At 70.9% G+C, this 227,781-nt stretch carries 198 protein-coding genes, 2 tRNA genes, 1 pseudogene and 3 riboswitches (1 of these 204 only partly in view); of the genes and pseudogenes, 105 read left to right on the top strand and 96 right to left on the bottom strand.

The window, feature by feature from the left end; genetic code table 11:
* From KHC27_RS09955 to KHC27_RS09870, 18 genes are all read right to left on the bottom strand, one after another.
* On the bottom strand, positions 1-911 hold the 5' portion of the coding sequence (locus KHC27_RS09955) for a gamma-aminobutyraldehyde dehydrogenase (protein WP_213338481.1). It extends 529 nt beyond the left edge of the window; only the first 911 of its 1,440 coding nucleotides appear in the window; it begins with the start codon at positions 909-911; the stop codon falls past the left edge of the window.
* Positions 912-923: 12 nt separating this feature from the next.
* The gene (locus KHC27_RS09950) at positions 924-1,724 is read right to left on the bottom strand and encodes an ABC transporter permease (RefSeq protein WP_213338479.1); all 801 of its coding nucleotides are present in this window, start codon (positions 1,722-1,724) and stop codon (positions 924-926) included.
* A 45-nt stretch (positions 1,725-1,769) separates the two neighbouring features.
* Entirely contained in the window at positions 1,770-2,714 is a 945-nt protein-coding gene (locus tag KHC27_RS09945) for an ABC transporter permease (RefSeq protein ID WP_213338478.1), read from the bottom strand.
* Positions 2,711-3,757: an ABC transporter ATP-binding protein gene (locus KHC27_RS09940; protein WP_213338476.1), complete on the bottom strand. Its 1,047-nt coding sequence runs from the start codon at positions 3,755-3,757 to the stop codon at positions 2,711-2,713. The genes KHC27_RS09945 and KHC27_RS09940 overlap by 4 nt, the downstream gene beginning before the upstream one ends.
* A gap of 217 nt (positions 3,758-3,974) precedes the next feature.
* The gene (locus tag KHC27_RS09935) at positions 3,975-5,144 is read right to left on the bottom strand and encodes an ABC transporter substrate-binding protein (protein WP_213338474.1); all 1,170 of its coding nucleotides are present in this window, start codon (positions 5,142-5,144) and stop codon (positions 3,975-3,977) included.
* 132 nt (positions 5,145-5,276) lie between these two features.
* Positions 5,277-6,188 (bottom strand): LysR substrate-binding domain-containing protein, encoded by a 912-nt coding sequence (locus tag KHC27_RS09930; RefSeq protein ID WP_213338472.1) that lies wholly within the window; start codon positions 6,186-6,188, stop codon positions 5,277-5,279.
* Positions 6,189-6,244: 56 nt separating this feature from the next.
* The gene (locus KHC27_RS09925; protein ID WP_213338469.1) at positions 6,245-7,483 is read right to left on the bottom strand and encodes an NAD(P)/FAD-dependent oxidoreductase; all 1,239 of its coding nucleotides are present in this window, start codon (positions 7,481-7,483) and stop codon (positions 6,245-6,247) included.
* The gene (locus KHC27_RS09920; RefSeq protein ID WP_213338465.1) at positions 7,480-8,220 is read right to left on the bottom strand and encodes a lysophospholipid acyltransferase family protein; all 741 of its coding nucleotides are present in this window, start codon (positions 8,218-8,220) and stop codon (positions 7,480-7,482) included. Before KHC27_RS09920 ends, KHC27_RS09925 begins: the two co-directional genes overlap by 4 nt.
* A gap of 870 nt (positions 8,221-9,090) precedes the next feature.
* Positions 9,091-10,815: an adenine deaminase gene (gene ade, locus KHC27_RS09915; RefSeq protein ID WP_213338464.1), complete on the bottom strand. Its 1,725-nt coding sequence runs from the start codon at positions 10,813-10,815 to the stop codon at positions 9,091-9,093.
* Between the two features lie 250 nt (positions 10,816-11,065).
* A complete protein-coding gene (locus KHC27_RS09910) occupies positions 11,066-11,341 on the bottom strand; it encodes a hypothetical protein (RefSeq protein WP_213338463.1) in 276 nt (91 codons plus the stop codon).
* A gap of 67 nt (positions 11,342-11,408) precedes the next feature.
* Entirely contained in the window at positions 11,409-11,855 is a 447-nt protein-coding gene (locus KHC27_RS09905) for a helix-turn-helix transcriptional regulator (RefSeq protein WP_213338459.1), read from the bottom strand.
* Positions 11,856-12,495: 640 nt separating this feature from the next.
* Positions 12,496-13,281 (bottom strand): DeoR/GlpR family DNA-binding transcription regulator, encoded by a 786-nt coding sequence (locus tag KHC27_RS09900; RefSeq protein ID WP_213338457.1) that lies wholly within the window; start codon positions 13,279-13,281, stop codon positions 12,496-12,498.
* Between the two features lie 1,078 nt (positions 13,282-14,359).
* The gene (locus tag KHC27_RS22025; RefSeq protein WP_213338455.1) at positions 14,360-15,520 is read right to left on the bottom strand and encodes a thiolase family protein; all 1,161 of its coding nucleotides are present in this window, start codon (positions 15,518-15,520) and stop codon (positions 14,360-14,362) included.
* Positions 15,517-16,947: an AMP-binding protein gene (locus KHC27_RS09890; protein WP_213338454.1), complete on the bottom strand. Its 1,431-nt coding sequence runs from the start codon at positions 16,945-16,947 to the stop codon at positions 15,517-15,519. Before KHC27_RS09890 ends, KHC27_RS22025 begins: the two co-directional genes overlap by 4 nt.
* 90 nt (positions 16,948-17,037) lie before the next feature.
* Positions 17,038-17,604 carry a biotin transporter BioY gene (locus tag KHC27_RS09885; RefSeq protein ID WP_213338453.1) on the bottom strand — a complete coding sequence of 189 codons (567 nt, stop codon included), beginning with the start codon at positions 17,602-17,604 and terminating at the stop codon, positions 17,038-17,040.
* On the bottom strand, positions 17,601-18,212 hold the full coding sequence (locus KHC27_RS09880) for an energy-coupling factor transporter transmembrane component T family protein (RefSeq protein ID WP_213338446.1): 612 nt from the start codon (positions 18,210-18,212) through the stop codon (positions 17,601-17,603). The genes KHC27_RS09885 and KHC27_RS09880 overlap by 4 nt, the downstream gene beginning before the upstream one ends.
* Positions 18,209-18,940, bottom strand: a complete 732-nt coding sequence (locus KHC27_RS09875) for an energy-coupling factor ABC transporter ATP-binding protein (RefSeq protein WP_343210879.1) — start codon at positions 18,938-18,940, stop codon at positions 18,209-18,211. The genes KHC27_RS09880 and KHC27_RS09875 overlap by 4 nt, the downstream gene beginning before the upstream one ends.
* Before the next feature lie 129 nt (positions 18,941-19,069).
* The gene (locus tag KHC27_RS09870; RefSeq protein ID WP_213338445.1) at positions 19,070-19,657 is read right to left on the bottom strand and encodes a TetR/AcrR family transcriptional regulator; all 588 of its coding nucleotides are present in this window, start codon (positions 19,655-19,657) and stop codon (positions 19,070-19,072) included.
* 55 nt (positions 19,658-19,712) lie between these two features.
* On the opposite strand from KHC27_RS09870, the gene KHC27_RS09865 reads away from it, so the two are divergent.
* Positions 19,713-20,606 (top strand): DMT family transporter, encoded by an 894-nt coding sequence (locus tag KHC27_RS09865; protein ID WP_213338443.1) that lies wholly within the window; start codon positions 19,713-19,715, stop codon positions 20,604-20,606.
* 53 nt (positions 20,607-20,659) lie between these two features.
* On the opposite strand, the gene KHC27_RS09860 is transcribed toward KHC27_RS09865, so the two are convergent.
* Positions 20,660-21,493: an aldo/keto reductase gene (locus KHC27_RS09860; protein WP_213338441.1), complete on the bottom strand. Its 834-nt coding sequence runs from the start codon at positions 21,491-21,493 to the stop codon at positions 20,660-20,662.
* A 124-nt stretch (positions 21,494-21,617) separates the two neighbouring features.
* On the opposite strand from KHC27_RS09860, the gene KHC27_RS09855 reads away from it, so the two are divergent.
* The 5 genes from KHC27_RS09855 to KHC27_RS09835 all read left to right on the top strand — a co-directional run bounded on the left by KHC27_RS09855 (position 21,618) and on the right by KHC27_RS09835 (position 28,147).
* Positions 21,618-22,622, top strand: a complete 1,005-nt coding sequence (locus tag KHC27_RS09855; RefSeq protein ID WP_246519796.1) for an NUDIX hydrolase — start codon at positions 21,618-21,620, stop codon at positions 22,620-22,622.
* Between the two features lie 204 nt (positions 22,623-22,826).
* On the top strand, positions 22,827-23,924 hold the full coding sequence (nadA, locus tag KHC27_RS09850) for a quinolinate synthase NadA (protein ID WP_246519795.1): 1,098 nt from the start codon (positions 22,827-22,829) through the stop codon (positions 23,922-23,924).
* 28 nt (positions 23,925-23,952) lie between these two features.
* The gene (locus tag KHC27_RS09845) at positions 23,953-25,551 is read left to right on the top strand and encodes an L-aspartate oxidase (protein WP_213338978.1); all 1,599 of its coding nucleotides are present in this window, start codon (positions 23,953-23,955) and stop codon (positions 25,549-25,551) included.
* 38 nt (positions 25,552-25,589) lie between these two features.
* A complete protein-coding gene (nadC, locus tag KHC27_RS09840; RefSeq protein WP_213338439.1) occupies positions 25,590-26,453 on the top strand; it encodes a carboxylating nicotinate-nucleotide diphosphorylase in 864 nt (287 codons plus the stop codon).
* 116 nt (positions 26,454-26,569) lie between these two features.
* Positions 26,570-26,671, top strand: a riboswitch (glycine riboswitch).
* A gap of 1 nt (position 26,672) precedes the next feature.
* Positions 26,673-26,787, top strand: a riboswitch (glycine riboswitch).
* A 67-nt stretch (positions 26,788-26,854) separates the two neighbouring features.
* A complete protein-coding gene (locus KHC27_RS09835) occupies positions 26,855-28,147 on the top strand; it encodes a D-amino acid dehydrogenase (RefSeq protein ID WP_213338437.1) in 1,293 nt (430 codons plus the stop codon).
* 241 nt (positions 28,148-28,388) lie between these two features.
* On the opposite strand, the gene KHC27_RS09830 is transcribed toward KHC27_RS09835, so the two are convergent.
* Entirely contained in the window at positions 28,389-30,977 is a 2,589-nt protein-coding gene (locus tag KHC27_RS09830; RefSeq protein ID WP_213338435.1) for a heavy metal translocating P-type ATPase, read from the bottom strand.
* A 68-nt stretch (positions 30,978-31,045) separates the two neighbouring features.
* On the opposite strand from KHC27_RS09830, the gene KHC27_RS09825 reads away from it, so the two are divergent.
* On the top strand, positions 31,046-31,321 hold the full coding sequence (locus KHC27_RS09825; protein ID WP_213338976.1) for a metal-sensitive transcriptional regulator: 276 nt from the start codon (positions 31,046-31,048) through the stop codon (positions 31,319-31,321).
* A 17-nt stretch (positions 31,322-31,338) separates the two neighbouring features.
* Here the strand turns inward: KHC27_RS09825 and KHC27_RS09820 are convergent, their stop codons facing one another.
* The 3 genes from KHC27_RS09820 to KHC27_RS09810 all read right to left on the bottom strand — a co-directional run bounded on the left by KHC27_RS09820 (position 31,339) and on the right by KHC27_RS09810 (position 34,962).
* Positions 31,339-31,971, bottom strand: coding sequence for a LysE family translocator (locus tag KHC27_RS09820; RefSeq protein WP_213338433.1), 633 nt, complete (start codon positions 31,969-31,971; stop codon positions 31,339-31,341).
* Between the two features lie 98 nt (positions 31,972-32,069).
* Positions 32,070-33,584, bottom strand: coding sequence for a malonate--CoA ligase (locus KHC27_RS09815; RefSeq protein WP_213338432.1), 1,515 nt, complete (start codon positions 33,582-33,584; stop codon positions 32,070-32,072).
* A 16-nt stretch (positions 33,585-33,600) separates the two neighbouring features.
* Complete coding sequence (locus KHC27_RS09810; RefSeq protein ID WP_213338431.1) at positions 33,601-34,962, bottom strand: glycoside hydrolase family 5 protein; 1,362 nt, start codon at positions 34,960-34,962, stop codon at positions 33,601-33,603.
* Positions 34,963-35,245: 283 nt separating this feature from the next.
* Between KHC27_RS09810 and KHC27_RS09805 the strand changes: the two genes are divergently transcribed.
* The 5 genes from KHC27_RS09805 to KHC27_RS09785 all read left to right on the top strand — a co-directional run bounded on the left by KHC27_RS09805 (position 35,246) and on the right by KHC27_RS09785 (position 41,198).
* Positions 35,246-36,658 (top strand): FAD-binding oxidoreductase, encoded by a 1,413-nt coding sequence (locus KHC27_RS09805; protein WP_213338428.1) that lies wholly within the window; start codon positions 35,246-35,248, stop codon positions 36,656-36,658.
* Positions 36,659-36,802: 144 nt separating this feature from the next.
* A complete protein-coding gene (locus tag KHC27_RS09800) occupies positions 36,803-38,140 on the top strand; it encodes a GntT/GntP/DsdX family permease (protein WP_213338425.1) in 1,338 nt (445 codons plus the stop codon).
* A 58-nt stretch (positions 38,141-38,198) separates the two neighbouring features.
* Positions 38,199-39,596: a GH1 family beta-glucosidase gene (locus KHC27_RS09795; RefSeq protein WP_213338424.1), complete on the top strand. Its 1,398-nt coding sequence runs from the start codon at positions 38,199-38,201 to the stop codon at positions 39,594-39,596.
* A 124-nt stretch (positions 39,597-39,720) separates the two neighbouring features.
* Positions 39,721-39,987, top strand: coding sequence for an acyl carrier protein (locus KHC27_RS09790; RefSeq protein WP_213338422.1), 267 nt, complete (start codon positions 39,721-39,723; stop codon positions 39,985-39,987).
* Positions 39,987-41,198 carry a beta-ketoacyl-[acyl-carrier-protein] synthase family protein gene (locus KHC27_RS09785; protein ID WP_213338420.1) on the top strand — a complete coding sequence of 404 codons (1,212 nt, stop codon included), beginning with the start codon at positions 39,987-39,989 and terminating at the stop codon, positions 41,196-41,198. The genes KHC27_RS09790 and KHC27_RS09785 overlap by 1 nt, the downstream gene beginning before the upstream one ends.
* Before the next feature lie 18 nt (positions 41,199-41,216).
* On the opposite strand, the gene KHC27_RS09780 is transcribed toward KHC27_RS09785, so the two are convergent.
* On the bottom strand, positions 41,217-42,188 hold the full coding sequence (locus tag KHC27_RS09780) for a LysR family transcriptional regulator (protein ID WP_213338418.1): 972 nt from the start codon (positions 42,186-42,188) through the stop codon (positions 41,217-41,219).
* A gap of 154 nt (positions 42,189-42,342) precedes the next feature.
* Between KHC27_RS09780 and KHC27_RS09775 the strand changes: the two genes are divergently transcribed.
* The 6 genes from KHC27_RS09775 to folD all read left to right on the top strand — a co-directional run bounded on the left by KHC27_RS09775 (position 42,343) and on the right by folD (position 49,423).
* Positions 42,343-43,593 carry a sarcosine oxidase subunit beta family protein gene (locus tag KHC27_RS09775; RefSeq protein WP_213338413.1) on the top strand — a complete coding sequence of 417 codons (1,251 nt, stop codon included), beginning with the start codon at positions 42,343-42,345 and terminating at the stop codon, positions 43,591-43,593.
* Positions 43,593-43,898, top strand: coding sequence for a sarcosine oxidase subunit delta (locus tag KHC27_RS09770; RefSeq protein ID WP_213338410.1), 306 nt, complete (start codon positions 43,593-43,595; stop codon positions 43,896-43,898). Before KHC27_RS09775 ends, KHC27_RS09770 begins: the two co-directional genes overlap by 1 nt.
* A complete protein-coding gene (locus tag KHC27_RS09765) occupies positions 43,895-46,888 on the top strand; it encodes a sarcosine oxidase subunit alpha family protein (protein ID WP_213338408.1) in 2,994 nt (997 codons plus the stop codon). Before KHC27_RS09770 ends, KHC27_RS09765 begins: the two co-directional genes overlap by 4 nt.
* Position 46,889: 1 nt before the next feature.
* Complete coding sequence (locus KHC27_RS09760; RefSeq protein ID WP_246519829.1) at positions 46,890-47,519, top strand: sarcosine oxidase subunit gamma; 630 nt, start codon at positions 46,890-46,892, stop codon at positions 47,517-47,519.
* Positions 47,520-47,647: 128 nt separating this feature from the next.
* Entirely contained in the window at positions 47,648-48,508 is an 861-nt protein-coding gene (gene purU / locus KHC27_RS09755) for a formyltetrahydrofolate deformylase (protein WP_213338403.1), read from the top strand.
* 39 nt (positions 48,509-48,547) lie between these two features.
* Complete coding sequence (gene folD, locus KHC27_RS09750; RefSeq protein WP_213338402.1) at positions 48,548-49,423, top strand: bifunctional methylenetetrahydrofolate dehydrogenase/methenyltetrahydrofolate cyclohydrolase FolD; 876 nt, start codon at positions 48,548-48,550, stop codon at positions 49,421-49,423.
* Positions 49,424-49,513: 90 nt separating this feature from the next.
* Here folD and KHC27_RS09745 read toward each other — a convergent pair whose 3' ends face one another.
* Entirely contained in the window at positions 49,514-50,869 is a 1,356-nt protein-coding gene (locus tag KHC27_RS09745) for an MFS transporter (RefSeq protein ID WP_213338399.1), read from the bottom strand.
* A 343-nt stretch (positions 50,870-51,212) separates the two neighbouring features.
* Between KHC27_RS09745 and KHC27_RS09740 the strand changes: the two genes are divergently transcribed.
* On the top strand, positions 51,213-52,256 hold the full coding sequence (locus KHC27_RS09740; protein WP_213338973.1) for a linear amide C-N hydrolase: 1,044 nt from the start codon (positions 51,213-51,215) through the stop codon (positions 52,254-52,256).
* A gap of 90 nt (positions 52,257-52,346) precedes the next feature.
* Here KHC27_RS09740 and sthA read toward each other — a convergent pair whose 3' ends face one another.
* A complete protein-coding gene (gene sthA / locus KHC27_RS09735; RefSeq protein ID WP_213338398.1) occupies positions 52,347-53,741 on the bottom strand; it encodes a Si-specific NAD(P)(+) transhydrogenase in 1,395 nt (464 codons plus the stop codon).
* A gap of 141 nt (positions 53,742-53,882) precedes the next feature.
* Here sthA and KHC27_RS09730 point away from each other — a divergent pair, with 141 nt between their 5' ends.
* The 5 genes from KHC27_RS09730 to glnT all read left to right on the top strand — a co-directional run bounded on the left by KHC27_RS09730 (position 53,883) and on the right by glnT (position 59,036).
* Positions 53,883-54,539 (top strand): helix-turn-helix domain-containing protein, encoded by a 657-nt coding sequence (locus KHC27_RS09730; protein ID WP_213338397.1) that lies wholly within the window; start codon positions 53,883-53,885, stop codon positions 54,537-54,539.
* Between the two features lie 129 nt (positions 54,540-54,668).
* On the top strand, positions 54,669-55,550 hold the full coding sequence (locus KHC27_RS09725; RefSeq protein WP_213338396.1) for a class II glutamine amidotransferase: 882 nt from the start codon (positions 54,669-54,671) through the stop codon (positions 55,548-55,550).
* Positions 55,551-55,582: 32 nt separating this feature from the next.
* Complete coding sequence (locus KHC27_RS09720; RefSeq protein WP_246519828.1) at positions 55,583-56,293, top strand: GltB/FmdC/FwdC-like GXGXG domain-containing protein; 711 nt, start codon at positions 55,583-55,585, stop codon at positions 56,291-56,293.
* A gap of 8 nt (positions 56,294-56,301) precedes the next feature.
* Positions 56,302-57,639, top strand: a complete 1,338-nt coding sequence (locus KHC27_RS09715; RefSeq protein WP_213338394.1) for an FMN-binding glutamate synthase family protein — start codon at positions 56,302-56,304, stop codon at positions 57,637-57,639.
* Positions 57,640-57,734: 95 nt separating this feature from the next.
* The gene (gene glnT / locus KHC27_RS09710; protein WP_213338393.1) at positions 57,735-59,036 is read left to right on the top strand and encodes a type III glutamate--ammonia ligase; all 1,302 of its coding nucleotides are present in this window, start codon (positions 57,735-57,737) and stop codon (positions 59,034-59,036) included.
* Between the two features lie 5 nt (positions 59,037-59,041).
* Here the strand turns inward: glnT and KHC27_RS09705 are convergent, their stop codons facing one another.
* On the bottom strand, positions 59,042-60,475 hold the full coding sequence (locus tag KHC27_RS09705; protein ID WP_213338386.1) for a helix-turn-helix domain-containing protein: 1,434 nt from the start codon (positions 60,473-60,475) through the stop codon (positions 59,042-59,044).
* Positions 60,476-60,630: 155 nt separating this feature from the next.
* Between KHC27_RS09705 and KHC27_RS09700 the strand changes: the two genes are divergently transcribed.
* The 6 genes from KHC27_RS09700 (at position 60,631) to KHC27_RS09675 (ending at position 69,655) form a co-directional block, all read left to right on the top strand.
* Positions 60,631-62,163: an acyl-CoA carboxylase subunit beta gene (locus tag KHC27_RS09700; RefSeq protein WP_213338384.1), complete on the top strand. Its 1,533-nt coding sequence runs from the start codon at positions 60,631-60,633 to the stop codon at positions 62,161-62,163.
* Positions 62,164-62,271: 108 nt separating this feature from the next.
* Positions 62,272-64,287 carry an acetyl-CoA carboxylase biotin carboxylase subunit gene (locus KHC27_RS09695; RefSeq protein WP_213338382.1) on the top strand — a complete coding sequence of 672 codons (2,016 nt, stop codon included), beginning with the start codon at positions 62,272-62,274 and terminating at the stop codon, positions 64,285-64,287.
* Positions 64,287-66,152 (top strand): methylmalonyl-CoA mutase family protein, encoded by a 1,866-nt coding sequence (locus KHC27_RS09690; protein ID WP_213338380.1) that lies wholly within the window; start codon positions 64,287-64,289, stop codon positions 66,150-66,152. Before KHC27_RS09695 ends, KHC27_RS09690 begins: the two co-directional genes overlap by 1 nt.
* 66 nt (positions 66,153-66,218) lie before the next feature.
* Positions 66,219-66,575: a hypothetical protein gene (locus KHC27_RS09685; protein ID WP_213338378.1), complete on the top strand. Its 357-nt coding sequence runs from the start codon at positions 66,219-66,221 to the stop codon at positions 66,573-66,575.
* Between the two features lie 28 nt (positions 66,576-66,603).
* Positions 66,604-68,763 (top strand): methylmalonyl-CoA mutase, encoded by a 2,160-nt coding sequence (scpA, locus tag KHC27_RS09680; protein ID WP_213338376.1) that lies wholly within the window; start codon positions 66,604-66,606, stop codon positions 68,761-68,763.
* A 112-nt stretch (positions 68,764-68,875) separates the two neighbouring features.
* Positions 68,876-69,655 carry an outer membrane protein gene (locus KHC27_RS09675; RefSeq protein ID WP_213338374.1) on the top strand — a complete coding sequence of 260 codons (780 nt, stop codon included), beginning with the start codon at positions 68,876-68,878 and terminating at the stop codon, positions 69,653-69,655.
* Positions 69,656-70,205: 550 nt separating this feature from the next.
* Here KHC27_RS09675 and KHC27_RS09670 read toward each other — a convergent pair.
* The gene (locus KHC27_RS09670; protein ID WP_213338371.1) at positions 70,206-71,129 is read right to left on the bottom strand and encodes a LysR family transcriptional regulator; all 924 of its coding nucleotides are present in this window, start codon (positions 71,127-71,129) and stop codon (positions 70,206-70,208) included.
* Between the two features lie 157 nt (positions 71,130-71,286).
* Here KHC27_RS09670 and KHC27_RS09665 point away from each other — a divergent pair, with 157 nt between their 5' ends.
* From KHC27_RS09665 to KHC27_RS09650, 4 genes are all read left to right on the top strand, one after another.
* A complete protein-coding gene (locus KHC27_RS09665; protein ID WP_213338369.1) occupies positions 71,287-72,153 on the top strand; it encodes an alpha/beta hydrolase in 867 nt (288 codons plus the stop codon).
* Positions 72,146-73,408, top strand: coding sequence for an efflux RND transporter periplasmic adaptor subunit (locus KHC27_RS09660; RefSeq protein ID WP_213338367.1), 1,263 nt, complete (start codon positions 72,146-72,148; stop codon positions 73,406-73,408). Before KHC27_RS09665 ends, KHC27_RS09660 begins: the two co-directional genes overlap by 8 nt.
* A gap of 52 nt (positions 73,409-73,460) precedes the next feature.
* A complete protein-coding gene (locus KHC27_RS09655; RefSeq protein ID WP_213338365.1) occupies positions 73,461-76,640 on the top strand; it encodes an efflux RND transporter permease subunit in 3,180 nt (1,059 codons plus the stop codon).
* A gap of 192 nt (positions 76,641-76,832) precedes the next feature.
* A complete protein-coding gene (locus KHC27_RS09650) occupies positions 76,833-77,816 on the top strand; it encodes a glycine betaine ABC transporter substrate-binding protein (protein ID WP_246519794.1) in 984 nt (327 codons plus the stop codon).
* Positions 77,817-77,847: 31 nt separating this feature from the next.
* Here KHC27_RS09650 and KHC27_RS09645 read toward each other — a convergent pair whose 3' ends face one another.
* Both KHC27_RS09645 and KHC27_RS09640 read right to left on the bottom strand, forming a co-directional pair.
* On the bottom strand, positions 77,848-78,846 hold the full coding sequence (locus KHC27_RS09645) for an FUSC family protein (RefSeq protein WP_213338363.1): 999 nt from the start codon (positions 78,844-78,846) through the stop codon (positions 77,848-77,850).
* On the bottom strand, positions 78,843-79,832 hold the full coding sequence (locus KHC27_RS09640; RefSeq protein WP_213338362.1) for an HlyD family secretion protein: 990 nt from the start codon (positions 79,830-79,832) through the stop codon (positions 78,843-78,845). Before KHC27_RS09640 ends, KHC27_RS09645 begins: the two co-directional genes overlap by 4 nt.
* A gap of 170 nt (positions 79,833-80,002) precedes the next feature.
* Here KHC27_RS09640 and KHC27_RS09635 point away from each other — a divergent pair, with 170 nt between their 5' ends.
* Positions 80,003-80,875 (top strand): SDR family oxidoreductase, encoded by an 873-nt coding sequence (locus KHC27_RS09635; RefSeq protein WP_213338361.1) that lies wholly within the window; start codon positions 80,003-80,005, stop codon positions 80,873-80,875.
* Between the two features lie 73 nt (positions 80,876-80,948).
* On the opposite strand, the gene KHC27_RS09630 is transcribed toward KHC27_RS09635, so the two are convergent.
* A complete protein-coding gene (locus tag KHC27_RS09630) occupies positions 80,949-81,578 on the bottom strand; it encodes a cytochrome b (RefSeq protein WP_213338357.1) in 630 nt (209 codons plus the stop codon).
* 235 nt (positions 81,579-81,813) lie between these two features.
* On the opposite strand from KHC27_RS09630, the gene KHC27_RS09625 reads away from it, so the two are divergent.
* A complete protein-coding gene (locus tag KHC27_RS09625; RefSeq protein WP_213338355.1) occupies positions 81,814-82,701 on the top strand; it encodes a RibD family protein in 888 nt (295 codons plus the stop codon).
* Here the strand turns inward: KHC27_RS09625 and KHC27_RS09620 are convergent.
* The 4 genes from KHC27_RS09620 to KHC27_RS09605 all read right to left on the bottom strand — a co-directional run bounded on the left by KHC27_RS09620 (position 82,651) and on the right by KHC27_RS09605 (position 85,954).
* Positions 82,651-83,466, bottom strand: coding sequence for a hypothetical protein (locus KHC27_RS09620; RefSeq protein ID WP_213338348.1), 816 nt, complete (start codon positions 83,464-83,466; stop codon positions 82,651-82,653). The genes KHC27_RS09625 and KHC27_RS09620 overlap by 51 nt on opposite strands.
* Positions 83,463-84,509, bottom strand: a complete 1,047-nt coding sequence (locus KHC27_RS09615; RefSeq protein ID WP_213338346.1) for a glycosyltransferase family 4 protein — start codon at positions 84,507-84,509, stop codon at positions 83,463-83,465. Before KHC27_RS09615 ends, KHC27_RS09620 begins: the two co-directional genes overlap by 4 nt.
* A 4-nt stretch (positions 84,510-84,513) precedes the next feature.
* Positions 84,514-84,915, bottom strand: a complete 402-nt coding sequence (locus KHC27_RS09610) for a 6-pyruvoyl trahydropterin synthase family protein (protein WP_213338344.1) — start codon at positions 84,913-84,915, stop codon at positions 84,514-84,516.
* A 61-nt stretch (positions 84,916-84,976) separates the two neighbouring features.
* Positions 84,977-85,954 (bottom strand): zinc-dependent alcohol dehydrogenase, encoded by a 978-nt coding sequence (locus tag KHC27_RS09605; protein ID WP_213338343.1) that lies wholly within the window; start codon positions 85,952-85,954, stop codon positions 84,977-84,979.
* A 98-nt stretch (positions 85,955-86,052) separates the two neighbouring features.
* Here KHC27_RS09605 and mdoH point away from each other — a divergent pair, with 98 nt between their 5' ends.
* A complete protein-coding gene (gene mdoH, locus KHC27_RS09600; RefSeq protein ID WP_213338342.1) occupies positions 86,053-87,861 on the top strand; it encodes a glucans biosynthesis glucosyltransferase MdoH in 1,809 nt (602 codons plus the stop codon).
* Between the two features lie 5 nt (positions 87,862-87,866).
* Here mdoH and KHC27_RS09595 read toward each other — a convergent pair whose 3' ends face one another.
* Positions 87,867-88,112, bottom strand: coding sequence for a hypothetical protein (locus KHC27_RS09595; protein ID WP_213338341.1), 246 nt, complete (start codon positions 88,110-88,112; stop codon positions 87,867-87,869).
* A 362-nt stretch (positions 88,113-88,474) separates the two neighbouring features.
* Between KHC27_RS09595 and KHC27_RS09590 the strand changes: the two genes are divergently transcribed.
* Positions 88,475-89,248, top strand: coding sequence for a hypothetical protein (locus KHC27_RS09590; RefSeq protein WP_425514870.1), 774 nt, complete (start codon positions 88,475-88,477; stop codon positions 89,246-89,248).
* 271 nt (positions 89,249-89,519) lie between these two features.
* Here the strand turns inward: KHC27_RS09590 and KHC27_RS09585 are convergent, their stop codons facing one another.
* The 3 genes from KHC27_RS09585 to KHC27_RS09575 form a co-directional block, all read right to left on the bottom strand.
* Positions 89,520-89,807, bottom strand: coding sequence for a HigA family addiction module antitoxin (locus KHC27_RS09585; RefSeq protein WP_246519826.1), 288 nt, complete (start codon positions 89,805-89,807; stop codon positions 89,520-89,522).
* 40 nt (positions 89,808-89,847) lie between these two features.
* Complete coding sequence (locus KHC27_RS09580) at positions 89,848-90,129, bottom strand: type II toxin-antitoxin system RelE/ParE family toxin (protein ID WP_213338339.1); 282 nt, start codon at positions 90,127-90,129, stop codon at positions 89,848-89,850.
* A gap of 472 nt (positions 90,130-90,601) precedes the next feature.
* A tRNA-Thr gene (locus KHC27_RS09575) sits at positions 90,602-90,676 on the bottom strand.
* Between the two features lie 644 nt (positions 90,677-91,320).
* Here KHC27_RS09575 and murA point away from each other — a divergent pair.
* From murA to KHC27_RS09530, 9 genes are all read left to right on the top strand, one after another.
* Complete coding sequence (murA, locus tag KHC27_RS09570) at positions 91,321-92,610, top strand: UDP-N-acetylglucosamine 1-carboxyvinyltransferase (RefSeq protein ID WP_213338338.1); 1,290 nt, start codon at positions 91,321-91,323, stop codon at positions 92,608-92,610.
* 176 nt (positions 92,611-92,786) lie between these two features.
* Positions 92,787-93,329, top strand: coding sequence for a DUF2948 family protein (locus KHC27_RS09565; protein WP_213338337.1), 543 nt, complete (start codon positions 92,787-92,789; stop codon positions 93,327-93,329).
* Positions 93,330-93,466: 137 nt separating this feature from the next.
* Positions 93,467-94,759, top strand: coding sequence for a histidinol dehydrogenase (gene hisD / locus KHC27_RS09560; RefSeq protein ID WP_213338336.1), 1,293 nt, complete (start codon positions 93,467-93,469; stop codon positions 94,757-94,759).
* 21 nt (positions 94,760-94,780) lie between these two features.
* The gene (locus KHC27_RS09555; RefSeq protein WP_213338335.1) at positions 94,781-95,293 is read left to right on the top strand and encodes a UPF0262 family protein; all 513 of its coding nucleotides are present in this window, start codon (positions 94,781-94,783) and stop codon (positions 95,291-95,293) included.
* A 1-nt stretch (position 95,294) separates the two neighbouring features.
* The gene (locus KHC27_RS09550) at positions 95,295-95,768 is read left to right on the top strand and encodes an arsenate-mycothiol transferase ArsC (RefSeq protein WP_213338332.1); all 474 of its coding nucleotides are present in this window, start codon (positions 95,295-95,297) and stop codon (positions 95,766-95,768) included.
* A gap of 163 nt (positions 95,769-95,931) precedes the next feature.
* Complete coding sequence (locus tag KHC27_RS09545; protein WP_213338330.1) at positions 95,932-96,555, top strand: Maf-like protein; 624 nt, start codon at positions 95,932-95,934, stop codon at positions 96,553-96,555.
* On the top strand, positions 96,552-96,776 hold the full coding sequence (yacG, locus tag KHC27_RS09540) for a DNA gyrase inhibitor YacG (RefSeq protein WP_213338328.1): 225 nt from the start codon (positions 96,552-96,554) through the stop codon (positions 96,774-96,776). Before KHC27_RS09545 ends, yacG begins: the two co-directional genes overlap by 4 nt.
* Positions 96,777-96,936: 160 nt before the next feature.
* Positions 96,937-97,012: transfer RNA gene (locus tag KHC27_RS09535), tRNA-Phe, on the top strand.
* 217 nt (positions 97,013-97,229) lie between these two features.
* The gene (locus KHC27_RS09530) at positions 97,230-98,381 is read left to right on the top strand and encodes a GGDEF domain-containing protein (RefSeq protein WP_213338326.1); all 1,152 of its coding nucleotides are present in this window, start codon (positions 97,230-97,232) and stop codon (positions 98,379-98,381) included.
* Positions 98,382-98,475: 94 nt separating this feature from the next.
* Here the strand turns inward: KHC27_RS09530 and KHC27_RS09525 are convergent, their stop codons facing one another.
* From KHC27_RS09525 to KHC27_RS09515, 3 genes are all read right to left on the bottom strand, one after another.
* Positions 98,476-99,648, bottom strand: coding sequence for a M20 aminoacylase family protein (locus tag KHC27_RS09525; RefSeq protein WP_213338324.1), 1,173 nt, complete (start codon positions 99,646-99,648; stop codon positions 98,476-98,478).
* A gap of 178 nt (positions 99,649-99,826) precedes the next feature.
* Positions 99,827-100,738 (bottom strand): NAD-dependent epimerase/dehydratase family protein, encoded by a 912-nt coding sequence (locus KHC27_RS09520; RefSeq protein WP_213338322.1) that lies wholly within the window; start codon positions 100,736-100,738, stop codon positions 99,827-99,829.
* Entirely contained in the window at positions 100,735-101,631 is an 897-nt protein-coding gene (locus tag KHC27_RS09515) for a polysaccharide deacetylase family protein (RefSeq protein WP_213338320.1), read from the bottom strand. Before KHC27_RS09515 ends, KHC27_RS09520 begins: the two co-directional genes overlap by 4 nt.
* Before the next feature lie 112 nt (positions 101,632-101,743).
* Between KHC27_RS09515 and KHC27_RS09510 the strand changes: the two genes are divergently transcribed.
* Positions 101,744-103,189 carry a 4-hydroxyphenylacetate 3-hydroxylase family protein gene (locus KHC27_RS09510; RefSeq protein ID WP_246519793.1) on the top strand — a complete coding sequence of 482 codons (1,446 nt, stop codon included), beginning with the start codon at positions 101,744-101,746 and terminating at the stop codon, positions 103,187-103,189.
* A 15-nt stretch (positions 103,190-103,204) separates the two neighbouring features.
* Here the strand turns inward: KHC27_RS09510 and KHC27_RS09505 are convergent, their stop codons facing one another.
* Positions 103,205-103,834 carry a MarR family winged helix-turn-helix transcriptional regulator gene (locus KHC27_RS09505; RefSeq protein WP_213338317.1) on the bottom strand — a complete coding sequence of 210 codons (630 nt, stop codon included), beginning with the start codon at positions 103,832-103,834 and terminating at the stop codon, positions 103,205-103,207.
* A 279-nt stretch (positions 103,835-104,113) separates the two neighbouring features.
* On the opposite strand from KHC27_RS09505, the gene KHC27_RS09500 reads away from it, so the two are divergent.
* From KHC27_RS09500 to KHC27_RS21885, 4 genes are all read left to right on the top strand, one after another.
* The gene (locus KHC27_RS09500) at positions 104,114-105,637 is read left to right on the top strand and encodes a 4-hydroxyphenylacetate 3-hydroxylase family protein (protein WP_213338315.1); all 1,524 of its coding nucleotides are present in this window, start codon (positions 104,114-104,116) and stop codon (positions 105,635-105,637) included.
* A gap of 8 nt (positions 105,638-105,645) precedes the next feature.
* Positions 105,646-106,641, top strand: coding sequence for a succinylglutamate desuccinylase/aspartoacylase family protein (locus KHC27_RS09495; RefSeq protein ID WP_213338313.1), 996 nt, complete (start codon positions 105,646-105,648; stop codon positions 106,639-106,641).
* Positions 106,642-106,880: 239 nt separating this feature from the next.
* A complete protein-coding gene (locus KHC27_RS09490; RefSeq protein WP_213338311.1) occupies positions 106,881-107,744 on the top strand; it encodes an ABC transporter substrate-binding protein in 864 nt (287 codons plus the stop codon).
* A 114-nt stretch (positions 107,745-107,858) separates the two neighbouring features.
* Positions 107,859-109,706: an amino acid ABC transporter permease/ATP-binding protein gene (locus KHC27_RS21885; protein ID WP_281417023.1), complete on the top strand. Its 1,848-nt coding sequence runs from the start codon at positions 107,859-107,861 to the stop codon at positions 109,704-109,706.
* Between the two features lie 35 nt (positions 109,707-109,741).
* On the opposite strand, the gene KHC27_RS09480 is transcribed toward KHC27_RS21885, so the two are convergent.
* On the bottom strand, positions 109,742-110,332 hold the full coding sequence (locus KHC27_RS09480) for a cupin domain-containing protein (protein WP_213338309.1): 591 nt from the start codon (positions 110,330-110,332) through the stop codon (positions 109,742-109,744).
* 216 nt (positions 110,333-110,548) lie between these two features.
* On the opposite strand from KHC27_RS09480, the gene KHC27_RS09475 reads away from it, so the two are divergent.
* The 3 genes from KHC27_RS09475 to KHC27_RS09465 are packed head-to-tail and all read left to right on the top strand — an operon-like array spanning position 110,549 to position 115,653.
* Positions 110,549-112,615, top strand: coding sequence for a hydantoinase/oxoprolinase family protein (locus KHC27_RS09475; RefSeq protein ID WP_213338307.1), 2,067 nt, complete (start codon positions 110,549-110,551; stop codon positions 112,613-112,615).
* Between the two features lie 9 nt (positions 112,616-112,624).
* A complete protein-coding gene (locus tag KHC27_RS09470; RefSeq protein WP_213338304.1) occupies positions 112,625-114,418 on the top strand; it encodes a hydantoinase B/oxoprolinase family protein in 1,794 nt (597 codons plus the stop codon).
* Positions 114,415-115,653, top strand: a complete 1,239-nt coding sequence (locus KHC27_RS09465; RefSeq protein WP_213338302.1) for a M20/M25/M40 family metallo-hydrolase — start codon at positions 114,415-114,417, stop codon at positions 115,651-115,653. Before KHC27_RS09470 ends, KHC27_RS09465 begins: the two co-directional genes overlap by 4 nt.
* 33 nt (positions 115,654-115,686) lie before the next feature.
* On the opposite strand, the gene KHC27_RS09460 is transcribed toward KHC27_RS09465, so the two are convergent.
* The 11 genes from KHC27_RS09460 to KHC27_RS09410 form a co-directional block, all read right to left on the bottom strand.
* Positions 115,687-118,026, bottom strand: coding sequence for a PAS domain-containing hybrid sensor histidine kinase/response regulator (locus KHC27_RS09460; RefSeq protein ID WP_213338300.1), 2,340 nt, complete (start codon positions 118,024-118,026; stop codon positions 115,687-115,689).
* A complete protein-coding gene (locus KHC27_RS09455) occupies positions 118,013-118,675 on the bottom strand; it encodes a chemotaxis protein CheX (protein WP_213338298.1) in 663 nt (220 codons plus the stop codon). Before KHC27_RS09455 ends, KHC27_RS09460 begins: the two co-directional genes overlap by 14 nt.
* On the bottom strand, positions 118,672-119,049 hold the full coding sequence (locus KHC27_RS09450; protein WP_213338296.1) for a response regulator transcription factor: 378 nt from the start codon (positions 119,047-119,049) through the stop codon (positions 118,672-118,674). Before KHC27_RS09450 ends, KHC27_RS09455 begins: the two co-directional genes overlap by 4 nt.
* 184 nt (positions 119,050-119,233) lie before the next feature.
* Positions 119,234-121,150 carry a chemotaxis protein CheA gene (locus tag KHC27_RS09445; RefSeq protein WP_343210878.1) on the bottom strand — a complete coding sequence of 639 codons (1,917 nt, stop codon included), beginning with the start codon at positions 121,148-121,150 and terminating at the stop codon, positions 119,234-119,236.
* A complete protein-coding gene (locus KHC27_RS09440; RefSeq protein WP_213338292.1) occupies positions 121,147-121,548 on the bottom strand; it encodes a response regulator in 402 nt (133 codons plus the stop codon). Before KHC27_RS09440 ends, KHC27_RS09445 begins: the two co-directional genes overlap by 4 nt.
* Entirely contained in the window at positions 121,541-122,374 is an 834-nt protein-coding gene (locus KHC27_RS09435) for a CheR family methyltransferase (RefSeq protein WP_213338291.1), read from the bottom strand. Before KHC27_RS09435 ends, KHC27_RS09440 begins: the two co-directional genes overlap by 8 nt.
* A complete protein-coding gene (locus tag KHC27_RS09430; protein ID WP_213338290.1) occupies positions 122,371-123,024 on the bottom strand; it encodes a HEAT repeat domain-containing protein in 654 nt (217 codons plus the stop codon). The genes KHC27_RS09435 and KHC27_RS09430 overlap by 4 nt, the downstream gene beginning before the upstream one ends.
* 1 nt (position 123,025) lies before the next feature.
* Positions 123,026-124,096: a chemotaxis-specific protein-glutamate methyltransferase CheB gene (cheB, locus tag KHC27_RS09425; protein ID WP_213338289.1), complete on the bottom strand. Its 1,071-nt coding sequence runs from the start codon at positions 124,094-124,096 to the stop codon at positions 123,026-123,028.
* Complete coding sequence (locus KHC27_RS09420; RefSeq protein ID WP_246519792.1) at positions 124,093-125,643, bottom strand: chemotaxis protein CheW; 1,551 nt, start codon at positions 125,641-125,643, stop codon at positions 124,093-124,095. The genes cheB and KHC27_RS09420 overlap by 4 nt, the downstream gene beginning before the upstream one ends.
* Positions 125,636-127,567: a methyl-accepting chemotaxis protein gene (locus KHC27_RS09415; RefSeq protein WP_213338288.1), complete on the bottom strand. Its 1,932-nt coding sequence runs from the start codon at positions 127,565-127,567 to the stop codon at positions 125,636-125,638. The genes KHC27_RS09420 and KHC27_RS09415 overlap by 8 nt, the downstream gene beginning before the upstream one ends.
* A gap of 140 nt (positions 127,568-127,707) precedes the next feature.
* Positions 127,708-128,547: a DeoR/GlpR family DNA-binding transcription regulator gene (locus KHC27_RS09410; protein WP_246519791.1), complete on the bottom strand. Its 840-nt coding sequence runs from the start codon at positions 128,545-128,547 to the stop codon at positions 127,708-127,710.
* 525 nt (positions 128,548-129,072) lie between these two features.
* On the opposite strand from KHC27_RS09410, the gene KHC27_RS09405 reads away from it, so the two are divergent.
* From KHC27_RS09405 to KHC27_RS09380, 6 genes are all read left to right on the top strand, one after another.
* Complete coding sequence (locus tag KHC27_RS09405; RefSeq protein WP_343210877.1) at positions 129,073-129,621, top strand: TRAP transporter small permease subunit; 549 nt, start codon at positions 129,073-129,075, stop codon at positions 129,619-129,621.
* Positions 129,621-130,958, top strand: a complete 1,338-nt coding sequence (locus KHC27_RS09400) for a TRAP transporter large permease (RefSeq protein WP_213338286.1) — start codon at positions 129,621-129,623, stop codon at positions 130,956-130,958. Before KHC27_RS09405 ends, KHC27_RS09400 begins: the two co-directional genes overlap by 1 nt.
* Positions 130,959-130,999: 41 nt before the next feature.
* A complete protein-coding gene (locus tag KHC27_RS09395; RefSeq protein WP_213338282.1) occupies positions 131,000-132,112 on the top strand; it encodes a type 2 periplasmic-binding domain-containing protein in 1,113 nt (370 codons plus the stop codon).
* A gap of 212 nt (positions 132,113-132,324) precedes the next feature.
* Positions 132,325-133,731 (top strand): NAD(P)/FAD-dependent oxidoreductase, encoded by a 1,407-nt coding sequence (locus KHC27_RS09390; RefSeq protein ID WP_213338281.1) that lies wholly within the window; start codon positions 132,325-132,327, stop codon positions 133,729-133,731.
* The gene (locus KHC27_RS09385) at positions 133,728-134,954 is read left to right on the top strand and encodes an NAD(P)/FAD-dependent oxidoreductase (RefSeq protein ID WP_213338280.1); all 1,227 of its coding nucleotides are present in this window, start codon (positions 133,728-133,730) and stop codon (positions 134,952-134,954) included. The genes KHC27_RS09390 and KHC27_RS09385 overlap by 4 nt, the downstream gene beginning before the upstream one ends.
* Positions 134,954-136,342 (top strand): FGGY family carbohydrate kinase, encoded by a 1,389-nt coding sequence (locus KHC27_RS09380; protein WP_213338279.1) that lies wholly within the window; start codon positions 134,954-134,956, stop codon positions 136,340-136,342. The genes KHC27_RS09385 and KHC27_RS09380 overlap by 1 nt, the downstream gene beginning before the upstream one ends.
* 33 nt (positions 136,343-136,375) lie before the next feature.
* Here the strand turns inward: KHC27_RS09380 and betC are convergent, their stop codons facing one another.
* Together betC and KHC27_RS09370 are read right to left on the bottom strand one after the other, a co-directional pair.
* Complete coding sequence (betC, locus tag KHC27_RS09375; protein ID WP_213338278.1) at positions 136,376-137,890, bottom strand: choline-sulfatase; 1,515 nt, start codon at positions 137,888-137,890, stop codon at positions 136,376-136,378.
* 62 nt (positions 137,891-137,952) lie between these two features.
* Positions 137,953-138,894: a choline ABC transporter substrate-binding protein gene (locus KHC27_RS09370; RefSeq protein WP_213338277.1), complete on the bottom strand. Its 942-nt coding sequence runs from the start codon at positions 138,892-138,894 to the stop codon at positions 137,953-137,955.
* Between the two features lie 152 nt (positions 138,895-139,046).
* On the opposite strand from KHC27_RS09370, the gene KHC27_RS21630 reads away from it, so the two are divergent.
* The 4 genes and pseudogenes from KHC27_RS21630 to KHC27_RS22100 all read left to right on the top strand — a co-directional run.
* Positions 139,047-140,645: a LysR substrate-binding domain-containing protein gene (locus KHC27_RS21630; protein WP_246519790.1), complete on the top strand. Its 1,599-nt coding sequence runs from the start codon at positions 139,047-139,049 to the stop codon at positions 140,643-140,645.
* Positions 140,646-140,679: 34 nt separating this feature from the next.
* Positions 140,680-141,246 carry a biotin transporter BioY gene (locus tag KHC27_RS09360; protein ID WP_343210876.1) on the top strand — a complete coding sequence of 189 codons (567 nt, stop codon included), beginning with the start codon at positions 140,680-140,682 and terminating at the stop codon, positions 141,244-141,246.
* Positions 141,243-142,250, top strand: a complete 1,008-nt coding sequence (bioB, locus tag KHC27_RS09355; protein WP_213338276.1) for a biotin synthase BioB — start codon at positions 141,243-141,245, stop codon at positions 142,248-142,250. Before KHC27_RS09360 ends, bioB begins: the two co-directional genes overlap by 4 nt.
* A 129-nt stretch (positions 142,251-142,379) precedes the next feature.
* Positions 142,380-142,529 (top strand): annotated as a pseudogene (locus KHC27_RS22100) (AAA family ATPase); the annotation flags it as partial.
* A 94-nt stretch (positions 142,530-142,623) separates the two neighbouring features.
* On the opposite strand, the gene KHC27_RS09345 reads toward KHC27_RS22100, so the two are convergent.
* Entirely contained in the window at positions 142,624-143,091 is a 468-nt protein-coding gene (locus KHC27_RS09345; protein ID WP_213338273.1) for an Lrp/AsnC family transcriptional regulator, read from the bottom strand.
* A 162-nt stretch (positions 143,092-143,253) separates the two neighbouring features.
* Between KHC27_RS09345 and alr the strand changes: the two genes are divergently transcribed.
* The 9 genes from alr (at position 143,254) to KHC27_RS09300 (ending at position 153,408) form a co-directional block, all read left to right on the top strand.
* Entirely contained in the window at positions 143,254-144,372 is a 1,119-nt protein-coding gene (gene alr, locus KHC27_RS09340) for an alanine racemase (RefSeq protein WP_213338272.1), read from the top strand.
* Positions 144,373-144,402: 30 nt separating this feature from the next.
* Positions 144,403-145,656, top strand: a complete 1,254-nt coding sequence (locus KHC27_RS09335) for a D-amino acid dehydrogenase (RefSeq protein WP_213338271.1) — start codon at positions 144,403-144,405, stop codon at positions 145,654-145,656.
* A gap of 355 nt (positions 145,657-146,011) precedes the next feature.
* Positions 146,012-147,274, top strand: a complete 1,263-nt coding sequence (locus tag KHC27_RS09330) for a ribulose-bisphosphate carboxylase large subunit family protein (protein ID WP_213338270.1) — start codon at positions 146,012-146,014, stop codon at positions 147,272-147,274.
* Positions 147,271-148,674, top strand: a complete 1,404-nt coding sequence (locus tag KHC27_RS09325; protein WP_213338267.1) for a four-carbon acid sugar kinase family protein — start codon at positions 147,271-147,273, stop codon at positions 148,672-148,674. The genes KHC27_RS09330 and KHC27_RS09325 overlap by 4 nt, the downstream gene beginning before the upstream one ends.
* 20 nt (positions 148,675-148,694) lie before the next feature.
* Positions 148,695-149,546, top strand: a complete 852-nt coding sequence (locus KHC27_RS09320) for a phosphogluconate dehydrogenase C-terminal domain-containing protein (RefSeq protein WP_213338266.1) — start codon at positions 148,695-148,697, stop codon at positions 149,544-149,546.
* A 91-nt stretch (positions 149,547-149,637) separates the two neighbouring features.
* On the top strand, positions 149,638-150,651 hold the full coding sequence (locus KHC27_RS09315) for a TRAP transporter substrate-binding protein (RefSeq protein WP_246519789.1): 1,014 nt from the start codon (positions 149,638-149,640) through the stop codon (positions 150,649-150,651).
* A gap of 102 nt (positions 150,652-150,753) precedes the next feature.
* Complete coding sequence (locus KHC27_RS09310; RefSeq protein ID WP_213338265.1) at positions 150,754-151,341, top strand: TRAP transporter small permease; 588 nt, start codon at positions 150,754-150,756, stop codon at positions 151,339-151,341.
* Positions 151,338-152,618 (top strand): TRAP transporter large permease, encoded by a 1,281-nt coding sequence (locus KHC27_RS09305; RefSeq protein WP_213338264.1) that lies wholly within the window; start codon positions 151,338-151,340, stop codon positions 152,616-152,618. Before KHC27_RS09310 ends, KHC27_RS09305 begins: the two co-directional genes overlap by 4 nt.
* 79 nt (positions 152,619-152,697) lie before the next feature.
* A complete protein-coding gene (locus KHC27_RS09300) occupies positions 152,698-153,408 on the top strand; it encodes a transcriptional regulator NanR (protein ID WP_213338263.1) in 711 nt (236 codons plus the stop codon).
* Between the two features lie 5 nt (positions 153,409-153,413).
* On the opposite strand, the gene apnL is transcribed toward KHC27_RS09300, so the two are convergent.
* Genes apnL through KHC27_RS09280 form a run of 4 tightly spaced genes read right to left on the bottom strand, consistent with a single transcriptional unit; the run spans position 153,414 to position 160,035 of the window.
* Entirely contained in the window at positions 153,414-155,414 is a 2,001-nt protein-coding gene (gene apnL, locus KHC27_RS09295) for a D-apionate lactonase (RefSeq protein WP_246519788.1), read from the bottom strand.
* A gap of 4 nt (positions 155,415-155,418) precedes the next feature.
* The gene (locus KHC27_RS09290) at positions 155,419-156,429 is read right to left on the bottom strand and encodes an ABC transporter permease (RefSeq protein ID WP_213338256.1); all 1,011 of its coding nucleotides are present in this window, start codon (positions 156,427-156,429) and stop codon (positions 155,419-155,421) included.
* Complete coding sequence (locus tag KHC27_RS09285) at positions 156,426-158,975, bottom strand: ATP-binding cassette domain-containing protein (protein ID WP_213338254.1); 2,550 nt, start codon at positions 158,973-158,975, stop codon at positions 156,426-156,428. Before KHC27_RS09285 ends, KHC27_RS09290 begins: the two co-directional genes overlap by 4 nt.
* Before the next feature lie 19 nt (positions 158,976-158,994).
* Entirely contained in the window at positions 158,995-160,035 is a 1,041-nt protein-coding gene (locus tag KHC27_RS09280) for an ABC transporter substrate-binding protein (RefSeq protein ID WP_213338246.1), read from the bottom strand.
* Between the two features lie 186 nt (positions 160,036-160,221).
* On the opposite strand from KHC27_RS09280, the gene KHC27_RS09275 reads away from it, so the two are divergent.
* Entirely contained in the window at positions 160,222-161,148 is a 927-nt protein-coding gene (locus tag KHC27_RS09275; RefSeq protein ID WP_213338245.1) for an SMP-30/gluconolactonase/LRE family protein, read from the top strand.
* A 144-nt stretch (positions 161,149-161,292) separates the two neighbouring features.
* On the opposite strand, the gene KHC27_RS09270 is transcribed toward KHC27_RS09275, so the two are convergent.
* Together KHC27_RS09270 and KHC27_RS09265 are read right to left on the bottom strand one after the other, a co-directional pair.
* Complete coding sequence (locus KHC27_RS09270) at positions 161,293-161,685, bottom strand: hypothetical protein (RefSeq protein ID WP_213338243.1); 393 nt, start codon at positions 161,683-161,685, stop codon at positions 161,293-161,295.
* 171 nt (positions 161,686-161,856) lie between these two features.
* Positions 161,857-162,738 (bottom strand): LysR family transcriptional regulator, encoded by an 882-nt coding sequence (locus KHC27_RS09265; protein ID WP_213338241.1) that lies wholly within the window; start codon positions 162,736-162,738, stop codon positions 161,857-161,859.
* A 122-nt stretch (positions 162,739-162,860) separates the two neighbouring features.
* Between KHC27_RS09265 and KHC27_RS09260 the strand changes: the two genes are divergently transcribed.
* Positions 162,861-164,000 carry a TDT family transporter gene (locus KHC27_RS09260; protein WP_213338239.1) on the top strand — a complete coding sequence of 380 codons (1,140 nt, stop codon included), beginning with the start codon at positions 162,861-162,863 and terminating at the stop codon, positions 163,998-164,000.
* Positions 164,001-164,051: 51 nt separating this feature from the next.
* Here the strand turns inward: KHC27_RS09260 and KHC27_RS09255 are convergent, their stop codons facing one another.
* The 3 genes from KHC27_RS09255 to KHC27_RS09245 all read right to left on the bottom strand — a co-directional run bounded on the left by KHC27_RS09255 (position 164,052) and on the right by KHC27_RS09245 (position 166,565).
* A complete protein-coding gene (locus KHC27_RS09255) occupies positions 164,052-164,600 on the bottom strand; it encodes a cysteine hydrolase family protein (RefSeq protein ID WP_213338237.1) in 549 nt (182 codons plus the stop codon).
* 91 nt (positions 164,601-164,691) lie between these two features.
* A complete protein-coding gene (locus KHC27_RS09250; protein ID WP_213338235.1) occupies positions 164,692-165,624 on the bottom strand; it encodes a sugar kinase in 933 nt (310 codons plus the stop codon).
* On the bottom strand, positions 165,621-166,565 hold the full coding sequence (locus tag KHC27_RS09245) for a GntR family transcriptional regulator (protein ID WP_213338232.1): 945 nt from the start codon (positions 166,563-166,565) through the stop codon (positions 165,621-165,623). Before KHC27_RS09245 ends, KHC27_RS09250 begins: the two co-directional genes overlap by 4 nt.
* A gap of 258 nt (positions 166,566-166,823) precedes the next feature.
* Here KHC27_RS09245 and KHC27_RS09240 point away from each other — a divergent pair, with 258 nt between their 5' ends.
* The 7 genes from KHC27_RS09240 (at position 166,824) to KHC27_RS09210 (ending at position 173,593) form a co-directional block, all read left to right on the top strand.
* Positions 166,824-167,975 (top strand): mannitol dehydrogenase family protein, encoded by a 1,152-nt coding sequence (locus KHC27_RS09240; RefSeq protein ID WP_213338230.1) that lies wholly within the window; start codon positions 166,824-166,826, stop codon positions 167,973-167,975.
* Positions 167,972-168,655, top strand: coding sequence for an amino acid ABC transporter permease (locus KHC27_RS09235; RefSeq protein ID WP_213338216.1), 684 nt, complete (start codon positions 167,972-167,974; stop codon positions 168,653-168,655). The genes KHC27_RS09240 and KHC27_RS09235 overlap by 4 nt, the downstream gene beginning before the upstream one ends.
* A gap of 10 nt (positions 168,656-168,665) precedes the next feature.
* Positions 168,666-169,319: an amino acid ABC transporter permease gene (locus tag KHC27_RS09230; protein WP_213338214.1), complete on the top strand. Its 654-nt coding sequence runs from the start codon at positions 168,666-168,668 to the stop codon at positions 169,317-169,319.
* On the top strand, positions 169,303-170,031 hold the full coding sequence (locus KHC27_RS09225) for an amino acid ABC transporter ATP-binding protein (RefSeq protein ID WP_213338206.1): 729 nt from the start codon (positions 169,303-169,305) through the stop codon (positions 170,029-170,031). Before KHC27_RS09230 ends, KHC27_RS09225 begins: the two co-directional genes overlap by 17 nt.
* 89 nt (positions 170,032-170,120) lie before the next feature.
* Complete coding sequence (locus KHC27_RS09220) at positions 170,121-170,930, top strand: transporter substrate-binding domain-containing protein (RefSeq protein ID WP_213338204.1); 810 nt, start codon at positions 170,121-170,123, stop codon at positions 170,928-170,930.
* A gap of 124 nt (positions 170,931-171,054) precedes the next feature.
* Entirely contained in the window at positions 171,055-172,065 is a 1,011-nt protein-coding gene (locus tag KHC27_RS09215; RefSeq protein WP_213338202.1) for a zinc-binding alcohol dehydrogenase family protein, read from the top strand.
* A 4-nt stretch (positions 172,066-172,069) separates the two neighbouring features.
* Positions 172,070-173,593 (top strand): UxaA family hydrolase, encoded by a 1,524-nt coding sequence (locus KHC27_RS09210; protein WP_213338200.1) that lies wholly within the window; start codon positions 172,070-172,072, stop codon positions 173,591-173,593.
* 25 nt (positions 173,594-173,618) lie between these two features.
* On the opposite strand, the gene KHC27_RS09205 is transcribed toward KHC27_RS09210, so the two are convergent.
* The 5 genes from KHC27_RS09205 to KHC27_RS09185 form a co-directional block, all read right to left on the bottom strand.
* Positions 173,619-174,500 (bottom strand): carbohydrate ABC transporter permease, encoded by an 882-nt coding sequence (locus KHC27_RS09205; protein ID WP_213338197.1) that lies wholly within the window; start codon positions 174,498-174,500, stop codon positions 173,619-173,621.
* A gap of 104 nt (positions 174,501-174,604) precedes the next feature.
* Entirely contained in the window at positions 174,605-175,885 is a 1,281-nt protein-coding gene (locus tag KHC27_RS09200; protein ID WP_213338195.1) for an extracellular solute-binding protein, read from the bottom strand.
* A 76-nt stretch (positions 175,886-175,961) separates the two neighbouring features.
* Positions 175,962-176,759: a carbohydrate ABC transporter permease gene (locus KHC27_RS09195; RefSeq protein ID WP_213338193.1), complete on the bottom strand. Its 798-nt coding sequence runs from the start codon at positions 176,757-176,759 to the stop codon at positions 175,962-175,964.
* Positions 176,760-176,776: 17 nt separating this feature from the next.
* On the bottom strand, positions 176,777-177,913 hold the full coding sequence (locus KHC27_RS09190; RefSeq protein ID WP_213338191.1) for an ABC transporter ATP-binding protein: 1,137 nt from the start codon (positions 177,911-177,913) through the stop codon (positions 176,777-176,779).
* Positions 177,914-178,099: 186 nt separating this feature from the next.
* Positions 178,100-178,900 carry an SDR family NAD(P)-dependent oxidoreductase gene (locus KHC27_RS09185; RefSeq protein ID WP_213338188.1) on the bottom strand — a complete coding sequence of 267 codons (801 nt, stop codon included), beginning with the start codon at positions 178,898-178,900 and terminating at the stop codon, positions 178,100-178,102.
* 158 nt (positions 178,901-179,058) lie between these two features.
* On the opposite strand from KHC27_RS09185, the gene KHC27_RS09180 reads away from it, so the two are divergent.
* Genes KHC27_RS09180 through KHC27_RS09165 form a run of 4 tightly spaced genes read left to right on the top strand, consistent with a single transcriptional unit; the run spans position 179,059 to position 182,961 of the window.
* A complete protein-coding gene (locus tag KHC27_RS09180; RefSeq protein ID WP_213338169.1) occupies positions 179,059-179,919 on the top strand; it encodes a DeoR/GlpR family DNA-binding transcription regulator in 861 nt (286 codons plus the stop codon).
* Between the two features lie 43 nt (positions 179,920-179,962).
* Positions 179,963-180,763: a BtpA/SgcQ family protein gene (locus KHC27_RS09175; protein WP_213338167.1), complete on the top strand. Its 801-nt coding sequence runs from the start codon at positions 179,963-179,965 to the stop codon at positions 180,761-180,763.
* A gap of 39 nt (positions 180,764-180,802) precedes the next feature.
* Entirely contained in the window at positions 180,803-182,302 is a 1,500-nt protein-coding gene (locus KHC27_RS09170) for an FGGY-family carbohydrate kinase (RefSeq protein WP_213338165.1), read from the top strand.
* Positions 182,299-182,961, top strand: a complete 663-nt coding sequence (locus KHC27_RS09165; protein WP_213338164.1) for an HAD family hydrolase — start codon at positions 182,299-182,301, stop codon at positions 182,959-182,961. Before KHC27_RS09170 ends, KHC27_RS09165 begins: the two co-directional genes overlap by 4 nt.
* 61 nt (positions 182,962-183,022) lie before the next feature.
* Here KHC27_RS09165 and KHC27_RS09160 read toward each other — a convergent pair whose 3' ends face one another.
* Positions 183,023-183,223 (bottom strand): hypothetical protein, encoded by a 201-nt coding sequence (locus KHC27_RS09160; RefSeq protein WP_213338162.1) that lies wholly within the window; start codon positions 183,221-183,223, stop codon positions 183,023-183,025.
* A 163-nt stretch (positions 183,224-183,386) separates the two neighbouring features.
* Entirely contained in the window at positions 183,387-184,808 is a 1,422-nt protein-coding gene (locus KHC27_RS22015; protein WP_343210875.1) for a helix-turn-helix domain-containing protein, read from the bottom strand.
* 155 nt (positions 184,809-184,963) lie between these two features.
* Here KHC27_RS22015 and KHC27_RS09150 point away from each other — a divergent pair, with 155 nt between their 5' ends.
* From KHC27_RS09150 to KHC27_RS09140, 3 genes are all read left to right on the top strand, one after another.
* Positions 184,964-185,194, top strand: a complete 231-nt coding sequence (locus KHC27_RS09150; protein ID WP_213338160.1) for a hypothetical protein — start codon at positions 184,964-184,966, stop codon at positions 185,192-185,194.
* 135 nt (positions 185,195-185,329) lie between these two features.
* Positions 185,330-186,637, top strand: a complete 1,308-nt coding sequence (gene aceA / locus KHC27_RS09145; protein ID WP_213338158.1) for an isocitrate lyase — start codon at positions 185,330-185,332, stop codon at positions 186,635-186,637.
* 155 nt (positions 186,638-186,792) lie between these two features.
* Positions 186,793-188,988: a malate synthase G gene (locus tag KHC27_RS09140; protein WP_213338156.1), complete on the top strand. Its 2,196-nt coding sequence runs from the start codon at positions 186,793-186,795 to the stop codon at positions 188,986-188,988.
* Between the two features lie 312 nt (positions 188,989-189,300).
* On the opposite strand, the gene KHC27_RS09135 is transcribed toward KHC27_RS09140, so the two are convergent.
* The 3 genes from KHC27_RS09135 to KHC27_RS09125 form a co-directional block, all read right to left on the bottom strand.
* Entirely contained in the window at positions 189,301-190,119 is an 819-nt protein-coding gene (locus KHC27_RS09135) for a manganese catalase family protein (protein WP_213338154.1), read from the bottom strand.
* A 172-nt stretch (positions 190,120-190,291) separates the two neighbouring features.
* Positions 190,292-190,555: a hypothetical protein gene (locus tag KHC27_RS09130; protein WP_213338152.1), complete on the bottom strand. Its 264-nt coding sequence runs from the start codon at positions 190,553-190,555 to the stop codon at positions 190,292-190,294.
* A gap of 50 nt (positions 190,556-190,605) precedes the next feature.
* Positions 190,606-191,142 (bottom strand): DUF4142 domain-containing protein, encoded by a 537-nt coding sequence (locus KHC27_RS09125; RefSeq protein ID WP_213338150.1) that lies wholly within the window; start codon positions 191,140-191,142, stop codon positions 190,606-190,608.
* Between the two features lie 236 nt (positions 191,143-191,378).
* On the opposite strand from KHC27_RS09125, the gene KHC27_RS09120 reads away from it, so the two are divergent.
* The 5 genes from KHC27_RS09120 (at position 191,379) to KHC27_RS09100 (ending at position 195,718) form a co-directional block, all read left to right on the top strand.
* Positions 191,379-191,993 carry a LemA family protein gene (locus KHC27_RS09120; RefSeq protein WP_213338148.1) on the top strand — a complete coding sequence of 205 codons (615 nt, stop codon included), beginning with the start codon at positions 191,379-191,381 and terminating at the stop codon, positions 191,991-191,993.
* A gap of 10 nt (positions 191,994-192,003) precedes the next feature.
* On the top strand, positions 192,004-192,852 hold the full coding sequence (locus KHC27_RS09115; RefSeq protein WP_213338146.1) for a TPM domain-containing protein: 849 nt from the start codon (positions 192,004-192,006) through the stop codon (positions 192,850-192,852).
* A 9-nt stretch (positions 192,853-192,861) separates the two neighbouring features.
* Entirely contained in the window at positions 192,862-193,494 is a 633-nt protein-coding gene (locus tag KHC27_RS09110; protein ID WP_213338144.1) for a TPM domain-containing protein, read from the top strand.
* A 570-nt stretch (positions 193,495-194,064) separates the two neighbouring features.
* The gene (locus tag KHC27_RS09105; RefSeq protein WP_213338142.1) at positions 194,065-195,249 is read left to right on the top strand and encodes a mechanosensitive ion channel family protein; all 1,185 of its coding nucleotides are present in this window, start codon (positions 194,065-194,067) and stop codon (positions 195,247-195,249) included.
* Positions 195,250-195,493: 244 nt separating this feature from the next.
* On the top strand, positions 195,494-195,718 hold the full coding sequence (locus tag KHC27_RS09100) for a hypothetical protein (RefSeq protein ID WP_213338140.1): 225 nt from the start codon (positions 195,494-195,496) through the stop codon (positions 195,716-195,718).
* Positions 195,719-195,748: 30 nt separating this feature from the next.
* On the opposite strand, the gene KHC27_RS09095 is transcribed toward KHC27_RS09100, so the two are convergent.
* The 6 genes from KHC27_RS09095 to KHC27_RS09070 all read right to left on the bottom strand — a co-directional run bounded on the left by KHC27_RS09095 (position 195,749) and on the right by KHC27_RS09070 (position 201,250).
* Positions 195,749-196,087, bottom strand: coding sequence for a hypothetical protein (locus KHC27_RS09095; protein WP_213338138.1), 339 nt, complete (start codon positions 196,085-196,087; stop codon positions 195,749-195,751).
* A complete protein-coding gene (locus KHC27_RS09090) occupies positions 196,087-196,848 on the bottom strand; it encodes a Crp/Fnr family transcriptional regulator (RefSeq protein ID WP_213338131.1) in 762 nt (253 codons plus the stop codon). Before KHC27_RS09090 ends, KHC27_RS09095 begins: the two co-directional genes overlap by 1 nt.
* A 108-nt stretch (positions 196,849-196,956) precedes the next feature.
* A complete protein-coding gene (locus KHC27_RS09085) occupies positions 196,957-197,787 on the bottom strand; it encodes an ABC transporter permease (RefSeq protein ID WP_213338129.1) in 831 nt (276 codons plus the stop codon).
* Positions 197,788-197,800: 13 nt separating this feature from the next.
* Positions 197,801-198,652 (bottom strand): ABC transporter permease, encoded by an 852-nt coding sequence (locus KHC27_RS09080; protein ID WP_213338121.1) that lies wholly within the window; start codon positions 198,650-198,652, stop codon positions 197,801-197,803.
* 87 nt (positions 198,653-198,739) lie between these two features.
* Positions 198,740-200,050: an ABC transporter substrate-binding protein gene (locus KHC27_RS09075; protein ID WP_213338119.1), complete on the bottom strand. Its 1,311-nt coding sequence runs from the start codon at positions 200,048-200,050 to the stop codon at positions 198,740-198,742.
* 99 nt (positions 200,051-200,149) lie between these two features.
* The gene (locus KHC27_RS09070; protein WP_213338117.1) at positions 200,150-201,250 is read right to left on the bottom strand and encodes an ABC transporter ATP-binding protein; all 1,101 of its coding nucleotides are present in this window, start codon (positions 201,248-201,250) and stop codon (positions 200,150-200,152) included.
* Positions 201,251-201,593: 343 nt separating this feature from the next.
* On the opposite strand from KHC27_RS09070, the gene KHC27_RS09065 reads away from it, so the two are divergent.
* The gene (locus tag KHC27_RS09065; RefSeq protein ID WP_213338116.1) at positions 201,594-202,562 is read left to right on the top strand and encodes a tripartite tricarboxylate transporter substrate binding protein; all 969 of its coding nucleotides are present in this window, start codon (positions 201,594-201,596) and stop codon (positions 202,560-202,562) included.
* 33 nt (positions 202,563-202,595) lie between these two features.
* Here the strand turns inward: KHC27_RS09065 and KHC27_RS09060 are convergent, their stop codons facing one another.
* The 3 genes from KHC27_RS09060 to KHC27_RS09050 form a co-directional block, all read right to left on the bottom strand.
* Entirely contained in the window at positions 202,596-203,825 is a 1,230-nt protein-coding gene (locus KHC27_RS09060; RefSeq protein ID WP_213338114.1) for a URC4/urg3 family protein, read from the bottom strand.
* A 150-nt stretch (positions 203,826-203,975) separates the two neighbouring features.
* Positions 203,976-204,278 (bottom strand): alkylphosphonate utilization protein, encoded by a 303-nt coding sequence (locus KHC27_RS09055; protein ID WP_213338112.1) that lies wholly within the window; start codon positions 204,276-204,278, stop codon positions 203,976-203,978.
* Positions 204,279-204,341: 63 nt separating this feature from the next.
* Positions 204,342-205,799 carry a GTP cyclohydrolase II gene (locus KHC27_RS09050; protein ID WP_246519787.1) on the bottom strand — a complete coding sequence of 486 codons (1,458 nt, stop codon included), beginning with the start codon at positions 205,797-205,799 and terminating at the stop codon, positions 204,342-204,344.
* Between the two features lie 401 nt (positions 205,800-206,200).
* Here KHC27_RS09050 and upp point away from each other — a divergent pair, with 401 nt between their 5' ends.
* The 6 genes from upp (at position 206,201) to hemA (ending at position 211,940) form a co-directional block, all read left to right on the top strand.
* Positions 206,201-206,890, top strand: a complete 690-nt coding sequence (gene upp / locus KHC27_RS09045) for a uracil phosphoribosyltransferase (protein WP_281417014.1) — start codon at positions 206,201-206,203, stop codon at positions 206,888-206,890.
* Positions 206,891-206,912: 22 nt separating this feature from the next.
* Positions 206,913-207,386 (top strand): nickel-responsive transcriptional regulator NikR, encoded by a 474-nt coding sequence (nikR, locus tag KHC27_RS09040; RefSeq protein WP_213338109.1) that lies wholly within the window; start codon positions 206,913-206,915, stop codon positions 207,384-207,386.
* 248 nt (positions 207,387-207,634) lie between these two features.
* Complete coding sequence (locus KHC27_RS09035) at positions 207,635-208,231, top strand: HupE/UreJ family protein (RefSeq protein WP_246519810.1); 597 nt, start codon at positions 207,635-207,637, stop codon at positions 208,229-208,231.
* Between the two features lie 180 nt (positions 208,232-208,411).
* Positions 208,412-208,519: riboswitch (guanidine-I (ykkC/yxkD leader) on the top strand.
* Positions 208,520-208,632: 113 nt separating this feature from the next.
* Positions 208,633-209,838, top strand: a complete 1,206-nt coding sequence (locus tag KHC27_RS09030) for an agmatinase family protein (RefSeq protein ID WP_213338106.1) — start codon at positions 208,633-208,635, stop codon at positions 209,836-209,838.
* 118 nt (positions 209,839-209,956) lie between these two features.
* Positions 209,957-210,505: a hypothetical protein gene (locus KHC27_RS09025; protein ID WP_213338104.1), complete on the top strand. Its 549-nt coding sequence runs from the start codon at positions 209,957-209,959 to the stop codon at positions 210,503-210,505.
* A 208-nt stretch (positions 210,506-210,713) separates the two neighbouring features.
* Complete coding sequence (gene hemA / locus KHC27_RS09020) at positions 210,714-211,940, top strand: 5-aminolevulinate synthase (RefSeq protein WP_213338102.1); 1,227 nt, start codon at positions 210,714-210,716, stop codon at positions 211,938-211,940.
* A 107-nt stretch (positions 211,941-212,047) separates the two neighbouring features.
* Here hemA and KHC27_RS09015 read toward each other — a convergent pair whose 3' ends face one another.
* From KHC27_RS09015 to mscL, 4 genes are all read right to left on the bottom strand, one after another.
* Positions 212,048-213,202: an AbrB family transcriptional regulator gene (locus KHC27_RS09015; RefSeq protein WP_246519786.1), complete on the bottom strand. Its 1,155-nt coding sequence runs from the start codon at positions 213,200-213,202 to the stop codon at positions 212,048-212,050.
* A gap of 77 nt (positions 213,203-213,279) precedes the next feature.
* A complete protein-coding gene (locus KHC27_RS09010) occupies positions 213,280-214,488 on the bottom strand; it encodes a pyridoxal phosphate-dependent aminotransferase (protein WP_213338100.1) in 1,209 nt (402 codons plus the stop codon).
* A gap of 110 nt (positions 214,489-214,598) precedes the next feature.
* Complete coding sequence (locus tag KHC27_RS09005) at positions 214,599-216,452, bottom strand: glycosyltransferase (protein ID WP_213338092.1); 1,854 nt, start codon at positions 216,450-216,452, stop codon at positions 214,599-214,601.
* A gap of 244 nt (positions 216,453-216,696) precedes the next feature.
* Complete coding sequence (gene mscL / locus KHC27_RS09000; protein ID WP_213338090.1) at positions 216,697-217,116, bottom strand: large conductance mechanosensitive channel protein MscL; 420 nt, start codon at positions 217,114-217,116, stop codon at positions 216,697-216,699.
* 347 nt (positions 217,117-217,463) lie between these two features.
* Here mscL and KHC27_RS08995 point away from each other — a divergent pair, with 347 nt between their 5' ends.
* Complete coding sequence (locus tag KHC27_RS08995) at positions 217,464-220,982, top strand: hybrid sensor histidine kinase/response regulator (protein ID WP_213338088.1); 3,519 nt, start codon at positions 217,464-217,466, stop codon at positions 220,980-220,982.
* 43 nt (positions 220,983-221,025) lie between these two features.
* Here KHC27_RS08995 and KHC27_RS08990 read toward each other — a convergent pair whose 3' ends face one another.
* The 3 genes from KHC27_RS08990 to KHC27_RS08980 all read right to left on the bottom strand — a co-directional run bounded on the left by KHC27_RS08990 (position 221,026) and on the right by KHC27_RS08980 (position 223,418).
* Complete coding sequence (locus tag KHC27_RS08990; RefSeq protein ID WP_213338079.1) at positions 221,026-222,054, bottom strand: hypothetical protein; 1,029 nt, start codon at positions 222,052-222,054, stop codon at positions 221,026-221,028.
* Positions 222,055-222,096: 42 nt separating this feature from the next.
* Positions 222,097-222,765 carry a response regulator transcription factor gene (locus KHC27_RS08985; RefSeq protein WP_343210874.1) on the bottom strand — a complete coding sequence of 223 codons (669 nt, stop codon included), beginning with the start codon at positions 222,763-222,765 and terminating at the stop codon, positions 222,097-222,099.
* Between the two features lie 158 nt (positions 222,766-222,923).
* Entirely contained in the window at positions 222,924-223,418 is a 495-nt protein-coding gene (locus KHC27_RS08980) for a secondary thiamine-phosphate synthase enzyme YjbQ (RefSeq protein WP_246519785.1), read from the bottom strand.
* 198 nt (positions 223,419-223,616) lie between these two features.
* Between KHC27_RS08980 and KHC27_RS08975 the strand changes: the two genes are divergently transcribed.
* A complete protein-coding gene (locus tag KHC27_RS08975) occupies positions 223,617-224,621 on the top strand; it encodes an alpha/beta hydrolase (RefSeq protein ID WP_213338068.1) in 1,005 nt (334 codons plus the stop codon).
* A gap of 75 nt (positions 224,622-224,696) precedes the next feature.
* Here the strand turns inward: KHC27_RS08975 and KHC27_RS08970 are convergent, their stop codons facing one another.
* The 3 genes from KHC27_RS08970 to KHC27_RS08960 form a co-directional block, all read right to left on the bottom strand.
* A complete protein-coding gene (locus KHC27_RS08970; RefSeq protein WP_213338066.1) occupies positions 224,697-225,362 on the bottom strand; it encodes a hypothetical protein in 666 nt (221 codons plus the stop codon).
* Between the two features lie 36 nt (positions 225,363-225,398).
* Positions 225,399-226,016, bottom strand: coding sequence for a 2-hydroxychromene-2-carboxylate isomerase (locus KHC27_RS08965; RefSeq protein WP_213338064.1), 618 nt, complete (start codon positions 226,014-226,016; stop codon positions 225,399-225,401).
* A 227-nt stretch (positions 226,017-226,243) separates the two neighbouring features.
* Entirely contained in the window at positions 226,244-226,672 is a 429-nt protein-coding gene (locus KHC27_RS08960) for a MerR family transcriptional regulator (RefSeq protein ID WP_213338055.1), read from the bottom strand.
* 396 nt (positions 226,673-227,068) lie between these two features.
* Between KHC27_RS08960 and KHC27_RS08955 the strand changes: the two genes are divergently transcribed.
* On the top strand, positions 227,069-227,781 hold a 713-nt coding region (locus KHC27_RS08955), incomplete at its 3' end, for a hypothetical protein (protein WP_213338053.1).

Raw genomic sequence — 227,781 nt, 5'->3', positions numbered from 1 at the left:
AGGTCGGCGACGAAGCGGTCATAGATGCGGTCGGCGGCATAGACCCGGCAGGCGGCGGTGCAGTCCTGCCCGGCATTGTAGTAGCCGAACAGCTTGATGCCCTCGACCACCTCGGCGAGGTCGGCGTCGTCGAACACGATGATCGGGGCCTTGCCGCCGAGTTCGAGATGGGTGCGCTTCACCGTCTTGGAGGCGGCGGTCAGCACCTTCTTGCCGGTGGCGATGTCACCGGTCAGCGAGATCATCGCCACCTTGGGGTGGTGGATCAGCGCGTTGCCGACGCTCTCGCCGCGCCCCACCACCACGTTCACCACGCCCTCGGGGAAAATCTCGGCGATGATCCTGGCGAGCTTCAGCAGGGTGAGCGGGGTCTGCTCGGAGGGCTTGATGACGACGGTGTTGCCGCCGGCCAGCGCCGGGGCGAGCTTCCACGCCGCCATCATCAGCGGGTAGTTCCACGGCGCGATCGAGGCGACCACGCCCACCGGGTCGCGGCGGATCATCGAGGTGTGGCCGGCCAGATACTCGCCCGCCACCATGCCGTGCTGGGTGCGCACCGCACCGGCGAAGAAGCGGAAGCAGTCCACCACGCCGGGAATCTCGTCGCGCAGCACGGCATGGCGGGGCTTGCCGCAGTTCAGCGCCTCCAGCGTGGCGAAGCCCTCGGCTTCCTGCTCGATGCGGTCGGCGAGCTTCAGCAGCAGCGCCGAGCGCTCCGCCGGGGTGGTGCGCGACCAGCCGGCGAAGGCGGCGTCGGCGGCGTTCACCGCGGCGTCGATCTGGTCGGGCGAGGCCTCCGGCAGGTCGAGGATGGTTTCCTCGGTGCGGGGGTTCAGCACCGTCTCCGCCGTCTCCGTGCCGGCGACGAAGCTGGAGCCGATGAGCATTTCGGTATCGGTCACGGCGGACATGGATGTCTCTCCCTATTTTCCGCTGCCGGCGACCGCCTCGCCCTCGCGCGTCAGGTAGTAGGCGGCGAGGATGGGCAGGAACGTCACGGCGATGACGAGGACGGCGACGACATTGGTGACGGGGCGCTGGCGCGGGCGGATGAGCTCCGACAGCATCCAGATCGGCAGGGTGGACTGCTGGCCGGCGGTGAAGGTGGTGACGATCACCTCGTCAAAGGACAGCGCAAAGGCCAGCATGCCGCCGGCCAGCAGCGCCGTGCCGACATTGGGCAGGATCACCAGCCGGAAGGTCTGGAAGGCGTCGGCGCCGAGGTCCATCGAGGCCTCGATCAGCGAGGGCGAGAGCCGCCGCAGCCGCGCCACCGCGTTGTTGTAGACCACCACGATGCAGAAGGTGGCGTGGCCGAGCACGATGGTCCAGAACGAGAAGGGCATATCCATCAGCCCGAAGGCCTGGCGCAGCGCGATGCCGGTGACGATGCCCGGCAGCGCGATCGGCAGCACGAACAGCAGCGAGACCGGCTCCCGGCCGAAGAACCGCGCCCGCGCCAGCGCGCCGGCCGCCAGCGTGCCGAGCACCAGCGCGATGGCGGTGGCAAGGCACGCCACCTGCAGCGACAGCCCGACCGCCGCCCAGATGTCGGCGCGGCCCCATACCACGCCGAACCATTTCAGCGTGAAGCCCGGCGGCGGGAAGGCGTAGGAGCGCTCTTCCGTGGTGAAGCAGTAGAGCAGGATGAAGCCGAGCGGCACATGCAGGAAGGCGAGCCCGCCGAGCGCCGCGATCTTGAGGGCGAGCGAGGGGCGGGTCATCGGCGCAGGCCCTCCGGGGTCGGGCCTGCGCAGGCGGCGCGACGGTCACAGCGCATCGAACGCCCCCATCTTCTTCGCCAGCGTCAGGAACAGCGCCATGACGAGGATCGGCACCAGCGAGAAGGCGGCGGCGAGCGGGATGTTTCCCGCCGTCCCCTGCAGCGTGTAGACCGCCTGCCCCAGCACCAGCGCCGAAGTACCGATGATCTGCGGCACGATGTAGTCGCCCAGCGTCAGCGAGAAGGTGAAGATCGCCCCCGCCACCACGCCGGGCATCGCCAGCGGCAGGATCACGCTTCGGAACGCGACGCCCGGGCTGGCGCCGAGATCGCCCGCCGCCTCGATCAGGCTGCCCGGCACCCGCTCCAGCGCCGCCTGCACCGGCAGGATCATGAAGGGCAGCCAGAGATAGGTGAACACCAGCACCATGCCGGTGTAGCTGACCGACAACGAGGGCCCGCCCACCACCGGCAGGTCGAGCCACCACGCCAGCGCGCCGCCGAGCCCGAGATGGCTGGCGAACCAGCCGATGGCGCCCTCCTTGGCCAGCAGCAGCTTCCAGCCATAGACCTTCACGAGATAGCTGGACCACAGCGGCATCATGACCGCGAGATAGAAGCCGGCCTTGGCCCGCGGCCCGGCGTGACGGGCGGCGTAATGGGCCACCGGAAAACCGATGACCGCGCAGAGCAGCGTCACCACCGCGGAAATGGCGACGGTGCGCAGCAGGATGTCGAAATTGGCCGGGCTGAACAGCTCCGCCAGCGTCGCCAGCGTCGGCTCCCGCACGATGGTGCCGGAGAACTCGTCGATGGAGAAGATCGACTGGGCGAGGAAGACGAACAGGCTGCCGAGATAGACCACGCCGAGCCAGAGCAGCGGCGGCACCAGCATCAGCAGGAGCAGCAGCCCCCGCCGGCGCACCAGAACGTCCGAGAGACGGCGGCGCAGCCCCTCCCGCGGGGCGGGCAGGCCGATGGCGAGGCTCATCGTTCGCCCTCCATCGGGTGCAGCGCGGCGAGCGGCACGGCGAGCCGCACCTGCGCGCCGGGGCCGACATCCACCGTGCGCGCCGCCGGCACCACCGCGGCGATGGCGTGGCCGCTGGCGGTGCGCACCGTGATGCGGCGGACCGGGCCCTGATAGGACACGTCCACCACCGCCGCTTCCAGCGCGGCGACCCCGGCCGCGGCAGCCTCGCCGGGCGCGAGGAGGCCGATCTTCTCCGGCCGCAGGCTGGCGGCACGGGCCGGCGCGCCGAGGGCGGCCGCCTCCCCCGCGCTCAGCACATTGGCCGAGCCGACGAATTCGGCGACGAAACGGGTGGCCGGGCACTCATAGACCTGTTCCGGCGGGCCGACCTGAACGATGCGGCCCTCGTTGAACACCGCGACCCGGTCGGCCATGGAGAGCGCCTCGCCCTGGTCGTGGGTGACGAAGACGAAGGTGAGGCCCAGGGCGCGCTGCAACCCCTTCAGCTCCACCTGCATCTCCTCGCGCAGCTTGAGATCCAGCGCGCCGAGCGGCTCGTCCAGCAGCAGCACCTTGGGGCGCAGCACCAGTGCCCGGGCGAGCGCCACCCGCTGGCGCTGGCCGCCGGAGAGCTGGGAGGGCTTGCGCCCCTCCATGCCGGCGAGCTTCACGAGGCCGAGCGCCTCGCGCGCCGCCGCCTCCCGCGCCGCCCGGCCGACGCCGCGCACCCGCAGCCCATAGGCGACGTTCTCGCCCACGGTGAGATGGGGGAACAGCGCGTAGTCCTGGAACACCGTGTTCACCGCCCGGCGATAGGGCGGCAGGCCTTCCACTGTCTCGCCGAAAATCTCGATATGGCCGCCATCGGGCTGCTCGAAGCCGGCGATGAGGCGCAGGCACGTCGTCTTGCCCGAGCCGGAGGGGCCGAGCATGGCGAAGAACTCGCCGGCCGCGATGGACAGGTCCACGCCGTCAACCGCCTTCACGGCGCCGAAATGCTTCACCACCCCGGCGAACCGGACGGCGGAGGTGGCGGCGACGGAGGTGGCGGGAGCGTTCATGACGACGTCCGGGACGGGCTAGGGCGGGAAGGGCAGGCTAAGCGGCGATCGCCGCGGCCGCCCGAGTCAGGGCGGCGCCGAGGGCCGGACGGGTGCAAGGGCACGGGCGGCTGACGGACGCAGGGCCGCGGCACCCGGGCGGAACCCGGGCTGGCGGGAGCCACGGCCAGCCGGGGCTCGCCCGGCCGGCCGATCGCGGGGGCCGTCAGCCGGGCGCTCAGCGCCCGCCGAGCACGGCGATGTAGTCCGACACCCAGCGGTAATAGGGCACGCAGCCATTCGCCTGGGTCGGGCACTTCGCCACCGGGGTGCGCCAGAACCGGATCTTCTCGAATTCCTCGGCGCCGTTGGTCTTGCAGCCCTCATCCGTCAGCAGGGCATTGCCCTTGCAGGCGGCGGGAACGGAGGGCACCGAGCCGAACCACGCGGCGAGGTCGCCCTGCACCTTCGGGTCGAGCGAGTGCTCCATCCACTTGTAGGCGCAGTTCGGATGCTTGGCGTCGGCATGCAGCATGGTGGTGTCGGCCCAGCCGGTCGCGCCCTCGCTCGGAATGGTGGAGGCGATCGGCTTCTTCTGGCTGACCAGCAGGTTCACCTGGAACGGCCAGGAGGAGGAGGCCACCACGCCCTCATTGGTGAAGTCGTCGACCTGCACCATGGCATCGTGCCAGTAGCGCTGGACGATCTTGCGCTGGGCGCGCAGCAGGTCGAGCGCGGCCTTGTACTGGTCCTCGTTCAGCTCATAGGGGTCCTTGATGCCGAGCTCGGGCTTGTGCGCCATCAGGTAGAGCGCGGCGTCGGCGATGTAGATCGGGCCGTCGAAGGCCTGGACGCGGCCCTTGTTGGACTTGCCGTCCGGCAGGTCCTGCTCCTCGAACACCACGCTCCAGCTCTTGGGCGCGCCGTCCTTGAACACCTCGGTGTTGTACATCAGCACGTTGGAGCCCCACTGGTAGGGCACGCCGTAATGCACGCCGTTCACCGTGTGCCACGGCGCATCCTGCAGGCGGGGATCGACGCTCGACCAGCTCTTGATGAGCTTGGTGTTGATGGGCGCCACCTTCTTGCCGGCGATGAGGCGCAGCGAGGCGTCGCCCGAGGCGGTGACGAGGTCGAAGCCGCCCTCGTTCATCAGCGCCACCATCTCGTCCGAGGTGCCGGCGGTCTTCACATTGACCTTGCAGCCGGTCTCCTTCTCGAAGGACGTGACCCAGTCATAGCCCTTGTCGGTCTCGCCGCGCTCGATATAGCCGGGCCAGGCGACGATATCGACCTGTCCCTCGCCCTTGCCGATGGATTTCAGCTCGGCGGCAAGGGCGGGCTGAAGGGCGAGCGAAAGGCTGGCGACGCCAGCCAGCAGATGCAGGCACGAACGGACTGCGCGCATGTCGATTCCCTCTGTTCCGGCCGCTTGTGCGGGCCTTTGCCGGAAGTGTGGCGCCGCAACGGCAATCGCGCCACACCAAAGATCAGAAGGCAGGCATCGGAAAAACCGATGAGCATTGCGTGGGCAATCCGGTCAGCGCGGCCGCCCGCCATGGCGGGTCGCCGCCACCGAGAGCAGGCCCGCGGCAGCGGCCGAGAGCGGCGAGCCGCGACGCCAGACGGTGGCGACCTCGATGGCTGGCACCTCTTCCGCCAGCGGCCGGGCCTCGATCTTGTCGCCTTCCAGCGACCAGGGGCGGTAGGTGAGATCGGGCAGCACCGCCACCCCCGCCCCGGTCGCCACCAGCGAGCGCACTGCCTCCACCGAGCGGGTGCGGAAGGCGACCGGCGGGCGCAGGCCGAGCCGCCGCCACACCACCTCGGACGCCTCGGCGATCTCGTCGATGGTCAGCAGCACATGCGGCGCCTCGGCGAGGTCGCGCATGCTCACCCGCTCCTCCTGCGCCGCCGGGTGGCCGAGCGGCAGCCACACCCGGTAGGGCGAGACCTCCATCGTCTCCACATGCAACGAGGCGGAACGGCGGCCGGGCGACAGCACCATCACCGCGATGTCGAGTTCGCCGCCGATCAGCAGGTGTTCGAGATAGTCGCCGGCATCCTCCACCGCCTCCACCGCGACATCGGGGAAGGCCCGGCGGTAGCGGGCGAGCAGATCGGAGAAGACGTAGCCGGCGACCAGCGGCGTCACCCCCAGCGCCAGCCGGCCGCTGAGCGCCGCCGCCTCGCCGCCGGAAAGGGCACGCCGGGCATCGGCCACGTCCGCCAGGATCTTGCGGGCGTGGCGCAGGAAATGGTGGCCCTTCAGGGTGAGGTCGGCGCCGCGGGCATGGCGGTCGAGCAGGCGGAAGCCGAGATCGGCCTCCAGCTCGCGCAGCGCCTCGGTGACGGTGGACTGCGAGATGGACAGCGTCTGCGCCGCCGAGGAGACCGAGCCGTTCTCCGCCACGGCAACGAAGTACTGGAGCTGGCGCAGCGAAAAAGCCATCGGCATTCCCGAAAGGATGCGGAAGCGACGATGCTAACCCGCCGCGCCGCCGGCGGCTACCGCGCCAGCAGGCTCTTCAGCTCGAAGCCCTCATCCGCCGCCTCTTCCGGGGTCAGGCTGGGCCGGCCGGCGAGCAGGCGGCGGCCGAGCATGTGGTCGGCCGGGCGGTTCACGCTCTCGATGGCGGTGAGCCGGCGCTCGTGGAAGCGGAACACCGAGAACCGCCGCGAGGCGGGATCGCCGCGCAGCACCGCGCTGTCGGTCGGGGCGGCGAGGCCGACGATCTGCAGCTTGAGATCGGCCTGGTCGCTCCAGAACCACGGCACCGCCGCGTAGGGCGCGGGCTTGCCGGTGAGGCGATGGGCGAGGCACCGGGCCTGGTCCACCGCGTTCTGCACCGATTCCAGCCGCACCGTGAGCCCGGCATGGACGCTGGGATAGGACACCGCGTCGCCGAGCGCGGAAATGGCGGGGTCGGCGGTGGCCAGCGTCTCGTCGACCACGATGCCGTTGCGCACCTCAAGCCCCGCTTCCGCCGCCAGCTCGGCATTGGGCACCACGCCGATGCCGACCACCACGAGATCGGCGGGAAACACCGTGCCGCCACCGGGCCGCAGTGCGCCGTCGGCGACCTCCACCCCCGTCACCGCGCCGTCGCGGCCATGCAGGGCGACGACACCGGCGGAGAGCGCGAGACGGGTGCCCATGGCGCGGTGGGCCTCGGCGAAGAAGGCGGACATCGGCTGGGAGACCGCGCGCCCCATCGGGTGCAGGGTCGCCTCCACCGCCGTGACGTCATGGCCGAGCGCCCGGGCCACCGCGGCGAATTCCAGCCCGATGAAGCCGGCGCCGACCACCACCACCCGCCGGGCGGCGGCGAGCCGGGCCTTCAGCACCTGCGCGTCCGCCAGGGTGCGCAGGTAGAACACGCCGTCGAGATCGGCTCCCGCCACCGGCAGCGGCCGGTTGCGGGCGCCGGTGGCGAGCACGAGATGCCCGTAGTCCAGCGCGGTGCCGTCGGCGAGGCGCACCCGCCGCGCCGCCCGCTCGATGGCGACGGCGCGGCCATGCAGCAGTTCGATGCGGTGGTCGGCGTAGAAGGCCGCCGGGCGCAGCTCGAGCTGGCTGGCGTCGGCCTCGCCCTTCAGGAAGGCCTTCGAGAGCGGCGGGCGCTGGTAGGGCAGGCCCGGCTCCTCGCCGAGCAGCCGCACCGGCCCGGCATAGCCGGCCTCCCGCAGCGAGGCGGCGAGCTGGAAACCGCCCTGCCCCGCCCCGACGATCAGCACGCCGCTCATGCCCGCTCTCCTTCCGCACGCGCCTGCGCGCCGGCCACCAGCCGGTCGCGCTCGTCATAGATCAGCGTCGCGATCGCCGTCATGAACGCCTCGTCCGGCAGCCCCGGCGGCAGCGGCGGCAGGTAGGAGACGGTGATCTCCCCCGCCCGCACCGAAAAGCGCCGCGCCGGCCAGTACAGCCCGGCATTCACCGCCACCGGCACCACGGGAACGCGCAGCGCCTTGTAGAGCAGCAGCACGCCGCGGTGGAAGTCCGCCCGCTCGGTGACGGCGCGGCGGGTGCCCTCCGGGAAGATAAGCAGGCTGCGCCCGGCGGCCAGCGCCTCGCGCGCCTCGCGGAACATCTTCTTCATCGCGGTGGCGCCGCCGGCGCGGTCGATGTCGATCATCGGCGAACGCCGCAGGAACCAGCCGAACACCGGGATGCGGTAGAGCTCTTCCTTCAGCACCACCGCCACATCCGGCACCAGCACCGCGAAGGCGATGGTCTCCCAGGCCGACTGGTGGTTGCTGACATAGAGCGCCGGCCCGGCCGGCCGGTTGGCACCGCCGATCTCGCGATAGCCGAGCCCGCCCAGCACCCTCAGCCCCTTCAGGATGCCGCCGGCCCAGAGCCGCGACACCCGCCGCACCTGCGCCGGGTTCCGGCGCCAGGCCAGCCACGGCAGGGTGGCGGCGAGCAGCAGGGTCCACAGCACGAGGAAGACGACGAAGGCGGCGGAGCGCAGTTTCTGCATCGGGTCCGGTTCGCGAGGGGAGAACGGGCGCCGGGTCTAGCAGATCGCGCGGGGGAGAGGGAGGGGCCCAGGCGGTCCGGCGGCAGTGGACGGACGGCGAACGGGCGGCGGACGGGCGACGGCGGCATGGAGTGGCGCCGTGCGGCGCCGGGCTCCGAAGTGGAAAAGACCGCACCCGCGGTCCGCGCCGCGGCGAGATCCGGGCCGACCTCGCGCGCCCGCCGCCGGGCCCCGCATCGTTCCCCAGCCCCCCGCTTCGGCCCCCCTGCACAGCCGTCAGCCGCCCGCCGTCACCCCGGCGCCGGCCGCCCCCTGCTTCACCACCCCCCGCGCCAAAAGCCCCGCGCCGTTGCCGGCCGGGGGTGTGGGTCAGGCCCTTCGCCCGTCGAAGGGCGTGCGGGGCACCGGGCGGACGCCACCGGCGGCCGCTCGCACCTTTGTTTTAGAAGGTGGTGCAAGCCTTCACTCAGCCAACCGACGCGCCGTTCCCGGCGCCCCGCACGCGGTGTTTGGAGGCTTGCTCCGGACGACCCCTGGAGGAGCGATCTTGTTATCCTCCACTTTTGGGCCCCTTCACGCCGCGCGTTCCCTTCAGACGAACGAAGGGAGGCCACGTACGCTTCGCCCAGCGAACGGTGCTGGCACCGCCCGGGAGCATCCGGCTTGGGCCGCCGCCGCTTCGGGTGCGTTACTCCCTCCGCCACGGCCACCGCACCCGTCCCACGCCCCGGTCGCTCCGGAACGTCCCTTCGGCGGGGACAGATGAACCAAGAATTCCAGATGATAGGATTTTTGTCTAGGATTATTTTCGGATACTACCTCAAACCTCGACCGGCGCCTTCAGGCCGGCGTCGTCGCCGCCGCCCCGCCTCAGGTCGCGATCAGCTCGAAACGGTCGGCGTCGAACAGGCCGAAATCGGTGATCTTCAGGTGCGGAATCACCGGCAGCGGCAGGAACGCCACCTGCAGGAACGGCTCCGGCAGGGTGCAGCCCAGCGCCCGCGCCGCCGCACGCAGCGGCAGCAGGGCGTCGTGCACCGCCTCATAGGGCAGGTCCGACATCAGCCCGGCGACGGGCAGCGCCAGCTCGGCGCGGACCTCGCCGCCCTCCGTCACCACGAAGCCGCCCTTCAGCGCGATGAGCCGGTTCACCGCCAACGCCATGTCGGCGTCGTCGGCCCCGACCACGGTGATGTTGTGGCTGTCATGGCCGACCGAGGAGGCGATGGCCCCGCGCTTCAGCCCGAAGCCGTGGACGAAGGCCCGGCCGATATTGTCGTTGCGGCCATGGCGCGCGACCACGCACACCTTCACCGCGTCCTGGGCGAGGTCGACCTGCTTCTCGCCGTCGATCAGGGGCAGGTCCAGCGTCACCCGCTCGGTGATGATGCGGCCGGGCACCACGCCGATGACCGGGGTCGAGGCGGCCGCCGAGGGAATGCGGAAGGCGGCCGCCTCCACCGTCTTCGCCTTCACCGAATCCATGCCAACCGGCGCCACCGCCGGCCGCGCCGCGAACAGCTCCGGCGTCACCAGCCGCCCGGCGCTGATGACCTTCGCCACCCGGCAGCCCGCCAGATCGTCCAGCAGCACGATGTCGGCCCGCCGCCCCGGCGCGATGAGCCCGCGATCGGCGAGGCCGAAGGCGTTGGCCGCCGACCAGCTCGCCACCCGGTAGACATGGTGCAGCGGTGCCCCGGCGGCGATGGCGGTGCGGATCATGTGGTCGAGATGGCCTTCCTCGGCGATGTCGAGCGGGTTGCGGTCGTCGGTGCAGAAGGCGAGGAAGGCCGAGGTGTCGGCGTCGATCAGCGGAATCAGCGCGTCGAGGTCCTTCGACACCGAGCCCTCGCGGATGAGGATGCTCATGCCCTTGCGCAGCTTCTCCCGGGCTTCCGGCAGGGTGGTGGATTCGTGCTCGGTGCGGATGCCGGCGGCGATGTAGCCGTTGAGGTCGCGGCCGGAGAGCAGCGGGCAGTGCCCGTCGATATGCCCGCCGGCGAAGGCCTCGAGCTTGGCCAGCACGCCGGGATCGCGGAACAGCACGCCGGGATAGTTCATGAACTCGGCCAGCCCGATGCCGGAGGCATCGCCCCGCAGCGCCACGAGGTCGGCCGCCTCCAGCGCGGCGCCGGCGGTCTCGAAGGTGGTGGCGGGCACGCAGGAGGAGAGCTGTACCCTGAGATCCATCACGGTGGCGCGGGCGCTGCGCTGGAAATAGCGGATGCCCTCGGCGCCGAGCACATTGGCGATCTCGTGGGGGTCGCAGATGGCGGTGGTCACCCCGTGGGGCAGCACGCAGCGGTCGAATTCCAGCGGGGTGACCAGCGAGGATTCGACGTGCAGATGCGCGTCGATGAAGCCGGGCACCGCGAACAGGCCGCGCCCGTCGATCTCCTGCGCGCCGCTGTAGCGGTCATAGGTGCCGACGATGCGCTCGCCGCAGATGGCGATGTCGGTCTCGGTGAGCGCCCCGGTGATGACGTCGAGCAGCCGCACATCCTTGATCACGAGGTCGGCGGGGGCGACGCCGCGCCCCTGATCGATGGCCCGGGCGAGAAAGGCGGCGTCGACGGGGCGGGACGGCAGGGACATGGCGGCGGCTCCGGGAGGGGGAGCCTTCTTTATGGCAGGCTCGCCGCCGCAGCGGCACCCCCGAAAAGTACGGCGGCGTCCGGGGCACACCTACCCCCGGGACAGAAAAGTTGCTGGTCAAAATACGGCGGCACTGCGGACAGCGATTGCGAACCGGCTGGAGCGGGCTTCATGGTGAAACCGAAGACATGTACGCCACTGTACTGACCAGATGCCGGTCCGAAATCCTCGGACCGGCATCTGGTCGATTTCAGTGACTCATCAGAAAACCGTAGCAGAGAATTTTGAGACTAATCGAGATCACCACCAGCCCGATACCGCCAATGATCCAATAGGTCTCGCTTAAATAGGGTAGAGCTATTTCCAAAGCCTCGCGCTCCTCCAGCTGATGGAGAAGCCCCTGTGGCAAGCGCGCCATCGCGATCAATCGCCTGCGTGCGACGTAGCTGCGAAAGACAGGCACCGAGATCAACAGAAACCCGACAAACTCCAAAATATAGGAGATCAGCAGAACATTGTGCGACATCGACGTCCTCCCGGTTCGATGGAGACACCCTATGGCAGGGAGTTCAGCCATCCGTCAGAATGGAAATCTACTTCCTCACTACGGACTTCTTGACAGCCCCAGCCCGTCCCTCCGACCGCACGGGCAGAGGGTGCACCGTGGCACCAGTCACGGCCGCACCGGACGGGGGCACGATTTCAATACGCAAGGTGCTGCCGCAGATCTCGGCGACCTGCAGAAGGGTCAACAGCATCGTACCATTGGGGGTCCGCCCCCGCTCGATATTAGAGACCCGCTGCTGGCTGACGCCGAGTGCCAATGCAAGATGGGCCTGGGTCAGACCAGCGGCATTTCGCAGAGATCGAACGATCCGCGCGCAGTCGGCCGACGCATAGGCACCCATCGGCCGGAGTCGAAAATTCGCGCCGCGCGCCTCGTCGAGCAAATGCGACAAGGCTCGAACGCCGCCACGCATCGGCTTCTCCGCTTCGCGAGCCGCCAGCTTCTCGTCAAAACCACTCAAAATCCTGGTCACGTTGGCCTCTCCTCAAGGTTCCATTCTTCAGGGCAGGAAAGGCGAGGCGCTAAGCGCCCCGCCTCTCAAAAGAATTCGACGCAGGAAGTTCTCCCGGAGGATATAACCAGACGATTCTATTCTCAGTCCAGTCATACCTGACAAAGATAATTACTGATAGATTAGACATAGATCCAATCGTATACAAAGTTCCGTCGGCATCATAGTCGTAGAAAAAAACCTTACTCTCCTCTACGAGCTCGGTAATACCCACATCGGGCCTGTCTTCGATATAAGCGAGTAAACTCGTTACTTCCTTAAGTCGCCTTCGATATTTTCCGCGCTCTGCGAGATAGAGGCGGATGAACTCTGCTTCAACTTCGGGACTCCACGTAAACGCGGCCATCTGGCTCTCCTGCAAGCTGAGAACTCGAGCACGCCACACGATGAGTCTGGAGACCGCCCCCAACGATCTGTCCTCGCTTACATCTTGCTGCATTGTGCTGCAGCAACCGGGAGTCGTCAAGAAAAAACAACTCTGACGATGTTAAATCGCAGATGGAAGGACCGGAGCACTGTGGCCGCAAATCTCGTTCGGAACGCCGCCGCCGTCGGCGACGCAACGATGTAAGTCAGGAAGATCGGAGCGAGGTTCTCCCCCTCAGAACCCCTCGTCCTCGGTGCCGCCGACCTCGACCAGTTCCACCCCGTGGAGCTGGCAGGCCTCGCGCAGCCCGGGCGAGGGCACGGCGTCGGTGATGAAGGTGTCGATCTCGCTGATATGGCCGATCCGCACCGGGGCGGCACGCTCCAGCTTGGAGCGGTCGGCCACCAGGATGACCTGCCGGGCATTGTCGATGATGGCGCGGGCCACCTGCACCTCGCGGTAGTCGAAATCGAGCAGCGTGCCGTCCTCCTCGATGGCGGAGGCGCCGATCACCGCGTAGTCGACCCGGAACTGGCGGACGAAATCCACCGCCGCCGAGCCGATGACGGCGCCGTCGGCATGGCGCACCGGGCCGCCGGCCATGATCAGCTCGATCTTGGGGTGGCGGTAGAGCAGCGTCGCGACATTGAGGTTGTTGGTGATGACCAGCAGGTCCTCGTGGTCGCCGAGCGCGCGGGCGACCTCCTCCGTGGTGGTGCCGATGTTGATGAAGAGCGAGGCCCGGTTCGGCACCACCCGGGCGGCGGCGTCGCCGATGGCGCGCTTGGCGCCCTGCGCCATCACCCGGCGGGCCTCATAGGCCACGTTCTCCACGCCCGAGGCCACCACCGCGCCGCCATGCACCCGCGACATCAGCCGGCGCACGCACAGGTCGTTGAGGTCCTTGCGGATGGTCTGCGGCGAGACGTCGAACCGGCTGGCGAGGTCCTCCACGCTGACGCGCCCCTGCGCCCGGGCCAGCACCAGAATGTCCTGCTGTCGGGAGGAGATGGCGTTCATGGCACTCGTCGCAGGCGGCGTCCGCGCGGGGGGAGCGGACGACAGATGTCAGCACAACCGATTCCGCCAGTCTGCACCACAGCAGGGCCAGCCGGCAAACGGGTGGCGGCGGGGGGCCACGGCCTGTGGGCGGCGGCGGGCCGTCACGTCCAGACCGCAGCACGGCCCCCCGCAATGCGGCCAGTGAAGGGCCGGGCCAGAGTGTCCGCTTCAAGGGAAGAGGCGACGCGGACGCGGCGGGCGAAGAGGGCCGGCGCGCCACGCACGGTTGAAGGGACGCCTTTGCGCGGGAGCCGGAGCCGCACCGGGCGGCAACGGCCCGGGAGATCACCGTGCCGGAGGCGGCGGGACCGAAAGCAGCGGGAGCGGCGGCAGCGCCGGATCGGTGCCCCCCCGGAGCGAGGCGCCTTCCCGACCGACGCGGGCGGCCTGTCGCCAGTGGTACCGACGCGGCGGGTCCCGGCACATCGGCACCGCGCCGGCGCGGCGGTCGCGCGCGCCGTGTGGCGGACCAAGGATCGCCCGCCGACCATGCGACGCCCGGGGAACGAGGTCGCGCCGGACACCCCAAGGTGCGACGGTCCGGGCCGTCGGCCCCCGCACCCGGAACGAACGGCGCCGGCTCGCCCACCCGAGCCGGCCCGGGCATCGCCGGTCCGCCCTGCGGATCGGCGACGCTCCTCCGGCTCCCCGACCCGCACCCGGACCGATGTCGCGCGGCGCCCCGCCCGCCGGAGCCGGACAGCAACGCCTCTCCCTGCGCCGGGACTGGTGATGGCGGGCCCGGCTTCTGCGCCTCCGGGGGTCTCGGAGCGCCGGGCCGGCTCTCCCGCGCGCCGGGGCGAGGGGGCCGGGCGCATCCCTGGGGACCAGCGGTCGAGGGTACATGGCCCTCCCACACGCCCCGGGATGGGTCATCGCGCGCCTGCGGATGGACGCCGCTCGCCGGGAGGCGCATCGCTCACCCGGCCGGAAAGCTCGGCTATGGAAGGCCCGCCCCGCCGGTAAAGGCGCACATGCACGTCAGGCTTCCGCCGGGCAGGACGTCTCCCGCCCGCCGGCAACCTCCCCCGCCCCTTCAGCCCGCCGGTGCGCGGGCCAGCATCAGCGCGGTGGCGAGGCCGCCGGCGGCGGGGATGGCGGCGAGGCCCAGCGCGCCGGGACGGGTGCCGGGCCGCACCAGCTCCTGGAACAGCCGCACCGCGAGAATGGCGCCGGAGGCGCCGATGGGGTGGCCGCGCGCCAGCGCCCCGCCGCCACGGTTGACCCGCTCCCCCGGCACCCCGATCTCGACCCGGTTGGCGAGGGCCTGCACCGCGGAGGATTCCATCAGCTCGACCACCCCCAGCTCGCCCGGCACATGGCCGGTGCGCGCCAGCAGCGCGCTGACCGCCGGCGGCAGCGCGGCGAAGGGCCATTCCGGCGGGCCGCCCCGGGCCAGCCCGCCGACCACGGTGCAGCCGGCGCTCTTGCGCCCCGCCGCCAGCGCGCGGGCGAGATCGCGCGAGACCACCAGCAGCGCGGCGGCGGCGTCCGCCTCCACCGCCACCACGCTGGCATCGAGCGCGCAGGCCCCCTCGCCCGCCACCACCGGGGCCCGGCGGCAGAGCGGCGGGGTGAGCGGGCGGGTGAAGGCGTCCGCCTCCAGCCCCGCCACCGGCACGATCTCCAGCGCGAGCCGCGCCGCCGCCGCCCGCGCCGCGGCGTGGCTGCCGCAGGCGAGGGCGTGCTGCACCTCGCGGCGGATGCCTTCCTGCGCGGCGAAGGCGGCCATCGCCGCCAGCGGGTCGGGGTCGCGCTCCGGCCAGGGGGCGAAGGCGGGGCGGTCGTAGAAATCCGGCGTCTCGTTCGCCCCGCGCGGACGATGGGCGCGCAGCGGCGACCGGCTGAAGCTCTCCACCCCGCCGGCCAGCACCGCCCGGGCGCCGCCGGTCTCCACCAGCCGGGCGGCGGCGAGCACCGCGTCCAGCCCGGAACAGCACTGGGTGTCGAGGGTCAGCGCCGGCACGTCCTCCGGCAGGCCGGCCGCCAGCGCGGCGAGGCGCGCGACATTGCCGCCGCCGGACAGCGCGTTGCCGAGAATCACCTCGTCCACATCCGCCGCCTCGAGGCCGGCATCGGCGAGGCAGGCCGCCAGCACCGGCGCGGCGAGCCGGTGCGGCTCGATATCGGCGAAGGCGCCGCCGCGCGGGGCCACCGCCGTGCGGCGCGCGGCAAGGATGACGGCTGGTCCGCTCACGCTGCGCCCTCCCCCCTGGCCAGCCGCGCCTCCACCGCATCGCGCAGGGCGGGCAGATCGGCCTTGCCGCCCGCGGTGCGCGGAAACGCCTCCATCAGCACGAAGCGGCGCGGCACCTTGGCACCCGGCAAGCGGGCCCGGCAATGGGCACGCAGCGCGGCGATGTCCGGCCCGTTGGTCCCCGGCGCCGCCACCGCCCGCACCGCCGCCACCAGTTCCACCCCGCGCAGCCCGTCGGCCCGGCCGAACACCACCGCCTCGGCGACGCCGGGCGCTCCCGCCAGCACCGCCTCCACCTCCTCGGGATAGACATTGAGCCCGGCGGTCACCAGCATGCGCTTCTCCCGCCCGTGCAGGGTGAGGAAGCCGCGCGGGTCCAGCGCGCCATGGTCGCCCACGCTCATCCAGCCGTCGCGCCGGGCGATCGGCTCGCCGCCGCAGGCATAGTCCTGGAACAGCATGCCGCTGCGCACCCACACCGCGCCCACCGCGCCGGGCGGCAGGTCGCGGCCGGCGGCGTCGCGGATCGCCAGTTCCACCCCCCGGGCGGCCCGCCCGACCGAGCCCGCCGGCACATCCTCGCCGGGAAGGGCGACGGTGACGAAGGACAGTTCGGAGGCGCCGTAGAATTCGGCAAGCGCCGCGCGGGGAAACAGCCGCTCCACCGCCGCCCGCCCGGCCGGCTGCCATTTCGCCCCGCTGGTCATGATGAGGCGCACCGAGCCCAGCGCGCGCCCCGCGCCCGCCTCCGCCAGCATCTGCAACTGGGTCGGGGTGGCGTAGAGCGCGGTGACGCCGCGCACCGCGATCAGCCGGAGCGCCCGGCGCGGGTGGAAGCGGCGCATCATCACCGCCTCGGCGCCGATGTGCAGGGCGTGGACCAGCCCGTAGAGGTGCAGCGAGGCCGCCAGCCCGCCGGGCGCCAGCACCACATCCGCCGGGGAGAGGCCGAACTCGGCCTCGCTCACCGCGAAACTCTCGATCCAGGACCGGTGGCTGCGGCGGTAGCCCTTGGGCATGCCGGTGGAGCCGGAGGTGAAGCCGACATAGAACGCGGCTTCCGGGGCCGGCGGCGCCGGCCAGCCCGGCGCGGGGGCGAAGCGCTCGCCCCCGGACAACGTGAGCGGCGGGGCGAGCGCGGCCTCGATGGCGGCGCGGTAGGGCGCGGGCCAGCCGGTGTCGTAGACCAGCCCCTGCCGGCCGGCGACCGCGCAGGCGAGGAAAGCCAGCGCCAGTTCCGGCCCGTTCGGCAGCGCCAGCCCGATGCCCGCGCCGGGCGGCGTTGCGGCGGCGAGGAAGCCGGCGCGCGCCGCCACCGCCGCGACCAGCGTCCGGCGGTCCATCGCCTCGCCGTCGCAGACCAGCGCCACCCGGTCCGGCGCCGCGTCCGCGAGGGCGGGCAGCGCCGCGCCGAGGGTGGCGGGCACGCCGTCACGGACAGGCGCGGCGGGAAGGCGCCCGCCCGCCGGGGCCGCGGCCGGCGCGGAAGGTGGCGGGCCGGCGGGGTCCACCGCCGCTCAGGCGCGCGAGAGCAGGGCGTCGGGCAGGCCGCGGGCCACGGTCTGGGCGATCAGCGCCACCAGCACCGCCTTCACCGCGTCGCCGGGCAGGAAGACGAGGCACGCCTTCGCCGCCGCCAGCGGGGCGAGGCTGCCCAGCGCCGACATGCCGAGGATGCCGAGGGGATACAGCACCACGATGCCCCCGAGCACCGCCGCCGCCAGCGCCGCCGGCAGCACCGCGCGGCGCCGCAGGCCCTGCATCGCCAGCCCGGCGGCGAAGGCCGCCACGGGATAGCCGAGCAGGAAGCCGGCGGACGGGGTGAAGAACACGCCGAAGCCGCCGCGCCCGCCCGCCAGCAGCGGCGCGCCCATGGCCACCGCCAGCAGGAACAGCCCCACCGCCGCCGCCCCGCGCCACGCCCCGAGCATCACCCCCGCCAGCATGATGCCCATGCTCTGCGCGGTGATCGGCACGCCGCCGGCGAAGGGCAGATCGAATTTCGGCATCAGCCCCAGCACCGCGATGACGGCGGCATAGAGCGCGATCTGAACGAGGGTGCGGTCGGCGGAGGCGGTCTTCATCGGCGGCTCGCTCGCGATACGCCGCCCCGCGCGCTCAGCGCCTCGGCGACATGGTTGGACAAACGCAGCGTCTGGATACAGAAAGGCGCGAGCAGGCGCCAGCCGCCGCGCCGGCCGCAACGGGCGCGCCAGCTCTCGTTCAGCGCCTCCCACAGCGCGAAGAGCAGCGGCACGAAGCGGATCATCATCGCCACCGCCAGCGCCACCGCGCGCGGGGAAACGCCGATCAGCGCGAGCGGGCGCAGCAGCGGCTCCACCACCTCCATCATCTCGTCCATGCGGGTGGTCATGGTCACCGCGTTGGCGATCAGAATCATGCCGGCCAGCCGCAGCACCGCGACGAGGCCGAGCCGGGGGTCGCCGCTCCACCAGTGGAAGGCGAAGAGCAGCGCCAGCAGCGGCGCCATGGCCCGCAGCAGCACCATCTGCCGCAGCGCCTCGCGCCCCAGCGCGGCATAGAGCGCGAGCGCCCCCGCCACCAGCGCCGCCATCGCCGGCAGGCTGTCCAGCGGGGTGACGACAAGGCTGAGCCCCGCCAGCACGCCGAGCTTCAGCCACGCCGGCAGGCGATGGGCCCAGGTGCGGCGCGCGAGATAGAGCGAGATCACGTGCCCGGCTCCGCCGGGCGCGCCAGCCGCTCCAGCGCCCGCTGGCGATAGGCCTCGACCACCGGCCCCGGCGCGCCATCCATCGCCACCCGGCCACGGTCGAGCCAGATCACCCGGTCATAGCCGGCGAAGGCGTCGAGCTCGTGGGCGATCAGCACCACCTGCTGCGGCAGGGTGTCGATCAGCCGTTCCAGCCGCAGCCGGGTCGGCAGGTCGAGGCTGGAGAACGGCTCGTCCAGCACCAGCAGGGTCGGCTCCATCACCAGCACCGCGATGATGCAGAGGAACTGCTTCTCGCCCTCGGAAAGGGTGTGCACCGCCCGGTCCGCCCAGTGGGCGCGGCCGTGGCGGGCGAGCGCGGAACGCGCCTCCGCCGCCGCCGCGCGCCGCGGCAGGCCGGTCTGCTCCAGGCTGAAGGCGATTTCCTCGATCACCGTGGGGAAGATGATCTGGTGGTCGGGATTCTGGAAGATGAAGCCCACCCGGCGCGGCAGCGCCGCCGTATCCGCCGCCGTATCGAGCCCGTGGACCCGCACCCGGCCCGAATCGGGCAGCAGCAGCCCGTTGAACAGCCGCGCCAGCGAGCTCTTGCCGGAGCCGTTGTCGCCGATCAGCCCCACCCGGGCCTCGCCGAGCGCCAGCGAAAGGGCCGAGAGCACCTCGCGCCCACCCCGCTCAAGGGTGACGTTGTCGAGCAGGATGCGGCGATCGTCCGGGGTCGTCGGCACGGCAACGGTTCCACGCACCGTCCGGCGCGGGAGGCGCCGGCTCGGCTCGCCATCGCCTTAGCCGACCTGCCCGGCTTTGTCGCCCATCGTCGATGGAATTACTCAGATACCTTCAAATGATACCTCCCGTCAGCCGGACCATCTGAGGCTCGCGGCAAAGCGCCGCAACCGGCGGAAGGCGGCGGCGCCGCCGCCGGCCCGGGCGCGGACAATGGCGCCCTCGTAGAAGTCGATCAGCCCGGCCGCGGTATCGGCGGGGTCCAGCGCAGGGTCGACCTCGCCGGCCTGCTGGGCCTCGGCGATGAGCGCGGCGAGATCCTGCTCCCAGCGCTCGAAGGCGGCGGCGAGGCGCTGGCGCAGCTCCGGCCCCAGCCCGCCGACCGACTGCGCCAGCACCCCGTAAAGGCATCCCGCCAGGGCGGTTCCGCCCAGCGCCTCGGCCTCCAGATGGACGATATAGGCGTCCAGCCGGGCCATCGGCGTGCGCGTGGCGTCGCCGAACACCGCCAGCCGGTGGGCGCGGTAATGGGCGACATAGGCGTCCAGCACGGCGGCGGCGAAGTCCTCCTTGCTGGGGAAGAAATGGTAGAAGGAGCCCTTCGGCACATCGACCGACGCCAGAAGCGGGCCGAGGCCGGTTCCCTCATAGCCATGTTCGAGCAGCGCCCGGATTCCGGCCGCCAGAATTTTTTCGCGGGTGGGCGATGGATTTTCCATGACTAGACGACCGGTCTACTTTAAACAGATGCCATTGAAGCACGAAGGGATCGCCATGTCCAAGGCAGGAACGCGCAGCTTGGGCCTTGCGGCCATTCTCGGCGCCACGGTGCTGTGGAGCACCACCGGCCTGTTCGTGCGGCTGGCCGGGCTGGACGGCTGGTCGATCGTGCTGTGGCGCTCGGTCTTCGCCGCGCTGGCGCTGGCGATCTACTGGCCGCTGGCGGTGCGCGAGCGCGGCGCGGCGCTGCGGGCCACCTTCTCCGGCGCCGGGGTGGCGACCGTGCTGCTCGGCGTGCTCGGCAGCGCCACCTACATCGTCGCGCTCACCCTCACCTCGGTGGCGACGGTGATGACGGTCTATGCCGCGCTGCCCTTCGTCAGTGGGGCGCTGGCCTTCCTGGCGACGGGGGAGCGCCTGACCCGCCGGTTCGGCGCCGCGGGGCTGCTGGCGGTGATCGGCATCGCGGTGATGTGCGGCGCCGCGGTCGGGCCGAACGACCTGTTCGGCATCCTGCTCTCGCTGCTGATGACGGTGAGCTATGCCGGCATGCTGGTGCTGGCCAAGAAGCACCCGAGCCTCGACACCACGCTGCTGAGCCTCGGCTCGGCGCTGGGCTGCATCGTGGTGGCGCTGCCGCTGGTGCCGCATGAATGGCCGGCAACCGGCTCGCTGGTGGCCTGCGCCCTGCTCGGCACGCTCACCAGCGGGCTCGCCAGCGTGCTCACCCTCATTGGCGGCCGCCATATCGGCTCCGGCGAGGCCGGCTTCCTGCTGCTGCTCGACGTCGCGCTTGCGCCGCTCTGGGTGTGGGCGCTGCTCGGCGAGACGGTGACGCTGCCGGTGCTGGCGGGCGGCGGCCTCGTGGTCGCCGCCGTGCTGTGGTACCTCGCCGGCGACAGCTTCCGTCGCGCCCCGGCCGAGCCCCGCCCCTGCGGGCCGGGCTGACGAGCGGGCGGGGCCGCGCCCTCAGCCGCGCCCGCAGCCGCGCGGGCCGCCGCTCACAGCATCTCCAGCCCGCGCTTGCGGGTGGGCGGGCGGAAGCTGGCGTCGAGCACGGCGAAATCCGCCGGCTCCAGCGTGATCGCCGCCGCGCCGGCGTTCTCGCGCATGTGCTCGGCCCGCGAAGCCTTGGGAATAGCGATGGTGCCCGGCGCGCGCATCACCCAGGCCAGCGCCACCTGATAGGGGGTGGCGTCGTATTTCTGCGCCACCTGCGCCAGCGCGCCGGCCTGCGGCAGGCGGCCCTGCTCGATCGGGCTGTAAGCCATCAGCGGCACCTTGTGCCGCTCCATCCACGGCAGCAGGTCCCATTCCGGCCCGCGCCGGCCGAGATTGTAGAGCACCTGGTTGACCGCGCAGGCGGTGCCGCCCGGGGTCTCCCACAGCTCCTCCATGTCGTCGGTGTCGAAATTGGAGACGCCCCAGTGGCGGATCTTGCCCTGCGCCTTCAGGTGCTCGAAGCCGCGCACCGTCTCCTCCAGCGGCACGCCGCCGCGCCAGTGCAGGAGATAGAGGTCGAGCCGGTCGGTCCGCAGCCGCTTCAGGCTGCGCTCGCAGGCGGCGATGACCCCGGCCCGGCTGGCATTGTGGGGGTACACCTTGCTGACGAGGAACACCCCGTCGCGCAGGCCGGCCAGCGCGCCGCCGAGGAAGCTCTCGCAGGCGCCCTCGCCATACATCTCCGCGGTGTCGACCAGCGTCATGCCAAGCTCGACGCCGAGCCGCACCGCCTCGGTCTCGGCGCGCAGCGCGGCGGGGCGCTCGCCCATCATCCAGGTTCCGATGCTGAGCTGCGGCACATCTTCGCCGCCGGGCAGAACGACGCGGTGCATGGGCGTTTCCTCCATCCGTCTTCCCCGCAGCGGGATTGCCATCCCCGCACGCGGCGCGCAAGCGTGCTAGACTGGCGCACCCGATTTGCCGCCGCCCCTTCCGCCGTTCCAGCCCGCCAGGCCCATGTCGCCGAGCTCCGCCCCGCTGCCGTCCCCGGCCCGCCCCGACGCCGCCGCCGGCACCGCCGACACCGCGCTCTCGATCGGCCTCAGCGCGGTCATCGTCGCGGTGACCGGGGACGACCCCAAGGTGCTGGCGGTGCGCCATGGCGGGCACGAGCAGCTTCCCTCCGGCCCGCTGGAGCGCAACCACCGCACGCTGGAGCAGGGCCTGCGGAGCTGGGTGGAGCGGCAGACCCACCAGGTGCTCGGCCATGTCGAGCAGCTCTACACCTTCGGCGACCGCGACCGCCGCGAGACCGACGGCGAGGACGCCCGCCGCGCGCTCTCGGTGGCCTATCTCGCGCTGGTGCGGGAGGCGCGCCCGGCCGGCGACGCCGACGCGGCGTGGGAGAGCTGGTACCGCTATTTTCCATGGGAAGACTGGCGCGACGGCCGGCCCGCCATCTTCGACGCCATCGAGCCCGGGCTGCGGGCCTGGGCCGCGGCGGCGCCCAACGCCGCGGTGGGGGCGATGCGGGCCGAGCGGCTCTCGCTGGCCTTCGGCTTCGGCCAGACCCGCGACGAGGAGCGGGTGCTGGAACGCTACGAGCTGCTCTACGAGGCGGGCATGGTGGCGGAAGGGCTGCGCGAGCACGGCGTCGCCCCCTCGCCGGAGCGGCCCTGCCTGCCCGGCGCCGAGATGGCGGTGGACCATCGCCGCATGCTGGCGCTGGCGATCGCCCGGCTGCGCGGCAAGATCAAGTACCGCCCCGTGGTGTTCGAGCTGATGCCGCCGAGCTTCACCCTCGGCCAGCTCCAGAACGCGGTGGAGGCGCTGTCCGGGGTGCGGCTGCACAAGCAGAATTTCCGCCGCCTCATCGAGCAGCAGCGGCTGGTGGAGGAAACCGGCGAGGCGACCAGCGAGACCGGCGGGCGCCCCGCCCGGCTGGTGCGGTTCCGCCGCGAGGTGCTGCTGGAGCGCCCGGCCCCCGGCGTGCGGCTGCCGAGCGCCGGTGTCCGGCGGTAGCGGCGGGCGGGCGCGCCGCGGCGCATCACCTTCAAACCCTTACAATGAAAAGGTTTTGGGTACCTCATGGCAATTCTGTCGCAGATCGGTGACGGGCCGTTGACAACGCCTTATACTCAGTCCTAGCATAAGTCGTTGCCCGGGTCCTTGACCCGGGTTCTTTGTACCCCATTTATGCTCAGAACGAGCATAAGGGAGGATGCCATGCTGGACGTCACCTTCGCCCGCGGCGACGCGGCCCCCGTCGCCGAGACGCTGCCGCGTGAGTCCGCGCTGCCGCGTGAGTCCGCTTTGCGCGCGCCCGCCCCGCGTGAGGCCGAGGCGCTGCCGCTGCCGCACCTCTATGCCCGGGTCGCCCGCCATGTGACGCCGGCCGAATGGCCCCTCATCGCCCGCGAGGTCGAGGCGATCGAGCGGCTGAAGCGCGAACGCAACGCCGTGGTGCTGGGCCACAACTACCAGGCCCCCGAAATCTTCAACACCGTGGCCGACATCGTCGGCGACAGCCTCGCCCTCGCCCGCGAGGCGGTGACGGTGGATGCCGACGTCATCGTCATGGCCGGCGTGCACTTCATGGCCGAGACCGCCAAGCTGCTGAACCCCGCGAAGACAGTGCTGATCCCGGATTCGCAGGCCGGCTGCTCGCTCGCCACCTCGATCACCGCCGCCGACATCCGGCTGCTGCGCCAGCGCTATCCCGGCGTGCCGGTGGTGACCTACGTCAACACCTCGGCCGAGGTGAAGGCGGAGAGCGACTATTGCTGCACCTCCGGCAACGCGGTGAAGGTGGTGCGCCACGTCGCGAAGGAATGGGGCGTCAACCGCATCCTCATGCTGCCGGACGAGTATCTCGCCCGCAACGTGCAGAAGGACGTGCCGGAGATCGAGCTGATCGCCTGGAAGGGCCATTGCGAGGTGCATGAGCGCTTCACCCCGCAGGACATTCGCGACCTGCGCGAGGCCCATCCCGGCGTCGTCGTGCTGGCGCACCCGGAATGCCCGCCGGAGGTGGTGGCGGAAGCCGACTATGCCGGCTCCACCGCCGGCATGGCCGACTATGTCGGCGACCACAAGCCGGGCCGGGTCGTGCTCATCACCGAGTGCTCCATGGCCGACAATGTCGCGGTGCACCACCCCGACATCGAGTTCGTGCGTCCCTGCAACCTGTGCCCGCACATGCGGCGCATCACCCTCGGCAATATCCGCCGGGCGCTGGAGACCATGAGCGAGCAGGTCGAGATCGACCCGGCGGTGGCGGTGAAGGCCCGTGCCGCGGTCGAGCGCATGCTCGCCATCCGCTGACGCAACGGGAAGATCCGCAATGGCAAGGATGGACCGGGCCGAGCCCGGCAGCGCGCGCGCGCCGGAGCATGTGATCGTGGTCGGCGGCGGCATCGCCGGCCTCGCCACCGCGCTGCGGCTGGCGCCGATGCCGGTGACGCTGCTCTGCGCCAGCCCGCTCGGCACCGGCGCCGCCACCGCCTGGGCGCAGGGCGGCATCGCCGCCGCCATCGGCGCCGACGACCATCCCGACCTCCACGCGGTCGACACGCTGAAGGCCGGCGCCGGCCTGTGCGACCCGCTGGTCGCCCGGCTGGTCGCGACCGGCGCGGCGGCGGCGGTGGACTGGCTCGCCCGGCTCGGCACCCCGTTCGACCGCGAGGCCGGCGGCGCGCTGGCGCTCGGGCTGGAAGCGGCGCATTCGCGCCGGCGCATCGTCCATGCCGGCGGCGATTCCACCGGCCGCGTGGTGCTGGAATCGCTGATCCGCGCGGCGGCGGCCTGCGGCAGCATCACCGCACAGGAAGGCCGGCTCGACGGGCTGTTGCGGGACGGTGCCGGCCGCATCGCCGGCATCACCTTCCGCGACCGCAGCGGCGCCGCGCAGGCGCTGGAAGCCCGGGCCGTGGTGCTCGCCACCGGCGGCATCGGCGGGCTCTATGCCTCCACCACCAATCCGCTGACGGCGGTCGGCTCCGGCCTCGCCGTGGCGGCGCGGGCCGGCGCTGTGCTGCGCGACATGGAATTCGTGCAGTTCCACCCCACCGCCATCGCCGCCGGGGCCGACCCGATGCCGCTCGCCACCGAGGCGCTGCGCGGGGAAGGCGCCCAGCTCTTCAACGACCGCGGCGAGCGCTTCATGCGCGGCGTGCCGGGCGCCGAGCTGGCGCCGCGCGACGTGGTGGCGCGCGCCATCTTCGCCGAGATCGCCGCCGGCCGGCGCGTGGTGCTCGACGCCCGGATGGCCGGGATCGAGACCCGCTTTCCCGGCGTGGTGGCGCTGTGCCGCGCCAACGGCATCGACCCGGCGCAGCAGCCGATCCCGGTGCGGCCGGCGGCGCATTACCACATGGGCGGCCTAGCCGTGGACACCGAGGGGCGCACCAGCCTGCCCGGCCTGTGGGCCTGCGGCGAGGTCGCCGCCACCGGCCTGCACGGCGCCAACCGGCTGGCGAGCAACTCGCTGCTGGAGGCGCTGGTCTTCGCCGAGCGCATCGCCGCCGACATCCTCGGCGAGGAGGCCCCCGCGCTGGCACAGCCGGCGCCCGCCTTCGCCCCGGCGCGGACCGCGCCGGAGCTGGCGCGGCTGCGGCCGCTGATGGACCGCCATGTCGGCGTGGTGCGCGAGGCCGCTGGCCTCGCCGAGGCGGTGCGCGTGCTGCAGCCTCTGGCGCAGGGCGGCGCCGAACCGGTGGCCAGCCTCGCCCTCGTCATCGCCGTGGCGGCGCTGCGGCGGGAGGAGAGCCGCGGCGGCCATTGCCGGGCCGACCATCCCGCCACCGCCCCGCTCGCCGTCTCCTCGCGCACCGACCTCGCGGAGACGCTGGCCTTCGCCGAGGCCTTCGTCGAGGCGCCCGTCGCCGCAGCGGCGGCTGCGGAAACGCCTGCCGCCGAGACGGATGGCGCCGAGCCCCGGCGCGTCGCCTAGGCCCGCGCCCGCCGCCCTTTCCAGAACCGGATGCCGCCATGACCCCGCTTTCCCCGCTGCCGCGCCTTCTCGTCGAGCCGGTGCTGCGCGCCGCCTTTCTGGAGGATCTCGGCCGCGCCGGCGACGTCACCACGGATTCGGTTGTGCCGGCGGGCGAGCGCTTCCGGGCCGTGATCGCCAGCCGGCAGAACGGGGTGGCGGCCGGCACCGATGTCGCCGCGCTGGCCTTCCACCTGTTCGACCCCACGCTCGACGTGCTGGTGGAGCGCCCCGACGGCAGCGCGCTGCGCCCCGGCGACGTGGTGCTGCGGCTCGAAGGCCCGGCCCGCTCCATCCTCACCGCCGAGCGGGTGGCGCTGAACCTCGCCTGCCGGCTCTCGGGCATCGCCACCGCCACTGCCGGCCTGGTCGGCATCGCCAAGGCGCACGGCCATGCCGACGTGGTGTGCACCCGCAAGACCACGCCCGGGCTGCGGGCGCTGGAAAAGCACGCGGTGCGGGCCGGCGGCGGGGCGAATCACCGCTTCGGGCTCGACGACGCCATCCTCATCAAGGACAACCACATCGCGGTGGCCGGCGGCGTCGCCACCGCCATCCGCCGCGCCAAGACCCATGCCGGGCACATGGTGAAGATCGAGGTGGAGGTGGACACGCTGGACCAGCTCGACGAGGCCATGGCCGAGGGGGTCGACGCCGTGCTGCTGGACAATATGGACCCCGACACGCTGCGCCGGGCGGTGGCGCTGGTGGACGGCCGCGCTCTCACCGAGGCTTCCGGCCGCATCAACGCCGAGACCATCGGGGCGGTGGCGGCGAGCGGGGTCGACCTGATCTCGGTGGGCTGGATCACCCACAGCGCCCCCATCCTCGACCTCGGGCTGGATGCCTTCGACGCGGCGTGAGGCCCGCATCGCCCCCGCTAAGGAGCGGAAGCACCGCGGAAACCGCATGGCTGTACCGCGATGGATGCTTCTGCCCTTGAATGCGGCATGCATTTGTGCGATGCAATGAGGGTCTGATAAGCCATGCGGGAGAGACCGACAGTCCTCCCGGGCATGTGTCGGCGCCGACGGAGCAACCCCCCAGGAAACTCTCAGGCACCAGGGACCGCATGGTCAGGACGATCTGGAGAGAGGCGCCGGCCCTCGGGTCGGGCGCCCACCGAAGGGGAAGCCCGAGACAGGGGACGCAGGTCCTACCTCCTCGGGGCGAGCTCTCAGGTACCGCGACAGATTGGGGACAGCCGGAGCCGTGACCCACGGGGGTCGCGCTCCTTGTCGTCCTCAAGCGCGGGAGAGACCCCATGCGCCATTTCGCTGTTATCGGCGCCGGCATCACCGGCATCACCACCGCCTATGCCCTCCGCCAGCGCGGCTATGCCGTCACCGTCATCGATCGCCAGCGCTACGCGGCGATGGAGACGTCCTTCGCCAATGGCGGCCAGCTCTCCGCCAGCAATGCCGAGGTGTGGAACAGCTGGGCGACCGTGCTGAAGGGCATCAAGTGGATGCTCACCCCCGACGCGCCGCTGCTGATGAACCCCAAGCCCTCCTGGCACAAATACAGCTGGATGGCCGAGTTCCTCGCCAACATCCCGAACTACCGCGCCAACACCGTCGAGACCACCCGTCTCGCCATCCAGGCGCGCAAGTACATGTTCGAGATCGCCGCGCGCGAGGGCATCGACTTCAACCACGAGAAGCGCGGCATCCTGCACATCTACCGCGACAAGGCGAGCTATGACGGCGCCGCCGAGGTGAGCAAGCTCTACGCCGCCGGCGGCCTGCCGCGCCGCGCCGTGACCCCGGCGGAGATGCGCGCCCTCGAGCCGACGCTGCACGGCGACTATTACGGCGGCTTCTACACCGAATCCGACTCGACCGGCGACATCCACAAGTTCACCCGTGGCCTCGCCGACGCGGCGGTGCGCCAGGGCGTGCGCTTCGTGAGCGAGGCGAGCGTCGACATGGTCGAGCACATCGGCACCGGCGTGCGGATCGGCTGGTCGGTAGCTCCCGCGGACGAGAACGCCGAGCCCACCCGCGAGACGCTGGTGGCCGACGGCGTGGTGGTGTGCGCCGGCATCGGCAGCCGCGACATCGCCGCGAAACTCGGCGACCGCGTCAACATCTACCCGGTGAAGGGCTATTCCATCACCGTGATGCTGGACGACGAGGCCAGCCAGAAGGCCGCGCCCTGGGTCAGCCTGCTCGACGACAAGACCAAGATCGTCACCAGCCGGCTCGGCGCCGACCGCTTCCGCGTCGCCGGCACGGCGGAGTTCAACGGCGAGAACCGCGACATCCGCGCCGACCGCATCCGCCCGCTGGTGGACTGGACCCGCAAGCTGTTCCCCGGCGTCAGCACCGCGCGCGTGGTGCCGTGGGCCGGCCTGCGGCCGATGATGCCGTCCATGATGCCGAAGGTGGACGCCGGCAAGCTGCCGGGCGTGTTCTACAACACCGGCCACGGTCACCTCGGCTGGACGCTGTCCTGCGTCACCGCGGAGATGATCGCGGAGAAGATCGCCGCCGCCATGCCGGTCGAGACCCCCGCCGGCGCGACGGTGCACGCCTTCCCCCGGAAGGCGGCCTGAGGCCGGGCGGGAGGAGGGCGAGCTCGCCCGGCTCCGCCCCTCCTCCCGCCCCGTCGCTCACCCATTCCGCCGGGCCCCACCGGGCCCGGCGTGACCACCCGGCTCGCACGATCCCGGAGGGATGGCCACTTCCGCAGCGGCAAGCGCCCATGGGACGGAACGCTCCGAGCCCGACGCGGCGGAACGCTCGGGCCCGACGCGGCAACTCCCCGACAACAGCCTCGCCCGCTTCGCCGGAACCCTACAGCCGCACGCCCCGAAGCCGCAGCGCGTTGCCGATGACGCTGACCGAGGACAGCGCCATGGCCAGCGCCGCCACCATCGGCGAGAGCGTCAGCCCGAGCACGGGGTAGAGCACGCCAGCGGCGATCGGCACGCCGGCGGCGTTGTAGAGGAACGCGAAGAAGAGGTTCTGGCGGATATTGGCCATCACCGCCCGGGACAGCGCCCGCGCCTTCACGATGCCGGCGAGATCGCCGCCCAGCAGCGTCACCCCGGCGCTTTCGATGGCGACGTCGGTGCCGGTGCCCATGGCGATGCCGACATCGGCGGCGGCGAGCGCCGGGGCGTCGTTGACGCCGTCGCCGGCCATGGCGACCACCCGGCCCTCCCGCTTCAGCCGCGCCACCACCGCGCCCTTGTCGGCCGGGGCGACGCCGGCCTCGACCTCGGCGATGCCGAGCCGGCGCGCCACCGCCTCCGCCGTGGTGCGGTTGTCGCCGGTGAGCATGACGAGCCGCACCCCGTCGGCCTTCAGCGCGGCGATGGCGCCGGCCGTGGTCTCCTTGATGGGGTCGGCGATGGCGAGCACCGCGGCGGGCCGGCCGTTCACCGCGAGGAAGATGGCGCTGGCGCCCTCCCGGCGCAGTTCCTCCGCCCGCGCGGCGAGCGGGGCGGCGTCGATGCCGAGCTCGGCGAGGAAGCCGGCGCTGCCGATCACCACCCGCTTGCCCTGCACCAGGCCATAGGCGCCCTTGCCCACCGGGCTGTCGAAGCCGCGCACCTTCGGCACGTCGAGCCCGCGCGCCCGGGCCGCCGCGACCACGGCATGGGCGAGCGGGTGCTCCGAGGGCGCCTCCACCGCCGCCGCCAGCGCCAGCGCCTCCGCCTCGGTGAAGCCCTCGGCCGGCTCCAGTACGGTGAGCGCGGGCCGGCCGGCGGTGAGGGTGCCGGTCTTGTCGACGAGAAGGGTGTCGACCCGCTCCAGCCGCTCCAGCGCCTCGGCGTTGCGGATCAGCACCCCGGCCTGCGCGCCGCGCCCGACCCCGACCATGATCGACATCGGGGTGGCGAGCCCCAGCGCGCAGGGGCAGGCGATGATGAGCACCGCCACCGCCGCGATGAGGGCATGGGCGAAGCGCGGCTCCGGCCCCGCGAGATACCAGGCGAGGAAGGCCAGCGCCGCCGCCGCCACCACCGCCGGCACGAACCAGCCGGCGACCCGGTCCGCCAGCCGCTGGATCGGCGCGCGGGAGCGCTGGGCCTCCGCCACCATCTGCACGATGCGCGCCAGCAGGGTGTCGCGCCCCACCTGCTCCGCCCGCATCACCAGCGCGCCCGAGCCGTTGATGGCGCCGCCGACGATGCGCTCGCCGGCGCTGCGGGTGACGGGCAGGGATTCGCCGGTGACGAGCGACTCATCCAGCGCCGAGCGCCCCTCTTCGACGATGCCGTCCACCGGCACCTTCTCGCCCGGGCGCACCCGCAGCCGGTCGCCCACCGCGACCGCGTCGAGCGGCACGTCCTCCTCGGAGCCGTCCGGTTTCAGCCGGCGGGCGGTCTTGGGGGCGAGGTCGAGCAAGGCGCGCAGGGCGCCGGAGGTGCGCTCGCGGGCGGCAAGCTCCAGCACCTGCCCCAGCGCGACCAGCACGGTGATGACCGCCGCCGCCTCGAAATACACCGCCACCGTGCCGTCCGCGCCGCGGAAGGCGGGCGGAAACAGGCCGGGCGCCAGCACGGCGACAAGGCTGTAGGCATAGGCGACGCCGGTGCCCAGCGCGATCAGCGTGAACATGTTGAGGTTGCGCGTCACCAGCGACTGCCAGCCGCGCTCGAAGAACGGAAAGCCCGCCCACAGCACCACCGGCGTCGCCAGCAGCAATTGCACCCACGCCGAGACGCCCGGCGGCACCAGGTGGTGCAGCGCCGGCACGAGGTGGCTGCCCATTTCCAGCGCGAAGACCGGGGCGGTGAAGGCAAGGCCGATCCAGAAGCGGCGCTTCATGTCGGCAAGTTCCGGGTTGGGGCCGGAATCCAGGCTGACCAGCATCGGCTCCAGCGCCATGCCGCAGAGCGGGCAGGTGCCGGGGCCGATCTGCCGGACCTCGGGGTGCATGGGGCAGGTGTATTCGGTGCCGGCCGGCACCGGGGCGGCCTCGGGCCGGCCCTCCAGATAGCGGGCGGGATCGGCGAGGAATTTAGTGCGGCAGCCGTTGCAGCAGAAATACCAGCTCCGCCCGCCATGCCCCGCGCGGTGCTGCGCCGTGTGCGGGTCCACGCTCATGCCGCAGACCGGATCGGTCGCCATCTCCGCCGCCGGGGCGTGACCGGCGTGGGCGTGACCGGCGTGGGCGTGACCGGCGTGGGCGTGGTGATCGTGCCCGGCATGCGCCGCGTGGTCGTGCTCCGGGTGGTCATGGGCGCCGTGGCCGTGGCCCGCATGGTCGTGCGCCGCGTGATCGTGGGCGCAGGCTTGATCGGGATCATGGCCGTCGCAGCCGCCGCCGGCAGGATGTGCCGGTGCGGCCGGGGTGGCGCCGTGCGGCGCCGCGCCACCGCAACAGGAAGCCGCCGCGTCCCTCTCGTCCTTGCCCTGATCCCGTCCGGTCATGTGCGCCTCCATACCCTGAGGGGGTATATAGACTTGCCATATATACCCGGCGGGGGTATATGTCCAGCATGCAGACCGACACCCGCACCGCCTGCCTGAAACGGCTGAACCGCATCGAAGGCCAGGTGCGCGGCATCGCCCGCATGGTCGAGGACAACCGCTACTGCATCGACATCGTCACCCAGCTCACCGCGGTGCGGGCGGCGCTGCGCAAGGTGGAGGAAGAGGTGCTGCGCGACCATGTCGCCCACTGCGTCGAGCACGCCATCGCCTCCGGCGACGCCGAGGAGCAGCGCCGCAAGGTGGCCGAGCTGATCGAGGTGCTGGGGCGGGTGAAGGGGTAGCGGCCGCGCCCGGCGCGTCAGCCCCGCTGCAGCGCCAGATGGGTGCCGAGCCCGACCAGCACCGCCCCGCCGGCCCGCTGCAGCGCCCGCTGGACCCGGGCGGAGCGCCGCAGCCGCGCGCTCACCGCGCCCGCCAGCAGCACGCAGACCAGATCCGCCGAAGTGAACATCGCGTTCACCAGCGTGCCCAGCACGACGAACTGCAGCCATACCGGCCAGCTCGCGGCGGGGTCGACGAACTGCGGCAGGAAGGCGAGGAAGAACAGCGCCGTCTTCGGGTTCAGCACCTCCACCGCCACGCTCTGCAGGAAGGCCCGGCGCGCACCGGCCGGGGGCGGCAGCCCCTCCCCCACCTCCGGCGTGCCGCGCGCCCGGAGCAGGCCGAGGCCGAGCCAGACCAGATAGGCCGCGCCCGCCAGCTTCACCGCGAGATAGGCCGGCGGCACCGCGTGGAACAGCACGGAGAGCCCGCCCGCCGCGGTCGCGACATGGGCATAGCCGCCGAGATGGATGCCGAACGCCGCCATCAGCCCCGCCCGCCGGCCGCCGGCCAGCGTGCGCGCCGCGGCATAGAGCATGGCCGGGCCGGGGATATAGGCAAACACCGCGGTGGTGAGCAGGCAGGCCAGCAGGAGGTCGAGCGAAGGCATGGGCGTTTCCCGCGCCGGGATGGCGCCTCAGGCAGTCGGGCGGAGCCCCATCGGCGAAGGGGGGCGAGGTACAAGGGGCGGGCGCCGGTCCGCCGAGCCTACGCCCGGTATAGCCCGGCGAAGCTGTCGCGCAGCAGGTTCTTCTGCACCTTGCCCATGGCGTTGCGCGGCAGTTCGTTCACGAACAGCACCCGCTTGGGCAGCTTGAACTTCGCCAGCCGGCCCTCCAGCGCGGCGAGCACCGCCGCCTCCTCCAGCCGCGCCCCTTCCGCCGGCACGATGACGGCGGTGACGCCCTCGCCGAAATCGGCATGCGGCAGGCCGATGACCGCGCTTTCCACCACGCCGGGCAGCGCGTCCAGCTCGGTCTCGACCTCCTTGGGGTAGACATTGAAGCCGCCGGTGATGACGAGGTCCTTGCCGCGCCCGACGATCTGCACCCGCCCGGCCAGATCCATCACGCCGAGATCGCCGGTGACGAACCAGCCGTCGCGGAACTCGGCCGCCGTCTTCTCCGGCATCCGCCAATAGCCCTTGAAGACGTTGGGCCCCTTCACCTCGATCATGCCGACGGCACCGGCGATCAGCTCGCGCCCGGTGTCGGGGTCGGTGACGCGCACGCTCACCCCCGGCAGCGGGAAGCCGACCGTGCCCGGCACCCGCTCGCCCTCATAGGGGTTGGAGGTGATCATGTTGGTCTCGGTCATGCCGTAGCGTTCGAGGATGGCGTGGCCGGTGGCGGCGGTCCATTGCCGGTGGGTCTCCGCCAGCAGCGGCGCCGAGCCGGAGACGAACAGCCGCATGCCGGCGCAGGCCGTCGCAGTGAGGCCCGGCTGCTTCAGCAGGCGGGTGTAGAAGGTCGGCACCCCCATCAGCACGCTGGCCCGCCCCATCAGCGCCAGGATGGCCGCCGGGTCGAAGCGCGGCAGGAACAGCATCGAGGCGCCGGCCAGCAGCGTCACGTTGATGGCGACGAACAGGCCGTGGGTGTGGAAGATCGGCAGGGCGTGGATCAGCACGTCGTCCGGCGTGAAGCGCCATTCCTCGACCAGCGCCTGCGCGTTGGAGGCGAGGTTGTCGTGGCTCAGCATCGCGCCCTTGGAACGCCCGGTGGTGCCGGAGGTGTAGAGCAGCGCGGCGAGATCGTCCGGCCCGCGCGGAACGTCGACGCCGTGGGGCGAGGCGGCGTCCGCCGCCTGCGCCAGCGTGCCCCGCCCCGCCGCGTCGAGGGTGAGGACCCGGCCGACGCCCCGCGCCGCCGCCACCGGCTCCAGCGCCGCCCGGTGCGCGGGATCGCAGACGAAGACCGCCGGCTCGGCGTCGCCGAGGAAATAGTCGATCTCCGCCGGGGTGTAGGCGGTGTTGAGCGGCAGGAACACCGCGCCCGCCCGCACCGCGCCGAGATAGGCGAACACCGCCTCCAGGCTCTTCTCCACCTGCAGCGCCACCCGGTCGCCCGGCTTCACCCCCAGCGCGGCGAAGGCGCCGGCGTAGCGGGCGGAGCGTTCCAGCAGGTCGGCCTGGCTGTGGCGCGCCCCGTCCGCCGTCTCGGCGAAGGGCCGGGCGGGGTCGGCGATGCCGGCGCGGATGCGGTCGAACAGGTGGTTGGCCATGGCGGGACGCACTCTCTCAGGGGTTCGGCGCGGCGGGGTTCGGCGCGGCGGGCGCGGCGGGCGCCAGGTCCGGCACCTTCAGCCCCAGCGAGGCGACATAGCCGGCATTGACGTGGCCATTGGCGAAGCGGGCGGCCTCCAGATAGGCGTCGAGCGTTGCCACCACCTCGGCCTGCGGCGGCCTCGCCATGCCCGCCCAGTCGCGCCGCGGCGCGCTGCCGAAGGCGGCGATGGCGTCCCAGCCCGCCGGCTTCTCGATGGAGACGACGGTGGAGGCGGAATCGAGGTTCTTGTAGGTCCAGAAGCTCCAGCCGATGCCGAACGATTCGTTGAGCGCGCGGTACGTCGCGTTCCAGTCGTCGGTCAGCTCGCCGGTCTCGCCGAGGAAGAGCGGCACCTGCCAGCGATTGGCGAAGTTCACGTAGTCCTGCACCTCGCGCCGCTCCGGGCTCGCCCAGAACTTGTGGTAGGTGTAGCCGGCATTGCCGTCGAAGGGCGGGCCGAACACGCCGAAATTGGTGCTCCACTGCGCCGCGGCGAGGATGACCGGGTGGTGGGTGTCCACCGCGCGGATGGCCTGCGTGATCCGCGCATAGAGCGGCTCCAGCCGCGGGTTCAGATAGTCCTGGTCGTGATAGGGCGAGATCGGCTCGTTGAGCAGGTCATAGGCCAGCACCGCGGTCTCGTCGCGGTAGCGCCCGGCGATGGCCTGCCACATGGCGATGGTCGCGCGCTGGTATTTCGGGATGTAGAAGGTCAGGGGGTAGCCGACGCCGTCGTCGTGGTTCACCCCGGTCTGGCCGCCGGGTGCGGCGTGGATGTCGAGAATGGCCTTGAGGCCGTAGCTGCGGCACCAGCCGATCACCCGGTCGAGCAGCGTCCAGCCTTCGCCCTGCGGGTCGACCTTCTCCGGGTCGGCGGGGTCCATGAAGAATTTCCAGTGCAGCGGAATGCGCACCGTGGTGAAGCCGGCCGCCTTGAGGAAGGCGATGTCCGCCTCGCCGATATAGACCTCGCGGAACCGGGTCCAGAACCGCGCCGCCGCCTCCGGCCCGGCGAGATAGGCGATGACGCTCTCGATCTCGCGCGGCGAGCGCTGGACCTTGAACTTGAACATGTAGCCTTCCGGCAGCAGCCAGTTGCCGAAGCTCATGCCCTTGATGTGGAAGGTGCTGCCGTCCGGGTTGACGAAGCGGGTGCCCTGCGCCCGCACGAAGCCGGACGGGACGGCGCCGGGCGGCGGCTCCTGCGCCTCCTGTGCCGCCAGCGGCGCGGCGGAAAGCCCGAGGCCCGGCAGCAGGGCGAGGGCCAGCGCGAGGCCGAGGGCCGGCGCATTGGCCGGGACGAGACGGGAGAGCGGGTGATGAGCGCGAGCCATGGCGGCGGAAACTAGCCGCGCCCACCGCCGCCGGCAATCACCCTTCGCGCGGCCCCGGCGCCTCCAACGCGCCGGCTCCCGGCGGCGCCGGTCGGCCGCGAGCCCCCCGGACGCAGGCGGGGCGGGGGGTGGGCCATGGGCTTCGCCCGGCGCAGGGTTCGCTCCCCGGCCGCCCTCCCCTTGACCGGGCCGCGCGCGACCGATAGCCGGTCGGCCCTGCCGGCGCCGGGCGTCCGGCCCGGCCGCCGAGGGGCGGCACGCAGGGAACAGGGCGGAGACAGGCATGGATCGGATCGGCGACGTTCTTGGCGCCCTGCCGGCGGACCTCTACACCACCGACCCCGCGGTGACGGCGCGCTACCTCACGGATTTCCGCCGCTTCCGCACCGGCGCCTCCCGCGCCGTGCTGAGGCCGCGCAGCACCGCCGAGGTCCAGCGCATCGTCGCGCTCTGCGCCGCCCATGGCGTGGCGCTTGTGCCCCAGGGCGGCAACACCTCCTACTGCGCCGCCGCCACCCCCTCCGCCAAGGGCGACGAGCTGGTGCTCAGCCTCGAACGGCTGAACGCCGTGCGCGGCCTCGACGCCGCCAACCTCTCGCTCACCGCCGAGGCCGGCTGCGTGCTGAGCGTGCTGCAGGAGGCCGCCGACGCCGAGGGGCTGATGCTGCCGCTCGACCTCGGCTCGCGCCAGTCCTGCCAGATCGGCGGCAACCTCTCGACCAATGCCGGCGGCATCTCGGTGCTGAAGCACGGCATGGCGCGCGACCTGGTGCTGGGCCTCGAGGCCGTGCTGCCGGACGGGCAGGTGCTCGACGTGCTCCAGCCGCTGCGCAAGAACAACACCGGCTATGACGTGAAGCAGGTGCTGCTCGGCGCGGAAGGCACGCTCGGCGTCATCACCGCCGTGTCGCTGAAGCTGGCGCGCAAGCCGGCGCAGACCGTCACCGCCTTCCTCGCCGTCGACGACATCAGCACGCTGACGGCCATCCTCGCCCGCGCGCAGCAGCTCACCGGCGAGAACATCACCTCGTTCGAATACATCTCCCACCATTCGCTCGCCCTGCTGCTGGCGGCGCAGCCCGCGTTGCGCCACCCGCTGGCCGCGCCGGCGGAGCATTACGTGCTGCTGGAAGCGCAGACCTGCTCGCCCGTGCTGGCGCTGGAGGAGGCGGTGGCGCAGCTTCTGGAGGCGCTGATGGGCGAGGGCCTCGTCACCGACGGCACGCTGGCCGCCGGCGCCCAGCAGCGCGAGCGGCTGTGGCACCTGCGCGAGCACATTCCCGAGGCCGAGGTGGCCAATGGCGGCTCGGTGAAGCACGACATCTCGGTGCCGACCTCGGTGCTGCCGGCCTTCATCGCCGGGGCCGCCGCCCTCGTCACCGCCCATGGCGCCGGCGGCCGGCTCTCGATCTATGGCCATGTCGGCGATGGCAACGTCCACTTCAACGTGGTGGCCCCGGTGGGGGTGGAGCCGGCGGGCTACAAGGTCTGGCTGGAAGCCGAGGTCTCGCCCCGGCTCTACGACCTTGCGGTCGGCATGGGCGGCTCCTTCGGCGCGGAATACGGCATCGGCGTCGTGAAGCTGGACCTGCTGGACCGCTACGGCGACCCCGCCAAGCGCCACATGATGCGCGCCCTGAAAGCCGCGCTCGACCCCGCCAACATCATGAACCCCGGCAAGGTGGTGCGGGCGTAGCCTTGGCTCCGCCCGCAGCCGGTGCGCGACGACCGGCACGGGCGCTCCGCGCCGGATCGTGACCCCGCCCGTGCGTGACACCGCGCGCCCGGCGCGGTATCCAGCAGGACGCCCTTCCCACCGTCCGTTTCCAGGCAAGCTCGCGTGACGTCGCTGTATCAGGCCGCCTATCTGCTGGCCGCGCTCCTCCTCGTCCTTCTCGCCGCCGGCCGCTGGCGGGTCCAGCCGGTGCTGGCGCTGCTGGCCGCCGCGGTCGGTTTCGGCCTTGCCGCCGGCATGGCCACCAGCCAGATCGGCAAGTCGTTCGGGGTCGGATTCTCCCAGACCATCCAGTCGCTCGGCCTCGTGGTGCTGGCCGGCACGCTGATGACGGAGATCGCCGAGGGTGCCGGCGCCGGCACCTGGCTCTCCGCCCGGGTGCAGGGCATGAGCCGCCGGGCCGCCGCGCTGGTGCTGCCGGTCCTCGGCCTCGCGGGCGGCCTCGGCTCCAGCCCGGCCGCGACCTTCGCGGTGCTCGGCCCGCTGCGCCGGGCCATCGGCGGCGAGGGCGCGCGGCCGGCGGTGACGCTGGCGCTCGCGCTTTCCGGCAGCCATGGCCTGCTGCTGCCGGCGCCGGCGATGATCGCCGCCGCGACCATTCTCGGCGCGAGCTGGTGGGCGACGCTTGCCTTCGGCCTGCCGCTGGCGGTGGTGGCGGTCGCGGCGGGGGCGCTGTACGCCCGGCTCGCCACGCCCGCGGCCGCTCCCCTTGCCGGCGAGCCGCTGGCGGAGGCGACCGCGCTGCACCGGCCGCGCCGCGCCGCCCTGCTTCTCGCCGCGGTCAGCGCGGTGCTGGTGGCGCTGCTCGCCGTGCAGTCGCTGGGCGACATCGCCAGCGAGCCGTTTGGCGGAGGCTCCAACCGCGAATTCATCCTCGGCCTCGGCCGCCCGCTCATGCTGCTGGTGGTCGGGGTCGGCCTGCTGGCGCTGCTGGTGCGGCCGTGGGAGCGCGGCGGGCTGACCGAAGAGGGCTGGGCCGGCCGCGGCATCGCCCGCGCCGCCGGGCTCATCCTGCTGGTGGGTGCCGCCGGGGGGTTGCAGAAGCTGGTGCAGGACACCGGCCTGCCGGAAATGAACGCCGAACGGCTGCTGGGCTGGCAGCCCGAGCCGGCGCTGGCGCTGGTGCTGCCCTTCGCGCTGGCCGCGCTCATGAAGCTGCTGCAGGGCTCCTCGCTGGTCGCCGCCATCACCGCCGCCGGCATGGCCGCGCCGCTGCTCGGCCCGCTGGGGCTCGACACCGGCGCCGGCCGGGCGCTGGCGGCGCTGGCGGTCGGCGCCGGCGCCATGACCGCGTCACAACTGACTGACGGACTGTTCTGGCTGGTCGCGCAGGCCGGCCGGCTCGGCCCCGGCGGGTGCCTCGCCCGTTTCAGCCTCGGCACGGTGGTGCAGGGCGCGGTGAGCCTGGGGCTGCTGCTTCTGCTGCACCTCGTCTGCGCCTGAACGCCGGGGCGGGCGAATGAAACCGCGCCGTTCCCGCCGCCTCAAGGAGATCGTCCGCATGATCCGTCGCCGCACCTTCCTCGCCGCCAGCGCCGCCCTGCCCTTCCTGGCGGCGCGGGCCCGGGCCCAGATGGCGGTTCCGAAGCTGCCGGCCGACTTCGTGTGGGGCGCCTCCACCTCCTGCTTCCAGATCGAGGGCGCGGTGCGCGAGGGCGGCCGCGCCGACAGCATCTGGGACGTGTTCGCCCGCGAGCCCGGCCGCATCGCCGACGGCACCAATGCGGATGTCGCCGCCGACCACTACCACCGCTACCCCGAGGATGTGGACCTGCTGGCGGCCGGGCATTTCCGCGCCTACCGCTTCTCCACCGCCTGGCCGCGTATCGTGCCGGAGGGCACCGGCCCGGTGAACCCGGCGGGGCTCGACTTCTACGACCGGCTGGTCGACCAGTTGCTGGAGAAGGGCGTGCAGCCCTGGGCCTGCCTCTATCACTGGGACCTGCCGCAGGCGCTGCAGCAGCGCGGCGGCTGGCACAACCGCGACATCGCCGGCTGGTTCGCCGACTACGCCCAGGCCACCGTCGGCCGGCTCGGCGACCGGGTGAAGCACTGGGCGATGCTGAACGAGCCCTCGGTGCACGCCATCTTCGGCCATGCGGTGGGCAACCATGCCCCCGGCCTCACCGGCTGGCCGAGCTACCTCAAGGCCCAGCACCACCAGAACCTCGCCCAGGGCACCGCCATCGCCGCGCTGCGGGCGCAGAAGCCCGACCTCGTGCTCGGCACGGTGTTCTCGCTGCAGCCGGTGCTGCCCTCCACCGACAAGCCGGAGGACGCCGCCGCCGCCCAGCGCTTCGACGCGGCGTGGAACACCAACAATCTCGACCCGCTGTTCAAGGGCATCTACCCCGCCGCCTATGCCGACCAGTTCGCCCCGCTGATCAAGGGCGACGACATGGCCCGCATCAAGGTGGCGGTCGACTTCCTCGGCGTGAACTATTACGGCCGCGCCCATGTGGTGAACGACCCCGACAGCGTGCTGGCGCAGGCCGGCTGGGGTCCGCAGCCGCCCGGCACCCGGACCACCGCCATGGGCTGGCCGATCGAGCCGCAGGGGCTGGTGGAGGTGATGCGCCGGCTGCGCGACGAATACGCCAACCCGCCCGCCTTCATCATGGAGAACGGCGCCTGCTTCGACGATCCCCCGCCCCGCAACGGCGTGGTGGACGACCCCGAGCGCGCCGCCTTCATCCGCCAGCACATCATCGCCTGCCGCGCCGCGGTGGACGAGGGCTGCGCGCTGAGGGGCTATTTCGTCTGGTCGCTGCTGGACAATTTCGAATGGGCGGAAGGGCTGCGCCGGCGCTTCGGCATCGTGCATGTCGATTTCGCCACGCTGAAGCGCACCCCGAAGGAATCCTACCGCTTCCTCGCCGAGGTGATGAAGCCCGGCTGACCGTCCGGCCCGGGCGACCAAACGTCATGGAATTGCGCGCCGCCGGTACAGTTGTGATACGAACGTCAAACGGATGGGGTTTTTTGCCCCATCCCGCCCTTATCCGGCTAAGCTGAGCAGTCGCATGCAGACAGACGACCCCCGTATTTCCGAGATCATCGACTTCATCGCCACCGAGGTGGGGGTGGACCGCGGCCTGCTCGCGGCCACGACCCCGGTGGCCGATCTCGGCATTTCCTCGCTCGACCTGATCGAGACGATCTTCAAGCTCGAAAGCCGGTTCGACATCGAGATTCCCAATGACGGCCCGCTGAACGGCAACGACGTCACGGTCGGCGTGCTGGTGGACCATGTCGCCGCGCTGCTGGCGGCCAAGCAGGCCCGGGGCTGATGGCCCATCGCGTCGCCGTCACCGGGCTCGGCTCGCTCTCCGCGCTCGGCAACGACGTTGCCGCCCATCTCGCGGGGCTGCGCGCCGGCACGGTGGGCATCGGGCCGACCCAGGGCATCGACGTTTCCGCCATGAAGACGAAGATCTCCGCCGAGGTGCGGGACTTCGTGCCGGAACAGCATTTCGACCCGCGCCAGCTCGGCCTCATGGACCGCACCTCGCAGCTCGCCGTGGTCGCCGCCCGCCAGGCGGTGGCGGCGGCGGGCGTGACGCTGCAGGCGCTGCCGCTGCATCGGGTCGGCGCCATCTTCGCCGCCTCGGTCGGCTTCCACGCGGTGGACGAGAGCTACCGCAAGCTCTACGCCGAGCAGGCCCCGCGCCCCCACCCCTTCACCGTGCCCCGCGCCATGCCGAGCGCGCAGGTGAGCCATGTCACCATGGATCTCGGCATCCACGGCCCGTCCTTCGCCATCGCCTCGGCCTGCTCCTCCGCCGCCCACGCCATCGGCACCGCGTTCCAGATGATCCGCGGCGGCATGCTGGACGTCGCGCTGGCCGGCGGCGGCGAATCGCAGATCACCTACGGCATGCTGAAGAGCTGGGAGGCGCTGCGCGTGCTGGCGCCCGACGCCTGCCGCCCCTTCTCGAAGGACCGTTCCGGCCTCGTCATCGGCGAGGGCGCCGGGGCGGTGGTGCTGGAGAACCTGGACCACGCGCTCGCCCGTGGCGCCACCATCCACGCCGAGCTGGTCGGCTTCGGCATGACCGCCGACGGGCGCGACATCACCGCACCGGACCGCGACAGCGCCGCCGCCGCGATGCGCTTCGCGCTGGAGGATGCCGGCCTCGCCCCGGAGGCGGTGGAGTATGTCAGCGCCCACGGCACCGCCACCGCGCTGAACGACCGCACCGAGACCGCCGCGCTGCACGAGGTATTCGGCCCGCATCTGCGGGCGCTGCCGGTGTCGTCGTCGAAGTCGCAATACGGCCACACCATGAACGCCTCGGGCGCGCTCGACTTCATCACGACCGTGCTGGCGCTGCGCGAGGGCTTCCTGCCGCCCACCATGGGCTTCAACGAGCCGGACCCGGAGTGCGACCTCGACTGCGTCGCCAACGCCAGCCGCCCGGCGGCGATCGGCGCCGCACTCTCCTCCAGCTTCGCCTTCGGCGGCCTCAACGCCGTGCTGGCGCTGCGCAAGGCGGGCTGAGCGCACTCGGGCGCGGCCTCACCCCGCCGGCCCCGCCACCGCGAAGCCGGCCGCCGCCGGCCCCGCCAGCGCGGCGATGCGGCCCTCGGCTTCGCGCAGCCGCGCCCGGCAGAACGCCGCGATCTCGCCGGGCAGCCGGCCGAATTCCTGCCGCCGGGCGATGAGGATGAGCTGGCGCGCCAGCCCCGGCCCGGGCAGCGGCCGGCAGGCGAGCCCCTCCAGCCCCAGCCCGGCCTCGATGAGGCAGAGCGGGGTGGTGATGGCGAACCCCCCGCCCGCCGCCACCGCGGCGGTGACGCCGAAGGGGGTGTCGAATTCGATGTGGCGCGGCAGATCGAGCCGCAGCCGGCGCAGGTGCCGCTCGATCTCCATGCCGGTCTGCGAGCGGGCGCTGTAGCGCACCAGCGTGGCGCGGCCGGCCAGCTCGCCCAGCGCCGCCGGGTCCGCCGGCGCCGGCAGGTCCGCCGGCATCAGCAGCAGATAGGGCTCGCTCGCCAGCGGCCAGCGCTCCAGCCCCTCGATCTCCTCCAGCTCCGAGGTGCCCACCAGCAGGTCGAGCCGGCGCGTCAGCAGCGCCGAGGCATGCGAGGCGGTGAGGCCGGAGAGGATCGACACCTCGTCCGCCGCCTGCCGCAGCCGGCCGGCCAGCGGCGCCATCAGCACCCGGGACAGCGAATCGACCAGCCCGGCCCGCAGCAGCGGCAGCCGGCCATGCTCGCTCTCGCGCAGCAGAGGCGCGATCTGCCGCGCCTCCGACAGCAGCGCCCCCGCCCGCTGCCGCAGCACGCCGCCGGCGGCGGTGAGCGCGAGCGGGCGGGCGCCGCGGTCGAACAGGGTCACGCCGGTGCGGCGCTCCAGATCGGCGATGGTCTGCGACACCGCGGGCTGGGTCAGCCCCAGCCGGCGCGCCGCCTGCGCCATGCCGCCGGTCTCGCACACCGCGAGGAAGGCTTCCAGCGCGCGCAGGTCGAAGGGAAGCGGGTCGGCCATCGGCGTCTCCCTGGGCGCCTCCCTGCCGCCACGGACAGGCGACGCCGCGGCGCGGCGGGGGGCGGGACGGCCATACTATAAGATAAATTTATATTACCTCCCTTTTCGCCGTCAATTACAGCTTAGGCCGTTCCCTGCGGCGGCGGTCTCCCCCATGCGCTATTCCGTGCTCAGCCTCCTCCTCAACGGCCTCACCGGCCAGCGCGGCTGGCGCCCGGCCTGGCGCGAGCCGAACCCGAAGCCGGCCTATGACGTCATCATCGTCGGCGGCGGCGGCCATGGGCTGGCCACCGCCTATTACCTCGCCCGCCAGCACGGCATCCGCAACGTGGCGGTGATCGAGAAGGGCTATATCGGCTCCGGCAATGCCGGGCGGAACACCACCATCATCCGCTCCAACTACCTGCTGCCGGGCAACGAGCCGTTCTACGAATGGTCGATGAAGCTCTGGGAAGGGCTGGAGCAGGAGCTGAACTACAACGCGATGGTCAGCCAGCGCGGCGTGCTGAACCTCTATCATTCCGACGCCCAGCGCGACGCCTATGCCCGGCGCGGCAACGCCATGCGGCTCCACGGGGTCGATTCCGAGCTGCTCGACGCCGAGGGCGTGCGGGCGATGTATCCCTTCCTCGACTTCGCGAACGCCCGTTTCCCCATTCGCGGCGGCCTGCTGCAGCGGCGCGGCGGCACCGCCCGGCACGATGCAGTGGTGTGGGGCTATGCCCGCGCGGCCGACGCGCTCGGCGTCGACATCCTGCAGAACTGCGAGGTGACCGGCTTCCTCTCCGAGGGCGACGCCATCACCGGGGTCGAGACCACGCGCGGGCCGGTCCGCGCGAAGAAGGTGGGCCTCGCGGTGGCCGGCAGCACCTCGCGCGTCGCCGGCAAGGCCGGGCTGCGGCTGCCGATCGAAAGCCATGTGCTGCAGGCCTTCGTCTCGGAAGGGCTGAAGCCGCTGATCGACGGCGTCGTCACCTTCGGCGCCGGGCATTTCTACATCAGCCAGTCCGACAAGGGCGGCCTCGTCTTCGGCGGCGACATTGACGGCTACAATTCCTACGCCCAGCGCGGCAACCTGCCGGTGATCGAGGATGTCTGCGAGGGCGGCATGGCGCTGATGCCGCGGCTCGGCCGGGTGCGGCTGCTGCGGCACTGGGGCGGCATCATGGACATGTCGATGGACGGCTCGCCGATCATCGACCGCACCCCCCGCCCGGGGCTCTATCTCAATGCCGGCTGGTGCTATGGCGGTTTCAAGGCGACCCCGGCCTCCGGCTGGTGCTTCGCCCACCTGCTGGCGCGCGACGAGGCCCACGAGACCGCCCGCGCCATGCGGCTCGACCGCTTCCGCACCGGCCACCTGATCGACGAGAAGGGAGTCGGCGCCCAGCCGAACCTGCACTGATGCGCATCCCCTGCCCCTTCTGCGGTTCCCGCGACGCCCACGAGTTCAGCTATCTCGGCGATGCCACCCCGCGCCGGCCCGACCCCGCCGCGCCGGGCGCCGAGGCGGCGTTCTTCGACTACGTCTATCTGCGCGACAACCCGGCCGGCGCCTTCGAGGAGTGGTGGTACCACGCCGCCGGCTGCCGCCAGTGGCTGAAGGTGGCGCGCGACACCCGCACCCACGCCATCACCGGCGCGGTGCTGGCGCGCGACGTCGCCGCCCCGGCCGCCCCCACCCCGGCCGGAGGGGAGACCGCGCGATGAGCCCCCTTCCTGCGAACCGGCGGGCTGCGAACCGGCTTGCCGCCGGCGGGCGCATCGACCGTTCCCGCACCCTCGCCTTCAGCTTCGACGGGCGCCGCCTCGACGGCCACCCCGGCGACACGCTGGCGTCGGCGCTGCTGGCCAACGGGGTGAAGCTGGTCGGCCGCTCCTTCAAGTATCACCGCCCGCGCGGCATCGTCTCGGCCGGGCCGGAGGAGCCGAACGCGCTGGTGGAGCTGCGTGGCGGCGCCCGCCGCGAGCCGAACAGCCGGGCCACCGTGACCGAGCTGTTCGACGGGCTGGAGGCGACGAGCCAGAACCGCTGGCCCTCGCTCGCCCTCGACCTTCTGTCGGTCAACGGGCTGCTGGCCCCCTTCCTCGGCGCCGGCTTCTACTACAAGACCTTCATGTGGCCCGCCGCGCTGTGGGAGAAGCTGTACGAGCCGGCGATCCGCCGTGCGGCCGGCCTCGGCCGCGCCGCCGAGGCCGCCGACCCCGACAGCTACGAGAAGGTCAACGCCTTCTGCGACCTGCTGGTGATCGGCTCCGGCCCCGCCGGGCTGATGGCGGCCCGCACCGCCGCCCGCGCCGGGGCCCGCGTCATCCTCGCCGAGGAGGACTTCCTGCCCGGTGGCCGGCTGAACGCCGAGGCGCTGGAGGTGGACGGCGCGCCGGGCCATCTCTTCGCCGCCCGCACCCTCGCCGAGCTGGCAGGCCTGCCCAATGTGCGGCTCATGACCCGCACCACGGTGTTCGGCGTGTATGACGGCGGCACCTATGGCGCGGTCGAGAAGGTGAGCGACCACCTGCCCGAGCCGGGCCCCTTCCAGCCGCGGCAGCGGCTGTGGCGCATCGTGGCCCGCCGCGCCATCCTCGCCGCCGGCGCCACCGAGCGCCCCATCGTGTTCGGCGGCAACGACCGCCCGGGGGTGATGGCGGCCGGCGCGGTGCAGGCCTATGCCAACCGCTTCGGCGTCGCCGCGGCCCGGCAGGTCGCGGTCTTCGCCAATAATGACGGCGCCTGGCGCGCCACCTTCGAGGCCCGGACGGCGGGGCTCGGCGTCGCCGCCATCATCGACGTCCGCAGCGAGGTGCCGCCCGCCCTGCTGGCGCGGGCGCAGGCGCTCGGCATCCGCGCCATCCCCGGCGGCGTGGTCACCGCCACCCGAGGCCGGACGCTGGCCGGCATCGAGATCACCGTCGGCGGGCGGCGCGAGCAGATCGCGGTGGACGGCCTCGCCGTCTCCGGCGGCTGGTCGCCCAACCTTCACCTCACCTGCCACCATGGCGGCAGGCCGGTGTGGGACCCCCGGCTCGCCGCCTTCGTGCCCGGCAGCACCCCTCCGGGGCTGGAGGCGGCCGGGGCGGCGGCGGGGCGCCTCACGCTCGGCGCGGCGCTGCGCGACGGGCTGGAGGCGGGCGCACGCGCGGTGGCCGATATCGGACTCATCGTCCACCCCATCGAACCGCCAAAGGCGGAGGACGAGCCCGCCGGAATCGCCGCCTTCTGGCACGTCGCGGCAAGCCGCGGCCCCGCCTTCGTCGACCAGCAGAACGACGTGACGGCCAAGGACATCGCCCTCGCCCACAAGGAAGGCTTCCGCTCGGTCGAGCACCTGAAGCGCTACACCACGCTCGGCATGGCGACGGACCAGGGCAAGACCTCCAACGTCACGGGCCTCGCCATCATGGCGGAACTGACCGGCGCGGGCATCGAGGCGACCGGAACCACCATCTTCCGCCCGCCCTATACCCCTGTCGCGCTTGGGGTTTTCGCCGGCCACCACCGCGGGCGGGAGTTCCGCCCGGTCCGGCTCACCCCCACCCATGGCTGGGCCGAGCGGCAGGGCGCCGTCTTCATCGAGACCGGGCCGTGGCTGCGGGCGCAGTATTTCCCCCGGCCGGGCGAGACCGACTGGCTGGAGACCGTGAACCGCGAGGTCAAGGCGGTGCGCGCCTCGGTGGGGATGATCGACGTCTCCACCTTCGGCAAGATCGACCTGCAGGGCCCCGACGCCGGCGCCTTCCTCGACCGCGTCTACATCAACACCTTCTCCACCCTGCCGGTCGGCAAGGCGCGCTATGGCGTGATGCTGCGCGAGGACGGGCTGGTGATGGACGACGGCACCACGGCGCGGCTCGGCGAGAGCCACTACGTCATGACCACGACCACCGCCAATGCCGCCAAGGTGTTCCAGCATCTGGAGTTCTGCCTCCAGGTGCTGTGGCCGGAGCTGGACGTGCAGATGGCCTCCGTGTCCGAGCAGTGGGCCCAGATCGCCCTCGCCGGGCCGAAGGCGCGCGAGGTGCTGGCGAGGATCGTCGACGCGGGCACCGACGTCTCCGACGCCGCGCTGCCCTTCATGGGCGTGCTCGGCACGACGGTGCTGGGCGGGGTGCCGGCGCGGCTTTTCCGCGTCTCCTTCTCCGGCGAGCTCGGCTACGAGATCGCGGTGCCGGCCCGGCAGGGCGAACGCCTCGCCGAGGCGCTGATGGCGGCGGGCGCGCCCTTCGGCATCACGCCCTACGGCATCGAGGCGCTGGGGGTGATGCGGATCGAGAAGGGCCACGTTTCCGGCAACGAGCTTTCCGGCCAGACCACCGCCGCCGATCTCGGCCTCGGCCGCATGGCCTCGACCAGGAAGGACCATATCGGCCGGGTCATGGCGGCCCGGCCGGGCCTTGCCGATCCGGCTCGCCCGAGCCTCGTCGGGCTGAAGCCGGTGGATGGCGCGGCGCGGCTGCGGGCGGGCGCGCATCTGCTGCCGCCTGGCGTGCCGGCGACGACGGCGAACGACGAGGGCTACATCACCTCGGTGGCCTATTCCCCGCATCTCGGCCACTGGATCGGCCTCGGCCTGCTGGCGCGCGGCCCCCAACGCCTCGGCGAGCGCGTGCGGGCTTACGACCCGGTCCGCGGCGGCGATCTCGAGGTGGAGGTCTGCGCGCCCTGTTTCCTCGATCCCAAGGGAGAGCGTCTGCGTGGCTGAGATGTCGAGCCCGGCTCACCCGCTGAGCCACACCCGTCCCATCCCCGCCGGCCATCACGGCCGGCCCGGCACCGCCGGCGTCGTCGCGCGCTGGCGCGAGGATCTCGCCATCGCCACGCTGGCCGCCCGTCACGGCGGCGAGGCGGCGCTGGCGGCGGCGATGGACGCCGCCTTCGGCCTCGCCCTGCCGGCCGGCCCCAAGGCGGCGGGCGCGAACGGCGTCAGCGCGCTCGGCCTCGCCCCGCGGCGCTGGCTGGTGCTTGCCTCGCAGCGCCCGGCACTGGCGGCGGAACTCGCCGGGCTTGGCGGCGGCGCCGTGACCGAGCAGAGCGACGGCTATGCCGTGCTCGACCTTGCAGGTCCCGAGGTCCGCGCGGTGCTGGCCAAGCTCGTCGCGGTCGACCTCGACCCCGCCGTCTTCTCCACCGGCGACGTGGTGGCGAGCAGCCTCGCCCATATCGGCGCGGTGCTGTGGCAGACCGGCGAGGAGCCCACCTATCGCCTGCTGGTGGGCACCAGCTTCGCCGCCGCCTTCTCCCACACCCTGCTCGCGGCCGCGGCGGAATACGGCCTCGACCTCGCCGACGCCGGGCGAGGTCCGGAGGCCGGGCGAGGTACCGGGCGAGGTTGAACGTCGCGCCTCGCGCGCTTTCCAGCCGTGCGTGTTTTGTCTAGATAGCCGGGCCGGACTGCGGCCCGGGCCACAGGGACGATCGGGGGAGCGGCGCGGCCGTGGCCCTGCCGAGCGAAGAGACAGCCATGAGCGAAACCTACGTTCTCACCCTTTCCTGCCCCGATCGCCCCGGCATCGTCGCCGGCGTCGCGACCTTCCTGTTCGAGCAGGGCTGCAACATCCTCGAGGCGCAGCAGTTCGACGATGTCGAGAGCGGCCGGTTCTTCATGCGCGTGGTGTTCAACCGGGTCAGCGGCGAGGCGGCGATCGCGGAACTGCGCGCCGGTTTCGGCCCCGTCGCCGAGCGCTTCGGCCTCGCCTGGCAGATGCGGCCGCGGTCGGAGAAGCGCCGCGTCATGCTGCTGGTCTCGAAGTTCGACCATTGCCTCGCGGACCTGCTGTACCGCTGGCGCATCGGCGAGATTCCGATGGACATCACCGCCATCGCCGCCAACTACCCGCGCGAGACCTACGCCCATCTCGATTTCGACGGCATCCCCTTCCACTATCTGCCGGTGACCAAGGCCACCAAGATGGAGCAGGAGGCCGAGCTGTGGGACCTGTTCCAGCGCACGGGGTCCGAGGTCGCGGTGCTGGCGCGCTACATGCAGGTGCTCTCGGACGGGCTCTCGGCCAAGCTCGCCGGCCGCTGCATCAACATCCACCACTCCTTCCTGCCCGGCTTCAAGGGCGCCAAGCCCTACCACCAGGCGCATTCGCGGGGCGTGAAGCTGATCGGCGCGACCGCGCACTACGTCACCTCCGATCTCGACGAGGGGCCGATCATCGAGCAGGACGTCGAGCGCATTAGCCACCAGGATTCCGCCGAGGACCTCGTGCGCAAGGGCCGCGATATCGAGCGGCGGGTGCTGGCGCGGGCATTGGCCTGGCATCTCGACGACCGGGTGCTGCCGAACGGCCACAAGACCGTGGTGTTCCGCGACTGACGCTTCCCGGGCCGCCGCCCCATTTCGAGGAGCCTTGAGATGATCGAGACACGGCTGATCGACGGCAAGGGATTTGCCGAGGGGCTGCGCGCGCGGCTCGCCGGCGAGGTGGCGGCCTTCACCGCCCGCCATGGGGCGGCGCCGGGGCTGGCGGTGGTGCTGGTCGGCAGCGACCCCGCCAGCTCGGTCTATGTCCGCAGCAAGGCGCGGCAGACCGTCGAGGTCGGCATGGCCTCCTACGAGCACCTGCTGCCGGCGGAGACCGGCGAGGACGAACTGCTCGCCCTGCTGGCGCGGCTGAACGCCGATCCCGGCGTCAACGGCATCCTCGTGCAATTGCCGCTGCCGGCCCATATCGACACCCAGAAGGTGCTGGCGGCGCTGGACCCGGCCAAGGATGTCGACGGCTTTCACGTGGTCAATGCCGGCCGGCTCGCGGTGGGGCTCGACGCGCTGGTGCCCTGCACCCCGCTCGGCTGCGTGATGCTGCTGAAGCACCATCTCGGTTCGCTGGCCGGGCTCAAGGCGGTGGTGGTGGGGCGCTCCAACATCGTCGGCAAGCCGATCGCGCAGCTCCTGCTGCGCGAGGACTGCACCGTCACCATCGCCCATTCCCGCACCCGGGACCTGCCCGCCGAATGCCGGCAGGCGGACATATTGATCGCCGCGGTGGGTCGGCCGGAGATGGTGCGCGGCGACTGGATCAAGCCCGGCGCCACCGTCATCGACGTCGGCATCAACCGGGTGGCGGGCCCGGACGGCAAGAACCGGCTGGTGGGCGATGTCGCCTTCGCCGAGGCGCAGGGCATCGCCGGGCTCATCACCCCGGTGCCCGGCGGGGTCGGGCCGATGACCATCGCCTGCCTGCTGGCGAACACCCTCACCGCCGCCCGCCGCCAGCGCGGCGAGGACTGAGCGGCGCTCCCACCACAAGCGCCGGGCGGGCCACCCGGCCGCGCGGGCGCTGCCAAGCCCGCCCCTGTGGATACCGGGAGGGGCGAGACGTCAGTGCTCGATGTCGACGTCGCGGGTCTCCGGCCCCAGCAGCAGCGCGATGAGCGTGATGCAGGCCATGGCGGAGAGATACACCCCCACCCAGAACGGGCTGCCATGCCCGGCCTGCCACAGCGCCACCGCGATGAACGGCGCCACCGCCGCCCCGAGGATGGAGGAGACGTTGTAGGCGATGCCCGAGCCGGTGTAGCGCATGCTGGCGGGAAACAGCTCCGGCAGCAGCGCGCCCATCGGCCCGAACGTCATGCCCATCAGCGTGAAGCCGAGCACCAGCCACGCCATCACCCCCGCCGGGCCGGCGGCGAGCATCGGCACCCACAGGAAGCCGAAGGCGATGATGCCGAGCGTGATCCAGATCAGCGTGCGGCGGCGGCCCCAGCGGTCCGCCCACGGGCCGGACAGCAGGGTGAAGATGCCGAAGAACACCACGCCCCCGATCATCATCAGCACGAAGGTGCGGTAGTCATAGCCGAGGCCGGGCACGGCGGCGGTGGGGGAGGCGCGGCCATAGCTCAGCGAGAAGGTCGTCATCAGGTAGAACAGCACATAGGTCGCGAGCATGTAGAAGGTGCCGAGCACGACCTCGCGGAAATGATGGCGGAACACCGCCGCCAGCGGCAACCGCTTCACCTTGCCGGCCTGCACCGTCTTCTCGAAGGCGGTGCTTTCCACCAGGTTCAGCCGCACCCACAGCCCCACCGCCACCATGATGGCCGAGAACAGGAACGGGATGCGCCAGCCCCAGTCGAGAAAGGCCAGCGAGGGGCGGGAGGGATCGTCCGAGGGCATCAGCGCGGCGATGGTGAGGAACAGGCCATTGGCGACGATGAAGCCGATCGGCGCGCCGAGCTGGGGAAAGGTGCCGTAGACCGCGCGCTTTCCCGCCGGGGCGTTCTCCGTCGCCACCAGCGCCGCCCCGCTCCATTCCCCGCCCAGCGCGAAGCCCTGGGCGAGGCGTAGCACCACCAGCAGGGCCGGGGCGATCCAGCCCGCCACCGCATAGGTCGGCAGCGTGCCGATGAGGAAGGTGGCGACGCCCATGGTCAGCAGCGCGCCGACCAGCGTCGCCTTGCGGCCGCGGCGGTCGCCGAGATGGCCGAAGAACACCGCGCCGAGCGGGCGCGCCACCATCGCCGCGCCGAAGATGGCGAGCGAGGCCAGCAGCGCCACGGTGTCATCGCCGGCCGGGAAGAACAGATGCGGAAACACCAGCACCGCGGCGGTGGCGTAGACATAGAAATCGTAGAACTCGATGGTCGTGCCGATCAGGCTCGCGAGAATGACGCGGGAGCGCGGATTGGCGACGGCGGCGAATTCCGGCGCGGCGGCGGCGACGGTAGGCGGCATGGCAGGACTCCGGTGACGGCAAGGCCGCGCACGACCTCGCGGATCGATCGGTCGAGGTGGCGCAGGCCGCTCTCCCGATCATCGGGATCGACATATACAGAACCCGCGGCAGGTTGAACCCTTTTACGCCGCGCTGTCCCCTTCAGGACCGGCGCACCGCGAGCTGTTCCCGGCCGTCCCGGGGATATGCGAGGCCATGTCATCCGTTCGCCGATACCACTGCGTAAAAGCCTGCTACCTTCGGGTCGGGTCCCGGCCGCAGCGGCCCGGCGACCCTTTGTAAAAAGGAAACAAACCGGTGAACAGGATAAGGAAATGCGCCGCGGTCGTCCTCGCGGGCATCATGACGGCGGCAGCCATAGGGCCGGCCGCGGCCTGCACCCGCACTCTTTATGTCGCGGAGAACGGGCTCGTCATCACCGGCCGCTCGATGGACTGGGCCGAGGACATGCATACCAACCTCTGGGCCTTCCCCCGCGGCATCGCCCGCAACGGGGCCGGCGGTGCGAAGACCCCGACATGGACCTCGAAATATGGCAGCGTGATCGCCAGCGGCTATGACGTCGGCTCCGCCGACGGGATGAACGAGGCCGGGCTCGTCACCAACCTGCTCTATCTCGCCGAATCCGATTACGGCCAGCCCGATGGCAGGCCCGTTCTCTCGATCAGCCTGTGGGCACAATATGTGCTGGACAATTTCGGCACGGTCGCCGAGGCGGTCGACGCCCTGTCCAAGGACTCGTTCCAGGTTGTCGCCCCCACGCTGCCGAACGGGAAAGGCGCGCAGCTCCATCTCGCCATTTCCGATTCAAGCGGCGATTCGGCGATCTTCGAGTATCTGGGCGGCAAGCTCGTCGTGCATCACGGCAAGCAGTACAACGTGATGACCAATTCGCCGAGCTTCGACCAGCAGCTCGCGCTCAATGCCTATTGGCAGGGAATCGGCGGCCTGACCTTCCTGCCCGGCACCAATCGCGCCGCTGACCGCTTCGCCCGCGCCTCCTTCCTCATCAATGCGATCCCGACCAAGGTCGACAAGAGCTACATCACCGCGGTTCCGAGCCAGAAGTTCGAGTACCAGGCGGCCGCGAGCGTGCTGAGCGTCATGCGCAGCGTCAGCGTGCCGCTCGGCATCACCACGCCCGGCCAACCCAACATCTCCTCGACCCTCTGGCGGACCATTTCCGACCAGACCAACAAGATCTACTTCTTCGACAGCGCCACCAGCCCGAACTCGTTCTGGGTGCCGCTCGCCGATCTCGACCTCAAGGAAGGCGCGCCGGTGAAGAAGCTGACCATCGCCGGCGGCAATGTCTATTCCGGCAACGCCGCCGACAAGTTCGTCACCACCCCCTCCTTCACCTTCCTGCCCTCCACGGGCCTGTAATGCCGGGCCGCGAGGCCACAGCCTGATGCCGCCATCCACTCCCACACCGCCGCGCTGGCGCGGCGGTGTGGGGGCCGGGCAATCGGCATGTCAGGCCCGCACCATCCGGTTCCAGGCGTCGAGGCCGGCGATCTTGTAGGCCTCGGCCAGCGTCGGGTAATTGAAGGTGTTCTCGATGAAGTAGTCGATGGTGCCCTTCAGGTTCAGCACCGCCTGGCCGATATGGATCAGCTCGGTCGCGCCCTCGCCCACGATGTGGACGCCGAGCAGATGCCGCGTCTCGGTGGAGAAGATCATTTTCATCATGCCGTTGTTGAGGCCCATGATGTGGCCGCGCGAGGTCTCGCGGAAGCGGGCGACGCCGCATTCATAGGGTATGCCGCGCTTGCGCACCTCCTCCTCGCTCATGCCGACGGTCGAGATTTCCGGCACGGCATAGATGCCATAGGGAAAGAACTCCGGCGGCGGCGGCGGCTCCAGCCCGAAGGCATGGCAGGCGGCGAGCCGGCCCTGCTCCATGGAGGTGGAGGCGAGGCTGGGAAAGCCGATGACGTCGCCGGCGGCATAGATGTGCGGCACCGCGGTCTGCAGCGTCTTGGGGTCGACGGTGATGCGGCCGCGGTGGTCGGTGGCGAGCCCCGCCGCCCCGAGATTGAGCCGGTCGGTGGCGCCCACCCGGCCGGCGGCGAACAGCAGCATGTCGGAGGTGACGCTGCGCCCGTCGGCAAGCCGGCAGGTCGGCCGCCCCTCGGCGCTGAGCTGGATCGAGGACACCGCAGCGCCGAGCCGCAGCGCCACGTTGCGGTCCCGCAGCTCGTGGACGAACTCCTCGATCAGCTCCTTGTCGATGAAGTCGAGAAAGCTGGTGCGCGGCTCGATCAGCGTCACCGCCACGTCGAGGGCGCTGAAGATGGTGGCATATTCCACCCCGATCACGCCGGCGCCGATGACCGCGAGGCTGCGCGGCAGGCGCGGCAGTTCCACGATCTCGTCGCTGTCGAACACGGTGGTGCCGTTGAACGGCACATAGTCCGGCCGGAACGGACGGGTGCCGCAGGCAATGAGGATGTGCGCGCCGCGCACGCAGGAGCGCTCGCCGGTGTCGCCGACGATCTCGATCTCATGGGGCGAGACGAAGCTGGCCTCGCCCCGCGCGGTCTTCACCCCGTTGCGGCCGAACTGGTGCTCCAGGACCTCGACCTCGTGGTCCAGCGTCTTGTGCAGGCGGGAAATCAGGTCGGAGGCGGCGATGTCCTTCTTCACCCGGTAGCCGCGGCCATAGAAGCCGCGCTCGCGCCAGCCGGAGAGGTTCAGCACCGTCTCGCGCAGGGTCTTGGAGGGAATGGTGCCGGTATGCACCGAGACACCCCCGACGCGGCGTCCTTTCTCGATGACGAGGACGGACTTGCCGAGCTTGGCGGACTGGACGGCGGCACGGCGGCCGGAGGGGCCGCTGCCGATAACGATCATGTCGAAGCTGTGCATGGGATTCTTGAGGTGAGCCGCCACGGAAGATGGGACATGCAATGCATCAGCAATGCCAAGCCAAGATGACGCGGGGCTGTATCGACGGCGCGGCACTTGTCCTAGATTGTGACGGCGGGCCGGGCCGCACGGGGAGAGAGAATGCGCCGAAAGCAGAGCGAGGCCGCCGCCGAGACGCCGACGGAAGAGCTGCACACCGGCTCGGGGGCGCCGGCCACCGGGGCGCGGACGCTGGAACAGGCCCTCGGGCTCCAGGTCCGCTCGACGCGCCGCAGCCTCGACCTCACGGTCTCGGATCTCGCCAGTGCGGCGGGCATTTCCGTCGGCATGCTGTCGAAGATCGAGAACGGCCTGATCTCGCCCTCGCTCGGCACGCTGCAATCCATCGCCACGGCGCTGAACGTGCCGCTCTCCAGCCTGTTCGCCAGCTTCGAGGAGAAGCGCGACTGCTCCTTCGTGCCGGCGGGACAGGGGGTGCACATCGAGCGGCGCGGCACCAAGGTCGGCCACCAGTACGAACTGCTCGGCCACGCGCTCGGCGGGGAAGTTGCGGTCGAGCCCTACCTGATCACGCTGAGCGAGGAAGCCGTGCCCTATACCGGCTTCCAGCATGCCGGGGTCGAGTTCATCTACATGCTGAGCGGCGAGGTGATCTACCGCCACGGCGACCGCTCCTATCACCTGCGGCCCGGCGATTCGCTGCTGTTCGACAGCGCCGCCAGCCACGGCCCGCAGGAGCTGGTGGTGCGGCCGATGCGCTATCTCTCGATCATCATGTACCCGCGCCAGCCAAGCTGACGTGGCGGCGATCGCGCGGCAATGTTTTCCTGATGGGAAAATTTTATTCCCTTCGTTGACAGCCCGCGCGCGCGCTCCTAGAACGGTGGAAACGGTGCCCGGCGCCGGCCATCCAAGGAGCGTCCTGCCATGTGCGGCATTGTCGGCCTCTTCATCAAAGACCCCAAGCTGGAGCCCCAACTGGGGGCGCTTCTTGCGGGCATGCTCGATGTCATGTGCGATCGCGGGCCGGATTCGGCCGGCTTCGCGGTCTATGGCAACGGCGCCAAGGGAGCGGTGAAGCTCACGCTGCGCGGCCCGGCGGGCACGGATTTCGCCGCGCTCGGCGCCGCGCTCGGGCTGCCGGTGGTGCCCCGCGACACCCACGCGGTGGTCAGCGTTCCGGCGGAGCGCGAGGCGGCGGTGCGGGCGCAGCTCGCCACCCTCGCGCCCCAGGTGGCGGTGATCAGCTCGGGCAGCCGCATGGAGCTCTACAAGGAGGTCGGCCTGCCCGCCGACGTCGCCCGCCGCTTCAAGCTGGCGGAGATGGCCGGCACCCACGCCATCGGCCACACCCGCATGGCGACCGAGAGCGCGGTGACCACCGACGGCGCCCACCCCTTCTCCACCGGGCCGGACCAGTGCCTCGTGCACAACGGCTCGCTGTCCAACCATGCGGGCGTCCGCCGCGAGCTGGAGCGCGAGGGGCTGAGGCTCGCGACCCAGAACGACAGCGAGGTCGCCGCCGCCTATCTCACCCACCGCATGCGCGCCGGCGACAGCCTCGGCGCCGCGCTGGAGCATTCGCTCGCCGATCTCGACGGCTTCTACACCTTCGTGGTCGGCACCGAGAGCGGCTTCGGCGTGCTGCGCGACCCCATCGCCTGCAAGCCGGCGGTGATGGCCGAGACCGAGGGCTATGTCGCCTTCGGCTCGGAATACCGCGCCCTGGTCGACCTGCCGGGCATCAACACCGCCCGGGTCTGGGAGCCGGAACCGGCGCGGGTCTATTTCTGGGACCGCGCGGCATGAACGTCGCCCTGCACACGAGCCCCGACATGAACATGATCGCCACCGACGCCGACGGCGCCCGCCTCATTGACCTCGCCACCTCGCCGGTGCGCGCGCTCAACGGCGCCCTGCACGCGCTCGGCACCACCAACGAGACGCTCTGGCGCGTCGCCAATCCCCGCGGCCTGCACGCCATCGCGGCCGGCGTCGATGCCCCCGTCGCCATCGAGATCGCCGGCAATGTCGGCTATTACTGCGGCGGCATGAACAAGCAGGCCCGCATCGTCATCGACGGCAATGCCGGCGTCGGCGTCGGCGAGAACATGATGAGCGGCTTCATCCATGTGAAGGGTGACGCCAGCCAGGCGGCGGGCGCCACCGGCTGCGGCGGGCTGCTGGTCATCGACGGCAACGCCTCCGCGCGCTGCGGCATCTCGATGAAGGGCATCGACATCGTGGTGAAGGGCTCGATCGGCCATATGAGTGCCTTCATGGCGCAGGCCGGCAGCCTCGTCGTGTTCGGCGACGCGGGCGAAGCGCTCGGCGACAGCCTCTATGAGGCGAAGCTGTTCGTGCGCGGCTCGGTCGCGAGCCTCGGCGCCGACTGCATCGAGAAGGAGATGCGCGAGGAACACCGCGCCCTGCTCGCCGCCCGGCTGGAGGCCGCCGGCGCGCTCGGCCAGGTCGATATCGGCGAGTTCCGCCGCTACGGCTCGGCCCGCACCCTCTACCATTTCCACGTCGACAACGTGTCGAGCTACTGAGGCGCGCGATGAACGACATCACCAACACCCCGCGCACGACGCCCCGCTTCTCCGCGACCTTCGACGAGTACACCCTCTCGGAGATCCGCCGCGCGGCCGCCACCGGCATCTACGACATCCGCGGCGGCGGCGCGAAGCGCAAGGTTCCGCATTTCGACGACCTTCTGTTCCTCGGCGCCTCGATGTCGCGCTACCCGCTCGAAGGCTATCGCGAGCGCTGCGACACCTCGGTGGTCCTCGGCACACGGTTCGCCAAGAAGCCGATCGAGCTGAAGATCCCGATCACCATCGCCGGCATGAGCTTCGGCTCGCTCTCCGCCAACGCCAAGGAGGCGCTGGGGCGTGGCGCCTCGGCCATGGGCACCTCCACCACCACCGGCGACGGTGGCATGACCAATGAGGAGCGCGGGCACTCCACCCAGCTCGTCTACCAGTATCTGCCCTCGCGCTACGGCATGAACCCCGACGACCTCAAGCGCGCCGACGCCATCGAGGTGGTGGTCGGGCAGGGCGCCAAGCCCGGCGGCGGCGGCATGCTGCTCGGCCAGAAGATCACCGAGCGTGTCGCGAAGATGCGCACGCTGCCGGTCGGCATCGACCAGCGCTCGGCCTGCCGCCACCCGGACTGGACCGGTCCCGACGACCTCGAGATCAAGATCGAGGAGTTGCGCGAGATCACCGACTGGGAGAAGCCGATCTATGTGAAGGTCGGCGCCGCGCGACCCTATTATGACACCGCTCTGGCGGTGAAATCCGGCGCCGACGTGGTGGTGGTGGACGGCATGCAGGGCGGCACCGCCGCCACCCAGGAGGTCTTCATCGAGAATGTCGGCATCCCGACGCTGGCGGCGGTGCGGCAGGCGGTGAAGGCGCTGCAGGACCTCGGCATGCACCGCAAGGTGCAGCTCATCGTCTCCGGCGGCATCCGCAACGGCGCCGACGTCGCCAAGGCTCTGGCGCTCGGCGCGGATGCCGTCGCCATCGGCACCGCGGCCCTCGTCGCCCTCGGCGACAACGACCCCCATTATGCCGCCGAATACGAGGCGCTCGGCTCCCGGGCCGGCGCCTATGACGACTGGCACGAGGGCCGCGACCCCGCCGGCATCACCACCCAGGACCCCGCGCTGATGGCGCGGCTGGACCCGGTCGCCGCCGGGCGCCGGCTCGCCAACTACCTCGCCGTGCTGACGCTGGAATGCCAGACCATCGCGCGGGCCTGCGGCAAGAGCCACGTGCACAACCTCGAGCCGGAGGACCTCGTCGCCCTCACCATCGAGGCCGCCGCGATGGCGAACGTCCCTCTTGCCGGCACCAACTGGATTCCCGGCAGCACCGGCAGCTTCTGAACCTTCGAGCCCCGCGCCCCGGCGCGGGGTTTGCACATCGACGACATCGCAACGAGCCCCGAAGGGGCCGGGGAACAGCACGGAACCGGATCGCAATGGCCAATGATCTTGCCCATGCCGCCAAAGAGCTCGGCATCAAGTACTTCCTGATCTCCTATGTCGACCTGTTCGGCTCGCTGCGCGCCAAGCTGGCGCCGGCCGCGGCCATCGGGGGCATGCAGAAGGCGGGCGCCGGCTTCGCCGGCTTCGCCACCTGGCTCGACATGACCCCGGCCGATCCCGACCTGTTCGCGGTGCCGGATCCCGACAGCCTCATCCAGCTGCCGTGGAAGCCGGAGGTGGGCTGGCTCGCCTCCGATCTCGTCATGAACGACGAGCTGGTCGCCCAGGCCCCACGCAACGTGCTGAAAAGCACCATCCTCGGTGCCGAATCCATCGGCTACCAGATGAAGACCGGCGTGGAATGCGAGTTCTTCCTCACCACGCCGGACGGCCAGAAAATCTCGGACGGCGCCGACAACGCCACCAAGCCCTGCTACGACCAGTCCGCCCTGATGCGCCGCTACGAGGTCATCAAGGAGATCTGCGATTGCATGCTGGCGCTCGGCTGGGGGCCCTATCAGAACGACCATGAGGACGCCAACGGCCAGTTCGAGATGAACTGGAACTTCGACGACGCCCTGGTCACCGCGGACCGTCACGTCTTCTTCAAGTACATGGCGCGCTCCATCGCCGAAAAGCACGGGCTGCGCGCCACCTTCATGCCCAAGCCCTTCATCGATCTCACCGGCTCGGGCTGCCACATGCACACCTCGCTGTGGCAGGGCGACACCAACCTGTTCGAGGACCCCAACGGCGAGCTCGGCGTCTCCGACCTCTGCTACAACTTCATCGGCGGCCTGATCCACAGCGCCGACGCGCTGTGCGCCTTCACCAACCCGACCGTGAATTCCTACAAGCGCATCAACGCCCCGCGCACCGTCTCCGGCGCCACCTGGGCGCCCAACACCGTCACCTACACCGGCAACAACCGCACCCACATGATCCGCATCCCCGATGCGGGCCGGCTGGAGCTGCGCCTGCCGGACGGGGCGGCGAACCCCTATCTCGCCCCCGCCGCGGTGCTCGCCGCCGGCCTCGACGGCATCCAGAACCAGCGCGAGCCCGGCAAGCGGCTCGACATCAACATGTACACCGACGGGCACAAGGTGCGCGGCGCCAAGAAGCTGCCGCTGAACCTGCTCGACGCGCTGCGGTCACTGGAGAAGTCGAATGTGCTGCGCACCGCGCTGGGCGCCCCGCTGATCGACGGCTACCTCAAGCTGAAGCATGAGGAGTGGAACGCCTATTCCCGCCACCTCACCCAGTGGGAACGCGACAACACGCTCGACATCTGAGCCGCTCAGTCCCGGACCGCGAACGGCACCACGCCGCGGCGGTCCGGGTCCAGCACGATGTCGCGGTCGAGCGGGGGATAGGCCCGCTCGGGACAGGCGGTGCGCGGGCAGATGCGGCAGTTGACGCCGAGCGGCGATACCGTCGCTGCGCGCAAATCGAGCCCGTCGGCATAGACCAGCTCGGCGGCATAGGACGCCTCGCAGCCGATGCCGAGCGCGAAGCGGCGCTCGCGCTGGCCATGGCGCACCGGCGGCTTCACCGCGCCCCGGGCGAGGCAGAGATAGCGCACCCCGTCCGGCATCTCGCCCACCTGCACCAGCGTGCGGGCGGGCTGCTCGAACGCCTCGTGCACGTTCCACACCGGGCAGGCCCCGCCATAGCGGGCAAAGTGGAAGCGCGTGGCGCTGTGCCGCTTGATGACGTTGCCGGCCCGGTCGACTTTGAGGAAATAGAACGGCACCCCCTTCTCGCCCGGGCGCTGCAGCGTGGAGAGGCGGTGGCAGACCTGCTCCAGGCTCGCGCCGGTCATCACGCTCAAGAGGTCGAGATCGTGGCGCTTCTCCCGCGCCAGCCGGGCGAAGCGACGATAGGGCAGGATCAGCGCCCCGGCATAGTAGTTCTGCAGCGAGAGCCGGCACACCTCCCGCGCGGTCTGGCTGCGGAAGCCGGCGTCGGCGACGTGACCGTCGATCAGCTCGTCCTGTTCGAACCGGGCGAGCAGCGCCGCGAGCCGGAAGGCGCGGCTCGCCGGGTCGAGCGTGCGGGCCAGCGTCGCGACGCGGCGGTGCCGGTCATAGTTCAGCAGCGGCGCGTCGGGCTCACCGGCCGCGGCGGCCTCCACCGCGATGTCGTGCCGCTCGCGCAGATGGCGCGCCAGCAGGGCCGCCGCGTCCTCGCGGGCGAAGAGATCGAGCGCGTCGGCGCGGGCTTCGGCGGCGCGGTCCAGCCCGTCGACATAATTGTCGATGTAGTGGAAATGGTCGCGCACCTCCTCATAGGGCGGCAGGTGGCGGGCACCGCCATCATGATCGCCCGCCACCGAGACCACCGCGTCGTCGAGCGCCGCCCGCCGCTCCTCCATCCGCCGCATCGCCCCGTGCAGGCGCAGGAAGGCATGGGCGAAGGACGGCGCATGGGTGGTGGCGTTCTTCAGGTCCTGAAGGCTCGGCTCCAGCCCGCGGAACACCGGATCGGCCAGCGCCTCGCGCAGGTCGGCCACCACCCGGTCGAGGTCATCGGCGCTGAAGCGGGTGACGTCGACGTCGAAAGTGCGGCCGATGGCCAGCAGCACCGCCGCTGTCACCGGGCGCTGGTTGCTCTCGATCTGGTTGATGTAGCTCGGCGAGAGCGCCAGCCGCCGGGCAAAATCGAGCTGGGTGAGGCCGAGCCGCTCCCGCACATTGCGCACGGCATGGCCGGCGAAGATCTTCTTGGACATGCCCGCCCGCGCCGACCCACCGTCGATTTGTGAAGAATTCACACGTTCACGCGCTACACTTTCACATCTTATCTTTTGCCCGGCAAGGGCCTAGAACGTCTGGACGAAAGCCGACCGCAGCCCGGCGGCCATTTGCACGCGCACGGTATCGCCTCATGAAGCACATTGTGGAGCAACTGGACCGGCGCCGCGCCGAAGCGCGCCTCGGCGGCGGCGAGCGGCGCATCACCGCCCAGCATGCGCGCGGCAAGCTCACCGCCCGCGAGCGCATCGAGCTGCTGCTCGACACCGGCTCGTTCGAGGAATTCGACACCTTCGTCCAGCACCGCTGCACCGATTTCGGCATGGAGGCGTCCAAGACGCCCGGCGACGGCGTCGTCACCGGCTGGGGCACGGTGAACGGGCGGCAGGTCTTCGTCTTCGCCAAGGACTTCACCGTCTTCGGCGGCTCGCTGTCGGAGACCCACGCCGCCAAGATCACCAAGATCCAGGACCTCGCGCTCAAGACCCGGGCGCCGATCATCGGCCTGTTCGATGCCGGCGGCGCCCGCATCCAGGAGGGCGTCGCGGCACTCGGCGGCTATGGCGAGGTGTTCCGGCGCAATGTGATCGCCTCCGGCGTCATCCCGCAGATCTCGGTCATCATGGGCCCCTGCGCCGGCGGCGACGTCTATTCCCCCGCCATGACCGATTTCATCTTCATGGTGCGCGACACCAGCTACATGTTCGTCACCGGCCCGGAGGTGGTGAAGACGGTGACCAACGAGACCGTCACCTCCGAGGAGCTGGGCGGGGCGAAGGTGCACACCAGCCGCTCCTCGGTGGCGGACGGCGCCTTCGACAACGATGTCGAATGCCTGCTGCAGATGCGCCGGCTGATCGACTTCCTGCCCGCCAACAACGCCGCCGGCGTGCCGGAATGGCCGAGCTGCGACGATGGCGAGCGGCTCGACCCCTCGCTCGACACCCTCATCCCCGACAACCCGAACAAGCCCTACGACATCAAGGAACTGATCGCGAAGGTGGTCGACGAGGGCGACTTCTTCGAGATCCAGCAGGCCTTCGCCGGCAACATCGTCACCGGCCTGGGTCGCATCGAGGGCCGCACGGTCGGCGTGGTCGCCAACCAGCCGATGGTACTGGCCGGCGTGCTGGACGCCGATGCCTCGCGCAAGGCGGCGCGCTTCGTGCGCTTCTGCGACGCGTTCGGCATACCCATCGTCACCTTCGTCGACGTGCCCGGCTTCCTGCCCGGCACCGCGCAGGAATATGGCGGGCTCATCAAGCACGGCGCCAAGCTGCTCTTCGCCTATTCGCAGGCCACCGTGCCGCTGGTCACCGTCATCACCCGCAAGGCCTTCGGCGGCGCCTATGACGTGATGGCCTCCAAGCATGTCGGCGGCGACGTGAACTATGCCTGGCCCTCGGCGCAGATCGCGGTGATGGGCGCCAAAGGCGCGGTGGAGATCATCTTCCGCGCCGACATCGACGACCCCGAGAAGATCGCGGCGCGGACGAAGGAGTATGAGGAACGCTTTCTCTCCCCCTTCGTCGCCGCCGAGCGCGGCTATGTCGACGAGGTCATCACCCCCCGCACCACCCGCACGCGCATCGCCCGGGCGCTCGCCATGCTCCGCTCCAAGCATGTCGAGACCCCGGCGAAGAAGCACGACAACCTGCCGCTGTGAGCGCTCGCCGCCCGCCACGGCGGCCCCGCAGCAGCGGCCATGACCCAGCGCAAGGCGGGCCCGCGGGCGCCGTTACACAGTAAAGCCCGAAGGCCAAGGAACGCCGACATGTTCTCCAAGATCCTCATCGCGAACCGTGGCGAGATCGCCTGCCGGGTCATCAAGACGGCGCGGAAGATGGGCATCCGAACCGTCGCGGTCTATTCCGACGCCGACCGTGACGCGCTGCACGTCGCCATGGCGGACGAAGCGGTGCATATCGGCCCGCCGCCCGCGGCGCAGTCCTACCTCTTGATCGACCGCATCATCGAGGCCTGCCGTCAGACCGGGGCGGAGGCGGTGCATCCCGGCTATGGCTTCCTGTCCGAACGCGCCGCCTTTGCCCACGCGCTCAAGGCCGCCGGCATCGTGTTCATCGGGCCGAACCCCGGCGCCATCGAGGCGATGGGCGACAAGATCGAGTCGAAGAAGGCGGCAGCGGCGGCCAGTGTCTCCACCGTGCCCGGCCATCTCGGCGTCATCACCGACCCCGAGCACGCCGCGCGGATCGCCGACGAGATCGGCTATCCCGTGATGATCAAGGCCTCCGCCGGAGGCGGCGGCAAGGGCATGCGCATCGCCCATTCCCGCGAGGAGGTGAAGGACGGCTTCGAGCGCGCCACCTCCGAGGCGAAGTCCTCCTTCGGCGACGACCGCGTGTTCGTCGAGAAGTTCATCGTCGATCCCCGCCACATCGAGATCCAGGTGCTGGGCGACAAGCACGGCAACGTCGTCTATCTCGGCGAGCGCGAATGCTCGATCCAGCGCCGCAACCAGAAGGTCATCGAGGAGGCCCCCTCCCCGCTGCTGGACGAGGCGACCCGCCGCCGTATGGGCGAGCAGGCGGTGGCGCTGGCCAAGGCCGTTAACTACGACAGCGCCGGCACGGTGGAGTTCGTCGCCGGGCAGGACCGCTCGTTCTACTTCCTCGAAATGAACACCCGCCTGCAGGTCGAGCATCCCGTGACCGAACTGGTCACCGGCATCGACCTCGTCGAGCAGATGATCCGGGTGGCGGCCGGCGAGAAGCTCTCCATCACCCAGGCCGACGTCCGGCTGAACGGCTGGGCGGTCGAGAGCCGTATCTATGCCGAGGACCCCTACCGCAACTTCCTGCCCTCCATCGGCCGGCTCACCCGCTACCGCCCGCCGGCGGAAGGCACCCGGGACGGTGTGACGGTGCGCAACGACACCGGCGTGTTCGAGGGCGGGGAAATCTCCCTGTTCTACGACCCGATGATTGCCAAGCTGGTGACCCACGCCCCTACCCGCGCCCAGGCCATCGCCGCGCAGGCCGACGCGCTGGACGCCTTCGCGCTGGACGGCATCCAGCACAACATCCCCTTCCTCGCCGCGCTGATGCGGCACGAGCGCTGGAAGGCCGGCCGGCTCTCCACCGGCTTCATCGCCGAGGAATATCCCGGCGGCTTCGCCGGCGCGGCGCTGGAGGCCCCGCTCGCCCGCCGGATCGCCGCGGTGGCGGCGGTGATCGACAACATCGCCAATGCCCGCAAGCGGCGCATCTCCGGCCAGCTTCCCGGCCGGCCGGTGGTGTTCGAGCATCGCCGCGTGGTGCGGCTCGGCGGCGAGAGCCTGCCCTGCGAGGTGGACCGCTCCGCCGGCGGCTTCATCGTCACCTTCCTCGACGCGCAGGGGCGCCCCGCCGGCACCCATGAGCTGCGCACCGGCTGGAAGCCGGGCGACCCGGTGTGGCAGGGCGCCTATGACGACGACGCCATCGCGGTTCAGGTCCGCCCGCGGCTCAACGGCTTCGTGCTCTCCCATGCCGGCGTCACGGTGGAGGCCATCGTCTATACCGAACGCGAGGCGGCGCTGGCCGCGCTGATGCCGGAGAAGGTCTCCGCCGCCTCGGGCAAGCAGCTGCTCTGCCCCATGCCCGGCCTCGTCGTGTCGGTCGCGGTGGGCGAGGGCCAGGAGGTGAAGGCCGGCGAGCCGCTCGCCGTGGTCGAGGCGATGAAGATGGAGAACGTGCTGCGGGCCGAGCGCGACGGCGTGGTGAAGAAGGTGCTGGCCAAGGCCGGTGACAGCCTCGCCGTCGACGCCGTCATCCTGGAATTCGCCTGATGGACGCCGCCGCCAGCCCGCCGCCCGGCTTTCCCGCCGCGACCCGGGAGGAGTGGCTGCGCCTCGTCGACGGCGTGCTGAAGGGGGCGCCCTATGCCGCGCGGATGGTGACGTCGACCCTGGACGGCATCGCCTTCGACGCCCTGCCCGCGCCGCGGCCGGACGCCCGCCCCATGGCCGGACGCCCCGCCGGGGCGGCGTGGAAGATCATCGCCCGCATCGACCATGTCGACCCCGCCGCCGCCAACGCCCAGCTTCTGGAGGACCTGAACGGCGGCGCCGACGGTGCCACGCTGGTGTTCCGCTCCTCGCCGGCAGCCGAGGGCTTCGGCCTGCCGGAGACGTCGGAGGCGATCGAGCGGGTGCTGCGCGGCGTGCTGGCCGAGCTGGTGACGCTGCGGGTGGAGACCGGCGGCTTCCGCGGCCGGGACCTCGCGCTGGCGCTTTCCCGCCACCTCCGGGAGATCGACCCCGCACGTCTCGACCTGCGGGTCGGGCTCGACCCGATCGGCGACCTTGCCGCGCGGGGTGCGGCGCCGATCGAGTGGGAGGCGCTGTCGGCACGGCTGGGACAGACCGTCTCGGCGCTGCGCGCCCGCGGCCTCACCGCGCCGATGGTCCGCGCCGACGGCCGCCTGCACCACGCCGCCGGCGCCACCGAGGCGCAGGAACTCGCCGGCACCCTCGCCACCGCCCTTGCCTATCTGCGGGCACTGGACGAGGCCGGGCTCGACCTCGCCGAGGCGGCCGGGCTGATCGAGGTGACGCTGGTGGCCGACACCGACCAGTTCGCCACCACCGCCAAGGCCCGGGCCATGCGCCGGCTCTGGCATTTCGTGCTGGAGGAGGCCGGCCTTGCCGCGCCACCGCCGCTGGCGCTGCACATGGAGACGGCGTGGCGCAGCCTCACCCGCCACGACCCGCATGTGAACCTGCTGCGCGGCACCATCGCCGCGCTTGGGGCCGGGGCTGGTGGCGCCAGCAGCCTCACCGTGCTGCCCTTCACCCAGGCGCTGGGCCTGCCGGACGGCTTCGCCCGACGGCTCGCCCGCAACACCCAGTTGCTCCTGATCGAGGAATCGAACCTCCACCGCGTCGCTGATCCCGCCGCCGGGGCCGGTGCGCTGGAGGAGCGGACCGAGGGCTTCGCCGCCGCGGCCTGGGAGCTGGTGCGCGGCATCGAGGCGGAGGGCGGGCTGGTCGAGGCGCTCACGGCGGGCACCTGGCAGCGCCGGCTCGCCCGGTCGCGCCACGAGCGCGCCCAGCTCGTCGCCACCCGGCGCCTGCCGATCACCGGCACCTCCGAATTCCCTCTTGCCGGCGAGAGCGTGCCCGCCGTGCTGGCCCCCGCGCCCGATCCGTCGCCGGCCGGGCCGGCGGAAGGCGCCATACAGTGCGAACCGCTGCCCCGGGGCCGGCTCGCCGAACCGTTCGAGCGGCGGCGGGCCGCGGGGTTGCGGGCGGGCTCGCCCGCCGTTCGCCTCGCCACGCTCGGCAGCGTCGCTGAATTCGCACCGCGCGTCGCCTTCGCCCGGACTCTGTTCGAGGCCGGAGGCCTCGGCACCGCCGGCGGCGAGGCCGCGCAGGACGAGGCGGCGCAGGCCGCCGACCTCGCCGGGGCGGCACTGATCTGCCTGTGCGGCACCGACGCCGCCTATGCCGAGCGCGCCGCGGCCTTCGCCGCCGCGCTCAAGGCCGTCGGCGTCGGCCGCCTGCTGCTGGCCGGCCGCCCCGGCGCCGCCGAGGCCGCGCTGCGCGCCGCGGGCGTCGACGGCTTCGTCTTCGCCGGTTGCGACGCGCTGGAGGCACTGGACATGGCGCAGGCCGCACTCGGCATCACGGCGACGGGAGGCACGGAACCATGAGCACCCTGCCCGGTTTTTCCTGCGAGAGCGGCGCAATCGCCGCGGTTTCCAGCAGGACGACGCACGATGAAACGCTTGTGCCTCGCCGCGGCCTTCAGCCTGCTTCTTCCCGGGTCGGCGCTGCCGCAGGCGGTCGATGTGTTCGACGGCACCTGGACGGTGGCCACCCGGCCGGACACGGGAGCCTGCCGCCGGCCGATGGAATTCGATCTCGTCATCGAGGACGGCGCCATCAGCTATGGCGGCTTGTGGATGGTGAGCGCCACCGGCTCGGTGGAGCCGACCGGCGCCATAAGGCTGCGGTTGCAGCGTGGCGACGAGACGGTGACGGCGGAGGGCCGGGCCGCGGGCGACAAGGCCACCGGGCGGTGGGTCTCGCTCACCCGCAACTGCACGGGAAGCTGGGTCGCGCGCCGGAGCTGACCCTCGCAGCCATGAACGGGGGCCGGCCATGACCGGACGCCCCCGCCTTCCCGATTTCGCCACCCTCCCCTGGCGCAGCCCGACCCTGCCGGAACCGGCCGGCGGCGAACCCTGGGCCACGCCCGAAGGCATCGCCGTGGCGCCGGCACCGGGGCCGGCCGACATCGCGGGCCTCGGGGTGGGCGGGCATTTTCCCGGCATCGCGCCGTTCCTGCGCGGGCCCTACCCCACCATGTACGTCACCCAGCCCTGGACCATCCGGCAATATGCCGGCTTCTCCACGGCGGAAGCCTCCAACGCCTTCTACCGGCGCAACCTCGCCGCCGGGCAGAAGGGCCTCTCCGTCGCCTTCGACCTCGCCACCCACCGCGGCTATGACAGCGACCACCCGCGCGTCGCCGGCGATGTCGGCATGGCCGGCGTCGCCATCGATTCCATCTACGACATGCGCACCCTGTTCGAGGGCATCCCGCTCGGCGAGATGAGCGTGTCGATGACGATGAACGGCGCGGTGCTGCCGATCCTCGCGCTCTACATCGTGGCGGCGGAGGAGCAGGGCGTTTCCGCCCGCCAGCTCTCCGGGACCATCCAGAACGACATCCTCAAGGAGTTCATGGTCCGCAACACCTACATCTACCCGCCGGCGCCCTCGATGCGGATCATCTCCGACATCTTCGCCTTCACCTCGCGGGAGATGCCGCGCTTCAACTCCATCTCGATCTCCGGCTACCACATGCAGGAGGCCGGGGCGACGGCGGACCTCGAGCTTGCCTATACGCTGGCCGACGGCGTCGACTATGTCCGCGCCGGCATGGCGGCGGGGCTGGACATCGACGCCTTCGCGCCGCGGCTTTCCTTCTTCTGGGCGATCGGCATGAACTTCTTCATGGAGATCGCCAAGCTGCGCGCGGCCCGGCTGATCTGGGCGGAGCTGATGCAGGGTCTCGGTGCGAAGAACCCCAAGTCGCTGCCGCTGCGCACCCACAGCCAGACCTCCGGCTGGAGCCTGACGGCGCAGGACGTGTTCAACAACGTCATGCGCACCTGCGTCGAGGCGATGGCGGCGACGCAGGGCCACACCCAGTCGCTGCACACCAACGCGCTGGACGAGGCCCTCGCCTTGCCCACCGACTTCTCCGCCCGCATCGCCCGCAACACCCAGATCGTGCTGCAGCAGGAGAGCGGCACCACCCGGGCCATCGACCCCTGGGGCGGCTCGTTCCATGTCGAGCGCCTCACCGCCGACCTCGCGGCGCGGGCACGGGCCCACATCGCCGAGGTCGAGAAACTCGGCGGCATGGCCAGGGCGATCGAAGCCGGCATCCCCAAGCTGCGGATCGAGGAAGCCGCCGCCGTCACCCAGGCCCGGATCGACGCCGGGGTGCAGACGGTGGTCGGCGTCAACCGCTACCGCATCGCCGACGAGCCCCCGCTCGACGTGCTGAAGATCGACAATTCCGCGGTGCGCGCCGCGCAGATCGAGAAGCTGCGGCGCCTGCGGGCCGAGCGCGACCCGGCGGCGGTGGCGGCGGCGCTGGAGGCGCTGGAGGCCGGCGCCCGGGGCGGCGGCAACCTGCTGGCGCTCGCCATCGACGCGGCCCGGGCCAAGGCGACGGTCGGCGAGATGTCGGACGCGCTGGAGCGCGCCTTCGGCCGCCACCGGGCGGAAATCCGGGCGATAACTGGGGTGTACCGGCGGGAGATGACGGCGGTGGCGGGCAAGGTCGAGGAGGTGCGGGCGCTGGTCGAGGCGTTCGAGGCCGAGGAGGGGCGGCGTCCCCGCCTGCTGGTCGCCAAGCTGGGGCAGGACGGCCACGACCGCGGCCAGAAGGTGATCGCCTCGGCCTTCGCCGATCTCGGCTTCGACGTCGACATCGGCCCGCTGTTCGCCACGCCGGAAGAGGCGGCGCGGCAGGCGGTGGAGAACGACGTGCACGTCATCGGCATCTCCTCGCTCGCCGCCGGCCACCTCACGCTGGTGCCGCAGGTGAAGGCGGCGCTGGAGGCGGAAGGGCGCGGCGACATCATGATCGTGGTCGGGGGCGTGGTGCCGCCGCAGGATTACGCCGCGGTGCGGGCCGCCGGGGCGGAGGCGATCTACCCGCCCGGCACGGTGATCGCCGAGGCGGCGGGCGAGCTGGTCCGCAGCCTCTCGCGCCGGCTGGGCCATGACGAGGTCGCCGCCTGAACGGAAGAAGCCGGCCCCGCCGCCACACCGCCCGTCGCACGGTGCCGGGGTACTCGACTCCGCCCGCTCCGCTGCCTAGGCTCGCCTCGGTGATTCTCACCGGGGGTGGATGATGAAGTACGTGACGACCGCGATGGTCCTTCTCGCGACGGCGGTGCCGGCCTTTGCTGCCGACATGGCCACCAAGGCTCCGGCGGCCGTCGCCACGCCGGCGGCGCCCGTCATTTCCTGGCAGGGCTTCTATGTCGGCGGCACCGCCGGCGTGGCGATCGACAATTCCAGCGTCTCGACCGAGGCCGGCGGCTGGTTCAGCAACAGCTCGGTCGCCGGGAACTACACCGAGGATTTCGGCGGTTCCTCCACCGGGCTGACGGTGGGCGGCACGGTGGGCTATAACTGGCAGTGGGACAATGTGGTGGCCGGCGTCGAAGCCGACCTGTCCTATGCCGATCGCAGCGAGTCCGGCAACAGCTCGATCGCCTCGACCACCCAGTCCGGCACCTCCATCGACAAGCATTATGCGCTGGACGGCAACTGGTACGGCACGCTGCGCGCCCGGCTCGGCGTCACGGTCGGGCCCTCGCTGATCTATGCCACCGGCGGCGCCGCCTTTGGCCAGGCCGATGCGAGCGTGAGCGTGCAGGGCGGCCCCTATTATTCCTGGAACGCCTCGGAGAGCGACACACGCTGGGGCTGGACCGTCGGCGGCGGCGTCGAGACCCAGTTCGACCCGCACTGGTCGTTCAAGATCGAATATCTCTATGTCGACCTCGGCAGCAGCAATTTCGACCTGACCAACGGCGCCGGCAACCCGATCCCCGACTACACGCTGAGCGCCCATGCCGACTATGCCTTCAGCGTCGTGCGGGCCGGCATCAACTACCGCTTCTGAGCCGGAAGACCCGGCCGCGCGCGGCCGGGTCCCCCCGCACCAAAAGCCCCGCGCCGCGAGCGGCCGGGGGTGTGGGTCAGGCCCTTCGCCCGTCGAAGGGCGTGCGGGGCACCGGGCGGACGCCACCGGCGGCCGCTCGCACCTTTGTTTTAGAAGGTGGTGCAAGCCTTCACTCAGCCAACCGACGCGCCGTTCCCGGCGCCCCGCACGCGGTGTTTGGAGGCTTGCTCCGGACGACCCCTGGAGGAGCGATCTTGTTATCCTCCACTTTTGGGCCCCTTCACGCCGCGCGTTCCCTTCAGACGAACGAAGGGAGGCCACGTACGCTTCGCCCAGCGAACGGTGCTGGCACCGCCCGGGAGCATCCGGCTTGGGCCGCCGCGACCTCGGGTGCGTTACTCCCTCCGCCACGGCCACCGCACCCATCCCACGCCCCGGTCGCTCCGGAACGTCCCTTCGGCGGGGACAGATGAGCCAAGAATTCCAGATGATAGGATTTTTGTCTAGGATTATTTTCTGATACCCGCACCGACCTCCGGCACGCCCCGCCTCACGCCAGCACGGCGGGGCTCAGCAGCGGCGAGGTGGCGAACAGTTCGGCGATCCAGTCGACGAAGACCCGCACCCGGTTGCCGAGGTGGCGGTTCGGCGGGAACACCACATGGATGACGATCGGCTCGGTCTCCCATGCCTCCAGCAGCGGCACCAGCCGTCCCTCGGCCATGTGCTGGCGCACCATGAAGACCGGCAGTTGCGCCACCCCCAGCCCGGCGAGGGCGGCGGCGACATAGGCGGTGGAATCGTTCACCGACACCGCGTAAGGCGGGCTCACCACCACCGTCTCGCCGTCCCGGCTGTATTCGAAGGGAAAGCTGCGCCCGGTGCGGGGGCTGAAATAGGTCACCACGAGATGGTTGGCCTCGAGGTCGCGGGGATGGGCCGGCACGCCGTAGCGGGCGACGTAGCCCGGCGTGGCGCAGGTGATCATCTCGATCTCGGCGATGCGGCGGGCGACCAGCGTGGGGTCGAGCAGGTCGCCGCCGCGGATCACGCAATCCACGCTCTCGGCAATGAGGTCGACCGGCCGGTCGGACACGCCGAGATCGAGCCGGATGTCGGGGTAGCGGGCGTGGAAGCCCGGCAGCGCGGGAATGATGACCAGCAGGGCCAGCGCGGTCGAGACATCCACCCGCAGCCGCCCGCGCGGGGCGGCGGCGGCGTTGGCCATGCTGGCCTCGAGTTCGTCGAAATCGCTCAGCACCGCCACCGCGCGCTCATAATAGGCGGCGCCGTCCGGGGTGACACCGACCCGCCGGGTGGTGCGGTTGAGCAGCCGGGTGCGCAGCCGCGCCTCGAGCTGCTGCACCAGCTTGGTGACGGTGGGCTTGGGCATGTCCATGAGGTCGGCGGCGCGGCTGAAGCTGCCCGCCTCCACCACCCGCACGAACGCCCGCATTGCAGCAATCTGATCCATGAGGCGCCTTTCCCCGACTTCAGCGCCGCTGATGCCGGGCATTTACCGGGCCGATTATTTCCATCTGTGAATAATGTAATGCCATATGCCGGCTTTATTCGCCAGTTTTCAAGGACTAGCGTCCGCACCGCAACATGAGCTGACGCAAGGTAGCGAGATGCCGGTAGGTGCCGACGTGACACGGCTGGAGACGGAACAGGGGACGCTGAAGCTGCGGCTCCACCGGCCCGCCGCGCCCGGCCGGGCGGTGCCGCTGGTGTTCCACCTGCATGGCGGCGCCTTCACCGGCGGCTCCTGCGAGTGCGGCGCCTGCATTGCCGGGCTGCTGGCCGAGGCCGGGGCGGTGGTGCTGTCGGTGGACTACCCGCTGGCGCCCGCCCACCCCTTCCCGGCGGCGCTGAACCTGTGCTTCGCCGGGCTCGGCACGCTGCACCGCGAGCGCGCGGCCTGGGGGCGGCGCGCCTCGCCGATCTTCGTCGCCGGCGAGGAGGCCGGTGCCAACATCGCCGCCGCGCTCGCCATGATGGCGCGCGACCAGGGCGGCCCGCCGCTGGCCGGGCAGATCCTGATCTCGCCCATGCTCGACCCCAACCTCGCCACCTGCTCGATCCGGCAGGCGGAGGCGGGCCCGGTGGGCTGCAAATGGGCCGATGGCTGGCACCGCTATCTCGGCACCGCCGACAAGGCGGCGCATCCCTATGCCGCGCCGCTCGGCGCGCGGCGGCTGGGCGGGCTCGCCCCCGCCCTCGTCCTCACCGCCGAGGACGACCCGATGCGCGACGAGAGCCGCGCCTATGCCGCGCGGCTGCGGGAATGCGGCGGTACCGTGTGCGAGCGGGTGCTGCCCGCCCCGACCCGCTGGCCGGACGCGCTGGGCGAGACCGCCTGCGCGCCGTCCGACTGGATCGGGTCGCTGCGAACGATTTTTTCGACTTTTCTGGCCAGCCCGTCGGCATCCGGCGGGCTGGAACGTCCTTCTGACGTCGTGGGGGCCCTGACGGGCCGGGGAGACATCGATGCGTGATCCAATCCTCAACAGCCGTTCCGACGGCCGCGTCGGGACCCGCCACTCCCTGCTCGGGACCGGGCTGGTGCTGGCCGTCGTCACCGCGCTCGGCGGCGCCTTCGTGGTCTGGCCGAGCGGCATCGCCGGCGCGGAGGACCCCGCGCCGGCCGCCGCCGCCGGCCCGCCGGCCATGCCGGTCTCGGTCGCCGTGGTCGAGGCCCGCCCGGCCATGGACTGGGATTCCTTCTCCGGCCGGCTGGAAGCGGTGGAGCGCGTCGCCGTGCGGCCACGCGTCTCCGGCGAGGTCGAGTCGGTGCATTTCCGCGAGGGCTCGCTGGTGAAGAAGGGCGACCTGCTGGTCACCATCGACCCCGAGCCGTTCAAGGCCGAGCTGGACCGCGCCGAGGCCCAGGCCTCCGCCGCCGAGGCCCGGCTCGCCCTGACCAAGAACGAGCTGGACCGCGGCCAGAAGCTGGTCGACGCCCGCGTCGTCTCGGTGCAGGACCTCGACCAGCGCACCAACAACTACAAGGAAGCCCAGGCCAATCTGAAGGCGGCGCAGGCCGCGGTGCAGACCGCCCGGCTGAATCTGGGCTACACCGAGGTGCGCGCCCCGATCGCCGGCCGGGTCGGCCGGCTGGAGGTGACCACCGGCAACCTCGTCGCCGCCGGCGCCACCGCCCCGGTGCTGACCACCATCGTCTCGGTCGACCCGATCTATGTGAGCTTCGACGCCGACGAGAACGCGGTGGCGCACGCCCTCGCCACCATCGGCAGCGGCGACGCCGCGCTGGAGCGGATCGACCAGATCCCGGTCGAGATCGTCACCGCCACCTCCGGCGACCAGCCGGCGCGCGGCCAGCTCCAGCTCGTCAACAACGAGATCGAGGCGGCCACCGGCACGCTGCGGCTGCGCGCCACCTTCGCCAATCCCGACGGCCGGCTGAAGCCGGGCCAGTTCGCCCGGGTGCGGATGGGCAAGGCCAAGACCGAGCCGGCGCTGGTGGTCAACGAGCGCGCCATCGGCACCGACCAGGACAAGAAGTTCGTCTTCGTGGTCGGCGACGACAGCAAGGCGGTCTATCGCGAGGTCAAGCTCGGCCCGCCGGCGGAAGGGCTGCGCGTGGTGGTCTCCGGGCTGAAGCCGGGCGAGACGATCGTGGTCAACGGCCTCCAGCGGGTCCGCCCGGGCGCGCTGCTGGCGCCGGAGCGGGTGCCGATGGAAACCGCCACCACCGCGGACGCGACCCGCACCGACATCGCCGGACGCTGAGGCGCCCCGCCGGTCCGTTCCAGAGCCTTTGCTCCCGTGGGGGGAGGACACCATGAATCTGTCCAAATTCTTCATCGACCGGCCGATCTTCGCCGCGGTGCTGTCGATCCTGATCTTCGTCGCCGGCCTGCTGGCGCTGCGGGTGATGCCGATCTCGGAATATCCCGAGGTGGTGCCGCCGCAGGTCATCGTGCGGGCGCAGTATCCCGGCGCCAACCCGAAGGTGATCGCCGCCACGGTGGCGACGCCGATCGAGGAGCAGATCAACGGCGTCGAGGACATGCTCTACATGTCCAGCCAGGCGACGACCGACGGCGTGATGACGCTGACCGTCACCTTCAAGCTCGGCACCGACCCCGACAAGGCCACCCAGCTCGTGCAGAACCGGGTGTCGCAGGCCGAGCCGCGGCTGCCGGAGGAGGTGCGCAGCCTCGGCGTCACCACCGCCAAGAGCTCGCCCAACTTCATCATGGTGGTGCACCTGCTGTCGCCCAACGACCGCTACGACATCACCTATCTCCGCAATTACGGCGTGCTGAACGTGAAGGACCGGCTCGCCCGGATTCCCGGCGTCGGCCAGATCGACATCTTCGGCGCCGGTGACTACGCCATGCGGGTGTGGCTCGACCCGCAGAAGATCGCCGAGCACGGGCTTTCCGCCGGCGACGTGGTGGCCGAGATCCGCGCCCAGAACGTGCAGGCCGCCGCCGGCAGCGTCGGCGCCTCGCCCTCGCTGCCGGGGGTCGACCTCCAGCTCTCGATCAACGCCCAGGGCCGGCTCGAGACCGAGGAGGAATTCGGCGACATCGTGGTGAAGACCGGCGCCAACGGCCAGGTGGTGCGGCTGCGCGACGTCGCCCGGCTGGAGCTGGGCGCGGCCGACTACGCGCTGCGCTCGCTGCTCGACAACAAGGCGGCGGTGGGCATCGGCGTGTTCCAGGCGCCGGGCTCCAACGCGCTGGAGATCGCCGACAACGTCCGCGCGACGATGGAGGAGATCAAGAAGACGATGCCGGAAGGCGTCGACTACGACATCGTCTACGACACCACGGCCTTCGTGCGCGCCTCGATCGAGGCGGTGGTGCACACGCTGTTCGAGGCGGTGCTGCTGGTCGTCATCGTCGTGGTGGTGTTCCTGCAGACCTGGCGCGCGTCCATCATCCCGCTGCTCGCCGTGCCGGTGTCCATCGTCGGCACCTTCGCGGTGATGTACACGCTCGGCTTCTCCATCAACGCGCTGACGCTGTTCGGTCTCGTGCTCGCCATCGGCATCGTGGTGGACGACGCCATCGTCGTGGTCGAGAATGTGGAGCGCAACATCGAGGAAGGGCTCTCCCCGCGCGAGGCCTCCTACAAGGCGATGAGCGAGGTGTCCGGCCCCATCGTCGCCATCGCGCTGGTGCTGGTGGCGGTGTTCGTGCCGCTGGCCTTCATCTCCGGCCTCACCGGGCAGTTCTACCGCCAGTTCGCGCTGACCATCGCCATCTCCACCGTCATCTCCGCCATCAACTCGCTGACACTGTCGCCGGCGCTGTCGGCGCTGCTGCTCAAGGGCCACCACGCCCCGCCGGACCGGCTGCAGCGGATCATCAACGCGCTGTTCGGCTGGTTCTTCCGCGGCTTCAACTGGGTGTTCGCGCGCGGCTCGGGCGGCTATGGCCGCGGCGTGCGCGGCATCCTGCACGTCAAGTCGCTGGTGATGATCTTCTACGCGGTGATGCTGGGGGCCACCTGGTGGCTGTTCCAGGCGGTGCCGGGCGGCTTCGTGCCGGCGCAGGACAAGCAGTATCTGGTCGGCTTCGCCCAGCTTCCCGACGGCGCCACGCTGGACCGCACCGAAGAGGTGATCCGGCGCATGAGCGAGATCACGCTGCAGCAGCCCGGCGTGGAAAGCGCGGTGGCCTTCCCCGGCCTGTCCATCGCCGGCTTCTCCAACTCCTCCAATGCCGGCATCGTGTTCTCGGTGCTGAAGCCCTTCGAGGAGCGCAAGAGCCCCGAGCTGAGCGCCGGCGCCATCGCCATGGCGCTCAACCAGAAATACGCGGTGATCAAGGACGCCTTCATCGCCATGTTCCCGCCGCCGCCGGTGCAGGGCCTCGGCGTGGTGGGCGGCTTCAAGCTGCAGATCGAGGATCGCGCCGGGCGCGGCTACGAGGCACTGAACGACGTGACCAACGCCTTCATGGCCAAGGCCATGGCGGCGCCGGAGCTGGTCGGCCAGTTCACCACCTACCAGATCAACGTGCCGCAGATCTTCACCGACGTCGACCGCACCAAGGCCCGCCAGCTCGGCGTGCCGATCCAGTCGGTGTTCGAGACCCTGCAGGTCTATCTCGGCTCGCTTTACGTCAACGACTTCAACAAGTTCGGCCGCACCTACTCGGTGCGGGCGCAGGCCGACGCGGCCTACCGGGCGCGGCCGGAGGACATCGGCAAGCTGAAGGTGCGCTCGATCACCGGCGAGATGATCCCGCTCTCCGCCCTGCTGCGGGTGCAGAACACCGCCGGGCCGGAACGCGCCATGCGCTACAACGGCTTCCTCAGCTCCGACGTCAACGCCTCGCCCGCGCCCGGCTTCTCCTCCGGCCAGGCCCAGGACGCGGCGCGGCGCATCGCCGCCGAGGTGCTGCCGCCGGGCTTCGACTATGAGTGGACCGACCTGACCTATCAGGAGATCCTCGCCGGCAATTCGGCCACGCTGGTGTTCCCGCTCGCCATCCTGCTGGTGTTCCTGGTGCTGGCGGCGCAGTACGAGAGCCTGACCCTGCCCATCGCCATCATCCTCATCGTGCCGATGGGCATTCTGGCGGCGCTGTTCGGGGTGTGGCTGGGCGGCGGCGACAACAACATCTTCACCCAGATCGGCCTCGTCGTGCTGGTCGGCCTGTCGGCGAAGAACGCCATCCTGATCGTGGAATTCGCCCGCGAGCTGGAATTCGCCGGCCGCACCCCGGTGGAAGCGGCGATCGAGGCCAGCCGGCTGCGGCTGCGCCCGATCCTGATGACCTCCTTCGCCTTCATCATGGGCGTGCTGCCGCTGGTGCTCTCCACCGGCGCCGGCGCCGAGATGCGCCACGCCATGGGCGTCGCGGTGTTCTCCGGCATGATCGGCGTCACCTTCTTCGGGCTGTTCCTCACGCCCGTCTTCTACGTGCTGCTGCGGCGGCTCTCCGGCAACCGCAAGCTCACCCATCATGGCCAGGCCCTGTCGGCTCCCGCGCCGGCAGAATGAGCCTGCCTCGGCTCGGCGTGGATTCCCGCCCCCACATCCACGCCGAGCCACCCTTTGCCGACCCGCCGGCCGCCCGCCTCGCGCGTGGCGGCCGGCGGCGTTTTCAACCCCCCGGCGTGAGGCCCGCAGCACCCTGGTAGGGCGGTTGCGCGCCGCGGCCGTGCTAGCCTCCGCGCGGGGCAGGAACGAACGATGAGCCGGTGGGGCGGTCGACTCGCGAAGGCCGCCGCGGCGCTGCTGCTCGGCGGGTTGTTGGGCGGGCTGGTGATGCTGGGCATGGGCCGCGCGCGGGCCGGGGACGGCACGCCGCCCGGCACGGCGCAGGCTGCCGGCACGACCGTCGTCGTCGCCTCCAAGCCGGACACCGAGGGCGCGATCCTCGGCCACATGATCGGGCTGCTGCTGGAGCAGGGCGGGGTGCCGGTGAGCTACCGCATCGGCTACGGCACCACGCTCGACATCCGCGCCGCGCTGATGGCCGGGCGGATCGACATCTATCCCGAATATACCGGCAATGCCGGGCTGTTCCACGCCGTCCCGGCCGACCCCGCCTGGAAGGCGCCGGCGACGGCGCTGGCCCGGGCGCGGGAGCTGGACGGGCCGCAGGGCGTGGTCTGGCTCACCCCGGCCCCGGCCAGCAACGCCTGGGCGATCGCGGTGCGGCGGGAGATCGCCGGCTCCAACCGCGACCCCACGCTGGAGGACTTCGCCCGCTGGGTGAAGACCGGCGGCAAGGTGAAGCTCGCCGCCTCCAACGAGTTCCTCATGAACCCGCTGGCGCTGCCCGCCTTCGAGAAAGCCTATGGCTTCACCCTCAGCCAGCGCCAGATCATGATCGTCTCGGGCGGCGACACCGCCGAGACCATCCGCGCCGCTGCGGTCGGCAAATACGGCGTCAACGCCGCCATGGTCTACGGCACCGACGGCGGCATCGCCGCGATGGGGCTGAAGCTGCTGCGCGACACCCGCGCGGTGCAGCCGGTCTACCAGCCCGCGCCGGTGACCCGCGCCGAGGTGCTGGCCGCCCGCCCCGGCCTGCCGGAGCTGCTGGCGCCCGCCTTCGAGGGGCTGTCGCAGGACGCGCTGCAGGCGCTGAACGCGCAGGTCCAGTTCGAGAACCGCGAGCCGCGCGCGGTGGCGGAGACCTATCTGCGCGGCCGCGGCCTGCTGCACTGAGGCCCGGCGCGAACCGGCCGGCCGCGCCCCGTCAGCCCGCCGGCCCGGCCGCCGCCGGCAGCGGACGGGGCGGGTTCAGCGCCCACACCACCAGCATCATCAGCGACACGCCGAGCACGATGCCGACCAGCCGGTCGAGCGGCGGCATGATGCTGCCGGGCGGCCCGACATCCACCAGCGTGACGAGGAAGGCGATCGCCGCCTGGGTGCCGACATAGGCATAGGGCGTGCGGCCGAGATGGACCCGGGCGCAGAGCAGCACGCCGACGAACAGCATCACCGTCCACCACAACTGGTCGACCGCGTCGATGACGATGACCGACAGGCCGGCGGCCCCGCCGATGAGGCAGCCGGCGATGCGCTGGAAGCCGCGATGGCGGGTGGCCGCGACGTTGATGTCCACCACGATCAGGCTGGAGATCAGCACCTGGATGAGCTGCGGCAGGTCGAACTCCACCCAGGCCAGCACGATGCACAGCGCCCCGACCGAGGCCGCCAGCGCGTGGCGGGCGGCCTCCTCCGGCGTCACGGCGGACGGCGCCGCCGCCACCCCCGCCGGCAGTTCGCCCGGACGCGGGCCGAGCGCCCAGTTCGCCACCGTCGCCGCGACGACGCCGATCACGATTTCCGAGCAGCGATACACCATGAAGTCGTAGAGCTGCGCCGGCTCCGTCATGCTGGACAGCAGCACCAGCATGAAGCTCAGCGCGCCGTAGAACCACGCATAGGCATAGGCGCTGCGCTGCCGGGCATAGGTGCCGAGCCCCGCCGCCATCATCAGCAGCACCGCCTGGATGACCGGCAGCCCCTCCACCCGCATCGCCACGACATAGCCGGCGCCGACCCCGAACAGCGTGCCGGCCACGCGCAGCACGCCCTTGGTGAACAGCGCGGTGCGGTCGACATTGGAGATGATGAGCACGCTCAGCGCCGCCCAGTAGGGCTGCTGCAGCCCCAGCACCAGCGCGATGTGCACCGCCGCCAGAACCCCCAGCGCGGTGGCGAGCGCCTGGCGGTCGATGTCGGTCACGGCGCCCGGAACCAGATCAGGACGCGGGCATCCGCGCCGGTGTAATGGGCGCGGCCCGCCGGCCAGTCGTCGAGCGTGATCTCCACCGGGAAGCGGCGCGGCAGGCGCACCCAGTCGGTGGTCGGGGCGACATAGGGCACGATGTCCGGCGCGTCGGGCGAGCGGGCGATGCCGGCGGCGATGCCGGTGACGCGGCCGCGGTGCAGCACCCACGGGTCGGTGCCGAGCGTGACGAAGGCGCGCTGGCCGAGCGCGACATGGCCGAGATGACGCTCGGCCACATTGGCGACCACCCGCAGCCGCTTCTCCGTGACGATGGCCAGCACCTTGGTGCCGACCTGCAGGTAGTCGCCCTGGCGCAGGGTGAAGGGCGCGACCCGGCCGGCATCGGGCGCCCGCACCTGCGTCTTGGTGAGGTCGTACTGCGCGCGGTCGAGCGCCGCCTGCGCCGACACCACATCGGCTTCCGCCACCGCGACCCGGCGGCTGGCGACATTGAGCCCGGCCTGCGTCACCATGACGTCGGCGCTGGCCTTGGCGAGGTCCTTGGAGGCCTCGTCGAGCGAGGCCTGGGAGGAGAAGCCCTCGCCGGAGAGGGTGCGGGTGCGGTTCATCTCCTCGGTGGCGTTGGTCTGCACCGCCTGCGCCGCCTGCAGGGTGGCCCGCGCCGCCGCCACCTCATCCGTGGCGAGGGCGAGGTTCGAGCGGGCCTGCGACAGCGCCGCCTCGGTCTGCTGGACGCGCAGGCGGAACGGCGTCGCCTCCACCTCGAACAGCAGGTCGCCCGCCTTCACCTCCGCGTTGTTCTGCACCGCGAGGCGCGCGATCGGCCCCTCGATCTGCGAGGCCAGCACCACGATGTCGCTGTCGACATAGGCGTCGCCGGTATAGGCGAAGATCTGGACGCCGATCTCGTACAGCACGAACAGCGCCAGCACGGTGCCGAGGATGAACCGGACCGGGTGGCTCAGCAGGCGGGACAGCATGCACACACTCTGGTGGGAACCGCGCGGGGGCGGCATCTTCGCCATTTTGCCGGCTGATCTCAATCCATCCCCGGCTTACCACCGCCGCGAATAGCCGGATCGCACGGCCGGAACCTGCCGCAGGGGCGCGAGTTGGCTCCGATGACACCCCGACATCGCAGGAGCCTTCCATGAACGAGCACACCCCCGTTCTGACGCCGGAGACGATTCCCCCGCAGAAGCAGGACCACCAGCCGGGCATCGAGGCCGAGATGCAGCCGGCGCCGGAGTACATGCCCCGCTTTCCCGGCGCCGACCGGCTGAAAGGCAAGGTCGCGCTGATCTCCGGCGGGGACAGCGGCATCGGCCGGGCGGTCGCGGTCGGCATGGCGCGCGAGGGCGCGGACGTCGCCATCGTCTATCTCGACGAGCACGAGGACGCCGCCAGGACCCTGGCGCTGATCGAGGCGGAAGGCCGCCGCGCCATGAGCCTTGCCGGCGACATCGGCTCGGAATCCTTCTGCGCCGAGATCGTGCGGAAGGTGATCGCCCAGTTCGGCCGGCTCGACATCCTCGTCAACAACGCCGCCGAGCAGCACGTCGTCGAGGAGCCGCTGGAAATTCCAGCGGAACAACTGGAACGGACCTTCCGCACCAATGTGTTCGGCTATTTCTACCTCACCAAGATGGCGCTTCGGCACATGCCGGAAGGCAGCGCCATCGTGAACACCACCTCGGTGACCGCCTACAAGGGCAACAAGACGCTGATCGACTATTCCGCGACCCGCGGGGCCATCGTCGCCTTCACCCGCGCGCTGTCGCAGGCGCTGGTGGAACGGCGCATCCGGGTGAACGCGGTGGCGCCGGGCCCGATCTGGACGCCGCTGATCCCCGCCTCCTTCGACGCCGAGCACACCGCCCGGCACGGCTCCGGCGCGCCGATGCAGCGGCCCGGCCAGCCCAACGAGGTCGCCTCCTGCCACGTCTTCCTCGCCAGCGAGGAGGCCTCCTACATCACCGGGCAGGTGATGCACCCCAATGGCGGCACCGTGGTCAATGGCTGAGGCCCACCGCGCCGGAAGGCGGGCGCCTGGGGCGGGCGGGCCGTGGACCCTCCCGCCCTGCATCCCGCCCGGCTCAGGGTGGCCACATCCGCGCCAGCACCGTGTCGCGCCGCAGGAAACGGTGGCCCAGCGCCGCCCCGGCGTGGAGCACCACCAGCCCGCCCAGAGCGAGGCCGAGCGCGAGGTGCAGGCTGAACAGCCGGCCGGCCAGCGCCTCGTCCTTGCCGATGAAGGCCGGCAGGTCGAACAGCCAGAAGATCGTCACCGGCGCGCCGAAGGCATGGGTGCCGGCCCAGCCGGTCAGCGGCATGGCGATGAGCGCGGCATAGATGAGCGCATGCACCGCGCCCGCCGCGCGGCGCTGCCACGCCGGCACCTCCGGCGGCAGGGGCGGCGGCGGGTGGCGCAGCCGATAGCCGAGCCGCACCAGCGCCAGAACGAGAACCAGCGCCCCGAAGGATTCGTGCAGCACGAACAGCCGGTCCTGCAGCGGGCCGCTGTCCATGTTCGCCATGATCAGCCCGGCCGGTATGAGGCCGACGACGAAAACCGCCATCACCCAGTGCAGCAGCCGGGCCGGACGGGCGTAGCGCGCCGGCTCCGCGCCGGGCGGCGGGTGCGGTCCCTTGCCGGCGCGGGCGCCGGCGGTGCCGGGCCGTTGAGGGCGGGCCTTCTCAATCCGGGTCTTCTCGGTGCGAGCCATGGCGACGTTCCTCCCGGCTGGCGCGGCGCCCGCGCCGCGCGGAGCGGCCATTGCGGCGCCGCCTGCCTTCTACGCCGCCGGTCGCGGCGGCGGCCCCCCGATCACGGGAAGCTTACCGGAACGGCACGCCACCCATGGTGGAGCGCCGCGCGACCGGACCGTATAACGATTCCAGATCAGACCACGCCGAGGCCGACCCGACAATCGCCGCCCGATGCCACCACCGGGGACCGACATGCCGTTTGACGTCGACCGAAGCGCCCGCGACGAGAGCACCGAGGCCTGGCGCGCCCTGCTGGGCGCCCGGCGCGCGGCGCGCGAGCTTTCCGATGGGGAGCCCGGCCTGCCGCCGGTCGGCGCCCCCGGCCGCGCCGCACGGCCTGCCATCGCGATCCCGCCCGACACGCTGTTCGCCCCGCTGCTGCACAGCGACCCGGCGCGCCCCTTCGTGGTGGCGCAGCTCGGCCAGTCGCTGGACGGGCGCATCGCCGACGGGCTCGGCGAATCCCGCTACATCAACGGTCGCCGCGGCCTCACCCACCTGCACCGGCTGCGGGCGCTGGTGGATGCGGTGGTGATCGGCGCCTCCACCGCCATCGCCGATGACCCCGGCCTCGACGTCCGCCATGTCGAGGGCGACAACCCGGCGCGGGTGGTGATCGACCGTCGCGGCCGGGTTCCGCCGACGCTCCGGCTGTTCCGCGCCGACGGCGCGCGGCGGGTGGTGGTGGTGGGCGCCGGCGCCCGGGTGGCGCATGCGCCGGGGGTGGAGGTGCTGCGGGTGCGGGAGGACGCGGACGGCTTCGCCCCCGCCGATCTGGTCGCGGCGCTGCACGCCGCCGGGCTGCGGCGGCAGCTCATCGAGGGCGGGGCCGAGACCGTGTCGCGCTTCATCGACGCCGGGGCGCTCGACCGGCTGCACCTCATCGTCGCCCCGGTGCTGCTCGGCGACGGGCCGACCGGCTTCAGCCTGAAGCGGCCGCGCCGGCTGTCCGACTGCGACCGCCCGCCCACCCGCATCTACGCGCTGGGCGGCGACGTGCTGTTCGACTGCGACTTCTCCGACGCCGGCTCAGCCGGGCAGCGCCAGCAGGTCGAGATGGCCGACCCGCAGGTGGAGTGAGCCGGCGGCGGCCGCGGCCAGCCGCCGCGATGCCCACCCATCCAGCGCGGCCGGGTCGATGCGCCCCGTCTCCCGCACCGCCGCGACCCAGCCGGTGAGCAGCTCCCGGGCGAGGGCCGGCTCGCGCGCGGCGTCGATCTGCCAGTCGGAGCGGGCGGTGACGACGCCGTAGCCGGCGCGCTCCAGCCGGCCGGCCAGCGCCTCCGGCGCCAGCGACCCCAGCGCCGGGCCAAGGCCCTTGTCCCGGCGCATATGGGCGTGGAAGGCGGCGAACAGCTCGGCGTCGAGCGGGTCCTCCGGGGCGATGGCGTCGCGCCCGTCCACGCTCAGCACCGCCAGCACCGCGGCCCGGCCGGCGGCGGCGGCGGCGATCCGGCCGATGACGTCGAGCCCGGCGAGGTCCAGCAGGGCCGAGCAGGTGAGAAGGTCGGCACCCCCGGCCAGCGCCTCCCAGCCGGGCGCGGCGAGGTCGGTGAGGCAGGTCTCCACCTCCACCGGGCCGCCGGTGGCATCGCGCACGGCGAAGGCGGCGGCCGCCGCCTGTTCCAGCAGGCCGGCATCGTTGTCGAGCAGCCGCCAGCGCTGCGGCCCCGGCAGATGCGGCGCCAGCGCCCGCAGATTGGCGCCGGTGCCGGCGCCGAGATCGACCACCACCAGCGGGCGGCGCAGCCCCAGCCGGATCGCCAGCCGCGCCGCCAGCGCGGCGCTGCGGGCACGGTTGTCGGCGGGCTCGCGCAGGGCGAGCCAGTCGGCGGAAAAACTCATGAAAGGCTCCCGAGGGTGGCGGCGACGCGGGCCGCGGTCTGGTCCCAGTCCGGCAGGGCGGCGCCGGCCCGGCGCGCCGCCGCCGCCCGCTCCGCCCGGAACGGCGCATCGGCGATCAGCCGGCGCAGCACACCGGCAAGGGCCGCGACATCGCCGGGGGCGACCAGCGTGCCGCCCTCCCCCACCGTCTGCGCCACCGCGCCGCCGGTGGTGCCGACCACCGGCAGGCCGTGGGCCAGCGCCTCGGCATAGGCCATGCCGTAGCCTTCATAATGCGAGGCGAGGACGAAGAGATCGGCCCCGTCATAGAACGTCTCCAGCGCCGCGCGGGGCAGCGCGCCGTGCAGCCGGATGCGCGCGCCCAGCCCCCGCGCCGCCACCCCGGCCCGCAGTTGCGCGGCATGGGCGGGGTCCAGCGTGTCGTCGCCGACGATGTCGAGGCTCCAGTCCAGCGCGGCGAGGCCGGCCAGCGCCGCGACGAGATCGCCATGGCCCTTGCGCGGCAGCAGCGAGCCCACGCTCAGCAGCCGCACCCCCGGCCCGCCCGAGCCGCGCGCCGGGGCGGCGCGGTCGGTGCCCGGCACCGCCACGGTGATGCGCCCCGGCGGCACCGCGAAGTCGGCGGCGAGGGCCGCGGCGGTGGCCGGGCTCGTCACCACCACGGCGGCGGCATGGGCGAGGGCGGCGGTCTCGCTCGCCCGCAGCCGGGCGGCGCGGGTGGCCGGCAGCCCGGTCTCGTGGGCGAGCGGGTGGTGCACCAGCGCCACCAGCGGGCGCAGCCGCGAGAGCACCGCCGCCTCCTCCGCCATCACACCGAAGGCCAGCCCGTCGACCATCACCGGCACGCCGGGGGCGATGCGGGCGAGCCGCTCGCGGGTGGCGGCGCGGGCGGCCTCGTCCGGCTCGGGATAGCCGGCCGGCAGGGCGACGTGCTCCACCTCCCAGCCGAGCCCGGCCAGCCCGGCGATGAGCCGGCGGTCATAGCCATAGCCCCCGGTGGGGAGGGCGAGATCGCCGGGAATGGCAAAGGCGAGCCGCCGCATCGGCTCAATCCAGCTCCGCCTCGTACCAGGCGCGGGCGACATGGCTTTCGTGCAGGTTCACCCGCAGCCGGCCGATCGCCCGGGCGCCCTCCCCCAGCCGGCCGTCACGGATCGCCGCGGCGAGGCTGTCGAAGATGTGGCGGGCGAGGAACTCGGTGGTGGTGTTGCGGCCGGCGAAGGCCGGCACCTCGTCGAGGTTGCGGTAGTTCAGCGGCGCCAGCACCGCCTTCAGCGCCTCATGGGCGAGGCCGATGTCGACCACGATGCCGTCGGCGTCCAGCTCCTCCCGGAAGAAGGCGACGTCGACCACGAAGGTCGCGCCGTGCAGCGCCTGCGCCGGGCCGAACACCGCCCCCCGGAAGGAATGGGCGATCATGATGTGGTCGCGCACCTCGATGGCGTACATGGGCGGGTCTCTCCTTTTCGCCGGCCTCGCGTTCTGTCTACGCAACGGAACGCCGGCCTGTTCACTCGGGATAGGCGATGACCGGGCACGGCGCCGGCCCGGCGAGCAGCTCCGCCATCCGGTCGGGCATCTGCGCGAACGGCACGGGCTGGCCCAGCAGCGCGTCGAGCCGGGGGTCCTCCAGCAGCTCCAGCGCCTTGGACAGCCGGCGGGCATAGGACCAGCGCGGCCGCCGTCCGGGCGAGATGCGCCCGACCTGGCTGGAGATCAGCCGCAGCCGGCCGGCATGGAAGGCGCCGCCGAGCGGGGCCGCGACCGCGCCGGCGCCGTACCAGCTCATTTCCACCACGCTCGCCTCGTCGCCGGCAACGGCGAGCGCGGTGGCGAGGCCGGCGTCGCTGGCGCTGGCGTGGAACACCACATCGGCGCCCGAGGGCACCGCGTCGGGCGCGGCGAAGCCGACGCCGAGCGCCCGGGCCAGCGGCGCCCGGGCGGCATCGACATCCACCAGCACGGTCTCGGTTCCCGGCAGGCGGCCGGCGAGATGGGCGACCAGCAGCCCGACCGCGCCGCCCCCCACCACGACGATGCGGTCGCCCGGCCCGGCGCCGGAATCCCACAGCCCGTTCAGCGCCGTCTCCATGTTGGCGGCGAGCACGGCCCGGCGCGGCGGCAGGCCGGCGGGCAGCAGCCGCGCCGCCTCGGCCGGCACCACGAAGCGGTCCTGATGCGGGTGCAGCACGAAGACGGTGCGCCCCAGCAGCGCCGCCTCCCCCGCCTCGACCACGCCGACGGCGGCATAGCCATATTTCACCGGGAACGGGAAATCCCCGCCCTGGAACGGGGCGCGCATGCGGCCCTGCTCCGAGACCGGCACCCGCCCCTCGAAGATCAGCCGCTCGGTGCCGCGGCTGATGCCGCTGAAGAGCGTGCGCACCATCACTTCGTCCTCACCCGCCGGGGCGAGCGCGGCCGCCCGCAGCTCGCCGCGCTGGCGGGCGACGGTCCAGAAGGCGCGGGCGGTGTCCGATCCGTTCATCTCACGGCTCCGTCATCGCTCCCGGCGCGGGCATCCGCCGACCCGGTTCCGCCGTAAAGTCGGTCATAGGTCACCTCTCCCACCGGCGAATCCCGCTCATGCATGCCAGCCACCCTACCCCGACCGGCGGACCCGGCTCCACCGCCGGGGCAACACAAGCCGGCGAGCGCGCGGTGGCGTGGCGGCGGCGCGGCTTCGCGCTGGGCCTCGCCGCGGCCGGCGCCGGGCTCGTCGCGCTGTTCGCCGCGACGCTGGCGCCGGGCGGCTTCGACGGGGTCGACATCGCTCTCCTGCTGGCCTTCGTGCTCTATCTGCCCTGGCCGCTGCTCGGTCTGGGCAACGCGCTGGTCGGCCTCGCGCTGATGCGGCTCTCGGCCGATCCGGTGGCGGCGGTGTGCCCGCCGGCCCGGCACGGCGCCGACACGGCCACGCCGCTGACGGCGCGCACCGCGATCCTGCTGTGCATCCGCAACGAGGACCCCGCCCGGGTGTTCGGCAATGCCCGGCAGATGCTGGCGGACCTCGCCAGCCTGCCGGAGGGCGGGCGCTTCGAGCTGCATATCCTCTCCGACACCGACGACCCCGCGCTCGCCGCGGCGGAAGAGGCCGGCGCCGCGGCGCTGGCGGCGGCGAGCCCGCTCGCCCTGCGCTACCGCCGCCGCCGCGACAATGCCGGCTTCAAGGCCGGCAATATCCGCGCGCATTGCGCCACGCTCGCCGGCATCGACTTCATCCTCGTGCTGGACGCCGACAGCCTGATGACCGGCGCCCGCATGGTGCGGATGGCGCGCGTCATGGAGGCGACGCCGCGGCTCGGCATCCTGCAGAGCCTCGCGGTGGGGCGGCCCTCGGCGAGCCCGCTGGCGCGGCTGTTCCAGTTCGGCATGCGGCTCGGCATGCGCTCCTACACGCTGGGCAGCGCCTGGTGGCAGGCCGACTGCGGCCCCTATTGGGGCCACAACGCCCTGCTGCGGCTCGCGCCCTTCCTCGCCCATTGCGACCTGCCGGAAATCGCCGGCCGTGGCCCGCTTGCCGGGCCCATCCTCTCCCACGACCAGATCGAGGCGGTGCTGATGCGCCGCGCCGGCTACGAGGTGCGGGTGGAGCCGGACGAGACCGGCAGCTTCGAGGAGAACCCGACCGAGCTGATCGAGCACATGCGCCGCGACGCCCGCTGGTGCCGGGGCAATCTGCAATATCTCGCCCTGCTCGGCCTGCCGGGGCTGCGGGCGGTGAGCCGCCTTCAACTGGTGCTGGCGGTGCTGATGTTCCTCGGCTCGCCGCTCTATCTCGCGCTGTGGACGCTGCTGCTGGTGCAGGCGCTGCGCCACGACGGGGCGGCCGGCTGGCTGGCGTCCGGCCCGGCGCTCGTCCTGCTGGGCTGCGGCTTTCTCGTGCTGTTCGCCCCGAAGATCGCCGCCGCGCTGGACGTGCTGGCCCGCCCGGCCGAGCGGGCGCGGTTCGGCGGCGCCGGGCGCTTCCTCGCCGGCTGCGCGGCGGAAACCGTGTTCGCCCTGCTGTTCACCCCCATCGCCGCCTTCGGCAACACCGTCACGCTCGGGCGGATGCTGGCCGGGCGCCGCGCCGGCTGGGGCGGGCAGGCCCGCGACAGCCACACCGTGGGCTGGCGGGAGGCATTGCGGCGCTTCTGGCCGGAGACGCTGACCGGGGCGGCGGCGGCGCTGGCGCTGGCCGCGCTCGACCCGCTGGCGCCACTTCTCGCCGCGCCGGCCTATGCCGGGCTGCTGCTCGCCGTGCCGCTGACCGTCGTCACCGCGCGGCCCGACCTCGGCGCCTTCCTGCAGCGCCGGCTGTGGTGCGCCATTCCCGAGGAGATCGCCGCCCGCGCCGCGCCCACGGCAGAGCCGCCCGCCGCTACGGGCGACCCGCTGCGGCAGGCGGCCTGACCGTCTCAAAATGTCGGCGTCGGCTGGTCGGGCGGCACGATGTCGGGCGGCGGGGTTCCCGGCGGCAGCTCCGGCGGGGTCTCGCCCGGCATGATCTCCGGCACGTCGCGATTGGGCACGATGTCGGGCGCCTGACCGGGCGGGGGCATCGGATCCTCGATCGGGGTCGGCTCCGATTCCGGGGAATCCGCCGGGGGCGGAATGTCGGGACCGGGGGTCGGGGTCTGCGGCGGGGTGGGGACGATGGCCATGGGGCGGTGCTCCGTTGCCTCGGCACGCGGGAGGGACCCGGTGCGCCGGGGTCAACGGTGCAGACCCCCGTCCGTTCCCGAGCGGAAGGTTCCATCCCGCCGGCCACGGGACGGGTTTCCCCGGCCGCCGCGACGTGGCAGCCTTTCCGCCTCGCCGGAGATTTTCCATGCCGAACCGCGCCCTTCTGCCTCGCCCGCCGGGCCGCCGCGCCGGCTTCCCCCGGAAAGACGGCCCTTCACACCGCCGGCGAGAGGAGGCGCCGCGCGCCGGGCAGACCGCGCCGCCGGCGCGGACCGGGGCGAAGGTTCGTCGCCACGACGCGGATTTCGAAGGTGGGGGAGCGAGAGGCGCGGGAACGGGCATGACAGGCGCCGGAAGCGTCGGCGGCCCCGCAACCGGCATGCGCCGGCTCGCGGTGGCGCTTCTGCTGGCGCTGCTGGCGGGCGGGCCACCCGCGCTGCTCGCCGGCGCGACGGCGGCCCGGGCGCTGGAGCCGGCCGGGCCGGACTGGCCCGACAGCCGGGCTGCCCGGCTTCAGGCGCTGGCGCTGCTGCAGGGCCTCAATGCCGACCTCCTTGCCAATGCCAGCGCCACGCTGACGCTCGACCGCTGGTGCGGCGCCCATCGCCTCGCCCCGGACGGCACCAAGATCGTCGCCGACCGCCTGCCGGATGCGGGGGACGCGCCGGGCACGGAAATCCGCGACCTGCTGAAGGTCGGCCCCGACGCGCCGGTGAATCACCGCCGCGTGCAGCTGCGCTGCGGCACGCTGGTGCTCTCGGAGGCCGACAACTGGTACCTGCCGGAGCGGCTGACGCCGGAGATGAACCGCACGCTGGAGACCACCGACACCGCCTTCGGCCGGGTGGTGGCGCCGCTCGACTTCCGCCGCCGCACCCTCTCCGCCCAGCTGCTGTGGCGGCCGCTGCCGGAGGGGTGGGAAATGGCGCCCGCAACGTCCGCGCCCGGCGGCGCGGCACCTCCCGGCGAGGCGCCCGCCGCCCCGCTCGCAGTGCCGCCCCTGGTGCTGGAACACCGAGCGGTGCTGACGACGCCCGACGGCACCCCCTTCAGCACCCTGATCGAACGCTACACCCGCGCCGTGCTGGCCTTTCCGTGGATGGGGGAGCGATAGGTCGAGACTGCCGCACGGGCGGCCTCACGCCCGCGGGGCCCGGGGCGGCCGTGGCGCGCGCCGGTCGCCCGCGCTTCTGCGGAGGCGGCGGGTCTTTCGATCCTCGCCCGTCTGGGGCTGGTGGACATCACCGAGGACCACGGCCGGCGGTTGATGGGCGGGTTGATGTGAGCGGGGCGGGATTTCGGAGCGGGGCTCTGCCGATGACGGGCGGTCGGAACGCGCGCCGCCCGCCGGCAGGCCGGGCGACACAGGGAGCCTGGAGCCGGCCTCAGGCCGCCTGTCCAACCGGGGCGTAAGGCTCGATCCTGGCGATATCATCCGCCAGCTTCGGCGCCTCGGTCTCGACGTTATAGGCCTGCTGGAGGTTGAGCCAGAAACCCGGCGTCGTCGAGAAGAAGCGGGCAAGCCGGAGCGCGGTGTCGGTCGAGATGCCAATCTCCTCGCGCGCGATACGCTCGATGCGCGTGCGCGGCAGACCAAGGGCCTTGGCGAGCTTGCCGGGGCTCATGCCGAGCGGAACGAGGTACTCTTCCCGGAGAAATTCTCCAGGATGCATGGGACGAGCGAAGTTCACAGCCACGGCGACCCTCCTTGGTCTAGTGGTAGTCGGTAATCTCAACATCCGCGGGGCCTGCCTCGGTCCAGCGGAAGCAAATGCGCCATTGATCGTTGATGCGGATCGAATGCTGGCCGGCTCTATCCCCCGAGAGGGCTTCCAGATGGTTGCCCGGCGGGGAGCGCAGATCATCCAGCACGACGGCGGCATCAACGGCACGCAGGCGGCGCTCGGCGCTTCGGAGGATATCGGCGGTGAAACCCTTCGGCGCCTTGCCGGCGATGACCGCTTCGACGAACTTGCCTTTGGTCGAAACGATCATTGCCGCCCTCGCGATGCACGTATCATATATTGATACACCGCGATGTCAACGGGATGTATCGTTTCATGATACGCAGCGCGGGGTCTGGCGCGGGTGCCGTTCCCTTGTCGGCCGTTCGCCACGCGCGCCATGCCAACCTCGCGTGAACGAATTCAGCGTCTCGAGCCGTGCAGAATTCGGGTGCGAATAATGTGCGGCGAAGACGACCGTTTTCGGCTATGCGCGGGTCTCTAAAGGATGGGCAGACGCTCGATGCCCAGCGCCTTGCTCTCACGGCAGCGGGTGCCGTCTCTGTCGTTGAGGCGACCGAGAGCGGCCTCCGCGCGGGTCGTCTCAGGCTCTGGATGGCTATCCGGCGCCTGGAGCAACGCCCCGGATTCTCTCCCAGCCCTGACACAGCAAACCCGGTTCGTTCCGCTCCAACGCATGGGGGAGAGGGTACAGGCTTCTCGCTGATGTTTCCTGGAACAACTGGTGCTGCGAGAGAGGATTGAACTCTCGACCTCTCCCTTACCAAGGGAGTGCTCTACCACTGAGCTACCGCAGCGCCGTCGGGGTGCGCTGCAGCCCCGGAGCGGGCGGACGTTTGCCACAGACGATCGGGCGGCGCAAGCGTCTGTGGCGAGAAGCCCGCACTCTATCCCCGTTCCTGTGCAGAACCTCCAGCCTCGCGCCAGCCACGGGCGGGTGTCCGCCACAACCGGCGCCCCGCCACGGCCCCATCCCCAACCCGCCGGCGGCCCCCCGGCCACCACCAACGCCGAGCAGGGTTCGCAGGGGACGGCCCGCCGCTCCCGCGGCCACCGGCGAGGTGTGCGGGCGACGCGAATCAGCCACAGATGCCGGCGAAGCTGTCGCTCCCTTCTCCAGCCCCCGCCCCGCCATGGCCGCACCCGACGACACCGATGCCGCCCGCGAACGGGCCGAGCGCCTCGCCGCCGCCCTCAGGGAAAATCTGAGGCGCCGCAAGGCGCAGGCCCGCGGCCGCTCGGTGGCGGGCGGGGCCGGGGACGGCCCGTCCCCTCCCCCCGCACCGCCGCCCGGCCGGGCCGACGTGGATTGAACGCGCGACGCGTTGTCTCGCCCGCCCGCACGCGCTAGACGAACATGCTGCCGCGGCGCCGGCCGTGCATCATCCCAGCCGCCCCGCGGGCGGCTGGGTCCGCCGATCTTCAGGAGGCAACGAGCCACATGGACCGCATCCGCATCGTCGGCGGCAATCCGCTCAACGGGACCATCGCCATCTCCGGCGCCAAGAACGCCGCGCTGCCGCTGATGATCGCCGGCCTGCTCACCGACGAGAAGCTGGTGCTGGAGAATGTGCCCCGGCTCGCCGACGTCGCCCAGCTCCAGCGCATCCTCGGCAATCACGGCATCGACATCACGGTGAACGGCAAGCGGCGCGGCGACGACGCCTATGCCGGCCAGACCATGGAGATCGACGCCCGCGTCATCGTCGACACCACCGCGCCCTATGAGCTGGTCTCGAAGATGCGCGCCAGCTTCTGGGTCATCGGGCCGCTGCTCGCCCGCATGGGCGAGGCGCGGGTCTCGCTGCCCGGCGGCTGCGCCATCGGCACCCGGCCGGTGGATTTCCACCTCGACGCGTTGCGGGCGCTCGGCGCCGAGATCGAGATCGACGGCGGCTATGTCGTCGCCCGCGCCCCGACGGGGCTGAAGGGCGCCCGCATCGTCTTCCCCAAGGTGTCGGTCGGCGCCACCCACACCGCGATCATGGCGGCCAGCCTCGCCCACGGCGAAACCGTCATCGAGAACGCCGCCCGCGAGCCGGAGATCGTCGACCTCGCCGACTGCATCAACGCCATGGGCGGGCGGGTCGAGGGCCAGGGCACCGCCACCATCCGCATCACCGGCGTGCCGCGGCTGAAGGGCGCCCGCCACACCGTGCTGCCGGACCGCATCGAGACCGGCACCTACGCCATGGCGGTGGCGATGACCGGGGGCGAGGTGATGCTCGCGGGGGCGCGCGGCGACCTCCTGTCCAGCGCGCTCGACACGCTGCGCGCGGCCGGCGCCGAGGTCACCGTCTCCAATGAGGGGCTGAAGGTGAAGCGCAACGGCCACGGCATCTTCCCGGTGGAGGTGACGACCGAGCCCTTCCCCGGCTTTCCCACCGACCTGCAGGCCCAGCTCATGGCGCTGACCACCCGCGCCGCCGGCACCTCCCGCATCACCGAGACCATCTTCGAGAACCGCTTCATGCACGTGCAGGAGCTGGCCCGCTTCGGCGCCCGCATCCAGCTCGACGGGCAGATCGCGACCATCGAGGGGGTGGAGCGGCTCAAGGGCGCGCCGGTGATGGCGACCGACCTGCGCGCCTCGGTCTCGCTGGTGATCGGGGCCTTGGCGGCCGAGGGCGAGAGCATGATCCACCGGGTCTACCATCTCGACCGCGGCTTCGAGCGGCTGGAGGAAAAGCTCTCCGCCTGCGGCGCCGAGATCGAGCGCATAGCCGGCTGACGGCGCCTCGACGGGCGGGCCCGTACGCGGTGGCGCGCGTCGCACGGGCCGGCCGTGCGCAGCCCTCCCGTTGCACCCACCTCCTCTCGCACCCGCCTCCCCTTGCGCCAGCGGCCGGGCAACGCCATCTGCGAGCCACAGACGAGGACTGTGCAACCGGACCGAGAGGCGGAATCATGGGTGGGCTTAAGCTGATCGCGCTCGACGTCGAGGACCTCGCGGTCATCTCCGCGCATCTGCAGGATGCGGTGGTGCGGGTCGGCGACATGGCCTTCCTGCCCCGCGAGCACCGCTTCGCCCTGCTGACCAACCGGTTCGACTGGGAGGCGGCGGTGACGGCGGAGGCCGCCACGCCCGCAGCGGCCTTCGCCCCTTCACCTGTTATGGCCGGCTTCGCCCCGGCCGCGGCGCCCGCCGCAAGGGGCCGCCGGAAGCCCGCCCGCGTCGCCGGGCCCTGCCTGCGCCGCCGCGCCGGCATGCATTTCGAGCGGGTGCTGAACGCCCGGGTGCGCGGCATCGACCTCACCGACAAGGAAGCGGTGCTGAACCTGCTGGCCCTGACCTTCGAGGAGACCGAATCCCCCTCGGGCACGGTGACCTTCCTGTTCTCCGGCGGCGGCGAGGTTCAGCTCACGGTGGAATGCCTCGAATCCTGCCTCCAGGATCTCGGCCCGGCGTGGGACGCCGCCGGGGTGCCCTGCCACGACGCCAGCGCCTGACACCATCGCACCCGCCCGGTCTCGGGCCGCACCCGGCGCCACGGCCCTGCGGCGCCCGGGCTCTTGTGTTCCGTGGTATCGGTTGCGATAGGTCGCGGGGCCGGCGACGCCGCCGGCCGCATCCGCAGGAACACACCATGCCGCTTCGCCTCGACACCCGCGCGCCGGACTTCGCCAGCGCCTTCCGCGCCTTCCTCGCCACCAAGCGCGAAGTCTCGCAGGACGTCGCCGAGGCGGTGGCCGCGATCGTCGAGGACGTGCGCAATCGCGGCGACGCGGCGCTGGTCGAGCTCTCCCGCCGCTTCGACCGGGTCGATCTCGGCGCGCTCGGCATCCGGGTGAGCGCGGCGGAGATCGAGGCGGCGGTGGCCGGCGCCGATCCCGCGACGGTTGAGGCCCTCGCCCTCGCCCATGAGCGCATCCGCGCCCACCATGCCCGCCAGCTTCCCGAGGACGGGCGCTACACCGACGCGCTGGGGGTCGAGCTCGGCCACCGCTGGACCCCGGTGGACGCGGTCGGGCTCTATGTGCCGGGCGGCACCGCCGCCTATCCCTCCTCGGTGCTGATGAACGCGGTGCCGGCCAAGGTGGCCGGCGTCGGCCGCCTCGCCATGGTGGTGCCGGCCCCGGACGGGGTGCTGAACCCGCTGGTGCTGGCCGCCGCGCGGCTCGCCGGCGTCGACGAGATCTACCGCATCGGCGGGGCGCAGGCGGTCGCCGCGCTCGCCTATGGCACTGAGACCATTCCCCCGGTCGCCAAGATCGTCGGCCCCGGCAACGCCTATGTCGCCGCCGCCAAGCGCCACGTCTTCGGCACGGTGGGCATCGACATGATCGCCGGCCCCTCCGAGGTGCTGGTGGTGGCCGACGGGGCGCAGAACCCGGACTGGATCGCCGCCGACCTGCTGGCGCAGGCCGAGCACGACACCGCCGCCCAGTCCATCCTCATGACCGACGACGACGCGCTCGCCGAGGCGGTGATCGCCGCCGTCGAGCGCCAGCTCGCCACCCTGCCGCGCGCGGAGATCGCCGGCGCGAGCTGGCGGGACTTCGGCGCCGTCATCCGCCTCGCCTCGCTGGACGAGGCGCCGGCGCTGGTCGACCGGGTCGCCCCCGAGCATCTCGAGATCATGGCCGCCGACGCCGAGGCGCTGGCGGCGCGCATCCGCCATGCCGGCGCGATCTTCCTCGGCGGCTACACGCCGGAAGCGATCGGCGACTATGTCGGCGGCTCCAACCATGTGCTGCCGACCGCGCGCTCGGCCCGGTTTTCCTCCGGCCTCAACGTGCTGGACTTCATGAAGCGCACCTCGATCCTGAAATGCGGCCCGGAGCAGCTGCGCGCGCTCGGCCCCGCCGCCATCGCCATCGGCACGGCGGAGGGGCTGCACGCCCATGCCCGCTCCGTCGCCATCCGCCTCAACCTCTGACGCGCCGGGGCCGCTGCCGCCATGGCCGAGCCGGAGGCCGATTCCCCGCCCGATCCCCACGCCGCCACCCGGCGGCTGGTGGCGGTGCGGCTGGATTCCTCCTCCATCGGCCGCGCCTCCCGCGACATCGAGCATGAGCGGGCGGTGGCGATCCACGACCTGCTGGAGGAGAACAGCTTCTGCCCCGTCGGCGACCCGGAGCCGGGGCCCTATGACCTGATGGTGAGCCTCGCCGACAACCGGCTGGTGCTGGACATCGCCCGGCCCGACGGCAGCCCGGTGGTGTCGCACCACCTCTCGCTCACCCCGCTGCGCAAGGTGGTGAAGGATTATTTCCTGGTCTGCGAGAGCTACTACGCCGCCATCCGCACCGCCAGCCGGGCGCAGATCGAGGCGATCGACATGGGCCGGCGCGGCCTGCACAACGAGGGCTCGGAACTGCTGCGGGCCCGGCTGAAGGACAAGGTGCAGCTCGATTTTGGCACCGCCCGCCGCATCTTCACCCTCGTCTGCGCCCTCCACTGGAAGGGGTGAGATGGAACGCCCGCTGCCCGGCCCGGGACCCGCGCCGCCGCGCACCGCGCGGCCGCAATCGGTGCTCTTCATGTGCGGGCAGAACTGCGTGCGCTCGCCCATGGCGGCGGCGCTGGCGAAGCACCTGTTCGGCCGCTCGCTCTATGTCGGCTCGGCCGGGGTGATGAAGGGCGAGAACGACCCCTTCGTCGCCGCGGCGCTGGACGAGATCGGGCTCGACATCCACCGCCACCGCCCCCGCACGCTGGAGGAGCTGGAGGAGGACGAGGGCCTCGGCTTCGACCTCGTCATCACCCTCTCGCCCGACGCCCATCACCGCGCGCTGGAACTGACCCGGGCCAACGCCATCGGGGTCGAATACTGGCCGACCGCCGACCCCACGCTCGCCTCCGGCAATCGCGAGCAACGGATGGACGCCTACCGCGCGGTGCGTGACGAGCTGGAAACGCGCATCCGCGCCCGTTTCCGCAGTTGAGAGCGCTTCCGCGCGCAGCGCGCCGGGCGGGCGCATCCGCCCGCCGGGCGCCCTTCGCCCGCCGCGAACGGACCCGCCGCCCGTTCACAGCGCCGGCGGTTTCAAGTAGCGTGCGCGCCCTGCCCTGCCCGCCCCCGGCGGCGCCACGAGGAGATTTCAGCACGTGAACGGCCATCCCACTCTGGTGCTGGCGTCGGGATCGCCGCGCCGGCTGGCATTGCTGGCGCAGATCGGTCTCGAACCCGACGCGCTGCTGCCGGCGGACATCGACGAGACGCCCGAGCGCGGCGAACTGCCGAGGCGGCTCGCCCTGCGCCTCGCCGAGGCCAAGGCCGTGACCGCCCGCGCCCGCGCCGACAAGGCCGGCACCCATGCCGGCGCCTATCTGCTCGCCGCCGACACCGTGGTTTCGGTGGGCCGGCGCATCCTGCCCAAGCCGGAGCTTTCCGACGAGGCGGAGGATTGCCTGCGCCTTCTGTCCGGCCGGGCCCACCGGGTCCACACCGGGATCGCGCTGGTGACCCCGAAGGGCGCGGTGCGCACCCGGATCGTCGAAAGCCGGGTGCGCTTCAAGCGGCTGGGACGGGAGGAGATCGGCGCCTATCTCGATTCCGGCGAATGGCGCGGCAAGGCGGGCGGCTACGCCATACAGGGCATCGCCGGCCTGTTCGCGGTGAAGCTGGTGGGTTCCTATTCCAATGTCGTCGGGCTGCCGCTGGCCGAGACCGCGGCGCTGCTGGTCGGCGAAGGCTACCCGCTGCACGCGCGCTGGAGCACCGGCGCATGAGCGGGGCAGACAAGGCCGGCACCCCGCCGTCGCCGCCGGAAAAGCCCTGCCCGATCTGCGGGCGGCCGGCGAGCGCGGCCTATCGCCCGTTCTGCTCCAGCCGCTGCGCCGACATCGACCTGCACCGCTGGCTCTCCGGCTCCTACGCGATTCCCGCGAGCGAGGAGGACGACGAGGACGGCGACGCCCCGCTGGCGCCGCGCCCGCCCCGCGAGGGCTGAGCGGGTCCGACCGGATACGAACGCGCCCGAGCCGGATGGCCCGGCCCTCCCTCCGCTTCGGCGCGGGACAGCCGATGATTTCCACAGGCAGGCATATGGACAGCCGGAAGCCGAGCCACTATAACCCGCCCCGCTCAGCCGGTCATGACCCGGCCGCAGCGCCCAGGTAGCTCAGTTGGTAGAGCATGCGACTGAAAATCGCAGTGTCGGCGGTTCGACTCCGTCCCTGGGCACCATTTTTTAAGGAAATGATAACGTTAGGCCCGTCGAGCTGACGGTGCGGAGTGCGCTGCGCGCCTTGGGTTGCGCCAGGGCGTCGGGTTCGGCTTTGATGATCATGATCGTCCCTCCTTTGCAGTGCGTGGAGACGCGGGCGATCGGCTGTGCCGCTGGCAGCCTCGGATATGCCGCCCGCCTCTAGCGCGTCTTTATTGGCTTCATAAAGATTTTCCCATGGATCCAACGGAGTTCGTTACATCCCTCGACATCCGCACGCTCTTCCGCTTGATGTTCTTGGCAGATGTCGCGGTCTGCCTTCTTCTGCTGAGCTATCGCGAGGAGGCCGGGAAAGCTGCGGCGATCCGCTTTTTTGTGATGGCGCGCAGCCTGCACGGCGCGGCATGCTTACTGATCAGCTTCCGCGGAGAGACGCCGCTCTGGCTGTCGCCCTATATGTCCAACATCATGGCCTTCGCCGGCCTCGCGCTTGAGGTCGCAACCGTCGCTCGCCTGCGTCGACCCGGATGGCTGATGCTGATCATACCCGGTGCCATTGCCGTGGCCGGTTCCCTGCTTTTCATCTTCGTCGCTCGGACAGGAGCCGATTTCGTGGGGATTTCCAGCACGACGATTGGCCTGTTGTTCACGTCCGGTGCCGTCGCGCTGATGAGCGCCGGCGGGCGCAGTCGCCTAGTCTGGCTTATCGTTGCGATGTATCTGGCGGTAGGTCTGTTCAGCCTTATACGTGGCTATGGAGGGCTGCTCGCCGGCATGTCGGTCGACAACAAGACCGCGATACAAATGTCGGCGCTGGTCGTCTCCTACATGTACTGCGTCGGAGGCGGCGTCGGGTTCCTGCTGATGCTGAAGGAAGATGACGACGATCGGCTTCGCCGGGACGCGATGACGGACTCCCTCACCGGCCTTCTCAATCACCGCGCGTTCTTCGACGCCGCCCGCGACCGGCTCGGTCAAACCGTGCTGTCGGAGCAGCCCATCTCGATGCTGTTCCTCGACCTCGACCACTTCAAAGCGGTGAACGACACCTATGGTCATCAGGCCGGCGACGAAGTGTTGCGCGGCGTCACGGCTGCCATCGCCGCAAACCTCGACGCGAACTCCCTGCTCGGCCGGGTGGGAGGCGAGGAATTCGCCGTGCTGTTGTCCGGCGGCCCGGCCGAGGCCCAAACAGCCGCCGAGAGACTTCGGGGTGCCGTGACCACCGTCCGTCTGGCGGATCATCCGCAGTTCTCATGTACGGTAAGCATCGGCGGTACGGTTTCCGCTCCTCATATGGAGAAAGACCTCCAGGCCATTGTGCGCCGGTGTGATCTTGCTCTCTACGAAGCGAAGAGGGCCGGTCGGGATCAGGCCATTTTTCACTGAACGGCGCCGCATCAGGACTTGTGCGCGTGCGTCACGGATGCGTCCTGTTCGCTCATGAAGCCGCCTGGTGAACCGCCGCGCGGGCGCGGCGCCGTCAGGCCTTGTGCAGGCTCTCCGCCCGCAGCAGGCTCTCGGTCAGCCGTACCCAGTAGGAGGCACCGACCGGCAGGAGCGCGTCGTTGAAATCGTAGCCGGCATTGTGGAGGCCGATGCCCTCGCCGCTGCCCAGCCAGAGATAGGCGCCGGGCCGCGCCTCCAGCATGTAGGCGAAGTCTTCCGATGCCATGGAGGAGGCGGGGTCAGGGATGACGTCGCCATCCGCCACCTCGCCGGCCGCCGCCAGCGCCAGCGCGGTCTCCTCCGCGCTGTTGACCGTGGGGGGGTAGCGGTAATCGTACCAGACCCGGCCTTCCGCGCCGTGGGCGAGGCAGATGCCCTGGGTGATCGCGCGAAGCCGCGCCTCCACCAGCGCCCGCACCTCGGGGCGGAAGCAGCGCACCGTGCCGCGCAGCACCGCCTCGCCGGGAATGATGTTCCAGGCGTCGCCGGCATGGATCTGGGTGACGCTCACCACCGCCGAATCCTGCGGATCGACCGTTCGGCTGGCGATGGACTGCAGCGCCGACACCAGTTCCGCCGCGACGAGGATGGGGTCGATGCCGAGATGCGGCATGGCGCCATGGGCGCCGCGGCCGGTAAGGGTGATCTCGAACACGTCGGACGCCGCCAGCATCGGCCCCGGCTTGCCGGAGAAGCTGCCGAAGCGCTGGCCCGGCCAGTTGTGCAGGCCGAACACCTGCTGCATCGGAAAGCGCTCGAACAGCCCCTGTTCCACCATCACCTTGCCGCCGCCGGCCATCTCCTCCGCCGGCTGGAAGATGAAATGCACCGTGCCGGCGAAGTTGCGGGTCCGGGCGAGGTGGCGGGCGGCGCCGAGCAGCATGACCATGTGCCCGTCATGGCCGCAGGCGTGCATCTTGCCCGGCACCGTGGAGCGGTACGGCAGATTGGTGGTTTCCTCGATGTCCAGCGCGTCCATGTCGGCCCGCAGCCCGATCGCCGGGCCCTCGCCCCGGCCGTGCAGCGTGGCGACGATGCCGGTGCCGGCGAGGCCGGTGACATGGGGAATGCCGAAGCTCTCCAGCTTCTCCGCGATGAAGGCGGCGGTGCGGTGCTCCTCGAAGGCGGTTTCCGGCATGGCATGCAGCGCACGCCGCCATTCGGTCATCTCGCGCTGGCGTTCCACGATCTCGTCGACGAGGGGCACGGCTTTTCTCCTGGGTTCGGCAAAGACACGCGCGGGTGGCGCGGACGGACGGGACCGGACGACATCGGGCGCCTGCGGCCGACGGGCCGCCGCCGACTGTGCCGGGCGGGCGCCGCCCTTTCAACCCGGCCCGGCGGGGACGGGCGGCCGGGACGGCGCCACGAGATGGAGCGGCCCCTCAGGTTAGGGGGCCCGGCGGGCAGGCGAGCTCGGCCAGCGCCGACGCGAGGTCGACGCGCGGCCGGTAGCCGAGCAGCGCCGCGGCGCGGGACAGGTCGAGCGGCCCGACCGCGCCGTCATCGTGCCGGCCGCGGCTGGCGATCACCGTCAGCGGCGGCACCCCGACCGGCGCCAGCAGCAGGCGCACCACCTCCTCCTCCGAGAGATAGGTGCCGCCGGTGATGTTGACCGGGGTGAAGCCGGGCCGCACCGCGTCGACCGCCCGCACGACCGCGCGGACGACGTCCTGCACATGGACGAACTGGCGCATGTTGGAGCGGGCGTCGGTGACCTCGATGGGCACGCCGCGGCGCGCCGCCTCCAGCGTCTGCGAGACGAGATAGGGCGTCACCCGGCCGGGGCCGAACACCGAGGAAATCCGCAGCGCCAGCGTGGCGATGCCGTGGCTTTCGGCATAGGCGCGCAGCACGCTCTCGGCGGCGAGCTTGCTGGCGCCATAGGCGTCGGCGGCGCCGAGCGGGGCGTCCTCGCCCACGGGGTCGCGGGTCGGCGCGGGGGCATAGACCGCGTTTGAGGACAGAAACACCAGCCGCGACACCCCGGCCCGCCGCATGGCCTCCGCCACATTGAGCGTGCCCGCGACATTGACGTCGAACATCCGCGCGGGATCATCGGTCGCCAGCATGGCGCCGGAAATGGCGCCGCCATGCACCACCAGTTCCGGCCGCTGCGCCGCCAGCAGCGCCACCACGGCGGCGCGGTCGCGCAGGTCGAGCGGCACCGCGTCCGGGTCGGCGGCGAGATCGCTGCCCGACACCTCGTGGCCCGCCGCGCGCAGCCCGGCGAGGACGGCCCGGCCGATGAAGCCATTGGCGCCGGTGAGATGGATGCGGCTGATCGGGGGGCTCATGGCGCGGGGTGCTCCCGGCGCCAGTGGGCGGCGACCTCGGCGCCGGTGCAGATCCACACATCGGGAAAGCGCGCGACATGGTCGAGAAAGCGCATCAGCCCGGTGATGCGGCCCGGCCGGCCGATCAGCCGGTCGTGCAGCGCCAGCGACATCAGCCGGGGCGAGACGGCGCCCTCGGCATACATCACGTCGAAGCAGTCGCACATGTAGCGGGCGAAATCGTCGCCGGAGGAAAAGCCGCTGTTCTCGTTGAAGCGGTTGTCGTTGGTCTCGAAGGAATAGGGCACCACCAGATGCGGGCGGCCCGCCACCTCGACCCAATAGGGCAGCTCGTCGTTCAATGCGTCGCGGTCATAGGCGATGCCGCCGTGCTCCACCAGCAGACGGCGGGTCTGGGCGCTCGGCCGGCCGGTCATCCAGCCGATGGGGCGCACGCCGGTGACCCGCTCCAGCGTGTCGAGGGCGAGCCGGACATGCGCCCGCTCCTCGGCTTCCGGCATCACCTGATAGTCGAGCCAGCGATAGCCGTGGGAGACCAGCTCATGGCCCTCCGCGACGAAGGCGCGGGCAAGGTCGGGATTGGCCTCGGCGGCGGCGGCCACCGCCAGCAGGCTGACCTTGATGCCCCGCTCGCGGAACAGCCGCAGCAGCCGCCAGCCGCCGACGCGCGAGCCGTATTCGAACACGCTCTCCACCAGCGGGCTGCGCAGCCCGGCCAGCGCCGGCTGGCCGATATCGTTGAGCACGCTCTCGGATTCGCCGTCGCCGGCCAGAATCGAGCGCTCGCCGCCGCCTTCGAAATTCACGTTGATGTTGAGCGCGATCCGCGCCCCGTCCGGCCAGTTGGCGTGCGGGGGAAACGCGCCGTACCCCCGGAAATCGCGTGGCGACATGCAGCATCCTCTCGCCGGGCGCCCCGAGCGGCGCCCATCCCCATTCATGCAAGCCAGTTGCATAACATGCAATCGGCGTGTTAGCCACGAGATGGTTTCGGGCGGAGGCACGATGATGCGGATGCGGGACGGCGCGAGCTATGTGCGGAGCCTGCGGGACGGCCGGCGGGTGCTGCTGGACGGCGAACCGGTCGAGGACGTGACGACCCACCCGGCGTTCCGCAACGCGGTCGCCTCCTTCGCCCGGCTCTACGACCATCAGGCCGACCCGGCCAATACCGGGCGCGTGACCTTCCCGGTCGGGGATGCCCGCGTGCATCTCGCCTGGTCGCTGCCGCGCTCGCATGCCGAACTCGTGGCGCGCCGCCACGCCATTGCCGAATGGTCGGCGCTCCATCTCGGCTTTCTCGGCCGCTCGCCGGATCACCTCGCCACCACGCTGAGCGGCATCATGATCGGGCTGCCGGTGCTGCGCGGCTTCGATGCCGCCCGGGCCGACGCCTTCGCCGCCTATTTCGAGCATGTGCGCGCGAACGACCTGTTCGTCACCTATGTCATCCAGAACCCGCAGGCCAACAAGGCGAAGGGCGCCTCCGAACAGGCGCGGGACGTGGTGGCGCATCTGGTGTCGCAGGACGCCGACGGCATCGTGGTGAGCGGCGCCAAGATGCTGGGCACCAGCGCGGTGATGGCGGACGAGATTTTCGTCGGTACCATCCAGCCGCTGCGGCCCGGCGAGGAGCGCTATGCGCTGAGCTTCGCCGTGCCGGTGAACCACCCCGGCGTCTCGCTGCTGTCGCGCCGCTCCTATGAACAGCACGCCGCCTCGGCGTTCGACCAGCCGCTCGCCAGCCGCTTCGACGAAAACGACGCGGTCGTCTTCTTCGACGAGGTCCGCGTGCCGTGGAGCCGGGTCTTCGTCTGCGGCAGCATCGAGGCCGCGGCGGCGCAGTGGCACGGCACCCCTGCCCATGTGATGCAGAACTACCAGTCGCAGATCCGGCTGATGGTGAAGATGCGCTTTCTCGCCGGCCTCGCCCGCCGCATCGCCGAGATCAACGGCTCCCTCGACATTCCCCAGATCCGCGGCGTGCTGGGCCGGCTGGCGGCGCAGGCTTCGCTGGTCGAGGGCATGGTGGCGGGCATGGAGGCGGAGGGCCGCCACGTCGGCGACTATTTCGTGCCGTCGGCCCACCTGCTCTACGCCGCGCAGACCCTGACCCAGGAGCTCTACCCCCAGTTCGTGCTGGCGGTGCGCGATCTCGCCGGGGGCGGGGTGATCATGCTGCCCTCCTCCGAGCGCGACCTCACCAGCCCGCACACCCGCGCGCTGGTCGAGGCGACACAAATCTCCTCGGTCGCCGAGCCGGTGGAGCGGGTGCGGCTGTTCAAGCTCGCCTGGGACGCGCTCGGCTCGGAATACGCCTCGCGGCACCTGCAGTACGAGATGTTCTACGGCGGCGCGTCCTATGTGAACCACGCCCACATGTTCCGCACCTTCGACTGGGCCGGGGCGCGGCGGCTGCTCGACGCGGCGCTGGCGCCGGCGGCGGGGTGAGGCTGACCGATCCGCTCACGACGGCGGCAGCCGGGTTTTCGCCAGCGCCCCGGCGCAGGAGGCGAGCAGGCCGCGCGTCAGCCGCGTCAGTTCGCCGAGGTCGTGCGGGCCCAGCGAGCTGAACAGCACGTCGTTGACGCTCACCTGCAGCGGCGCGATGTCGTGCAGCAGCGCCCGTGCCCGCGCGGTCAGCAGCAGCATCACCCGGCGGCGGTCGACCTTGTCGGGGCGCTTCTCCAGCAGGCCCAGCGCCACCAGCCGCCGGGTCTCGGTGACGACGAAGGGCACGCTCACGCGCAGCCGCTCGGCGAGGTCGCCCACGGTGACGTCGGCCACGGTGACGTCGGCCCCGAGCTGCGAGAGCGTCATCAGGATGTTGTACTGCGGCGGGGTGACGCCCATGGCCCGGGCGATGCCCTCGCGGATTTCCTGAAGCCGGGCGGAGAAATCGACGAGATCGCGCACCAGCTCGCGGAAGCGCAGGTCGCTGCCGTCCGGCAGAAGCTCCGGCCGGGAGGTGGTCAAGGGCGGAGCGGCGGCCGGTCGCGCGCCGGGCTGCCCGGGCGAGGCCGGCACGGCCGGCGCCTCGGCCTCCCGATCCGCCGACGCTCCCGGCGGGCGCCCGGCCCCCTTGTCGCTTCGCATGCCTCGCCCCTCTCCACCTTCGGCCGCCGCGGGCGGCTTCCATGTCCTTGTTCCGCCCGGCGGAATCACCCGATCGGCAGGAAAGCGGCCCGGTGCCGTGAACGGAAGCGCTTTCGGAGAACGCCCGCCGCCCGAGCCGGATGGGTATGACCCACGCCGCCCTCCGCGCAAGCCCGTACCCTGCCCGTTTGGAAGGCAGCCTGCCCATATTTCGATAATTGACATAGCTAAGTTACTTATCAATTATCCCGGCATCAACCTCGGTGAAGGCACGCAATCATGTCGAAATCCGCCGAAAGCCATCTGCGCAGCCTCGATGACGGGCGCTGCGTGCTCATTGACGGCGCGCGGGTGGGGAACGTGGCGGACCACCCCGCTTTCCGCAACGCGGCGCGCTCGGTCGCGGCGCTGTATGATTTTCAGGCCCGGCCGGAAAACCGGGAGAAGATGACCATTGCGGCCGGCAACGGTGCCCGCGTGAGCCGCACCTGGCACCTGCCGACCTCTTATGACGAGCTTGTGCTGCGCCGCGAGGCGCTGGTCGCCTGGGCGGAGCTGCACCATGGCTTCATGGGCCGCTCGCCCGACCATGTCGGCTCGACGCTGGCCGGCATGTATATGGGCCTCGACGTCTACGAGGGACATCCGGGCGGGCGGCCCGGCGCGGTGAGCGACTATTTCCACTACGCCCGCGACCGCGACCTCTATCTCTCCTATGTCATCATCGACCCGCAGGGCGACCGCTCCCGCGCCACCAGCGCCGAAGGCAATGCCGACCTCGCCGTCGCCATCGTCGACGAGGATGCCGGCGGCATCACCGTGCGCGGCTCCAAGATGCTCGGCACCGGCGCGGTGCTCTCCAACGAGGTGCTGGTCACCACGCTGCGCCCGCTCCGGGAGGACGAGGGACGCTACGCCTTCACCGCCGCCGTGCCGATGAACCTTGCCGGCATGAAGCTGCTCTCCCGCCGCTCCTATGAAGGCGCCGCGACCTCCGGCTTCGACTACCCGCTCTCCAGCCGGTTCGACGAGAACGACGCGCTGCTCTATTTCGACGAGGTGAAGATCCCGTGGGATCGCCTCTTCGTGCACCGCGATCCCAAGGCGCAGCTCGCGCAGTGGCACGAGACGCCGGCCCATGCCTACCAGAACTATCAGGCCGAGATCCGCCTGCTGGTGAAGCTGCGCTTCATGGTCGGGCTGGCGCGCAAGATCGCCGAGACCATCGGCACGATCCACTTTCCCCAGGTCCGCGAGACGCTGGGCGAACTCGCCGGGCATGTCGGCATGATCGAGGCCTTCGTCTACGGCATGGAAGCCAAGGGCCGCCATCGCGGCCCCTATTTCCTGCCCGATGCCGGCCTGATCTACGCCGCTCAGGTGCAGTCGCAGTTGCTCTACCCCAAGATCATCCACTTCCTGCGCGAGCTTTCCGGCGGCGGCATGCTGATGCTGCCGTCCAGCGTCGCCGATTTCGACCATCCCGAGATCGCCCCGCTGATCCGGCGCACCCAGTATTCGCCGAGCCTGTCGGCGCAGGAGCGGGTGAAGCTGTTCAAGCTGGCCTGGGACGCGGTGGGCTCGGAATTCGCCTCCCGCCATGCCCAGTACGAGATGTTCTATTCCGGGCCCCGCACCGTGACCACCGGCATGGCCTACCGCACCTTCGACTGGGCGGCGGCGACCGGCGCCGTGGACAGGATGCTCGCCAGCTACCCCACGCCGGACATCGCGGCGCCGGAGCCGGCCCCGCCCGATCTCGCGTCGCCGGACGCACCCACGCTCTCCCCGCAGACGCTCTGAGGATTCCCATGCAGGATCTCGTCATCGAAGGTATCACCGTCGCTCCCGGCCAGCGCGTGCGCGCGTCGCTGCCGGCGCTGGAGCTGGCGGACGGCACGGTGGTGAACCTGCCGCTGCTCCTCATCAACGGGGTGCGCCCCGGCCCCCGGCTCTATATCGGCGCCGGCATCCATGGCGACGAGGTCAACAGCATCGCGCTGGTGACGCGGGCGCTGGCCACGGTCGACCCGCAGGAGCTTTCCGGCAGCATCGTGTGCGTGCCGGTGCAGCAGCCGCTGGCGCTGCAGGCCGACCACCGCCTGCCGCTGGCGCAGTTCCTGAAATCGCCGCTCGATCAGGTGCCGGCCGACGCCTGGACCTGCTTTCCCGGCGCGGCGGACGGCAACATCGCGCAGGTGATGGCGGCGACGCTGTTCCGCCTCATCACCCGCTGCGACTATGCGCTCGACGTGCACACCCCGACCCGGGGCGGGCGCTATGTCCCCATCGCCATTCTGCCCCACCGCTCGCTCGGGCCTTCCGCGGCCAGGGCGGAGGAGATGGCGCAGGCGCTCGGCACCGGCTGGATCATGCGCGGCGAGCACGGCATGTACATCGCCGACGGCATCCTCTGCGTGGAGGCGACGCGGGCCGGGGTGCCGTGCTTCACCTTCGAGATCGGCGAGGGCGGCCGGCTGGAGGCCGCCTCGGTGGAAACCGGGGCGCGCTGCGTGCTGAACCTGCTGCGCGGGCTCGGCATGGTGGCGGGCGCGCCGGAGGCGCCGGCGCAGAGCCATGTGATGCGGGACTTTCTCGGCATCCGCGCCACCCATGGCGGGCTGCTCCTCACCGAGGTCGAGCTCGGCGCCGCCGTCACCCGCGGCCAGGTGCTGTGCCGGATCCTCGACGTCTATGGCGAGGAGGTCGAAGTGGTGCGCGCACCGGAGGACGGCCTGTTCGTCCGCGCCACCACGCTCAGCACCGTCTCGCGGGGCGAGCGGGTGGCGACGCTCGGGCTGCTGTGAACCGCGCCATCGGCTCGCGGTGGCGCGCAGGCGGGCGGCGTGACCGATGCGGTGGGCAGAAAAGCGGCAGGCGGCGGGGAGCGACCCCGCCGGACCCGGCAAATGCCGCCGCCGGACTTGGCACCGGATTTGCTTTCCTTGCACCATATGCAAGAGAACTTGCATTGAGATAAATGCCATTGCTGCCCTGCCCCAGTAGGTACAGCGGCTTGCCTCAGCGACAACAACGGAGTCGGGAAATGCGCGTTCGCCTATCCTTCACGTTCGCAGCCGCAATCGCCGCGAGCCTGCTGCTCGTCGATGCCGCCTCGGCCATGGACCCGGCCTGCGAGCCGGCCAAGCTGGCGACCAAATATCCCGGACTGGTCGGCAAGACCGTCAAGTTCGGCGCCGACCCGCAGACCCCGCCCTATGTCTCGCGCGACGCCGTCGACTTCAACAAGGTCACCGGCATCGCCGTCGACATGGCCAAGGAAGTGATGGACTGCGCCGGCGCGAAGTACGAATTCGTGCTGGGCGCCTGGTCGGGCATCCTGCCGGCGGTCATTTCCGGCCAGATGGACGCGATGTGGGACGACCTCTACTACAAGCCCGACCGCGCCAAGAACATCGACTTCGTCATGTATATGGGCGCGGGCACCGGCGCGCTGGTGCCGGCCGGCAACCCGAAGAAGGTTGGCTCGCTCGGCGATTTCTGCGGCAAGACCGTCGCCTACGGCATCGGCAGCATCGAGGAGGCCGCCACGCTGAAGCAGCAGGAAACCTGCAAGGCGGAGGGCAAGCCGGCCATCACCACCATGCCGTTCCAGGATCTGGCGGCCGGCCTGCGCCTGCTGGAGAGCGACCGCACCGACATCCTGCTGTGGGACCTCGGCTATATCGACTTCATGGCCGCCGCCAACCCCACCAAGTACAGCCGCGCCTTTTCCATCGTGAGCGGCTTCCAGATCGGCGTCGGCGTCAAGAAGGGCAATGACGACCTCGTCAAGGCCATCTATGACGGCATCAAGATCATGCAGGCCAACGGCACGCAGAAGAAGATCTTCGCCAAGTACAACACCGATCCGGCGCTGCAGATTCCGGTCGAAATCCGGACCAAGTAACCGCCGGCGCCGTTCCGGCCGCCTTCATCGCCGCAGGCCCGGGCGCCCCCCGCCCGGGCCTGCGGCAGCGCGGCGGTGCGCGATGCCGCCTTTTCCAACCGCGGAACATACGGCATGAGACGATCTGCAAGCGCCCTCCCTGCACGCGCCCTCATTGTTCGTGCCCGCGCCACCCGCACGGGCGACCGTCCCGCCCCGGCGCGGCCGTCGGGCCTTGCGCCGGTTGCCGGGGTGGCGCTGGCAGCCCTGTCGCTGCTCACCGGCACCCGCCCGGTGCTGGCGCAGGCGCCGTCGGGCGCGAGCATCGAGGACATGGCGAGCGGGCTCAGCGCCGTCGATCCCTATGCCCACATGGCGTTCGGCTGGTTCTGGGAATTCCTGTCCTACTGCGTCTCCAGCTTCCTGTGGGAGGGCGCCTGGGTCGCGGTGCAGATCACCGCCATCTCGATGACGCTCGGCCTCATGCTGGGCCTGGTGCTGGCGCTGATGCGGCTGTCCGGGCTGGCGCTGCTGCGGGGGGTATCGTGGTTCTACATCTGGATCACGCGCGGCACGCCGCAGCTGCTGCAGCTCGTCTTCATCTTCAACGCGCTGCCCTTCGTCGGGCTGAAGTTCGACAGCTTCACCACCGCCGTCATCGGCTTCTCCCTCAATCAGGCCGCCTTCAGCGCGGAGATCATCCGCGGCGGCATCCTGTCGGTGAACCGCAACCAGGCGGTGGCCGCGACCTCGCTCGGCATGGGCCCGTTCCTGGCGCTGCGCCGCATCATCCTGCCGCAGGCGATGCGCGCCATCCTGCCCGGCGTCGGCAACGACACCATCAGCATGCTCAAGCTGACCTCGATCGCCTCGATCGTGTTCGTCAACGAGCTGACCTTCCGCTCCCAGCAGATCGTCGGGCAGAATAACAAGTTCTTCACCGTCTTCGCCGCCACCTCGCTCATCTACCTCATTCTGGTGAGCCTCATCTCGGTGGCGCAGGGCTGGGCGGAGCGGCGCTTCGACCTCGAGAAGGACACGCGCACCGACACCGGCCTTTCCCGCCTGCTCGGCTTCCGGCTCAAGCCGGCGGCGGAACCGGCGCCCGCGCCGGTCGCGGTCGACGGGCCGGCGGCCGAGCCCATCCCGGCGGCCCGCGCCGACGACCTGTTCAGCACGCTGGTGAACGCCGATGCCGACCCCGTGCCGCGCGGCGAGCCGCTGGTGGTCTGCCGCAACGTGCAGAAGGAATACGGGTCCAACAAGGTGCTGAACGGCATCGACCTCACGGTGAACCGCGGCGAGGTGGTGGTGCTGCTCGGGCCCAGCGGCTCGGGCAAGAGCACCTTCCTGCGCACCATCAACCACCTCGAATCGGTGGACTGGGGCAGCATCACCGTGGGCGGCGCGTTCGTCGGCTACCAGATGGCGCCCGGCGGCCAGCCCCGCCCCACCGGACGGCTGGCCAAGGCCCGCGCCGATGCGCGCATCTCCATGGTGTTCCAGCACTTCAACCTGTTCAACCATCTCACCGCGCTGGAAAACGTGATGGAGGCCCCGGTGCGGGTGTTCGGCGTCAAGCCGGAGGTCGCCCGCGCGCTCGCCACCCGGCTGCTCGGCGAGGTCGGCTTGCAGAACCACGTCAACCACCTGCCGCACCGCCTCTCCGGCGGGCAGCAGCAGCGCGTCGCCATCGCCCGGGCGCTGGCCATCTCGCCGCGGCTGATGCTGTTCGACGAGCCGACCTCGGCGCTCGACCCCGAGCTGGTCGGCGAGGTGCTCGGCGTCATGCGCAAGCTGGCCGATGCCGGCATGACGATGATCGTCGTCACCCATGAAATCCGCTTCGCCCGCGATGTCGCCGACCGCGTCGTCTTCATGGATGGCGGCGTGGTGGTGGAACAGGGTCCGCCCGAGCAGGTGATCGACAACCCGACCCATGAGCGCACGCAGCGCTTCCTGCGGGCGGTCAACCACGCATGAGCGGGCCGCGGCGCGCCGGCCGGCCGGGCCGCGGCTCAGAAGGTGGGCGGGGTGTTGATCCAGATGACGCGGCAGTTCTCCTCGCCGGCGGCGCGGTAGCTGTGGGTCCGGTCGGACAGGAAGAAGAAGCTGTGGCCGGTCGGCACCCGGTACTGCTCGCCCTCGACGATCAGCTCCAGCTCGCCGGTGAGGACATAGCCGACCTCCTCGCCGGCGTGCTGGAACGGGCCGCACATCGGCCCCCGCGCCGGCATCTCCAGCAGCAGCCCCTCGAGCTGACGGTGCGGGGCGAAGGGGGTGAGGATCTCCGCGGTGCTGCCGTCGCCCTCCTCGGCGGCGTCGCGGGTGTAGCGGGGCCGGTCGTTCGGCCCGTAGATCGTGCAGATCTCGTCTTCCTTGGGATCGAGCAGGGCGGCGACATTGACGTTCAGCGCCTTGCACAGCCGGTGCAGGGTGCTGAGCGAGGGGACCACCAGCGAGTTCTCGATGCGCGAGAGCAGGCTTTCGGAACAGCCGGCCGCCGCCGCGAGGTCCTTCAGCCGCAGCCGGTGCATCCGGCGCAGATAGCGCACGCGCGGCCCGACCGCGGGCAGGCCGTCATCACTGCCGATCTCGAGATTCGCCATCGTCCCCCTGCCCGGTTTCCGCCCGCGCCCGGCGCGGCGGCTTCGGATACGTGCGGTCAGGGCCGGCCCTGAGGCACGCATCGACCTCCTTACCAGAACCCTCGATGGTTGTGCAAAACGCAAGTCCAAATCGCATCCTGCAAGGATGTAAAATTTATTGCATTATATGCAAGTCACTTGCATAACAGGCGGGACGGCCGAGGGAGAGGATCAATCATGCGGATGTCGATCGATGTGGGGGGCACGTTCACCGACCTGATGGTCGATGTTCCCGGCCATGCCGCGACCATGTTCAAGTCGCCCACCACCTATCCCGACCCGATCGGCGGGATATTGGGCGCCATCGAGCTGGCGGCGGCGGCGCGGGGGGTCGCCGTGCCCGACCTGCTGGCCGAGACGGAGATCCTGTTTCACTCCACCACCCGCGCCATCAATGCCGTCGTCACCGGCAAGGCGGCCCGCACCGCGCTGCTCGTCACCGAGGGTCACCCCGACATCCTGCTGATCCGCGAGGGCGGCCGCACCGATCCCTTCAACTACCGCACCCCCTACCCCGCGCCCTATGTGCCGCGTTCGCTGACCTTCGAGGTTCCCGAGCGCGTCTGGGCCGACGGCCGCGTCCACCGCCCCCTCGACGAGGAGGCCACCCTCGCCATCCTCGAGAACCTCAAGGCCCGGCAGGTGGAGGCGGTGGCGGTCTCGCTGATCTGGTCGATCGTCAATCCCGCGCACGAGCTGCGTCTGGCAGAGCTGCTGGAACAGCATCTGCCGGGCGTTCCCTACACCCTGTCGCACAAGCTCAACCCGACGGTGCGGGAATATCGCCGCACCTCCTCCTGCGCCATCGACGCCTCGCTCAAGCCGATCATGAGCGACTATCTCCGCACCCTGAAGCAGCGGCTGGAAGAGCGCGGCCTCAGGGGCCAGATCTTCGCCGTCACCTCGCAGGGCGGGCTGGTCGACGTCGCCGACCTCGCCGAGCGCCCGATCCTCGCCCTCAACTCCGGCCCCGCCATGGCGCCGGTCGCCGGGCGGCATTTCGCCGGGATCGAGGGCGCCTCCACCGCGATCGTCACCGATGCCGGCGGCACCACCTATGACGTCTCGCTGGTCAAGGACGGCGCCCTGCCGTGGACCCGCGAAACCTGGCTGGGACCGATCTACCAGGGCAACCTCACCGGCTTTCCCTCGGTCGACGTGAAGAGCGTCGGCGCCGGCGGCGGCAGCATCGCCCGGGTCGACAGCGCCGGCCTGCTCCAGGTCGGCCCGGAAAGCGCCGGCTCGACCCCCGGGCCGGTGTGCTATGGCCGCGGCGGCACCCGCCCCACCGTCACCGACGCGGCGGTGGTGCTCGGCTATATCGACCCCGCCTTCTTCCTCGGCGGCCAGATGAGCCTGGCGCTGGAGGCCGCGCGCGAGGCGATCCGCCGCGACGTCGCCGCCCCGCTCGGCCTTTCCGTGGAGAACGCGGCGCTCGCCATCCTCGACCTCACCACCGAGGGCATGGTGAACGCCATCGAGGACATCACCGTGAAGCAGGGCATCGACCCGCAGGACACGGTGATGATCGGGGGCGGCGGCGCCGCCGGCATCAACGCCGTGCTGATCGCCCGCCGGCTGCGCTGCGACACCATCGTGTTCCCCGATGTCGGCGCGGCGCTGAGCGCGGCGGGCGCGATGATGTCGGAGCTGACGACGGAATATTCGAGCATCGGCTTCATGAAGACCACCGCCTTCGACCGCGACCGCGCCAACGCACTTCTCGCGGAGCTGGTGGGCCGGGCGCAGGCCTTCTTCGACAAGGCCGGCCCCGCCGCGCGCGACCGGCGGATCGACCTGTCGATCGAGGCCCGCTACCCCTCGCAGGTCTGGGAGATCGAGGTGCCGCTGCGCGGCGCGCGATTCGACACCGAGGACGACGTCGCCGCCCTGATCGCCGATTTCCATGCCCGCCACACCGACCTGTTCTCCTTCCGCGACGACGGCGACGCGGTGGAGATCATGAGCTGGCGCGCCCTTGCCCGCTGCCGGCTGTCCGATCCCACCTCCATCCGCCTCGGCGACGAGGCGCAGGCGGCCGGGGCGGTGTCGCACCGCCCGATGTTCTTCCGCGAGACCGGCCTCGTCGAGGCCCCGGCCTACCGGCTGGAGCACCTGCCGGAGAACACCGAGCTGCACGGGCCGGCCATCGTAGACAGCAACTTCACCACCATCGTCATCAACCCCGGCGCCCGCGCGGTGCGGCGGCCGGGCGGCCATCTCGTCGTCCACAGCGCGGCGTAGGAGCAGGACATGACCCTCGAGGCCCCGGTTTCCACCCCCTCCACCCCGTTCGACGGGGTGAAGCTCGCCATCATGCAGAAGCGCTTCGACGGCGTGACCCGCAAGATGGCGAACACCCTGCTGCGCACCGCCCGCTCCGGCGTCATCAACACCGCGCGCGATTTCTCCTGCGCGCTGGTGACGGCCGGGTGCGAGCTGCTGACCGCCGCCGACAGCTACCCCATCCACGTCATCGGCGGCGCCGACCTGATGGCGCGGGCGATGCTGGACATCCACCCGGAGGTGAAGCGCGGCGACGCCTTCCTCCACAACTCGCCCTATCACGGCAATTCGCACGCCGCCGACCACACCATCCTGGTGCCGGTGTTCGACGACGACGACGTCCACCGCTTCACCGTGGTGGCCAAGGCGCACCAGGCGGATTGCGGCAACTCGCTGCCGACCACCTACATGGGCAATGCCCGCGACGTGTATGAGGAAGGCGCGCTCATCTTCCCGGCGGTGAAGGTGCAGTCCGACTATGTCGACAACCGCGACATCATCAACATGTGCCTGATGCGCATAAGGGTGCCGGAGCAGTGGCGCGGCGATTACCTCGCCATGGTCGGCGCCGCCCGGATCGGCGAGCGCGAGATCATGCGGATGGGCCGCGAACTCGGCTGGGACGCGCTGACCGAGCACGCCCGCCAGTGGTTCGACGTCACCGAGCGGCAGATGGTCGAGGTCATCTCCACCATCCGTTCCGGCAAGGCCCGCGGCACCTGCACCCACGACCCGCTGCCCGGCACGCCGGCGGAGGGCATCCGCGCCAATGCCGACGTCACCATCGACGCCGCGGCCGGCCGCATCGTGGTCGACCTCACCGACAATATCGACTGCCTGCCGGTCGGCGTGAACCTCAGCCACGCCTGCGCCCGCACCGCCGCGCTGGTGGGGGTGCTCAACAGCCTGCCGCGCCCGGTCACGCCCAATGCCGGCAGCCTGCGGCGGATCGAGGTGCGGCTGCGCGAGAACTGCGTGGTCGGCATTCCGCGCCACCCCCATTCCACCTCGGTCGCCACCACCAATCTCGGCGATCGCGTCTCCAACGCGGTGCAGCTCGCCATGGCCACCATCGACCCCAGCGTCGGCATGGCGGAGGGCGGCGCCGCGCTGCCGCCATCGGCCGGCGTCATCTCCGGCCGGGACCCGCGCAACGGCCACGCCTTCGTCAACGAGGTGATCCTCGCCGCGGGCGGCGGACCGGGCACGCCGGTGCAGGATGGCTGGCTCTCGCTGTTCTGCATGGGCAATGCCGGCATGCCCTTCTATGACAGCATCGAGATCGACGAGATGCTGCACCCGATGATGATCGAGACCCGCAAGATCCTGACCGACAGCGAGGGTGCCGGCGCCTTCCGTGGCGCGCCCGGCATCATGACCGCGTTCCGGCCCATCGACTGCGACTTCGAGCTCGGCTTCTGCAGCGACGGCACGGTCAATCCCTCGCTCGGCACCCGGGGCGGCGGCAACGCCCGGCCGGCCGCGCAGTATCTGGAATCCGACGCCGGCGAGGTGGTGCCGCTCTCCACCTCCGAGCACGTCCATGTGCGGGTGGACCAGCGGGTCGTCTCGCTGTCGAATGGCGGCGGCGGCTATGGCGCGCCGGAAACCCGCGATCCCGCCCGGGTGGCGCTGGACGTCGCCGAGGGCTGGGTGAGCCCGGCGCGTGCCCGCGAGGTCTACCGCGTCGCGCTCACCGCCGACCTCGCGGTCGACGGCGCGGCGACCGCCGCGCTCCGGGCAGGCTGCGAGGCGCCATGACGGTAAGGGAGCTTCTGGCGCAGGCGACGCGGGCCGATGGCGAGCGCCTCGTCGCTACCACCCGGCGGCTGCTGGCGACGCGCAGCGAAACCCCGCCCGGCGACACCAACGCCATGGCCGCGGAAGTGGCCACCATCCTCGCCGACACCCCCGCCATCGAGATCGAGCGCCACCCCGGCGCCGGCCATGTGATGAACCTCGTGCTGCGCCTGCGGGGCGGCCGGCCGGGCCGGCGGCTGGTCTTCAACGGCCATATGGACACCTTTCCGCTGGGGGACCGCGCGGCGTGGTCGGCGGACCCGGACGGCGAGGCGCGCTACGGCCGGCTGTACGGGCTCGGCGTCTCCGACATGAAGGGCGGCCTCGCCGCCATCCTGTTCGCGCTGCGCCACCTCGCCGCCCACCGCGCGGCGTTGCCGGGCGAGGTCGTCGCCACCTTCGCCGGCGACGAGGAAACCATGGGCGTGCTCGGCTCGAAGCGGCTGCTCGACACCGTTCCCCACGCCCGCGGCGACGCCATGATCAGCGCCGACGCCGGCTCGCCGCGGGTGCTGCGCTTCGGCGAGAAGGGGCTGATCTGGCTCACCCTTTCCGCCCGCGGCCGCGCCGCCCACGCCGCCCATGTGCACCGGGGCGAGAGCGCGATCGAGAAGCTGATCGACGCCATCGCGGCGCTGCGGACGATCCGCGACCTGCCCGTCGAGGCCCCGGCGCGGGTGCTGGACGCCATCGCCGCCGCCTCGCCCGCCTCCGAGGCACTGTCGGGGGCCGGCGAAAGCGACGTGCTGCGGCGGGTCACCATCACCTTCGGCACCATCGCCGGCGGCCGGCTCTCCAACCTCATCGCCGACCACGCCGAGGCGACCGCCGATGTGCGGCTCCCGGTCGGCATCAGCGTTGCGCGGGTGGAGGAGGAGATCACCCGGCTCGCCGCCCGGCACGGCGTCGAGGTCGCGATCACCCGGCGCTACGAGCCGAGCTGGACCGACCCCGACCACGAGGTGATCGGCCGGCTCTCGGCCAATTGCCGCGCGGTGCTCGGCATCACCCCCGCGCTCAACATGCGGGTCGGCGCCTCCGACGCCCGCCACTATCGCGGCGCCGGGATTCCCACGGTGGTCTGCGGCCCCACGGCGTACAACATGGGCGCGGCCGACGAGCATGTGATGATCGACGAGCTGGTCGCGCTGGGCGAGATCTTCACCCTCACCGCCTTCGACTATCTCACGGCCTGAGCGTCCCGGCACACGTCGCCGCACGCCGGCCCCTCACGGGCAGACGGCGCGGCGGGCGGGCGCGGCGATCATCTCCCGGATCTTGGTCGCCAGCGCCTCTATGGCGAAGGGCTTGGTCATCATCGCCATGCCGGGGCCGAGGAATTCCGAGCGCATCACCGCATCCTCGGCATAGCCGGTGAGGAACAGGATCGCGAGGTCGGGCCGCTCCCGCCGCGCCAGCTCCGCAAGCTGCCGCCCGTTCATCCCCGGCAGGCCGACATCCGAAATCATGAGCTGGATGTCGCGATTGGCGGACAGCTCCCTTAGGGCGGACTGTGCCTCGGCGGTGACGACCGATGCATAGCCGAGTTCCTGCAGGATGTCGGCCACCAGCAGGCGCACGGATTCATCGTCCTCCACCAGCAGCACGGTCTGCCCCTCGCCCTCGAAGGCCACCGCCGGCGGCTCCGGCCGGGGCGGGGCGGGCGCCTCGGCGACGGGCAGATACAGCTCGACCGTGGTGCCCTGTCCGGGGACGCTGCGGATCTCGACATGCCCGTTGCTCTGGCGGGCGAAGCCATAGACCATCGACAGGCCGAGGCCGGTGCCCTGCCCCACCGGCTTGGTGGTGAAGAACGGCTCGAACACCTTGTTCAGCACCTCCGGCGCCATGCCGCTGCCGGTATCGGCGACGGCGATGACGATGTAGCGGCCCGGCTTCAGCTCGTGCGTCGCCAGCACATCGAGCGCGGTGAAGCTCTGCTGCCGCGTCGTCACCGTGAGCTGGCCGCCCCCGGGCATCGCGTCGCGGGCATTGATGGCGAGGTTGAGGATCGCGCTTTCGAGCTGGTTGGCGTCGGCGGTCGCCCAGCACAGCGCGGGATCGAGCCGGGTGTCCAGCCGCACCGACTCGCCAATGGTGCGGCGGAGCAGGTCCTCCAGCGACCCGACCAGCGCGTTGATGTCGACCGGGCGTGAATCCAGCGACTGCCGGCGCGAAAAGGCGAGCAGGCGCTGCGTCAGCGCCGTCGCGCGCTGCGCCGAGGACGAGGCGGCGGTCATGAAGTGGTCGAGGTCGTCGAGCCGGCCGGCGGCAATGCGGCGCTTCATGATGTCGATGGCGCCGATCACCCCGGTCATCATGTTGTTGAAGTCGTGGGCGATGCCGCCGGTGAGCTGGCCGACCGCCTCCATCTTCTGCGCCTGCCGCAGGGCGGCCTCGGTGCGGCGCAGCGTGCTCTCGGCCTCGCGCTGGGCGGTGATGTCGCGGCCCACCGCCTGCAGCAGATCGTCGGCGGCCACCGCGCTCCATTCGATCCACCGCAGCCCGCCCTCGCGCGTCCGCAGCGGGAGCGCGAAACGCTGCGGCAGGGTCTCCCGGCCGAGCGCGTCGAGAATGCCGCGGAAGCGCTCGCGGTCCTCCGGCGCGACGAAATCGACCAGAGGGGCGCCGCCGGACTGGCCGGCCTCCCAGCCCAGAAGGTGGGTCCAGGCCGGGTTGGTGGCCTTGATGACGCCGTCGAGCCGGGCGACCACCATGATGTCGGTCGAGAGCCGCCACATCCGGTCGCGCTCGGCGGTGCGCTCGGCCACCCGCCGCTCCAGCGTCATGTTGAGGCCGCGCAGCTCGGCCTCGGCCGCCTTGCGCTCGTTGACGTCGCGCAGGATCGCGGTGACGAAGTAGCGCGCATCGCTGGTCCAGCGGGAGGCGGTGAGCTCCAGGAAGCTCGCCGACCCGTCCCGGCGCCGCGCCTCCACCTCGACCGGCCGGGTCAGCGGGTCGCCGCCGAGCACCCGCTCCCAGGCCGTGCGCCAGGCGCCATGCTCCTGCAGCAGCGACGACAGCGTCACGCCGACGAGGTCCTCGGCGGGCCGATCGAACAGGCCGGCGGCGGAGGGGTTGGCGAGCTGGATCACGCCATCGGCATCGAGCGTCAGGATCGCGTCGAGCGCGCTGTCCACCACGGCGTGGTAGCGCGCGTTCTGGCGCTGCCGCAGCACCCGCTCGCGGTTGGCGCTGGCGGTGACGTCGACGAGCTGGATCAGGCAGGTGTCGTGCGGCTTCGGCCCCAGCGGGCGGACCGAGGCGTTGTGGACCAGTTCGAGACCGGCGCGGGTGCGCAAGGGAAACACGGCCGCATGCAGCGAATGGGTGAGAAGGCTCGCCGTGCCGGCGGAAAAGGCCTCCCTGAGCGCCGCCCAGAGTCGCGCCGGCGTGTCGGCGAACAGGTCGTCCAGCGGCCGGCCGAGACACGCCGAAGCCGGCTTTCCGGTCGCCGCGGCCATCCACCGGTTCCAGATGAGGACACGCCGCTCCCGGTCGACGACGATGACGCCACCGTCCAGCTCGTCGATGAGCATGCGCGCGAGATCATCGTCAAACAGGGGCATTCGCCTCGGGCACCGCTCCGCCTGCAACCCGCTCGATGAATTCGTCCAGCAGTCCCCGCAGCGCTTCCAGCGAGGGCAAATCCATCAGCATCGCGATGTAGCCACGAATGTCGCGTTCGTGCACCGCGAAATTGATGTAGAGGAACAGAACGACGTCGCCCCCCACCGGCGGCGGCGCCAGCTCGAAGAGATCGCGGCCGTGACCGCGCAGGATTTCCGGCAGCGACATCTTGAGGCTGCGGTGCAGCATGTTGGCGATGGTCGCGAGGCAGCCGTTCAGGATGATGTTGCCGGTCTCCGCCAGCGCCTCCTGCTCCAGCTCGATGATATCCTCCAGCGGCAGCATGCCGCCGGTGACGGCCCGCACCAGTTCGAGGCTGTTGATCTCGGGGAATATCAGCAGGGCCCGCCCGGTGATGTCGCCCTCGAACAGCTGATGGACCGCGACGAGGCCGCGCTCCTCGGTGGCGCCCAGAATCGCGATGGCGTCGGCCCGGCTCACCAGCGTCACGCGGGGCACGGAGAGCAGCACCTGCCGGCTGACGAGGTCCCGCAGGCTGGCCGCGGCCCGGCTGACGCCGATGTTGACGAGCTCCGTCAACGCGTCGATCTGCAGCTCGCTGAGGACAAGGCGGCTCTGGTCGCTCACATCGACCTCTTGGACTGCTGGACCTCGCTTAGAAATTGGCCAAGCGCCTCCTGGGTCAAGGGCTTGGAGAGAAATATCGCCCCCACCTCATGCGCCTGGCTGACCACCTCGCGCTGATGGTTGGCGGAGATGAGCGCCAGCGCGATGCCGGGGGAGAGATCGCGCAGTTCGCCCGCGAGCTGCAGCCCGTCGCGGCCGGGCATGTTGTAGTCCAGCAGGGCGATGTCGAAGGTCTGGCTGCGGGCGAGGGCGAGCGCGTCGTCGGCGTTCGCCGCCTCCACACGGGTCCAGCCGGGCTGCAGATTGTTCATCGCTTTGGCGATCGCCATGCGGGCGAGCTTGCTGTCGTCGACGATGAGGACCTGAAACGTCATGAAGGAAGGCTCCGAAAGGCGGGCTCGCCGCGGTTGGGATCATCGGATGCGCCGGTCGGGCCCGCGCCGCCCCAGGCGGCGGTCCCGGCTGGGGGGGCAGCGTGGCGGGCGGCAACGGCGTCTGCCGCCCGCCCCTCTCCAGCGCCGGAGAGGAGGGTGGTGCCGTCGGCCTTGCCATGCACGGTCATAGCTGAAGCTCATGAAGGTCGAGCACGATGAGAACACGGCCGTCGCCGAGAAGCGTGGTGCCAAGGCACGGCAGGCCGGCGAGCAGGCCCTCCATCGGCCGCAGCATGACGCTCATGCGCTCGCCGAACCGGCCGACCTCCAGCCCGCCATAGGCGCCGGCCACCAGGGTAACGACGACGAGCGCCTCGGACGAGCGTTCCGTTGAGCCTTCCGCCTCGAGAACGCCCGAGAGGTCGAGAAGCGGCACGGTGCGCCCGCGCCAGACGAAGGCCCGGGCGGCACCGATGCGGGCAAGCGCGGCGCGCGGGATGCGGGTGGTCTCCACCACCACGTCGAGCGGCAGGCCGAGCACCTGCCCGCCCACCTCCACGGTCATGACCTCGGTCTTGAGGATGCTGACCGGCAGGTCGAGCCGCACCCGCGTGCCGAGCCCCGGCCGGCTGCGCAGCGCCACCCGGCCGCCGAGCCGCTCCACCGCCACCCGCACCGCGTCCATGCCGACGCCGCGGCCGGAATAATCGGTGACGTCGGGCCGCGTGGAGAAGCCGGGCGCGAAAACGAGGTCGCCGGCCTCCTCCTCCGTCAGCGCCGCGAGGGCCTCCGGGCTCGCGACGCCCCGCGCGGCGGCCACCGCGCGGATGCGGGCGGTGTCGAGACCGCCGCCATCGTCCTCCACCTCGACCACGAGGCGGTCCTCCTCGCGACGGGCCCGCAGGACGACGAGGCCGGTCTCCGGCTTGCCGGCGGCGCGGCGGGCGGCGGCGGGCTCGATGGCGTGGTCAGCGGCGTTGCGCAGGATGTGCAGCAGCGGCTCGAACAGCGCCTCGACGATCGCCTTGTCCGCCTCGGTCGCCTCGCCTTCGATGACGAGGCGCAGAGGCTTGTCCAGCGCCTGCGCCATGTCCCGCACCAGCCGGGGAAAACGCTGGAAGACGTGGCGGAGCGGCAGCACCCGCAGGGCCAGCACGGCATGCTGGAATGCGTCCACCAGCCGCTCCAGCGCGCCATGCTGCCGCTTCAGCAGGGGTGCGAGCGCCCGCCCCTCCCCCCGCTCGGCCAGCGCGGCGGCATGGCCGGCGGCGTTCATCAGCACGGTGAACTCGCCGGCGAGCCGCACCAGCGCATCGACCCGGCCGATATCGACCCGCAGCGAGCGGGCGCCGGAATCCGCCGCGGCCTCCTCGCCGCGCAGGCCGCCCTGCTGCGGGGACCGCGCCGCCGCCGGCGCCGGGGCCGGCAGGCCGTCGGCCTCGGGAGAGGCCCGCCGCATGGCGCGGACGAGGTCGGCGACACCGGCGCCCGCCTGCGCCAGCCGCTCCAGCTCGGCCGCGGCATCACCCTCGCCCGCCGCCCGGAGCACGTTGACCGCCGTGGCCAGCGCGGCGGCCGCGCGCCCCTCGAAGCCCTCGTCGCGCGGTCCCCGCAGCAGGGCGGCCTGCGCGGCGAGGAGGGCGTCCACCGCCTCGGAGACGGCCGACGCGGCGGGGACGGGATCGGGCTGCCCGGTCGGCCGGTCCGGGCCGTTGGCCGGGGGCGGATCCGGCGCGAACAGCGCGACGAGGGAGTCGGCCGCCGCTTCCGCGTCGGCGGGCGGCTCGCCGCTCTGCGCGATCAGATCGAGCCACGCCACCACCTGATCGAGGCAGGACAGGCAGCGCCCGGTAAGATCGCGGTCGAGCGGGCGCGCGCCGCTGCGAACCGCCGACAGCGCGTCCTCGGCGGCGTGCAGGGCGCGGGCCATCGCCGCGAAATCGATGATGCCGGCGGCGCCCTTCAGCGTATGGAATGCCCGGAAGGCGCCCGCCACGGCCTCGGCGTCGTCCGGGTGCTGCTCGGCCGCCAGCAGGTCCGCCGTGCCCTGCTCGACGAGTTCGCGCGCCTCGATGAGAAACTGCTCGATGAACTCGTTCACGCCGGCACCCCGCACATGAGACGGGCGTGGAGGGTGAGGACCTCCGGCTCCAGCGGCTTGACGAGATAGAAATTGGCGCCAGCCGCCCGGGCCGCCTCCCTGTCCTGCGCCGCCGCCTCGGTGCTGGTGACGAGGGCGGGAATGGCGGCGGCGGCGGAGGTCAGGCGCCGCAGGGTCCTGAGGAAGGTCAGCCCGTCCATGCGCGGCATGTTGACGTCGACGATGAGCAGGTCGAACGGACCGACCAGCAGCGCCTCCAGCGCCTCCAGCCCGTTCAGCGCCTCTTCCACGACGAAGCCGTCGTCCTCCAGCAACTGGCGGTAGTACAGCCGCACCAGGCTGGCGTCGTCGATCACCAGCACGCGCCGGCCGGACCGGATGGGCTCCGCCTCAGCCATGGCGCGGCTCCCGCGGCCGTTGATAGACGATCGCGTCGGCATAGCGACACACGTCGAACAGGGGCGATATCCGGCTCATGGATTCACTGTGGCCGAGGCACAGGAAGCCGCCCGGCATCAGGTTGTCGTACAGGTTTTCCGCGGCGATGCGGCGCGAGGCATCATCGAAATAGATCAGGACGTTGCGGCAGAAGATCACGTCGAACACGCCGTGGGCCCGCATGCCGGCGGCATCGACGAGATTGACCGTGGTAAAATCTATCGAATTGCGCAGTTCCGCAATGATCCGCCAGCTCTCCGGGCCCTCCGGCTCGAAATACTTCGCGATCAGCGGCTCGGACAGCCGCATCAGGGCGCGCCGGCCGAAATGGCCGGCCCGCGCGGCCTCGATCACCCGGGTGTCGATGTCGGAGCCCACGATCTCGATCTCGAACGCATCCACCATCGGCCAGTTTTCCAGCAGCCAGATGGCGATGGAGTAAGGCTCCTCCCCGGTCGAGCACGGCACCGACCAGATGCGCAGCGGCCGCCCCGCCGGGCGGGCCTCGATGCGCCGGGCCAGCAGGTCGCCGGAGAGGCAGCGAAGCTGGTGCTCCTCGCGGAAGAAATAGGTCTCGTTGACGGTGAAGGCGTTGATGAACTGCTCCACCTCGCCGTCGAGGTCGCGGCGCAGGCGGGCGAAATAGGCGGCGAACGAGGCCGTGTTCGTGGCGGACCGGCGCTCGGTGACCCGCCGCTCGACGTAATAGCGCCTGGCCTCGGTGAACACCATGCCGGTGCGCCGGTAGATGAAGTCGCACAGCCGCCGGAATTCGTCCTCGTTCACGCGCCGGCCTCGCCCGCCCGGTCGGACGCCGCACGGATGCGCCGCATGGCAATCCCGGTCGCGAAGACGAGGAACGCCGGGGCGCCCGGCCGCGCGGCGCAGCGCGCCAGCACCGGCAGGGCCTGCGGTTCGCCCAGCTCGGCGAGAACGTCCACCGCCGCGGCGCAGACATTGGGCTCGGCCTCGCGTTCCAGCACCGCGCACATCAGCGCGGTCGCCTCGTCCGAGGCGAGGACGCGCGCGAGCCCGCAGGCGAGCAGCCGCACATCCGGGTCGTCGTCGCGCAGCAGGGCGGGAAGCCGGGCCGGCAGCCGGGCGGGCATCGCCGCCAGCGCGTCCAGCGCGCCGCCGCGAAGCCCGGCATCCGGCGACCGCAGCAGGGCAAGCAGGAGGTCGGCGCATTCCCCGGTGCCGAGCCCGGCGAGCCCGGTGAAGATCGCCTCCCGCACGCGGATGTCTTCTTCTCCCGCCAGCGCCGCCGCCAGCAGCCCCGCCGCTTCCGGCACGCCGGCAAGGGCGCGTGCGGCGGCGCGGCGCGCGTCCGGCGTGCCGTGTTGCAGCGCGGCCTTCAGGGCGGCGACATCCGGCGCGGTCCGGGGATCGGGGGACGATGCCGGCGCGCCGGCGGCCTTCGGGCGGATCAGCGGCATCTCACGGCACCATCGCCAGCAGGCGGGCGGCAATGTCGGGCAACGGCTCCACCCATTCGGCCCCGCCCGCCTTCACCAGTTCGCCGGGCATGCCCCAGACCGCCGCGGTCTCCTCGGCCTCGGCGATGGTGTGGCCGCCGCGCGCGTGCAGCTCCGCCATCGCGGCGGCGCCGTCATTGCCCATGCCGGTCATCAGGATGCCGATGATCCGGGCCGGCGCAAGCTCCTCCATGGCGGAGGCGACGAGGCGGTCGGCGCTGGGGTGCCAGAGATGGGCGGGCAGCGGCGGCGCCGCCATGGCGACCAGCGCCGCGTCGCGGCGGGATACGAGAAGGTCGGCATCGCCCGCCCCGATATAGACCATGCCGGGCTGCAGCGGCACCGGCTCCCTCACCTCGATGACGGCGAGCGCGCAGAGCTTGTCGAGCCGGCGGGCCAGCGCGCCGGTGAAGCTCGCCGGCATGTGCTGCGCCACCAGGATCGGCCACGGGAAGGAGGCGGGCAGTGCCGTGAGCAGTGCCTCGAGCGCGGGCGGCCCGCCGGTGGAGGCGCCGACCAGCACCAGCCCGTCGCCTTCCGCCATGGGGCGGAGCGCCCGCGCCGGCGCGGACGGAGCGGCCGCCAGCGCGGCGCCGATCCGCTGACGCACACGCTCGCGCAGCCGCAGGCTCGACCGGACCTTCGCCCGCGCCGCACCGCGGACCTTCGCCACCAGCCGGGGCGCCCATTCGTCCATATGCAGCGAGACCGGGCCGCCCGGCTTGGGCATGACGTCGACGGCGCCAAGCTCGAACGCCTTCAGCGTCGCCTCGGCACCGGGCAGGCTGTGGGACGAGACGATGACCACCGGGCACGGCCGCTCGACCATCAGCCGGTCGAGGCAGGTCAGCCCGTCCATGCGCGGCATGTCGAGGTCGAGCGTCACCACGTCCGGGGCGAAGCTGCGGTTCTGTTCCAGCGCCGCGAGGCCGTCGCGCGCGACGCGCACCTCGAAGCCGCCGGCGCGGGCGAAGATCTCGCCGAGCAGCTTGCGGATGAGGGCGGAGTCGTCGACGATCAGCAGCCTGATCACCTTGCCTCGCGCCGCTTCTTGGCGAAACCGTCGAGCAGCCCGCGTTCGGCGCGGGTCATCAGTTCGGCGGGATCGAGCAGGAGGATGAGCCGCCCGGCCGGCTCCAGATTGAGGATGCCGGACACCAGCCGCGCCGGCTCGCCGGCGAGATCGGGCGCGGGATCGACGGCGTCTTCACGGCAGCGCAGGATTTCCGTCACCCGGTCCACGACGATGCCGGCGCGGTGGCGGTCGGTGCGCACCACGATGATCCGGCGCGGCGCGCCCGGCGGCAGGGCCGGCATGTCGAAGCGGCGGCGCTGGTCGATGATGGGCAGCACGCTGCCGCGCAGATTGACGACGCCCTCCAGGAATTTCGGCGTCCCCGGAATCCGCGTCACCGCGCCGGCCGCCTTCACCACCTCGTCGACGGCGCCGATCGGCAGGGCGTACTCGTCCTCGCCCAGCCGGAAGACCAGCAGCGCCATCTCTCCGGCCGCGGCAGCCGCGTCCGGCACGGCGTCGCCGGCCTCCCGGCGATCGAGCCGCTGCATGACCTCCTCCCGGAAAAGCGTTTGTGGATCGAGGATCGGCACCAGCCGCCGGCCATTTTCCGCCCGCAGCAGGCGCGGGATGCGCAGCTCGCCCCCGATCCGCGCCGCGAGCACCGGCGGCACGGGCTCGACGCTCGCGGGATCGGCCGGGAGCACGTCGCGCATCCGGTCGACGACAAGGCCCACCGCATGGCCGGACACCCTGACCACCACCACCTTGCCCGCGCCTTTGCCGCCCTCGGTCTGCGCCGGCAGGCCGAGCAGCCCGCGCAGCGCGAAGAGCGGCAGCAGCCGGCCGCGGTGAACCGCCACCCCGCGCGCCACCGCCTCATCCGGCGGGAGGGCCGTCACGCTCGGCGGCAGGGGCCGTATTTCCTGCACCGCGCCGATGGGCAGGCCATATTCCTGCCCGGCGGCCTCGAAGGTGACGAGCCGCTCGCCCACCCCGCCGGGAGAGGCCGCCTGCGACGGGTGGAGGCGCGGCTGAGCCGGGCCCGGTGCCACCGCCGGACGCGGCGGGCGCGGGCGCGGCACGAAGGCCGCCGCCAGCAAGGGCGGCATGTCGAGCACCCGGGCGAGGTCGCGGTCGTCGTGGAACCGGAAGACGCTCGTGAGCCGCTCGCCCGGCCGGACGGCGGCGCTCGCTTCCGCCGGCTCGATCTGCGCCGCGCCTATGGTGACGAGATCGTCGACCGCATCCACCGCGAGCCCCACCGCCGCCGCCCCGCGCAGCGCGATGGCCCGGGCGGCGGCGGACCGGGCCGGCGTGGGCCGCGCGGCGGGCGCGGCCCGCCCCAGCAGCGCCCGCAGGCTGGCCACGGGCAGGGTGGCGCCGCGCAGGCTGGCGATGCCCATCAGCGCCGCGGGAGCCTGCGGCAGCCGCGCGAGCGGGGGCAGGCGGATCACCTCCGCCACGTCCTGCGCCGGCAGCGCATAGATATCCGCGCCGACGCGGAAGGTGAGGAAGCGGTGCGTCGTCCCGCCGGCAGCCATGGGCTGGGGCGGGTTATCCATTCTGCTGCCTGAAGGCGTCGGCCAGCGAGGCGATTTCCTCGATGGCGGCGGCAAGGTCGTCCGCGCCCTGGGCCTGCTGCGCCGACGCCGTGGCGGCCTGGCGCGCGGCGAAGCCCGCCTCCTCGGCGGAGGCCGCGATCTGCCGGGCCGCCTGCGCGCACTGCCGGACCGCCGCCATGATCGCCTGGGCGCTCTCGGCAATGCCGCGGTTGCCGGCGCTGAGCTCGGCGACGTCGGCGTCGAGCCGCTCCAGCGCGGCGGAGACGGCCCGGTGGTTCTGGATCTCGGTTTCCGCGGTCAGGATGGCGAGTTCGCAGTCGCGGCGCAGCGAGCCGATCTGCTCGAGAACCGCGCGGACCGTGTCCTTGATGCCGGACACGCTGTCGGAGGCATCGCGGGCAAGGCTGCGGATATCCGCCGACACCAGCGAGAAACCCCGCCCGGCCTCGCCGGCACGCGCCGCCTCGACGGAGCCGCTGACCGCCAGCATCGTGGTCTGGATAGCGACCAGCGCGATGCTGTCGACGATCTTCTCGATGCGCCGGCCGATGCCCTCGAGCTGCAGCACCGTGGCGAGGCTGCCCTGCGTGCGGGCCAGCGCGGTGCCGACACCGGCCATCAGCCGCTCGATGGCCGCCCGGCTCTCCGCGAGCGTCCGCTCCATGGCCACCACCCGCTCCGCCGCCCGCACGGCGTTTTCCTCGGCGAGGGTGGCGCCGGCCTCGATCTCGGTCAGCGCGGCAGAGGTCTGGCGGGTGGCGGCGGCCTGCTGCTGGGCACCGCGGTCGATCTGCCCGACCGCCGTCATGATCTGCGTGGCGGCGCCGGAAAGCTGCTGGATGCTGGCGGAAAGTTCCTCGGCCGCGGCCGCGATCCGCTCGGCCTGCGCGGCGGCAACCCCGCCGCGGCGCACGCCCTCGCTGGCCCGCGCCAGCTCCTGTCCCGCAACCTGGCTCTGCTCCAGCGACTGCGTCTGCTGCTGCACCGCCAGTTGCACTTCGCTCGCCGCGGCGGCCTGTTCCTCGGCGGCGCTCGCGACCAGCTCCGCCCCGCGCTGGGCCTCCATCGCCGCCCGTTCGGCTTCCAGTGACGAGGACAGGATCTGGTCGCTGCCCCGGGTGAGGCCGGCCATGTCGGCGCGCACCGTCTCCAGCGCGGCCACCACCTCGGCGCCGGTGCGGGCCTGCGCCTGGGCCATGTCGAACCCCTCCTTCACCGCGGCGGCGACGGTGCCGACCTCGGCCTGGATGGTCTGGGCGAGGCCCTGCACGTCGCCGGCGCTGCGCTCCGAGGTTTCCGCCAGCGCCCTCACCTCCTCCGCCACCACGGCGAAGCCGCGCCCGTGCTCACCCGCCCGCGCCGCCTCGATGGCGGCGTTGAGGGCGAGAAGGCTGGTCTGGTCGGACAGCCCGCCCACCGTCTCGGTGATCTCGCCAATGTCGCGCGCGCGCCGCTCCAGCTCGGCGATCAGGCTCACCGAGGCCTGCTGGCGCAGGGCGTTGCGCTCGATGGCGCGCACCGACGCGGTGATCTGCACGGCCGTCTCGGCCACCACGAGCTGGATCGCCTCGGCGCGACGGCGTCCGGCATCGGCCCGGACCCGCGCCCCGGCAAGGCTGGCGGCAACGGACCGGATGGCGGCGAGCTGTTCCTGCGAGCCGCCGGCCGCCTGCTCCGCCCCGGCCGCGATGCGCTCCATGGAAGCGCGAAGCTGCTCGGCCGCCGCCGAGGCCTCCACCAGCCCGCCCGCGAGCTGTTCGGTGGCCGCCGCCAGCCGCTCGGACGCCTTGTCGTACAGCGCCGCGTCGGCGGCAAGGCCCGCCGCGCCGACGGCGGGGGTCGCCCGTTTTTTCCTCGGCGCGGACGACGGCGCGGCGGCAGCCTCCGGGGTCGCGCCGAGACTGGAAGATTTCACGAGCGTCATATCGTCCCCGGAAGAGCTTACGCGAAGGGACGCACTGTGCGACGGCCCCACGGCGGGCGCAACAGGCGACCGGGGAACTTCCAACATACTGAAATTATAGAGGAACAGAGCACCGTCGCGGCGGCCAGCCGCCTTCCGGCTCAGGCGCCGCCACCGGCGACCACCAGCCTGACGTCAGCGTCGGCGATCGCCCGCGCCAGCGGCCCGGGCGGCGGCAGGTCCGTCACGATGACATCGACCTGCGCGAGCGGGGCGACCTCGAACACCGCGCGACGGTCGAACTTGCTGTGGTCCGCCAGCACGACGAGCCGGTCGGCGCGCTCGATCATCGCCTTCGCCACCTCGGCCTCCTGGAGGTCGAAATCCATGACGCAGCCGGAATCGAGTCCGCCAATGGTGAGGACGGCATAGTCCGCGCGGAATTTGCCGATCTGCTCCAGCGCGAGCGGTCCCAGGCTCTCGCCGGCATCCGCGCCATAGGCGCCGCCGATGAGGAAAACCTTGTGGCCGTGATGTTGGGCGAGGGTGGCGGCAATGCGCGGGGCGTTGGTGATGGCGACCAGCGGCGGGCGCAGCGCCAGCGCCTCGGCGAAGGCGATGGTGGTGCTGCCGGTGTCGATGAACAGCGAGCTGTCCGGCTCGAACAGCGCCGCCGCGGCGCGGGCGATGGCCTGCTTGGCGCCCGCGTTCTGGGTCATCCGCTGGGCGAACGGGCCTTCGGTTTCCGGCAGCGGCGCGGCAGCGCCGAGGGCCCTGGCACCGCCATGGAACCGGCGCAGCCGCCCTTCCGCCTCGAGCCGGGCGAGATCGCGCCGGACGGTCTCGCGGGAGACGTCGAGATGATCGGCCAGCGCCTCCACCGACATCTCGCCGGAGCGGGCCAGCAGGGAAACGATCGTTCGGTGGCGCGAAGCGGAGGGCACGCTCTGGTCCTGACTGTGGGCGGCCCCACCCGGGGCGGCGAGGGATGCCACGGCCATGCCCGCTCGCTGCGGATGGATAGGTACGCCCGCGGCGGCGGTCAATGGCGTGCCGGCCGGCCGCGCGCCGCGCCCGGACAGGCGCGGGCGATCTGACGGAACGGCACGGGCATGGCCGGAGGTTTCAACCGGCGATCAGCCAAGCAGGCATCGGCCCGCTTCGCAAGCGCGGAATCGGTCACGTATTGACCGATTGAATGACCGAATGGTCAAATACGCCAAAATTCGGGCTTTCCTTCCCTAACGAAATTGGTACAGTGCCATGGCCTGCCGTGAAAGCAGGCATGCATAACGACGATGCAGCGACCGGTACGGGGGACCAGATGACGCAGATCCGCGGCGGCAGGACGCGCCTTTCTCACCCGGCCTGAGCCGGCACGGCAGGCGCGCGGGCGCCTGCTCCCAGCACCCACGACATCGGCATACCCACGGCGCCACCCGCGCCGGCGGCCGGAATGTCGTGCGCCTTCCACCGTGCCGCGGACGTGAGGTGCCGGCGGCGCCGTCCAGCCATGGAGTGACAGCGTGAATGCGGACGATGCGATGAAGTCCGGTGGAAGCGGCGCCTGGCGCCTGATCGCGCGCTATGTGCGCGCGGTCGACGCGGTGTCCGACTATGTCGGCTATCTCGCGGCCTCGCTCATCTTCCTCATGGGCGCCGTGCTGATCTTCGACGCCATCACCCGCAACCTCATCAAGATGCCGGTGCACTGGGCGGTCGAGCTCACCCAGTTCGTGCTGGCGGCCTATTACTTCATGGGCGGGCCGTTCACGCTCAAGAACAACGAGCATGTCCGCATGGACCTCTGGTATTCCACCCTGTCCGAGCGCGGCAAGGCGAAGGTCGACCTCGTCACCGTCTGGTGCCTGATCTTCTACCTCGGCGTCCTGCTCATCGGCTCCATTTCCAGCCTGCAATACGCCATCGCCACCAATGAGAAGCGGTTCTCGATCTGGAACCCCTCGGTCATCCCGATCAAGGCGCTGCTCACCGTCTGCCTGGTCCTGATGCTGATGCAGGCCTTCGCGCTGGTCTTCAAGCACATCGCCACCCTGCGGGGGGAGACGCTCTGATGACCTACGAGATGATCGCGCTGCTGATGTTCGCCTCGATGGTGCTGGCGCTCATCAGCGGGCAGCTGGTGTTCGCCGGCATCGGCTTCGTCGCCTCCGCCGCCGCGCTGCTGCTGTATGGCCCGGGCGCCATGGACCTGCCGTTCAACCAGGTCTTCAAGCTGTTCAACTGGTACGCGATGCTGACCCTGCCCATGTTCATCTACATGGGCTACATCCTCGCGGAAGCCGGCATCGCGGAGGACCTCTATCGCGCCCTGCATGTCTGGTTCGGCCGCTTCACCGGCGGCCTCGCCATCGGCACCATCTTCCTGATGGTCATCATCTCCGCGATGAACGGCCTCTCCGTGGCGGGCATGGCGATCGGCGCCACCATCGCCCTGCCGGAGATGATCCGCCGCGGCTACGACAAGGTGCTGATCTCGGGCGTGGTGCAGGGCGGCTCCTCGCTCGGCATCCTCATCCCGCCCTCGGTCGTGCTGGTGCTGTACGGCATGATCGCCCGCCAGCCGGTCTCCAAGCTGTGGTTCGCCGGCGTCGGTCCCGGCCTGCTGATGGCGGCGCTGTTCGTCATCTACATCTACGTCCGGGTGAAGCTGAACCCGAAGCTCGCCCCCCAGCTCACCGACGAAGAGCTGAACATGCCGCTGCGCGAGAAGCTGGCGCTGGCGCGGGCGGGCATCATTCCCTTCGCCATCTTCTTCTTCATGACCGGCCTGTTCATCATGGGCTATGTCAGCCTGGTGGAAAGCTCGGCGGTCGGCGCGACGGCGGCGACGCTGGCCGCGGTCTACAAGGGCCACTTCCGCTGGCCGGTGATCCGCGACAGCGCGCTGAAGACGCTGAACGTCTCCTGCATGTTCATGTGGCTGATCCTGGCCGCCCTCGCCTTCGGCACGGTGTTCGACGGGCTGGGCGCGGTGAAGGCGATCGAGTTCCTGTTCGTCAAGCAGTGGGACCTCAATCCCTGGACGATCATCATCATGATGCAGCTCAGCTTCATCCTGATGGGGATGTTCCTCGACGACACGGCGATGCTCGTCATCGTCGCCCCGCTCTACATCCCGCTGGTGAAGGCGCTCGATCTCGGCTTCGACAACCAGCTGATCTGGTACGGCATCCTCTACACCATCACCTGCCAGATCGCCTACATCACCCCGCCCTTCGGCTACAACCTGTTCCTGATGCGCTCGCTGGCGCCGAAGGAAATCTCGCTGGTCGACATCTACAAGTCGATCTGGCCGTTCGCCGCGATCATGTTCCTGACCATCGTCATCCTGATGATCTTTCCGCAGATCGCGCTGTGGCTCCCCGAACACATGAAAGTCAAAGGCTGATCAACAGCCGCCGCAGACCTTCCCATCCAGAGGAGAACAACATGACCGACGACACCAGCAAGCCCGTCCCCCGGAAAATGGACTCCGCTGCCGATAGCATCCTGTCGACCCGCCGCGGCTTCCTCGGCAAGGCCGCGCTCGGCACCGGCGCGGCGCTGGCGGGCTCGACGCTGGCGGCCCCCGCCGTGATCGCCCAGACCGGCCCCATCAAGTGGCGCCTGCAGACCTATTCCGGCGCGCCGCTCGGCGCCCATGTGATCAAGCCGCAGATCGACGCCTTCAACAAGGCGGCCAACGGCGCGATGGAGATCGAGCTCTATTACGCCGACCAGCTCGTGCCGACCTCCGACCTCTTCCGCGCGCTGCAGAGCGGCACGCTCGACGCGGTGCAGTCGGACGAGGCGACGATGGCCTCCCCGGTCGATATCGCGGTGTTCGGCGGCTACTTCCCGTTCGCCACCCGCTACAGCCTCGATGTGCCGGCGCTGTTCCGCTATTACGGCCTCAAGGAGATCTGGGAAGAAGCCTATGCCGAGGTGCCGAACGTCACCTGGCTGTCGACCGGCGCCTGGGACCCGCTGCACATCTTCACCGTCAACAAGCCGATCAAGAGCCTCGCCGACATGAACGGCCTGCGGGTGTTCGGCGTGCCGACCGCCGGCAAGTTCCTCTCGCGCTACGGCCTCGTGCCGGTGACCATCCCGTGGGACAATGTGGAGGTCGCGCTGCAGACCGGCGAGCTCGACGGCGTCGCCTGGTGCGGCTTCACCGAAGCCTATGAGGTCGGCTGGGCCGACGTCTGCAACTACGCCCTCACCAATTCGGTCACCGGCGCGTGGTTCGGCAGCTATTTCGCCAATTCCGCGAGCTGGGCCAAGGTGCCGCCGCACCTCAAGGAGCTGTTCCTCATCACCATCGACCAGTCGCATTACTACCGCGACGTCTGGTACTGGGGCGGCGAGGCCAAGCTGCGCGTGGAAGGCAACAAGATGGAGCTGACCGCGCTGCCGCCGGCGGAGTGGGCGCAGGTGGTGAAGGATTCCGAAGGCTTCTGGGACGAGACCGCCGCCTCCAGCCCGCGCGCCGGGCGGGTGGTCGCCGCCTTCAAGAAATACGCCGAGACGATGCAGAAGGCCGGCTACCCCTACCGCTGAGCCGGCACCGAGCGACACGCCACCGGGGGCGGGCTCGCCCCCGGCCGGCCCTCCCGGGGCGAACACCGCGTGGAGCGCCGGCAGGCTCGCAGCGACACGGCAGATGAGGCCGGCCGGGAAGGCCGGCCCCTTCTGCGGCACCGGCCCGGCGGCCGGGCCACGGGCATGACGCGGCCGCCGACAAGGCCGCGGGACGACAGAAAGGGAGCGCGATGCCCCACACCCCATCTTGCACCGCGCAGAAGACGTTCGACGTCGCCATCATCGGCGCCGGGGTGGTGGGCTGCGCCGTGGCCCGGCGCTTCGCGCTGGAAGGCGCCCGGGTGGTGGTGATCGAGAAGGGCGGCGACATCCTCTCCGGCGCCTCCAAGGCGAACAGCGCCATCCTCCACACCGGCTTCGACGCGCCGCCCGGCAGCCTCGAGCTGGAGATGGTGCGGGCGGGCCGGGCCGAATATCTCGCCATTCGCCACAGCCTCGGCCTGCCTCTGGTCGAAACCGGCGCCCTCGTCTGCGCGTGGAACCCCGCCGAGACGGCAAAGCTCGAAGCCATCGCCGCGCAGGGACGGGAGAATGGGGTGGACGGGCTGCGGCTGCTCACGGCGGCCGCGGCGCGGGCCACCCTGCCCGGCCTCGCCCCCGGCCTCGCGGCGGCGCTCGAAGTGGCGGGCGAACACATCATCGACCCGTGGTCGGCCCCCCTCGCCTATCTCACCCAGGCGGTGATGCTGGGCGGGGTGTTCCTGCGGAACACCGAGCTGATCGAGGGCGCCTTCGCCGGCGACTGGACGCTGCGCACCTCGGCCGGCGACATTCGCGCCGCCAGCGTCGTCAACGCCGCCGGGCTCTATGGCGACACCGTCGACCGGCGGCTCGGATTGCCGGCTGAATTCGCGATCCGGCCGCGCAAGGGGCAGTTCGTCGTGCTCGACAAGGCCGCCTTCGCCCATGTGCCCCGCATCGTGCTGCCGGTACCGACCGAGATCACCAAGGGCGTGGTGGTGTGCCCGACCGCCTTCGGCAATGTGCTGGTCGGCCCGACCGCCGAGGAACAGGAGGACCGGGTCCGCGCCACGGTGGAAGCCGGGACGCTGCGCGCCCTGCTCCAGCGCGCGGCCGAGATCGTTCCCGCGCTCGCCGGCATGCCGGTGACGGCGGTCTATGCCGGGCTGCGGCCGGCCAGCGACAGCAAGGCCTATCGCGTCTTCGCCCGGCCGGAGCGGCGGGCGATCACCCTTGGCGGCATCCGCTCCACCGGGCTCAGCGCGGCGCTGGGGCTGGCGCAGGAGGCGGTGCGGCTGCACGCCGGCTTCGGCCTGCCGGCGACATCGCGGCCGCCGGCACCGGAGGTGAGGTTGCCCAATCTCGCCGAAACCCGCCCGCGCGACTGGCAGCAGCCGGACCATGGCGAGATGGTGTGCCATTGCGAGCTGGTGACGCGCCGGGAGATCGAGGCCGCGCTCGACAGCCTGGTGCCGCCGGGGGATTTCGGCGGCCTGCGCCGCCGCACCCGCGCCGCCATGGGGCGCTGCCAGGGCTTCTACTGCCAGGCCCGCCTCGCCGAGATGACGCGGGGGCGGCTTTCGACGCCGCTGGCCGTCGAGGAGGCTGGATCGTGAGCGGCATCGTCGATGTCGTCGTGGTCGGCGGCGGGCCGGCAGGGGTGGCGGCGGCGGTCGAGCTGCGCCGGCTCGGCATAGGGCGCGTCGTTCTTCTCGAGCGGGAGGCGAGCCTCGGCGGCGCCACCCGGCATTGCGGCCACTCGCCCTTCGGCATGCGGGAGTTCGGCCGCGTCTATGTCGGGGCCGCCTATGGCCAGCGGCTCGACGCCGAGGCGCGGCGCGCCGGGGTCGACGTGCGCACCGGCTGCTCGGTGGTGACGTTCGATGCGGCCTGCCGGCTCACCGTGACGACGCCCACCGGCGTCGAGACCCTGGCGGCCCGCCGCCTGCTGCTCGCCACCGGGGCGCGGGAGATGCCGCGCTCGGCGCGGCTATTGCCCGGCGACCGGCCGGTCGGCGTGGTCACCACCGGCACGCTGCAGGCCGGCCTCGCCTTTCACCGGCTCATGCCGTTCCGGCGCCCGGTGGTCGTGGGGTCGGAGCTGGTCAGCCAGTCCGCCGTGCTCACCTGCCTCACCCATGGCGCGCGCCCGGTCGCGATGCTGGAGACCGAGCGCCACGCGCTGGCACCCGCGCCGTTCCGCTGGTTTCCCGCCCTTGCCGGCGTGCCGTTTCACGCCGGGGTCGACCTACTCGACCTGCGCGGCGCGGGGCGGGTGGAAGCGGTCACCTTCCGCCGGGCCGACGGTGCCATCGAGACGCTCGACTGCGACGGCGTGCTGCTGACCGGGCGTTTCGTTCCCGAGGCGAGCCTCGCCCGGCAATCCGGGGTGGCGCTGGATGCCGGCAGCGAAGGGCCGGCGATCGACCAGCACGGCCGCACCCGAAACCCGCGCGTCTTCGCCGGCGGCAATGTGCTGAGGGCGATCGAGACCGGGGGCTGGGCGTTTCGGGAGGGCCGGGCGGTGGGTCGCGCCGTCGCCGCGGACCTCGCCCGCGTGGTCGAGTCCGGCGCACCGCGGGCCGTCACCTGCGAGCCGCCGATCAAGCTGGTGGTGCCGGGCCTGCTGACGCCGGGCAGCGACGAGCCGCCGGCCTTCCGCCATTTCCAGCTCCGCTTCGCCCGCCGCGCGCGGGGGTGGCTGTCGCTGGAGATCGACGGCCGCGAGGTCTGGGCGGCCGAACGGAGCTGGCTGCCGGAGCGCCGGGTGCTGGTGCCGATCCCGCCCGCGGCGGCGAACGCGGCCACCGTGCATTTCCGTTTTCGCGAGCACCCGTGATGCGCGTCGCCGCGATCGACCAGGGCACCACCTCCACCCGCTGCCTCGTCGTCGACGAAGACGGCGCGCGGCGCGCGGGCAGCCGGCTCCACGCCCAGCACCACCCGGCGCCGGGCCGGGTCGAGCACGACCCGGAGGAGCTGCTGGGCAACATCCGCGCCGTGCTGGACGCGGCGGGCCCGGTGGACGCCATCGCCCTCGCCAATCAGGGCGAAAGCTGCCTCGCCTGGGACGCCCTCACCGGCGAGGCGCTGTCGCCGGTCATCGTGTGGCAGGACTCCCGCACCGCCGCCGCGCTGGCCGGGCTCGGCGAGGCGGCTGAGGCCCGCTCCCGCGCGATCAGCGGGCTGCCGCTCGACGCCTATTTCTCCGCCAGCAAGCTCGGCTGGCTGCTCGACAACGTGCCGGCGGTCGCCGCCGCGCGCGCCCGGGGCCGACTCCGGCTCGGCACCACCGACGCCTTCTTTCTCGACCGGCTCGCCGGGGTGTTCCGCACCGACCGCGCCACCGCCTCGCGCACCGGCCTGCTGGACCTCGACAGCGGAGAGTGGAGCGCGGAGCTGTGCGCGCTGCACCGGGTGCCGGCCGCCGCCCTGCCGGAGATCGCCCCTGTGGATGCGGGCTTCGGCGCGCTCGACGGCGTGCCCATCCGCGTCTCCATCGTCGACCAGCAGGCGGCGCTTTACGGCCATGGCTGCCAGCGCCGGGGCGAGGCCAAGATCACCTTCGGCACCGGCGCCTTTCTGCTCGCGGTCACCGGAACGCGGCGCCCGTCCGGTGCCGGCCTGCTGCCGACCATCGCCTGGCACCGGCGGGGAGAGGCACCCGTCTTCGCCGTCGAGGGCGGGGTCTACGACGCCGGTGCCGCGCTCGAATGGGCGCGCCGGATCGGCCTGTTCGCCGACCCCGCCGAGCTCGACCACTTCGACGGCCCGAGCGCGCTGTCCCGCGGCCTCGTCTTCGTGCCGGCGCTCTCGGGGCTCGCCGCCCCGCACTGGGACCGGCGGGCGGCGCCGCTCTTCATCGGCATGGACGCCGCGACCGGGCGGCTGGACATGGCGCGCGCGGTGCTGGAAGGCATCGCCCTGCTCACCGTCGGGCTGATCGAGGCCGCCGCCGGCATCGGCCCGATCGACCGGCTCTCCATTGATGGCGGGCTGTCGCAGAGCCGGTATTTCGGCCGGTTCCTGGCGGCGGCGAGCGGGCGGGCGATCCATGTGCCCGGCTCGCACGAGATGACGGCGCTCGGCCTCGCGGCGCTGTGCGGCGTGGATGTCGGCTTCGCCCGCACCCCCGCCCGCGTTTTCGGGCCCGATGGCTCGGTCACGGCGGCGGACCGGCGGCGGTTCGAGGCCGCCCTCGGCAAGAGCCTGTCCTGGCGCGAGTGAGCGGCGGCGGGCGCCGCCCGGCTTTCGCCCGCTTCACTCCCCGCGCGGAAAACGCTGGGCCTCCTCCAGCACGTTGAGGTCCATGTGGTTGCGCATATAGCGCTCGGAGGCCTTCTGCAGCGGCTGGAAGTCCCAGGGATAATAGGCCCCGTTGCGCAGCGCGGCGTAGACGACGTGGCGCCGGGCCTGGCTCGCCCGCACCTCGGCGGCGAAGCGGGCGAGGTCCCAGCGCGCCCGCATCTGCGCCGTGAGGCGCGCCAGCGCCTCGGCGCAGGCGGGGTCGCCGGCGCGGTTCACCCGCTCCTGCGGGTCGTCGTCGAGATGGGTGAGGATGGGTGGGTCGAGATCGCACAGCACCAGCTTCCACGGCCCGTCACGCAGGGCGACGAGAGGCGCCTGCGAGCCCTCGGCGGCGTATTCCATCGGCACCGGGCCACGGGTTCCCTCGGCGCGGGCGAGGCCCACGAGGCTCTCGCCATCGGTCCAGGGCAGCACCCCGCCGAGGTCGAGCCCGACCAGCTCGGCCAGCGTCGGCAGCACGTCGAGGGTCGAGACGGGGCGGTCCACCCGCCCCGCCGGCAGGCCGGGCGCGGCGATCATCAGCGGCACCCGTGCCGAGCCCTCGAAGAAGTTCATCTTGAACCACAGCCCGCGCTCGCCGAGCATGTCGCCATGGTCGGAGACGAAGACGACGATGGTGTTCTCCGCCATTGCGCAGCGGTCGAGAATGTCGAGCAGTTCGCCGATCTTCTCGTCGACATAGGAGATGTTGGCGAAATAGGCCCGGCGCGAGCGCCGCACATCCTCCGGCGTGACCGCGCTGGCGGCGTGGTCGCTCGCCAGCATGAGGCGCTGCGAATGCGGGTCCTGCCGGTCGAACGGGATGGGAGCGACCGCGGGATCGAGGGCGGGACAGTCCTCGTACAGGTCCCAGAAGCGCCGGCGGGCGACATAGGGATCGTGCGGGTGGGTGAAGCTCACCGTCAGGCACCAGGGCCGGGCATCCTGCCCGCGCGCGAGATCATAGAGCTTGCGCCCGGCGTGATAGGCGACCTCGTCGTCATATTCGAGCTGGTTGGTGATCTCCGCCACGCCCGCCCCGGTCACCGAGCCGAGGTTGTGGTACCACCAGTCGATCCGCTCGCCCGGCCGGGTGTAATCCGGCGTCCAGCCGAAATCGGCGGGATAGATGTCGGTCGTCAGCCGCTCCTCGAAGCCGTGGAGCTGGTCCGGGCCGACGAAATGCATCTTGCCGGACAGCGTGGTGTGGTAGCCCGCGCGGCGCAGGTGATGGGCGAAGGTCGGGATGTCGGAGGTGAACTCGGCGGCGTTGTCGTAGACGCGGGTGCGGCTCGGCAGTTGCCCCGACATGAAGGAGGCGCGCCCCGGCGCGCAGAGCGGGCTCGCCGTATAGGCATGGGCAAAGCGCGCCGAACGCCCGGCCAGCGCCGCCAGATGCGGCGCCCTGAGAAAATCCGCCGGCCCGTCGGGAAACAGCGTCCCGTTGAGCTGATCGGCCATGAGGATGAGGATGTTGGGGCGCGTCATGATGGAGTCCGCAGATGTGTCGACGGCGCCGCGCGACCCGCGCCCGGCGCCGTCCGACGGGATCACAGGCCGAGCGCGGCCTTGACGGCGGGAAGGCCGGGCTTGCCGTCGAGCGTCGAGACGCCGGCGAGCCAGCCGTCGAGCGCGTCGGGGTTGGCCTTCAGCCAGGCCCGCGCGGCGGCCTTGGGCTCCTGCCCCTCATCGAGGATCTTGCCCATCATCGCGTTTTCCATCGGCAGGCTGAAAACGAGGTTGCGGAACAGGGTCGCGGCGTTGGGGCAGTCGGCGGACCAGCCGGCGCGCGCGAGGGTGCGCACGTCGGCGCCACCATAGTTCGGGCCGAAATAGGTGTCGCCACCGGAGAGATAGGTGATGGCGAAGGTCTCGTTCATCGGGTGCGGCGCCCAGGCGAGGAAGACGATCCAGCCCTTGCCGTTCTGGGCGCGCTTCACCTGCGCCAGCATGGCCTGCTCGCCGGATTCGACGACCTTCCAGCCCGTGAGGTGGAAGTCGTCGGCGTCGATCATCTTCTGGATGTTGGCATTGGCCGGCGCGCCGGGCTCGATGCCGTAGATCTGCCGGTCGAACTTGTCGGCGTTGGCGGCAAGGTCCTTGAAGTCCTTCACCCCGGCCTCGGCGACATAGTTCGGTACCGCCAGGGTGAACTTGGCGCCGGAGAGATTGGTGCCCAGCACCTCCACCGCCTTCGCCGCGTTCAGCGCGTCGATGAACTTCTGCTGCGCCGGCATCCAGTTGCCGAGGAAGACGTCGATATTGCCGTTCTTCATCGATTCGTAGCCGATCGGCACCGACAGGGTCTTCACGTCCTGCTGGTAGCCGAGGCCCTCGAGCAGGACTCCGGCAATGGCATTGGTGGAGGTGATGTCGGTCCAGCCGGGATCCGACATGCGGATGGTCTTGCAGGCGGGCGCGTCGGCCGCGGCGGCGGCGCCGGCGGCGAGGAGGAGGGCGAGGGCCGAGGCGGCCCTGAGGATGCGGTTCATGGTCTACCCCTGGAAAGATGGCGAGGCCGTGATCGCCAGGCGGGGCGCCCCTGTTCGGGGTCTGAACCCGCCTTGATCTGGGTGTCATCAGACCGTTAAATGCCGATAGCTGTGAAGCCGTTCGTTTTCGATGTTAGCCCTAAGGAAATTCGATGGCTGACCGCCCGCTCGACCTCGGTCCGGTGCGCGTGTTCGAGGCGGTCGGCCGGCTCGGCAGCCTCACCGCCGCGGCCCATGAGCTGGGGCTGTCGCAGCCGGCGGTGAGCTACACCATGCGGCAGCTCGAGCAGCAGCTCGGCACGGCGCTGCTGGCACGCGGCCCTCGCGGCAGCACGCTGTCGCCGGCCGGCGAGGTGCTGCACCGCGCCGCCGTGGCCGCGGTGGCCGAGATCGACGCCGCCACCCGCAGCCTGCGCCGCATGAGCCGGCGGCCGGTCGTCCGGCTGTTCACCGATTACGGCTTCGCCTCGTTCTGGATGATGCCGCGCGTCGCCCGGTTCCGGCTGGTGCGCCCGGAAACGGATGTGCACATCATCGCCTCGGCGGCGGCGGACCCGGGCATGGACGAGGCGGAGGACGTGGCGGTGCTGTTCGGCACCCGGCGCGATTTCCCGCCCGAGGCGGTGCAGCTCGTCGAGGAGCGGGTCTTTCCGGTGTGCAGCCCCGGCTTCGCCGCCCGGCACGGGCTCGGCGCGCATCCCGAACGGCTCGGCCGGCTGCCGCTGCTGCATCTCGACAGCACGCCGGAGCCGCGCTGGTTCGGATGGAGCGACTGGTTCGGGGTGATGGGCCTTGAGCGCGGGCCGAGCCCGAGCGACCTCAGCCTCAACACCTACGGCCTCGTGGTGCAGGCGGCGATGGCGGACCAGGGCATCGCGCTCGGCTGGGCCGGGCTGATCGACAGCGCCGTCGAGGACGGCACGCTGGTCGCGGTCGGCCCGGCGCTGACGCGGCGGGAGAGCGGCTACTGGCTGAAACCCGGCCGCAACCTCTCCCCGCCCGCCCGCGACCTGATCGCCTGGATTCTCGACGAGGCCCGCGGCGCGGCCGGGGCGCCGGGTGGCAGCCCCTCCGCCGGGCCGGCGGCACAGGGGGCCGGCCGACTGACGGCGGCCGACAGGTGCGGGGGCCTGAGGCACGGCGGGCGGCGCCCGGAGGAGCGGGGGGGCGCCCGGGAGCGGCGGGCGGCGGGCGGAGCCCGGCGAGCGATGTGTCGGTCTCACCCGCCACGCGGGAACGACATCGGCCTCATCGTCCACCTCACCGCACGGACCGCACCGTGCCGGCGGCTGGCGCGGCAGCGGGATTCGGACCCACCGGGGCGGGCGACGCGCGCGGAGACCGCCGCCGCCCCGCTGAAGGTGGGGCCAACGACGCGCCGGCCACGGGAAATTATCTATAAAACACGGCACGCCTGCCGCGGCGGCGGGCGACGATCGACGATCTCCACGCCGCCGGCGCCCGCCTCCTGTTCGCCGCCAGACGGGCGGACCGGGAGGTGCGCACCGACCGCCGCGCCATTCTCGCCGCGCTGCGGCGCGGGCAGATCGACCGCGCCGCCTCGACGCCGAAGGGCATGTGTGGTGGACAGGCCGGCGCCCGGTGGCGGCGCCGGGCGGGAGGCCGCGGGAGACAGCGGCAGGCCGCGGGAGGCCGGGCGGCGGGAGGCGGCGGGAGGCTTTGGCGATCATCGGCCGATTATCGATCGACACCTTGCGTCGGACGACACTCTGTGGATTCATTGTAGATAGATTCTCATTTTATCTATAATTATGGAGTCCACCCGTGATCCCCGCCTCCCACCTCGCCCGCCCCCGCTCCGCCGCCCTTACCCGCCAGGGCGCCACCATCCTCGCCGGCGTCGCCCTCATAACCCTGTGCGCCAAGATCCACATACCGTTCTGGCCCGTCCCGATGACGCTGCACACGCTCGCGGTGATGACCATCGCCCTCGCCTGCGGCCCGCGTCTCGCCACGCTGACCTTCCTCGCCTATCTCGGCGCCGGCGCGATCGGCCTCCCGGTGTTCTCCGGCACACCCGAGCGCGGCATCGGCCTTGCTTACATGGTGGGACCGACCGGCGGCTATCTTGCCGGCTATCTACTGGGCATCTGGCTGGCGGCCCGGCTGGCCCTCGGCCGCGGCATGGCAGGAAGGATCGGGGCGATGGTGGCGGGGCTTGCCGTCACCTATGGACTCGGCCTGCCGTGGCTCGGCCTCTATATCCCCGCCGACCAGATCCTCCCGCTCGGCTTCACCCCCTTCATCCTGGGAGACCTGCTGACCATCCTCCTGGTCGCGGCCGGCGCGGCCTTCGTCCCGGACCGACTCATCGGGCGGGTCGGCTCGTGACCCGCACCGCTGCTGGCACGGACGACGTCCGTCACGACTGGACCGCGGAAGAAGCCCACGTCCTGCATGACCTGCCCCTGCCGGAGCTGGTCTTTCGCGCGCAGAGCGTTCACCGCCGTCATTTCGACCCCGGCGAGATCGAGGCCGCCACGCTGCTCAGCATCAAGACTGGCGGCTGCCCGGAGGATTGCGGCTACTGTTCGCAGAGCGCCCATCACCGCACCGGGGTCGCCGCCGGCAAGCTGATGGACACGGAAGCGGTGCTCGCCGAGGCAAGGCAGGCCAAGGCGGGCGGGGCGACCCGCTTCTGCATGGGCGCCGCCTGGCGCGGGCCGAAGGAGCGCGACCTCGACCAGGTCTGCGCCATGATCGAGGGCGTGCGCGCCCTCGGGCTGGAAAGCTGCGCGACGCTCGGCATGCTCACGCCGTCTCAGGCCCGACGGCTCGGCGCAGCCGGGCTGGACTACTACAACCACAACATCGACACCTCCCCCGCCTTCTACCCCCGTATCGTCACCACGCGGACGCTGCAGGATCGGCTCGAGACGCTCGACCATGTCCGTGCCGCCGACATCAAGGTCTGCTGCGGCGGCATTGTCGGCATGGGGGAGACCCCCGCCGACCGCATCGAGATGCTGGTCACGCTGGCGCGCCTGCGGCCGCACCCGGAAAGCGTGCCCCTGAACCTGTGGAACCCGATTCCGGGCACGCCGGTGATGGAGGATGCGGTTCCGGTGGACGCCATCGCCTTTGTGCGGCTGGTAGCGCTGGCACGGCTGCTGATGCCGGCGAGCGTGGTGCGGCTGTCCGCCGGGCGCGACCGGCTGAGCGACGAAGCCCAGGCGCTGGCGTTTCTCGCCGGCGCCAACTCGATCTTCACCGGCGACCGCCTGCTCACGACCGGCAATCCGGCGCGGGAGGCGGACGCCGCGCTGCTCGCCCGGCTGGGCCTGAAGATCGCCGCCCGACCAGCCGCCCCGATACGGGCGGAGGCGGCACCGTGAACCGGCATGAACCGGCGGCCTCGGCGCCGGTGCCATAGGGCCATGGCCTCGTCGTCACCGGCACTGACCGATATTGGCAAGACCGTATTCGCCCGATGAAACCCGCCGGTTAGTGCTGTCCGCCCGAACCCGCTGGGCACGATCAACCACAGCCTGCTCTCGCTGGCCGCCATGCGCCAACGCGGGGTGCCGATACTCGGTGTCGCCTTCATCGGCGCGGCCAAGCCGGAGACGGAGGAGGCGATCGTGGCGGTCGGCCGGGTGCGGCGGCTCGGCCGCTGCCATGGCTCGCCACGCCGAACGCCGGGACGTTGCGCGACGCGATGGCCGCAGCCTTCCGCCCCGGGGACGTCTGCGACGCGCCGGCGTGACTCTATTTCGCCGCGGCCCGGCGGCGGGTCGCCAGCACGTTGCGGATCGAAAAGCTGGAGTGGATGCGCAGCACCCCCGGCAGGGTCGAAAGGATCTCGGTGTGGATGCGCTCGAACTCGGCGGCGTTCTCCACCTCCACCCGCAGCAGATAGTCCGAGCCTCCGGTCATGAGGTAGCACTCCTGTATCTCGGGGTGTCGTCGCACCGCCGCCTCGAAACGGTTGAGGTAATCCTCGGTCTGGCGCTCCAGCGTGATGTTGATGATCACCGCCATCGCCGTCTCGCGGGCAGAGTGGTCGACCAGCGCGGTGTAGCCCCGGATCACCCCGGCATGTTCCAGCAGACGGATCCGGCGCAGGCAGGCGGACGGGGAAAGGCCGACCTCGCTGGCAAGGCTGGCATTGCTCATCCGCGCATTCAGCCGCAGAAGGCGGAGGATGTTGCGGTCGATGGCGTCGATGCCTGCCATGGCAGATCCTTCGGAAAAATCGCCGTATATTTCATAAGGTGCCTACCTTTCACATAATCATGGATTTTTGCATCGGCTATTGCGCGATCATTGCGCTACGCTGGTGCCCAGATGCCAATACGCGCGGCAGGCGTCGTTTCATGATGGATCGAGGGCGCACTCATGTTTGCGGACGTTTGCGAGCGGGTCGAGGACATGACGGCGCCCGGCATTCTCACCATTGATCTGGCCGCGCTGACCCGTAACTATCTCGATCTGGCTGCACGCATGGCGCCGTCCCGGGCGGCGGCCGTGGTCAAGGCGGACGCTTATGGCCTCGGTGCCCATCGGGTCGCTCCCGCGCTGTATGCGGCGGGTTGCCGCGATTTCTTCGTCGCCCAGTTCGCCGAGGCGCTGGCGCTGCGGCCGCTGCTGACAAGCGACGCCCGCCTCTACGTGCTGAACGGCCTGCTCCCGGGAGCAGAGCCGGCCTGCGCCGCGCACGGCATCATTCCCGTCCTCAATTCACTGGAGCAGGTGGCGAACTGGCGCGCCGTCGCGCGCCGCCTCGGCCGCAGCCTGCCGGCGGCGCTCCAGGTCGACAGCGGCATGTGCCGGCTCGGTCTGGCACCGGAAGAGGTGGCGCGGTTGCGCGGCGCGCCGCAGATGCTGGAAGGGCTGGAACTGCTCTTCGTGATGAGCCACCTCGCCTGCGCCGACGAACCCGCCAATGAGCAGAACGCCGAACAGCTCGCCACCTTCCGTCAGCTTGCGGCCAGCTTTCCCGATATCGGGCTCTGCTTCGCCAATTCCGGCGCGATCTTTCTGGGCTCTGAATTTCGCACCGGGCTGGCTCGGCCGGGCATCGCGCTTTATGGCGGCGCGCCGACAGGGGGCGCCGCCAACCCCATGGCGCCGGTGGTGCGGCTCGATGTACACGTGGTCCAGACGCGCACCGTGCCGGCGGGAGCGCGTATCGGCTATGGCGGCGCCCATGTCACCCACCGCGAGACGCGCCTCGCCACCCTCGCCGCCGGCTATGCCGACGGACTGCCCCGGCATCTCGGCGACCGCGGCGCCGCCTGGTTCGGCGAAACGCGACTGCCGATCGTCGGGCGCGTCTCGATGGACAGCATGACGGTAGACATCTCGGCGCTGCCGCCGGACACGCTGAAGCTCGGCAGTCCTGTAGAGATAATCGGGCCGCATCAGACCCTTGAGGACGTCGCGACCGCCGCCGGTACCATCGCCTATGAGGTCCTGACACGACTTGGCCATCGCTACCATCGAATCTACCGCTGAACCGCCCACCCCGCCTGGAGCCCGCTGCCCATGAAGATCGTGATCCTCGGTGCCGGCGTCGTCGGCGTCACCTCCGCCTATTACCTCGCCAAGGCCGGTCATGAGGTCACGGTGGTGGACCGCCAGCCCGGCCCGGCGCTGGAGACCAGCTACGCCAATGCCGGCGAAATATCGCCCGGCTATGCCTCGCCCTGGGCGGCACCCGGCATTCCGGTGAAGGCGGTGAAGTGGATGTTCATGAAGCATGCACCGCTGGTCATCCGCCCGACCTTCGACCCGGCGACGCTGCGCTGGCTCGCGGGCATGCTGCGCAACTGCACGGCGGCCCGCTACGCCGTGAACAAGGGGCGCATGGTGCGGCTGGCCGAATACAGCCGCGACTGTCTCGCCGCGCTCCGGGCGGAGACTGGCATCGCCTATGACCACCGCACTCAGGGCACGCTCCAGCTCTTCCGCAGCCAGTCCCAGCTCGACGCAATCGGCAAGGACGTCGAGGTGCTGCGCGCCGACGGCGTGCCGTTCGAGGTGCTCGATCCCGCCGGGTGCGTCGCCGCCGAGCCCGGTCTCGCACAGGCACGCGACCGGATCGTGGGCGGGCTGCGCCTGCCGGGCGACGAGACCGGCGACTGCTTCAAGTTCACCAACGCCCTGCACCGGATGTGCGAGCAACTCGGCGTCACCTTCCGCTTCAACACCGGCATTCGCCGGCTGCGCCAGCAGGGCGACCGGGTAGCGGCGGTGGAAACCACGGCGGGCGATTTTACCGCCGACATCTTCGTCACCTCTCTGGGCAGCTACGCCCCGGCGCTGCTGCGGCCGCTCGGGCTCGACCTGCCGGTCTATCCGGTGAAGGGCTATTCCATCACCGTCCCGATCGTGGACGAGAGCCGGGCGCCGGTCTCGACCGTGCTCGACGAGACCTACAAGATCGCCATCACCCGCCTTGGCGACCGCATTCGTGTCGGCGGCATGGCCGAGATCGCGCGCTTCCAGCTCGATCTGCCGCCGGCGCGACAGGCGACTCTGGAGCACTCTGTGGAGGACCTTTTCGGCGGCGCCGGCGACCAGAGCCAGGCCACGTTCTGGACCGGGCTGCGGCCGATGACGCCGGACAGCACGCCGGTGATCGGGAAGACCCGGATCGGCAATCTCTTCATCAATGGCGGCCATGGCACGCTGGGCTGGACCATGGCGTGCGGCTCGGGCCGCGTGCTCGCGGACCTCGTCAGCGGCCGCCGGCCGGACATCGAGAGTGCCGACCTCGCGCTGTCGCGCTACGGCTGACCCCCCAACGCCCGGCGGCCTTTCCGGCGCCCGGCGTCCTGCCCCCGACGGCGCGACACGACGGCCCGCGGCACACCCCGCGGGCCGTCCCATATCAACCGCATCGAACGAACGCGGGAATCGCCCCAAGCGGGCGCCGCCGCTCCCCCTTCTCCCCCTCCTGAAGCCTTCACGCCCGTCTCTTACCGGATGCGGTCGCTTGTCAGCACTCGTTAACTGGTATAATGACCATATCAATAGATGAGCGAACCAATCAGGTTCGCCGCTTCGGGAAACCCATGGAGGCCGCACTCGGGCCGCAGGCGCATTGCCGCTGCGGCCGCGGGACACTCCATGAGAATGCAGGGGAGTGCGCATGGGCGACGCCAGCCGGATCGAGGCCGACTACCTGATCGAGACCGCCTACGACCCGCGTCTTGCGGCCGAGGCCATGGCCGGCGAACAGTCCAGCGGCACCTTCGTCGCCATTCCCGGGGAAACCCCGGAACTGAAGGAGCGCTCGGCCGCGCGCATCGAGGCGCTCGACCTGCTGGAGGCCGTCGACACCCCCTCCCTGCCGGGTGCCGGGCGGCCAAAGGGCGACGCCGCCATCCGGCGGGCCCGCGTCACCCTCTCCTGGCCGCTCGACAATCTCGGTCCCTCGCTGCCCAACCTGATGGCGACCGTCGCCGGCAATCTGTTCGAGCTGAAGCAGTTCTCCGGTCTCCGCCTGCTCGACATCCGCCTGCCGGCGATCTTCGGCCAGACCTATGGCGGGCCGAAATTCGGCATTGCCGGCACGCGTCGCCTCTCGGGCGTGGAGCGCCAGCCGCTGATCGGCACCATCGTCAAGCCGAGCGTCGGCTTCGGACCGGAAGAGACCGCTGACCTCACGCGGCTGCTGTGCGAGGCTGGCATCGACTTCATCAAGGACGACGAACTCCAGTCCGACGGACCGCACTGCCCGTTCGAAGCGCGGGTGCGCGCGGTGATGCGGGTCATCAACGACCACGCCGACCGCACCGGCAAGAAGGTGATGTTCGCCTTCAACCTGACCGGCGAGATCGACCAGATGCGCCGCCGCCACGACCTTGTGCTGGAGCAGGGCGGCACCTGCGTGATGGCCAGCCTGAACTCGGTCGGGCTGGTCGGGATGATCGAGCTTGGCCGCTTCAGCGCGCTGCCCATTCACGCTCACCGCAATGGCTGGGGCTATCTGTCCCGCGCGCCGATGCTCGGCTGGTCCTATGTCGCCTGGCAGAAAATCTGGCGCCTCGCCGGCGCCGACCACATGCACGTCAACGGGCTCTCCAACAAGTTCTCGGAAGCGGATGACAGCGTCATCGCCTCGGCGCGGGCGTGTCTCACGCCGATGTTCGACGAAAAGCCCTGCATCGCCATGCCGGTGTTCTCCTCCGGGCAGTCGGCGCGCCAGGCACCGGGCACCTATGCCGCGCTCGGCACGGCAGACCTCATCTTTGCAGCGGGTGGCGGCATCATGGCCCATCCCGACGGCCCGGCGGCCGGCGTCGCCAGCCTGCGCGAGGCCTGGGACGCGGCGATGGCCCATGTCCCGTTGACGGATTACGCCAAGGACCACGCGGCGCTCGCCCGCGCGCTGGAGACCTACGCGGCATGATCGCCCGGCTTGATCCCCCCAGCCGCGACGCCACCCTGCCGGGCTTGCCGCCGGGCCCGATGATCGCCTTTTATGGTGACGACTACACCGGCTCCTCCGCGGTGATGGAGGTGCTCAGCTTCGCCGGTGTGCCAACCGTTCTCTTCCTCGGCACGCCAACGCCGGAACGCCTCGCCCGCTTCGGCGACATGCGGGCGGTCGGCATTGCCGGTGTAGCCCGCTCCCAATCACCGGCGTGGATGGATGAGCATCTGCCGCCGGTCTTCGCGCTGCTCGCGTCCCTCAACGCGCCGGTGACCCACTACAAGATCTGCTCCACCTTCGATTCCGCCCCACAGGTCGGCTCGATCGGCCGCGCCGCCGAACTTGCCGAGCCGATCCTCGGCGGGGCGTGGCATCCGCTGGTGGTGGGGGCACCCGCGCTCGCGCGCTACCAGGCCTTCGGTACGCTTTTCGCCGGCATCGCCGGTACGGGTTATCGGCTGGACCGCCACCCCGTCATGTCCCGTCATCCGGTAACGCCGATGGACGAGGCGGATGTGCGGGTGCATCTCGCCCGGCAGACAGCCCTGCCGATCGGCCTCGTCGATTTCGTGGCGATGAAGGACGGCTCTGCCGAGGCGCGTCTCGCCGCCGAGCGGGCGGCCGGGGGGCGGATTATCGCCCTCGACGTTCTCGATGAGGAGACGCTGGCGGAAGCCGGACGGCTCGTCTGGCAGCACCGCGGCGAGCGGCTGTTCGCCATCGGCTCCCAGGGCGTCGAATATGCGCTGGTCGCGCATTGGCGCCGGGCCGGGCTTCTCGGCGAGGTCGCCGCAACCATGCTGCCGCCCGCCCGCAGCCATATCGCCGTCGTCTCAGGCTCCTGCTCGCCGATCACGGCCGGGCAGATCGGGCATGCGCTGGAGCGGGGCTTCGCCGGCATCCGGCTCGACGCCACCCGCGCCGTCGACGAGGTGGCGTGGCGGGCGGAGATCGGCCGCGGCGCGGCGCAGGCACTCAACGCATTGGGCGAAGGGCTCGATCCGCTCATCTTCACCGCGAGCGGACCGGACGACCCGGCCGTTCCCGCGCTGGGCGAGGCCGTCTCGGCGGCGGGCGCCTCCGTCGGAACCGTGAATGCCCGCATCGGCGACGGGCTCGGCCGCGTGCTGGACCAGGTGGTGCGCAGCGGCGGCCTCACACGCGCGGTGATTTCAGGCGGCGACACCTCCGGCCATGCCGGCATGGCGCTCGGCATCTACGCCGTCACCGCGATCGCGCCGATCGCGCCCGGCGCGCCGCTCTGCCGTGCCTATGCCGACGACGTCCATGACGGGCTCGAGATCGCATTCAAGGGCGGCCAGATGGGCGCGCCCGATTTCTTCTGCGCCGCCAGGGGCGGTGCCACCAACCACTGACCAAAGGGAGAGTGCCTCACATGAAGAAGATCGCTTTGCTGGGGGCCGGCGGCAAGATGGGCGTGCGGCTCGCCACCAACCTTCAGGGCTCGCCCTATGAGGTCATGCATGTCGAGCCCACCCCCGAGGGCCGCGCCCGGCTCAAGGACAAGACCGGGCTCGACTGCGTCGACGGCGACAATGCCCTCGCCGATGCCGATGCCGTGCTCATGGCCGTGCCCGACCGGCTCATCGGCAAGATCGCCCACACCTTCATCGAGAAGGTGAAGCCCGGCACCGCCATCATCATGCTCGACGCCGCCGCCCCTCACGCCGGCGAACTGCCGAAGCGCGACGACGTGACCTATTTCGTGACGCATCCCTGCCACCCCCCAATCTTCAACGACGAGGTGACGGAAGAGGCGAAGAAGGACTTCTTCGGCGGCGTCCACGCCAAGCAGCACATCGTCTGCGCGCTGATGCAGGGGCCGGACGAGCACTACGCGGCCTGCGAGCAGATCGCCCGCACCATCTACAAGCCGGTGATGCGCGCCCACCGCGTCACCGTCGAGCATATCGCGATCATGGAGCCGGCGCTGTCGGAGACGATCGGTGCCACGCTGTGCCTCGCCCTGCGCGAAGCGACCGATGAGGCGGTGCGCCGCGGCGTGCCCCGCCAGGCCGCGACCGACTTCCTGCTCGGCCACCTCACGATCGAGCTGGCGATCGCCTTCGAGATCTTCCCGGAAGGGAAGTTCTCCGACGGCGCGCTCTACGCCATCGACCAGGCGCGCCCGCAAATCTTCAGGGAAGGCTGGCTGGAGCGCATCTTCGATCCCAAGGCCGTGCAGCGCTCGGTCGAGGAGATCTGCAACCCCCCGAAGGCCGCCTGAGGATCGGGGGAGCCTTGCGCGCTCCCCCATCCTTTTTCCAACCGCGCCGAAGATCCCGAAGGGACCCGCGCACCACACAGAGGAAACGTCGATGCGCTTTCACATCTGCGGGCGGCTGCCGGCCGCCCTTCTTGCCATGTCCATCACCTTCCCTAACGTCAGCCATGCGGCCGACGTGCAGGAGCGGACGCTGAAGTTCGGCTACAGCACCTTCGAGGCCCACCCGCTCGGCCAAGGCGCCAACAAATTCGTCGCGCTCGTCAGCGAGAAGAGCGACGGCAAGATCAAGATGAAGGTCTATCCGGCGACCCAGCTCGGCTCGGAGACCCAGACCATCTCCGCCACGCAGGGCGGCGTGCAGGACCTTGTCGGCACCTCCACCGCCCCTCTGGTCGGGCTGGTGAAGGAATATGCGATTTTCGACCTGCCTTTCCTGCTCAGCAACGAAAAGCAGGCGGATGCGCTGGTCGATGGGCCGGTCGGTCAGGAACTTCTCGCCAAGCTGCAGGAGAAGAACCTCGTCGGCCTGTGCTTCTTCGAGAACGGCTTTCGCCACGTTACCAACAGCAAGCACCCTATCGTCGGAGCGGGCGACCTGTCGGGGCTCAAGATCCGGGTGATGCAGAACCCGGTCTATATCGACGCCTTCCGCACGCTCGGCGCCAATGCCGTGCCGATGCCCTGGCCGGAGGTCTATACCGCGCTCGAATCCGGCGCGATCGACGCTCAGGAGAATCCGTTCGGCATCATCTATGTGAACAAGCTGAACGAGGTTCAGAAATATGTCAGCGTGACCAAGCACGCCTATTCGCCGTGGGCGGTCATGATGAGCAAGAAGCTGTGGGACAAGCTGTCCGCTGACGAGCAGAAGATCTTCGTGGATTCCTGCAATGAGGCGAAGGCCTATCAGCGGCAGGTCAGCCGGGCCGAAGACGCCCGTATCGTCGCCGAGCTGAAGGCCCGTGGCATGCAGATCAACGAGCTGTCTCCCGCCGAGCTGGCCGACCTCAAGGCGCGGATGCAGCCGGTGGTCGCCAAATACACCGAGACCGTCGGTCCCGACCTGGTGAAGCAGGCGCAGGCCTCGATCGCCGCGGCGCCGTGACGGCGGATGCCGGCCGCCAGACGGCGGGCGGCCGGTACGTCGCGCCTGAATGCCCGGTGCGCCCCGCGCATCCGGGTCACCCTTCCCCCGGTGGAGACGCCCATGACCCGGCTGGTGGACGCCTATTTCGGCCTGCTCAAGCTCCTCATCGCCCTTCTGCTCGCCGGCATGGTGGTGCTGGTGTTCGGCAATGTCGTGCTGCGCTACGGCTTCAATTCCGGCATCACCCTCTCGGAGGAGGTGTCGCGCTGGATGTTCGTGTGGCTCACCTTCCTGGGCGCCATCGTCGCGCTGCGCGAGCGCGGTCATCTCGGCGTCGACTCTCTGGTCCGCCGGCTGCCGCTGCAGGGCCGCAAGCTCTGCTTCGTCGTCAGCCAGGGGCTGATGCTCTACGCCACGGTGCTGCTGACGATCGGAAGCTGGCAGCAATCCCTCATCAACTGGGACGTGGTGGCGCCGGCCTCCGGCCTGTCGGTGGCCATTTTCTATGGTGTCGGACTCGTCTTCGGCGCCTCCACCATCCCGATCCTGGCCGCCGGCCTGTTCCGGGTCCTCACCGGCCGGGCGGAGGAGGCGGAGCTCGTCGCGGTGCGCGAGTCCGAGGAGGAGGATGTCGACGAGGTTCAGCGGCGCCATCTCGCCGCGCAGGTCCGCCCCTCCCCTGCCTCTCAGGCCGGAGGCGTGCTGTGACCCTTCTCGTCTTCACCGGCGCCCTGCTCGGCTCCATGGCGATCGGCATGCCTATCGCCTTCGCCCTCCTGCTGTCGGGCGTGGCGCTGATGCATTCGCTCGACATCTTCGATCCCCAGATCATTGCGCAGAACGTCATCAACGGCGCGGATTCCTTCCCGCTGATGGCCGTCCCGTTCTTCATGCTCGCGGGCGAGCTGATGAACACCGGCGGGCTGTCGAAGCGCATCGTCGCCGTCGCTCTTGCCGCGGTCGGCCATGTGAAGGGCGGGCTCGGCTATGTCGCCATTCTCGCCGCCTGCGTCATTTCGGCGTTGTCGGGCTCGGCGGTGGCCGACGCCGCCGCGCTGTCCGCGCTGCTGGTGCCGATGATGGTGAAGGCCGGCCACGGCAAGGCCCGCTCGGCCGGGCTCATCGCCGCCTCGAGCGTCATCGGGCCCATCATCCCGCCCAGCATCGGCTTCGTCATCTTCGGCGTCATTGGCGGGGTATCGATCACCAAGCTGTTCCTCGCCGGGCTGGTGCCGGGGCTGCTCATCGGCCTCGCGCTCGCGGTCGCGTGGTGGTGGGAGGTGCGCAAGGAAGACGTCGTGCCACCGCCGCGCCGCAGCCGCGGCGAGTTCCTGCGTGCGCTGGTGGACGGTGCCTGGGCGCTGATGCTGCCGGTCATCATCATCGTCGGGCTGAAATTCGGCGTCTTCACACCCACCGAATCTGCCGTCGTCGCGGCGGTCTACTCGCTGTTCGTCGCCACCTGCGTCTATCGCGAGCTGAAGGTGACGGAGCTGTTCGACGTCTTCGTCACGGCGGCGCGCACCACGGCGGTGGTCATGTTCCTGGTGGCCGCGGCGCTGGTGTCGTCCTGGCTCATCACCGTCTCCGACATCGCCGGCGATCTCGTCGCCATGCTGCAGCCGCTGATGGACAGCCCGACCCTGCTGATGCTCGCCATCATGGCGGTGGTGATCATCGTCGGCACCGCGATGGACATGACCCCGACGATTCTGGTTCTGACGCCGGTGTTGATGCCGATCATCAAGGCGGCGGGCATCGATCCGGTCTATTTCGGGGTGCTTTTCATCGTGAACAACTCGATAGGGCTCATCACCCCGCCGGTCGGCACCGTACTGAACGTGGTCTCGGGGGTGGCGAGGATCAGCATGGAGGACCTCATGAAGGCGGTGACGCCGTTCATGATGGTACAATTTGCTGCGCTGCTGCTGATGGTGCTGTTTCCCCAGCTCGTTCTGTGGCCCCTGCGCCTGATGGGGCATTAGGGCACGGCATGGATGCATTGCCGCCATTGCGTGGTATAATGAATGTACCTCAGGGACGCCGCAGGGCAGGAGCGCGGGCATGGCCAATGCGTCGGACACCATCATTCGCCGGAAGCTGTCCCACGAGGTGTTCGACCGCCTCAAGACGATGATCACCTCGGGCGAGCTCGGGCCGGGCGACGCCATGCCTTCCGAGCGCGACCTGATGGACCGGTTCGGCGTCGGCCGCCCAGCAATTCGCGAGGCGATGCAGGCACTTGCCAATATCGGGCTGATCACGATCACCCATGGCGAGCGCGCCCGGGTGCAGCAGCTCACGGCGAAGTCGATCTTCCAGCAGATGGACCTCACCGCGAATATTCTGCTGTCGGCTTCACCGGATAGTCTTGAGCACCTCAAGCAGGCCCGACGTTTTTTCGAGCGCGGCATGGCGCGCGAAGCAGCATTGCGGGCGAGCGCGGAAGATGTCGCGCGGCTTCGGGCGACGCTCGACCAGCAACGTAAGCATGTCGAGCAGCCTAATCTCTTCATCGCCGCCGATATGCGCTTTCATACCCAGATCGCGGCGATCTCGGGCAACCCGATCTTCGAGGCGGTCAGCGAGGCGATGCTGGGCTGGCTGCGGCAGTATCACACCGAGATGCTGACCTGGACCGGGCGCGAGAACCTCACTCTGGTCGAGCACGAACAGATACTGGAGCACATCGCCCGGCACGAGCCGGAACAGGCCGAGGCGGTGATGGTGAAGCACCTCGACCGCTCCAGCGCGCTCTACACCCACGCCGGCTGAGGTCCTCAGCCCTCGACGCGGGCTACAGCAAAGGCTTGCAAAACAAGGTTTTTTCCGCCGACGCCGAGGGTCGGCAGCCCGGCCGGGCCGGCAGCCGCACCCGCGTCCAGCACCTGCGCCCGGGCGCCGAAGGGCAGCTCCACCACCTGTTCCCCGGCGGTGAGATTGACCAGCAGCAGCACCTCGTCGCCCTCTGCCGTCGCGGCGGCGAGGGCGAGGACGCGGTCGGGCGCGGAGCTGCGGCAGAGCCGCGCAGGCGCCCCCGCCAGATCCGCCAGAAACCGCGCGGCATGGGCCGCCGGGAAGGGCGAAAAGCCGTGGCTGGTCGGTGCGGTGGGGTGGACGATGAGGCCGAACGGGCCGGTGAGAGCACCCGCCGTGAAGCACTCCACCCCCGCCTCCGCCAGCCGGATGGCGTAGCCCACCATCCAGGCGGCGGCGAAGAGGCCCTGCTGCCGGGGATCGTCGCGGGTCATCGCCACCCGGCCCCGCGCCGGATTGGGCAGGGTGCGCCCGCCATAGGGGTTCTGCCGCATGCCGATGGTGGAGGGGCCGATCCGGTAGGGCTTGCCGGCCCCGATCATCGCCCGGGTCGAGCGCAGGATGAAGGGCAGCGCCTCCAGCGACTGCATGACGCTGCGGTCGTCGGCGTCGTGGACGATGGGGCAGGTGCAGTGGGTGACGTAGTCGAGCAGATGCGCCGGCGGGCGCTTGCGGTTCAGCTCGGTGAAATAGCTGAACATGCCCCCGCCCAGCCGCAGGCCGGGGAAGGCGGCGCGGGCGGCGGCGTAGACCTCTTCCAGCGGCGGGCAGGCCGGCCAGACGCTGCCCGGCGGGGTGGACTGGCGGTCGACCGAGGGGCTGACGGCGATGGCGTCGAGCCGCAGCCCGGCCTCGGCCACCGCGCCGGCGATCTCCCGCAGTTCGTCGGCGGGGTCGCGGACGCCGGGCACCACGCATTCCAGCACGCAGGCGCCCTCATGCACCGCGGCGAGCCGGGCGAAACCGCGCAATGCCTCGACGCCGTGGCCGGCGGTGGGGTCGAAGTGGAGCAGCAGCTCCTGCGGCCCGATCCAGCGCAGCGCCCCGGCCGCCGCCAGCGTCGCCGCCGTCTCCTCCGGCGTCACCACCAGGCCGAAGGCGGGAAGCCGGCCGGCGGCGGCGCCGGGCTCGATCCGCACCGGGTCCGCACCGGCGGGCGGCGCGGGCGCCGGGGAGAGGCTCGCGGCGGAAGCCGGGGGCATCGCCCCGGCGAAGCCCAGCCGCACCGCCTGCCGCACCGGCAAGCCCGCCGGCAGCACATAGGGCCAGGGCAGCGCCAGCGGACGCACATAGGTCTTGTAGGAGGCGTCGGACCAGTTGCGCTGGTCCTCCATCTCGAAGGTGTCGCCCTCGAACCGGCAGGTGGCGGAAAGGCCGGGCGCCACCTCATGGGTGATGGCGCGGATGTCGCGGAAGGGCTGCAGCGGGTCGATCAGGTCCGGCAGGCAGGCAGGCTCGATCCCGCCATCGACATGCTCCACCTCCACCGGGCGGCCGGCGAGGTCGACGATGGGGTGCAGCACGGTGAAGCCGCAGCGATTGGTGAGGAAATCGGTCTCCGGCACCGCCTCCGCCTCGAAGGAGAGGCGGCCGTCGGCCTCGGCCTCGATCCGGGCGGCATAGGTCAGCCGCTCCCGGCCAGAGCCCTCGCAAAGGGCGCGGTAGCGCACGCTGAAGCCGTCGCGGCGCTCGTCGATCGTCAGGTGCTCGATGACGGGGGCGTAGGTGCCCCAGTCCTTGTCGCGCACCACGAAGGAGATGGCGCGCAGCACCTCCCGCCCGGCCAGGCGGATGTTGCGCAGGTTGCCCTCCACCAGTTCCGCCGTCAGCGCGCCGGCGGCGAGGTGGCGGGTCGGCGGCACCGGCACATCCGTGCCGTAGAGCCGAAGGCGGCGGGCGGCCTCCTCCGCCGGCGACGGCACCGCCCGAACGGCACCGGCGGCCGAGCTTCCGAGCTCCGGCATCGCCTCAGCTCCCCGCCACGGCCGGGGCGGCGGGCGGCGGCGATGCCTTGCGCCGGCGCACCGCGCGCCCGCCCGCCAGCGCCAGCACGGCGATGACGACGAAGCCCTGCACGATGTCCTGCGTGCCCGCGGGAAGGCCGGCGATCTGCATGGTGGTGACGATGAGCACCAGCAGCAGCGCGCCGAACAGCGTGCCGAGCGCGGTGGAGGCGCCGCCGAAGATGAGCGAGCCGCCCAGCACCACCGCGCCCAGCGACTGCAGCAGGTAGGGAATGCCCATTTCGAGGAAGGCGCCGCCGACATAGGCCCCGAGCAGCATGCCGGTGAGCGCCGCGCAGCAGGACGAGGCGAGGAAGGCGGAGGCGACGATCCGCCCGGTGCGGATGCCCGCCAGCGCGGCGGCCCGCTCGTTCTGCCCCACCGCGGAGAGCTGGCGGCCATAGACGCTGCGCTGGAGCAGCAGCCCCATCGCCGCCACCGCCACCAGCGCGACGAGCAGGATGACCGGGAAGCCGCCGACCCGGCCCGCCGCCACCAGCTTCAGCAGCGGGCTCACGGTGAAGCCGGCGGCGAAGCGGTTGGCGATCACCGTGCCGGTGGCGAGGACATAGCCGGTCGCCAGCGTCGCGATGATGGCGGGGATGCGGAACACCACCACCAGCAGCGCGTTCACCGCGCCGGTCGCCGCCGCGATGCCCAGCACGGCGGCCAGCGCCAGCGGCAGCCGCGCATCCTGCCCGGCGGTGACGATGATGCTGGCATAGGCGCTCAGCGTCAGCACGCTGGCGATGGAGAGGTCGATATTGCCGCGCCCCGTCGTCACCACCAGCATCTGGCCGAGCGCGACCACGGTGAGGAAGCTCGCCGAGACGGCGACGCCGGAGAGCGAATGCAGGCTGAAGCGCCCGGTGGTGACGGACAGCACGGCCCAGAGCGTCAGCACGCCGAGGGCCGACCAGACCCAGCGGTTGCGCTCCAGCCAGTCGCGCAGGGTGACGGGGTTGTGTGCGCTCATCGGTGGGCTCCCCGGCGGTCCGCCAGTGCCCGCAGCACCAGCATGGCAAGCAGCAGGCAACCCTGCACGGCGGCATTGTAGTCGGTGCTGACATCGAGCGCGCCCAGCAGCGCCCCGACCAGCGCCAGGGTGAGCGCGCCCGCCACCACGCCGAGCGGCGACACCATGCCCCCGATCAGCGCGCAGCCGCCCATCACCACCGCGGCGACGCTGATGAGGGTGAAGGGGCCGCCGGCATTGATGTCGCTGGCGGTGTTGATGGCGGTGAGCGCCAGCCCGGCCGCCACCGCGAACAGGCTGGCGACGAGATAGCGGATGACGGCGTAGCGCAGCGGCGACCAACCGCCCAGCGTCATCGCCGCCGCGTTGTTGCCGAAGCCGCGCAGCACCACGCCGAGCGGCGAGCGATCCACCGCCAGCGCGACGAGCCCGGCCACCGCGATGAGCAGCAGCGTCGCCGGCACGCCGAACAGGCTCCAGCCGAAGGCGGCGGTGAGCCATTCCGGGCTCGCCCCGCCCGGGGTGGGCTGCAGGGTGTAGCCGAGCCCGACCCAGATGAAGGAGGCGCCGAGCGTGACCACGATGGCCGGGATGCGGCGGAGCTGGATGGTCGCCCCGATCAACCCGTAAGCCGCCACGCCGGCGAGAAGGGCGAGGATGCCGAGCCACGGCGTCTCCACCAGCAGCGTGGCGCTCACCACATTGACGAGGCCGGCGAAGGCGCCGACGCCGAGGTCGATCTCGCTGCCGCCGACCACGAACATCTGCGCCAGCGCCACCAGAACCAGCGCGATGGCCGGGCCCAGCAGCAGCTCCAGCCCGAACAGCGACACCGTCATCGGGTTGACGCTCGCCATCAGCGCGAAGACGGCGGCGAGGCTGGCGAAGGGCGCGAGGTCCACCAGCAGGTCGCCGAGCCCGCGCTGGCCGGCGGTGCCGTCGCGTTCCACCGCCCCGGCACCGGCGAAGGAGGCGTCGACGATGGCCTGCTCGGTGATCTCGGGCCCCGCCAGCTCCCGCACGATGCGCCCGCCGGAGAAGACCAGCACCCGGTCGCATTCCAGGAACTCGATGTCCTCGGTGGAGTGCCAGACCACGACGCGGCCGGGCCGGCCGGCCTTGCCGCGCACGATCTGGCCGACAAGGGCGTAGAAATCCTCCTTCGCCGCGACATCCACCCCGCGGGTGGGATCGTCGAACAGAACGGTGCCGGCGTCGCCGACCAGCGCGCGGGCGACCAGCGCCTTCTGCTGGTTGCCGCCGGAGAGGTCGAGAATGGGAGAATCGAACCGGGCGGGGTCGAGCTTCAGCCGCTCGGCGGCGCCGCGGGCGGCGACCCGCTCCTCCCGCTCGGAGACGAGGCCGAGGGGCGCGCGGTTCTGCAGCCGGCCGAGCGCGATGTTGCCGAGCACGCTCCAGAGCGGGAACACGCCCTCGTTCTGGCGGTCGCCCGACACGAAGCTCGCCGCCCCGGCGCGGGACACGCCGGCCCCCGGCCGGCCGAACAGCCGGTGCAGAAGATCACGCTGGCCGGAGCCTTCCAGCCCGGCGAGGCCGACGACCTCGCCGGCGCGCAGCACCACGTCGCGGCCGAGCGGGGCGGTGATCGGCCCGGACAGCCGCACCCGCTCCGGCGCATCGGCGGGCAGCGCGGGCCGGCCGGCGCGGCGGCGGCGCATGGCGCCCTCGGTGGGGCCGCCCATGGCGTTCACCAGCGCGGCGACGCTCGCCTCCGCGGCGGGGCCCGACCAGGCCGGGCGGCCATTGCGCAGCACCAGCACCCGGTGGGCGATGTCGACCACCTCCTGCAGCTTGTGGCTGATGAAGATGAAGGAAAGCCCCCGCGCGGCACGGGCCTTGATGAAGGCGCGCAACTGCTGGCTGCGCTCCTGCCCCAGCGAGGAGGTGGGCTCGTCGAGGATGATGAGCCGCACCCGCGGCGCGGCGACGGCGCGGGCGATCTCCACCATCTGGCGCTGGCCGATCTGGAGATGGCCGACCGCGGTGTCCACCCCGATGCCGTGGCCGGGAAACACCTCGTCCAGCGCCGCCCGGGCGCGGACCCGGTAGGCCCGCCGCCAGCCGGGGCGGGCGCGGGCGGCCTCGGGCGCCTCCAGAAAGAAGTTCTCCGCGACCGAGAGGTTGTCGCAGAGCGAGAGTTCCTGATGGACGATGCGGATGCCGCCGGCCTGCGCCAGCGCGGTGTCGTACAGCGCGAGGTCGATGTCGAAGCCGCTCAGCGTGATGCGGCCGGCATCGGCCCGGGTGACGCCGCACAGGATGCGCATCAGGGTCGACTTGCCCGCGCCATTGCCGCCGACGAGACCCAGCACCTCGCCGGCCTCGACCACGAGGTCGACGCCGTCATTGGCCCGGGTCGGGCCGAACGCCTTGCAGATGCCGTCGAGCCGCGCGACCGGGGGCCGGTCGGGGCCGCCCGCCGGGGGTGAAACCGCGTCCGGGGCTTCCGCCCGCCGGACCATGGGCGCCGAGGCAGCGGCGGTCGTCGCCGCTGCCTCCTGCGCGGCACGCAACGCCGCCATCATCGCTTCCGTCCGCGCGCCGTCAATTGCCGGCCTTGGCCGCGACCAGGTTCTTCTGGACCCATTCCTGCGAATAGGACGGGCTCACGATGACACCGGCGGGCAGGCTGGCAAAGTCCTTCAGGTTCGCGTCGGCCACGGTGGCGACGGGCATGATCATCATCTTGGGCGGGTTGGCGCCCTTGACGATCTCATAGGCCAGCCAGAACGCGGCGCCGCCGATGCCGGGGGTGGTGTTCATCGAGATGGTGGAATAGCCGTTGGCTTCCTTCTGCTTCGACCACCACTGGATGAAGTTGGAGGAGCCGCCGCCCTCGATCACCGGCATCTTCTTGGCATAGTCGCCGCCATACTGGTCGAAGGCCTGGGCGATGCCGGTGTCGTCGGAGCCGCCCTGGGCGAGCACGGCGTCGACATGGGGCAGGCTCGGCAGGGCGTTGGCGACGGCGGACTGGGCGACCGAGGCGGTGGCCTGGCCGTAGACGGTGGCGACCACCTTCACGTCCGGGTACTTCTTCAGCACCGCTTCCTGGGCGCCGTACATGTCGGCGTCGGGGGCCGAGCCCTTCACGCCGCGCACCACGATGATGTTGCCCTTGCCGCCGATCTTGTTCAGCACCCACTCGGCCTGGTCGCGCTTGTAGCCCTTGAAGTCGAAATTGAGCTGCCAGTTGCAGGGCGCGGAGGCGACGCTGTCGAAGGAGATGACCTTGATGCCGGCCTTGCAGGCCTTCTCGATCACGCCGTTCACGGCGGTCTCGGAGGCGGCGTCGACGGCGATGGCGTCGACCTTCTTGAGGATCAGCTCGGCGAGCTGGCTGTTCTGCTGGGCGACGGTGCCGTCGCCGTTCAGGATGATGTAGTCGGCGATCTTGCCTTCGGCCTTGGCCTTCTCGGCCGCCTCCTTGAAGGCGTCGACCATCTGGTGGCGCCAGCTATTGCCGAAATAGGCGTTGGCCAGCGCGATCACCGGCTTGTCCGGGGTCGCGGCGGCCGGCAGCGCGCCGGCGGCGGTGAGCAGGGCGGCGGTGGCGCAGGCGAGCGCAAGCGACTTCACGTCCATCAAATATCCTCCCAAATGGCCCGCTTCTGCGGGCTCTCGTAACTGCGGCGGCCGGCCTCTCGCCGCCGCTCGGTGATAAACATTATCTCATTATACCAGTTGCACAAGCCACCCCGTCGCCGCATCGTGCAGCATGGCGCCGCACGGGGGCCGACGATGCCCCGCGCCGACCGGGAAAACCATACGATGTCAGAGAGTTGCACAACCGACCCGTTCGAGGTCCTCGACCGCCGCTTCCGCGCCTATATCCTGCCCATCGCCGGGCTGGAGCGGCTGCACGGCGGCATGCGCTGGGCGGAAGGCCCGGTCTGGTTCGCCGATCTGCGCTGCCTGCTGTGGAGCGACATCCCCAACAACCGCCTCCTGCGCTGGTGCGAGGAGACCGGCGGGGTGGGCGTGTTCCGCCCCGATTCCAACTTCGCCAACGGCAACACCCGCGACCGCGAGGGCCGGCTGGTCACCTGCGAGCACCGCACCCGCCGGGTGACGCGCACCGAACCGGACGGCCGGCTCACCGTGCTGGCCGACCGCTACCGTGGCCGCCGGCTGAACTCGCCCAACGACGTGGTGGTGAAGTCCGACGGCACGGTGTGGTTCACCGACCCCGATTACGGCATCGCCGCCGACTATGAGGGCGGCAAGGCGCCGCGCGAGCAGGAGGGCTGCTTCCTCTTCCGCTTCGACCCGCGGGACGGCGCGCTCAGCGTGGCGGCCGACGATTTCGACCACCCCAACGGCCTCGCCTTCTCCCCGGACGAGCGCGTGCTCTATGTCGCCGATTCCGGCTGGATCGGCACCGAGGAGGGGCCGCGCCACATCCGCGCCTTCGCGGTGGACGGCGACAACCGGCTCTCCGGCGGGGAGGTGGTGACCGAGGTCGCGCCCCATGCGCCGGACGGCTTCCGGGTCGACGAGGACGGCAATATCTGGACCAGCGCCGGCGACGGGGTGCACTGCTACACCCCCTCGGGCGATCTGCTGGGCAAGGTCCGGGTGCCGGAGCGGGTCGGCAATGTCGCGTTCGGCGGCGCCATGCGCAACCGCCTGTTCATCTGCGGCCACAGCTCGCTCTACAGCGTGTTCCTGAACACGCGCGGCGCGCAGCGGCCCTGAGGGGCGGAACCGGCAAGAGACGGCACGGCGGCCGGGCATGGTGGCGCGGCCGCCGCCGAAGCGGGCGGCCGGGCGGCGTGCCCCCTGCCGCCGCCTCGGCGTGACCGTCCCGGCCCTTGTCCGGCCGGACCGGCCGCCCTCGGATCAGTGGATCGTGTAGGTATTGTTGAGCTGGCCGGACTTGGCGTCGATGAAGTCGGCGGCGGTGGGGCTGGTGAGCACCACCTTGTTGCATTCGGTGAACGACCACGCCTTTACCGTCGTGCACAGGACATCGCCCTTGAAGGTCCAGGTCAGCGACTGCGGCTTGTCGCCCCCGATCGTCAGGTCGCCGCTCCCGCCCGGCAGGTAGTGAACGACAATCGGCTTGTTCTTCTTGGTGGTGCTGGAAAGCGACTTGCCACTGACGGCCGCGGTGAAGGCCTCCTTGGTCGCGTAGACCGGCGCGGCCACCGCCGCTCCCGCGAGGCCACCGGCCAGCACGGCCACAGCCAGCACCGCCCGCAGTGAAACCGCCCGTTTCGTCCTGCCTGTCATCTCGCCCACCTGTTTTGCGTCCCCAGCCGGCCGGCGAATGCCGGCGGCCGAAAGAACGGTATGTGAGGAAGCACTCCGGCACAATGGATATGCCACGGCGCGGCGGGACCCTCTCGCCACGCCGCCGGCGGCGGGCCGACGATGCCCGGCCGGCCGGCGAGGGCCGCCCGCTCACCTCGACCCGACCCACGCCACGAAGGCCGCCGCCGCCCGGCTGCCGTGGCGCTCGCGGTGGCGCAGCAGGTGGAAGGTGCGGTCCGGCAGGGCGAAGGGCACCGCCTCCAGCAGGCCGGCTTCCAGTGAGGGCGCGGTGACGGAGGCCGACAGCACGCTGGCGCCGAGCCCGGCCTCCACCGCCGCCCGCACCGCCTCGTTGGAGGGCAGTTCCATCGCCACCCGCAGCGCGGCGGGATCGAGCCCCCGCGCCGCCAGCGCCGCCTCGAACGCCGAACGGGTGCCCGAGCCCGCCTCGCGCAGCACCCATTCGCCCGCCATCAGCTCCGCCGGGGCGAGGTCGCGGCGGCCGGCCCAGGGGTGCCCCGGCGCCACCAGCAGCACCAGCCGGTCGCGGGCGACGGGCCGGCTTTCGAGATCGCGGCTTTCCACCGCGCCCTCGACGAAGCCGAGCTCGGCCGTGCCGGCCTCCACCGCCGCCGCGGCCTGCGCGGTGTTGCCGATGGCGAGGCGCACCGCGATGCCGGGATGGGCGCGGTGGAACGCCGCCAGCCGGGGCGGCAGCCAGTAGCCGGCAATGGTCTGGCTGGCGTGGACGGCGAGCGTGCCCCGCTCCAGCCCGCCGAACTCCGCCAGAACCTGCTCGGCCTGCGCCGCCCGCGCCAGCACCGCCCGCGCCTCGACGAGGAAGGCCTCGCCGGCCTCGGTCAGCTCGATGCGCCGGCCCACCCGCTCGAACAGCCTTGTGTCGTGGCGCGCCTCCAGCGCGGCGATGGCGTGGCTCGCGGCGGACTGGGCGAGGTTCAGCGCCCGCGCCGCACGGGTGACGTGCTGGCGTTCCGCCACGGCGACGAAGATGCGGAGCTGGTCGAGGGTCATGGAATCAATCTGTTTTCAAGATCATATCATGCCGTAACATCTATTGGATATATCAGTTGGCGGGACCTAGCTTTCTCCCGTGGTCGCGGCGTCGTCGCGCCACCCAGCCGAAGGAGGCCGCCATGTCCCTGATGTCGCACAGCCTGAACGCCGCGCCCGACCATGTGCCGGGCCGGATGGTGGAAACGGTGCGCCAGTTCACCCCGAACTGGTTCGCGGTGACCATGGGCACCGGCGTGCTGGCACTGGCACTGAACCAGTTTCCCTATCCCGTGCCCGGGCTGCATGGGCTCGCCATGGGGCTGTGGCTGGCCGATATCGGCCTGTTCGCGCTGTTCAGCCTGCTCTACGCCGCGCGCTGGACCTTCTTTTTCCACGAGGCGCGGCGCATCTTCGGCCATCCCGTGATGTCGATGTTCCTCGGCACCATCCCCATGGGCCTCGCCACGCTGGTGAACGGCTTCATCGCCTTCGGCCCCGCGCTGATGGGCGACACCGCCTTCGCCGTGGCCCACGGGCTGTGGTGGATCGACGTGGCGCTGGCGGTGGCCTGCGGCATCGGCGTGCCCTTCCTCATGTTCACCCGGCAGAGCCACGCCATGGAGACGCTGACCGCGGTCTGGCTGCTGCCCGTGGTGGCGTGCGAGGTCGCGGCGGTGAGCGCCGGCCAGCTTGTGCCGCACCTGCCGGCGGCGGAGGGCCTCGTGGTGCTGGTGCTGGGCTATGTGCTGTGGGCGGCTTCGGTGCCGCTGGCGATGAGCCTGCTGGTGCTGCTGGTGCTGCGGCTGGCGCTGCACAAGCTGCCGCCGGCGGAGATGGGCGTCTCGGCCTGGCTGGCGCTCGGGCCGATCGGCACCGGCGCGCTGGGGCTGATGGTGCTCGGCGGCGATGCCCCCGCCCTGCTCGCGGCCCACGGCCTTCCCGAGGCCGGCACGGTGGCGAAGGGGCTCGGCCTCGTCGGCGGGCTGATGCTGTGGGGCTATGGCGCCTGGTGGCTGGCGCTGGCGGGGCTGAAGACGGCGCATTACCTGCGCCACGGCCTGCCGTTCAATCTCGGCTGGTGGGGCTTCACCTTCCCGCTGGGGGTCTACAGCCTCGCCACCCTGTCGCTGGCCCGCGCCACCGGGCTCGCCCTGTTCGAGGTCTCCGGCGCCGTGCTGGTGGCGACCCTCGCCGGGTTGTGGATCGTGGTGGCGAGCCGCACGCTGCGCGGCGCCTGGCACGGGCACCTCTTCGTGTTCCCGTGCCTGCGCATGGCCTGAGCGGCCTGCGCGACCCCGCCGGCCCGCCATCGGGGGCCGGCGGCGCCATGCCTAGCCGGCGATGTAGTCCCCGGCGGAGACCACCGCGCCATAGCCGAAGGCGAGCGCGGCGATGAAGGCGGCCTGCACCTGCGCCGCCGGCACGGTGGTGCCGCCGAATTCGAGGTCGCGGGTGGCGACGGCGTCGTGGACGACCGTGATCTCATAGCCGAAATCCGCCGCCGCCCGGGCCGCCGCGTCAACGCACATGTGGCTCATGGCGCCGACGATGACCACCTTGCCGACCCCGGCCGCGTCCAGCGTCGCCTTGAGGTCGGTGCCGAGGAAGGCGTTGATGTTGTTCTTCACCACCACCGCCTCGCCCGGCCGCGGCGCCACCGCGGCGTTGATGGCGGCGCCCTCGGTGCCGGGGACGAAGAAGGTGGCGTCCGGTTCCAGCGCCTCATGGCGGACATGAACCACGAGGTCGCCGCGCGCCCGCGCGGTGGCCAGCACCAGCGCCGCATTGGCGGTGGCGGCCTCAATGCCCACCAGCGGGAAATGGCCGGACGGGAAATAGTCGTTCTGCAGGTCGATGACGATCAGTGCGGTGGCGGACATGGTGAGTCTCCCTATGCCCGCACCATTCCCGAGCCGGCCCACCCTGTCCATCCACCCGAGGGCGGAGACCGCTAGCCCGGCGGCCGCCGGCTCAGGCCGGCAGCGGGGCGAGCGGGCGCAGCGCCGCCATCTCCACCAGCGCGCCGCGGCTGCAGATGACCCGCGCCGCGACCCGGTGCGCCAGCCGCACCGCCGCCTCCGGCGCCTGCCCGGCGAGGCGGGCGGCGAGGTAGCCGGCGTTGAAGGCGTCGCCGGCGCCGGTGGTGTCCAGCGGGTTCTCCACCCGCTCCGCCGGCAGCACCGAGAGCTTCCCCTGCGCCAGCAGGGTGCAGGGATCGGCACCGTCCTTCACCACCACCTCCGGCACCCCATAGCCGGCTATACGCCGCGCCGCCGCCTCGGGCGAGGCGTCGCCGAACAGCTCGCGCTCGTCGGGATAGGTCGGCAGGGCGAGGGTGGCGGCGCGGTAGCCGGCCTCCAGCCCGGCGCGCAGCGCGTCGAGGTCCGGCCACAGCCGCAGCCGCACATTGGCGTCGAAGGCGACCATGGCGCCACGAGCCCGCACCTGCCCCAGCACGTCGAGCAGCGTGCGGCGGTGCTCGGGGGCGAGGATGGCGAGGGTGATGCCGGAGAGATAGACGCAGTCCGCATCCGCGAGCGCCGCCGCCAGCGCCCCGGCATCGGCCGCCAGCAGCCGCGCCGCCGAGCTGTCGCGCCAATAGGTGAAGCTGCGCTCGTAGCCGTTCAGCGTGATCATGTAGAGCCCGACCGTCCGGCCCGGCACACGGCCGACATGGCCGGTGTCGATGCCGGCGCCGGCGATGAAGCCGAGCATCTCCTCCGACGGGGCGTCGTCGCCCACCCGGGTGACGTAGCGCACCGCGACCTCGGCGGGGTCGGTGAGGCCGCGCACCCCCCAGGCGGTGTTCAGCGTGTCGCCGGCGAAGCCGCGGCGGTACAGCCCCTCGGCGGTGGCGGCGAGTTCGACCATGCATTCGCCGATGCTGGCGAAGACCTTGCTCATGAGGCGGCTCCGGGCGGCAGGGTGTCGAGGCTGAAGGGACCATCGGCGATGGAGCGCAGCAGCGTGGCCCGCGCGGTGCGCAGATGCTTGCGGCAGCGCGTGTCGATGGCCCGCTGGTCGCGGCTGCGCAGCGCCTCGATGTAGTCGAGATGCTCCATCAGCGCCGTGGTGTTGCGCTGCTTCTCGTCCACCTTGTTCCACTGGTAGGTGTAGTGGAAGATGGTGGAGATGATGTCGTAGAAATCGATGATGAAGCGGTTGTCCGTTGTCTCGTGGATGACGCGGTGCAGCCGCTCGTCGAGCTGCGGGAAGCTCGGATATTCGGTGTCGATATTGGCGAGAAGGGCGTGGTGCTCGGCCTCGATGGCGAGCAGCTCGCACCACGGCTCGGACTCCTCGGGCAGCTCGACGAAGCTGCGGGTGGCGCGCAGTTCGAACATCTCGCGCACGTCGTAGATCTCGTTGGCGAATTCCGGCGTCAGTCCCTTGAACAGCCAGGCGCTGTTCGGCCGCCGCTCCAGCAGGCCGAAATGCTGGAACTGGGCGAGATGCTCGCGGATGGTGGTGGTGGAGGTGCCGAACTGGCGCGCCAGCTCCGCCGCGTTGAGCAGCTGGCCGGCGCGGAAATCGCCCTGCAGGATCCACTCCATGAAGCGCCGCTCCACTGCCGCCCCGGCGGAGAGGGTCTGGGTGTCGGGGAAATAGTCGCCCGGGCCCGGGCGCCGGCCGAGGCGCCGCCGCGCCGGGCCGCCATCCTCCTCGGCGCGGGCCACGATGCCCGCCTCGCCGAGCGCCGCCAGCACCGCGCGCACCGTGGTGCGACTGACGTCGAGCGCCTGCGCCAGATCGCTCTCCGAAGGCAGCGCCGCGCCCGCCTCCCGCCCGGCGAGGAGGTCCAGCGCGCGGTTGTAGCTGCGCTTGAAGACGGTGTTGCCCTTCATCGCCGGTGTGCCCCCCGCATGTTCCTTCCCCGTTCCGCGCCGATGTCGGCGCTGTTTTTTTTACATTAAAAACAGATTGACACGCCGCGTCCAGCGTGGATTTTTATGTATAAGAAGACAACGAAGAAAAACAGCTCAGGGTGAGGAAACGACCATGTGGCGCCCCCGCGTCCGCACCATGCCGTGCCATGCGCAGCCCTCCGTCACCGCGACCGGCCGGCGTTTCGCGCGCCGCGTCCCCGCCGGGGCTTGCCGCGCGTGAGCCGCCGCATCATCCAGTTCGGCACCAGCCGCTTCCTCCAGGCCCATGTGGACCTCTTCGTCCAAGAGGCGCGCGAGGCGGGGCAGGCGATCGGTCCCATCACCATCGTGCAGGCCTCCGGCTCGGCCGCCCGCGCCGGCCGCACCGCCGCCTTCGGCCGGCCGGAAGGCTATCCCGTCATCATCCGCGGCATGGAAGACGGCGCCCCGGTGGAGCGCGAGGTCACGGTGCGCGCGGTGGATGGCGGGCTGTCCGCCGCAGCGGACTGGGAGCGGCTGGCGGCGCTGTTCGCCGCCGATGCCGGCTTCGTCGTCTCCAACATGGGCGACGCCGGCTACGTCCTCGACCCCGCCGACCGCGGCCCGGCGCTGCTGGCGGGCGGGGTGCCGGTGTCCTTCCCCGGCAAGCTGACCGCGCTGCTGCACCGCCGCTGGCGCGCCGGCGGGCCGGGCCTCGCCGTGCTGCCCTGCGAGCTGCTGAACCGCAATGGCGAGGTGCTGAAGGCCGCCGTGGTGGAGCTGGCGCGGGAGGCGGGCGCCGAGGCCGGCTTCCTCGGCTGGCTGGAGGCCGAGGTGCCCTTCGCCAACACGCTGGTCGACCGCATCGTCTCCGAGCCGATCGAGCCGGTCGGCGCCGTCGCCGAGCCCTACGCGCTGTGGGCGATCGAGCGGCAGCCCGGCCTTGCCATTCCCTTCGCCCATCCCTGCCTCATCGTGGCGGACTCGCTGGAGCCGTTCGAGCGGCTGAAGCTGCACATCCTCAATCTCGGCCACAGCTTCCTCGCCGACCTCTGGCTGCGCGAGGGCCGGCCGGCGCAGGAGACGGTGCGCGCCCTCCTCGCCGACCCCACGGCCGGCGGCCGGCTCCGCGCGGTGCTGGAGGGCGAGGTGATCCCCGGCTTCGCCGCCCGCGGCATGGAGGCCGCGGCGCGCGCCTACGCGGCGGTGACGCTGGAGCGCTTCGCCAACCCCTTCCTGAACCACCGCGTCGCCGACATCGCGCAGAACCACGCGGTGAAGGTGGAACGGCGCATCGGCGCCTTCCTCGACTGGATCGCCGGCCAGCCCGGCGCGCCCGCGACGCCGGTGCTCGGCGCGCTGGCGGCCCGGCCGGCGGCGCGGCAGCCCTCGGCCGAGGTGGCGTCATGACCTATGAGTTCGACTTCTCCGCCCTGCTGCCCTACTGGCGCGAATTCGCCTGGGGCGCGCTGCTGACGCTGCAGCTCTCCGCGCTGTCCACCGTGCTCGGCTTCATCCTCGGCACGCTCTGCGCCATCGGCCGGGCCGACGGGCCGCGCTGGGTGAAGTTCCTCGTCGCCTGCTATGTCGAGGTGATCCGCAACACCCCGCTGCTGGTGCAGGTCTTCATCGTCTATTTCGGCATCGCGACGCTGGGCATCCGGGTGTCCGCCAACATGGCGGCGGTGATCGCGCTGGTGGTGAATGTCGGCGCCTATACCAGCGAGATCGTGCGGGCCGGGCTGGAGAGCGTGCACAAGTCGCAGCTCGAGGCGGCGGACTGCCTCGGCCTGTCGCGGCCGCAGATCTACTGGCACGTCGTGCTGCGCCCGGCGGTCGAGCGGGTCTACCCCGCGCTGACCAGCCAGTATGTGCTGCTGATGCTGGCCTCCTCCATCACCTCGCAGATTTCGGCGGAGGAGCTGACGGCGGTGGCCAACCGCATCCAGTCCGACACCTTCCGCAGCTTCGAGACCTATATCGTGGTCGGCGTCATCTATCTCGCGCTGTCCTTCGTGGTGCGCATCGCGCTCGGCCTGTTCGGGCTCGCCGTCTTCGTCCGCCGGCGCAAGCTCGGCACGGCGCTGTGAGGAGATGGGGATGCCGACCTTCAGCCTCGTTCATCTCGAATTCCTCGGCTGGGCCGCGCTCTGGACGCTGGGCCTGTCCGCCATCGCCTTCATCGGCGGCGGCCTCGTCGGCTTCGCCGTCGCGCTGGCCCGCATCTCGCCGGTGCGCGGGCTGCGCTGGGCGGCGATCGGCTACATCCAGATCGTGCAGGGCACGCCGCTGCTGATCCTGCTGTTCCTCATCTATTTCGGCATCGCCATCCTCGGCTTCAGCGAGGTCCCTGCGCTGGCGGCGGCGGGGCTGGGGCTGACGATCTATTCCTCCGGCTTCCTCGCCGAGATCTGGCGCGGCTGCATCCAGTCGGTGCCCAGGACCCAGTGGGAAGCGGCGGAGTGCCTGGCGCTGACGCCCTGGCAGCGGATGACGCGGGTGATCCTGCCGCAGGCCGCCCGCATCGCCACCGCGCCGACGGTCGGGTTCCTCGTCCAGATCGTCAAGAACACCTCGCTGGCCTCGGTGGTCGGCTTCGTCGAGCTGGCCCAGGCGGGCAAGCTCATCAACAACTCCATCTTCGAGCCGTTCACCGTGTTCATGGTGGTGGCGGCGATCTACTTCGCCATCTGCTTCCCGCTCTCCACCTGGAGCCGGAGTCTGGAAAGGAAGCTCAATGTCGGCCGTCGTTAGACTTCACAACGTTCACAAGAGCTTCGGCAGCCACAAGGTTCTCGAGGGCGTCTCCTTCGAGGTCGGCCGCGGCGAGGTGGCGGCGGTGATCGGCCAGTCCGGCTCGGGCAAGTCGACCGCGCTGCGCTGCATCAACGCGCTGGAGACCATCGAGCACGGCTCGATCGACGTGTGCGGCCATGCCGTGCACGACCCCAAGCTCGACCGCCGCAGCCTGCGCCGCGACGTCGGCATCGTGTTCCAGAGCTACAACCTGTTTCCCCACCTCACGGTGGAGCAGAACATCATGCTGGCGCCGACCTGCGTGAAGGCGCTGCCCAAGGCGAAGGCGCGCGAGCTCGCCCGCGAGGTGCTGGCCCGGGTCGGGCTGGAGGCCAAGGCGGAGAACTACCCCGAGCAGCTCTCCGGCGGCCAGCAGCAGCGCGTCGCCATCGCCCGCTCGCTGGCGATGCAGCCCAAGCTGATGCTGTTCGACGAGGTGACCTCCGCGCTCGACCCCCAGCTCACCGGCGAGGTGCTGAAGGTGATGGAGGACCTCGCCCGCGGCGGCATGACGATGATCCTCGTGACGCACGAGATGGCCTTTGCCCGCAAGGTCGCGAGCCAGGTCATCTACATGCACAAGGGCAAGGTCTGGGAGACCGGCCCCGGCTCCATGCTCGACGCCCCCAAGACCGCGGAACTCGCCAGCTTCGTCGGCAGCGGGCTCTAGCCGCGCCGCCGGGCCGCGCGGCCCGTCATCTCACCCTTCGCCGACGCCTGAACAGACACCGCCAGAGTGAAAACCCAGGGAGAACACCCATGAACGCCATGAAGCTGAACCGCCGCGGCTTTCTCGCCGCCACCGCGCTGGCCGGCCTTGCCGGCGGCCTCGGCCTGCGCCCGGCCCGCGCCGGCGCCCTCGACGACATCAAGAAGCGCGGCAAGGTGCTGATCGCCATCGACCTCGGTTCGCCGCCCTTCGGCCTGACCGACGCGCAGATGCAGCCCACCGGCTCCGACGTCGAGACCGCCCGCCTGCTCGCCGCCGATCTCGGCGTGCCGCTGGAGATCGTGCAGGTCACCAGCCCCAACCGCGTGCCCTTCCTGCTCACCGGCAAGGCCGACCTGGTGATGGCCTCCTTCAGCGTGAACGAGGAGCGCAAGAAGGTCATCGACTTCTCCGACGCCTATGGCGTGATCCAGATCGTCGTCGCCGCCGGCAAGGGCACCCCGATCAAGAGCATCGACGACCTCGCCGGCAAGCGGATCGGCACCACGCGCGGCTCGACCAACGACAAGGAAGCCACCGCGCGCATCACCAATGCCGAGATCGTGCGCTACGACGACGACGCCACCCTCATCACCGCGCTGGTGTCCGGCCAGGTCGACGTGATGGCCTCCTCGCCGCAGGTGATGGCGGCGGTGAACTTGCGCCGGGCCAACGACCCGCTGGAAACCAAGATCGTTCTCAAGACCAACCCCTACGCCATCGGCCTGCGCAAGGGCGACGACGCGCTGCGCGCCCGGCTCAACGAATTCGTCGCCGCCAATCTGGCGAACGGCAAGCTGAACGAGATCTACCTCAAGTACAACGGCGTGCCGCTGCCCGCCGAGATGCCGAAGACCTGAGCCCGGGCCGGCCCGGCACCGGCCTGCGACCGCTCCTCCTCCCGACCACTGACCGGCCCGCACCCACGGGCCGGGCTTTTCCTGCCAAAGCCCCGTTATGCTGCCCGAGCCCGCGAGAGCCGCCATGAAAGCCCTGATCTGTGACGAACCCGGCCGCCTGTCGATCATCAGCCGGCCCGAGCCGGTGCCGGGCGAGGGCGAGGCGCTGATCCGCATCCGCCGCGTCGGCATCTGCGGCACGGACTTCCACATCTACCAGGGCAAGCACCCCTTCCTCGAATATCCCCGGGTGATGGGACACGAGCTTTCCGGCACGGTGGAGAGCGCGCCGGCGGGCAGCGGGCTCGCCAGCGGCCAGAACGTCTACATCGTGCCGTATCTGTCCTGCGGCACCTGCCTCGCCTGCCGCAAGGGCGTGAACAATGCCTGCATGAACATCAACGTGCTCGGCGTGCACCGCGACGGCGGCATGGCGGAATTCCTCTGCGTGCCGGTCGGCAATGTGGTGCCGGCGGGCGCCGCCAGCCTCGACGAGGCGGCGATGATCGAGTTCCTCGCCATCGGCGCCCATGGCGTGAAGCGCGGCGGCATCACCGCGCAGGACCGCGTGCTGGTGGTTGGCTCCGGGCCCATCGGCATGTCCGCCATCATCTTCGCCAAGGCGCGCGGCGCCCATGTCACGGTGATGGACCTGCGCGAGGACCGCCTCGCCTTCACGATCGACCGGCTCGGCGCCGACCAGATGCTGGTCGCCGACGCCTCCGCCGAGGCCGAGGCCAAGCGGCTGACCGGCGGCGATTTCTACGATGTGGTGATCGACGCCACCGGCAATGCCGGTGCCATGCAGCGCGGCTTCGGCTTCCTCGCCCATGCCGGGCGCTATGTGCTGGTGAGCGTGGTGCGCACCGACATCACCTTCTCCGACCCCGAATTCCACAAGCGCGAGGCCACCCTCTTCGCCAGCCGCAACGCCCAGGCCGACGACTTCGCCGAGGTGGTGCGGCAGATGGAGGCCGGCCGGGTGCCGACCCGGGCGCTGCACACCCATGGCGGCCCGCTCGCCGAGGGGGCGGCGCTGTTCGACGCCTGGCTGAAGCCGGAGGCCGGGGTCATCAAGGCAATTCTGGAAGTCTGAGCCGATGGCCGTTCCACGCACCCTGCGTCTCCACGAGGCCGACAACGTCATCATCGCGGTCGACAGCGTCGCCGCCGGCAGCGCGCTGCCCGAGGGCATCACCGCCGCCCGGCACATCCCGAAGGGCCACAAGGTGGCCGCGCGGCCCATCGCCGCCGGCGAGGCGATCCGCAAGTTCGGCCAGGTCATCGGCTTCGCCGGCAGCGCCATCGCGCCGGGGGACTGGGTGCACGAGCACAATGTCGTGCTGCAGGCGTTCGAGCGCGACTACGCCTTCGCCACCGAAGCCCGGCCCGACAGCGGCCTGCTGCCGGGCGAGGCGCCCGCGACCTTCCAGGGCTTCCGCCGCGCCGACGGGCGGGTGGGCACCCGCAACTATATCGGCATCCTGTCCTCGGTGAACTGCTCGGCCACCGTCGCCGAGTTCATCGCCGACGCGGTGACGCGCTCGGGCGTGCTGGACGACTACCCCAACATCGACGGCGTGGTGGCCTTCACCCACGGCACCGGCTGCGGCATGGCCTCCAAGGGCGAGGAATACGACATCCTCGCCCGCACCCAGTGGGGCTATGCCAGCCACCCCAACTTCGCCTCGGTGCTGGTGGTGGGGCTGGGCTGCGAGGTGTTCCAGATTCCGCGGATGATGAAGGAATACGGCATCGTCCCGGGGGCCAGCTTCCAGTCGCTGACCATCCAGGAGAGCGGGGGCACCCGCAAGTCGATCGAAGCCGGCGTTGCCAAGATCACCGAGATGCTCGCCCACGCCAACGCCGCGACGCGCGAGAGCGTGCCGGTGTCGGAGCTGACGCTGGCGCTGCAGTGCGGCGGCTCCGACGGCTATTCCGGCCTTACCGCCAACCCGGCGCTCGGCGCCGCGGTGGACCTGCTGGTGCGCCATGGCGGCACCGCCATCCTCTCCGAAACGCCGGAGATCTTCGGCGCCGAGCACCTGCTCACCCGCCGCGCCGAAAGCGAGGCGGTGGGCCGGCGCATCGTCGAGCTGATCGACTGGTGGACCGACTACGCCGCCCGCACCGGCGGCGAGCTGAACAACAACCCCTCCCCCGGCAACAAGGCCGGCGGGCTGACGACCATCCTCGAAAAATCGCTCGGCGCGGTGGCCAAGGGCGGCACCTCGACCCTGCGCGGGGTCTATCGCTACGCCGAGCGGATCGACCGCAAGGGCTTCGTCTACATGGACACGCCCGGCTACGACCCGGTCGCGGCGACCGGGCAGGTGGCGGGCGGGGCCAACATGCTGTGCTTCACCACCGGGCGTGGCTCGGCCTATGGCTGCAAGCCGACCCCCTCGGTGAAGCTCGCCACCAATTCCGACCTCTTCCGCCGGATGGAGGAGGACATGGACATCAATTGCGGCGACATCCTCGACGGCGTGTCGATCGAGGCCAAGGGCCGCGAGATCTTCGAGCTGGTGCTCGACATCGCCTCCGGCCGGCGCTCGAAATCCGAGCTGCTCGGCTATGGCCGCAACGAGTTCGTGCCCTGGCAGCTCGGCGCGGTGATGTGAGGGCCGGCCGGCCCGGGCGCCGGCCTCAGCGCTTTCGTTCGAGGCTCCAGAAGAACAGCACGGTGAGCCCCAGCACGATGAGCAGCAGCACGAAGGAGGCCGCCGCCCCCTCGTTCAGCGACAGGCCGAGAAAGGCGCGGCGATAGGCGAAGAAGCTCAGCACCTCGGTCGAGGTGCCCGGCCCGCCCTTGGTGAGGATGTAGGGCAGGTCGTAGGTGCGGAACTCGTTGATGAGCTGGATGATGACCGCGATCGCCGCCACCGGCCGCAGCATCGGCAGGGTGATGTACCAGAACTGCTGGAGCGCGGTCGCCCCGTCCACCTCGGCCGCCTCGTAGGGGTCGCGCGGCAGCGCGGCGAGGCCGGCGGCGAGGATCAGCACGACGAAGGAGGTCTGCTGCCAGATGTCGATCGCCGCCATGGTCCACAGCGCGAGATCGGCATTGCCGAGCCAGTCCACCCGCGGCAGGCCGAGGCTCTCCATCACCTGGTTGGCGATGCCGAGATTGGGCTGCAGCAGCATGCGCCAGATCAGCGCCACGCTGACCGGCGACATCGCCATGGGAATGGTGAGCACGGCGAAATAGACCGGCTTCATCGTCACGGTGCGGTTCAGCATCAGCGCGATGGCGAGGCCGATGACGAACTCGCCGAGCACGGTGACGAGCGAGTATTTCACGGTGAGCCACAGCGCGCCCCAGAACAGCGGGTCGCTCATCACCGCGACGAAGTTCTTCGCGCCGACGAAGGGCTGCAGCATCGGCTTGAGCAGCGTCAGCGACGAGACCGAGATCAGCGCGGCATAGACCAGCGGAAAGCCCATGACGAGGGCGAGCGTCAGCAGCCCCGGCGCCGCGAAGGCCCAGCCGGTCCGCCACTCCCGATCCGCGAATGCCGGAAGGCGCATGCTCGTTCGTCCCAGGTCAATGGCCGCGAAGGTGGAAGATGCGCCGGCCCCGGGGGGCGGGACCGGCGCACCATATGGCTGAAGGCGTTAGCCGCCGACGGTCCTCACTTGTTGAGGAGCTGGGTCAGGCCGTCCGCAGCGGCCTTCAGCGCATCTTCGGGCTTCGCCTGCCCGCCCGCGGCCAGCGAGAGCTGGGCGCCGAGCACATCCTCGTACTGGGCGGAATAGGCGAAGATCGGGAACGACTTGCCCGAGGCGACCACCTCGAGGCCGGTCTTGTAGAAGGGATACTTCTTCAGCACCGCCGGGTCGGTGTAGACGTCGGAGCGCACCGGGGCGTGGCCTTCCAGCGCGCGGGCGACCGAGATCTTCTGGCTCTGCACCCATTCGATGAACTTCCAGGCCGCGGCCTTGGATTCATCCGAGGTGTTCTTGGGAATGCCCCAGCCCCAGCCGCCGCTCTCGCCATGGCCGCCCGGCATGACGCTGAGCGCCAGCTTGCCGGCCACCGCCGGGCACTTGGCGGCATCGTCGAGCTGCGGCAGCATCCACCAGTAGGTGACCATGCTGAACGCCTTGCCCGCGCACATCAGCCGCATCGTGTCGTCGAGCGTGGCCGAGAGCGCGCCCTGCTGGGCGCCGTTCTGCACGTTGTCGGCGTAGAGCTTCAGCGCAGCGAGGCCTTCCGGGCTGTTCAGCACCACCTTGCGGCCGGAGTCGAGATAGGCGCCGCCGGCGGAGAACAGGTAGTTCGAGAACTCCATGGAGTTCGGATCGCCGCGCTGGCCCTGCATCGCCGCGCCCACCACGTCGCCGCCGGCGGCCTTGAAGTACTTCGACAGCGCGACATAGTCCGCCAGCGTCGCCGGCACGGCGAGGTCCTTGCCGGTCCTGGCCTTGTAGTCCGCCTTCACCTTGGCGTCGCCGATGAGGTCGGTGCGGTAGATCAGGCCCATGGAGTAGTTGTACATGGGCAGGATCGGCAGGGCGTCCGGCGTGGCGCCGAGCAGGTCGAGCATCGAGGGGATGATCGGCTTCAGGTCGAAGCCGGACTTCTCGACATAGGGCTTCAGGTTTTCCAGCCAGCCCGCGGCGGGGAATTCGCCGGCCCAGAGGAAATCGACCTCCAGCACGTTGTAGTAACTCTCCGGCGAGACGAGCTGGGCGACCAGCTTGTCGTGCATGTCGCCATAGCCGATCTTCTCGAACTCGACCTTGATGCCGGTCTCCTTCTCGAATTCCGGCAGCAGCTTCTCGATGATCTGGGTCTCCGGCACGTCCTCCATCAGGGCGCGCAGGGTGACGGGTTCGGCAAAGGCGGGGCCGGCGGCGGCGAGCATCGTCGCGCCGAGCAGGGTCGAGATGAGACTGCGCTTCAACTGCATGTCGTTCTCCTGTTCCGTCTGGATCGGACCTTCGTCCGCCTTGTTGGCGCCGGCCGGTGGCCGCGCGGTCGTCACGTCACTTCACGCTGCCGAAGGTGAGCCCCTGGACGATGAAGCGCTGGATGAAGCGGGAGGCGATCACCAGCGGCAGCACGGCGAGCACCACGCCGGCCGAGACCTTGGCGATCTGCACCCCGTTGGAGGTCTGCAGCGCGGCGAGCGCCACCGGCACGGTCGCGGTCTGCGGCCCGCTCAGCACCAGGGCGAACAGGAATTCGTTCCAGGTGAGGATGAAGCCCAGCACGCCCGCCGCCGCGATGCCCGGCAGCGACACCGGCAGCACGATCCGCCAGAACGCGCCCCAGGCGGTGGCGCCATCGGTCATCGCCGCCCATTCGAGATCGACCGGTATCCCCTCGAAGAACCCCATCAGGATCCAGATGAGGAAGGGCAGGTTCACCGCGGCATAGACGATGATCAGCCCCGTCAGCGAGTTGGTGAGGCCGAACATGCGGAACAGCGTGAAGGTCGGCAGCACGATGGCCACCGGCGGCAGCATCTGGATCGCCAGCACCGCGAACCGCCCGGCCTTGCCGCTGGTCCTGAAGCGGGCGAAGGCGTAGCCGGTCATGCAGGCGAAGGGCAGCGCCACCACCACCGAGCCGACCGCCACGATCAGGCTGTTGAGATAGGACGGGCCGTAGCGGGTGGAGGTGAAGAGGGCGACGTAGTTGTCGAGCGTCGCCGCCGGCATCAGCTCGGCGGAATAGGACATCGATTCCGGCAGGAAGCTGGTGCGCACCACCCAGAGCAGCGGCACCAGAATGACCGCGCAGACCAGGAGCAGGCCGAGATGGAGAGCGACGCGCCGCATGTCCGCTTCCTCCCCGCTCAGGGCTGCAACACGCCGAGACGGGGCCGCGGCAGCGCCCGCGTCGTCTCGGGGTCGAACAGGTGCATGGGCCGGGCGTCGAGATAGAGCGGCACGGTGGCCCCGACCGGGGCGGTGTAGTGGCGGGAGAGCCGCGCCGCGATCTCGACCGGCCGGATCGCGCCGGCCCCGGCGAGCTGGCCGATCAGGATGTTCTCCACCCCGAGCGCCTCCAGCGCGACGACGGTGACCTCCACCTTCTGCAGGCCGGGCGCCGGCGCCTCGTGCAGGTCTTCCGGGCGCAGGCCGAAGATCACCTCGCGCCCGGCGGCGGGGGCATAGGCGTCGCGGTGCCTCTCCGGCACCGCGACATCGAGGCCGGGGGCGCGGACCACGAGACCGTCGTCGCGGCCTTCCAGCCGCGCCGGCACGAGGTTCATCGGCGGGGTGGCGAGGAAGCGGGCGACGAAGGTATCGACCGGGTCGGCATAGACCTCGAGCGGCTTGCCCACCTGGATCATGCGACCCTCGCGCATGATGCAGATGCGGTCGCCCATGGTCATCGCCTCGACCTGGTCGTGCGTCACATGGACGATGGTGCGGCCGAGCCGGCGGTGCAGCTTCACCAGCTCCAGCCGCATCTCGGCGCGGAGCTGGGCGTCGAGATTGGAGAGCGGCTCGTCGAGCAGGAAGGCGACGGGATCGCGCACGATGGCGCGGCCGAGCGCGACGCGCTGGCGCTGGCCGCCCGAGAGCGCCGCCGGCCGGCGGTCGAGATAGGGGGTGAGGCCGAGCAGGCTCGCCGCCTCGCGGATCTTGCCGTCGATGACGCCGCGGGCGACGCCGCGCATCTTGAGGCCGAAGCCCATGTTCTCGCGCACGCTCATATGGGGGTAGAGCGCGTAGGACTGGAACACCACCGCGATGTTGCGCTCGCGCGGGGCGACATGGGTCACGCTGCGCCCGCCGATGCGCAGGTCGCCGGAGGTGATGCTCTCCAGCCCCGCGATCATGCGCAGGGTGGTGGATTTGCCGCAGCCGGAAGGACCGAGGAAGATCACGAACTCGCCGTCGCCGATCGTGAGGTCGACGTCACGCACGCCATAGGCGCCGCTGGCGTAGAGCTTGGAGACATGATCGAGCTCGATCGACGACATCGGCGGTCCTCTGGCCGCACCGGCGGGGTGGATCTCCCCGGCCCGGGCGTTGCCGCCCGCCGGTCTCGACCCCGGCTGCGGCGGCACATCTAAAAGCACAATTTCGAACAGATCAACAGGTCATCTGAACGTCACGCGCGAATCAACAGCACAAACGCACACCGGCGGCACACCGGCGCACGGGCCTCAGGTCATGTAGACGCCGCCGGTGACGTTGATGCCCTGGCCGGTCATGAAGCGCGCCTGGTCCGAGCACAGGAACACCACGACGTCGGCGACATCCTCCGGCTGCTCCAGCCGGCCGAGCGGGGTCTGGGCGATGTAGTCGGCGATGACCTGCTCGGGCGTGACGCCGCGCAGGCCAGCCTCCCACTCCACCTCGCGCGACTGCATGCTGGTGGCGACGAAGCCGGGGCACACCGCATTGACGCGGATGCCCTTGCCCGCCAGCTCGCGCGCCAGCGCCTGGGTCCAGCCGAGCACGGCGAATTTGGAGGCGGAATAATGCGCCAGCAGCGGCGCGCCCACCTTGGCCGCCAGCGAGGCGGTGTTGACGATGCAGCCCTTGCCGGTGTCGACGAAATGGCGCGCCGCGATCTGGTTGGTGAGGAACACCCCGCGGGTGTTCACCGCGAAGTTGAACTCCCACTCCGCGTCGGTGATCTCCAGCGCCGGCTTCATGGTGGAGACGCCGGCATTGGCGATGAGGAGATCGCAGCCGCCGAGCCGCGCCACCACCTCGGCGAAACCGGCCTCGACCGCCGCGCGTTCGCGCACGTCGATCCTCACCGCAATGGCGCCGCCGCCGATGTCGGCGGCGGTCCGCTCGGCGGCGGCAAGGTCGATGTCGCCGATCGCGACCCGCACGCCCTGCCGCGCCAGCGCGGCCGAGATGGCGCGGCCGATGCCCACCGCGCCGCCCGTGACCAGCGCCAGCCGCCCGGCCAGCTCGGGAAAGACAGGGGCGACGACCGGCGACGGGCTCATAGGCAGCTCTCCTCGTGTTTGAGCGGCACCTTATATGAACATAAATTCACATCAAGAAGATTCTCGTGTTTGATTTTGTCCGCATCTGCGGTAGGAAGACGAGACGCTTCGGCCGCCCTGGCCACGCCTGCCCGACGCCTCGACCCGCGGACCCCGCCATGCCCGACGACCTCGACCCCCAGACGCCCGAGACGCTGGACGCCGGCCGCGCCGAGGATCGCCAGCGCATCCTGCTGCCCACCCGTCACGCCCGCATCCTCGACCAGCTCGCCGCCACCGGCGCGGTCTCGGTCGCGGCCATCGCCAGCGAGCTCGGCGTCTCCGACATGACGATCCGCCGCGACCTGGTCGAGCTGGAGCGGGAGGGGCGGCTGGTGCGCGTGCACGGCGGCGCGGTCGCCCCCGAGGCGCCGCCCCCGGTGGTGATGGACAGCGACGAGCCGAGCTTCGAGGCCCGCCTGCGCCGGGGCGCCGACGGCAAGGGCGCCATCGCCGCGCTCGCCGCCAGCGTGATCGCCGGCCACCGCACCGTCGCGGTGGATGTCGGCACCACCACCTATCTCACCGCCGGCCACCTGCGCGAGACCCCGCACATCAAGGTCTTCACCAACAGCCTGCGGGTCGCCTCGCTGCTCGATGGCGGGCTGCCGGAGGTCTATGTCGCGGGCGGCCGGGTGCGCGCCGACGAGATGTCGGTCTGGGGGCCGACCGCCATCGCCCAGTTCGAAAAGCTGTGGTTCGACGTCGCGGTGATCGGCGCCTCCGGCCTCACGGCGGAGGGCTTCTACGATTATTCCTTCGAGGATGCCGACCTCAAGCGGGTCTATCTCCGCCGCGCCGGGGTGAAGGTCCTGCTGTGCGACAGCGCCAAGTTCCAGCGCATGTCGCTGGTGCAGGTGGGCGCCCTCGCCGACATCAACATGCTCATCACCGATGCCGAACCGCCCGCCCGCATCGCCACCGCCCTGGCGGCGGCCCGGGTGGATGTGCGCATCGCGCGAACCTCCCCCAGCGCGTGACGCGGCCCGCGCCGGGCCCGCCGTTTTTCAAGGAGTAGACCAGATGGTTTTCGAGTGCTTCGGCGACAAGAAGAAGGTCGTCATCGCCATGGCCCATATCGGCGCCCTGCCCGGCGCCCCGCTCTATGACGCCGATGGCGGCCTCGACAAGCTGATCGGGGGGGTGCTCGCCGATGTCGAGAAGCTGCAGGCCGGCGGTGTCGACGCCATCATGTTCGGCAACGAGAACGACCGACCCTACGTCTTCAAGGGCTCGCCGGCCTCCATCGCCGCCATGAGCGCCATCGTGCAGGCGGTGAAGCCGAGCCTGAAGGTGCCCTTCGGCGTGAACTATCTGTGGGACCCGGTCGCCACGGTCGCCATCGGCGCGGTGACGGGGGCGAGCTTCGTGCGCGAGATCTTCACCGGGCTGTTCGCCTCCGACATGGGGCTGTGGGAGCCGAACTGCGCCGAGGCGGCGCGGCTGCGCCACGACCTCAAGCGCGACGACATGAAGATGCTGTTCAACATCAACGCCGAGTTCGCGCATTCGCTGGACCAGCGCCCGATCGAGCTGCGCGCCAAGAGCGCGGTGTTCTCCTCGCTCGCCGACGCGATCCTGGTCTCCGGCCCGATCACCGGCCAGCCGGCCGACCAGTCGCACCTGCGCAGCGTCGCCGAGACGGTGAAGGACGTGCCGATCTTCGCCAATACCGGCGTGAACATCGAGAATGTCCGCGACATCTTCTCGGTCGCCAGCGGCGTCGTGATCGGCACCCACTTCAAGGTCGACGGCAACACCTGGAACCCGGTGGACGCCGGCCGCGTCGCCCGCTTCATGGACGTGGTGAACGCGCTGCGCTGAGCCGGCCCCCCTCCCCTCCGCCTGACCTGATGGGCTGACATGAGCTGCATTCTCGGCCTCGACATCGGCACGACCTCCACCATCGGCATCCTCATCGCGCTTTCCGGCGAGGTGCTGGGGGTCGCCTCGCGCCCGGTGACGCTCACCTCCGCCCATGCCGGCTGGGCGGAGGAGGACCCGGCGCAATGGTGGGACAATGTCGGCGCCATCACCCGCGAGCTGATCGCCACCGCCGGCATCGACGCGCGCGACATCGCCGGCGTCGGCGTCACCGGCATGTTGCCGGCGGTGGTGCTGCTCGATGCCGAAGGCCGGGTGCTGCGCCCTTCGATCCAGCAGAGCGATGCGCGCTGCGGCGCCGAGGTCGCGGCGCTGCGGGCCGAGCGCGACGAGGCCGCCTTCATCGCCAAGGCCGGCAACGGCATCAACCAGCAGCTCGTCACCGCCAAGCTGCGCTGGATCGAGGCGAACGAGCCGGACATCTTCGTCCGCATCGCCACGGTGTTCGGCTCCTACGACTATGTGAACTGGCGCCTGACCGGCGAGCGGGCGGTGGAACAGAACTGGGCGCTGGAAGCCGGCTTCGTCGACATCACCCGCCACGCGCTCGACGACGAGCTGATCGGCTGGGCGCACATCCCGCGCGCCGCGATTCCCCGCAAGACGCTCTCGCACGCGATTCTCGGCCATGTCACCGCGGCGGCGGCGGTCGCGACCGGGCTTGCCGAAGGCACCCCCGTGGTCGGCGGCGCGGCAGACCTCATCGCCTCGGCGCTCGGGGCCGGCGTCACCCGCGCCGGCGACGTGCTGCTGAAGTTCGGCGGCTCGGTCGACGTGCTCACCGCCACCGGCACGGTGAAGCCCGACCCGCGGCTTTATCTCGACTACCACCTCGTGCCGGGCCTCTACATGCCCAATGGCTGCATGTCGACCGGCGGCTCCGGGCTGAACTGGTTCGCCCGCACCTTCGCCGGCGGCGAGCTGCCGGCGGCGCAGGCGGCCGGCCTCACCCTGCACCAGCACCTCGACCGGCTGGCGGCGGCCCGCCCCGCCGGCGCGGACGGCGTGCTGTTCCTGCCCTATCTGCTGGGGGAGAAGACCCCGATCCACGACCCCGAGGCGCGCGGCGTCATCGACGGGCTCACCCTCTCGCACGATCTCGGCCATGTCTGGCGGGCACTGCTGGAAGGCTATGCCTATGCCATCGCCCACCATGTCGAGGTGCTGACCGACATGGGCCACCGCTGCGAGCGCTATTTCGTCTCCGATGGCGGCTCCAGCTCGCGCATCTGGATGCAGATCGTCGCCGACGTGCTGCAGAAGCCGGTGCAGCGGCTCACCGGCCATCCCGGCTCGTCGCTGGGGGCGGCGTGGACCGCCGCGGTCGGGCTCGGGCTGGCGGAGTGGGATGGCATTTCCCGCTTCGTCGGCTATGACGAGCAGGTCCAGCCCGACCCGGCGACGGCGGGCACCTATGCGGCGGGCTATGCCCGGTTCCGCGAGCTGTACCGCCGCCTGCAGATGAAAGCCCCGGCATGAGCGCACGCCCTGACGAGAACGCCCGCGAGCGCCTGCGCGCCGTCGCCTGGGACATCGACGGCACGCTGGTGGACAGCGAGCCGCTGCACCACCGGGCGCTCGTCGCCGCCTCGCGGCGCTGGGGCGCCGATCTCACCGACCTCCCGGACCAGGCGTTCCGGGGCATCCATATCCTCGATGTGTGGGACATCCTTCAGCCACGCCTGCCGCAGGGCGTCGACCAGGGGGAATGGCTCGCGGCGATCAACGCCCATTATGTCGGCCATACCGAGGAGCTGATTCCGATCGCGGAGGCGGTGGCGACCATCCGGGCCCTGGCCGGGCGCGGGGTGCCGCAGGTCTGCGTCTCCAATTCCAGCCGCAGCGTGGTGGACGCCAATCTCGCCGCGCTCGGCATCGTCGACGCCATGGCCTTCTCGATCAGCCTCGACGACGTCAGCCAGGGCAAGCCGGACCCCGAGCCCTACCTCACCGCCTGCACCCGGCTCGGCCTGCCGCCCGAAGCGGTCGTCGCGGTCGAGGACAGCCACACCGGCGCACGCTCGGCCGAAGAGGCGGGGCTTTACGTCGTGGGCTACGCCCCGTCGGGCGGCGGCTTCGGCCGGGTCGATCTCACCATCGACCGGCTGTCCCGGGTCTATGAGCTGCTGGTGCCCTGATGCCCTGACCACGCACGCGGAAGATGTAGCGGCTGGCGCGGGCACCGGGGCGGCCCGGGACCTATTTCTTGCGGCCGGCCTCGTCCGCATCGGGCGCGGTAAGCCAGGCATAGAGCTTGGCCAGCGGATACGGCACCCAGAGCGGCAGGCGTGCATAGGGGTGATTGGCGCCCAGGAGATAGCGGCGGTTCAGGAAATCAGCCTGACGTCTCTCCCGACGGGCCTTGTGAGCCCGCGATCTGTTTTTTTCAGTCTTCGACATCCAAGAGGCTCGTGACCCACCGACACGCCCCTGAGTAGTATCGTATCCCCACGGAATAGCAACGCCCCCCGCCGAGCGCGGCGTTCGTGACCGCCGTTCATCCACACTGCAGTAGCTAACGGCGGGCGCCGAAGGCATGCACGCACCCTTCCGGTGGTAGATGTCAGCTCCGCCGGCCGGAGGCATAGAAACTCTCGGCGGCCTCGGCGTCGTTCAGCGTAAACCGGTGATCAACCGGAGGATGTGCCCTCTGTTCGCAGTCGAGACGCGGGCAGATGCGGCATCCCACGCCGATCGGGACGGTTTGCGAGGGGTCGGCGAGGTTGATGCCGTCGGAATAGACCATCTGCGCGGCGTAGCTGATGTGGCAGCCGAGCCCGATCGACATGTGGCGACGCGGCGCGTTGTGCCGGTGGCCGCCCTTCGCCACCGAGCGGGCGATGCAGAAATAGCGCTGCCCCTCCGGCATCTGGCTGACCTGCACATTGATTCGCTCGGGGTGGAGGAAGGCCGAATAGACGTTCCACCGCGGGCAGGCGCCGGAATGGCGGGAGATGTGGATGCCCGAGAGCGAGAAGCGCTTGGAGATGTTGCCGGCGATGTCGGTGCGCACGAGGTGGAGCGGAATGCCGGTGAGGCCCGGGCGCTGCAGCGTCGTCATGCGGTGGCAGACCTGCTCGAAGCTGGCGCGGAAGCGCCGCTGCACCCGCTCGATGTCGTAGCGGGTCTCCCGGCAGGACTGCAGGAACGCCTCATAGGGCATGACCAGCGCGCCGGCGAAGTAGCTCGCCAGCGCGTTTCGGGTCAGGACGGGCGCGTCGGCGGGAAGGTCGGAGGCGTTGATCAGCTCCTCGATCTCCCGCGCCGCCGCCAGCAGCCCGAGCTGGTGGGCGACGGTGAACACCGCCGTCTCCGGGGACAGCACATCCGATGTCAGGATCTCGCGGCGTTCGGCATCGTAGCGGCGGGCGATGCCGACCGGCAGCGGCGCCAGCCGCCAGCTGAGGCCGAACACGTTGAAGAGATAGGTCCGCAGCCCGTGCTCGAAGGAATCGTAGGAATCGGCGGCGGCGTCGATGTCGTGGCGCACCCGCTCGGCCGCGGCCTCCAGCGTGGGGAAGTGGTTGGCGTTCTGCTGGATGAAGTCCGACACCGCCTCGGTGGCGGGGTGATAGCCCACCGCCTCGGGATCGGCGCCGCCGCCGCTGAGCTTGGCGACGCGCAGGGCGCGGTACTGGTCGAACAGGCGCACCACCGCCCGGCCCACCGCGGCGTTGGAGCTGGCGAGGTCGCGCACATCCTGGTTCGTCAGGCCGCTGTCGGCGAAGATCTCGTCCCCGAACAGCTCCATCAGGTCGCCGACGAGGCGCGGCTCGTCATTCTCCACCAGCTCGCCCGGCTCGATGCCGAAATGGCTGGAGAGCTTCATCAGCAGCGGCACGGTGATGCGGCGGCGGTTGTGCTCGATGAGGTTGAGATAGCTGGCGGAAATGCCGAGCACGGCGGCAAGGTCCGCCTGCGAGACCTTCTTCTGGCGGCGCATCCGCTGGATGCGCGCGCCGATCTGGAGATCGCTGCCCTGCACGATGGACTCCCTTTTCCCGGTTTACAACTTTGCCGGATTTACAACTTCACAGGCCGGATTTTACAAGGCTTTTCAACTTAACAGCTTCATTTATCTAATGTTCTTGCCTTCCGGTGTCGAGTGTTAAATCTTTACACCATCCAAGGAGGCACCCCATGAGCCCGCACCCCACCACCCTCGACGAAGAATTCGTCACCATCATCGGCAGCACCCCGGAAGAGATCAGCCGCGCCTTCCAGGCGCAGGGTCTCGCCGAGCAGCACTACGCCGTCGTGCACCGCATGGGGCGCCATCGCTTCACCATGGCGGACGGCGCCGGCAACGAGTCGCTGTTCGAAGGCCGCCCGCTGGTCGCGGCGACCTATGTCCGCCGCCGGCCGAGCTGAGCCGCCGGCCGCCCGCAGCACCATCCGCCGCCGCCCGCCGGGGCCGCCGCACCAGACCCGATCCCGCCGGCGCCACGCGCCGGCGCCGCTCACACCGCGCTGAAGGCGCGGGCCCACGTCCAGGAAGGAAACGCCATGCTCGACACCCGCCGCGGCACCCCGTCCAGCCCCGACCAGTTCCCCGCCCCCGGCTGGGCGCCGAACCGCTGGGACGGCATCCGCCGCACCTACACCCCCGCCGATGTCGCCCGCCTCGCCGGCTCGCTGCGCATCGACCACACCCTCGCCCAGCACGGCGCCCGCAAGCTGTGGGAGCTGCTCCAGACCGAGGATTACCTGCCGACGCTGGGCACCTACACCGGCAACCAGGCGGTGCAGCAGGTGAAGGCCGGGCTGAAGGCCATCTACCTCTCCGGCTGGCAGGTCGCGGCGGACGCCAATTCCTCCGGCGACATGTATCCCGACCAGAGCCTCTACGCGGTTGACAGCGTGCCCGCCGTCATCCGCCGCATCAACAAGGCCTTCATGCGCGCCGACCAGATCCAGACCATGGAGAAGGCCGACGGCAAGGCGACCACCGATCTCGACTTCTTCGCCCCCATCATCGCCGATGCCGAAGCCGGCTTCGGCGGCCAGCTCAACGCCTATGAGCTGACCCGGGCGATGATCGAGGCCGGCGCGGCGGCCGTCCACTTCGAGGACCAGCTCGCCTCGGAGAAGAAGTGCGGCCATCTCGGCGGCAAGGTTCTGGTCCCGACCCAGACCTTCATCCGCACCCTCAACGCCGCGCGCCTCGCCGCCGACGTCATGGGCGTGCCCACCGTCATCATGGCCCGCACCGACGCGGAAGCGGCCCGGCTCATCACCTCGGACATCGACGAGGCGGACCGGCCCTTCATCACCGGCGAGCGCACCCGCGAGGGCTTCTACCGCCTCAAGGGCGGCTTCGAGGCCGGCATCGCCCGCGCCGTCGCCTATGCCCCCTATGCCGACCTGCTGTGGTGCGAGACCTCGACCCCGAGCCTCGAGGATGCCCGCCGCTTCGCCGAAGGTGTCCACAAGGTGCACCCCGGCAAGATGCTGGCCTATAACTGCTCGCCCTCCTTCAACTGGGCCAAGCACATGGACCGCGCCCAGATGAAGACCTTCCAGAGCGAGCTGGGCGCGATGGGCTACAAGTACCAGTTCATCACCCTGGCCGGCTTCCACAACCTCAGCTACACGACCTTCGATCTCGCCCGGCGCTACCGGGACGACGGCATGGCCGCCTATTCCCAGCTCCAGGAAGCCGAATTCGCCGCCGAGGCGCAGGGCTTCTCCGCCATGCGCCACCAGCGCGAGGTGGGCACCAGCTACTTCGACGCCATTGCCACCGTGCTGAGCGAAGGCACCAGCGCCACCACCGCGATGGGCGAATCCACCGAGACCGCACAGTTCCACTGAGCCGCCGCGCGCTCCCCCCGGGGGTCTGTTCGCCCCCCGGGGCCTTTGTGCAATGCAACTAAAGTGATCGCACCCGCAGCGATCCGGTGCGTTATTTTGTCTCTGATCACCTGCCCGCGGCGGCGCCGCCTCGGGCCAGCCTGCGAGAGCCCGCCATGAGCCCTATCGCCGTTTCCGGCCTGAAGATCGATTCCGCGCTGCACGCCTTCATCACCAACGAAGCCCTGCCGGGCACAGGGGTGGATGCCAAGGCGTTCTGGGCCGGCTTCGCCGCTCTGGTGGCGGACTTCGCGCCGCGCAACGCGGTACTGATGGAACGGCGCGACGCGCTCCAGCGCGCGCTCGACGGCTGGCACCGCGACCACCGCGGCGCCTTCGACCAGGACGCCTATGAGCGCTTCCTCACCGAGATCGGCTATCTCCAGCCCGATCCCGGCCCCTTCGCCGTGACGACGGCGGATGTCGACGACGAGCTTGCCCGCATCCCGGGCCCGCAGCTCGTCGTTCCCGTCACCAATCCGCGCTACGCCCTCAACGCCGCCAATGCGCGCTGGGGCAGCCTCTATGACGCGCTCTACGGCACCGACGCGCTGCCCGACACCGACGGCGCCGAGCGCGGCACCACCTTCAATCCCGTCCGCGCCGCCCGGGTCGTCGCACGCGCCCGCGATTTCCTCGATTCGGTGGCCCCGCTGACCACCGGCAGCCACCACGACGCGGTCGGCTACAGCGTCTGCGGCGACGGCATCTGCGTCGATCTCGCCGATGGCAGCGTCACCGGGCTGAAGAACCGCGCCGGCTTCGTCGGCTTCACCGGCGAGGTCGACGCGCCGAGCACCCTGCTGCTGGTTCACAACGGCCTGCATGTCGAGATCGTCATCGACCGCAGCAACCGCATCGGCGCCCGTGACCCGGCGGGCATCGCCGACGTCGTCATCGAGGCCGCCGTCACCACCATCGTCGACGCCGAGGACAGCGTCGCCGCGGTCGATGCCGAGGACAAGATCCTCGTCTACCGCAACTGGCTCGGGCTGATGAAGGGCACCCTCTCCGCCCGCTTCGGCAAGGAAGGCCGCACCGTGGAGCGCAAGCTCGCGGCCGACCGGGTCTATGCCCGGCCCGACGGCGGCACGCTCACCCTCCACGGGCGCAGCCTGATGCTGGTGCGCAATGTCGGCCACCACATGATGACCGACGCCGTGCTGACCGCCGCGGGCGAGCCGATCCCGGAAACCCTGCTCGACGCGGCCGTCACCGCGCTGATCGCGCTGCACGACCTGCGCGGCCCCGGCCCGCTGAAGAACAGCCGCACCGGCTCGGTCTATGTCGTGAAGCCGAAGATGCACGGGCCGGAGGAGGTCGCCTTCGCGGTGGAGCTGTTCGGCCGGGTCGAGGCGATCCTCGGCATGGCGCCCCGCACGCTCAAGATCGGCATCATGGACGAGGAGCGCCGCACCAGCGCCAATCTGCGCGCCTGCATCTTCGCGGCCCGCGACCGCGTCGTCTTCATCAACACCGGCTTCCTCGACCGCACCGGCGACGAGATCCACACCGCCATGGAAGCCGGAGCCATGGTGCGCAAGAACGAGATGAAGGCGCAGGCCTGGATCAAGGCCTATGAGGACAACAATGTCGATGCCGGCCTCGCCGCCGGGCTCGACGGCCACGGCCAGATCGGCAAGGGCATGTGGGCGATGCCGGACCGCATGGCCGACATGATCGAGCAGAAGATCGTCCATCCGCTGGCCGGGGCGACCACCGCCTGGGTGCCCTCGCCCACCGCGGCGACCCTGCACGCGCTGCACTACCACGATGTCGACGTCTTCGCCCGTCAGGCCACGCTGCGCCACCGGGCGCCGGCCTCACGGCGCGCCCTGCTCACCATCCCGCTCGATGCCGGGCGCGGCTGGGACGCGGCCGCCATCCAGGAGGAACTGGACAACAACATCCAGGGCATCCTCGGCTATGTCGTGCGCTGGGTCGACATGGGGGTGGGCTGCTCCAAGGTGCCGGACATCCGCAATGTCGGGCTGATGGAAGACCGCGCGACGCTGCGCATCTCCAGCCAGCATGTCGCCAACTGGCTGCTGCACGGCGTCGTCGACGAGGCCCAGGTGGAGGAGACGCTGCGCCGCATGGCGGCGGTCGTCGACGCCCAGAATGCCGGCGAGCCGGGCTACCGGCCGATGGCCCCCGCCTTTGAAGGCCCGGCCTTCGCGGCGGCGCGCGACCTCATTCTGGAAGGCCGCGCCCAGCCCAACGGCTACACCGAGTTCGTGCTCCACGCCCGCCGGCTGGAAGCCAAGGCGCGCGACGCCGGCACCGGCACGCGCTCCAGCGCCGCGGCCTGAAACCCCGGCACCGCCGCCCGCGCCGCCGCTCGCGGCGCGGCATCACCCCGTCCGTCCCGCGGGTTTCCCCGCGGGCTCGACCGCGCCCCGGCAGCCCCTCGCCGGGGCGCGGATTTTTCGTATCTGCCGCCATGTCGGCGACGCCCGCAGAGGACGCGCGAACGCTTCCGGCGGGGGCCCACAGGAAGCGATGGCGCGATGAAGCGATTGCGGCGCCGGCCGCGCGCGGCGCCCGGCGGCGACGCGCCGGGGCTGGCTTAGCTGTTGCGCCCGAACGCGCCGTCGATGGAGCCGACCGCCCGTGCCGGACGCTTATGTCTGGCCGTTCTGGGCGCCGCTGTCCGGCCGGGCCGGCGCCAGCTTCGGCACGCCGCCGAGGGGCTCCGACACCTGGCCGCTGAATTCCGAACGGCCGTCCATGCTGGGGCCGGAGGTCCACCGCCCCTCGGGAATCGACCCGTCGGTCATGTGGCCGAGATAGACATAGGAGAACTCCTGCTTCTCCTGCTCCTGCGGGAAGCTGTCGGGGATCGGCAGCGCCGCGCTGCCGCCCAGCTCCTCGATGGCCGCCAGCCACTGCTGCTGGTGCATGGTGTCGCGGGCGATGAGGAAGGCCAGCATGTCCTTCATGCCGGGGTCGCTGGTCATGTTGTAAAGCCGGGTAGCGAGCACGCGGCCCGAGGATTCCGCCGTGACATTGGCGTACATGTCGGCGGCGATGTTGCCGGAGGCATAGACGTGGGAGGCGTCGAACGGCACGCCATTGGCGTCGGTCGGCATCGCCGCGAGGCCCGCCGAGAGCACGTGGCGGAAATCCATGCCGGTGAGCACCGCGCCGCCCACCGGGTCGGCCGCCATCTGTTCCTGAATCGACAGCGGCGCCTTCTCGAGGTTCAGCGCCACGGCGGTCGCCAGCATCTCGATGTGGCCCAGCTCCTCGGTGGCGGTGTTCAGCAGCATGTCGCGGTATTTCACCGGCCCGCGGGCACCGAAGGCCTGAAACATGTACTGCAGGGCGACGCGGATTTCGCCTTCCACCCCGCCAATGGCCTGCTGCAAAGCGCGGGCGAAAACCGGATCCGGGGTCTCGACCCGGACCGGATATTGGAGCTTGCCGTCAGTGTAAAACATGAATCCTCCGCACGGGCGCGCGTCGTCCGTCACACCCCGCAAGGCGTGCAACGTCCATCTGCGCCGCGATAAGTATGATGACAGTGAAGGCGGCCTTGCCGCACCTATTTTGAACGTACGCGACAGCAATGCGTTCCGGAGATTATTTCATAACGCTCTAAATATTCTTATTTTACCTAAAGGACGGCAGTGCCCTCAGGGCAAATTCAACGATCTTCTCTGGCTCGTCCGGGAAAAGTCTGGCGCCTTCGAGCACGGCATGGGTCAATGACAGCTTGAGGCCGGCGACGCCGGTCTTCGCCACTATCTCGGGCTGGCGGGTTTCCACCGTCTGGAGGGCCGCCGCGATGCAGGCCTCCAGCAGATCCACGTCGAGCGCCCCACGGGGAACCTCGGCGGCGGGCGCCTCGGACGAAGGGGCGGAACTCCTGGCCATGTCACGCACTCACTGCACCGCACCACGCCGCGCGCCGGTGCCACCTCGGGTTATTCGGTCTTCCGCGACAGCGTCGCCAGCAGGGCCAGATGGGTTTCGATGCCGGGAACCGCAACCATGGCGGCGCCGCGGGCCATAGGCTGATTTCCGGTGCGGGCGTAGGCGCGGTGATCGCGCAGCGACGCTTCGTGCCCCGCGATCTGGCCCTCCAGATAAAGCAGGTCGAAGGCCGCGTCATCGGCCAGGGTGAGTTTGTTGATCAGGATTTCGTGCTGGGCCATCAGCCCCTCGCGTCCCGGCCGGCTGCCAAAGGCGCGGGCGATGGCCGCCTGCTCCGCCATTTCCAGCCGGGCAAAGCCCCGCACCGCCGCGTCGCGGCTGCGCTTCAGGACCAGCTCGCTGCTGGCGGTGGCGAAGCTGCCCGCCATGAGGATGGCGAGCGCACGCTCCTCAGCCGGCGGTGCCGAGGGCGCGGCCGTAGCTTCGGGTGGGGGCTGGGCTTCCGGTGCGGGCTGGGCGAAACTGCGCGGCGCGAGGGTGAGGCTGGCGAGCCCCGCCGCGCCGGCCATCAACATGCGGCGTTGCATGGGCGATCTCCTGTTGCCGGAACAACAGGGGGTGACCCCCGCGGTTCCCCCTCGAAACGTTCAGCACAATGATTTACCGCAAACACCCAAATAATATCATTTGATAAGCTGGAATAGCATCAAATACTATTAAGGTATTTTCTTGAGGAATGCACCCGCGGCGGGCGGTGGCCGCCGCCGGGGCGAAACCGTATAAAGCGGGGCCTCGCCACCTTCGGCACGCCACGGAGCCCGCCATGCCCTCGTCGTCGAGCCTTCTGCTGCGCCGCCTGCGCGGCCCCGCCCTCGCCGCCCTGCTGGCGCTGAACGTCGCGGCCTGCGGCGTGAACACCATTCCCACCGAGGAAGAAAAGGCCAAGGCGGCGTGGAGCGAGGTGCTCAACCAGTATCAGCGCCGCGCCGAGCTGATTCCCAATCTGGTGGAGACCGTGAAGGGCTATGCCCAGCAGGAAAAGGACGTGCTGACACAGGTGACGCAGGCCCGCGCCGCCGCCACCTCGGTGAAGGTGGACGCCGCCACCATCACCGACCCCGCGCAGTTCCAGCGGTTCCAGGAGGCGCAGGCCCAGCTTTCCGGCGCGCTCGGCCGGCTCATCGCGGTGAGCGAGGCCTATCCCGACCTCAAGTCCAACCAGAACTTCCTCGCCCTGCAATCGCAGATCGAGGGCACCGAGAACCGCATCGCGGTGGCGCGCCGCGACTACATCGAGGCGGTGCGGGCCTACAACACCGAGCTGCGCACCTTCCCCGGCGTGCTGTGGGCCTCCACCCTCTACCGCTCCAGCAAGCCCATGGCGACCTTCACCATCACCGACGAGCAGATGAAGGCGCCGCAGGTCAAGTTCAACTGAGTGACCGCCGATGGCCGCGCGCCTCACCGTCCCCTGCCCGCCCGCGGCCGGCCATCCGGCCTCCGCCCTCCCGCGGCCGGTCGCGCGCCGCCTCGCGGCCGCGCTGTGCCTGCTGCTGGCGCTGATGGCGCCGGCGCTGGCGGCGCTCACCTTTCCCCCGCTGACGGGGCGGGTGGTGGACGCCGCCGACATCATCGACGCCACCGTGCAGGCGGGTCTCGAGCAGCGCCTCGCCGCGCTGGAGAAGGCGAGCGGCGACCAGCTCGTGGTGGCCACCGTGCCCTCGCTGCAGGGCACCTCGGTGGAGGACTACGCCAACCGGCTGTTCCGCGCCTGGCGGCTCGGCCAGAAGAGCGCCAATAACGGCGTTCTCCTGCTGGTCGCGCCGAATGAGCGGCGGGTGCGCATCGAGGTGGGCTACGGCCTCGAGGGCATCGTCACCGACGCGGTGTCGAGCACCATCATCCAGACAGCCATCGTGCCCGCCTTCCGCAAGGGCGACGTGTCCGGCGGGATCGTGAAGGGCACGGATGCGCTGGTCGAAATCCTCTCGCTCGATCGCGAGGAGGCCAGGCGCCGGGCACAGGCGGTGCCGGCCTCGCCCATGGCCGCCGACGACTGGGGAAACCTCGTCTTTCTCCTCGTGCTGGTCGCCTTCGGGCTGTTCGTGTTCTACCGCGCCCGCAGCGGTCGCGGGCTCCGTCGGGCCGGGCGCGGCGCGGCGCTGCCCGGCGGCATCACGAGCTGGGACTGGTCGCGCGGCGGCGGCTCTCGCGGGGGCTGGTCGGGCAGCGGCGGCGGCGGGTTTTCCGGCGGCGGCGGCTCCTCCGGTGGCGGCGGCGCCTCGGGAAGCTGGTGAGCGCACGCGATGATCGAGCCCTTCGATGCCCCGCTGTCTGCCTCCGGCCACGCCGCGGTGATGGCGGCCATCCGCGCCGCCGAGGCCCGCACCGGCGGGGAGATACGGGTGGTCATCACGACCCGGCCGCTGGTGACGCCCGCCTTCCACGCCCTGCTCTGCGCCACGCTGGTGGCGCTGGTGGTGCCGTGGCCGCTGGCGATGATGACGGCGCTGCCGCTGCCGGCGCTGCTTTCCATCCAGGCCCTCACCTTCGTCGCGCTGGGGGCGCTGCTGGTTTTCACGCCACTCGGGACGTGGACGGTGCCGCGCGCGGCGGTGGAGACCGCCACCCGCGCCGCCGCGGTGGACCACTTCCTGTCGAGCGGCATGCGCGAGACGCGCGAGCGCACCGGCGTGCTCATCCTGCTGGCGACCCATCACCGCCGGGTGGAGGTCGTGGCGGATGAGGGAGTCCACGCCATTGTCGGGCATGAGGCCTGGGGCGAGGTGTGCGCCGCCGTTCTCGGCGGCATGCGGCAGGGCCGCGTGGCGGACGGGCTGTGCGACGGCATCCGCGAGGCCGCCCGCGTGCTCGCCACCTGCTGCCCGCCCCGGCCGGACGACCACAACGAACTGTCGGACCGGGTCATCATCCTGTAGCCCGGGCCGGCCGCCGCGCCGGCCCCGGTCGGTGGGATGTTCCGCACGGTGATTCGCGCGGAAAAGGCGGGAAAAACGAACGTCCCCGCTCCCGATACCGCCAACCGCAGCCCTGAAACCACCTTTTTCGCAGCGGCCGCGCCAGCGCAGGCCGGCGCAGAACCTTCACAAACCCGACGCGGAATCCGCCAGAGGCCCGCAGCAGCGTCATTTTGCCCCGATCGGCGGCAAAACGCCTGCAATTTCGCGATGGGTCAGTCCTTCTGACGCAAGATTATTCCTTTTGATCTTGGACAAGGCGGAACCGGGTGAGATATGACAGATTAAACGACAAGAAGGTGGCGTTCTTTCGGGAGATACGCCATGACTGCCCTTCTCGGTATTGTGATCGCCGCTTATCTGCCCAGCGTCTTGCTGCTGATCTGGCTGTGGCGCACGCCGTCAAGCCGGGTACTGCCGCGGCGTTACTTCTGATGTTCTACTGCAACGCAGCATTTATAGTGCAGCGCGGAACAGTTCTCCCGCGCCACCGTTACGTCCCTCGGGCGCAACGTGTGGAAGCGATGAACCATGGAGAGACTGCAAGCCTCCGTTCGTGAGGTCGAGCGGACGCTGGACTGGCTGCCCTCATGGGCGGTGAGCCTGCTGGTGATGACGGTGGCCGTGCTGCTGGCACGGCTGCTTCACACCATCGCGTTTCGCTTCGTCACCCGGCTCGTCAAGGACATGGATCTGTTCTGGCGTTCGCTGGTGTCGCGCACGGCGGGACCGACGCGGATGGCGGCGATGATCCTCGCGCTGGCCTTCGCTGCCGGAGTCGCCCCGCTGAATGCGCGCGAGGCGGACATCGTCCGCCAGCTTCTCACCATCTCCTTCATCTTCCTCATGGCGTGGTTCGCGCACACCGCGGTCCACATCTGGGTGACGGTGTATCTGCGGCGCTTCAAGCTCGACGCCGAGGACAACCTGCTCGCGCGCAAGCATGTGACGCAGACCCGCATCCTGCGGCGGGTGGTGACGACGCTCATCGTCATCGTGGCGCTCGCCGCCATGCTCATGACGTTCGAGAGCGTGCGCCAGTACGGGGTGTCGCTGCTGGCCTCGGCCGGCGTCGCGGGCATCGTGCTCGGCCTGGCGCTTCAGCCGGTGCTGAAGAACCTGTTCGCCGGCATCCAGCTCGCCATCACCCAGCCGATCCGCATCGACGACGCGCTGCTGGTCGAAGGCGAATGGGGCAATGTGGAGGAGATCACCTCCACCTATGTCGTCATCCGCATCTGGGACTGGCGCCGCCTCATCCTGCCGCTCAGCTACTTCATCGAGCAGCCCTTCCAGAACTGGACCCGCGAGGGCGCCGCGCTCATCGGCACGGTGATGCTCTATGTCGATTATTCCGTGCCGGTCGACGTGCTGCGCAAGGAGGTCGAGACCATCGCGTCGCGCTCGCCGCTGTGGGACCGCAAGGTGGTGAATGTCCAGGTCACCGATTTCCGCGAGAACGTGATGGAAGTCCGCATCCTCGTCAGCGCCACCAATTCCGGCCGGGCCTTCGACCTGCGCTGCGAGATGCGGGAAAAGGTCATCGCCTTCCTGCAGAAGAAGCACCCCGGCGCGCTGCCGCGGCTGCGGGCGGAACTCGGCCCGCGCCCGGACGCCCCCGCTTTGATGCCCGTGCGCCCCGGCAGCAACGGCGCGCCCGACGAAGCGGCCCCCGCGCCCGCGCCGCGCACGCTCGCCACCTCCCGCCACGGCTGAACGCCGTGGCCGATACCGGCGAGCGAAAGGAGGCGCTGGCACATGGGAAGATGGTGGGGATCACCGGCGCACTCACGGCGATGTGAAGGCGAAACCGCGCCTCTCTGGGCGGTTTCGCGTGCAACTGCCGCAACAGCGGGAACGAGGGCGAGGTCCAGCGGTTCTCTGCACTCCGGCTACCCCGCCGTGGAAGCGGCCACACCTGAAAGGGCGGGCCGCATGCGACGTGCGTCAGGTGGCGGTCATGAGTGATTTCGAGTTGGTCAGCTTCAGCCGGGCGCAGCTGCGCATCCGCCACCGGCAGGGTCATGAACTCATCTTTTCCATCGCGACTGACGTGTGGGGCCGCCGCGCCGTGAGCCCGGGGCCGCTGATCGCGGTCTATGGCGGGCCGGACCCGGCCTGGCGCATCATCGAGGCGGGGCAGGACTACGCCGAGGCGCAGGCGCGCCGGCTCGGGCTGGTGTGACCGGCGCGGGCGGCGGGGACGCCGCCCGGTTCAGTTCGCCGCGCCGCCGGAATCGTCGAGGTCGTGTTGGCGGAAGCTGGCCGCGGCGAGGCTGTTGGCCAGCGTGCTGAGCAGGCCGATCGCCTTTTCCGCGATCTCCGAATTCTCGCCCTCCTCGTTGAGGCCGCGCTTGGCCTCGATGACCATCTCCACCGCATCCACCACCGCCTCGCGGGAAAGGACGCGGTGGTCGATCAGCGCGAGCGTGAGGCTCTCGATCATCATCAGCGCGGCCTGGGCCGAGGCCTGGTAGGACGCGACATCGATCGGCCGGTCCGGGATGGCGCTGCGGCCCGGCGGCCGAAAGAAGGGTCTGGCGGCACGGCGCATCAGGAAAAGACCCGCGCATGCCCCGCCACGAATTCCGGCTGCGACTGCTCGAACGTATCGAACAGCGGGTAGGCCAGCCGGACGAGCGCCTCGAAATCGTTGATGATGACGGTTCGACCGCGGAACACCACGAGGCCGTTGCCGCGGAAGGCCCGCAGCACCCGGTTGACGTGCACGGTGGACAGGCCGGCGAGATCGCCGAGCTGTTCCTGCGTCATCGGCAGCTCATAGCTCAGCGCCTTCTCGTCGAGGACGCCGGCCCGGACGAGACGGCCGCGGAACTCCAGGAAAAGCGCGGCCAGCCGCTCGTCGGCGGCACCGCGGCCGAGCCCGACCACCGAATTGTGCAGCCGCCGCTCCTCCTCGATCACCTGCCAGGTGCAGCGGGTCGCGACGTCCGAATCCTGTTCGAAGGCGTCGCGCAGCACGCGCTGGTCGACCTGCTCGATCTCGCAGTCGGACAGGGCACGCACGACGTCGGGGTGGCGGGTGACGAACATGCTCTTCACCGCGAACAGGTCGCCCGGCAGGAACACCAGGATGATCTGGCTGCGGCCGTCGGGCAGGGTGCGCACGCGCCCGGCCCAGCCGCGCTTCAGGCGATAGGCGTAGTCATGGTTCTCTTCCTCCCGCACGATCGTGTCGCCCGCCGCCAGACGGCGCAGGCGCCGGTCGAACAGCCGGGAGATCTTTTCCTCGCCCCGCCGGAGCGCAGGCAGCAGCTCCGGCCGGTGCAGGGCGAATGCAGATGAATCGGCCATTTATCTCGTCTCGAACGTCGGCGCGCGCCGGCGGCGAGGTTCGCCACCTACGTGCAACGGTACCGTTCTAACGACGAGGGGTTGGCGAGGTTCCCGCCGGCATGGCCGTCAGGTTACCAGCCGGCGGGCGCGGCGCCGGCGTAGAACCGCGATGGTGACCAGCGCGAGCAGGATGATGGCGAGAGAAAACCCGGTCGTCACCGTGCCCAGCGCATAGAGCACCGGCGTCGTGACGTTGGTGGTCATGCCGTAGATCTCGAGCGGCAGGGTGTTGAAGCTGCCGGCGGTCATCAGGGTGCGGGCGAACTCGTCATAGGACAGGGTGAAGCCGAACAGCCCGACGCCGATCAGGCTCGGCAGGATGATCGGCAGCACGACATGCACGAAGGTCTGCCACGGCGTGGCGCCGAGGTCGCGCGCCGCCTCCTCATAGGCGGGGTTGAAGCGGTTGAAGACCGCGAACATGATCAGCAGGCCGAACGGCAGGGTCCAGGTGAGATGGGCGCCGAAGCCGGAGGAATACCAGGCCGGGTTCAGCCCCAGCACCTGGAAGGCAAGGCCGATGCCGAGCGAGATGAGGATGGAGGGCACGATCAGGCTGGCGATGGCGAGATAGAACAGCGGCCCCGAGCCGAGGAAGCGGCGGCGGAAGGCGAGCCCCGCCAGCAGCGACACCACCACCGTCGCCGCCATGGTCATCAGCCCCAGCAGCAGCGAGCGGGTGAAGGCGCCGCCGAAATCGCCCACCGCCTGCTGCTCGAACAGCAGGTTGCGGAACCAGTGCACCGAGCTGCCGTTCATCGGGAAGGTGAGCCCGCCATTCGGCCCCTGGAACGACAGGATGAAGATGGTCGACAGCGGCCCGTAGAGGAACAGCACGAACAGCACGAAGAAGACGGTCAGCACCCAAAAGCCGGGCCCGCGGCGCTCGCCATCCATGGCCGTTCCTCCCTCAGAGCTCTTTGCGGATGTTGACGATCCGCAGGATCGCGGCGACCAGCAGCAGCACGATCACCAGCAGGATCACCGCGTTCGCCGCCGCGGCGGGATATTGCAGCAGCGCGATCTGGTTCGACATCATCAGCCCCACCGAGGCCGACTGCCCGCCCGACATGAAGCGCACCGTGATGAAATCGCCCATCACCAGCGTGACGACGAAGATGGAGCCGATGGCGATGCCGGGCTTGGCGAGGGGAATGATGACGTTGGTGAGGATCTGCCAGCCATTGGCGCCGGCGTCGCGCGCCGCCTCGATCAGCGCCCGGTCGATCCGCATCAGCGTGTTGAAGATCGGCGTCACCATGAACAGCGTGTAGAGGTGCACCATCGCCAGCACCACCGCGAAGTCCGAGAACAGCAGGAATTCGAGCGGCTGGTGGATCAGGCCCATCGCCATGAAGGTCTGGTTCAGCAGACCGTTGCGGCCGAGGAACGGAATCCACGAGATCATGCGGATGATGTTCGAGGTGAGGAACGGCACCGTGCACACCAGGAACAGCACCATCTGCATGGTGGCCGAGCGGATGTGGAAAGCGAGATAATACGCCACCCAGAAGCCGATGAAGAGCGTCAGTCCCCACACGATGACGGTGTATTTCAGCGTGTTGAGATAGGTGTTCCAGGTCACCGGCGAGGAGATGGTCTCCTCGTAATTGGTGAAGACGAAGGCCGGGAAGATCTGGATGGAATCATAGTCCCAGAAGCTCACCATCACGATGGTGGCGATGGGCAGCACCAGGAACGCCAGCAGGATCAGCGCCAGCGGGCTCGCCTGGAGATAGGGCGTGATCCGGGAAAGCGTCATGCGGGGTTCCTGGGTCGGGGCTGCGGCGATCGGGCTGGGCCTTCCGCGCCGGGCGGAGCGGGGGGGCGCCGCCCCCCGCCTGTCGCCTCACGCGGCGATGAACTCGTTCCAGCGGCGGACCATGTAGCGGTCCTCGTCCATCACCGAGTTCCAGCAGGCCACCGCGCCCATGCGCTGCTCGAAGGAGCCGCCGTCGCGCACCGCGCCGGCGGTGTACATCACCTTGCCCTCGGGCGAGAGGATGTCGGCCTTGGCCGGCTGGCCGAGCATCCAGAACGCCCACTCGTCGGGCGTCATGTTCTTCTCGGCGGTGGAGAGCACGGCGGAATAGTAGCCCTGCCGGTTGAGATAGGCGCCGACCCAGCCGGAGAGGTACCAGTTGATGTATTCATAAGCCGCGTCCAGCTCGGCGCCCTTCAGGTGCTTGGCGATGCCGAGGCCGCCGCCCCAGGCGCGGTAGCCTTCCTCGAGCGGCTGGTACACGCAGGGAATGCCCTTGGAGCGCACCGCCGCCACCGCCGGCGACCACATCGACTGGATCACCACCTCGCCGGAGGCCATCAGGTTCACGCTCTCGTCGAAGGTCTTCCAGAACGCGCGGAACTGCCCGGCCTTCTTGGTCTTGATCAGGAAATCGATGGTGAAGTCGATCTCCTGCTTGGTCATGTTGCCCTTGTCGGCATATTTGATGAGGCCCGCGCTCTCGCAGATCATCGCCGCGTCCATGATGCCGATGGACGGGATGTTGAGGATCGAGGTCTTGCCCTTGAAGGCGGGGTCCAGGATGTCCTTCCAGTTCTTGATCGGCCGTCCCACCAGATCGGGGCGGATGCCGAGCGTGTCGGCGTTGTAGATGGTGGGGATCAGCGTCATCCACTGGGTCGGGGCGGAGGCGAACTTCTTGGAGTCCGGGCCCTCGACGAAGCCGACCGTGCTGGGGGCGGTGCCCTGCGCAATCTTCGAGGTGGGGGTCAGCTTGCCGGTGGTGAAGATCGGGACGATCTGATCGTAATACTTGATCTTGGAGACGTCCATCGGCTGCAGCGTGCCGGCCGGGAACACCTTCTTGCAGATCCAGTATTCGATATCGGCGATGTCGAAGCTGTTGGCCTGGGTCACCACGCGCTGCGACACCGCGTCGGAATCGAGCGCGGTCATCTGCAGGGTGATGCCGAGATCGGCCTTGCACTTCTCGGCGATGGCGTTGAGGTTCGAGACGCCGGTGCCGAACTGGCGCAGCGTGATCGGGTTCTGCGCCCAGATGGTGGGGAAGCCGGTGACCACGCCGCCACCCGCCGCAAGGCCGCCCGCCGCCGCCGCGCCCTTCAGCAGCGAACGCCGGCTGAGGCCGCCGGCCGGCTTGCTGCCGGTCTTGCCCGGCTCGATCTTCGTGCTCATCGCTGGTCTCCCGAGATTGACATGTTCTGAGGGTTGGCGGGCCGCGCTGGCGCGGCGGAGAAAGCAGGGCCGCGGCTTACGCGGCCGGTGAACGGCACGTCACGCGGCGGGCGGCCTCAGGATGTGGACGTCCTGCGCGGTCCAGGCGAGCGGCACGGCGTCGCCGACGCTGAGCGGCTTCTCGAAGAAGGCGGTCTCCGGCACCTGCACCGCGAACTCCTCGACCCCCGGCGCGGCGAGGGCGAGCTGCACCTTCTGGCCGTGATACTCGATGTTCTGCACCAGCCCGGTGAGGCCGCAGCCGGCCGGGGCGGTGTCGGCCAGCCGCACCCGGTCGGTGCGCACCGCGATCGCGATCGGCGCGCCGGGCTCGGTGGGGCCGGCCAGCGACGCCGCCGGCGCCACGAAGGACGCCCCGCCCGGCACCTCGAACCGCACGCTGTCCGCCGTCACCTCGGTGACGCGGCCGGTGAGCACGTTGTGGTCGCCCATGAAGCGGGCGACGAAGGCGGTGGCCGGCCGGTTGAACACCTCGCGCGGGGCCGCCGCCTGCTCGATGCGCCCGCCATTCATCACCACCACCAGGTCGGACAGCGCCATCGCCTCCTCCTGGCTGTGGGTGACGTGGATGAAGGAGATGCCGAGCTGGAGCTGCAGCTTCTTCAGCTCCTGCCGCACCCGGATCTTGAGGAAGGGGTCCAGCGCGGAGAGCGGCTCGTCGAGCAAAAGGACCTGCGGGTCGGTGATGAGGGCGCGGGCCAGCGCCACGCGCTGCTGCTGGCCGCCGGAAAGCTGGGCCGGCCGGCGGTCGGCCAGATGGTCCATCTGCACCAGCTTCAGCATCTCCAGCGCCCGGGCGCGCCGGCCCGCCTTGTCCGCCCCCTTCATCTTCAGCGAGAAGGCGACATTGTCGACGATGTCGAGATGGGGAAACAGCGCGTAGCTCTGGAACATCATCGCGGTGCCGCGCTTGGCGGGCGGCAGGTCGGTGACGACGGCGGCGCCGAGCCGGATATTGCCCTCGCTCACCGATTCATGGCCGGCGATCATCCGCAGCGTCGTCGTCTTGCCGCAGCCCGAGGGGCCCAGCAGGCAGCAATAGGTGCCGGCCGGAATCTTCAGCGCGATGTCGTCCACCGCCAGCGCCGCGCCATAGCGCTTGGTGACGCCCACAAGCTCGATGTCCGCGCCCTTGCTCATCGGCACCTGCATCCTCGACCGCCCATCGGACCGTACTACGCAAGCCATATGCCAGACGCCGGACCGCCCCGCAGGCGGCGGTTGCGGTAATGGCGGGCCGCACCCGACCGGACGGCCGCTCAGCTTTTGGGCACGGCGCCGCATTGCTGCGCAGACTGCATACGCCGCGCGTCAACATCGCATACAATCGGCAGCGCTCCCGCCGGCTTCCCGCAGAACCCGCCGGAGAATGCCGCCCCCCGGCGAAGGGGGCATTGAGCCGAGGACCCGGTTGGCCCACCTTCACGTTACGGCACACACGAGAAGATGCCACCCGCCCTCTGGCACACCGGGAGATTCCGCCATGCTTCGTTCCCTGCTCGCGGCCGCGTTCGGCGCCGCGCTCGCCTTGGCCGCCGGCCCCGCCGGGGCGCAGGATTTTCCTGCGCGCCCCATCACCCTCGTCATCCCCTTCGCCGCCGGCGGCTCGACCGATCTGGTCGGCCGGCTGATCGCCCAGCGCATGAGCCAGGAGCTCGGCCAGTCGGTGGTGGTGGACAATCGCGGCGGCGCGGGCGGCAATCTCGGCGCCGCGGCGGTCGCCAAGGCCGAGCCGGACGGCTACACGATCCTCATGGGCACCGTCGCCACCCACGCGATCAACCCGGCGCTCTACAAGAAGATGCCCTACGACCCGGTGAAGAGCTTCGCCCCGGTGTCGCTGCTGGTCATCGTGCCGAACGTGCTGGTGGTGAACCCGAATTTCGAGGCGAAGACGGTTCCCGAGCTGATCGCCCTGCTGAAGGCCAACCCGGACAAGTACAGCTACGCCTCCTCCGGCAACGGCACCCCGCTGCATCTCTCCGGCGAGCTGTTCAAGGCCATGGCCGGGGTCGACATGCAGCACATCCCCTACAAGGGCGCCGGCCCGGCGCTGATCGACGTGCTGTCCGGCCAGGTGCCGATCATGTTCGACAACCTGCCCTCCTCCGCCGACCACATCAAGACCGGCAAGCTGCGGGCGCTGGGGGTGACCACGGCGAAGCGGGCGCCCTCCTTCCCCGACGTGCCGGCCATCGCCGAGACCCTGCCGGGCTACGAGACCTATACGTGGAACGCCCTGTTCGCCCCGGCAGGCACCCCGCCGGAGGTGGTGGCCAAGCTGAACAAGGCCGCCGACGGCGCGCTGGCCGATCCCGCCGTGCAGGCCAAGCTGGCCGATTTCAGCGCCACCGTGGTCGGCTCCACCCCGGAGGAGCTGGCCGCCCATGTGACGGCGGAGCTGGCGAAGTGGGCGCCGGTGGTGAAGGCCTCCGGCGCGCAGATCGACTGAACCGGCGGGGCCGGCTCCGAGGGCGGTGCGGGGTCAGAACACCGTGCCGTCGGCGAGGATGGCGAGCGGCGGCGGCCCGGCGGGCGGGCGCCGCTCGGCGGCGATGCGGCGGCCGGCGGTCCAGGTGCCGCCCTGCAGCAGCTTGGCGAGCGGAAAGGCGTCGGGCGTGAAGCCGAGCCGCTCGCGCACCGCGTCCGCCAGCAGGTCCAGCAGCGCCACGGTGAGGGCGCGCCACTCCACCACCATCTCCGAACCCGGCGGGTGCTTCTGCGCGGGGTCCAGCGGCGCGCGCGGCACCACCAGCCCGAGGTCGAGCAGCAGCCCGCCATTGCGGTATTCCGGCAGCGCGGTGAGGTCGTCGAGGTCGGTCACCGCGAGCCCGGCCGCCTCGAACGGCTCCAGCAGCGAATAGGTCAGCCACTGCGACAGCTTGTGGAACGGCACCAGCCCTTCCGAAAGATCGCCGGTGACGATGGCGGGGTGGCGGCCGACATCGCCGAGCGCGACCCCCTCCACCACCAGCCCGGCCGGCCAGATCGGGGCCAGCCCGTCGAGCAGCGCGGCGAGGATGCGCGCCGCCGGCAGCCGGCCCAGCGGCGCCTCCGCCGCCAGCGCGTCGACCAGCCCGCCCGGCCGCGGCGGGTTGGCGCCGAACAGGTCGGGCCGCGCCGCCAGCGCCTGGCCGAGCCGGTTGAGCAGCGTCACCCGTCCCTCCAGCCCGACCAGCGGGTTGTCCGGCCCGGCCTGGAAGAAGGCGCCGAGCCGCGCCGCGTCGATGCCGATCAGCGCGGTGGCGTCGACCCGGAGCGGGTCCTGCGCGGAGAAGGAGAAGCCGCCGGCCGCGAACATGGCGAGGCTCGCCACCGCCAGCCCTTCGGAGCGGCCGATCACCAGCCCGCCCGGCTCGCGGTAGCGCCACGCGTCGCCGGCCCCGGCGTCCAGCAGCACGCTCACCACGGCGAGGTCGACCATGGTGCGGGCGCGCTCGCGGGCGTCCAGCGCGGCGAGCGCGTCCGCCGCCAGCGCCGCCCAGCGGTCGCGGCCGCCGGCGGCGAAGTGGCGCCAGCGGCTGTGATAGGGAATGTCGAGGGTGGGATAGTCCTGCCGCGTCACCGCCGCCACATAGTCGGCCACCTCGCCGAGCGCGGCCTCCTCGACGGTGAAATGGGGCGAGCGGCCGGCGCGCACATGGTCCAGCACCTGATGCGAGCGGGCGCGCACCGCCGAGGGCGAGCGCAGGGCGAGAAGTTCGGGCGGGGTCATGGGTTCTCCCTGCGCCGTCGCGGGGACGGACCGCCGGCCGCAGCGCCTGCGGGCCGGCCGAGACTGCGGAGCCTCCCCGCCGGCCCTTCCGGCGCCGGCGGGAAGAACGATGAGGCCCCGCCCGGCGCTCGACCGGCCGGGGGGCGCCTGTCAGCGCTTGCGCACGAACTCGGTGCGCAGCACGAGGCCCTTGATGGTCTCGTGCCGGCAGTCGATCTCGTCCGGGTTGTCGGTCAGGCGGATGGAGCGGATCACCGTGCCCTGCTTCAGGGTCTGGCCGGCGCCCTTCACCTTGAGGTCCTTCACCAGCACCACGGAATCACCGTCCGCCAGCACGTTGCCGGAGGCGTCGCGCACCACGGCGGCCGCCGCGGCCGCCGCCGCCATCTCGGAGGCGGGGCGCCATTCGCCGGTCGCCTCGTCATATACATATTCGTCGTCTTCGCCGGCCATGTCCGTTCCGGTCGCCAGGGAATCTCGCGCCGCCCGTGCGCGACTCGCGGGCGGCGTGCGGCCTCACTCCGTCAGCCCGCGCCCCTTGGTGGCGTCGTACCGGCTGGTGAAGCCCGCGCCGTAATAGCCGGCCGAGACCTTGGCTTCCATCTCCACCCGGGCATCCGGGGGTATGAGATCGTCGGGAATCGGCACGCGCTCCACAACCTCGATGCCGGCACGGGCCAGCGCGTTGAACTTCATGTCGCTCATCGAGGCGAAGCGGTCGATGCGGGTGATGCCGAGCCAGTGGAACACGTCCGGCATCAGCTCCTGGAACCGCATGTCCTGCACCCCGGCGACGCATTCGGTGCGCTTGAAATAGGCGTCGGGCCGGTCGCCGCCCTCCTGCCGCTTGCGGGCGTTGTAGACGAGGAACTTGGTCACCTCGCCCAGCGCCCGGCCTTCCTTGCGGTTGTAGACCACGAGCCCGGTGCCACCCTTCTGCGCCATCTCCACGCACATCTCGATGCCGTGGGCGAGGTAGGGCCGGCAGGTGCAGATGTCGGAGGAGAACACGTCGGAACCGTTGCACTCGTCGTGCACCCGGCAGGCGAGAGGGGTGACGCCGTCGCCGATCCGCGCGGGATCGCCGAACATATAGAGCGTCATGCCGCCGATGGGCGGCAGGAACACCTTCATGTCGCCGCGGGTCACGAGCTCGGGGAACATGCCCCCGGTATATTCGAACAGGTCGCGGCGCAGCCGGCCCTCGGAGACGCCGAACCGCTCGGCGATGCCGGGCAGGTACCACACCGGGTCGATCGCCGCCTTGGTGACGCGCACATCGCCCTTCGGCCCGATGATGTCGCCGTCGATCGCCAGACGCCCGGCGCGCAGCGCGTCGCGGATTTCCGGCATGTCGATATGGGCGCGGGTGATGGCGATGGTCGGGCGCACATCGAGGCCGGCGGCGAGCTCGGCCGCGAAGGCCTCGCCGACCAGATGGCCCCAGGGGTCGAGCGAGACGATCTTGCCCGGGTCGCCCCATTGCGGGTGCGGGCCGATGGCGTCGGAGGGCGCGGTGTTGGTGAGGTCGGCGCGGAAATCGGCCGGCAGCGCCCCGGCGGCGATGGCGAGTGCCCGATACACGGCATAGCCGCCGGCATGGGTGCCGATGGCGTTGCGCCGCTTCGGATCGGTGAGGGTGGCCACGACCGGGCCGCGCTCGGCCGGGGTCGGCGCGCCCCAGTGCAGAGCCGGCGCATCGGCGGCAACGCCGGTCGCCGCGCCGTGCGAGGTCAGCTTGATGTGGCGGGGCGCCGGGGCCTTCGCCGCGGGCGCCACGACGGGCGGCGGCGGAAGGGGATCGGCCGGGCGGACGCCGGCATCGGGAACGGGAGTCTCGGCCACGGGCGGCTGCGAGGCCGCGACGGGCGCCGCCGCGTCCCGCAGAAGGTGCTCCTGCAGGAGCGCCGCCACCGGCGCCGAATCGGGGGAAAGGGCAACGGAGCTTGCAGGTGTCTCGACAACTGCCGTCATGGACTCACTCGCTTCTCGGCCGGCGGCGCAACGGGCGCAACCGGAGCAGGGAAGCAACGAAGCAGAGCGCGAATCCCCATCTTTCGCAAGAGGGGGTCGCGGCGGCGACGCCAGCCCCGCGCCAGCCACGCCGCCCGCTCCGGTTGCGGCGCACCGGCGCTTCCCCGAAGCCGGACACCGGCACCCGGCGCGGCAGGGCCGCGCCAACAGCATCAATCCCGCGCGGGCAGAGCCGCGCCCGAGCCGCCAGTCCCGCGGCCGGGGCGGCGCCAGAGGGCGTCACTCCCCCGCGGCCGGGGTGGCGCCAAGGACCGCGACAAGCCGGCCCGAATTCCGCTAGCCTGTCCCCCGGCACGCCGTCCGCGCGCCCCTCCACCGTTCCAGAGCGAGCCGACGCCCTCATGACAGACGCGACCGCCCCCAGCGCGACCGCCCCCGATGCTCCCGCCGTCGCCGGGGCGGAGGGCACCACCATCGTGGTCGATCACCCGCTGATCCAGCACAAGCTGACCCTGATGCGCCGCTCGCGCACGCCGGCGAACGAGTTCCGCCAGCTCCTGCGCGAGATCAGCATGCTGCTCGCCTATGAGGTGACGCGCGACACGCCGCTGGAGCTGATCGAGATCGAGACCCCGCTGGAAAAGATGATGGCCCCGGTGGTGGCGGGCAAGAAGCTCTGCCTCGTCTCGGTGCTGCGCGCCGGCGGCGGCATTCTGGAAGGCATGCTGGACATCCTGCCCGCCGCCCGGGTCGGCCATGTCGGGCTCTACCGCGACCCGGTCTCGCTCGCCGCCGTGGAATACTACCTCAAGCTGCCCCGCGACATTTCCGAGCGCACCGCCATCGTGCTCGACCCCATGCTGGCGACCGGCAATTCCGCCGCCGCCGCGGTGTCCGAGGTCAAGGCGGCGGGCTGCCAGTCGGTGAAGTTCGTCTGCCTCATCGCCGCGCCGGAGGGGCTGAAGGCGTTCCACTCGGTCCATCCCGACGTGCCGGTCTACGCCGCGGCGGTCGACAGCCACCTCAACGACCACGGCTACATCGTGCCGGGCATCGGCGATGCCGGCGACCGGATCTTCGGCACCAAGTGAGCGCCCCGAGAGCGAGCCCCCGATGCAGCGCGTGACCCTCACCATCGACGACGCGCTGCTGGAAGCGCTCGACGCCCATGCCGCGCGCCACGGCTACGCCAACCGCTCCGAAGCGCTGCGCGACGCCCTGCGCCGCGCGCTGCTGGCGCCCGAGGCGCCCGAGGCGCCGGCCGGGGCGGAGGGCGCGGCGCGCTGCTACGCCACGCTGAGCTATGTCTACGACCACGAGAAGCGGGAGCTGGCCCGCCGCCTCACCCAGGTGCAGCACGGCCACCACGACCTCGCGGTGGCCTCGATGCATGTGCATCTCGACCACGACACCTGCCTCGAAGTGGCGGTGCTGCGGGGCCCGGCCGGCGCGCTCAGCCGGCTCGCCGACAGCGTGGTGACCCAGCGCGGCGTGCGCCATGGCCACCTCCACATGCTGCCGGCCGGCGAGACGCCGGAGCCTGCCCCTCCGCACCCGCATCCGCACCTCCATCCCCACGAGGGCTGAAGCCGTCCCGGCACGCGATTTGCGTCCCCTGTGACCTGCGTTCACTGCCGCGAAACGGGATTGACGGGCAGTGGCCCCGGCATATGCTGTTTGGGCAAAATCATCTTACGCAGACGTACGCACCGGAGCTTCCGAAGGCGGCCTGCCCATCCCGAGGGGTTGTCATGTCCAACGTCGTCTCGTCCACCGGCCCGCGCCGGGGCGCCATGTCCCTGCGCCGGGGCGCCCTGTCCCTGCGCCGGAGCGCCATGTCCCTGCGCCGGAGCGGCCTTGCCGCGCTGTTCGCGCTGAGCCCGTCGCTCGCCTTCGCCCATCCCGGCCATGGCGAGGCGGCCGGCCTGGTGCACGGCTTCCTGCACCCGGTCAGCGGCATCGACCATGTGCTGGCGATGGTGGCGGTCGGCCTCTTCGCCGCCCATCTCGGCGGGCGCGCGCTGTGGGCGGTGCCGGCGAGCTTCGTGGTGCTGATGGCGGCCGGCGGCGCGCTCGGCATGGCCGGTCTCGCCCTGCCGCATGTCGAGCTCGGCATCGCCGCCTCGGTCATCGCGCTCGGCGCGGCGGTGGCGCTGCGCTCGGTGCGCTGGCCGCTCGCCGCGGCGATGGCGATGGTCGGCGCCTTCGCGGTGTTCCACGGCTTCGCCCATGGCGCCGAGATGCCGGAGAGCGCCTCCGGCCTCGCCTATGGCGCCGGCTTCATGGCCGCCACCGCGCTGCTGCACGCCGCCGGCATCGCCTTCGGCTTCGCCATCGAGCGGCTGGCGATGGAACGCGCGCCGCGCCTTGGCCAGGCGGTCGGCGCCCTCGTCGCCATCGCCGGCGTCGGCCTGCTGGCCGGCGCGCTCTGAGGCCGCGACGCCGCGCTTCATTTCAGCTCGCGGCGCCTCGCGCTCCCGTCTTCCTCACAGAACCCCGGCCCCGGCCGGGGTTCTTTCGTTTCAGGAGGGCGGGCACGCCGAAACTTTCGGCGCGGCGGCGCGACGGCTGCCGCAAATCCGGGCTTGTCCCCGGCTTCGGCGCTGCTAGGCTCGCTGCGTCCCTAGGGTTCCGGCATGCCCCGCATGCGCTGGTCCGAGAGGGACAGCCCGGGGCGGAGACATGCGCCGGGTCCACGGCGGGACAAAAGCCCGGGAGGCTCGTGCGGCGAGGGTCGCAGCGAAGGCCGCCGGGTTGTGCTCCGCCGGCTTCCGCCAGACCCTGCCGCGACCCGGAACCGGACCGCTGCCATCTGGCGAGGAGATTCGAGACCATGCGCCCCCTCCCCCTTCGCTCCACCCGCATTGCCGGCCCGCTCGGCCGGGCCGAACGCCTGCGCCGCCATCACCCCAATTTCGAGGTGAAGGGCATGCAGGGCTGGAAGTCGCTGGAAGCCGAGGAGAAGCTCTCCGAGGAGGGCTGGCGCAAGGAGCAGCAATGGGCGCTCGACATGGGCCTGCCCGGCGCGGACTCGATCAACGACAAGTCGATCCCCACCTTCGCCCGCGGCGAGCTGCCCCATTTCGCCGGCATCAACACCTTCATGAAGGCGCCCTACATCGAGAACGTCCGCGACGTCGGCAAATATGACGCCGCCGTGCTCGGCATTCCCTTCGACAGCGGCACCACCTACCGCCCCGGCACCCGGTTCGGGCCGCAGGGCATCCGCCGCATCTCCGCGCTCTACACGCCCTATAATTACGAGCTGGGCGTCGACCTGCGCGAGCAGATGACGCTGTGCGACGTCGGCGACGTCTTCACCATCCCCGCCAATCTGGAAAAAAGCTTCGACCAGATCTCGAAGGGCGTCTCCCACGTCTTCTCCTCCGGGGCGCTGCCGATCATGCTGGGCGGCGACCATTCGATCGGCTTTCCCTGCGTGCGCGGCATCGCCGAATGCACCTCCAAGCGCATCGGCATCATCCATTTCGACCGCCACATCGACATCCAGGAAAAGGATCTCGACGAGCGGATGCACACCACGCCGTGGTACTGGGCGACCAACCTGCCGAATGTCTCGCCCAAGAATCTCGTGCAGCTCGGCATCGGCGGCTGGCAGGTGCCGCGCTACGGCGTGCAGGAGGCCCGCAAGCGCGGCACCAACGTGCTGACCATCGACGACATCGAGAAGATCGGGCTGGAGAAGGCCGCCGAGATCGCGCTCGAACTCGCGTGGAAGGACGCCGACGCGGTCTACATCTCCTTCGACGTCGATTCGATCGACTGCGGCTTCGTGCCGGGCACCGGCTGGCCGGAGCCGGGCGGCTTCCTGCCGCGCGAGGCGCTGAAGATCCTCGGCCTCGTCGCCGCCGAAGGGCTGTGCGGGCTGGAGGTGGTCGAGGTCTCCCCGCCCTACGACACCTCGGACATCACCGCCCTGTTCGGCCTGCGGGTGGTGGTGGAGGCGCTCGGCTCCATGGTCGCCCATGGCAAGCTCGGCAGCCACAAGCACATCATCGACAAGCCGGTGAACTTCTGAGGGCCCCGCCCCGGCCGCCATCCGCGGCCGCCGGGGCGCACCCGCCGCCGGCTATCGCGCAAGGCGGCCGGCACATCCGGCCGGCACTGGCCGAGCCGAGAAAGACAGGAGCCGAGACATGCATCGCGGCCACGACCATCACCACCATCACGACCATGGCGGCGGCGGCCATGCGCATGCGCACGGCCATGATCACGACCATGCCCATGATCACGGCCACAGCCATGCGCACGACCCTGCCCACGGCCCCGGCCACAATCACGGCCACGGCCCGCGCCGTGCCGCGCAGTGGCAGACCCCGCATCTGCCGGCCCAGCCGGCGGCGGAGGAGCCGGCCCGCGCCGAGCCCGATCTCGACCTCGTCGAGCAGGCCTTCGTGGAAGGCTTCGCCTCGGCCAGCGACCCCACCTCCTTCCTGCGCCTCGCCAATGTGCCGTTCGAGGCGGTGGCGGCGGACGGGGCGAAACTCGCCTTGCTGCGGGTGGAGAGCGACGAAACCACCGATGTCGGCGCGGTGATGCCGCATTTCGGCGGCGGCAGCTTCCGCTACGACCCGCTGCCGGGGAAAATGGTGTCGCGCCGCCGCCGGCTGCGCTTCGTCTATTTCGACGGCCGGGCGCCGCGCCCGCTCACGCTCGGGGAGGTCCGCGCGCTCGCGCAGTCGTGAGCGCGAGGCCGTCCACGCGGGCGCGCCCGATCGCCGCGCCGCGCCGCGCGCGGGTTGATCGGAACGTCTCCAAAGTCCAAGGTGCCCCTCATCCGCGCGTTCGACCGGCGCGGGCCGCCCTGAGGCGCGCCTGCCATCCCGTCAGGAAGGTCGCCCGCGCGCCAACGTCTCCCGCGAGCGTGTCGCCAGCGGGCGGTCAGGATGTGCCATGGACTATCAACGCTTCTTCGAGGACGCCGTCGACGAGCTTCGCCGCGAGCGCCGCTACCGCACCTTCGCCGAGATCGAGCGCGACGCCGCCCGCTTCCCGCACGCCGTCTGGCACAGGCCGGAAGGCGCCCGCGACATCGTCATCTGGTGCTCGAACGACTATCTCGGCATGGGTTGCCATGACGACGTGGTGGAGGCGATGTGCGCCACTGCCCGGCAGGCCGGCGCCGGCGCCGGCGGCACCCGCAACATCTCCGGCAACAGCCATGCCGTGGTCGAGCTGGAGCGCGAGCTCGCCGACCTGCACGGCAAGGAAGCCGGCCTCGTCTTCACCTCCGGCTACATCTCGAACCAGACCGGCATCTCCACCCTCGCCCGGCTGATCCCGGACTGCCTGGTGCTGTCCGACGCGCTGAACCACAATTCGATGATCGAGGGCGTGCGGCAGGCCGGGCGCGACAAGCAGATCTTCCGCCACAACGACCTCGCCCATCTCGAGGAGCTGCTGAAGGCGGCGGGCGGGCGGCCCAAGCTCGTGGTGTTCGAGAGCGTCTATTCCATGGATGGCGACGTCGCCCCGATCGGCGCCATCTGCGACCTCGCCGAGCGCTACGGCGCCATGACCTATCTCGACGAGGTCCACGCCGTCGGCATGTACGGCGCGCGCGGCGGCGGCATCGCCGAGCGCGACGGGGTGATGCACCGGGTCGACGTCATCGAGGGCACGCTGGGCAAGGCCTTCGGCGTGGTGGGCGGCTACATCACCGGCCGCGCCTCGGTGATCGACGCCGTGCGCTCCTACGCGCCGGGCTTCATCTTCACCACCGCGCTGCCCCCGGCGGTGGCGGCGGCGGCCGCCGCCTCGGTGCGCCACCTCAAGGCCTCCGGGGCCGAGCGCGCCCGCCAGCATGCCCAGGTCGCCAAGGTGAAGCGCGCGCTGGAGGCCGCCGGCCTGCCCCAGCTCGCCACCTCCACCCATATCGTGCCGGTGATGGTGGGCGACGCCACCGCCTGCAAGGCGGCGAGCGACCTGCTGCTGGAAGAGCACGGCATCTACATCCAGCCGATCAACTACCCCACCGTGCCGCGCGGCACCGAGCGGCTGCGCATCACCCCCGGCCCGTTCCACGACGACGCGCTGGTGGCGCAGCTCGCCCGCGCGCTGGTGGATGTGTGGAGCCGGCTCGGCCTGCCCTTCGAGTCGCGGGCGGAAGCGGCGGAATAGGCCCGCCGCCGGCGGGCGCGCCGGCGCCTCGCGATGCCCAGCCGCCCGGCGACGTGCCGGGCGGTTTCGTCTCAGGACTGGTCGTTTCGGGGCCGGCGGGCCGGGGCTCAGTCCCTGGTCTCGCCGGGGTCGGGGTCGGCGTTCACCGAGGGCACCACCGCCGCGCCGAAGAACAGCCGCACCACCAGCGGGATCAGCAGCGACAGCCCGACGAAGCGGGCGAGGTGGTGCGCGGCGACGAAGGCGGGGTCGATGCCCAGCACGAAGGCCATGATGGTCATCGCCTCCAGCGCCCCCGGCACATAGGCCACCAGCACCTTCACCAGCGGCTCCCCGGCGACCCAGGAGCCCAGCAGGGCGAACAGCACCGAGACGGTGGTGGCGATGGCGAAGGCGGCCAGCGCGTCCACCAGGAAGCGGCGCAGCGTTTCCAGCCGCGTTCCCGCGAAGCGGCTGCCGGTATTGGCGCCGAGCACGACGAAGCCAGCGATGAGGAAGGGGTCGGGCAGCCGGCCTTGCAGCAGGCCGACCCCGTGCACCGCCCCGCTCGCCAGCATCGCGCCGACCAGCGCCCCCCCGGGAAAGCGGACCCGTTCCGCCACCAGCGCCCCGGCGACGCCGACCAGCAGCGAGGCGGCGAGGCTGGCGAGATCGGGCACCACCGGCATGTCCGGCAGCGTGCCGACGGGCTGGTGGCCGAGCCCGCCCAGCGCGGCGGGAAGCAGCGCCACCAGCACGAACAGCCGCAGCGACTGGCCGAACACCACGCGCCGGGTGTCGGCGCCGCTGGTTTCCGCCATCACCAGCACGGCGGAGAGCGCGCCGGGCGCTGCGGCGAAGAAGGCGCTGCGGCGGTCCCAGCCGGCGACGCGCTCCAGATACAGCACCACCGCCGCCATCATCACCGGCACGGACAGCCCGAGCACCAGCATCGTGACCGGCCAGGTCTCCATGCCGTGCAGCGTCTCCGGAGAAAGCGCCGCGCCCATCGAGGTGCCGAGCACGACGAAGGTCACCTGCCGCAGCGGCGCGGGAATGCCCACCGGCACCCCGGCCAGCGCCGCGACGGCGGTGACCACCAGCGCGCCGGACAACCAGCCCACCGGCATGCCGCCATAGGCGAAGCCGGTGCCGCCGGCCGCCGCGAGGGCGAGCGTCGCCGCCAGCCGGGCGAGCGCGCGGGGCGAGGGTGGGGTGAGTCGGGGGATCAGCGAAGGAATCAGCGGCATGGGGCGGGGGATGAGGAAGCCGCCCGGAGCCATGCGCCCGATTCCGCCCCGCGGTCAATGCCGGCGGCGCGCGCCGTGGCCGCCACCGTCGTCGGCCCCACGGCGCAGGCTCACCGCGTCAGCCACGTCACCAGCCGGTCGGCGGCCTCGGCGAGCTGTGCCTCGCCACGGGCGAAGCACAGCCGGATGAAGCGCTCGCCGCCGAGCCCGAAGGCGGTGCCGGGGGCAAGGCCGATATTGGCTTCGTCGACCAGCTTCAGCGCCAGCGCCCGCATGTCGGTCTCGCCCTCGACACCAAAGAACAGGTAGAACGCGCCGGGCGGCTTGGCGGCGTGCACCCGGCCGGTGGCCATCACCGCGTCGGCGACGATGTCGCGGCCGCGCCGGGCCCGCGCGATCTGGTGCTGGACGAAGCTCTCGCCCCGGTCCAGCGCGACCACGCCGGCCCGCTGCATGAAGGGCGCGACGCCCGAGGTGGCGTACTGCACCAGATTGGCGATCACCGGCCCGAGCGAGGGATGCGCCTCGATCCAGCCGATGCGCCAGCCGGTCATCGCCCAGTTCTTGGAGAAGGTCTGCACGAACAGCACCCGGTCCTCCGGGTCCATCACGTCGTGGAAGGAGGGCGCGAGCCCGCCCTCGCCGGCACCGTAGTAGAACCGGCCATAAATTTCGTCGGCGATGATCCACAGCCCGTGGCGGCGGGCGATGTCCAGCACGCCGCGCAGCGTCTCGTGCTCGGCGACGAAGCCGGTGGGGTTGGAGGGGGAATTGATGAAGATCGCCCGCGTGCGCGGGGTCACCGCGTCCTCCAGCCGGTCGAGGTCCAGCGAGAAGCCGTGGACGTCGTCATAGGCATAGGGCACCAGCACCGGGTGGGCGCCCGCCACCTGGGCCGCCGCGGCGGCGTTCGGCCAGGACGGGGTGGGAATGATGATCTCGTCGCCGGGCGAGAGCGTCATCGCGATGCAGATCTGGATCGACTGCATGCCCGAGCCGGTGACGTAGTAGCGCTCCGGGTCCTCCGGCACGCCGTAGAGCCCGGTCATGTAGCGGGCGATGGCGGCGCGCAGCTCGGGAATGCCGCGCTGCCAGGTGTAGAAGGTCTCGCCCGCCGCCAGCGAGCGAGTCGCCGCCTCGCTGATGAAGGACGGCGTCGGCAGGTCGCCCTCCCCGGCCCAGAGCGGGATCATGCCCGGCCGCTCGCGGCCGTAATTCATCACCTCGACGATGCCGCTATGGGGCACCGCCAGCGCCTCCGGGCGCACATGGTCCAGCAGGGAGGGCGGGGTGATGAAGGGAGAAGCGGAGGCGGTCATGGGTCACTCGGCTGACGGCGGGCCGGGAGAGGATACGTCCGATCCCCCGTGCCGGCCATCGACAAGGCGTTATGGCGACGATCGCGCCCGGTGATGAATGGGCGCCGGCCTCACCGCTTCTTCTTGCGCCAGCGGCCGAGAGGATGCCGCTTCCATTTAATGAAGCCGTAGTACATCCGCTTCCACCACGGGATCGGAAGATGGGCGTCGATGTTGAAGCGGCGGTTGGTGAAGAACTTCTCGGCCGAGCGCCGGTTGCCGTAGCGGGCCGCGATCTGGCCCCACTCCTGGATACAGGCCTTCACATTGACGGAGGAGAAGCCGCCCTCGGCATAGAGCGCGAGAATCTCGCCGCAGTGGTGGAACCTCACGCCCCGCGCCCGCATGCGGTACATGAACTCGTGATCCGCCGCGATCCGGCAGCGCAGGTCGTAGCCGCCATGGTCCACCAGAAGCTGGCGCCGGGTGAAGGTGGCCTGATGGCCCGGTATGCCGGACAGCCAGCAGAAGCTGAGGGCGCCCTTGCGCAGATGCGCCCAGGTCTGCTCGAAATCCGCGGCGCGATGCAGCTCCTCCGCTCCCGACAGGCGGAGATAGATGTGGTGGCCGATGATGAAGCCGGCATCCGCCGGCGCCCCCCGCACCGCCCACTCCACCGCGTGCCGCGAGGCGAACGAATCGCCGGCGTTCATGAAGAGGATGAATTCGCCGGTTCCGAGCCGCGCGGCCTTGTTCATGCCGTCATAGGGGCCGCGGTCGGGCTCCGAGACGAAGCGGTCGATCACGTCGGCATAGCCGCGGAGGGCTTCCACCGTGCCATCGGTCGAGCCGCCGTCGACCACCACGATCTCGATGTTGTCGTAGGACTGCTCGGTGACGGAGCGCAGCGTCTCCTCGAAGGAGTCGATGACGTTGCGCACCACCATGGCGATGGTCACCTTCGGCCCGGTCGGGGCCGGCGCCGGCGCGATACGCTGGGCGCGGGGCGGCAGCGGCTCGCGCCGCCATTCCGCCTGGGCGCGGGTGCGCGCCGGCCGCAGGCCGGCGGCGTCGGGGAACAGGATGTCGAGCAGCCGCTCCCGGCGGTCATACAGCCAGCTCTCATAGCCGATCTCGACATGGCGGCGGGCGGCCGCGCCGATCTCCGCCGCCCGGCTGAAATCGAGCGGCTCCAGCTTGTGGATGTCGTAGAGCAGGCCGGTCACGCCGTGGGTCATGTACTCCGACATGGTGGGAGCGTTGGCCGCGACCACGCATTGCCCGCGCGCCATCGCCTCCAGGAAGCTCATGCCGATGCCCTCGGAGCTGCGCGGGGCGAAGTAGACGTTGGCCTGCCTGGTGAGGGCGCGGGACTGGCCGGGGTCGACCGAGAAGCGGGTCAGCCGGATGTCGTGGCGGCGGATCTGCGAGATGTCCGGCGGGTCGATCTGGCCGTAGGTCGGGTCGATGCCGACATGCAGGTTGAACCACTCCCAATCGACCTGCTTGGCCAGCGCGCGCACCTGCGGCCAGCCGAATTCCGGCCGCCTCTGCCAGAGAAAGCCGCGCAGGCGGGAGAAGTCGGTCACCGGCTCGAATCGCGCCGGATCGGGGAAGTACTGGGTCTGGAAGCTGTTGAAGCCCCAGTTCCGCAGCCGCTCATGCAGGCTCCACGCGAAGCTGATGATGCGAACCCGGCGCAGCGGCTCCCAGAAGCCGTAATCGGCATGCATCACCCCGTCCCACATCGGGATGAAGGTGAGCTTTTCCGGCGCGATGAGGCTCAGCCGCCGCGCCACGGCCTCCACCTGCCAGACGAACACATGGTCGAAGTCGAGCAGGTGCTCGACGTCCACCGCCGCCCCGCCCTGCCAGCTGTCATCCCAGAAGACGTCCACCTTCCCGACCTCCCGCAGGAGATCGATGAACCAGTGCGACGACGATGTCGTCCTGTGATAGCCGTGGCCGACGAACGCAACCGTCAATGTATAACCCCCGCATTCACTCGCCCGGCAGGGCCCGCCCCCGGGCCGGCTGCCGCTTCAACTCACGAACCTCACGGATCGCCCACCCAGGCCGCGCGCAGGGCTCTCGGCCGGAACCGCCGCAGCGACGAATTGAAGCCGCCGCGTGCCATGTTGCGCCGCGACGGACCGGGCTTTCGCCCGTCCCCCCGCGGCCGCGGCGGGGCCGCAGCTCATGGCGTCTACCGATTATTCCGATTCGCCTTCAATTTCTTGATGAAAGAATATCGCGGATTTCCGTCAGCAGCAGTTCCTCGCGGGTCGGTGGCGCGGGCGGGGGCGGAACGTCGGCGGCGGAGCGGCGGAAGCGGTTGATGCCCTTGACCACCAGGAAGAGAATCCACGCGATGATCAGGAAATTGATGACCACGGTGAGGAAATGGCCATAGGCCAGCACCGCGCCCTGCTCGCGCGCGGCGGCCAGCGAGGTCGCTGTCACGTTGGACGCCAGCGGAATGAAGTGGTTGGAGAAATCCAGCCCGCCGAACACCGCGCCGACCACCGGCATGAACAGGTCGGTCACGACGGAGCTGACGATGGCGCCGAAGGCGGCGCCGATGATCACGCCGATGGCGAGATCGACCACATTGCCCTTCATCGCGAATTCGCGGAATTCCTTCAGCATCGGCGGCGCCCTCCTTCACGCCCGGCGCCGGAGTGCTGCCCCTCCGCCGGGCCTTCGCGCTGCGGCCTGCAGCCCGGCCCGACTGTGCGTCGCCCGCGCCGGACGATCAAGCGCCGGGGGCGCCGCGGCCCGATCGGTGCTAGAACAGCACCGGCGGCACCCGGAGGGCATCCTCGCCCGCGGCAGCCGCCACCCGCCCCGTCCCGTGCGGCGTCCGCCAGACCTGTTCCGGCGTCCACCGCAAAGCCTGTTCCAGCGGCGTTCGCCGCAAAGCCTGTTCCTCGCGGCCTGCGCCGCCAAACCCGTTCCGGCGGCGTGTGCCGCCAGTGCCGTGTCGCGGAGGCACGATGATCCAGGGCTGGGCCATCATCGCCGTCGCCCTCGCCTATGTGGGGCTGCTGTTCGGGGTGGCGAGCCTCGGCGACCGCTGGCGGCCGCGCCAGCGCACGCCCGGCCGCGGCAAGGGGCGGCCCTACATCTACGCCCTGTCGCTGGCGGTCTACTGCACCTCCTGGACCTTCTTCGGCTCGGTGGGGCTGGCGACGACGCAGGGCTTCGACTTCCTCGCCATCTATGTCGGCCCGATGCTGGTCTTCGCGCTGGCGGGGCCGTTCCTCATCCGGGTCATCCGCCTCGCCAAGACCCAGAACATCACCTCCATCGCCGACTTCATCGCCGCCCGCTACGGCAAGAGCCAGGGCGTGGCGGCGCTGGTGGCGCTGGTCGGCATCGCCGGAACGCTGCCCTACATCGCGCTGCAATTGAAGGCGGTGGCGGGCTCGCTGCTGGTGATGCTCGGCGATTTCGAGGGCATCGGGCTCAACCAGCCCGCGCTGGGCGACCTCTCGCTGATCATCGCCATCGCCATGGCGGTGTTCGCCGTGCTGTTCGGCACCCGCCACATCGACGCCACCGAGCACCAGGAAGGCCTGATGCTGGCGATCGCGACGGAATCGATCGTCAAGCTGATCGCCTTCCTCGCGGTCGGGCTGTTCGTCACCTTCGGCATGTTCGCCGGCCCGTCCGACCTCATCGCGCAGGCGCGGGAGAAGGGCGTGCTGCCGCTGCTGGCCTCCGGCACCACCCTGTCGAGCTGGCTCACCATGACGGTGCTGTCCTCGCTCGCCATCCTGCTGCTGCCGCGCCAGTTCCACGTCGCGGTGGTGGAGAACACCTCGGAGCGGGAGGTGCGCACGGCGGCGTGGCTGTTCCCGCTCTATCTCGTGCTCATCAACCTCTTCGTCGTGCCCATCGCGATCGCCGGGCTGGTGGTGTTTCCGCCCGGCTTCATCGAGGGCGACATGTATGTGCTGGCGCTGCCGCTCTCGGCCGGCGCCCAGGCGATGGCGCTGCTCGCCTTTGTCGGCGGCCTCTCCGCCGCCACCGCCATGGTCATCGTCGAGACCGTGGCGCTCGCGGTGATGGTGTCGAACGACATCGTCATGCCGCTGATGGTGCGGGGCCGGCGCTCCGGCGCGGGCAGCGACATGGGCCACACCCTGCTCACGGTGCGGCGGCTCGCCATCTTCGTCATCCTGCTGCTGGCCTATCTGTACTACCGCGTCAGCGGCGAGGCCCAGCTCGCGCAGATCGGGCTGCTTTCCTTCGCCGCGGTGGCGCAGTTCGGGCCGGCCTTCTTCCTCGGCCTCGCCTGGCGCGGGGCGACCGCCAAGGGCGCCATCGCCGGCATCGCGGCGGGCATCCTCATCTGGGGCTACACGCTGCTGCTGCCGAGCTTGGTCGATGCCGGGCTGTTCGACCACGGGCTCGCCGCCACCGGGCCGTTCGGCCTCGCCCTGCTGCGCCCGCAGGCGCTGTTCGGGCTGGCGGCGGCGCCGCTCACCCATGGCGTGTTCTGGAGCCTCGGCGTCAATGTGCTGACCCTGGTCGGCGTCTCGATGCTCACGCGGCCGGCGCCGATCGAGCGGCTGCAGGCCAGCATCTTCGTCGAGGCCGACCGCGTCGCCGTGGCGCCGAGTTTCCGGCTCTGGCGCTCGCCGGTGACGGTGGAGGAGCTGATCGGCACGGTGGCGCGCTATCTCGGCGAGGACCGCACCCGCGCCTCGTTCGAGAGCGTCTCGGCGATGCGCGGGGTCTCGCTGGAGGCGGGGCGCGAGGCGGACTTCCAGCTCATCCGCTACGCCGAGCACCTGCTGGCCTCGGCCATCGGCACCTCCTCCTCCCGGCTCGTGCTGTCGCTGCTGCTGAAGAAGCGCACCGTCTCCACCAAGGCGGCGCTGAAGCTGCTCGACGACGCCTCCGCCGCCATCCAGTACAACCGCGAAATCCTGCAGACCGCGCTCGACCATGTGCGCCAGGGCATCGCCGTGTTCGACCGCGACCTGCGCCTCGTGTGCTGGAACCGGCAGTTCGGCGACATGCTGGACCTGCCGGCCGAGGTGGTGCGGATCGGGGTCGGGCTCGACCAGATCGTGCGGGTCAACGCCACCGCCGGCATCTACGGCCCCGGCGCGGTGGAGGACCTCGTGCGCGAGCGGCTCGCCCGCTATTCCCGCCGCAACGCCACCTTCCTGGAGCGCCTCGCCCCGCGCGGCATGGTGATGGAGGTGCGCGTCAACGCCATGCCGGACGGCGGGGTGGTGGTCACCTTCAACGACATCACTCCCTCGGTGGAGGCCGCCGAGGCGCTGGAGCGCGCCAACGAGACGCTGGAGCGGCGGGTGAAGGAGCGCACCAAGGCGCTGGAACACCTCAACGCCGAGCTGGCGCAGGCCAAATCCGAGGCGGAGGAGGCCAACATCTCCAAGACCCGCTTCCTCGCCGCCGCCAGCCACGACATCCTCCAGCCGCTCAACGCCGCCCGGCTCTACGCCACCAGCCTGGTGGAACGGGCCGGCGCCGGCGAGGAAAGCCGGCTCGCCCGCAATGTCGACGCCTCGCTGGAGGCGGTGGAGGAAATCCTCGGCGCCCTGCTCGACATCTCCCGGCTCGACGCCGGGGCGATGAAGCCGGACTTCGCCCCGTTCCGGCTCGACGAGATCTTCCGCCAGCTCGAGCTGGAATTCGCCCCGCTGGCCAAGGAGCGCGGGCTGGAGCTGGTGTTCGTCGCCTCCTCCGCCGCGGTGCGCTCCGACCGCCGGCTGCTGCGCCGGCTGCTGCAGAACCTCATCTCCAACGCCATCAAATACACCCCCGCCGGCCGGGTGCTGATCGGGGTGCGGCGGCGGCGCGGCAAGGTGCGGGTTCTGGTGCTCGACACCGGGCCGGGCATTCCCCAGTCCAAGCAGAAGCTGATCTTCAAGGAATTCCAGCGGCTCGACCACGCCGGCACCCGGGCCCAGCGCGGGCTGGGGCTGGGGCTTTCCATCGTCGAGCGGCTGGCGCGGGTGCTGGACCACCCGGTCTCGCTCGCCTCCACCGTGGGGCGCGGCAGCCGCTTTTCGGTGGAGCTGCCCGCCGCCCCGCCGATTCCCGCCGCGCAGCCGGCCCCGGCGCCCGCCCCCACCCCGGCGGCGGCGCTGGAAGGCCTCACCGTGCTGTGCATCGACAACGAGCCCGCCATTCTCGACGGCATGGAGACGCTGCTCGCCGGCTGGGGCTGCCGGGTGGTGAAGGCGGCGGACGTCGCCGGCGCGCTGGCCGCGGTGCGCGACCAGAAGCTGACGCCGGACGTGGTGCTGATCGACTACCACCTCGACGAGACCGACGGCGTCGAGGCCGCCAAGCAACTGCGCTGGAAGCTCGGGCGCAGCCTGCCCGCGGTGCTCATCACCGCCGACCGCTCGAAGAAGGTGCGCGAGACCGCCCGGGCCACCGAGATGGAGGTGCTGAACAAGCCGCTGCGCCCGGCGGCGCTGCGCGCCCTGCTCGGCCAGTGGCGCGTCACCCGCAACGCGGCGGAGTAAAGCGGCTTAAAGTAAGAAAATTTAAGACAATTGGATAATTTTTTTATTTCTTCAATTTATAATCCAAATATTTTACCAAGAAACTCCTAGCCACGCGATCTGCCAAGCAGATTTCTTCGAATTTAGGCCCAGACGCAAGCCAATAATTTAAATCTTCCCGCCTGGCTTTACCAGGATGGCTTAAATTTCGCGAACGAAACTTATAAAGATCTTTTGCTAATTCCGTAATTTCATCAGATACGCCAATTTCATGCGCCGCCATTGCGATAGATGAAATTGTGTTCGAAATGGATATCTCTCTGAGAGCCGCGGAAGCCCTCCGAATGGCACTTGGTTTATCGACGCAACTCGGCAGTTCTTCTGAAAATCTCTGTGCAAATTCTTGCTCTTCCAAGCAAACACGATCAGAAGAGAGGCGTCTTATCTTTTTCATTACTTCATTAACCACAACCTCGACGCACAATACATAATGCTGAAGTATAGACCTCTCAAGAGGCTTCGATCCATGAATACTTTTAAGCTTCCAAGCTGAATTCAAATGAACATAAGCGTTTTCTGCCGCAGAATTATCTTCGATTAGATCCATCATTTTTGAAATGTGATCAATAGTATTATATTCTAAAATTTCTGCATCCGGTAAGACTGAAAAACTTATGTATTCAACATGTTGTTTATAAAATTCATCTTCTTCTCCCTTTATTTTGATTAATTCCGCATAATATTGAGCGCCAGAACCTATCAAAGTCATACTCGTCAAAATTCGATCAGTGATTATTTGCGAGAGAACCTTGGCATCACCCTCATCGCAAGCATCAATATCTATCTGCATTATATGCCGACTTTCAACCTGATCTCTTGGCGGATAATGAGTCACAGTAGAACCAGATGGAGCTATAATTGAGGTCACAGACGCCTGCGCACCCTTCAGCTTAGTTAAATCTTGCGGAGAAATTTGAGCGATTATAATGTCTTTTCCTATCATAACCGGCGAATACGGCAACTTAGGGCCAGCAACAGACCACAATGTCTGCCAACGACCTTTCGTTTTTGAAGTCGTAGCACTGATATTCATGTCGATTTCGAATTTAAAAGATCACCAACAGCAGAACGTATATCAGCCCGTGGTCGACGAGAAGGAGCCGCCTTCCATCTTGGCGGCGGCGATCACCGCCTGGGTGCGGCTCTCCACCCCCAGCTTCTGCAGGATGGCGGAGACATGGGCCTTCACCGTCGCCTCGGAGACGCCGAGCTCATAGGCGATCTGCTTGTTGAGCAGCCCCTCGGACAGCATCATCAGCACCCGCACCTGCTGCGGCGTCAGCGTGGCGAGGCGGGAGACCAGCGCCTTGGTCTCCTTGTCCGCGCCGGCGGAAAGGTCGACATCGGGCGGGGTCCAGGTCCGGCCCTCCAGCACGGCGGCGATGGCGACGCGCATGGTGTCGACCGCGCTGGTCTTGGGGATGAAGCCGGAGGCGCCGAACTCCATGCAGTGGCGGATGACGCTCGGCTCCTCATTGGCGGACACCACGATCACCGGCACGCCGGGATACTGCGCCCGCAGATACATCAGCCCGGAAAAGCCGCGCACGCCCGGCATGGCGAGGTCGAGCAGGACGAGGTCCATGTCGGCCTCGCGCTCCAGCAGGGCCTGGAGGTCCTCGAAGCCGCCGGCCTCGAACAGCTCGGCCTCGGGAAACTGGCGCGCCACCGCCTCGCCGAGCGCCCCGCGAAACAGCGGGTGATCATCCGCGATCACCAGCCGGAAACCCGTCGTCGCATCCACCTGACAGCCGACCCTCTTCCGCACGCCGCACGCCCCCGCGCCGGCGTCTCCCGCGATCATCCCCGGCGCGGGCCGCCGGCGCAACCGGGCGTGGTGTCCCACTGCGCGCAGGGCGGCCGGCCGTGATGCCGTGGCCCCCGGGGGGACCGCAGCGAGCTTTAATCCCCATCCCCGGTGAAGGCCACCACCAATTCGCGCTCGTGCGGCCGGGCGCGGTGCTCGATGAGATAGAGCCCCTGCCAGGTGCCGAGCGCCATGCGCCCGCCGATCACCGGCACCGCGAGGTGCAGCCCGGTGATCAGCGCCTTCACATGGGCGGGCATGTCGTCCGGCCCTTCGAGGTCGTGGACCCAGCCGGCATCCTCCGGCGCCAGCCGGTCCAGCGCGGTGAGAAGGTCCACCCGCACGTCGGGGTCGGCATTCTCCTGAATGGCGAGCGAGGCCGAGGTGTGGCGGCAGAACACGCCCACCTCGCCCTCGCCCGCCCCGATCTCGGCGAGGAAGGCGGCGACCTCCCGGGTGATGTCGGTGAAGCCGCGCGGCCGGGTGCGCACCGTCAGCGTGGTGGTGACGCGCCGGGTGATGCGGCTCGCCCGGACGGGCCCGCGGCCGATGGTGTGGCGCGGGGCGGCCCCGCGTTGCATCTCTGCCATGCCTTCTCCTTATCCGTTCGCTACGGCTGGACGCACCGGCCGGGCTGGGCTTGGATAGTGCGCCCCCGGCCCGCCGGCGCGCCAGCCCCGGCGCCGCCGCGCCGATCCCGGCCTTCGCACGGGGCGCCGTTCCCACGCGCCGGCGGCACCGCGCCGGACCTCTCGCCCCGACCTGTCCCTCACGACCGGTACCGCCCCATGAACGCCTCGACCAACGCACCGACGAACGCCCCGGCGCTCGCCCCATCCGCCTCGGCGCTGACGCTCGATCCCGCGCTGTTCCGCCCGGAGGCGGTCGCGCCGGACACCAAGGCCATCAACGCCGGCATCCTCAAGGCGCTCGGCGCCATTCCCGACCGCTGGGTCTTCCCCATGGCGGTGCTGCGCAAGCTGCGGCTGGAGGGCAAGGGCCCCTTCCCGCTGGCGCCGGAAAGCCCGCTCGCCGAGGTGATCGAGATTCCCGGCCCGCACGGCCCGGTGGGGCTCCGCATCCTCGCCCCGCCGCAGCCCAAGGGCGTCTATCTTCACTTCCATGGCGGCGGCTGGTGCCTCGGCTCGGCCCGCGAGAATGACGGGCTCAACCACCGCCTCGTCGAGCGCACCGGCTTCGCGGTGGTCTCGGTCGACTACCGCCTCGCCCCCGAGAACCCCTGGCCCGCCGCGCCGGACGACTGCGAGGCGGCCGCGCTGTGGCTGCTGCGCGAAGGCCCGGCCCGCTTCGGCACGGAGCGCTTCGCGCTGGGCGGGGAATCCGCCGGCGGCAATCTCGCCGTCGCCACCCTGCTGCGGCTGCGCGACCGGCACGGCCTCACCCCGTTCCGCGCCGCCAGCCTGAATGCCGGCTGCTACGATCTCGGCCTCACCCCCAGCGCGCGGAACTGGGGCGACGAGCCGCTGGTGCTCAACACCCGCGACATCAACGTCTTCGTCGGCCATTACCTGCGCGAGGGCGGCGATCCCGCCGCCACCGACATCTCCCCGCTCCACGCCGATCTCGCCGGCCTGCCCCCGGCGCTGTTCACCATCGGCACCCGCGACGCGCTGCTGGACGACACGCTGTTCATGGCGCCGCGCTGGCTGGCGGCGGGCAATGGCGCGGAGCTGGCGGTCTATCCCGGCGGCTGCCATGTCTTCATCGGCTTTCCCGGCACGCTGGCCGACCAGGCGCTGGCGCGCATCGCCGGCTTCCTCGGCGCCTGCTGAGGCCGGCGGGGCCGGCGGGCCGGAGCGGTGTCCCCACCGTGCCGCCGGGATCTCCAGCGGCAACCTGATGCGGCGTCAGAGCTTTTCCTCGCCGGTGTCGCCGGGCGGGTTCTGCCGCAGGCGCTGCACCATGTCGTAGAAGCGGCGGAAGGCGTCCTCCGCCATCCGCATCGCCCGGTCGAAGGCGGCGCGGGCCTCGTCCGGCGTGGTCTGCTCGCCGGCCGGCGGGGTGCCGCCGGGCGTGGCGCGGCCGGCGTCGGGCGTCTTGTCCGGGGCGGCGGCCTCGCCACCCGGCCCCGGCGCGCCGGGCGAGGCATCCGGCACCGCGGCGGGCGGGGCCAGCACCTGCGGCACCGCCGCCTTCTCCAGCGTGGCGATGCGCTCGTTCAGCCGGCGGATCTCGGCCTCGTAGGCGCTGCGCTCCTCCGGCACCAGCGCGCAGCTCCACGCCCCGGAACGCACGGAGCAGAAGCTCATGGCCCCGGTGCGGGCATCGAGCCGCATCAGCCCGCCTTCCACCGGCTGCAGCGAAAAGCGCGGCGCCACCTCGCCGGCACGGCCGAGCGGGTTGGCGCCGGGGTCCTCCGGCAGCGGCGGCGCGGCGGGGGCGGCCCCGGCAGCGGCGGGCGGTGCCGCGGGCGCGGGCGGGGCGGGCTGGGCCCCGGCCGGGCGCGGCCCGGCCAGGGAGAGGGAAACGGCGGCAAGGGCGAGCAGCGCGGCGGCTCTCGGCAGCTTCGGCATCGGCTTCTCCTCACGGCGCGGGCGCCGGCGGCGGCCTCACTGCGGGGCGTAAGGCTCGCGACGGGACGACAACGCCGCCTCCAGCAGTTCGATCCGGTCCTGGCCCCAGAACACCTCGCCATCCAGCACATAGGAGGGCGAGCCGAACACATCGGCCTCCACCGCCAGCCGGCGGTTGTCGGCGTAGAGCCCGGCGATGCGCTGGCCGGTGGCCTCCACCATGATGTCGGACGGCAGGCCCAGCTCGGCAAGGGCGGCGAGCACGCCGGAGGCCTCGCCGACATTCTCCTCGCGCTGCCACACCCCGGCGAAGAGCCGCGCCACCAGCGGGCCGGGATCATAGCCCGCCTCGGCGGCGGCGATGATGGTCTGATCGGCGAGGGCGGGATCGAACGGCCAGTGCCGCGGCCGCAGGTTCAGGTCCACGCCGCGCCGCTCGCGCCAGCGCTGCAGCTCCACCATGCGGTAGCGCTGGCGGGCGGGGTGGCGGCGGGCGAGCGGCAGGCCGCCGGTCTCCTCGAACAGCGGGCCGAGCAGCACCGGGCGGTAGACCACCTGCACATCGTGCCGCCGCGCCGCCTCGAGCAGAGCGGCATGGCCGAGAAAGGCCCACGGGCTGTGAATGGAGAAATAATAGTCCAGCATCCGGAACATGGCGCACCCCCTGTGCCGGGGTCGGCGGCAACCCCCCTTCCAGATAAAGGCAGCCCCGCCGGGTGCCAAGGCTCCCGGCCATCAGGACCCGCGGATATCGCGGCCTGGAGGCCGCAGGCCGGGGTGCTGCCGGCCGGGCCATAAAAATGCAGCGACGTCGGGGCCGACGCCGCTGCTGGGAAGTTCAGGCAGAAGATGCCGGCGGGGCAACGCCGGCGGAAGCGGCCTCAGGCGGCGGAGCGCACCTGGAAGGCGGAGACCATCTGGCGCAGCTCGCCGATGGCTTCCTCGATCTCGTTCTTCTGGCGCTCGAGCAGGGTCATCTGCTCCACGCACTTCTCGCGGGTGAGGGCGAGGCCGCCCTGCGGCACCGGGCCGCCTTCGCGCAGCGCCACCATGCTCTTGATCTCCGCGAGGGTGAAGCCGAGCTTCTTGCCCTTCAGGATGATGGCGAGGCGGGCGCGCTCGGCGGCGCTGTAGAGCCGGGTGAGGCCCTCGCGGCGGGGGTCGAGCAGGCCCTTGTCCTCATAGAAGCGCAGGGCGCGCAGGGTGACGCCGAACTCACGGGCGAGGTCGCCGATGGTGAAGAACTGCGGCTCGGCGGAAATCGACCGGCTCTCGACGGCGCGATCGGCCTCGTAGGACGTGAAATCCATGGGTTCAGCTCCGGCTGTTGCGGGGACCGCTGGGGGGAAGGTGACCACAGGTTCGCAGAGCAGTTGCCGCAAGGGGAGAAAGTCGCACCGGACGTTAGGGAAAGTTACTGTTAAACGGACCCTTACACTGTTGTAAAACAACGATTTTCCTGTTCCGGACCGGCCCGGAGCTAACGCAGGGTTAAACGCCCGGCCCGCTTCCGGCCGACTCGCCGGGCAGCGGTTTCGCCCCGGCGAGGCGACGGTTACCTCGCGGACCGGAGCCCGGCGATGGTTAATCCCGCGGCGGTTTTTAACGGCACATTTACCAAGGGGGCGAAAAGTCGGTCGCGACACATCCCGAAGGAAGCGGCGCTGATTCGACGCCGCCGGTGAACGTCGCGAACGGAGACGACGGTGAGGCAGGGCGCGCCATCGCAGAACGACCTGATGGATGCCGAGGCCTGGATGGCGCTGCGCGATGCCGCCCGTCAGGCGGGCGTTCCGCTCGCCGACTGGCTGCGCGAGAAGCTGGCCTCCGGGGAGCTGCACACGCTGCTCCGGCGCGCCGGCACCCCGCCGCAATCCGCCGCCGCACGCCCCGCTTCCGGCCCCGCGCCGTCCGGCCCGCTTGCCCCGCGCGCGGACCACGCGGTGGGCGACCTGCAGCGCCGGGTCCATGACCTCGCCGAGGAAATCGAGAAGCTGGCGCGGCGGCAGGGCGAGACCCCGCCCCCGGCCCGCGCCCCCCGCGAGCAGGTGCGCGAGGAAGGGCTCGGCGCCGCGCTGGAAGCGCTGAACGAGCGCATCGAGCGGCTGCTGGAAGACCCGGAGAAGGGCAGCGCCGCCGCCGCCTCCCACCTCGACGAGACCGTGCGCCGGCTGAACGAGCGGCTGGAGGCGATGGCGCAGCAGCGCCTCGCGCAGGCCCGCGCCGCGATCGGCGGCGGCGCCCGCGCGCCTTCGGCCCGCCTCGCCCCGGAGCCGCGCTTCCACGACGCGCCGCCCGCCGGGCGCGGCTATGAAGGCCCCCGCGCCGGCGAGATCGGCCGCGCCAGCGAGGCGACCCACGTCAGTGAGGCGGCGCGGCACGGCGAGGATGCCCGCGCCAGCGAGGCGCGCTCCGCCGC

Origin of the sequence: Ancylobacter lacus, assembly GCF_018390635.1 — a bacterium.
GTDB classification, from domain to species: Bacteria; Pseudomonadota; Alphaproteobacteria; order Rhizobiales; family Xanthobacteraceae; genus Ancylobacter; species Ancylobacter lacus.
Note: the sequence above shows the minus strand (reverse complement) of the source record. Positions and strands in the feature narration are given on the sequence as shown.

Bases quoted from the DNA above. Each gene is read 5' to 3' on its own strand.
- KHC27_RS09950 (WP_213338479.1), bottom strand. From the start codon at position 1,724: ATGACCCGCCCCTCGCTCGCCCTCAAGATCGCGGCGCTCGGCGGGCTC.
- KHC27_RS09945 (WP_213338478.1), bottom strand. From the start codon at position 2,714: ATGAGCCTCGCCATCGGCCTGCCCGCCCCGCGGGAGGGGCTGCGCCGC.
- KHC27_RS09940 (WP_213338476.1), bottom strand. From the start codon at position 3,757: ATGAACGCTCCCGCCACCTCCGTCGCCGCCACCTCCGCCGTCCGGTTC.
- KHC27_RS09935 (WP_213338474.1), bottom strand. From the start codon at position 5,144: ATGCGCGCAGTCCGTTCGTGCCTGCATCTGCTGGCTGGCGTCGCCAGC.
- KHC27_RS09930 (WP_213338472.1), bottom strand. From the start codon at position 6,188: ATGGCTTTTTCGCTGCGCCAGCTCCAGTACTTCGTTGCCGTGGCGGAG.
- KHC27_RS09925 (WP_213338469.1), bottom strand. From the start codon at position 7,483: ATGAGCGGCGTGCTGATCGTCGGGGCGGGGCAGGGCGGTTTCCAGCTC.
- KHC27_RS09920 (WP_213338465.1), bottom strand. From the start codon at position 8,220: ATGCAGAAACTGCGCTCCGCCGCCTTCGTCGTCTTCCTCGTGCTGTGG.
- ade (WP_213338464.1), bottom strand. From the start codon at position 10,815: ATGTCCCTGCCGTCCCGCCCCGTCGACGCCGCCTTTCTCGCCCGGGCC.
- KHC27_RS09910 (WP_213338463.1), bottom strand. From the start codon at position 11,341: ATGTCGCACAATGTTCTGCTGATCTCCTATATTTTGGAGTTTGTCGGG.
- KHC27_RS09900 (WP_213338457.1), bottom strand. From the start codon at position 13,281: ATGAACGCCATCTCCTCCCGACAGCAGGACATTCTGGTGCTGGCCCGG.
- KHC27_RS09885 (WP_213338453.1), bottom strand. From the start codon at position 17,604: ATGAAGACCGCCTCCGCCGACCGCACCCTCGTTCAGATCGCGCTCTAT.
- KHC27_RS09870 (WP_213338445.1), bottom strand. From the start codon at position 19,657: ATGGAAAATCCATCGCCCACCCGCGAAAAAATTCTGGCGGCCGGAATC.
- KHC27_RS09865 (WP_213338443.1), top strand. From the start codon at position 19,713: ATGTCCAAGGCAGGAACGCGCAGCTTGGGCCTTGCGGCCATTCTCGGC.
- KHC27_RS09860 (WP_213338441.1), bottom strand. From the start codon at position 21,493: ATGCACCGCGTCGTTCTGCCCGGCGGCGAAGATGTGCCGCAGCTCAGC.
- KHC27_RS09855 (WP_246519796.1), top strand. From the start codon at position 21,618: ATGTCGCCGAGCTCCGCCCCGCTGCCGTCCCCGGCCCGCCCCGACGCC.
- nadA (WP_246519795.1), top strand. From the start codon at position 22,827: ATGCTGGACGTCACCTTCGCCCGCGGCGACGCGGCCCCCGTCGCCGAG.
- KHC27_RS09845 (WP_213338978.1), top strand. From the start codon at position 23,953: ATGGACCGGGCCGAGCCCGGCAGCGCGCGCGCGCCGGAGCATGTGATC.
- nadC (WP_213338439.1), top strand. From the start codon at position 25,590: ATGACCCCGCTTTCCCCGCTGCCGCGCCTTCTCGTCGAGCCGGTGCTG.
- KHC27_RS09835 (WP_213338437.1), top strand. From the start codon at position 26,855: ATGCGCCATTTCGCTGTTATCGGCGCCGGCATCACCGGCATCACCACC.
- KHC27_RS09830 (WP_213338435.1), bottom strand. From the start codon at position 30,977: ATGACCGGACGGGATCAGGGCAAGGACGAGAGGGACGCGGCGGCTTCC.
- KHC27_RS09825 (WP_213338976.1), top strand. From the start codon at position 31,046: ATGCAGACCGACACCCGCACCGCCTGCCTGAAACGGCTGAACCGCATC.
- KHC27_RS09820 (WP_213338433.1), bottom strand. From the start codon at position 31,971: ATGCCTTCGCTCGACCTCCTGCTGGCCTGCCTGCTCACCACCGCGGTG.
- KHC27_RS09815 (WP_213338432.1), bottom strand. From the start codon at position 33,584: ATGGCCAACCACCTGTTCGACCGCATCCGCGCCGGCATCGCCGACCCC.
- KHC27_RS09810 (WP_213338431.1), bottom strand. From the start codon at position 34,962: ATGGCTCGCGCTCATCACCCGCTCTCCCGTCTCGTCCCGGCCAATGCG.
- KHC27_RS09805 (WP_213338428.1), top strand. From the start codon at position 35,246: ATGGATCGGATCGGCGACGTTCTTGGCGCCCTGCCGGCGGACCTCTAC.
- KHC27_RS09795 (WP_213338424.1), top strand. From the start codon at position 38,199: ATGATCCGTCGCCGCACCTTCCTCGCCGCCAGCGCCGCCCTGCCCTTC.
- KHC27_RS09790 (WP_213338422.1), top strand. From the start codon at position 39,721: ATGCAGACAGACGACCCCCGTATTTCCGAGATCATCGACTTCATCGCC.
- KHC27_RS09785 (WP_213338420.1), top strand. From the start codon at position 39,987: ATGGCCCATCGCGTCGCCGTCACCGGGCTCGGCTCGCTCTCCGCGCTC.
- KHC27_RS09780 (WP_213338418.1), bottom strand. From the start codon at position 42,188: ATGGCCGACCCGCTTCCCTTCGACCTGCGCGCGCTGGAAGCCTTCCTC.
- KHC27_RS09775 (WP_213338413.1), top strand. From the start codon at position 42,343: ATGCGCTATTCCGTGCTCAGCCTCCTCCTCAACGGCCTCACCGGCCAG.
- KHC27_RS09770 (WP_213338410.1), top strand. From the start codon at position 43,593: ATGCGCATCCCCTGCCCCTTCTGCGGTTCCCGCGACGCCCACGAGTTC.
- KHC27_RS09765 (WP_213338408.1), top strand. From the start codon at position 43,895: ATGAGCCCCCTTCCTGCGAACCGGCGGGCTGCGAACCGGCTTGCCGCC.
- KHC27_RS09760 (WP_246519829.1), top strand. From the start codon at position 46,890: ATGTCGAGCCCGGCTCACCCGCTGAGCCACACCCGTCCCATCCCCGCC.
- purU (WP_213338403.1), top strand. From the start codon at position 47,648: ATGAGCGAAACCTACGTTCTCACCCTTTCCTGCCCCGATCGCCCCGGC.
- folD (WP_213338402.1), top strand. From the start codon at position 48,548: ATGATCGAGACACGGCTGATCGACGGCAAGGGATTTGCCGAGGGGCTG.
- KHC27_RS09745 (WP_213338399.1), bottom strand. From the start codon at position 50,869: ATGCCGCCTACCGTCGCCGCCGCCGCGCCGGAATTCGCCGCCGTCGCC.
- KHC27_RS09740 (WP_213338973.1), top strand. From the start codon at position 51,213: ATGACGGCGGCAGCCATAGGGCCGGCCGCGGCCTGCACCCGCACTCTT.
- sthA (WP_213338398.1), bottom strand. From the start codon at position 53,741: ATGCACAGCTTCGACATGATCGTTATCGGCAGCGGCCCCTCCGGCCGC.
- KHC27_RS09730 (WP_213338397.1), top strand. From the start codon at position 53,883: ATGCGCCGAAAGCAGAGCGAGGCCGCCGCCGAGACGCCGACGGAAGAG.
- KHC27_RS09725 (WP_213338396.1), top strand. From the start codon at position 54,669: ATGTGCGGCATTGTCGGCCTCTTCATCAAAGACCCCAAGCTGGAGCCC.
- KHC27_RS09720 (WP_246519828.1), top strand. From the start codon at position 55,583: ATGATCGCCACCGACGCCGACGGCGCCCGCCTCATTGACCTCGCCACC.
- KHC27_RS09715 (WP_213338394.1), top strand. From the start codon at position 56,302: ATGAACGACATCACCAACACCCCGCGCACGACGCCCCGCTTCTCCGCG.
- glnT (WP_213338393.1), top strand. From the start codon at position 57,735: ATGGCCAATGATCTTGCCCATGCCGCCAAAGAGCTCGGCATCAAGTAC.
- KHC27_RS09705 (WP_213338386.1), bottom strand. From the start codon at position 60,475: ATGTCCAAGAAGATCTTCGCCGGCCATGCCGTGCGCAATGTGCGGGAG.
- KHC27_RS09700 (WP_213338384.1), top strand. From the start codon at position 60,631: ATGAAGCACATTGTGGAGCAACTGGACCGGCGCCGCGCCGAAGCGCGC.
- KHC27_RS09695 (WP_213338382.1), top strand. From the start codon at position 62,272: ATGTTCTCCAAGATCCTCATCGCGAACCGTGGCGAGATCGCCTGCCGG.
- KHC27_RS09690 (WP_213338380.1), top strand. From the start codon at position 64,287: ATGGACGCCGCCGCCAGCCCGCCGCCCGGCTTTCCCGCCGCGACCCGG.
- KHC27_RS09685 (WP_213338378.1), top strand. From the start codon at position 66,219: ATGAAACGCTTGTGCCTCGCCGCGGCCTTCAGCCTGCTTCTTCCCGGG.
- scpA (WP_213338376.1), top strand. From the start codon at position 66,604: ATGACCGGACGCCCCCGCCTTCCCGATTTCGCCACCCTCCCCTGGCGC.
- KHC27_RS09675 (WP_213338374.1), top strand. From the start codon at position 68,876: ATGAAGTACGTGACGACCGCGATGGTCCTTCTCGCGACGGCGGTGCCG.
- KHC27_RS09670 (WP_213338371.1), bottom strand. From the start codon at position 71,129: ATGGATCAGATTGCTGCAATGCGGGCGTTCGTGCGGGTGGTGGAGGCG.
- KHC27_RS09665 (WP_213338369.1), top strand. From the start codon at position 71,287: ATGCCGGTAGGTGCCGACGTGACACGGCTGGAGACGGAACAGGGGACG.
- KHC27_RS09660 (WP_213338367.1), top strand. From the start codon at position 72,146: ATGCGTGATCCAATCCTCAACAGCCGTTCCGACGGCCGCGTCGGGACC.
- KHC27_RS09655 (WP_213338365.1), top strand. From the start codon at position 73,461: ATGAATCTGTCCAAATTCTTCATCGACCGGCCGATCTTCGCCGCGGTG.
- KHC27_RS09650 (WP_246519794.1), top strand. From the start codon at position 76,833: ATGAGCCGGTGGGGCGGTCGACTCGCGAAGGCCGCCGCGGCGCTGCTG.
- KHC27_RS09640 (WP_213338362.1), bottom strand. From the start codon at position 79,832: ATGCTGTCCCGCCTGCTGAGCCACCCGGTCCGGTTCATCCTCGGCACC.
- KHC27_RS09635 (WP_213338361.1), top strand. From the start codon at position 80,003: ATGAACGAGCACACCCCCGTTCTGACGCCGGAGACGATTCCCCCGCAG.
- KHC27_RS09630 (WP_213338357.1), bottom strand. From the start codon at position 81,578: ATGGCTCGCACCGAGAAGACCCGGATTGAGAAGGCCCGCCCTCAACGG.
- KHC27_RS09625 (WP_213338355.1), top strand. From the start codon at position 81,814: ATGCCGTTTGACGTCGACCGAAGCGCCCGCGACGAGAGCACCGAGGCC.
- KHC27_RS09620 (WP_213338348.1), bottom strand. From the start codon at position 83,466: ATGAGTTTTTCCGCCGACTGGCTCGCCCTGCGCGAGCCCGCCGACAAC.
- KHC27_RS09615 (WP_213338346.1), bottom strand. From the start codon at position 84,509: ATGCGGCGGCTCGCCTTTGCCATTCCCGGCGATCTCGCCCTCCCCACC.
- KHC27_RS09610 (WP_213338344.1), bottom strand. From the start codon at position 84,915: ATGTACGCCATCGAGGTGCGCGACCACATCATGATCGCCCATTCCTTC.
- KHC27_RS09605 (WP_213338343.1), bottom strand. From the start codon at position 85,954: ATGAACGGATCGGACACCGCCCGCGCCTTCTGGACCGTCGCCCGCCAG.
- mdoH (WP_213338342.1), top strand. From the start codon at position 86,053: ATGCATGCCAGCCACCCTACCCCGACCGGCGGACCCGGCTCCACCGCC.
- KHC27_RS09595 (WP_213338341.1), bottom strand. From the start codon at position 88,112: ATGGCCATCGTCCCCACCCCGCCGCAGACCCCGACCCCCGGTCCCGAC.
- KHC27_RS09590 (WP_425514870.1), top strand. From the start codon at position 88,475: ATGACAGGCGCCGGAAGCGTCGGCGGCCCCGCAACCGGCATGCGCCGG.
- KHC27_RS09585 (WP_246519826.1), bottom strand. From the start codon at position 89,807: ATGCATCCTGGAGAATTTCTCCGGGAAGAGTACCTCGTTCCGCTCGGC.
- KHC27_RS09580 (WP_213338339.1), bottom strand. From the start codon at position 90,129: ATGATCGTTTCGACCAAAGGCAAGTTCGTCGAAGCGGTCATCGCCGGC.
- murA (WP_213338338.1), top strand. From the start codon at position 91,321: ATGGACCGCATCCGCATCGTCGGCGGCAATCCGCTCAACGGGACCATC.
- KHC27_RS09565 (WP_213338337.1), top strand. From the start codon at position 92,787: ATGGGTGGGCTTAAGCTGATCGCGCTCGACGTCGAGGACCTCGCGGTC.
- hisD (WP_213338336.1), top strand. From the start codon at position 93,467: ATGCCGCTTCGCCTCGACACCCGCGCGCCGGACTTCGCCAGCGCCTTC.
- KHC27_RS09555 (WP_213338335.1), top strand. From the start codon at position 94,781: ATGGCCGAGCCGGAGGCCGATTCCCCGCCCGATCCCCACGCCGCCACC.
- KHC27_RS09550 (WP_213338332.1), top strand. From the start codon at position 95,295: ATGGAACGCCCGCTGCCCGGCCCGGGACCCGCGCCGCCGCGCACCGCG.
- yacG (WP_213338328.1), top strand. From the start codon at position 96,552: ATGAGCGGGGCAGACAAGGCCGGCACCCCGCCGTCGCCGCCGGAAAAG.
- KHC27_RS09530 (WP_213338326.1), top strand. From the start codon at position 97,230: ATGGATCCAACGGAGTTCGTTACATCCCTCGACATCCGCACGCTCTTC.
- KHC27_RS09520 (WP_213338322.1), bottom strand. From the start codon at position 100,738: ATGAGCCCCCCGATCAGCCGCATCCATCTCACCGGCGCCAATGGCTTC.
- KHC27_RS09515 (WP_213338320.1), bottom strand. From the start codon at position 101,631: ATGTCGCCACGCGATTTCCGGGGGTACGGCGCGTTTCCCCCGCACGCC.
- KHC27_RS09510 (WP_246519793.1), top strand. From the start codon at position 101,744: ATGATGCGGATGCGGGACGGCGCGAGCTATGTGCGGAGCCTGCGGGAC.
- KHC27_RS09505 (WP_213338317.1), bottom strand. From the start codon at position 103,834: ATGCGAAGCGACAAGGGGGCCGGGCGCCCGCCGGGAGCGTCGGCGGAT.
- KHC27_RS09500 (WP_213338315.1), top strand. From the start codon at position 104,114: ATGTCGAAATCCGCCGAAAGCCATCTGCGCAGCCTCGATGACGGGCGC.
- KHC27_RS09495 (WP_213338313.1), top strand. From the start codon at position 105,646: ATGCAGGATCTCGTCATCGAAGGTATCACCGTCGCTCCCGGCCAGCGC.
- KHC27_RS09490 (WP_213338311.1), top strand. From the start codon at position 106,881: ATGCGCGTTCGCCTATCCTTCACGTTCGCAGCCGCAATCGCCGCGAGC.
- KHC27_RS21885 (WP_281417023.1), top strand. From the start codon at position 107,859: ATGAGACGATCTGCAAGCGCCCTCCCTGCACGCGCCCTCATTGTTCGT.
- KHC27_RS09480 (WP_213338309.1), bottom strand. From the start codon at position 110,332: ATGGCGAATCTCGAGATCGGCAGTGATGACGGCCTGCCCGCGGTCGGG.
- KHC27_RS09475 (WP_213338307.1), top strand. From the start codon at position 110,549: ATGCGGATGTCGATCGATGTGGGGGGCACGTTCACCGACCTGATGGTC.
- KHC27_RS09470 (WP_213338304.1), top strand. From the start codon at position 112,625: ATGACCCTCGAGGCCCCGGTTTCCACCCCCTCCACCCCGTTCGACGGG.
- KHC27_RS09465 (WP_213338302.1), top strand. From the start codon at position 114,415: ATGACGGTAAGGGAGCTTCTGGCGCAGGCGACGCGGGCCGATGGCGAG.
- KHC27_RS09460 (WP_213338300.1), bottom strand. From the start codon at position 118,026: ATGCCCCTGTTTGACGATGATCTCGCGCGCATGCTCATCGACGAGCTG.
- KHC27_RS09450 (WP_213338296.1), bottom strand. From the start codon at position 119,049: ATGACGTTTCAGGTCCTCATCGTCGACGACAGCAAGCTCGCCCGCATG.
- KHC27_RS09440 (WP_213338292.1), bottom strand. From the start codon at position 121,548: ATGGCTGAGGCGGAGCCCATCCGGTCCGGCCGGCGCGTGCTGGTGATC.
- KHC27_RS09430 (WP_213338290.1), bottom strand. From the start codon at position 123,024: ATGCCGCTGATCCGCCCGAAGGCCGCCGGCGCGCCGGCATCGTCCCCC.
- KHC27_RS09420 (WP_246519792.1), bottom strand. From the start codon at position 125,643: ATGGATAACCCGCCCCAGCCCATGGCTGCCGGCGGGACGACGCACCGC.
- KHC27_RS09415 (WP_213338288.1), bottom strand. From the start codon at position 127,567: ATGACGCTCGTGAAATCTTCCAGTCTCGGCGCGACCCCGGAGGCTGCC.
- KHC27_RS09410 (WP_246519791.1), bottom strand. From the start codon at position 128,547: ATGGCCGTGGCATCCCTCGCCGCCCCGGGTGGGGCCGCCCACAGTCAG.
- KHC27_RS09400 (WP_213338286.1), top strand. From the start codon at position 129,621: ATGACCTACGAGATGATCGCGCTGCTGATGTTCGCCTCGATGGTGCTG.
- KHC27_RS09395 (WP_213338282.1), top strand. From the start codon at position 131,000: ATGACCGACGACACCAGCAAGCCCGTCCCCCGGAAAATGGACTCCGCT.
- KHC27_RS09390 (WP_213338281.1), top strand. From the start codon at position 132,325: ATGCCCCACACCCCATCTTGCACCGCGCAGAAGACGTTCGACGTCGCC.
- KHC27_RS09380 (WP_213338279.1), top strand. From the start codon at position 134,954: ATGCGCGTCGCCGCGATCGACCAGGGCACCACCTCCACCCGCTGCCTC.
- betC (WP_213338278.1), bottom strand. From the start codon at position 137,890: ATGACGCGCCCCAACATCCTCATCCTCATGGCCGATCAGCTCAACGGG.
- KHC27_RS09370 (WP_213338277.1), bottom strand. From the start codon at position 138,894: ATGAACCGCATCCTCAGGGCCGCCTCGGCCCTCGCCCTCCTCCTCGCC.
- KHC27_RS21630 (WP_246519790.1), top strand. From the start codon at position 139,047: ATGGCTGACCGCCCGCTCGACCTCGGTCCGGTGCGCGTGTTCGAGGCG.
- KHC27_RS09345 (WP_213338273.1), bottom strand. From the start codon at position 143,091: ATGGCAGGCATCGACGCCATCGACCGCAACATCCTCCGCCTTCTGCGG.
- alr (WP_213338272.1), top strand. From the start codon at position 143,254: ATGTTTGCGGACGTTTGCGAGCGGGTCGAGGACATGACGGCGCCCGGC.
- KHC27_RS09335 (WP_213338271.1), top strand. From the start codon at position 144,403: ATGAAGATCGTGATCCTCGGTGCCGGCGTCGTCGGCGTCACCTCCGCC.
- KHC27_RS09330 (WP_213338270.1), top strand. From the start codon at position 146,012: ATGGGCGACGCCAGCCGGATCGAGGCCGACTACCTGATCGAGACCGCC.
- KHC27_RS09325 (WP_213338267.1), top strand. From the start codon at position 147,271: ATGATCGCCCGGCTTGATCCCCCCAGCCGCGACGCCACCCTGCCGGGC.
- KHC27_RS09320 (WP_213338266.1), top strand. From the start codon at position 148,695: ATGAAGAAGATCGCTTTGCTGGGGGCCGGCGGCAAGATGGGCGTGCGG.
- KHC27_RS09315 (WP_246519789.1), top strand. From the start codon at position 149,638: ATGCGCTTTCACATCTGCGGGCGGCTGCCGGCCGCCCTTCTTGCCATG.
- KHC27_RS09310 (WP_213338265.1), top strand. From the start codon at position 150,754: ATGACCCGGCTGGTGGACGCCTATTTCGGCCTGCTCAAGCTCCTCATC.
- KHC27_RS09300 (WP_213338263.1), top strand. From the start codon at position 152,698: ATGGCCAATGCGTCGGACACCATCATTCGCCGGAAGCTGTCCCACGAG.
- apnL (WP_246519788.1), bottom strand. From the start codon at position 155,414: ATGCCGGAGCTCGGAAGCTCGGCCGCCGGTGCCGTTCGGGCGGTGCCG.
- KHC27_RS09290 (WP_213338256.1), bottom strand. From the start codon at position 156,429: ATGAGCGCACACAACCCCGTCACCCTGCGCGACTGGCTGGAGCGCAAC.
- KHC27_RS09285 (WP_213338254.1), bottom strand. From the start codon at position 158,975: ATGATGGCGGCGTTGCGTGCCGCGCAGGAGGCAGCGGCGACGACCGCC.
- KHC27_RS09280 (WP_213338246.1), bottom strand. From the start codon at position 160,035: ATGGACGTGAAGTCGCTTGCGCTCGCCTGCGCCACCGCCGCCCTGCTC.
- KHC27_RS09275 (WP_213338245.1), top strand. From the start codon at position 160,222: ATGTCAGAGAGTTGCACAACCGACCCGTTCGAGGTCCTCGACCGCCGC.
- KHC27_RS09270 (WP_213338243.1), bottom strand. From the start codon at position 161,685: ATGACAGGCAGGACGAAACGGGCGGTTTCACTGCGGGCGGTGCTGGCT.
- KHC27_RS09265 (WP_213338241.1), bottom strand. From the start codon at position 162,738: ATGACCCTCGACCAGCTCCGCATCTTCGTCGCCGTGGCGGAACGCCAG.
- KHC27_RS09260 (WP_213338239.1), top strand. From the start codon at position 162,861: ATGTCCCTGATGTCGCACAGCCTGAACGCCGCGCCCGACCATGTGCCG.
- KHC27_RS09255 (WP_213338237.1), bottom strand. From the start codon at position 164,600: ATGTCCGCCACCGCACTGATCGTCATCGACCTGCAGAACGACTATTTC.
- KHC27_RS09250 (WP_213338235.1), bottom strand. From the start codon at position 165,624: ATGAGCAAGGTCTTCGCCAGCATCGGCGAATGCATGGTCGAACTCGCC.
- KHC27_RS09245 (WP_213338232.1), bottom strand. From the start codon at position 166,565: ATGAAGGGCAACACCGTCTTCAAGCGCAGCTACAACCGCGCGCTGGAC.
- KHC27_RS09235 (WP_213338216.1), top strand. From the start codon at position 167,972: ATGACCTATGAGTTCGACTTCTCCGCCCTGCTGCCCTACTGGCGCGAA.
- KHC27_RS09230 (WP_213338214.1), top strand. From the start codon at position 168,666: ATGCCGACCTTCAGCCTCGTTCATCTCGAATTCCTCGGCTGGGCCGCG.
- KHC27_RS09225 (WP_213338206.1), top strand. From the start codon at position 169,303: ATGTCGGCCGTCGTTAGACTTCACAACGTTCACAAGAGCTTCGGCAGC.
- KHC27_RS09220 (WP_213338204.1), top strand. From the start codon at position 170,121: ATGAACGCCATGAAGCTGAACCGCCGCGGCTTTCTCGCCGCCACCGCG.
- KHC27_RS09215 (WP_213338202.1), top strand. From the start codon at position 171,055: ATGAAAGCCCTGATCTGTGACGAACCCGGCCGCCTGTCGATCATCAGC.
- KHC27_RS09210 (WP_213338200.1), top strand. From the start codon at position 172,070: ATGGCCGTTCCACGCACCCTGCGTCTCCACGAGGCCGACAACGTCATC.
- KHC27_RS09205 (WP_213338197.1), bottom strand. From the start codon at position 174,500: ATGCGCCTTCCGGCATTCGCGGATCGGGAGTGGCGGACCGGCTGGGCC.
- KHC27_RS09200 (WP_213338195.1), bottom strand. From the start codon at position 175,885: ATGCAGTTGAAGCGCAGTCTCATCTCGACCCTGCTCGGCGCGACGATG.
- KHC27_RS09195 (WP_213338193.1), bottom strand. From the start codon at position 176,759: ATGCGGCGCGTCGCTCTCCATCTCGGCCTGCTCCTGGTCTGCGCGGTC.
- KHC27_RS09190 (WP_213338191.1), bottom strand. From the start codon at position 177,913: ATGTCGTCGATCGAGCTCGATCATGTCTCCAAGCTCTACGCCAGCGGC.
- KHC27_RS09185 (WP_213338188.1), bottom strand. From the start codon at position 178,900: ATGAGCCCGTCGCCGGTCGTCGCCCCTGTCTTTCCCGAGCTGGCCGGG.
- KHC27_RS09180 (WP_213338169.1), top strand. From the start codon at position 179,059: ATGCCCGACGACCTCGACCCCCAGACGCCCGAGACGCTGGACGCCGGC.
- KHC27_RS09175 (WP_213338167.1), top strand. From the start codon at position 179,963: ATGGTTTTCGAGTGCTTCGGCGACAAGAAGAAGGTCGTCATCGCCATG.
- KHC27_RS09170 (WP_213338165.1), top strand. From the start codon at position 180,803: ATGAGCTGCATTCTCGGCCTCGACATCGGCACGACCTCCACCATCGGC.
- KHC27_RS09165 (WP_213338164.1), top strand. From the start codon at position 182,299: ATGAGCGCACGCCCTGACGAGAACGCCCGCGAGCGCCTGCGCGCCGTC.
- KHC27_RS09160 (WP_213338162.1), bottom strand. From the start codon at position 183,223: ATGTCGAAGACTGAAAAAAACAGATCGCGGGCTCACAAGGCCCGTCGG.
- KHC27_RS09150 (WP_213338160.1), top strand. From the start codon at position 184,964: ATGAGCCCGCACCCCACCACCCTCGACGAAGAATTCGTCACCATCATC.
- aceA (WP_213338158.1), top strand. From the start codon at position 185,330: ATGCTCGACACCCGCCGCGGCACCCCGTCCAGCCCCGACCAGTTCCCC.
- KHC27_RS09140 (WP_213338156.1), top strand. From the start codon at position 186,793: ATGAGCCCTATCGCCGTTTCCGGCCTGAAGATCGATTCCGCGCTGCAC.
- KHC27_RS09135 (WP_213338154.1), bottom strand. From the start codon at position 190,119: ATGTTTTACACTGACGGCAAGCTCCAATATCCGGTCCGGGTCGAGACC.
- KHC27_RS09130 (WP_213338152.1), bottom strand. From the start codon at position 190,555: ATGGCCAGGAGTTCCGCCCCTTCGTCCGAGGCGCCCGCCGCCGAGGTT.
- KHC27_RS09125 (WP_213338150.1), bottom strand. From the start codon at position 191,142: ATGCAACGCCGCATGTTGATGGCCGGCGCGGCGGGGCTCGCCAGCCTC.
- KHC27_RS09120 (WP_213338148.1), top strand. From the start codon at position 191,379: ATGCCCTCGTCGTCGAGCCTTCTGCTGCGCCGCCTGCGCGGCCCCGCC.
- KHC27_RS09115 (WP_213338146.1), top strand. From the start codon at position 192,004: ATGGCCGCGCGCCTCACCGTCCCCTGCCCGCCCGCGGCCGGCCATCCG.
- KHC27_RS09110 (WP_213338144.1), top strand. From the start codon at position 192,862: ATGATCGAGCCCTTCGATGCCCCGCTGTCTGCCTCCGGCCACGCCGCG.
- KHC27_RS09105 (WP_213338142.1), top strand. From the start codon at position 194,065: ATGGAGAGACTGCAAGCCTCCGTTCGTGAGGTCGAGCGGACGCTGGAC.
- KHC27_RS09100 (WP_213338140.1), top strand. From the start codon at position 195,494: ATGAGTGATTTCGAGTTGGTCAGCTTCAGCCGGGCGCAGCTGCGCATC.
- KHC27_RS09095 (WP_213338138.1), bottom strand. From the start codon at position 196,087: ATGCGCCGTGCCGCCAGACCCTTCTTTCGGCCGCCGGGCCGCAGCGCC.
- KHC27_RS09090 (WP_213338131.1), bottom strand. From the start codon at position 196,848: ATGGCCGATTCATCTGCATTCGCCCTGCACCGGCCGGAGCTGCTGCCT.
- KHC27_RS09085 (WP_213338129.1), bottom strand. From the start codon at position 197,787: ATGGATGGCGAGCGCCGCGGGCCCGGCTTTTGGGTGCTGACCGTCTTC.
- KHC27_RS09080 (WP_213338121.1), bottom strand. From the start codon at position 198,652: ATGACGCTTTCCCGGATCACGCCCTATCTCCAGGCGAGCCCGCTGGCG.
- KHC27_RS09075 (WP_213338119.1), bottom strand. From the start codon at position 200,050: ATGAGCACGAAGATCGAGCCGGGCAAGACCGGCAGCAAGCCGGCCGGC.
- KHC27_RS09070 (WP_213338117.1), bottom strand. From the start codon at position 201,250: ATGAGCAAGGGCGCGGACATCGAGCTTGTGGGCGTCACCAAGCGCTAT.
- KHC27_RS09065 (WP_213338116.1), top strand. From the start codon at position 201,594: ATGCTTCGTTCCCTGCTCGCGGCCGCGTTCGGCGCCGCGCTCGCCTTG.
- KHC27_RS09060 (WP_213338114.1), bottom strand. From the start codon at position 203,825: ATGACCCCGCCCGAACTTCTCGCCCTGCGCTCGCCCTCGGCGGTGCGC.
- KHC27_RS09055 (WP_213338112.1), bottom strand. From the start codon at position 204,278: ATGGCCGGCGAAGACGACGAATATGTATATGACGAGGCGACCGGCGAA.
- KHC27_RS09050 (WP_246519787.1), bottom strand. From the start codon at position 205,799: ATGACGGCAGTTGTCGAGACACCTGCAAGCTCCGTTGCCCTTTCCCCC.
- upp (WP_281417014.1), top strand. From the start codon at position 206,201: ATGACAGACGCGACCGCCCCCAGCGCGACCGCCCCCGATGCTCCCGCC.
- nikR (WP_213338109.1), top strand. From the start codon at position 206,913: ATGCAGCGCGTGACCCTCACCATCGACGACGCGCTGCTGGAAGCGCTC.
- KHC27_RS09035 (WP_246519810.1), top strand. From the start codon at position 207,635: ATGTCCCTGCGCCGGAGCGGCCTTGCCGCGCTGTTCGCGCTGAGCCCG.
- KHC27_RS09030 (WP_213338106.1), top strand. From the start codon at position 208,633: ATGCGCCCCCTCCCCCTTCGCTCCACCCGCATTGCCGGCCCGCTCGGC.
- KHC27_RS09025 (WP_213338104.1), top strand. From the start codon at position 209,957: ATGCATCGCGGCCACGACCATCACCACCATCACGACCATGGCGGCGGC.
- hemA (WP_213338102.1), top strand. From the start codon at position 210,714: ATGGACTATCAACGCTTCTTCGAGGACGCCGTCGACGAGCTTCGCCGC.
- KHC27_RS09015 (WP_246519786.1), bottom strand. From the start codon at position 213,202: ATGGCTCCGGGCGGCTTCCTCATCCCCCGCCCCATGCCGCTGATTCCT.
- KHC27_RS09010 (WP_213338100.1), bottom strand. From the start codon at position 214,488: ATGACCGCCTCCGCTTCTCCCTTCATCACCCCGCCCTCCCTGCTGGAC.
- mscL (WP_213338090.1), bottom strand. From the start codon at position 217,116: ATGCTGAAGGAATTCCGCGAATTCGCGATGAAGGGCAATGTGGTCGAT.
- KHC27_RS08995 (WP_213338088.1), top strand. From the start codon at position 217,464: ATGATCCAGGGCTGGGCCATCATCGCCGTCGCCCTCGCCTATGTGGGG.
- KHC27_RS08990 (WP_213338079.1), bottom strand. From the start codon at position 222,054: ATGAATATCAGTGCTACGACTTCAAAAACGAAAGGTCGTTGGCAGACA.
- KHC27_RS08980 (WP_246519785.1), bottom strand. From the start codon at position 223,418: ATGGCAGAGATGCAACGCGGGGCCGCCCCGCGCCACACCATCGGCCGC.
- KHC27_RS08975 (WP_213338068.1), top strand. From the start codon at position 223,617: ATGAACGCCTCGACCAACGCACCGACGAACGCCCCGGCGCTCGCCCCA.
- KHC27_RS08970 (WP_213338066.1), bottom strand. From the start codon at position 225,362: ATGCCGAAGCTGCCGAGAGCCGCCGCGCTGCTCGCCCTTGCCGCCGTT.
- KHC27_RS08965 (WP_213338064.1), bottom strand. From the start codon at position 226,016: ATGTTCCGGATGCTGGACTATTATTTCTCCATTCACAGCCCGTGGGCC.
- KHC27_RS08960 (WP_213338055.1), bottom strand. From the start codon at position 226,672: ATGGATTTCACGTCCTACGAGGCCGATCGCGCCGTCGAGAGCCGGTCG.